General features: G+C 67.7%; 216 protein-coding genes, 4 tRNA genes and 2 pseudogenes (2 of these 222 only partly in view). 74 read left to right on the plus strand and 148 right to left on the minus strand.

Features of this window, described 5'->3' with window-relative positions; translation table 11 throughout:
* A protein-coding gene (gene msrA / locus JF543_RS10025) for a peptide-methionine (S)-S-oxide reductase MsrA (protein WP_206823942.1) crosses the window boundary here: on the minus strand, positions 1-344 show its 5' portion. It extends 178 nt beyond the left edge of the window; only the first 344 of its 522 coding nucleotides appear in the window; its start codon is at positions 342-344; the stop codon falls past the left edge of the window.
* 51 nt (positions 345-395) lie between these two features.
* Positions 396-1019, minus strand: coding sequence for a LysE family translocator (locus tag JF543_RS10030; protein ID WP_206549696.1), 624 nt, complete (start codon positions 1017-1019; stop codon positions 396-398).
* Positions 1020-1093: 74 nt separating this feature from the next.
* Between JF543_RS10030 and JF543_RS10035 the strand changes: the two genes are divergently transcribed.
* Together JF543_RS10035 and JF543_RS10040 are read left to right on the plus strand one after the other, a co-directional pair.
* A complete protein-coding gene (locus tag JF543_RS10035; RefSeq protein ID WP_206823944.1) occupies positions 1094-1804 on the plus strand; it encodes an exonuclease domain-containing protein in 711 nt (236 codons plus the stop codon).
* A 33-nt stretch (positions 1805-1837) separates the two neighbouring features.
* Positions 1838-2143 carry a hypothetical protein gene (locus JF543_RS10040; RefSeq protein WP_179410679.1) on the plus strand — a complete coding sequence of 102 codons (306 nt, stop codon included), beginning with the start codon at positions 1838-1840 and terminating at the stop codon, positions 2141-2143.
* A gap of 85 nt (positions 2144-2228) precedes the next feature.
* Here the strand turns inward: JF543_RS10040 and JF543_RS10045 are convergent, their stop codons facing one another.
* From JF543_RS10045 to glgA, 3 genes are all read right to left on the minus strand, one after another.
* A complete protein-coding gene (locus JF543_RS10045) occupies positions 2229-2483 on the minus strand; it encodes a type B 50S ribosomal protein L31 (RefSeq protein WP_179410678.1) in 255 nt (84 codons plus the stop codon).
* A gap of 111 nt (positions 2484-2594) precedes the next feature.
* Positions 2595-3380: an ABC transporter ATP-binding protein gene (locus JF543_RS10050; protein ID WP_206820421.1), complete on the minus strand. Its 786-nt coding sequence runs from the start codon at positions 3378-3380 to the stop codon at positions 2595-2597.
* Positions 3381-3398: 18 nt separating this feature from the next.
* On the minus strand, positions 3399-4583 hold the full coding sequence (gene glgA, locus JF543_RS10055; RefSeq protein ID WP_206823950.1) for a glycogen synthase: 1185 nt from the start codon (positions 4581-4583) through the stop codon (positions 3399-3401).
* A 46-nt stretch (positions 4584-4629) separates the two neighbouring features.
* Here glgA and glgC point away from each other — a divergent pair, with 46 nt between their 5' ends.
* The 3 genes from glgC to JF543_RS10070 all read left to right on the plus strand — a co-directional run bounded on the left by glgC (position 4630) and on the right by JF543_RS10070 (position 7365).
* A complete protein-coding gene (gene glgC, locus JF543_RS10060) occupies positions 4630-5871 on the plus strand; it encodes a glucose-1-phosphate adenylyltransferase (RefSeq protein WP_179410675.1) in 1242 nt (413 codons plus the stop codon).
* Positions 5872-5925: 54 nt separating this feature from the next.
* Positions 5926-6561 carry a phosphoserine phosphatase SerB gene (serB, locus tag JF543_RS10065; protein ID WP_179410674.1) on the plus strand — a complete coding sequence of 212 codons (636 nt, stop codon included), beginning with the start codon at positions 5926-5928 and terminating at the stop codon, positions 6559-6561.
* 105 nt (positions 6562-6666) lie between these two features.
* Entirely contained in the window at positions 6667-7365 is a 699-nt protein-coding gene (locus tag JF543_RS10070) for an alpha/beta fold hydrolase (protein WP_179410673.1), read from the plus strand.
* A 6-nt stretch (positions 7366-7371) separates the two neighbouring features.
* Here JF543_RS10070 and JF543_RS10075 read toward each other — a convergent pair whose 3' ends face one another.
* Entirely contained in the window at positions 7372-8082 is a 711-nt protein-coding gene (locus JF543_RS10075) for a beta-ketoacyl-ACP reductase (RefSeq protein WP_179410672.1), read from the minus strand.
* 140 nt (positions 8083-8222) lie between these two features.
* On the opposite strand from JF543_RS10075, the gene JF543_RS10080 reads away from it, so the two are divergent.
* The 4 genes from JF543_RS10080 to JF543_RS10095 are packed head-to-tail and all read left to right on the plus strand — an operon-like array spanning position 8223 to position 10196.
* Positions 8223-8600, plus strand: a complete 378-nt coding sequence (locus JF543_RS10080) for a DUF3099 domain-containing protein (protein WP_206549691.1) — start codon at positions 8223-8225, stop codon at positions 8598-8600.
* Positions 8597-8794, plus strand: coding sequence for a hypothetical protein (locus JF543_RS10085; protein WP_206823952.1), 198 nt, complete (start codon positions 8597-8599; stop codon positions 8792-8794). Before JF543_RS10080 ends, JF543_RS10085 begins: the two co-directional genes overlap by 4 nt.
* Complete coding sequence (locus JF543_RS10090) at positions 8791-9606, plus strand: SURF1 family cytochrome oxidase biogenesis protein (protein WP_206823954.1); 816 nt, start codon at positions 8791-8793, stop codon at positions 9604-9606. Before JF543_RS10085 ends, JF543_RS10090 begins: the two co-directional genes overlap by 4 nt.
* A gap of 29 nt (positions 9607-9635) precedes the next feature.
* Positions 9636-10196 carry a GrpB family protein gene (locus tag JF543_RS10095; RefSeq protein ID WP_206823955.1) on the plus strand — a complete coding sequence of 187 codons (561 nt, stop codon included), beginning with the start codon at positions 9636-9638 and terminating at the stop codon, positions 10194-10196.
* A 108-nt stretch (positions 10197-10304) separates the two neighbouring features.
* On the opposite strand, the gene JF543_RS10100 is transcribed toward JF543_RS10095, so the two are convergent.
* Together JF543_RS10100 and abc-f are read right to left on the minus strand one after the other, a co-directional pair.
* Complete coding sequence (locus JF543_RS10100; protein ID WP_206823956.1) at positions 10305-11159, minus strand: endonuclease domain-containing protein; 855 nt, start codon at positions 11157-11159, stop codon at positions 10305-10307.
* Between the two features lie 224 nt (positions 11160-11383).
* Positions 11384-12982, minus strand: a complete 1599-nt coding sequence (abc-f, locus tag JF543_RS10105) for a ribosomal protection-like ABC-F family protein (protein ID WP_179410667.1) — start codon at positions 12980-12982, stop codon at positions 11384-11386.
* Positions 12983-13137: 155 nt separating this feature from the next.
* Here abc-f and JF543_RS10110 point away from each other — a divergent pair, with 155 nt between their 5' ends.
* The 4 genes and pseudogenes from JF543_RS10110 to JF543_RS14425 form a co-directional block, all read left to right on the plus strand.
* Positions 13138-13878: a VTT domain-containing protein gene (locus JF543_RS10110; protein ID WP_206823957.1), complete on the plus strand. Its 741-nt coding sequence runs from the start codon at positions 13138-13140 to the stop codon at positions 13876-13878.
* Between the two features lie 5 nt (positions 13879-13883).
* Entirely contained in the window at positions 13884-15143 is a 1260-nt protein-coding gene (locus tag JF543_RS10115) for a histidine kinase (RefSeq protein ID WP_206823958.1), read from the plus strand.
* A complete protein-coding gene (locus tag JF543_RS10120; protein ID WP_206549685.1) occupies positions 15140-15811 on the plus strand; it encodes a response regulator in 672 nt (223 codons plus the stop codon). Before JF543_RS10115 ends, JF543_RS10120 begins: the two co-directional genes overlap by 4 nt.
* Positions 15812-15906: 95 nt before the next feature.
* Positions 15907-16941, plus strand: a pseudogene (locus tag JF543_RS14425) (acyltransferase family protein); the annotation flags it as partial.
* 223 nt (positions 16942-17164) lie between these two features.
* On the opposite strand, the gene JF543_RS10125 reads toward JF543_RS14425, so the two are convergent.
* From JF543_RS10125 to JF543_RS10135, 3 genes are read right to left on the minus strand one after another with little or no spacing between them, the layout of a single operon-like run.
* Positions 17165-17761, minus strand: a complete 597-nt coding sequence (locus JF543_RS10125) for an energy-coupling factor transporter transmembrane component T family protein (protein ID WP_206823959.1) — start codon at positions 17759-17761, stop codon at positions 17165-17167.
* Positions 17758-18438: an ATP-binding cassette domain-containing protein gene (locus JF543_RS10130; protein WP_206823960.1), complete on the minus strand. Its 681-nt coding sequence runs from the start codon at positions 18436-18438 to the stop codon at positions 17758-17760. The genes JF543_RS10125 and JF543_RS10130 overlap by 4 nt, the downstream gene beginning before the upstream one ends.
* Complete coding sequence (locus JF543_RS10135; RefSeq protein WP_206820406.1) at positions 18435-19016, minus strand: biotin transporter BioY; 582 nt, start codon at positions 19014-19016, stop codon at positions 18435-18437. The genes JF543_RS10130 and JF543_RS10135 overlap by 4 nt, the downstream gene beginning before the upstream one ends.
* Before the next feature lie 78 nt (positions 19017-19094).
* On the opposite strand from JF543_RS10135, the gene JF543_RS10140 reads away from it, so the two are divergent.
* Complete coding sequence (locus tag JF543_RS10140; protein ID WP_206823962.1) at positions 19095-19637, plus strand: TetR family transcriptional regulator; 543 nt, start codon at positions 19095-19097, stop codon at positions 19635-19637.
* 41 nt (positions 19638-19678) lie between these two features.
* On the opposite strand, the gene JF543_RS10145 is transcribed toward JF543_RS10140, so the two are convergent.
* Genes JF543_RS10145 through sufB form a run of 6 tightly spaced genes read right to left on the minus strand, consistent with a single transcriptional unit; the run spans position 19679 to position 24928 of the window.
* The gene (locus JF543_RS10145) at positions 19679-20830 is read right to left on the minus strand and encodes a MalY/PatB family protein (protein ID WP_206823964.1); all 1152 of its coding nucleotides are present in this window, start codon (positions 20828-20830) and stop codon (positions 19679-19681) included.
* A gap of 17 nt (positions 20831-20847) precedes the next feature.
* Entirely contained in the window at positions 20848-21177 is a 330-nt protein-coding gene (locus tag JF543_RS10150; RefSeq protein WP_179410658.1) for a metal-sulfur cluster assembly factor, read from the minus strand.
* A gap of 9 nt (positions 21178-21186) precedes the next feature.
* Positions 21187-21957: a Fe-S cluster assembly ATPase SufC gene (sufC, locus tag JF543_RS10155; RefSeq protein WP_179410657.1), complete on the minus strand. Its 771-nt coding sequence runs from the start codon at positions 21955-21957 to the stop codon at positions 21187-21189.
* Complete coding sequence (locus tag JF543_RS10160; protein WP_179410656.1) at positions 21958-22284, minus strand: non-heme iron oxygenase ferredoxin subunit; 327 nt, start codon at positions 22282-22284, stop codon at positions 21958-21960.
* Positions 22281-23510, minus strand: a complete 1230-nt coding sequence (gene sufD / locus JF543_RS10165; protein ID WP_206823969.1) for a Fe-S cluster assembly protein SufD — start codon at positions 23508-23510, stop codon at positions 22281-22283. Before sufD ends, JF543_RS10160 begins: the two co-directional genes overlap by 4 nt.
* A complete protein-coding gene (gene sufB, locus JF543_RS10170) occupies positions 23510-24928 on the minus strand; it encodes a Fe-S cluster assembly protein SufB (RefSeq protein ID WP_179410654.1) in 1419 nt (472 codons plus the stop codon). Before sufB ends, sufD begins: the two co-directional genes overlap by 1 nt.
* A 305-nt stretch (positions 24929-25233) precedes the next feature.
* On the opposite strand from sufB, the gene JF543_RS10175 reads away from it, so the two are divergent.
* Positions 25234-26277, plus strand: coding sequence for a COX15/CtaA family protein (locus tag JF543_RS10175; protein ID WP_431522700.1), 1044 nt, complete (start codon positions 25234-25236; stop codon positions 26275-26277).
* Between the two features lie 78 nt (positions 26278-26355).
* Here JF543_RS10175 and JF543_RS10180 read toward each other — a convergent pair whose 3' ends face one another.
* Entirely contained in the window at positions 26356-27276 is a 921-nt protein-coding gene (locus tag JF543_RS10180) for a heme o synthase (protein WP_206821643.1), read from the minus strand.
* A 275-nt stretch (positions 27277-27551) separates the two neighbouring features.
* Here JF543_RS10180 and tkt point away from each other — a divergent pair, with 275 nt between their 5' ends.
* Genes tkt through pgl form a run of 6 tightly spaced genes read left to right on the plus strand, consistent with a single transcriptional unit; the run spans position 27552 to position 35695 of the window.
* Positions 27552-29654: a transketolase gene (gene tkt / locus JF543_RS10185; RefSeq protein WP_179410652.1), complete on the plus strand. Its 2103-nt coding sequence runs from the start codon at positions 27552-27554 to the stop codon at positions 29652-29654.
* Positions 29655-29689: 35 nt separating this feature from the next.
* A complete protein-coding gene (tal, locus tag JF543_RS10190; protein ID WP_206820403.1) occupies positions 29690-30802 on the plus strand; it encodes a transaldolase in 1113 nt (370 codons plus the stop codon).
* Complete coding sequence (locus JF543_RS10195; RefSeq protein WP_206549676.1) at positions 30799-32400, plus strand: glucose-6-phosphate isomerase; 1602 nt, start codon at positions 30799-30801, stop codon at positions 32398-32400. Before tal ends, JF543_RS10195 begins: the two co-directional genes overlap by 4 nt.
* A 34-nt stretch (positions 32401-32434) precedes the next feature.
* Positions 32435-33979, plus strand: coding sequence for a glucose-6-phosphate dehydrogenase (gene zwf / locus JF543_RS10200; RefSeq protein WP_179410649.1), 1545 nt, complete (start codon positions 32435-32437; stop codon positions 33977-33979).
* Positions 33976-34911, plus strand: coding sequence for a glucose-6-phosphate dehydrogenase assembly protein OpcA (locus tag JF543_RS10205; RefSeq protein WP_179410648.1), 936 nt, complete (start codon positions 33976-33978; stop codon positions 34909-34911). The genes zwf and JF543_RS10205 overlap by 4 nt, the downstream gene beginning before the upstream one ends.
* A gap of 4 nt (positions 34912-34915) precedes the next feature.
* Entirely contained in the window at positions 34916-35695 is a 780-nt protein-coding gene (gene pgl, locus JF543_RS10210; RefSeq protein WP_179410647.1) for a 6-phosphogluconolactonase, read from the plus strand.
* Positions 35696-35702: 7 nt separating this feature from the next.
* Here pgl and JF543_RS10215 read toward each other — a convergent pair whose 3' ends face one another.
* Positions 35703-36698, minus strand: a complete 996-nt coding sequence (locus JF543_RS10215; RefSeq protein WP_242519696.1) for a multidrug DMT transporter permease — start codon at positions 36696-36698, stop codon at positions 35703-35705.
* A gap of 118 nt (positions 36699-36816) precedes the next feature.
* Here JF543_RS10215 and def (JF543_RS10220) point away from each other — a divergent pair, with 118 nt between their 5' ends.
* The 3 genes from def (JF543_RS10220) (at position 36817) to JF543_RS10230 (ending at position 39090) form a co-directional block, all read left to right on the plus strand.
* Positions 36817-37386 carry a peptide deformylase gene (gene def, locus JF543_RS10220; protein WP_206549672.1) on the plus strand — a complete coding sequence of 190 codons (570 nt, stop codon included), beginning with the start codon at positions 36817-36819 and terminating at the stop codon, positions 37384-37386.
* A 107-nt stretch (positions 37387-37493) separates the two neighbouring features.
* The gene (locus JF543_RS10225) at positions 37494-38009 is read left to right on the plus strand and encodes a septum formation family protein (RefSeq protein WP_206823971.1); all 516 of its coding nucleotides are present in this window, start codon (positions 37494-37496) and stop codon (positions 38007-38009) included.
* 94 nt (positions 38010-38103) lie between these two features.
* Complete coding sequence (locus JF543_RS10230) at positions 38104-39090, plus strand: diaminopimelate dehydrogenase (RefSeq protein WP_206823973.1); 987 nt, start codon at positions 38104-38106, stop codon at positions 39088-39090.
* A 105-nt stretch (positions 39091-39195) separates the two neighbouring features.
* Here the strand turns inward: JF543_RS10230 and JF543_RS10235 are convergent.
* From JF543_RS10235 to dusB, 5 genes are all read right to left on the minus strand, one after another.
* Positions 39196-39268, minus strand: a tRNA-Asn gene (locus JF543_RS10235).
* 85 nt (positions 39269-39353) lie between these two features.
* Positions 39354-40121, minus strand: a complete 768-nt coding sequence (locus tag JF543_RS10240; RefSeq protein WP_179410643.1) for an ATP-binding cassette domain-containing protein — start codon at positions 40119-40121, stop codon at positions 39354-39356.
* Between the two features lie 32 nt (positions 40122-40153).
* On the minus strand, positions 40154-42007 hold the full coding sequence (gene dnaG, locus JF543_RS10245) for a DNA primase (RefSeq protein WP_206820397.1): 1854 nt from the start codon (positions 42005-42007) through the stop codon (positions 40154-40156).
* Positions 42007-43407 (minus strand): deoxyguanosinetriphosphate triphosphohydrolase, encoded by a 1401-nt coding sequence (locus JF543_RS10250; RefSeq protein WP_206823975.1) that lies wholly within the window; start codon positions 43405-43407, stop codon positions 42007-42009. The genes dnaG and JF543_RS10250 overlap by 1 nt, the downstream gene beginning before the upstream one ends.
* Positions 43397-44560 carry a tRNA dihydrouridine synthase DusB gene (dusB, locus tag JF543_RS10255; protein WP_179410640.1) on the minus strand — a complete coding sequence of 388 codons (1164 nt, stop codon included), beginning with the start codon at positions 44558-44560 and terminating at the stop codon, positions 43397-43399. Before dusB ends, JF543_RS10250 begins: the two co-directional genes overlap by 11 nt.
* A gap of 59 nt (positions 44561-44619) precedes the next feature.
* Between dusB and JF543_RS10260 the strand changes: the two genes are divergently transcribed.
* Positions 44620-45114 (plus strand): glutathione peroxidase, encoded by a 495-nt coding sequence (locus JF543_RS10260; protein WP_179410639.1) that lies wholly within the window; start codon positions 44620-44622, stop codon positions 45112-45114.
* A gap of 11 nt (positions 45115-45125) precedes the next feature.
* On the opposite strand, the gene JF543_RS10265 is transcribed toward JF543_RS10260, so the two are convergent.
* On the minus strand, positions 45126-45803 hold the full coding sequence (locus JF543_RS10265; protein WP_206823977.1) for a DsbA family protein: 678 nt from the start codon (positions 45801-45803) through the stop codon (positions 45126-45128).
* Positions 45804-45856: 53 nt separating this feature from the next.
* Here JF543_RS10265 and JF543_RS10270 point away from each other — a divergent pair, with 53 nt between their 5' ends.
* Entirely contained in the window at positions 45857-46423 is a 567-nt protein-coding gene (locus JF543_RS10270) for an AAA family ATPase (protein ID WP_206823979.1), read from the plus strand.
* A gap of 4 nt (positions 46424-46427) precedes the next feature.
* Here the strand turns inward: JF543_RS10270 and JF543_RS10275 are convergent, their stop codons facing one another.
* The 12 genes from JF543_RS10275 to hrcA form a co-directional block, all read right to left on the minus strand.
* The gene (locus JF543_RS10275) at positions 46428-47231 is read right to left on the minus strand and encodes an isoprenyl transferase (protein WP_206823980.1); all 804 of its coding nucleotides are present in this window, start codon (positions 47229-47231) and stop codon (positions 46428-46430) included.
* The gene (gene recO, locus JF543_RS10280; protein ID WP_179410635.1) at positions 47228-47998 is read right to left on the minus strand and encodes a DNA repair protein RecO; all 771 of its coding nucleotides are present in this window, start codon (positions 47996-47998) and stop codon (positions 47228-47230) included. The genes JF543_RS10275 and recO overlap by 4 nt, the downstream gene beginning before the upstream one ends.
* A gap of 55 nt (positions 47999-48053) precedes the next feature.
* On the minus strand, positions 48054-49814 hold the full coding sequence (leuA, locus tag JF543_RS10285) for a 2-isopropylmalate synthase (RefSeq protein ID WP_179410634.1): 1761 nt from the start codon (positions 49812-49814) through the stop codon (positions 48054-48056).
* Between the two features lie 176 nt (positions 49815-49990).
* Positions 49991-50944 (minus strand): NADP-dependent oxidoreductase, encoded by a 954-nt coding sequence (locus JF543_RS10290; protein WP_206823981.1) that lies wholly within the window; start codon positions 50942-50944, stop codon positions 49991-49993.
* A 5-nt stretch (positions 50945-50949) separates the two neighbouring features.
* Positions 50950-51846, minus strand: a complete 897-nt coding sequence (gene era / locus JF543_RS10295) for a GTPase Era (protein WP_206549663.1) — start codon at positions 51844-51846, stop codon at positions 50950-50952.
* Positions 51839-53134: a hemolysin family protein gene (locus JF543_RS10300; protein ID WP_179410631.1), complete on the minus strand. Its 1296-nt coding sequence runs from the start codon at positions 53132-53134 to the stop codon at positions 51839-51841. Before JF543_RS10300 ends, era begins: the two co-directional genes overlap by 8 nt.
* Positions 53131-53589: an rRNA maturation RNase YbeY gene (ybeY, locus tag JF543_RS10305; protein ID WP_179410630.1), complete on the minus strand. Its 459-nt coding sequence runs from the start codon at positions 53587-53589 to the stop codon at positions 53131-53133. Before ybeY ends, JF543_RS10300 begins: the two co-directional genes overlap by 4 nt.
* The gene (locus JF543_RS10310; protein ID WP_224818008.1) at positions 53586-54611 is read right to left on the minus strand and encodes a PhoH family protein; all 1026 of its coding nucleotides are present in this window, start codon (positions 54609-54611) and stop codon (positions 53586-53588) included. Before JF543_RS10310 ends, ybeY begins: the two co-directional genes overlap by 4 nt.
* Before the next feature lie 67 nt (positions 54612-54678).
* Positions 54679-55026 carry an HIT domain-containing protein gene (locus tag JF543_RS10315; RefSeq protein WP_179410628.1) on the minus strand — a complete coding sequence of 116 codons (348 nt, stop codon included), beginning with the start codon at positions 55024-55026 and terminating at the stop codon, positions 54679-54681.
* Positions 55027-55068: 42 nt separating this feature from the next.
* A complete protein-coding gene (locus JF543_RS10320) occupies positions 55069-55797 on the minus strand; it encodes a 16S rRNA (uracil(1498)-N(3))-methyltransferase (protein WP_179410627.1) in 729 nt (242 codons plus the stop codon).
* A gap of 18 nt (positions 55798-55815) precedes the next feature.
* Entirely contained in the window at positions 55816-56922 is a 1107-nt protein-coding gene (gene dnaJ, locus JF543_RS10325) for a molecular chaperone DnaJ (protein ID WP_206823982.1), read from the minus strand.
* Between the two features lie 58 nt (positions 56923-56980).
* Positions 56981-58024, minus strand: a complete 1044-nt coding sequence (gene hrcA, locus JF543_RS10330) for a heat-inducible transcriptional repressor HrcA (RefSeq protein ID WP_179410625.1) — start codon at positions 58022-58024, stop codon at positions 56981-56983.
* A 99-nt stretch (positions 58025-58123) separates the two neighbouring features.
* Between hrcA and JF543_RS10335 the strand changes: the two genes are divergently transcribed.
* Entirely contained in the window at positions 58124-59542 is a 1419-nt protein-coding gene (locus tag JF543_RS10335) for a carboxylesterase/lipase family protein (RefSeq protein WP_242519436.1), read from the plus strand.
* 36 nt (positions 59543-59578) lie between these two features.
* On the opposite strand, the gene hemW is transcribed toward JF543_RS10335, so the two are convergent.
* The 3 genes from hemW to lepA are packed head-to-tail and all read right to left on the minus strand — an operon-like array spanning position 59579 to position 63380.
* Positions 59579-60817: a radical SAM family heme chaperone HemW gene (hemW, locus tag JF543_RS10340; protein WP_206823984.1), complete on the minus strand. Its 1239-nt coding sequence runs from the start codon at positions 60815-60817 to the stop codon at positions 59579-59581.
* Positions 60817-61467, minus strand: coding sequence for a DUF1990 family protein (locus JF543_RS10345; RefSeq protein WP_179410622.1), 651 nt, complete (start codon positions 61465-61467; stop codon positions 60817-60819). The genes hemW and JF543_RS10345 overlap by 1 nt, the downstream gene beginning before the upstream one ends.
* Positions 61468-61511: 44 nt before the next feature.
* Positions 61512-63380, minus strand: coding sequence for a translation elongation factor 4 (gene lepA / locus JF543_RS10350; RefSeq protein ID WP_179410621.1), 1869 nt, complete (start codon positions 63378-63380; stop codon positions 61512-61514).
* A gap of 264 nt (positions 63381-63644) precedes the next feature.
* Here lepA and JF543_RS10355 point away from each other — a divergent pair, with 264 nt between their 5' ends.
* The 6 genes from JF543_RS10355 to rpsT all read left to right on the plus strand — a co-directional run bounded on the left by JF543_RS10355 (position 63645) and on the right by rpsT (position 70615).
* Positions 63645-64628, plus strand: coding sequence for an ABC transporter permease (locus tag JF543_RS10355; protein WP_179410620.1), 984 nt, complete (start codon positions 63645-63647; stop codon positions 64626-64628).
* A 1-nt stretch (position 64629) separates the two neighbouring features.
* Positions 64630-65562 (plus strand): ABC transporter permease, encoded by a 933-nt coding sequence (locus JF543_RS10360; RefSeq protein WP_179410619.1) that lies wholly within the window; start codon positions 64630-64632, stop codon positions 65560-65562.
* Positions 65559-67499, plus strand: coding sequence for an ABC transporter ATP-binding protein (locus JF543_RS10365; RefSeq protein WP_179410618.1), 1941 nt, complete (start codon positions 65559-65561; stop codon positions 67497-67499). Before JF543_RS10360 ends, JF543_RS10365 begins: the two co-directional genes overlap by 4 nt.
* Before the next feature lie 151 nt (positions 67500-67650).
* The gene (locus JF543_RS10370) at positions 67651-69363 is read left to right on the plus strand and encodes an ABC transporter family substrate-binding protein (protein WP_206823986.1); all 1713 of its coding nucleotides are present in this window, start codon (positions 67651-67653) and stop codon (positions 69361-69363) included.
* A gap of 87 nt (positions 69364-69450) precedes the next feature.
* Positions 69451-70191 carry an alpha/beta fold hydrolase gene (locus JF543_RS10375; protein ID WP_347401137.1) on the plus strand — a complete coding sequence of 247 codons (741 nt, stop codon included), beginning with the start codon at positions 69451-69453 and terminating at the stop codon, positions 70189-70191.
* Between the two features lie 163 nt (positions 70192-70354).
* On the plus strand, positions 70355-70615 hold the full coding sequence (gene rpsT / locus JF543_RS10380; protein ID WP_179410616.1) for a 30S ribosomal protein S20: 261 nt from the start codon (positions 70355-70357) through the stop codon (positions 70613-70615).
* Positions 70616-70731: 116 nt separating this feature from the next.
* Here rpsT and holA read toward each other — a convergent pair whose 3' ends face one another.
* The 6 genes from holA to pabB form a co-directional block, all read right to left on the minus strand.
* Positions 70732-71787, minus strand: coding sequence for a DNA polymerase III subunit delta (gene holA, locus JF543_RS10385; protein ID WP_179410615.1), 1056 nt, complete (start codon positions 71785-71787; stop codon positions 70732-70734).
* Between the two features lie 46 nt (positions 71788-71833).
* Positions 71834-74098, minus strand: coding sequence for a ComEC/Rec2 family competence protein (locus JF543_RS10390; RefSeq protein WP_347401138.1), 2265 nt, complete (start codon positions 74096-74098; stop codon positions 71834-71836).
* Positions 74095-74724 (minus strand): ComEA family DNA-binding protein, encoded by a 630-nt coding sequence (locus tag JF543_RS10395; RefSeq protein WP_347401139.1) that lies wholly within the window; start codon positions 74722-74724, stop codon positions 74095-74097. The genes JF543_RS10390 and JF543_RS10395 overlap by 4 nt, the downstream gene beginning before the upstream one ends.
* A gap of 140 nt (positions 74725-74864) precedes the next feature.
* A complete protein-coding gene (locus tag JF543_RS10400; RefSeq protein ID WP_206823987.1) occupies positions 74865-75512 on the minus strand; it encodes a hypothetical protein in 648 nt (215 codons plus the stop codon).
* A 77-nt stretch (positions 75513-75589) separates the two neighbouring features.
* On the minus strand, positions 75590-78115 hold the full coding sequence (gene leuS / locus JF543_RS10405) for a leucine--tRNA ligase (RefSeq protein WP_206824327.1): 2526 nt from the start codon (positions 78113-78115) through the stop codon (positions 75590-75592).
* Between the two features lie 131 nt (positions 78116-78246).
* Positions 78247-79596 carry an aminodeoxychorismate synthase component I gene (gene pabB, locus JF543_RS10410; protein ID WP_347401140.1) on the minus strand — a complete coding sequence of 450 codons (1350 nt, stop codon included), beginning with the start codon at positions 79594-79596 and terminating at the stop codon, positions 78247-78249.
* A gap of 42 nt (positions 79597-79638) precedes the next feature.
* Here pabB and JF543_RS10415 point away from each other — a divergent pair, with 42 nt between their 5' ends.
* Genes JF543_RS10415 through JF543_RS10425 form a run of 3 tightly spaced genes read left to right on the plus strand, consistent with a single transcriptional unit; the run spans position 79639 to position 82244 of the window.
* Positions 79639-80322, plus strand: a complete 684-nt coding sequence (locus tag JF543_RS10415; RefSeq protein ID WP_206549652.1) for a DedA family protein — start codon at positions 79639-79641, stop codon at positions 80320-80322.
* 13 nt (positions 80323-80335) lie between these two features.
* Positions 80336-81367, plus strand: a complete 1032-nt coding sequence (locus JF543_RS10420; RefSeq protein ID WP_206820325.1) for an App1 family protein — start codon at positions 80336-80338, stop codon at positions 81365-81367.
* 7 nt (positions 81368-81374) lie between these two features.
* The gene (locus JF543_RS10425; protein WP_206823988.1) at positions 81375-82244 is read left to right on the plus strand and encodes a 3-methyladenine DNA glycosylase; all 870 of its coding nucleotides are present in this window, start codon (positions 81375-81377) and stop codon (positions 82242-82244) included.
* A gap of 13 nt (positions 82245-82257) precedes the next feature.
* Here JF543_RS10425 and JF543_RS10430 read toward each other — a convergent pair whose 3' ends face one another.
* Positions 82258-83241, minus strand: coding sequence for a glycoside hydrolase family 3 N-terminal domain-containing protein (locus JF543_RS10430; RefSeq protein ID WP_206823989.1), 984 nt, complete (start codon positions 83239-83241; stop codon positions 82258-82260).
* Between the two features lie 285 nt (positions 83242-83526).
* Here JF543_RS10430 and JF543_RS10435 point away from each other — a divergent pair, with 285 nt between their 5' ends.
* Together JF543_RS10435 and JF543_RS10440 are read left to right on the plus strand one after the other, a co-directional pair.
* Entirely contained in the window at positions 83527-84657 is a 1131-nt protein-coding gene (locus JF543_RS10435) for a calcium:proton antiporter (RefSeq protein ID WP_206823990.1), read from the plus strand.
* A gap of 68 nt (positions 84658-84725) precedes the next feature.
* Positions 84726-85103: an HNH endonuclease gene (locus JF543_RS10440; RefSeq protein ID WP_179410609.1), complete on the plus strand. Its 378-nt coding sequence runs from the start codon at positions 84726-84728 to the stop codon at positions 85101-85103.
* A gap of 13 nt (positions 85104-85116) precedes the next feature.
* On the opposite strand, the gene JF543_RS10445 is transcribed toward JF543_RS10440, so the two are convergent.
* Entirely contained in the window at positions 85117-85788 is a 672-nt protein-coding gene (locus JF543_RS10445) for a TetR/AcrR family transcriptional regulator (RefSeq protein ID WP_206823991.1), read from the minus strand.
* Between the two features lie 133 nt (positions 85789-85921).
* Between JF543_RS10445 and JF543_RS10450 the strand changes: the two genes are divergently transcribed.
* On the plus strand, positions 85922-88645 hold the full coding sequence (locus JF543_RS10450; RefSeq protein ID WP_206823993.1) for an Ig domain-containing protein: 2724 nt from the start codon (positions 85922-85924) through the stop codon (positions 88643-88645).
* Between the two features lie 138 nt (positions 88646-88783).
* On the opposite strand, the gene JF543_RS10455 is transcribed toward JF543_RS10450, so the two are convergent.
* The 10 genes from JF543_RS10455 to rplU all read right to left on the minus strand — a co-directional run bounded on the left by JF543_RS10455 (position 88784) and on the right by rplU (position 95584).
* Positions 88784-88859: transfer RNA gene (locus JF543_RS10455), tRNA-Ala, on the minus strand.
* Positions 88860-88972: 113 nt separating this feature from the next.
* Positions 88973-89362 carry a ribosome silencing factor gene (rsfS, locus tag JF543_RS10460; protein WP_179411824.1) on the minus strand — a complete coding sequence of 130 codons (390 nt, stop codon included), beginning with the start codon at positions 89360-89362 and terminating at the stop codon, positions 88973-88975.
* Positions 89362-90408 (minus strand): hypothetical protein, encoded by a 1047-nt coding sequence (locus tag JF543_RS10465; protein WP_206823995.1) that lies wholly within the window; start codon positions 90406-90408, stop codon positions 89362-89364. Before JF543_RS10465 ends, rsfS begins: the two co-directional genes overlap by 1 nt.
* Positions 90405-91007, minus strand: coding sequence for a nicotinate-nucleotide adenylyltransferase (nadD, locus tag JF543_RS10470; protein WP_179410605.1), 603 nt, complete (start codon positions 91005-91007; stop codon positions 90405-90407). Before nadD ends, JF543_RS10465 begins: the two co-directional genes overlap by 4 nt.
* Positions 91008-91013: 6 nt before the next feature.
* A complete protein-coding gene (locus JF543_RS10475; protein ID WP_179410604.1) occupies positions 91014-91223 on the minus strand; it encodes a hypothetical protein in 210 nt (69 codons plus the stop codon).
* A 49-nt stretch (positions 91224-91272) separates the two neighbouring features.
* Entirely contained in the window at positions 91273-92550 is a 1278-nt protein-coding gene (locus tag JF543_RS10480) for a glutamate-5-semialdehyde dehydrogenase (protein WP_206823997.1), read from the minus strand.
* 66 nt (positions 92551-92616) lie between these two features.
* Positions 92617-93405: a glutamate 5-kinase gene (gene proB, locus JF543_RS10485; protein WP_179410602.1), complete on the minus strand. Its 789-nt coding sequence runs from the start codon at positions 93403-93405 to the stop codon at positions 92617-92619.
* On the minus strand, positions 93402-94901 hold the full coding sequence (obgE, locus tag JF543_RS10490; protein WP_179410601.1) for a GTPase ObgE: 1500 nt from the start codon (positions 94899-94901) through the stop codon (positions 93402-93404). The genes proB and obgE overlap by 4 nt, the downstream gene beginning before the upstream one ends.
* 97 nt (positions 94902-94998) lie before the next feature.
* The gene (gene rpmA, locus JF543_RS10495) at positions 94999-95256 is read right to left on the minus strand and encodes a 50S ribosomal protein L27 (RefSeq protein WP_179410600.1); all 258 of its coding nucleotides are present in this window, start codon (positions 95254-95256) and stop codon (positions 94999-95001) included.
* Positions 95257-95275: 19 nt separating this feature from the next.
* On the minus strand, positions 95276-95584 hold the full coding sequence (gene rplU / locus JF543_RS10500) for a 50S ribosomal protein L21 (RefSeq protein ID WP_179410599.1): 309 nt from the start codon (positions 95582-95584) through the stop codon (positions 95276-95278).
* Positions 95585-95799: 215 nt separating this feature from the next.
* Between rplU and JF543_RS10505 the strand changes: the two genes are divergently transcribed.
* Positions 95800-96075, plus strand: coding sequence for a DUF4031 domain-containing protein (locus tag JF543_RS10505; RefSeq protein WP_206823999.1), 276 nt, complete (start codon positions 95800-95802; stop codon positions 96073-96075).
* On the opposite strand, the gene JF543_RS10510 is transcribed toward JF543_RS10505, so the two are convergent.
* Entirely contained in the window at positions 96031-98412 is a 2382-nt protein-coding gene (locus JF543_RS10510) for an Rne/Rng family ribonuclease (protein WP_431522701.1), read from the minus strand. The two genes, JF543_RS10505 and JF543_RS10510, sit on opposite strands and share 45 nt — an antisense overlap.
* Positions 98413-98591: 179 nt before the next feature.
* Here JF543_RS10510 and JF543_RS10515 point away from each other — a divergent pair, with 179 nt between their 5' ends.
* Positions 98592-99203, plus strand: coding sequence for a vitamin K epoxide reductase family protein (locus JF543_RS10515; protein WP_206549629.1), 612 nt, complete (start codon positions 98592-98594; stop codon positions 99201-99203).
* A gap of 75 nt (positions 99204-99278) precedes the next feature.
* On the opposite strand, the gene ndk is transcribed toward JF543_RS10515, so the two are convergent.
* From ndk to ileS, 4 genes are read right to left on the minus strand one after another with little or no spacing between them, the layout of a single operon-like run.
* On the minus strand, positions 99279-99692 hold the full coding sequence (gene ndk / locus JF543_RS10520) for a nucleoside-diphosphate kinase (RefSeq protein ID WP_206824001.1): 414 nt from the start codon (positions 99690-99692) through the stop codon (positions 99279-99281).
* A 1-nt stretch (position 99693) separates the two neighbouring features.
* Complete coding sequence (locus JF543_RS10525) at positions 99694-100092, minus strand: DUF4233 domain-containing protein (RefSeq protein WP_224817970.1); 399 nt, start codon at positions 100090-100092, stop codon at positions 99694-99696.
* Positions 100089-101441, minus strand: coding sequence for a bifunctional folylpolyglutamate synthase/dihydrofolate synthase (locus JF543_RS10530; protein ID WP_206824004.1), 1353 nt, complete (start codon positions 101439-101441; stop codon positions 100089-100091). The genes JF543_RS10525 and JF543_RS10530 overlap by 4 nt, the downstream gene beginning before the upstream one ends.
* Entirely contained in the window at positions 101438-104809 is a 3372-nt protein-coding gene (gene ileS, locus JF543_RS10535) for an isoleucine--tRNA ligase (RefSeq protein ID WP_206824014.1), read from the minus strand. Before ileS ends, JF543_RS10530 begins: the two co-directional genes overlap by 4 nt.
* 279 nt (positions 104810-105088) lie before the next feature.
* Between ileS and JF543_RS10540 the strand changes: the two genes are divergently transcribed.
* Positions 105089-105739 carry a pentapeptide repeat-containing protein gene (locus JF543_RS10540; protein ID WP_179410592.1) on the plus strand — a complete coding sequence of 217 codons (651 nt, stop codon included), beginning with the start codon at positions 105089-105091 and terminating at the stop codon, positions 105737-105739.
* Between the two features lie 16 nt (positions 105740-105755).
* Here the strand turns inward: JF543_RS10540 and JF543_RS10545 are convergent, their stop codons facing one another.
* The 4 genes from JF543_RS10545 to JF543_RS10560 are packed head-to-tail and all read right to left on the minus strand — an operon-like array spanning position 105756 to position 110696.
* On the minus strand, positions 105756-107243 hold the full coding sequence (locus JF543_RS10545; protein WP_206824016.1) for an ATP-binding cassette domain-containing protein: 1488 nt from the start codon (positions 107241-107243) through the stop codon (positions 105756-105758).
* Positions 107240-108082: an ABC transporter permease gene (locus JF543_RS10550; protein WP_242519438.1), complete on the minus strand. Its 843-nt coding sequence runs from the start codon at positions 108080-108082 to the stop codon at positions 107240-107242. Before JF543_RS10550 ends, JF543_RS10545 begins: the two co-directional genes overlap by 4 nt.
* On the minus strand, positions 108079-109056 hold the full coding sequence (locus JF543_RS10555; RefSeq protein WP_206824018.1) for an ABC transporter permease subunit: 978 nt from the start codon (positions 109054-109056) through the stop codon (positions 108079-108081). The genes JF543_RS10550 and JF543_RS10555 overlap by 4 nt, the downstream gene beginning before the upstream one ends.
* On the minus strand, positions 109053-110696 hold the full coding sequence (locus JF543_RS10560; RefSeq protein ID WP_206824019.1) for an ABC transporter substrate-binding protein: 1644 nt from the start codon (positions 110694-110696) through the stop codon (positions 109053-109055). Before JF543_RS10560 ends, JF543_RS10555 begins: the two co-directional genes overlap by 4 nt.
* A gap of 180 nt (positions 110697-110876) precedes the next feature.
* Here JF543_RS10560 and valS point away from each other — a divergent pair, with 180 nt between their 5' ends.
* Both valS and JF543_RS10570 read left to right on the plus strand, forming a co-directional pair.
* The gene (gene valS, locus JF543_RS10565; protein WP_206824020.1) at positions 110877-113465 is read left to right on the plus strand and encodes a valine--tRNA ligase; all 2589 of its coding nucleotides are present in this window, start codon (positions 110877-110879) and stop codon (positions 113463-113465) included.
* Entirely contained in the window at positions 113465-113680 is a 216-nt protein-coding gene (locus JF543_RS10570) for a hypothetical protein (RefSeq protein ID WP_206824021.1), read from the plus strand. The genes valS and JF543_RS10570 overlap by 1 nt, the downstream gene beginning before the upstream one ends.
* 111 nt (positions 113681-113791) lie before the next feature.
* On the opposite strand, the gene JF543_RS10575 is transcribed toward JF543_RS10570, so the two are convergent.
* Both JF543_RS10575 and tdh read right to left on the minus strand, forming a co-directional pair.
* Positions 113792-114970, minus strand: a complete 1179-nt coding sequence (locus JF543_RS10575) for a glycine C-acetyltransferase (protein WP_206549618.1) — start codon at positions 114968-114970, stop codon at positions 113792-113794.
* Between the two features lie 8 nt (positions 114971-114978).
* Positions 114979-116022, minus strand: a complete 1044-nt coding sequence (gene tdh / locus JF543_RS10580) for an L-threonine 3-dehydrogenase (protein WP_206824022.1) — start codon at positions 116020-116022, stop codon at positions 114979-114981.
* 81 nt (positions 116023-116103) lie between these two features.
* Here tdh and JF543_RS10585 point away from each other — a divergent pair, with 81 nt between their 5' ends.
* The 4 genes from JF543_RS10585 (at position 116104) to JF543_RS10600 (ending at position 120597) form a co-directional block, all read left to right on the plus strand.
* Positions 116104-117012: a LysR family transcriptional regulator gene (locus JF543_RS10585; RefSeq protein ID WP_179410584.1), complete on the plus strand. Its 909-nt coding sequence runs from the start codon at positions 116104-116106 to the stop codon at positions 117010-117012.
* 80 nt (positions 117013-117092) lie between these two features.
* Complete coding sequence (locus tag JF543_RS10590) at positions 117093-117710, plus strand: DUF4956 domain-containing protein (protein WP_206824023.1); 618 nt, start codon at positions 117093-117095, stop codon at positions 117708-117710.
* Positions 117707-118498, plus strand: a complete 792-nt coding sequence (locus JF543_RS10595) for a polyphosphate polymerase domain-containing protein (protein WP_206824025.1) — start codon at positions 117707-117709, stop codon at positions 118496-118498. Before JF543_RS10590 ends, JF543_RS10595 begins: the two co-directional genes overlap by 4 nt.
* Before the next feature lie 44 nt (positions 118499-118542).
* Entirely contained in the window at positions 118543-120597 is a 2055-nt protein-coding gene (locus tag JF543_RS10600; RefSeq protein WP_206824027.1) for a M3 family metallopeptidase, read from the plus strand.
* 189 nt (positions 120598-120786) lie between these two features.
* On the opposite strand, the gene JF543_RS10605 is transcribed toward JF543_RS10600, so the two are convergent.
* From JF543_RS10605 to JF543_RS10660, 12 genes and pseudogenes are all read right to left on the minus strand, one after another.
* Positions 120787-121509 carry a peptidase E gene (locus JF543_RS10605; protein ID WP_347401141.1) on the minus strand — a complete coding sequence of 241 codons (723 nt, stop codon included), beginning with the start codon at positions 121507-121509 and terminating at the stop codon, positions 120787-120789.
* Entirely contained in the window at positions 121506-122774 is a 1269-nt protein-coding gene (gene clpX, locus JF543_RS10610) for an ATP-dependent Clp protease ATP-binding subunit ClpX (protein ID WP_179410580.1), read from the minus strand. Before clpX ends, JF543_RS10605 begins: the two co-directional genes overlap by 4 nt.
* A gap of 103 nt (positions 122775-122877) precedes the next feature.
* Positions 122878-123384 carry a hypothetical protein gene (locus tag JF543_RS10615; RefSeq protein ID WP_206824029.1) on the minus strand — a complete coding sequence of 169 codons (507 nt, stop codon included), beginning with the start codon at positions 123382-123384 and terminating at the stop codon, positions 122878-122880.
* Positions 123385-123478: 94 nt separating this feature from the next.
* Positions 123479-124330, minus strand: a complete 852-nt coding sequence (locus JF543_RS10620) for an aldehyde dehydrogenase family protein (RefSeq protein WP_206820297.1) — start codon at positions 124328-124330, stop codon at positions 123479-123481.
* The gene (locus tag JF543_RS10625; RefSeq protein ID WP_206820296.1) at positions 124327-125769 is read right to left on the minus strand and encodes an aldehyde dehydrogenase family protein; all 1443 of its coding nucleotides are present in this window, start codon (positions 125767-125769) and stop codon (positions 124327-124329) included. The genes JF543_RS10620 and JF543_RS10625 overlap by 4 nt, the downstream gene beginning before the upstream one ends.
* A gap of 14 nt (positions 125770-125783) precedes the next feature.
* Positions 125784-126785 (minus strand): deoxyribose-phosphate aldolase, encoded by a 1002-nt coding sequence (gene deoC, locus JF543_RS10630; protein ID WP_206824031.1) that lies wholly within the window; start codon positions 126783-126785, stop codon positions 125784-125786.
* Entirely contained in the window at positions 126782-127723 is a 942-nt protein-coding gene (locus JF543_RS10635; protein ID WP_206824032.1) for a sugar-binding transcriptional regulator, read from the minus strand. Before JF543_RS10635 ends, deoC begins: the two co-directional genes overlap by 4 nt.
* Before the next feature lie 162 nt (positions 127724-127885).
* Positions 127886-128527 (minus strand): ATP-dependent Clp protease proteolytic subunit, encoded by a 642-nt coding sequence (locus JF543_RS10640; RefSeq protein ID WP_179410575.1) that lies wholly within the window; start codon positions 128525-128527, stop codon positions 127886-127888.
* Between the two features lie 15 nt (positions 128528-128542).
* Positions 128543-129145 (minus strand): annotated as a pseudogene (locus JF543_RS10645) (ATP-dependent Clp protease proteolytic subunit); the annotation flags it as partial.
* Positions 129146-129214: 69 nt separating this feature from the next.
* Complete coding sequence (locus JF543_RS10650; RefSeq protein ID WP_206820291.1) at positions 129215-129691, minus strand: tetratricopeptide repeat protein; 477 nt, start codon at positions 129689-129691, stop codon at positions 129215-129217.
* A gap of 62 nt (positions 129692-129753) precedes the next feature.
* Positions 129754-131166: a trigger factor gene (gene tig / locus JF543_RS10655; RefSeq protein ID WP_206824034.1), complete on the minus strand. Its 1413-nt coding sequence runs from the start codon at positions 131164-131166 to the stop codon at positions 129754-129756.
* Positions 131167-131223: 57 nt separating this feature from the next.
* Positions 131224-131300, minus strand: a tRNA-Pro gene (locus tag JF543_RS10660).
* 124 nt (positions 131301-131424) lie between these two features.
* Here JF543_RS10660 and JF543_RS10665 point away from each other — a divergent pair.
* Positions 131425-131498 (plus strand) — tRNA-Gly (locus tag JF543_RS10665).
* 107 nt (positions 131499-131605) lie between these two features.
* On the opposite strand, the gene JF543_RS10670 is transcribed toward JF543_RS10665, so the two are convergent.
* From JF543_RS10670 to JF543_RS10720, 11 genes are all read right to left on the minus strand, one after another.
* Positions 131606-131962, minus strand: a complete 357-nt coding sequence (locus JF543_RS10670) for an RNA polymerase-binding protein RbpA (protein ID WP_179410571.1) — start codon at positions 131960-131962, stop codon at positions 131606-131608.
* Entirely contained in the window at positions 131962-132210 is a 249-nt protein-coding gene (gene secG, locus JF543_RS10675) for a preprotein translocase subunit SecG (protein WP_179411819.1), read from the minus strand. The genes JF543_RS10670 and secG overlap by 1 nt, the downstream gene beginning before the upstream one ends.
* A gap of 78 nt (positions 132211-132288) precedes the next feature.
* Positions 132289-133095, minus strand: coding sequence for a triose-phosphate isomerase (gene tpiA, locus JF543_RS10680; RefSeq protein WP_242519439.1), 807 nt, complete (start codon positions 133093-133095; stop codon positions 132289-132291).
* Entirely contained in the window at positions 133080-134300 is a 1221-nt protein-coding gene (locus JF543_RS10685; RefSeq protein WP_179410570.1) for a phosphoglycerate kinase, read from the minus strand. The genes tpiA and JF543_RS10685 overlap by 16 nt, the downstream gene beginning before the upstream one ends.
* A 5-nt stretch (positions 134301-134305) precedes the next feature.
* Complete coding sequence (gap, locus tag JF543_RS10690) at positions 134306-135316, minus strand: type I glyceraldehyde-3-phosphate dehydrogenase (protein ID WP_179410569.1); 1011 nt, start codon at positions 135314-135316, stop codon at positions 134306-134308.
* Positions 135317-135416: 100 nt separating this feature from the next.
* Complete coding sequence (locus JF543_RS10695; protein ID WP_179410568.1) at positions 135417-136043, minus strand: superoxide dismutase; 627 nt, start codon at positions 136041-136043, stop codon at positions 135417-135419.
* Between the two features lie 142 nt (positions 136044-136185).
* A complete protein-coding gene (whiA, locus tag JF543_RS10700) occupies positions 136186-137166 on the minus strand; it encodes a DNA-binding protein WhiA (protein WP_179410567.1) in 981 nt (326 codons plus the stop codon).
* A 99-nt stretch (positions 137167-137265) separates the two neighbouring features.
* Entirely contained in the window at positions 137266-138153 is an 888-nt protein-coding gene (gene rapZ, locus JF543_RS10705; RefSeq protein WP_206821632.1) for an RNase adapter RapZ, read from the minus strand.
* Positions 138153-140087 carry an excinuclease ABC subunit UvrC gene (gene uvrC / locus JF543_RS10710; protein WP_206824036.1) on the minus strand — a complete coding sequence of 645 codons (1935 nt, stop codon included), beginning with the start codon at positions 140085-140087 and terminating at the stop codon, positions 138153-138155. Before uvrC ends, rapZ begins: the two co-directional genes overlap by 1 nt.
* Positions 140087-142984, minus strand: coding sequence for an excinuclease ABC subunit UvrA (uvrA, locus tag JF543_RS10715; protein WP_179410565.1), 2898 nt, complete (start codon positions 142982-142984; stop codon positions 140087-140089). Before uvrA ends, uvrC begins: the two co-directional genes overlap by 1 nt.
* Before the next feature lie 48 nt (positions 142985-143032).
* Positions 143033-143476, minus strand: a complete 444-nt coding sequence (locus tag JF543_RS10720; protein WP_179410564.1) for a MarR family winged helix-turn-helix transcriptional regulator — start codon at positions 143474-143476, stop codon at positions 143033-143035.
* Positions 143477-143521: 45 nt separating this feature from the next.
* On the opposite strand from JF543_RS10720, the gene JF543_RS10725 reads away from it, so the two are divergent.
* Complete coding sequence (locus JF543_RS10725; RefSeq protein ID WP_179410563.1) at positions 143522-143764, plus strand: hypothetical protein; 243 nt, start codon at positions 143522-143524, stop codon at positions 143762-143764.
* Between the two features lie 9 nt (positions 143765-143773).
* Here JF543_RS10725 and uvrB read toward each other — a convergent pair whose 3' ends face one another.
* The 3 genes from uvrB to rpsA form a co-directional block, all read right to left on the minus strand.
* Positions 143774-145852: an excinuclease ABC subunit UvrB gene (gene uvrB / locus JF543_RS10730; protein WP_179410562.1), complete on the minus strand. Its 2079-nt coding sequence runs from the start codon at positions 145850-145852 to the stop codon at positions 143774-143776.
* An 80-nt stretch (positions 145853-145932) separates the two neighbouring features.
* Complete coding sequence (gene coaE, locus JF543_RS10735; protein ID WP_206824038.1) at positions 145933-146547, minus strand: dephospho-CoA kinase; 615 nt, start codon at positions 146545-146547, stop codon at positions 145933-145935.
* A 106-nt stretch (positions 146548-146653) separates the two neighbouring features.
* Positions 146654-148108 carry a 30S ribosomal protein S1 gene (gene rpsA, locus JF543_RS10740; protein ID WP_179410560.1) on the minus strand — a complete coding sequence of 485 codons (1455 nt, stop codon included), beginning with the start codon at positions 148106-148108 and terminating at the stop codon, positions 146654-146656.
* 179 nt (positions 148109-148287) lie between these two features.
* On the opposite strand from rpsA, the gene JF543_RS10745 reads away from it, so the two are divergent.
* Complete coding sequence (locus tag JF543_RS10745; RefSeq protein ID WP_206824040.1) at positions 148288-149208, plus strand: 5'-3' exonuclease H3TH domain-containing protein; 921 nt, start codon at positions 148288-148290, stop codon at positions 149206-149208.
* Positions 149209-149229: 21 nt separating this feature from the next.
* Here JF543_RS10745 and JF543_RS10750 read toward each other — a convergent pair whose 3' ends face one another.
* Both JF543_RS10750 and trpD read right to left on the minus strand, forming a co-directional pair.
* Positions 149230-150219: a PHP domain-containing protein gene (locus tag JF543_RS10750; protein ID WP_206549602.1), complete on the minus strand. Its 990-nt coding sequence runs from the start codon at positions 150217-150219 to the stop codon at positions 149230-149232.
* Between the two features lie 11 nt (positions 150220-150230).
* The gene (gene trpD, locus JF543_RS10755) at positions 150231-151295 is read right to left on the minus strand and encodes an anthranilate phosphoribosyltransferase (protein WP_206824042.1); all 1065 of its coding nucleotides are present in this window, start codon (positions 151293-151295) and stop codon (positions 150231-150233) included.
* 212 nt (positions 151296-151507) lie between these two features.
* Between trpD and ctaE the strand changes: the two genes are divergently transcribed.
* The 5 genes from ctaE (at position 151508) to JF543_RS10780 (ending at position 156563) form a co-directional block, all read left to right on the plus strand.
* A complete protein-coding gene (gene ctaE, locus JF543_RS10760) occupies positions 151508-152161 on the plus strand; it encodes an aa3-type cytochrome oxidase subunit III (RefSeq protein WP_179410556.1) in 654 nt (217 codons plus the stop codon).
* 20 nt (positions 152162-152181) lie between these two features.
* Positions 152182-153015 (plus strand): cytochrome bc1 complex diheme cytochrome c subunit, encoded by an 834-nt coding sequence (gene qcrC / locus JF543_RS10765; RefSeq protein ID WP_179410555.1) that lies wholly within the window; start codon positions 152182-152184, stop codon positions 153013-153015.
* Positions 153016-153051: 36 nt separating this feature from the next.
* Positions 153052-154128, plus strand: coding sequence for a cytochrome bc1 complex Rieske iron-sulfur subunit (gene qcrA, locus JF543_RS10770; RefSeq protein ID WP_179410554.1), 1077 nt, complete (start codon positions 153052-153054; stop codon positions 154126-154128).
* Entirely contained in the window at positions 154125-155942 is a 1818-nt protein-coding gene (gene qcrB / locus JF543_RS10775; protein WP_206549600.1) for a cytochrome bc1 complex cytochrome b subunit, read from the plus strand. Before qcrA ends, qcrB begins: the two co-directional genes overlap by 4 nt.
* Before the next feature lie 402 nt (positions 155943-156344).
* Positions 156345-156563 carry a hypothetical protein gene (locus JF543_RS10780; protein ID WP_206824044.1) on the plus strand — a complete coding sequence of 73 codons (219 nt, stop codon included), beginning with the start codon at positions 156345-156347 and terminating at the stop codon, positions 156561-156563.
* Between the two features lie 586 nt (positions 156564-157149).
* Here JF543_RS10780 and JF543_RS10785 read toward each other — a convergent pair.
* From JF543_RS10785 to JF543_RS10805, 5 genes are all read right to left on the minus strand, one after another.
* On the minus strand, positions 157150-157572 hold the full coding sequence (locus JF543_RS10785) for a cytochrome c oxidase subunit 4 (protein ID WP_179410551.1): 423 nt from the start codon (positions 157570-157572) through the stop codon (positions 157150-157152).
* Between the two features lie 3 nt (positions 157573-157575).
* Entirely contained in the window at positions 157576-159309 is a 1734-nt protein-coding gene (gene ctaD / locus JF543_RS10790; protein ID WP_179410550.1) for an aa3-type cytochrome oxidase subunit I, read from the minus strand.
* 3 nt (positions 159310-159312) lie between these two features.
* Complete coding sequence (gene ctaC, locus JF543_RS10795; protein ID WP_206824046.1) at positions 159313-160218, minus strand: aa3-type cytochrome oxidase subunit II; 906 nt, start codon at positions 160216-160218, stop codon at positions 159313-159315.
* A gap of 89 nt (positions 160219-160307) precedes the next feature.
* The gene (gene erpA / locus JF543_RS10800; RefSeq protein ID WP_179410548.1) at positions 160308-160670 is read right to left on the minus strand and encodes an iron-sulfur cluster insertion protein ErpA; all 363 of its coding nucleotides are present in this window, start codon (positions 160668-160670) and stop codon (positions 160308-160310) included.
* A gap of 100 nt (positions 160671-160770) precedes the next feature.
* Entirely contained in the window at positions 160771-162186 is a 1416-nt protein-coding gene (locus JF543_RS10805) for a dipeptidase (RefSeq protein WP_206824047.1), read from the minus strand.
* A gap of 56 nt (positions 162187-162242) precedes the next feature.
* On the opposite strand from JF543_RS10805, the gene JF543_RS10810 reads away from it, so the two are divergent.
* Positions 162243-162794, plus strand: a complete 552-nt coding sequence (locus JF543_RS10810; RefSeq protein ID WP_179410546.1) for a DUF3043 domain-containing protein — start codon at positions 162243-162245, stop codon at positions 162792-162794.
* Here the strand turns inward: JF543_RS10810 and JF543_RS10815 are convergent.
* The 5 genes from JF543_RS10815 to dnaE form a co-directional block, all read right to left on the minus strand.
* Positions 162769-163812 carry a quinone-dependent dihydroorotate dehydrogenase gene (locus JF543_RS10815; RefSeq protein ID WP_206824348.1) on the minus strand — a complete coding sequence of 348 codons (1044 nt, stop codon included), beginning with the start codon at positions 163810-163812 and terminating at the stop codon, positions 162769-162771. The genes JF543_RS10810 and JF543_RS10815 overlap by 26 nt on opposite strands.
* An 11-nt stretch (positions 163813-163823) precedes the next feature.
* Entirely contained in the window at positions 163824-164300 is a 477-nt protein-coding gene (gene nrdR, locus JF543_RS10820; protein ID WP_179410545.1) for a transcriptional regulator NrdR, read from the minus strand.
* 6 nt (positions 164301-164306) lie between these two features.
* Complete coding sequence (hisD, locus tag JF543_RS10825) at positions 164307-165635, minus strand: histidinol dehydrogenase (RefSeq protein WP_206824048.1); 1329 nt, start codon at positions 165633-165635, stop codon at positions 164307-164309.
* Between the two features lie 4 nt (positions 165636-165639).
* Positions 165640-166857: a hypothetical protein gene (locus JF543_RS10830; RefSeq protein ID WP_242519441.1), complete on the minus strand. Its 1218-nt coding sequence runs from the start codon at positions 166855-166857 to the stop codon at positions 165640-165642.
* Positions 166858-166953: 96 nt separating this feature from the next.
* On the minus strand, positions 166954-170472 hold the full coding sequence (dnaE, locus tag JF543_RS10835; RefSeq protein WP_206824049.1) for a DNA polymerase III subunit alpha: 3519 nt from the start codon (positions 170470-170472) through the stop codon (positions 166954-166956).
* A 58-nt stretch (positions 170473-170530) separates the two neighbouring features.
* Here dnaE and JF543_RS10840 point away from each other — a divergent pair, with 58 nt between their 5' ends.
* Entirely contained in the window at positions 170531-171013 is a 483-nt protein-coding gene (locus JF543_RS10840; protein WP_179410542.1) for an NUDIX hydrolase, read from the plus strand.
* A 7-nt stretch (positions 171014-171020) separates the two neighbouring features.
* Here JF543_RS10840 and JF543_RS10845 read toward each other — a convergent pair whose 3' ends face one another.
* The 19 genes from JF543_RS10845 to JF543_RS10935 all read right to left on the minus strand — a co-directional run bounded on the left by JF543_RS10845 (position 171021) and on the right by JF543_RS10935 (position 189315).
* A complete protein-coding gene (locus JF543_RS10845) occupies positions 171021-171944 on the minus strand; it encodes an RluA family pseudouridine synthase (RefSeq protein ID WP_179410541.1) in 924 nt (307 codons plus the stop codon).
* A gap of 2 nt (positions 171945-171946) precedes the next feature.
* Positions 171947-172546, minus strand: a complete 600-nt coding sequence (gene lspA, locus JF543_RS10850; RefSeq protein WP_206824050.1) for a signal peptidase II — start codon at positions 172544-172546, stop codon at positions 171947-171949.
* Positions 172547-172553: 7 nt separating this feature from the next.
* Positions 172554-173114 carry a DivIVA domain-containing protein gene (locus tag JF543_RS10855; RefSeq protein ID WP_206824051.1) on the minus strand — a complete coding sequence of 187 codons (561 nt, stop codon included), beginning with the start codon at positions 173112-173114 and terminating at the stop codon, positions 172554-172556.
* 145 nt (positions 173115-173259) lie between these two features.
* The gene (locus JF543_RS10860) at positions 173260-173559 is read right to left on the minus strand and encodes a YggT family protein (RefSeq protein ID WP_179410538.1); all 300 of its coding nucleotides are present in this window, start codon (positions 173557-173559) and stop codon (positions 173260-173262) included.
* A gap of 3 nt (positions 173560-173562) precedes the next feature.
* Entirely contained in the window at positions 173563-174036 is a 474-nt protein-coding gene (locus JF543_RS10865; RefSeq protein ID WP_179410537.1) for a cell division protein SepF, read from the minus strand.
* A gap of 44 nt (positions 174037-174080) precedes the next feature.
* A complete protein-coding gene (locus JF543_RS10870; protein ID WP_206824062.1) occupies positions 174081-174758 on the minus strand; it encodes a YggS family pyridoxal phosphate-dependent enzyme in 678 nt (225 codons plus the stop codon).
* Positions 174755-175900: a cell division protein FtsZ gene (gene ftsZ, locus JF543_RS10875; RefSeq protein WP_206824070.1), complete on the minus strand. Its 1146-nt coding sequence runs from the start codon at positions 175898-175900 to the stop codon at positions 174755-174757. The genes JF543_RS10870 and ftsZ overlap by 4 nt, the downstream gene beginning before the upstream one ends.
* A 157-nt stretch (positions 175901-176057) precedes the next feature.
* Entirely contained in the window at positions 176058-177071 is a 1014-nt protein-coding gene (locus JF543_RS10880) for an FtsQ-type POTRA domain-containing protein (RefSeq protein ID WP_206549592.1), read from the minus strand.
* Position 177072: 1 nt separating this feature from the next.
* Positions 177073-178473: a UDP-N-acetylmuramate--L-alanine ligase gene (gene murC / locus JF543_RS10885; protein ID WP_179410533.1), complete on the minus strand. Its 1401-nt coding sequence runs from the start codon at positions 178471-178473 to the stop codon at positions 177073-177075.
* A 12-nt stretch (positions 178474-178485) separates the two neighbouring features.
* Complete coding sequence (locus JF543_RS10890; protein ID WP_206549590.1) at positions 178486-179559, minus strand: UDP-N-acetylglucosamine--N-acetylmuramyl-(pentapeptide) pyrophosphoryl-undecaprenol N-acetylglucosamine transferase; 1074 nt, start codon at positions 179557-179559, stop codon at positions 178486-178488.
* The gene (locus tag JF543_RS10895; RefSeq protein ID WP_179410531.1) at positions 179556-180806 is read right to left on the minus strand and encodes a peptidoglycan glycosyltransferase FtsW; all 1251 of its coding nucleotides are present in this window, start codon (positions 180804-180806) and stop codon (positions 179556-179558) included. Before JF543_RS10895 ends, JF543_RS10890 begins: the two co-directional genes overlap by 4 nt.
* Entirely contained in the window at positions 180775-182307 is a 1533-nt protein-coding gene (gene murD, locus JF543_RS10900; protein WP_206824072.1) for a UDP-N-acetylmuramoyl-L-alanine--D-glutamate ligase, read from the minus strand. The genes JF543_RS10895 and murD overlap by 32 nt, the downstream gene beginning before the upstream one ends.
* Entirely contained in the window at positions 182304-183404 is a 1101-nt protein-coding gene (mraY, locus tag JF543_RS10905) for a phospho-N-acetylmuramoyl-pentapeptide-transferase (RefSeq protein WP_179410529.1), read from the minus strand. The genes murD and mraY overlap by 4 nt, the downstream gene beginning before the upstream one ends.
* Entirely contained in the window at positions 183401-184813 is a 1413-nt protein-coding gene (locus tag JF543_RS10910; RefSeq protein ID WP_206824075.1) for a UDP-N-acetylmuramoyl-tripeptide--D-alanyl-D-alanine ligase, read from the minus strand. The genes mraY and JF543_RS10910 overlap by 4 nt, the downstream gene beginning before the upstream one ends.
* Positions 184814-184846: 33 nt before the next feature.
* Positions 184847-186631, minus strand: coding sequence for a peptidoglycan D,D-transpeptidase FtsI family protein (locus JF543_RS10915; protein ID WP_206824078.1), 1785 nt, complete (start codon positions 186629-186631; stop codon positions 184847-184849).
* Between the two features lie 33 nt (positions 186632-186664).
* On the minus strand, positions 186665-187234 hold the full coding sequence (locus tag JF543_RS10920) for a hypothetical protein (RefSeq protein WP_206820265.1): 570 nt from the start codon (positions 187232-187234) through the stop codon (positions 186665-186667).
* Complete coding sequence (gene rsmH, locus JF543_RS10925) at positions 187231-188169, minus strand: 16S rRNA (cytosine(1402)-N(4))-methyltransferase RsmH (protein ID WP_206820263.1); 939 nt, start codon at positions 188167-188169, stop codon at positions 187231-187233. Before rsmH ends, JF543_RS10920 begins: the two co-directional genes overlap by 4 nt.
* A 97-nt stretch (positions 188170-188266) precedes the next feature.
* Positions 188267-188698, minus strand: a complete 432-nt coding sequence (gene mraZ / locus JF543_RS10930) for a division/cell wall cluster transcriptional repressor MraZ (RefSeq protein ID WP_179410524.1) — start codon at positions 188696-188698, stop codon at positions 188267-188269.
* Positions 188699-188925: 227 nt separating this feature from the next.
* Positions 188926-189315: a DUF3040 domain-containing protein gene (locus tag JF543_RS10935; protein ID WP_179410523.1), complete on the minus strand. Its 390-nt coding sequence runs from the start codon at positions 189313-189315 to the stop codon at positions 188926-188928.
* 95 nt (positions 189316-189410) lie between these two features.
* Here JF543_RS10935 and JF543_RS10940 point away from each other — a divergent pair, with 95 nt between their 5' ends.
* On the plus strand, positions 189411-190487 hold the full coding sequence (locus JF543_RS10940; RefSeq protein WP_347401142.1) for a polyprenyl synthetase family protein: 1077 nt from the start codon (positions 189411-189413) through the stop codon (positions 190485-190487).
* Between the two features lie 38 nt (positions 190488-190525).
* Here the strand turns inward: JF543_RS10940 and JF543_RS10945 are convergent, their stop codons facing one another.
* A complete protein-coding gene (locus JF543_RS10945; protein ID WP_179410522.1) occupies positions 190526-190870 on the minus strand; it encodes an Rv2175c family DNA-binding protein in 345 nt (114 codons plus the stop codon).
* Positions 190871-191027: 157 nt separating this feature from the next.
* Between JF543_RS10945 and JF543_RS10950 the strand changes: the two genes are divergently transcribed.
* From JF543_RS10950 to sufU, 4 genes are all read left to right on the plus strand, one after another.
* Complete coding sequence (locus tag JF543_RS10950) at positions 191028-192257, plus strand: LysM peptidoglycan-binding domain-containing protein (protein WP_206824085.1); 1230 nt, start codon at positions 191028-191030, stop codon at positions 192255-192257.
* Positions 192258-192356: 99 nt separating this feature from the next.
* Positions 192357-194294 carry a Stk1 family PASTA domain-containing Ser/Thr kinase gene (pknB, locus tag JF543_RS10955; RefSeq protein ID WP_347401143.1) on the plus strand — a complete coding sequence of 646 codons (1938 nt, stop codon included), beginning with the start codon at positions 192357-192359 and terminating at the stop codon, positions 194292-194294.
* A 55-nt stretch (positions 194295-194349) separates the two neighbouring features.
* On the plus strand, positions 194350-195648 hold the full coding sequence (locus JF543_RS10960; RefSeq protein WP_206824086.1) for an aminotransferase class V-fold PLP-dependent enzyme: 1299 nt from the start codon (positions 194350-194352) through the stop codon (positions 195646-195648).
* A complete protein-coding gene (gene sufU, locus JF543_RS10965; protein ID WP_206824087.1) occupies positions 195648-196091 on the plus strand; it encodes a Fe-S cluster assembly sulfur transfer protein SufU in 444 nt (147 codons plus the stop codon). Before JF543_RS10960 ends, sufU begins: the two co-directional genes overlap by 1 nt.
* 10 nt (positions 196092-196101) lie before the next feature.
* On the opposite strand, the gene JF543_RS10970 is transcribed toward sufU, so the two are convergent.
* Together JF543_RS10970 and JF543_RS10975 are read right to left on the minus strand one after the other, a co-directional pair.
* Positions 196102-197439: a class II 3-deoxy-7-phosphoheptulonate synthase gene (locus JF543_RS10970; RefSeq protein WP_179410517.1), complete on the minus strand. Its 1338-nt coding sequence runs from the start codon at positions 197437-197439 to the stop codon at positions 196102-196104.
* Between the two features lie 62 nt (positions 197440-197501).
* Positions 197502-198194: a lysophospholipid acyltransferase family protein gene (locus tag JF543_RS10975; RefSeq protein WP_179410516.1), complete on the minus strand. Its 693-nt coding sequence runs from the start codon at positions 198192-198194 to the stop codon at positions 197502-197504.
* Between the two features lie 117 nt (positions 198195-198311).
* On the opposite strand from JF543_RS10975, the gene JF543_RS10980 reads away from it, so the two are divergent.
* On the plus strand, positions 198312-200138 hold the full coding sequence (locus JF543_RS10980; protein ID WP_206824088.1) for an AMP-dependent synthetase/ligase: 1827 nt from the start codon (positions 198312-198314) through the stop codon (positions 200136-200138).
* Positions 200139-200222: 84 nt separating this feature from the next.
* On the opposite strand, the gene def (JF543_RS10985) is transcribed toward JF543_RS10980, so the two are convergent.
* Genes def (JF543_RS10985) through JF543_RS10995 form a run of 3 tightly spaced genes read right to left on the minus strand, consistent with a single transcriptional unit; the run spans position 200223 to position 206042 of the window.
* Positions 200223-200714, minus strand: coding sequence for a peptide deformylase (gene def / locus JF543_RS10985; RefSeq protein ID WP_179410514.1), 492 nt, complete (start codon positions 200712-200714; stop codon positions 200223-200225).
* Positions 200714-202591, minus strand: a complete 1878-nt coding sequence (locus JF543_RS10990) for a MinD/ParA family ATP-binding protein (protein WP_347401144.1) — start codon at positions 202589-202591, stop codon at positions 200714-200716. Before JF543_RS10990 ends, def (JF543_RS10985) begins: the two co-directional genes overlap by 1 nt.
* 43 nt (positions 202592-202634) lie before the next feature.
* Positions 202635-206042 (minus strand): pyruvate carboxylase, encoded by a 3408-nt coding sequence (locus JF543_RS10995; RefSeq protein WP_206824094.1) that lies wholly within the window; start codon positions 206040-206042, stop codon positions 202635-202637.
* 94 nt (positions 206043-206136) lie between these two features.
* Here JF543_RS10995 and JF543_RS11000 point away from each other — a divergent pair, with 94 nt between their 5' ends.
* Complete coding sequence (locus JF543_RS11000; protein ID WP_179410512.1) at positions 206137-206949, plus strand: ParA family protein; 813 nt, start codon at positions 206137-206139, stop codon at positions 206947-206949.
* Positions 206950-207059: 110 nt separating this feature from the next.
* On the opposite strand, the gene JF543_RS11005 is transcribed toward JF543_RS11000, so the two are convergent.
* The 3 genes from JF543_RS11005 to JF543_RS11015 form a co-directional block, all read right to left on the minus strand.
* Positions 207060-207605, minus strand: a complete 546-nt coding sequence (locus JF543_RS11005; RefSeq protein WP_179410511.1) for a MerR family transcriptional regulator — start codon at positions 207603-207605, stop codon at positions 207060-207062.
* A gap of 98 nt (positions 207606-207703) precedes the next feature.
* The gene (ftsR, locus tag JF543_RS11010) at positions 207704-208393 is read right to left on the minus strand and encodes a transcriptional regulator FtsR (RefSeq protein WP_206824096.1); all 690 of its coding nucleotides are present in this window, start codon (positions 208391-208393) and stop codon (positions 207704-207706) included.
* Positions 208393-208875 carry an FHA domain-containing protein gene (locus tag JF543_RS11015; RefSeq protein ID WP_179410509.1) on the minus strand — a complete coding sequence of 161 codons (483 nt, stop codon included), beginning with the start codon at positions 208873-208875 and terminating at the stop codon, positions 208393-208395. Before JF543_RS11015 ends, ftsR begins: the two co-directional genes overlap by 1 nt.
* 118 nt (positions 208876-208993) lie before the next feature.
* Here JF543_RS11015 and lpdA point away from each other — a divergent pair, with 118 nt between their 5' ends.
* Positions 208994-210391, plus strand: a complete 1398-nt coding sequence (gene lpdA / locus JF543_RS11020; protein WP_179410508.1) for a dihydrolipoyl dehydrogenase — start codon at positions 208994-208996, stop codon at positions 210389-210391.
* Between the two features lie 62 nt (positions 210392-210453).
* Here lpdA and JF543_RS11025 read toward each other — a convergent pair whose 3' ends face one another.
* The 6 genes from JF543_RS11025 to JF543_RS11050 all read right to left on the minus strand — a co-directional run bounded on the left by JF543_RS11025 (position 210454) and on the right by JF543_RS11050 (position 214924).
* Positions 210454-211554 carry an FAD-dependent oxidoreductase gene (locus JF543_RS11025; protein ID WP_206824098.1) on the minus strand — a complete coding sequence of 367 codons (1101 nt, stop codon included), beginning with the start codon at positions 211552-211554 and terminating at the stop codon, positions 210454-210456.
* Entirely contained in the window at positions 211541-212275 is a 735-nt protein-coding gene (locus JF543_RS11030) for a methyltransferase domain-containing protein (protein ID WP_206824099.1), read from the minus strand. The genes JF543_RS11025 and JF543_RS11030 overlap by 14 nt, the downstream gene beginning before the upstream one ends.
* The gene (locus JF543_RS11035; RefSeq protein WP_206824101.1) at positions 212265-213428 is read right to left on the minus strand and encodes a type III polyketide synthase; all 1164 of its coding nucleotides are present in this window, start codon (positions 213426-213428) and stop codon (positions 212265-212267) included. Before JF543_RS11035 ends, JF543_RS11030 begins: the two co-directional genes overlap by 11 nt.
* A 125-nt stretch (positions 213429-213553) precedes the next feature.
* Positions 213554-214177, minus strand: a complete 624-nt coding sequence (locus JF543_RS11040) for a CYTH domain-containing protein (protein ID WP_206824107.1) — start codon at positions 214175-214177, stop codon at positions 213554-213556.
* Positions 214167-214382, minus strand: coding sequence for a response regulator (locus tag JF543_RS11045; protein WP_179410503.1), 216 nt, complete (start codon positions 214380-214382; stop codon positions 214167-214169). The genes JF543_RS11040 and JF543_RS11045 overlap by 11 nt, the downstream gene beginning before the upstream one ends.
* A 71-nt stretch (positions 214383-214453) precedes the next feature.
* A complete protein-coding gene (locus tag JF543_RS11050; RefSeq protein ID WP_206820242.1) occupies positions 214454-214924 on the minus strand; it encodes a prepilin peptidase in 471 nt (156 codons plus the stop codon).
* Positions 214925-215048: 124 nt separating this feature from the next.
* Here JF543_RS11050 and JF543_RS11055 point away from each other — a divergent pair, with 124 nt between their 5' ends.
* The 6 genes from JF543_RS11055 to JF543_RS11080 all read left to right on the plus strand — a co-directional run bounded on the left by JF543_RS11055 (position 215049) and on the right by JF543_RS11080 (position 223826).
* Positions 215049-215819, plus strand: coding sequence for a hypothetical protein (locus JF543_RS11055; RefSeq protein WP_241263427.1), 771 nt, complete (start codon positions 215049-215051; stop codon positions 215817-215819).
* Positions 215820-215836: 17 nt separating this feature from the next.
* Positions 215837-217375, plus strand: a complete 1539-nt coding sequence (locus tag JF543_RS11060) for a DNA polymerase Y family protein (RefSeq protein ID WP_242519707.1) — start codon at positions 215837-215839, stop codon at positions 217373-217375.
* Positions 217375-220800: an error-prone DNA polymerase gene (locus tag JF543_RS11065; protein WP_206824355.1), complete on the plus strand. Its 3426-nt coding sequence runs from the start codon at positions 217375-217377 to the stop codon at positions 220798-220800. Before JF543_RS11060 ends, JF543_RS11065 begins: the two co-directional genes overlap by 1 nt.
* An 85-nt stretch (positions 220801-220885) precedes the next feature.
* Positions 220886-221314: a pyridoxamine 5'-phosphate oxidase family protein gene (locus JF543_RS11070; protein ID WP_206824111.1), complete on the plus strand. Its 429-nt coding sequence runs from the start codon at positions 220886-220888 to the stop codon at positions 221312-221314.
* 216 nt (positions 221315-221530) lie between these two features.
* Positions 221531-223054, plus strand: a complete 1524-nt coding sequence (locus JF543_RS11075) for a SulP family inorganic anion transporter (protein ID WP_206824113.1) — start codon at positions 221531-221533, stop codon at positions 223052-223054.
* Between the two features lie 25 nt (positions 223055-223079).
* Positions 223080-223826 carry an NAD(P)-binding domain-containing protein gene (locus JF543_RS11080; RefSeq protein WP_206824116.1) on the plus strand — a complete coding sequence of 249 codons (747 nt, stop codon included), beginning with the start codon at positions 223080-223082 and terminating at the stop codon, positions 223824-223826.
* 84 nt (positions 223827-223910) lie between these two features.
* Here the strand turns inward: JF543_RS11080 and JF543_RS11085 are convergent, their stop codons facing one another.
* From JF543_RS11085 to JF543_RS11100, 4 genes are all read right to left on the minus strand, one after another.
* Positions 223911-224114, minus strand: a complete 204-nt coding sequence (locus JF543_RS11085; protein ID WP_179410498.1) for a cold-shock protein — start codon at positions 224112-224114, stop codon at positions 223911-223913.
* Positions 224115-224355: 241 nt separating this feature from the next.
* The gene (locus JF543_RS11090) at positions 224356-224790 is read right to left on the minus strand and encodes a hypothetical protein (protein WP_206824123.1); all 435 of its coding nucleotides are present in this window, start codon (positions 224788-224790) and stop codon (positions 224356-224358) included.
* Positions 224791-224805: 15 nt separating this feature from the next.
* Positions 224806-225363 carry a LytTR family DNA-binding domain-containing protein gene (locus tag JF543_RS11095; RefSeq protein ID WP_206824124.1) on the minus strand — a complete coding sequence of 186 codons (558 nt, stop codon included), beginning with the start codon at positions 225361-225363 and terminating at the stop codon, positions 224806-224808.
* 27 nt (positions 225364-225390) lie between these two features.
* Positions 225391-226572 (minus strand): serine hydrolase domain-containing protein, encoded by a 1182-nt coding sequence (locus tag JF543_RS11100; protein WP_206824125.1) that lies wholly within the window; start codon positions 226570-226572, stop codon positions 225391-225393.
* 165 nt (positions 226573-226737) lie between these two features.
* On the opposite strand from JF543_RS11100, the gene JF543_RS11105 reads away from it, so the two are divergent.
* Both JF543_RS11105 and JF543_RS11110 read left to right on the plus strand, forming a co-directional pair.
* Positions 226738-227106 (plus strand): VOC family protein, encoded by a 369-nt coding sequence (locus tag JF543_RS11105; protein ID WP_206824126.1) that lies wholly within the window; start codon positions 226738-226740, stop codon positions 227104-227106.
* 107 nt (positions 227107-227213) lie between these two features.
* The gene (locus JF543_RS11110; RefSeq protein ID WP_206824127.1) at positions 227214-227624 is read left to right on the plus strand and encodes a hypothetical protein; all 411 of its coding nucleotides are present in this window, start codon (positions 227214-227216) and stop codon (positions 227622-227624) included.
* Positions 227625-227844: 220 nt separating this feature from the next.
* On the opposite strand, the gene JF543_RS11115 is transcribed toward JF543_RS11110, so the two are convergent.
* The 3 genes in view from JF543_RS11115 to JF543_RS11125 are tightly spaced (at most 30 nt apart) and all read right to left on the minus strand, a layout consistent with a single transcriptional unit that may run on beyond the window.
* A complete protein-coding gene (locus tag JF543_RS11115; RefSeq protein WP_206824128.1) occupies positions 227845-229089 on the minus strand; it encodes an RES domain-containing protein in 1245 nt (414 codons plus the stop codon).
* Positions 229090-229113: 24 nt separating this feature from the next.
* Positions 229114-230586, minus strand: coding sequence for a HEPN domain-containing protein (locus JF543_RS11120; protein WP_206824130.1), 1473 nt, complete (start codon positions 230584-230586; stop codon positions 229114-229116).
* Between the two features lie 30 nt (positions 230587-230616).
* Positions 230617-230686 carry the final stretch of a hypothetical protein gene (locus JF543_RS11125; protein WP_206824132.1) on the minus strand. It continues 188 nt past the right edge of the window, so 70 of the gene's 258 nt are visible here — the last part of the coding sequence; its start codon lies beyond the right edge, outside the window; the stop codon is at positions 230617-230619.

Consider the following 230686-nt stretch of genomic DNA (forward strand, 5'->3'; position numbering starts at 1 on the left):
GCGCGCTCTCGGGCCGCCTCGAACAATGCGCGCTGCGCGTCATCGGCGGGGAACATCGCGCTGCGGTACTGCGTTCCGATGTCGTTTCCCTGGCGGTTGAGCTGACGTGGGTCATGCATCGTGAAGAACGCGTCGAGGATGACTTCGCCCGGAATCTCCTCCGGGTCGAACGTCACCTTGACGGCCTCAGCGTGGCCGGTGGTGCCGGTGCAGACCTGCTCGTAGGAGGGAGAGGGCGTGACACCGCCGGCGTATCCCGAAACGACCGAACGGACGCCCCGGAGCGGACGATAGGCGGCGTCGAGGCACCAGAAGCAACCGCCGGCAAGCACGTAGGTTTCCATACATCTAAGCTACGCCCCTCACGCTCCCCCGGCGCCGAGCGGACCGGCTCATCAGTGCACCATCAGCAGCAGACCCGCGACCACGATGAAGAGCAGGCCAAACACCACATTCAGCACCCGCTGTCCGCGCGGCTGACGGGTATAGCGCCGGAACGGACGGGCCGCCGCGGCGAAGAAGAACCACATCACCAGGATGTCGACGACGATGACCGTGCCGATCAGGATCACGTACTGCGGCAGCGGATCGCGATCGAGATCGATGAACTGCGGCACGAACGCGAGAAAGAACACGATCGCCTTCGGATTGAGCAGGTTCACCCAGAACCCGCGGCGGAAGATCGACCAGGCGTGCTCCCTCGGGATGGGACGGTCGGGGTCCGGCGCGGGCTCGGGTCGCGCGATCATGAGGCGGATGCCGAGATAGACCAGGTACGCGACACCGGCGTAGCGGATCGCCTCGAACAGGATCGGAGAACGCGAGACAAGAAGACCGACACCCGCCGCGACGATCGCGACGTGCACGACCAGCGCCGCCTGTTGACCCAGCACTCCCCACATCGAACGGCGCCATCCCTGATTGAGCGCATTGCTCATCGTGTTGATCGCCCCGGCACCCGGAGTGAAGCTGATCACCACGCACGCCGCCAGCAGCGACAGCCAAACGGTCCACGTCACCAGCACAGTGTAGGGATCGCGGGCGCTCGGCGTGGAATCGCGGGACTGTCGGCGCCCTCCCCTACCGTGAAGGAATGACCACCACGACGCCTCCGCCGACCTGGCTCACCCGCGTGGGCGTGTTCGACCTCGAGACGACCGGCGTCGATGTCACCCACGATCGGATCGTCACGGCGCACGTCGGCGTGCTCGACCGCCACGGCACGCCGATCGCCGCACGCGACTGGTTGGCCGATCCTGGCATCCCGATCCCCGATGGCGCCGCCGCCGTGCACGGGGTGACGACCGAGCACGCGCGGGCGCACGGGCGTCCCGCGCGCGAGGTCGTCGCCGAGGTCACCGAAGCGCTGGCGATGCTGTTCGCGCAGGGTATGCCGATCGTGGCATACAACGCGTCGTACGATTTCTCGCTGCTGGCGCACGAAGCCCGGCGTCACGGTCTACCCGAGCTGCCCGCACCGCAGCCGGTCATCGATCCGCTCGTCATCGACAAGGCCCACGACCGCTACCGGCGCGGCAAGCGCACACTGTCGGTGGTCGCCGAACACTATGCGGTACCGCTGGACGACGCCCACGAGGCAGCGGCGGATGCTGTGGCTGCGGGCCGCGTCGCGTTGGCGCTGGCCAGGGAGTTCACGCTGCCCGGGACCGCGGCAGAGCTGCACGCCCAGCAGATCGGATGGGCGCGCGACCAGGCGGCGAGCCTGACGGAGTACTTCATCAAGGTCGGCCGCCTGGACCCGAGTGAAGAGCTGGACGGCAGCTGGCCCCTGCGAGAAAGCTGACCCCGCGCCCACACCCCGGCGTACGCTGGGAAAATGGAGCCCGGCGTCATCGAGACACTGCTTGGATGGGGCACCATCGCACTGGTGGTTGGCGTTCCCGTCGCGCTCGGGACATTTGGTCTGATCACGATGTACGCCGAACGACCTCTGGAGGAGAAGTACGTCACCGGCGGTGGGCTCGCCGGTGGACTCACCAGCGGCCTGGACGCCGTGTTCTCCCCGACCGCGCATGAGGCCGCCGCCGAGCGCGACCGTCAAACGCGCCGCACCGCACCCGCGCCGGCAGCGGGTGACCCACCGTGGACGATCCACGAGGGCAGCATCCGCATCGACATCTGAAGGCACACTCCACGAATGCGGGACCCGTCACTGACCCTCGAAAACGACGAAAGCCCCGCCGAAGCGGGGCTTTCGAGGGTGCGGCTTACTTGGAGCCGCCGAAGCCCTTGAAGCGCTGGTTGAACTTCTCGACACGACCGGCCGAGTCCATGATGCGCTGCTTGCCCGTGTAGAACGGGTGCGAGGCCGAGGAGATCTCGACGTCGATGACGGGGTACTCCACGCCGTCCAGCTCGATCGTCTTGTCGCTGGTGACGGTCGAACGGGTGAGGAAGGTGTCGCCCGAGCCGAGATCGCGGAACACGACGGCCTTGTATTCGGGGTGGATGTCAGTCTTCATGGGATTCCTTACGTGGTGTCCTGGATTCTGCCAGGAACGAGGGAAGTCTGTGGCGCGATTGCACCAAGGAGCTATTTTAGCAGTCCTTGGCCCCGGTGATGAACCATCGGCTCAGGATGCCGCGCGAGCCGAGTAGCGTCCGCCATCTGCCGTCAACGCGATCGGCATGCCGAACGCCTCGGTCAGCGCCTCGGCCGTGAGCGTCTCGGCGATCGGCCCCTGCGCGACGACCGCGCCATCGCGCAGCAACAGCACGTGGGTGAACCCGACCGGGATCTCCTCGACGTGGTGGGTGACCATGACCATGGCCGGCGTCATGGGCGATGCCGCGTATCCACTGAGCAGGTGCAACAGCTCTTCACGGGCCCCGAGATCGAGGCTCGCGGTCGGCTCATCGAGCAGCAGCAGCTCAGGATCGGTCATCACCGCACGGGCGATCTGCACACGCTTCTGCTCACCGTCGCTGAGCGTACCGAAGAGACGCTCGGCGAGGTGCTCGAGGTGCCACTCGGCGAGCACGCGCCGTGCCCGACGCTCATCGATCCCCTCGTAGGCCTCGTTCCAGCGACCCATGACCGAGTATGCCGCGGTCATCACGGTGTTCAGCACCGTCTCGTCACGCGGAATACGTCGTGCCATGGCCGAGGAGGCGAAGCCGATCCGCGGACGCAATTCGAACACGTCGGTGCGCCCCAGGGTCTCATCGAGGATCGACACGGTACCCGAGGTGGGGTGCATCAGGGTGTCGGCCAGCTGCAGCAGCGTCGTCTTGCCCGCACCGTTCGGGCCGAGCACGACCCAGCGCTGATCGGCCGACACTTCCCAGGTCACGTGATCGACGATGTTCCGCCCGTCACGGCGCACGACGACATCGGTGAACTCAACAGCGCTCGACATGTCGTCCAGCCTATCGGCTCAGAAGGTGAGCTCTTCGTACAGCGCACGCGTGGTGTCGGCGATCGCACCCCAGCTGAACTGCGTGCGTGCACGCTCGCGGCCGGCTGCACCGTACTCGGCGGCCCGCTGCGGGTCGCCGGTCACCTCGGCGAGCGCCGCCGCCAGATCGGCGACGTACCGATCGGGGTCGATGGGCGTTCCTGTGCCGTCCTGCACCTGCTCGATCGGCACCAGACGACCCGTGACCCCATCGTCGACGACCTCGGGAATGCCTCCGGTGGCTGTGCCGACGACGGCGGCGCCGCAGGCCATCGCTTCGAGGTTGACGATGCCGAGGGGCTCGTAGATCGAGGGGCACACGAACGCGGTGGCGGCGGTGAGAATCGCCGACAGTTCGTCGCGCGGCAGCATCCGTTCGATCCAGATCACGCCGTCGCGAGAGCTCTGCAGCTTCTGCACCCCCTGTTGCACCTCGGCCATGATCTCGGGGGTGTCCGGCGCACCGGCGCACAGCACCAGCTGCACATCCGCCGGCAGCTGCTGCGCCGCGCGCAGCAGGTACGGCAGGCCCTTCTGCCGGGTGATGCGCCCGACGAAGACCACCGAGGGGCGCGTCGGATCCATGCCGATCTCGGCCAGGAAGCCCGGGTTGTCAACCGGCCGCCAGCGCTCGACGTCGATGCCGTTGTGGATCACCCGCACCCGGGCAGGATCGACCTGCGGGTAGCTGCGCAGGATGTCGTTGCGCATACCGGCACTGACCGCGACGATCGCGGCCGCGTTCTCATAGGCGAGCCGCTCGATGCCGCTGGAGACCGCATACCCGCCGCCGAGTTGCTCGGCCTTCCACGGACGCAGCGGCTCGAGGCTGTGTGCCGTGAGCACGTGCGGGATGCCGTGCAGCTGCGAGGCGAGGTGACCTGCGAAGTTCGCGTACCAGGTGTGGCTGTGCACCAGGTCGGCACCGGCGATATCACCGACCATCGTCAGGTCGGTGCCGAGGGTCTGCACCGCGGCGTTGGCGGCGACCAGTTCGGCCGGCGTGCGGTAGCTGTGGGTGCCCGGTTCGCCCCGATCGGCGCCAAAGGCGCGCACCTGCACGTCGATGCTCCGACGCAGCGCGGCGACGAGTTCGGCGACGTGGACCCCCGCACCTCCGTAGATCTCCGGCGGGTACTCCTTGGTGATGATGTCGACGCGCATGACTGCACGCTAGTACAACGCCCCCTGGGCGCTCTATGGTGGAGCCATGTCGGCACCCAAGAAGGTTTTCGGGATCATCCTCGCGGGCGGCGAGGGCAAACGACTCATGCCGTTGACGGCGGACCGGGCGAAGCCCGCAGTGCCGTTCGGCGGGCAATATCGACTGATAGATTTCGCCATCTCGAATCTGATCAACTCGGGGCTTCGCCAGGTCGTGGTGCTGACCCAGTACAAGTCCCACAGCCTCGACCGGCACATCTCGCAGAACTGGCGAATGTCGGCATTGCTGGACTCGTACGTCGCCTCGGTACCGGCGCAGCAGCGCCTGGGCAAGCGCTGGTTCTCGGGGTCGGCCGATGCCATCCTGCAGAGCCTGAATCTGGTCCAGGACGAGAAGCCCGACATCGTCGTGGTGATCGGCGCCGACCACGTCTACCGGATGGACTTCCAGCAGATGGTCGACGCGCACGTGGCATCCGGAGCATCGGCGACGGTCGCGGGCATCCGACAGCCCCTCGCGCTCGCCTCGCAGTTCGGCGTTATCGACGCCGATGAGCAGACCGGGCGGATCCGCGACTTCCTCGAGAAGCCCAGCGATCCCGTCGGACTCACCGACTCCCCCAACGAGGTGCTCGTGTCGATGGGCAATTACGTCTTCGACACGGATGCCCTCATCGCCGCCGTCGAGGCGGATGGCGAGTCCGCGACCTCGGGGCACGATATGGGCGGCGACATCATTCCCTACTTCGTCGAGCGCGGCGAGGCCGGGTACTACGACATGAAGAGCAACGAGGTACCGGGGTCGTCACCGCGCGACCGTTCGTACTGGCGCGACGTCGGGACGATCGACTCGTACTTCGACGCCCACATGGACCTGATCTCGACGCTGCCGATCTTCAATCTGTACAACACGGCGTGGCCGATCCGCACACAAAGCGTGAACACTCCGCCGGCGAAGTTCGTACGCGATGCGGTCGGACGCATCGGCAACGCGATCGATTCGGTCGTCGCCGCGGGCTCGGTGCTCTCGGGAACCCACCTGGAGCGCAGCGTCGTCGGTGTCGGCGGCGTCGCGCTGGGAGGATCGACGATCACCGATTCGGTGCTGCTCGACCAGGTGCAGATCGGCTCGGGCGCGCGGGTGCACCGTGCCGTGCTCGACAAGAACGTCGTGCTCGAAGACGGTGCCACCGTCGGAGTGGACCGCGAACGCGACCTCGAACGCGGGTTCACAGTGACCGAGTCCGGCATCACGGTGGTCGGCAAGGGCATCCGCATCGCACGGTGACGGTGCGCGTCACGCGGTGGCATCCGCGTCTTGCGGTGACGGTACGCTCGACGGGTGACCGCCGCGCGCTTTCTCGTCGTCCTCGATGCTGACTCCACACTGATCCGCAACGAGGTGATCGAGTTGCTCGCCGACGAGGCGGGCCGCCGCGCCGAGGTGCAGGCGGCCACCGAGGCCGCGATGCGCGGCGAGGTCGACTTCGCCGACAGCCTGCGTTCGCGCGTCGCCGCGCTGCGAGGAGTTCCGGTGGAGGCGTTCGCGCGCGTGCGCGCACGCATCGAACCGACGCCCGGCGTGCGTGAACTGACGGATGCTGTGCATCAGCGCGGCGGAGTCGTGGGCGTCGTATCGGGCGGATTCCACGAGATCCTCGACGAGGTCGCGCCTGCGCTGGGCGTGGACCGGTGGCGGGCGAACCGCCTCGCGGTCGATGACGGCGTGCTCACCGGTGCTGTCGAGGGCGAGATCGTGGATGCCGCCGCCAAGGCAGCATCGCTGACGGCGTGGGCGGCAGAACTCGGCGTCGCGCCGCATGCGACGATCGCGATTGGCGACGGCGCGAACGATCTTCACATGATGGCAACGGCTGGCCTCGGCCTCGCGTTCAACGCCAAGCCCGCGGTACGCGCCGCGGCGGCGCTCGTCGTCGGGCCGCAGGATCTCTCCGAGGTCATCCCGCTGCTTCCCTAACTCAGCTGCTTCCCTGACACAACTACTTTCCTGACACCTCGGGGCGCATACAGCTGCGCGGCGATGACCCTGCCGGATGTCGGCGGGGCGTCGTATCGTACGGGCATGGACATCATCCTCGTCCCCGGGCTGTGGCTCGACGCGTCCTCATGGGCCCCGGTGCTGCCGGCGCTGCGCGCTGCGGGTCATCGCCCTCACCCGCTCACGATGCCGGGCGTCGGCTCACCAGCCCCGGAATCGTCCGGCATCGGAATGGCCGATTGGGTCGCGGCGGTGGTCGAGCAGATCGACGCCGCCGAGCACCCCGTGGTGCTCGTCGGGCACTCCGGCGGCGGCAACGTCGTATGGGGCGCCGCCGACGCCCGTCCCGAGCAGGTGCAGCACGTCGTGTTCGTCGACACTGTCCCCCCGGCGCCCGACAGCAGCATCAGCGAGTTCCCGCTCGTCGACGGTGTCGTGCCGTTCCCCGGTTGGGATTTCTTTCCCGACGAGGATGTCTACGATCTCGACGACACCGTGCGCGAACGCACGCTACCGCTGACCCACAGCGTGCCCGCGCGCGTGCCGACCGATCCCCTGCCGCTGACGCGCGAGAGCAGGCACGGCGTTCCCGTGACGCTGCTTATGGGCGCGTACGACCAGACGCGCTTCGACGCCGAGTCCGAGGGATGGGGCGAGTTCGGTCAGGAGTACCGCTCGATCGCGCACGCTCGCGTCGTGCGGATCGGTTCGGGTCACTGGCCGCAGTTCACCGCGCCCCAACGACTCGCCGAACTGCTCGTCGATGCCGTAGGAGTCGACTGAACGGAATCAGTGCCCCATGCCGAGGCCGCCGTCGACCGGGATCACTGCACCCGAGATGTACGCGGCGTCGTCACCTGCGAGCCAGGCGACCGCGCCTGCGACCTCGTCAGGGGTGGCGAAGCGCCCCGCCGGGATGCTCGCCTTGTACTGCTTCTGCGTCTCTTCGGGCAGCTCGGCAGTCATGTCGGTCTCGATGAAGCCGGGGGCGACGACGTTTGCGGTGATCCCCCGCCCGCCCAGCTCGCGCGTCAGCGAGCGGGCGAAGCCGACGAGCGCGCTCTTCGACGCCGAGTAGTTGACCTGTCCGGCCGAGCCGTAGAGACCCACGACGCTGGAGATGAGGATCACACGGCCGAAGCGCTTGCGCAGCATCCCCTTCGACGCACGCTTGACCACCCGGAACGTGCCGCCGAGGTTGGTGGCGACGACGCTGTCGAAGTCGTCCTCGCTCATGCGCATCAGCAGAGTGTCCTTGGTGATGCCCGCGTTGGCGACGACGATCTCGATGGGGCCCAGCTTCTCCTCCACCTCGGTGAAGGCGGCGTCGATCGCGGCAGCATCCGTCACGTCCGCGCGCACAGTGAGCGTGCCCTCGGGACCCTCGCCGCTGCGCGCGGTCACCGCGACGCGGTAGCCGTCGCGGACGAAACGTTCGGCGATGGCGCGGCCGATACCGCGGTTTCCACCGGTGACGAGGACGACGCGATCAGCGCTCATGTACGGGCTCCAGACTGTGGGGACGAACGCAGGCCATCCTACCGAGGGATCGAATCGCGCTCACCGTCGCGCCCGCCAGCGGCTGTGCGCGCACAGCCGCGGATCCCGCGCCCTCGTGCGCGGCGTAGGCTGGAAGCACTGTGAAACGCGTCCGTCATGCCCCCTCTGTCACCTCCCTGCCGCAGTCGCCGCAGGACGAGGCGAAACACCGTGTGCGCCGCTACGCGCTCACCATGGGCATCCGCACGATCTGCTTCCTGCTCATCGCCCTCGTGCAGCCGTTCGGCTGGTGGACCTGGGTGTTCGCCGCAGCCGCGATCTTCCTGCCGTACATCGCGGTCGTCTACGCCAACGCCGGGAGTGACAGCACCCCGTCGAACGTCGAATCACCCACGATGCAGATCGAGGCGACGTCGGCGATGCCCCAGCCGCATCCTGACGACGCGACAGACGTGTTCACCATCCGCGAGCAGCCCGACGCCGCCCGCGACGATGTCCCGAAAGACGAGGATCGATGACCGAGGATCTCGAGTGCGCTCGCGCCGACTGCCGCGCGGCGGCCACTCACCACATCGTGTGGCGCAATCCCCGCATCCATGACGCGGATCGGCGCAAGATCTGGCCGGCATGCGATGAGCACGTCGGATTCCTCAGCGACTACCTGCGCACTCGGGAGTTCCCGGTCGAGGTCAGCGAAGGGCTGCCGTCGTGAGGCAGAAACTCCTGCGTTGGGGCGCGTACGTGCTGGTCGGGATCGCCTTCGCCATCGGATGTGTCTTCCTGTCGCAGTGGCAGTTCGACCGCAACGAGTCCCGGGCGACGCAGATCGCGCTCGTGGAGGACAACTACGACGCCGCCCCGGTGCCGTTGTCTGATCTGATCGGCGCCGACGGTGTACTCGACCCCGCTGATGAGTGGCGGCCGGTCGAGCTGAACGGGCACTACCTCGCCGACGAGCAGCTGCTGGCCCGCAACCGCCCGCACGGCGGCACCAGCGCGTTCGAGGTGCTGGTGCCGTTCCAGGATCAGTCCGGACTGCTCTTCCTGGTCGATCGCGGCTGGGTCCGGCCCGGTGAAGGTCCGGGGCCGGATGCCGTCCCCGCTCCCCCGGCCGGTGAAAGCACCGTGATCGTTCGTCTTCGACCGGGTGAACAGCTACCGGCATCCGGTCGTGGCGCTCCCGAGGGTCAGGTGCCGACCATCCATCTGCCGACGATCGACGAACGCGTCGACGGCGATCTGATCACGGGGGCCTACGGGCGGCTGGTCTCGGAAGACCCCGCGCCCGAGGTCGGGCTGGGCGGATTCGACAAGCCCACCGAAGATCCCGGCCCCCACCTGTCGTACGCGATCCAGTGGATCCTATTTGCGATCATGGGCTTCGCCTTCATCGGCTACATCATCCGCATCGAGATCGTGCGGGCGAAAGAAGACGCCGGTGAGATCCCCCAGCAGGAGCCACGTCGCCGTCGCGACCGCGACGCCGACGCCGAGGACGCCCTGCTCGACTCCGTCCGAGGCTGAGCGCGCCCTCCCGCCGGTAGCGTGGATGGATGTCCCATCCCGACCCCGCGCGGCGGCTCGCAGACGCACTCACCGGCACCGGCCTGGGGCTGCGGCGCGGCGTCGTCGCTGTCGCTCCGGCTTCGGATGCCTGGGCACGGGCATTCCGGGGTGTGCACGAAGCGCTGGCATCCACTGCGCCGACCGAGGTCCTGTCCATTCAGCACATCGGTTCCACGTCGGTTCCGGGGCTGGAGGCCAAACCCATCCTGGACATCGCAATCGGTGTGCGACCCGGCACGCCGTCCGACGCACTCGACGGGTGGCTGTCGGGACTGGGGATGCTGCTGCGCGGCGATGCCACGGACGTGCGTCCCGACCGCATGTACGGCTACGAGCTGGAGCCGATGATCCGGCTCGTCAACGTGCACGTCCTCGAGTATCAGTCGCGCGGCTGGCAGGACTACCTCGGCTTCCGCGACCGCCTGCGTGCCGACCCGGTTGATCGCGAGGCGTATGGCGCGCTCAAACGGCGGCTCGCAGACCGGCATCCCGGAGACCGTCTGGCGTACATCCGCGACAAGGAGTCATTCATCCTCCCCCGCCGCTGACGCCGATCCGCGCAGATCTGCACAGCATCGGATGCTGCGGCCCGGATCGCTCCGAGAATGTGCAGATCTCCGAAGATGTGGCGCGCGCCGCGAGCGGATCCCGCCGCCTCACACGGCGGATGCCCGGTGCAGCCCCTGCGCCACGGCGCGCATGATCAGATCCTGGACGACATGCCACTGCTCCATGACCTGCCGGTATCCGACACGGATGACGTGGTAGCCCATCAGACGCAGCTCGGCGTCGTGCCGGATGTCCTCATTGCGCTGCGCGCCCGTGTGCGTGGCCCCGTCGACCTGCAGCACCAGGCGATCGCCGATCAGCAGGTCGGCTCGGTGCCCGGCGACCCAGATCTGGAACGTCAGCATCAGCCCCAGCCACGCCAGCCGCGCCCGCAGGTAGGTCTCAAGCCCGGGGTCCGCGAACGGGATCGCCGTCGCGAGCACCTCTCGCGCGACCTTCTTGAGGGGCAACCGGTCCAGCACGTCGCGCTGCACAAGGTTCTTGTTGAGCGCGGACTCCCATGTCGCCAGCGCGCGTTCGAACGGCTGACAGTCTGCCACGAGCGCCAGCACGTTCTCGATGGAGTCCTCCAACGCATCGGGATGACGCGGAACCAGCGGCTTCGCCCAGTGCACGCGCACATCGTCGGGCTTTCCCCCGGCGCCAGCCGGCGAAGCGCCCCAGTGCACTCCCGGTTCTTCCTCGTGCACCCACAGGCCCAGCCGACGCGCCTGGCTGATGCAGCTCACCACGGCACCGTGCCGCGCAGCATCCACCAGCATCCGATCGGCGTCCGGTAGGGCAACCCAGCCGCGACGGACGCGATGGATCGTGCCGGCGTCGACGGCGAGACCGACGTCGTGTCGGCTGACGGCCTGCGCTTTCAGGCTCTGCACGCGGGCGACGCCACCGTGCGCTCGGACGGCGAGGTGCGCGCGCTGCGCGCGTTCGAACGGATTCATGCCCCGAGCATGACGCGTTGCGGGCCCCCTGCCTGCCACGATTCTCGTGTTCTGTGGAGAACTGCGTCAGCATCCGAGGATGGGGACAACGTCGTTCACGCGCAGATTTGCACAACATCGGATGCTGTCGCCCGGATCGCTCCGAGAATGTGCAGATCTCCGAAGATGTGCGGCGGCAGGCGGCGATGGGCAGCAGCACCACCACCACCCGGCAGCGCGCAGTCTCACGCGAGTTCGATGAGCTCCTGATACTCGCGGCTCCAGATGTCTTCGACACCGTCGGGCAGGATCAGCACGCGCTCGGGGTTGAGCGACTCCACGGCCCCGGGGTCGTGCGATACGAGCACGACGGCGCCCTCGTAGTGGGCCAGAGCGCCGAGGATCTCCTCACGCGATGCGGGGTCGAGGTTGTTCGTGGGCTCGTCGAGCAGCAGCATGTTCGCCGACGAGACCACCAGGGTCGCCAGCGACAGTCGCGTCTTCTCGCCACCCGAGAGAACCCCGGCGGGCTTGAGCACGTCGTCGCCGGTGAACAGGAACGATCCGAGCACCTTGCGGGCTTCGGTCTCGGTGATGTCGGGGGCCGCCGACATCATGTTCGCCAGCACCGAGCGGTCGACGTCGAGGTTCTCATGCTCCTGGGCGTAGTAGCCGATCTTCAACCCGTGCCCCGGCTCGAGCGTGCCGGTGTCGGGCTGGTCGACTCCGGCCAGCATGCGCAGCAGGGTCGTCTTTCCGGCACCGTTGAGTCCCAGCACCACAACCTTTGAGCCGCGGTCAATCGCGAGATCGACGTCGGTGAAGATCTCGAGCGATCCGTACGACTTCGACAAGCCGGACGCCATCAACGGCGTCTTGCCACACGGTGCGGGCTTCGGGAACCGCAGCTTGGCGACACGGTCGACCTGACGCACCTCGTCCAGGCCCGACAGGAGCTTCTCGGCACGCGCGACCATCTGGTGCGCGGCCGCAGCCTTCGACGCCTTCGCGCCGAAGCGTGCTGCCTGCTGCTGCAGTTGCGTGGCCTTCTTCTCGGCGTTGGCGCGTTCCTTCTTACGGCGCTCCTCATCGGCCACCCGCTGGCGCAGGTAGTTCTTCCAGTTCATGTTGTACATGTCGATGACCTGGCGGTTCGCATCGAGGTAGAACACCCGGTTGACGGTCTCGCCGACGAGTTCGACATCGTGGCTGATGACGATCAGGCCGCCCTTGTAGCCCTTCAAGAACTCCCGCAGCCACACGACGCTGTCGGCGTCGAGGTGGTTGGTGGGTTCGTCGAGGATCATCGTGTCAGCATCCGAGAACAGAATGCGCGCGAGCTCGATCCGACGACGCTGACCGCCCGAGAGCGTGTTCAGCGGCTGGTCGAGGATGCGGTCGGGCAGCGAGAGGTTGTGCGCGATGGACGCGGCCTCGGCCTCGGCCGCATAGCCACCGAGCGCCTCGAAGCGCTCGGTGAGGTTGGCGAACTTGCGCATGGCGCGCTCGGCGATCTTGGGGTCATCGGAGGCCATGTCGTTCGACGCCTGGGCGATGCCCAGCTGGATGGTTCCCAGACCGCGGGCATCGAGGATGCGCGTACGCGCGAGCATCTCGGGGTCGCCGGTGCGCGGATCCTGTGGCAGGTAGCCGAGCTCGCCCGAGCGGGTGACCTTGCCCTCGGAAGCGAGGACGTCTCCGGCGAGCACCTTGGTCAGCGTGGTCTTGCCGGCACCGTTGCGGCCGACCAATCCGATCTTGTCACCGGCGGCGACGCGGAACGACACGTCTGACATGAGCACACGGGCTCCGACGCGGATCTCGAGTTCGTGCACGGCAAGCACAGCGGAGGGTCCATTCGTTGAAGGTGGAGGGCGGCCGAACGGCCAGCCTCTCAGTATATGCGCCCACCGACGATGACCAGGTTCATCCCCGAGAGGGATGCGGATGCTACCAACGGACGACGCGCGATGCGGCACCACCCCCATAGCGTGCTCTCGTGGATCTGATCAACGAACTCATTGCGCAGGCTGTGGCCTCGCCGTGGCTGTTTCCGGTGCTGTTCGTCGCGACCGTGATCGATGGCTTCTTCCCGCCGGTGCCCAGTGAGTCCGTGCTGGTCGCGGCGGCGGCTGTGCTGGCGATGACGGATGCCACCGCACTGGTGCCGCTGTGCCTGCTCGCCGCGGCTGCGGCGACGATCGGCGACAACATCGCGTTCTGGGTCGGCCGCCGCGTGGGAACGCGACGGTTCCGGTGGATGCGCAGGCCTCGGGTGGCCGCGACCTTCGATCACGCGCGACGTGCGATGGATCATTCGGCGGCCGTGCTCGTGCTCGGGGCGCGGTACGTGCCTGTCGGCCGAGTCGCGGTGAACATGTCGGCCGGGGCTGTCGGATACCCGTGGCGGCGCTTTCTGCCCCTGTCGGCGCTCGCCGGGCTGTGCTGGAGCGTCTTCAGCATCTCGATCGGGCTGGTCGCGGGCACGTGGGTGCGTGACCAGCCGCTGCTGGCGGCATTGCTCGGCGTCGCCATCGCCCTGCTGATCGGCGTGATGGTCGATCGGGTGGCGGCGCTGCGACGCCGCGCGCGCCGGCGTCGGCTCGATCGGAGCGCTGCGGATGCCACCGCGAGCGCCCCGGGCGACGCCGAGGCGCCCGTCCGGGAGCAGCGCGATCAGGACGAGCCCGTTCCCGTACCGATGCCTCAGAACGAACGCACCTCGCGACTGGCAGGATGACGGACATGTTCGTGCGCATTCGTCGCCCCACGTATCGCCAGGCCGCGATCCTGTTGATCTCCGTCGCGTGCGTGGCGCTTTTTGCCGTGCTGGTGCCGCTGCAGTCCGTGGTCTACGGAACCCCCGTCGCCCTGTCGTTCCTGCTCGGCGCGGGGATGTGCGGGGCGCCGCTACTCATGCTGACCCGTCCGCGACTGGCCACGGTCATGATGGTCGTCGCACAACTGAGTCTGGGGCTGCTGGTATCGCCCACGCTGGTGCAGCATGCGCCTTGGCCCTGGTCCGTGCCCGCGATGCTCGCGCTGCTGTGCGCGGTGGCCGTCGCAACGGCACAGCACGGCGCGAGGATGGGTTTCCTGCCGCTCATCGTCGGTGCGGCGACCTCTCTGATGGTCGTCATCCTGAGCCCCGACATGGTTGCGCAGGTGGCCTCGGCGGCGTCCGCGAACCTCATCGTCGGAGTATGCACCGCCGTCGGCGTGTACCTGCTGACCCTGCTCATCACGGCACGGTTGCGGGTGGGCGCGGAGCTCGACCGCGAGCGCGCGGTATCTGCCTCTGAGCACGAACGCCGGCTGCGGGTCGAAGAGCGCACGCGCATTGCCCGCGAACTGCATGACATCGTGGCGCACAGCATGTCGGTGATCCAGGTGCAGGCCGCCACCGCGCGATACCGGGTCGATGACCTGCCCGAAGCCGCCGCGCAGGAATTCGACGGCATCGCCGCGACTGCCCGCACCTCACTGACCGAGATGCGGCGGCTGCTCGGAGTGCTGCGCACCGAGGAGGGGGCACCGGAGCTCTCGCCCCAACAGGGCATCGCCGACATCCCGGAGCTGATTGACAGCATCCGCGGCTCGGGGGCCTCGGTGTCGTTCGAGCAGCGCGTCGGCTCGCACGAAACACCCGCCGGCGTCGGTCTTGCGGCGTTCCGCATCGCCCAGGAGGCACTGAGCAACGCGCTGCGACACGCCCCGGGCGCGCCCATCGCCATCTCCCTGGAGGTCAACGACCGCGACCTGCGCCTGCGCGTGCGCAATGCGCCGCCAGGCGCGCATCGCGGGCCGAATCGGGCATCCGACTCTCCCACGGCGAGCGCAACGCAACCGCATCCGACGGCTGGAAGCGGCCACGGCCTTCGAGGCATGCGCGAACGCGCGGCGGTGCTGGGCGGTACTGTTCAGGCATCGGCCACCGCCGACGGCGGCTGGCTCGTCGATGCCCGTCTTCCCCTCACCACCCCTGACTCTGTGGAGCTCTCGTGACGATCCGTGTTCTCATCGCCGACGATCAGGGCATGGTGCGTGCCGGCTTCGCGGCGCTGCTGAACGCACATGACGGCATCGAGGTTGTCGGCCAGGCCGCAGACGGCGCCGAGGCGGCCCGACTGTGCGCGCGTCTCGAACCCGACGTGGTGCTGATGGACGTGCGGATGCCCGAGCTCGACGGAATCGCCGCGACGCGCCGGATCCTCGGCCCGGACTATCCCGCCGCCCGGGTGCCGCGCATTCTGATGCTCACGACGTTCGACATCGACGACTACGTGTATGACGCGCTGGAGGCCGGAGCCAGTGGATTTCTGCTCAAGGACGCGCTGCCCGAGGAACTCGTACACGCCGTGCGGGTCATCGCCGCCGGTGATGCGCTGCTGGCCCCCAGCGTGACGCGCCGCATGATCGAGCATTTCGGTGCGCGTCGGCCCCGGCCCGCGGTCGCGCGGCCGACCCTGGCGGGGCTGACCGAGCGCGAGCGCGAGGTGCTCACGCTGATCGGCCGGGGGCTGTCGAACGCCGAGATCGCCGCCGAGCTGTTCATCGCCGAGCAGACCGTGAAAACGCACGTCGGCAAGGTCTTCCAGAAGCTGGCGCTGCGCGACCGCGTGCAGGCGGTGATCTTCGCCTACGACGCGGGTCTCGTCTCGCCCGCTGTGTGAGTGGCTCCCCGGTAGGGGGGTGAACCGCCCCTATGAGGTGATGCGCCCGTCGCCACCCGCTCCATAGTCTCCTGGCACATCGACCAGGAGGCGCCATGTCCACCACCGCTGCCGGCCGCGACACCGCGGTCGATCTCGTCCGCTGCCTGTGCGTGCTGGGCGTGATCGTCCTGCACGCACTCATGGTCGGAGTCACGGTCACCGCGCAGGGGCCGGTGTTCGAGAACGCGGCCGAGAGCGGCGCCTGGCTGGTACCAGTGAGTTGGGCACTGCAGGTGATGCCGCTGTTCTTCGTCATCGGTGGATTCGCGGGCATCACCGCATTGCGTCGACGCTCCACGTCGGCTGCCGCGTTCGCCGCCGCGCGTGTGCACCGTCTGGTGCGTCCGGCACTCGCCGTGGTCGCGACGGCGGGTGTGCTCCTGGCGTTGCTCACCCACGCCGGGGTCGCAGATGACCTCGTCGGCGTGGCGGGCTTCCGCTTCTCACAGCCGCTGTGGTTCCTCGGCGTGTTCCTGGGATGTCAGGCTCTGCTGCCGCTGATGGCGCGCCTGCACGCCCGGTACCGGACCGGTGCCCTGGGCGCGCTCGCCGCGATGGCCGTGCTGGTAGATGCTGCGCGCATCATCACCGGCGAGGCTGCGGTCGGTCTCGTCAACATGGCCTTTGTCTGGTTGGCCCTGCAACAGCTGGGGTTCTTCCTCTCGGATGGCAGCATCGACCGCATCGGACCTCGGGCGCGGGCTCTCACCGCGACCGCTGCCGTCGCCCTCCTGGTGCTGTCGTTCCAGAGCGGCTTCCACTCCCCCGATCTGATCGCCAACCTCAACCCGCCGACGACGGCGCTGCTGCTGGTCGGACTGACCCACACCCTGCTGTTCTCGCTCGTACGGTCGAGCATCGCCGTCGTCGCCGAGCGGCCCGCGCTCGCAGCCTTCACGGCGTTCGTATCGCAACGCACCATGACCATCTACCTCTGGCACATGCCTGTGCTGCTCGCCCTTGCCGGTGTTCTCGCGCTATTCGCTCAGCAGACCGGCGGCGCCCTTCCCGCACCGGGCGGGGCGGAGTGGTGGCTGACCCGTCCCGCATGGGTCGCCGCCGCGGTGGCGTTGACGGCGCTGCTGAGCGTGCCCCTGGCGCGCATCGAGGCGTCGCGCGTCCGCCACGGCTCGGTCCGCGCGGATCGAGCCGCAGCGGGTGTCGTCCTGGGAGTGGCCGGCGTCGTGGTGCTGCTCGCCGCCGGCACCACCCCAGTGACGGTCGCGATCACCAGCGTGCTGTGGCTCGGAGCGCTCATCGTCACGTCACCTCGGCCGGTGCCCGCAGAGCGTCAGCTGCCGGTGCACACGCTCAGCGCGCCAGCCCGCGGGCGGCGAGCGCGTCACCGACGTCATCCGCGTGCCGGAGTGTCAGTACCAGCAGGGGCAGCGCCGCGCGCGGCCCGAGTCGCACGCCACGTGCGCGCTGCGCGTCCCGCACCTGATTCAGGAATCCCGCGAGCACCGGCACCATGGCGATGGTGAGCGAGATCGCCAGCGCGGCCGTCTCCGGGTCGAGCCGGAACACCCGCAGGGGACGCAAGAGCCGCTGCAGCACATCGAGCAGGTCGCCCATGCGGGTGGTTCGGGTGACGAGGGCGACGAGCAGGATCAGTGCCACCACGCGCCCGGCGTTGCGCACGGCCTCGTCGAGGCCGACGAAGATCCACAGCGCTCCGGCGAGCACGATGATCAGCCAGCGCAGTCGCCACCAGGACTCTGCCAGCAGACGCCACCCGAGCCCGCCCACGACGTAGAGTGACGAGACGGCGGCCACCAGTATCGCGGTGCCGGTCGTCCCCAGCGGAAGCACCGAAACACACAGCGCCAACGCCGCGAGTAGACCGAGTTTCGCACCGGCCGACCTGCGATGCAGGATGCCCGTGCCGGGCCGGTACAGCGAGATCATGCCGCTCTTCGCCGGTACTGGTCGATCACATCGGCGGGTTCGCCGACCGCGTGCACAGCGCCGTCGACGAACAGCACGACCTCATCGCACTGCGCCGCGAGTTCGAGATCATGGGTGACGAGCACGACCGGCACGTCGAGGTTCAGCAACAGGGCGCCGATGCGACGGGTGTTGCGCAGGTCGAGCAGTGTGGTCGGTTCGTCGGCGACGACGAGGTCGGGGGCCGTGGCGAGCACCGCAGCGACGGCGAGCAGCTGCCGTTGCCCGCCCGAGAGGCTGGCGACGGGCTGGTCTGCACGGCCCGCCAACCCGTATCGTGCGAGAAGCTCGTCGATGCGTGCGGCGCGCTCGCGCTTGCCCACCCGCCCCAGCGAGAGCGCGAGGTCTTCGCCGGGTGTCGGCATCAGAATCTGCGCCTCGGGATTGGTGAAGACGAACCCGACGCGGGCCCGCAGGTGGTCGGCGTGGTCGATGACGTCGAGTCCGAGCACGCGCATCGTGCCGGCCGTCGGCTTTCGGAGACCGTTCAGCAGGCGGGCGAAGGTCGACTTGCCCGACCCATTCGCCCCGATCACGGCCGTGCGGCGCGCGGACAACGTCACCGAGACGTCGTGCAGCACGCGAACACCCTCCACCTCATACCCGACTCCCCGGAGCGAGATGTCGGCGGCCGTCACGATGCAACGGATGCCACGTGCACGACTCGCTGCGGGAATGCGCGCGGGTAGGCGCGACGCAATGCCACGGCCAGCGCCGTCGCCGCACCGGCCTTGATCAGATCGCCCGGCAGGAATGCGAGGGTCGACACGGCGGTCAGGTCGAGCGGTACGCCCGTGACCCAGGACTGGACGGGAATGCCGAACAGATACACGACGGCGATGCCCCCGACGAGGGTGGCGATACCCGCACGCCACCAGGTGAACCGCCCGGAGTGCGCGATGATCCCGATCACGATCGCGCCGACGACCCAGCCCAGCAGGTAGCCCGCCGTGGGCCCGACGAAGGCCCCGAGGCCGCCACGCCCACCGGCCAGTACGGGAAGGCCGACGGCGGCCAGCGCCAGCACGATGAGGATCGCCAGCGGGGCGCGACGGGCCCCCAGGATGAGTCCTGCGAGCATGACGCCCAGCGTCTGCCCCGTGATCGGCACGCCTCCGGGCAGGGGCACCATGACGGTGCCGAGCACGATGATCAGCGCGGCGAACAGCGCGATGCGAGCGAGATCGGCACTGAGGGGGCGACGGACAGCAGACATGGGTTTCCTCTCGGAGATTTCCTGAACATCGTTCACCTGAACAGTGTTCACCTGAACGCTGTTCACTATACTGGCCGTATGGCCCCCTCCCGACACGATCGACACAGCGTCATCGACTGCGCCCTGCGTCTACTCGATGACATCGGCCTTCCCGATCTGTCGATGCGCCGCATCGCCGCCGAGCTCGAGGTGCAACCCAGCGCGCTGTACTGGCACTTCCCCAACAAGCAGGCGCTGCTGGCAGGTGTGGCCGATCGCATCCTCTCTGCTGTACCGGCCCCCGATGCATCCCGCGACACCTCGCAGGTCGCGCACGCCGTCCTCGACGCCCTGCTGGCTTATCGCGACGGCGCCGAGATCGTCATGAGCAGCTACGCGCTGCGCCTCGGTACCCCGCGCGCACAGCAGGCGCTTGCCGCGTCACTGACCCCGCACCCCGACAGCGACGTCCTCGCCGACGCCGTCTTCGAGTTCATCCTGGGGCATGCCACCCTGCTGCAGCAGCGCATGCACGCACAGAGCATCGGGGCCGTCGAGCCCGACGCTCAGGATCCGACCGCGCACTCCGACGCGGTGTTCTGCACCGGCATCCGAGCACTCACCGCGGGCGTACGTGTCTGAACGCGACACGGCCTATTCCCACACAGCAGGGGCACCGTCGTTCAGCGGATCGCGACGATGCGCTCGATGGCCTCGGTGATGATCTCGGGGCTGGTGCCGAAGTTCAGCCGCACGTGTCCCGCACCCTCGGCGCCGAACGCCGGACCGAAGTGCAACGCGACTTTCCCCTCGCGCAGAATGGGCTTGGCCGGGTTGGCACCCCAGCCGAGTGCGCTCAGGTCGATCCAGCCGAGATAGCCGGCATCGGGCATCCGATACTCCGCCTCGGGCAGTCGATCAGCCAGCAGATCACCGAGCAGGCGACGGTTGGCATCGAGAGTCAGCAGCAGGCCGTCAAGCCATTCGTCGCTCTCGGGCGCGAACGCCGCCACTGCGGCGAGCAGGCCGAACTGTCCGGTACGCCACTCGACTTCGACGGGAAGCCGGCGCAGCACGCGTCGATGCGCGGCACTCTCGGCGACCATCAGAGCGCACTTGAGCCCTGCGAGGTTGAACGCCTTGCTCGCGCTGACGACCGCGAACCCCACCTGGGCAGCGGCATCTCCGGCGGCCAGGAACGGCGTGTATCCCGTGCCGGGTTGCGCGAGGGGCGCGTGTATCTCGTCCGACACGACGGCGGCGCCGTGCTGCGCGGCGAGTTCGGCCAACGCCCGCAAGGACGCCGCCGAGTGTACGGTGCCGGTCGGGTTGTGCGGGTTGCACAGCAGCACCGCGCGGGCCCCGGATGCCAGTGACCCGGCGATCCCCTCCAGGTCGAGCTCCCAGCCCGAACCGATATCGCGCAGAGGCACCCGCTCGACGACGCCGCCGGCCTCTTCGACCAGCTCGAAGAACGGCGGGTACACCGGCGGATTCACGATCACGCGTTCGCCGGGCGCGATCACCCGGCGCAGGATCTCAACGATGCCCATGCTGACGTCCGCGGTGCTGCGCATGCCCGCAGGGTCGGGGACCCACCCGAAACGGCGATCGGCGAATGCCGCATACGACGCCGCCAGCGGTGTGCGCGAGGCGACGTACCCCGTGTCGCCGTCCCGCACGGCACGCTCGAGCGCCGCCGTGATCTGCGGGGCGAGCGGAAAATCGGTCTCGGCGACGAACAACGGGAGCACCCCTTCGGGGTACTCCCGCCATTTCTCGCTCGTTCGGCGGCGCAACTGCTCCAAGCTCAGGGCCTGAATGGGCGCAGCCATGTCAGTTCGGCTCCGGGTCAGATAGCGAAGCCGAGGGCGCGCATCATGTCACGCCCGTCGTCGGTGATCCGCTCCGGGCCCCACGGCGGCATCCACACCCAGTTGATCCGGAACTGATCGACCACGGCGTCCAGCGCCTGAGCGGTCTGCTCCTCGAGCACGTCGGTGAGCGGGCAGCCAGCGCTGGTCAGGGTCATGTGGATGACCAGTGCATCGTTCTCGTCATCCCACGACAGGTCGTAGATCAGACCGAGGTCGACGACGTTGATCCCGAGCTCGGGATCCATGACGTCCTTGAGAGCCTCGGTGACCTCGTCGAACTTCTCGGGAGTGAGGGTCGCGGTCATGCCCTCAGCCTACGCTTCGATCGGGGCTGCGGGGTCGATGAAACGGTCGTAGCCCTCGTCCTCCAGACGGTCGGCCAGTTCAGCACCGCCCTCTTCGACGATCTTGCCCGCCACGATCACGTGCACGAAGTCCGGGCGGATGTACCGCAGGATGCGCGTGTAGTGCGTGATCAGCAGCACACCCAGATCGGTGGCCTCCTTCGCACGGTTGACACCCTCGGACACGATCTTCAGCGCGTCGACGTCCAGACCCGAGTCGGTCTCGTCGAGCACGGCGAACTTCGGCTTGAGCACCTCGAGCTGCATGATCTCGTGGCGCTTCTTCTCGCCACCCGAGAAGCCCTCGTTGACGTTGCGCTGAGCGAACTTCGGGTCCATGCGCAGGTTGCTCATGGCCGACTTGACGTCCTTGGTCCACTGACGGATCGAGGGCGCCTCGCCATCGATCGCGGTCTTGGCCGTGCGCAGGAAGTTCGTCACCGTGACGCCGGGGATCTCCACCGGGTACTGCATGGCGAGGAACAGGCCGGCGCGGGCACGCTCGTCGACACTCATCTCGAGCACGTCCTCACCGTCGAAGGTGATGGTGCCCTGGGTGACGGTGTACTTGGGGTGACCGGCGATCGTGTAGGCGAGGGTGGACTTGCCCGAGCCGTTCGGGCCCATGATCGCGTGCGTCTCACCGGTCTTGATGGTGAGGTCGATCCCGTTGAGGATCGGCGAAGTGCCCTGATCGGTCTCGACCGTTACGTGCAGGTCGCGGATCTCGAGAACAGACATTCAGACTTCCTTAATGACAGTGGGGTCGATGAGCACGTCGTCGCCGTCGATCGTGACGGCGTAAACGGGGACGGGCTCGTAAGCGGGGAGGTTGAGGGGGTGGCCGGTCTCGAGCGAGAACGCCGAGCCGTGGGCCCAGCACTCCAGCGTCTTGCCTTCCACGAAGCCCTCGGCCAGCGAGATGTCGCCGTGCGTGCAGCGGTCGCCGATCGCGTGGATCACGTCGTCGGCGTCCTTCACGAGTGCGATGGCGACGCCGTCGATCTCGACGCGCAGCGGGGTGTCCTGTTCGAGTTCACTGACGCCGCACGCGCGCTGCGCACTCACTGGGCGGCCTCGCGATCGCCCAGAACGGCCTGCGGGTCGACCGCGGCGAGCTCGGCCTCGACGGCGGCGAGCAGCTCGTCCTGCACCGACGGGATGCCGATGCGCTGGATGACCTCGGTGAGGAATCCGAACACGACCAGGCGTCGCGCCTCGTCCTCGGTGATACCGCGAGCCTGCAGGTAGAACAGCTGCTCGTCGTCGAAGCGCCCCGTGGCACTGGCGTGACCGGCACCGGCGATGTCACCGGTCTCGATCTCGAGGTTCGGGATCGAGTCGGCGCGGGCGCCCTCGGTGAGCACCAGGTTGCGGTTCGCCTCGTACGAGTCGGTGCCGACGGCGTCCCGGCCGATCAGCACGTCACCGATCCACACGCTGTGCGCGCTGGCACCGTTGAGGGCTCCCTTGTAGAGCACATCACCGGTGGTATGCGCACCCTTGTGGTGCAGGTACACCTGGCTCTCGAGGTGCTGACCCGAATCGGCGAAGGACAGACCGTACAGGTAGCCTTCCGAACCGGTGCCGGCGAGTTCGAGGTTGGGGTTCACGCGCACAATGCCACCGCCCAGGCTGACGACGATGTGCGTCAGTTCGGCGTCGCGGTCGACACGCGCCTGGTGAGCCGACGCGTGGATCGCGTCGTCTTCCCACTGCTGCACGGTGACAAGCTTCAGCTTGGCACCGTCGCGGACGATGATCTCGACGTTCTGCGCGTACTGTGCCGTGCCGGTGTGGCGCAGAACAACGGTGGAGACGCTGTGGCGGCCCGCCTCGATCACCAGGTGGGCGTCGGCGCGTCCGCCCTTGCCGTCGATCTGCACGACGATCGGCTCGGTGACCTCTTCATCGGCGGGGATGCTGAGGTGGAGGGCATCCGACGCTCCCTGCCACGCCACAGCCGAAACGATGTCCTCGGGGGTGAAGAACTCGCCGCGCGGCGCCGTGCCGTGAGCGAGTGCCGGACGGACGTACTGCGTGTGGCTGACGGTGGTCTCGACGCCGTCATTGACCGGACTGGTCTCGAAGAGCGCCTTCAGCTGCGCAACCGGCGTGTGCTTCCAGTTGACCTCGCGGCCCGTGGGCGCACCGAAGTCCTCGGGATCGAACGACCGGGGCCGCTCGGAGCGGGTCTGCACCGGAACGAAACCGGCGCCGGTGACCTGTGCGGCCGGGTCGATGTGCGCGTTCGTCTGCGGCGCCGCGGCGGGCGCCTGTGTGGGGGCCGTCATCAGCCGACCGATCCTTCCATGCCCATCTCGATGAGCTTGTTCAGTTCCATCGCGTACTCCATGGGCAGCTCGCGCGCGATCGGCTCGATGAACCCACGCACGATCATGGCCATTGCCTCGGTCTCATCGATGCCGCGCGACTGCAGGTAGAAGAGCTGCTCGGCGCTGACCTTCGAGACGGTGGCCTCGTGGCCGAGCTGCACGTCATCGACGCGGATGTCGATCGACGGGTACGTGTCGGAGCGGGACTGCGTGTCGACCAGCAGCGCATCGCAGACCACGGAGTTCGCAGAGTGGTGCGCGGCGGGATCCACCCGGACCTCACCGCGGTAGCCGGAGCGGCCACCTCCGCGGGCGATCGACTTCGAGACGATCGACGACTGCGTGTGCGGCGCCATGTGCACCATCTTCGCGCCGGCGTCCTGGTGCTGACCGGGCCCGGCGAAAGCCACCGAGAGCGTCTCACCCTTGGCGTGCTCACCCATCAGGTAGATCGACGGGTACTTCATCGTGACCTTGGAGCCGATGTTGCCGTCGACCCACTCCATGGTGGCACCCTCGTGCGCAACGGCACGCTTGGTGACCAGGTTGTAGACGTTGTTCGACCAGTTCTGGATGGTCGTGTAGCGAACGCGGGCGTTCTTCTTCACGATGATCTCGACGACCGCCGAGTGCAGCGAGTCCGACTTGTAGATCGGCGCGGTGCAGCCCTCGATGTAGTGGACGTAGCTGTCCTCATCGGCGATGATCAGGGTCCGCTCGAACTGGCCCATGTTCTCGGTGTTGATGCGGAAGTATGCCTGCAGCGGAATCTCGACGTGCACGCCCTTCGGCACGTACACGAACGAACCACCCGACCAGACGGCCGTGTTCAGCGCGGCGAACTTGTTGTCGCCGGAGGGGATCACGGTGCCGAAGTACTCCTCGAAGAACTCCGGGTGCTCGCGCAGCGCCGTGTCGGTGTCCATGAAGATGACACCCTGCTCTTCCAGGTCCTCACGGATCTGGTGGTAGACGACCTCGGACTCGTACTGCGCGGCGACGCCGGCGACCAGCCGCTGACGCTCGGCCTCGGGGATGCCCAGGCGCTCGTACGTGTTCTTGATGTCATCGGGGAGGTCTTCCCACGACTGCGCCTGACGCTCGGTGGAACGCACGAAGTACTTGATGTTGTCGAAGTCGATCTCACTGAGGTCTGCACCCCAGGTCGGCATCGGCTTGCGCTCGAAGAGCGACAGACCCTTCAGGCGCGTCTTCAGCATCCACTCGGGCTCGTTCTTCAGACCGGAGATGTCGCGGACGACCGCTTCAGACAGACCGCGCCGTGCGCTGGCACCGGCCGCGTCGGGGTCGTGCCAGCCGAACTCGTACACCCCCAGACTGTCCAGCTCCGGGCGGTCGATCAGCACATCCGACATGGCACACTCTCCTCAACATGGACCCAGACGGTGTCATCCGCCCCGGCACACCGAACCCCGTCGAGTCTGCGGAGATCGGATGCCGCTCATGGGCCCTCATCACGACGCGCGGCGCGCGCCTAAACTGTCAGTGGTGGACGGCACGCAGTGCGCGACCATCACAACAATCCGATTCTACAGGTTCCCCTGCTGGACGGGCCCTGCGCCGTGCTCCACCGCGGAACCCCGGAGGCCCCATGACTGACATCGTCGCGCCCGAGACGACGCCCACCCCCGCACGCCTGCGCGACAGGTTCTTCGGCTGGATGCCGAGCAGCATCGATGCACGCGTGCGCGTGTTCGCGTGGCTGTCGTTCCTCTTCGAAGTCTTCATCATCGGCACCGGTGGCGCGGTGCGCCTGACCGGTTCGGGCCTCGGATGCTCCGAGTGGCCGCTGTGCACCCCGGAGTCGCTCGTCCCCACTCAGGAACAGGGCATCCACGGCGTCATCGAGTTCGGCAACCGCACGATCACGGGGGTCGTCGGCATCCTCGCCATCGTCGTCCTGCTGTTCACACTGCACGCGATCGGTGGGCGCCGCGCGTTCACGAACGCCGTGTGGTTCGCGCTCGTGGGGGTCGGAGCCGGGCTGATCGCCTACGCGATCGCCGCAGCCGCGGGCGCCGAGGCGTTCCCGTTCTTCGCAGCCGCACTGCTGCTCGTCACCATTGTCGCTGCGGCGCACTCGCTCCGCACGACCCCGGGACGCAAAGACCTGCCCGTACTGGCGTGGATCGTCCTGATCGGCGTGATCGCCCAGGCCTTCGTCGGCGGCATCACGGTGCTGACGGGGCTGAACCCGTTCATCGTCGGGTTCCACTACGCGGCTTCCCTCGCGCTGGTGTGCGTCACGGCCGCCTATCTGGTGCGCATGCGTGAACCGGCCGGCGCACGCGAACGCGCCGTTCCGGTCTGGTTCGCGATCCTCACGCACGTCACGGGTCTCGCGATGGCAGTGACGATCGTCGTCGGCATCCTCACCACCGGTTCCGGCCCGCACTCCGGCGACGTCAACGTCGTGCGCGAGGGCTTCGATGCCACCGTGCTGGCCCACGTGCACTCCTGGCCGGGCTACATCCTGGCGGGACTTGTCGTCGCGCTGACGGCGGCCGCGTGGATCCAGCGCCTGCCGGTGCGCGGATGGATGCTGCTGGTGGCGGCCGTCGCCGTCCAGGTGCTCGTCGGCGTCTGGCAGGCACGAGAGGGTCTTCCCGCACTGCTGGTGGGCATCCACATGGTGTTGGCAGCACTGACGGCAGCCAACTACACGGTCGTCGTGCTGAAGCTCAAGCGCCCCACCGCCGGCTGATCCGCTGATCCAACGCAATCGCCCCGGTGCTCGTGACGAGCGCCGGGGCGATTGCGTTGCGGTTGTGAACCGCTCGGATCAGAAGGGCAGCAGCGGGTCGACCGCAACCGAGAGGAACAGCAGCGTGAGGTAGGTGATCGAGGCGTGGAACACGCGCATCGGTCGCGCCTCGTCACCGTGCACGGCGCGGTTGTAGAGCCGGTGCGACTCGTAGATGAACCAGCCACCGAACACCACCGCCGAGACCGTGTAGACCAGGCCCATGCCCGCCACAGGAATCAGCAGCAGCGAGCACGCGACCGTCGCCCATGCGTACAGGATGACTTGCAGGCCGACCTGCGACGGCGAACGGGTCGCGCCGAGCATGGGCACGTCGACGTCGTCGTAGTCGGCGCTGTACTTCATCGACAGCGGCCAGTAGTGCGGCGGGGTCCACAGGAAGATCAGCACGAACAGCACGAACGGGGGCCAGTCCAGCGAGCCTGTGACGGCCGACCAGCCGATCAGCACCGGGAAGCAGCCGGCGATGCCACCCCAGACGATGTTCTGCTCGGTGCGGCGCTTGAGGATCATCGTGTAGATCACGACGTAGAAGAAGATCGCTCCGGCCGAGAGCGCGGCGGTGAGCCAGTTGGTGGTCACCAGCAGCCAGATCGTCGAGACGACGGCGAGGACCCACGAGAAGACGAGCGCACCGCGGGGCGAGACCTCTCCGGTCACCAGGGGACGATTGACGGTGCGCTTCATGTGCACATCGATGTCGCGATCGAGGTACATGTTGAACGATGCCGCCGATGCCGCGCTCATCGCGCCGCCGATCACCGTGGCGAACACGAGCCAGAGGTTCGGCAGTCCGCCGGCGGCCAGGAACATCACCGGGACGGTGGAGACCAGCAGGAGTTCCATCACCCGCGGCTTGGTGAGGGCGATGTAGCCGCGGATCTTCTGACCGAACGAGTACGTGGTCTCGGTGGTCTGCGATGTCGTCGAGATCGCGATCGCCTCCTTCTGAGCGGGCACAGACAAAACTGCCCTTCATTCTATGCCACCCGGCGTGTCGCGGCGGCCTCCACGGCAGTGACACGGAGCGGAGCCGATCCAGCTATGGGAAAGCGTTTGCCCACACTTCGCACCCATACGCAACACACCGACGCCGGGTGCTACAGCGCCGGTATGCTGAAACAACTCGCGCGCCCGGCGCAGCAGCACTCTCCGTGACGACGCGGACCGCGCAGGAACAGGGCGCCTTCGCAACAGCCAGAAGGAGTATTGCCGTGGCAGAACTGCAGTGGGATGAGATCGACCGTCGTGCGGTGGACACCGCCCGCATCCTGGCGGCGGACGCCGTCGAGAAGGTGGGCAACGGCCACCCCGGAACGGCTATGAGCCTCGCCCCCGTTGCGTATCTGCTCTACCAGCAGGTGATGCGCCACGATCCGACCGACACCGACTGGCTCGGGCGCGACCGCTTCATCCTCTCGGTCGGCCACTCGTCGCTCACGCAGTACGTGCAGCTGTACCTGGGCGGCTTCGGCTTGGAGCTCGACGACCTGAAGGCGCTGCGCACCTGGGGTTCCAAGACCCCGGGGCACCCGGAGTACGGCCACACCAAGGGCGTCGAGATCACCACCGGTCCGCTGGGTCAGGGCCTCGCGTCGGCGGTCGGCTTCGCGTACGCCGCTCGCTACGAGCGCGGCCTGTTCGATCCCGAGGCCGCCGCGGGCACCAGCCCGTTCGATCACTTCGTCTACACGATCGCCGGTGACGGCGACCTGCAGGAGGGCGTCACGAGCGAGGCCTCGTCGCTGGCCGGCCACCAGCAGCTGGGCAACCTCATCGCGATCTACGACTCCAACCAGATCTCCATCGAGGACGACACCAACGTCGCGTTCACCGAGGATGTCGCCGCACGCTACGAGTCCTACGGCTGGCACGTGCAGACCGTCGACTGGAAGCGCACGGGTGAGTACGTCGAGGACGTCGCCGAGCTCAACGCCGCTATCGACGCCGCCAAGGGCGAGCAGTCCAAGCCGTCGCTCATCATTCTCAAGACGATCATCGGCTGGCCCTCGCCCGGCAAGCAGAACACCGGCAAGATCCATGGTTCGGCGCTCGGCGCCGACGAACTCGCCGCGACCAAGAAGGTGCTCGGATTCGACCCCGAGCAGCACTTCGTCGTCGCCGACGACGTGCTCGCCCACACCCGAGGTCTGGCCGAGCGCGCCGCCGAGGCACGCGCCGAATGGCAGACCTCGTTCGACGCGTGGGCCGCAGCCAACCCCGAGCGCAAGGCGCTGCTGGACCGCGTCGAGGCGCACCAGTTGCCTGCCGACATCGCTGATGCCCTGCCGTCGTTCGAGGCCGGCAAGGACGTCTCGACCCGCGCCGCTTCCGGACAGGTCATCAACGCACTCGCCGAGAGGCTTCCCGAACTGTGGGGCGGCTCCGCCGACCTTGCCGAGTCCAACCTCACCACCATCAAGAGCGCACCGTCGTTCATCCCGAGCGAGTGGTCGACCCACGAGTGGTCGGGTGACCCGTACGGACGCGTCATGCACTTCGGCATCCGCGAGCACGCGATGGGCGCGATCATCAACGGCATCGTGCTGCACGGCCCCACGCGTGCCTTCGGCGGCACGTTCCTGATCTTCAGCGACTACATGCGTCCGGCGGTTCGCCTGGCCGCCCTGATGAACGTGCCCAGCGTCTTCGTCTGGACCCATGACTCCGTCGCCCTCGGCGAGGACGGTCCGACGCACCAGCCGATCGAGCAGCTCGCGTCGCTGCGCCTGATCCCGAACCTCGCCGTCGTGCGCCCCGCGGATGCCAACGAGACCGCCGCGGCCTGGTTGGAGATCCTGCGCCGTCACGAGGGCCCCGCGGGGATCGCCCTGACCCGCCAGAACATCCCGGTGTTCGAACGCGGCGAAGGTGCGGCATCCGGCGAGGTCTTCGCCTCGGCGAGCGGAACGGCCCGCGGCGCGTACGTGCTGGCCGAGGCACCGAGCGGCACTCCCGATGTCATCCTCATCGCGACCGGATCGGAAGTGCAGTTGGCCGTCGCGGCCCGCGCGGCACTGGCATCCGAGGGCGTGAACGCCCGCGTCGTGTCGGCGCCCTCTCTGGAGTGGTTCGCCGAGCAGGACGACGCCTACCGCGAGTCGGTGCTGCCGGCATCCGTCGCCGCACGTGTGTCGGTCGAGGCGGGATCCGTCGTCGGGTGGCGCGACATCGTCGGCGACCGCGGACGCTCGGTCGGCATCGACCACTTCGGCGCCTCCGCCGACTACAAGACCCTCTTCCAGGAGTTCGGGATCACCACCGAGGCCGTCATCGACGCCGCGCGTGAGACCATCGCCGCGGTCGCAGACCGTTGAGCGCCACATTGACCGAGCAGCACAAGGAGCAACGCATGAGCACCCCCACCTCAGAGCTTTCCGCGGCCGGAGTCAGCATCTGGCTCGACGATCTCTCGCGCAATCGGATCCAGTCCGGCAACCTGCAGCAGTTGATCGAGACGCGCAACGTCGTCGGCGTCACCACCAACCCGACGATCTTCGCCGGCGCCATCACCGACGCGAACGACACCTCGTACGACGCACAGGTGCGTGAGCTCGCCGCATCCGGCGCCTCTGCCGAAGAGGCCGTCTTCGCCGCCACGACGCAGGACGTTCAGGCGGCGCTCGACATCTTCCGTCCGGTCTGGGAGGCCACCGACCACGTCGACGGCCGTGTCTCGATCGAGGTCTCCCCCGATCTGGCGCACGACACCGAGGGCACGATCGCGCAGGCGAAGGAACTGTGGAACAGCATCGACCGCCCGAACCTGCTGGTGAAGATCCCCGCCACCAAGGCGGGCCTTCCCGCGATCACCGAGGCGATCGGTGCCGGCATCAGCGTCAACGTCACCCTGATCTTCAGCCTCGAGCGGTACGCCGCAGTGATCGACGCGTACCTGGCGGGTCTGCGCAAGGCGAAGGATGCCGGCATCGACCTGAGCGGCATCCACTCGGTCGCGTCGTTCTTCGTCTCGCGCGTCGACACCGAGACCGACAAGCGTCTGAGCGTCATCGGCACCGCTGAGGCGCTGGCGCTCAAGAGCAAGGCCGGCCTTGCCAACGCCCGCCTGGCGTATGAGCTGTTCGAGCAGCGGTTCGCCGACGCCGGCGTTCAGGAGCTGATCGCCGCAGGTGCGAACCTGCAGCGCCCCCTGTGGGCCTCCACCGGCGTCAAGGACCCGAACCTGCCCGACACGCTCTACGTCACCGAACTGGTCGCTCCCGGCGTCGTGAACACGATGCCCGAGAAGACCCTTGAAGCGACGTTCGACCACGCCGAGGTGACCGGAGACACCGTCACCGGCACCTACGCCGCCTCGCACGAGGTCTTCGCCGGGCTCAAGGCCGTGGGAATCGACTTCGATGACGTCACCCAGGTGCTCGAAGACGAAGGCGTGGCGAAGTTCATCGACTCGTGGCACGACCTGCTGGCGCAGGTGGCCGAAGGCCTGGACGCCGCGCGATGACTGTCTCGGTGCACGTCTCGGGGGCCGCGAAGGTCGCCGTCGACGAGCTCGTGCCCGGCCTGGTCGCGAACCTCGTCGCCTCGCGTCTCACGGCTGGCGACGATGAACTGTGGGGGCCGGATGCCCGAGAAGAGGCCTCGGTGCGCCTGGGCTGGGTCGAGGCCGTGTCGGTCTCGCGCCCGCTGGTGCCGCAGATCATCGCGCTGCGTGAAGAGCTCGCCGCCCAGGGCGTGACGCGCGTCGTGCTGGCGGGGATGGGTGGCTCGTCACTCGCCCCCGAGGTGATCGCGAACACGGCCGGCGCACGCCTGACGATTCTGGATTCGACGGCTCCCGCGCAGGTGCTGGACGCCATCGACGACGATCTCAGTGACACGGTGCTCGTGGTCTCCTCCAAGTCGGGGTCGACCGTCGAGACCGACTCGCAGCGCCGCGCGTTCGAGGCCGCCTTCAGCGACCTCGGTATCGATCCGGTCGGCCGGATCGTCGTGGTGACCGATCCGGGTTCCCCGCTGGAGACCGCAGCCCATGAGGCCGGGTACCGGGTCTTCACCGCCGACCCGAATGTCGGCGGACGCTACTCGGCGCTCACTGCATTCGGGCTCGTACCGGTCGGGCTGGCGGGAGTCGACATCGCCGAACTGCTCGACGAGGCAGAGGCCTCGATGCTGCAGTTCGCCGTCGACGCGGCCGACAACCCGGCGCTGCGCCTGGCCGCCGCGATCACCGGCACCGCGCCGCGCCGCGACAAGCTCGCCCTCGTCAGCGACGGCACCCACATCGACGGTCTCCCGGACTGGATCGAGCAGCTGATCGCCGAGTCCACCGGCAAGGCGGGCACGGGCATCCTCCCCGTGGTGATGCTGCCCGTCTCCCCAGAGCTCGAGGCCCCGCCGGCAGACCTGCAGGTCGTGCGTCTGGTCGACGACGCCGACGAGTTCCATCTGTCCGAGCACCACCCCGGCGAGATCCTGGTCAGCGGAACGCTGGGCGCACAGTTCCTGCTGTGGGAGTACGCCACGGCCATCGCCGGACACCTGCTGGGCATCAACCCGTTCGACCAGCCCGACGTCGAGTCGGCCAAGAGCGCGGCCCGCGGCCTGCTTGACGCCCGTCCCGAGCCGACCGCTCCCGCATTCGTGCAGGACGGCATCGAGGTGCGCGCCACCGACCCCGAGCTGACGGCATCCGGAACACTCGAAGGCGTGATGGATGCCCTGTGGGCACGTCTGGGCGAGGACGGCTACGTGGCCGTTCAGGCCTATGTCGACCGCAGCACGATGGGCCAGCTGCTGGGGCTGCGCGAGATGATCGCCGCCGACTCCGGCCGCCCGACCACGTTCGGATGGGGTCCGCGGTTCCTGCACTCGACCGGCCAGTACCACAAGGGCGGCCCCGCACAGGGCGTCTTCCTGCAGGTCCTGGAACGCACCGATGTCGATCTGGAGATCCCCGGCCGTCCGTTCACCTTCGGCCAGCTCATCGAAGCACAGGCCGCCGGTGACGCCGCCGTGCTCGCCGCGCACGGCCGACCCGTCGTTTCCCTCACCATCACCGACGCTGCAGATATCCTGACGCTCTTCGAAGCCGCTCAGTAACCTCTTCCGCCTCTCCAGGAGATATCCCCCACCGATGACTGTCCCCATCTCCCGCGGACGCAATCCGCTCCGCGACCCCGATGATCGCCGACTGAGCCGCATCGCCGGCCCCAGCGCGCTGGTGATCTTCGGGGTCACCGGCGACCTGTCGCGCAAGAAGCTCATGCCCGCCGTGTACGACCTCGCGAACCGGGGCCTGTTGCCACCGGGATTCGCGCTGGTCGGCTTCGCCCGACGCGACTGGGAGGACCAGGACTTCGCCGAAGTCGTACGCGAAGCGGTGCGGCAGCACGCGCGCACCGAGTTCCGTGAAGAGACCTGGCAGCAGCTTCTGCAGGGCATCCGGTTCGTACAGGGCACGTTCGACGATCCCGACGCGTTCCGCCGCCTGCGTGAGACCGTCGAGAAGCTCGATGTCGAACGCGGCACGATGGGCAACCACGCGTTCTACCTGTCGATCCCGCCGAAGGACTTCCCCACCGTCGCGCGTCAGCTGAAGGACTCGGGACTCGTCGGTGACGACGAGGATGACGACTCGTGCTGGCGGCGCGTCGTGATCGAGAAGCCGTTCGGAGACGACCTGGAATCCGCGCGCGCCCTGAATGAGGCGCTGGAGGTGGCGTTTCCGGCCGACTCGATCTTCCGCATCGATCACTACCTCGGCAAGGAGACGGTGCAGAACATCCTCGCGCTGCGCTTCGCGAACGAGCTTTTCGAACCGCTGTGGAACCGCAACCACATCGACCACGTGCAGATCACCATGGCCGAGGACATCGGTGTGGGTGGCCGCGCCGGTTACTACGACGGCATCGGCGCGGCGCGTGATGTGATCCAGAACCACCTGCTGCAACTGCTGGCGCTCACCGCGATGGAAGAGCCGATCAGCATGTCGGCCGAGCACCTGCGCGCCGAGAAGGAGAAGGTGCTCGAGGCGGTTCAGCTGCCCGAGGATCTCTCGCTCGCCGCGGCGCGCGGACAGTACGCCGGCGGTTGGCAGGGCGGCGCGAAGGTCAACGGCTTCCTCGAAGAGGACGGCATGAACCCGCAGTCGCACACCGAGACGTACGCGGCCCTCAAGCTTGAGATCGCCACGCGACGCTGGGCGGGCGTGCCGTTCTACCTGCGGACGGGCAAGCGTCTGGGCCGTCGGGTGACCGAGATCGCCGTCGTGTTCAAGCGCGCCCCACAGCACCTGCTGGGACGCACCTCCGAGCACGGGCAGAACGCTCTGGTGATCCGCGTGCAGCCCAACGAGGGCGTCACCATCCGATTCGGTTCGAAGGTGCCGGGCGCCGGCACCCAGGTACGCGATGTGACGATGGACTTCGGCTACGGTCACGCGTTCACCGAGGCCAGCCCTGAGGCGTACGAGCGCCTTATCCTCGACGTGCTGCTCGGCGACCCGCCGCTGTTCCCGCGGCACGAAGAGGTCGAGTTGTCGTGGAAGATCCTCGACCCGATCGAGGAGTACTGGGCGAGCTTGGATACGCCGCCCGAGCAGTACGCACCTGGCTCCTGGGGACCCGAGTCCGCCGACGCCCTTCTTGCCCGCGACGGACGAGTCTGGAGACGCCCGTGATCATCGACCTTTCCGACACGACGGTCAGCCAGGTCGCCAAGCAGCTCGAGAAGGTGCGTGAAGACGGCGGAGCCGTCGCACTGGGCCGGGTCCTGACGCTGATCATCGCCGCAGGCAGCGGTGTCGCCGAGGCGGCCATCGTCGCCGCCAACGACGCCTCGCGCGAGCATCCGATGCGCGTCATCGTCGTGACCACGACCGAGGGCACGGCACGACTGGATGCGCAGATCCGCGTCGGCGGCGACGCCGGTGCGAGCGAGGTGGTCGTGCTGCGTGCCTACGGCGACGCCGCAAGCAACGCCGAGAGCCTCGTCACCGGTCTGCTGTTGCCCGACGCACCCGTCGTCGTGTGGTGGCCGGATGAGGCACCGACGGATGCCGCAGCTTCGCCGCTGGGACGCATGGCGCAGCGGCGCATCACCGACGCCGCCACGACCACCGACGTGCGGGACCGGCTCTCACTGCTGGGGCGCACGCATTCCCCCGGTGACACCGATCTCGCCTGGACTCGGCTTACGCACTGGCGCGAGCAGCTGGCTGCCGTTCTCGATCAGCCGCCGTTCGAGCCGGTCACCGCCGTCGAGGTGCGCGGCGCCGCGGCATCGCCCTCGACGGCGCTGCTCGCGGCCTGGCTGCAGATGGCGCTCGACGTACCGGTGTCCTGGTCTTACGAGCATCCGGATGACTGGCAGGAGGGGATCAAATCGGTGCGGCTGTCGCGCGCGTCCGGTGACATCCTGCTGGAGCGTCCGTCGGCGGCCGTCGCGATCCTGACCCAGCCGGGACAGCCCGACCACGAACTGCATCTTCCGCGCCGTACGGTGCGGGAGTGCCTCGCCGAGGAGCTGCGTCGGTTGGATGCCGATCTGCTCTACGGTCGAGTCATCACCGAGGGCTGGTCGCACCTCGGTCCGCCCGAGCGAGGAGAGTGAACCGATGAAGGTGCAGGGAACGACCAAGACCGTGGTGGTGGAACCCACGCCCGCGGCGCTCGCGACGCGCGTCGCGGATCGCTTCCTGACCCGGCTCATCGCGCGCACGCGCAACGGCCGTCTCGCCCATGTCTGTCTCACAGGAGGCTCGATGGGCGGGGCGGTGCTGGCAGCGACCGCGGCGGATGCGCGCGTGGCCGACATCGACTGGTCGCTGGTGCATTTCTGGTGGGGCGACGAGCGCTTCGTCGAGCGCGACAGCGCCGACCGCAACTCGCTGCAGTCACGCAATGCGCTGCTGAACCGGATCCCGGTTCCCGCCCAGAACATCCACGAGGCCGCAGCCCCGTCGGACGGCCTGACGCTCGACGAGGCCGCGCGGGCCTATGCCGAAGAGCTCGCACGATTCAGCACGGATGACACGGCATGGCCGTCCTTCGCGGTGTGCTTCCTCGGCGTCGGCCCGGACGGGCACATCGCCTCGCTGTTCCCGGACCGTCCCGAGGTGACCGTCACCGATGCCGCTGTCCTGCCGGTGCGCGACTCGCCCAAACCGCCGGCCGAACGGATCACGCTCACGCGCCCTGTGCTGAACGCCTCCAAGCGCGTATGGCTTGTGCTGACCGGTGCCGACAAGGCATCGGCACTGGGCCTCGCACTTGCGGGAGCGAGCTATGCCGGTGTGCCGGCCGCAGGCGCCAAGGGCCAACGGCGCACCGTGTTCTTCGTCGACGAAGCGGCCGCGGCAGAGGTCTCACCGGATCTGATCGATCGCGACTACTGAGAACGGACTACGTTCCGAGCGGCGCGTCACCGTCATCCGGCCTGCGCTGTGCGCGGGCCTCGCCGCGCTGCGCAGGCTCTGCACCGGGTGAGTCGGCGCCCGGTGCCGGGCCGCTGCCGCGGGTGATCCCGAGTTCCTGGCTCTCACTGAGCACCTGGGGGTGGTAGCGGGCCAGCCCGAACACGCCCCATACGGCGATCGCCCCGGCGACCACGAACATGATCAGCACCCACACCGGCGCGGCGTCGGCCTCACCGAGCACCAGGGCGCCGATCAGCACGGCGACGATCGGATCGATGACGGTGAGTCCGGCGATGACGAGATCGGGCGGCCCCGAGCTGTACGCGGTCTGCACGAAGTAGGCGCCGACCGCGGCAGCGGCGATGAGGGCGATCAGGCAGGCGACGGTCAGCCAGTCGAAGTTCTGCGCCTGGATACGACTGATGACCGCTTTGGCGAGTGTGGCGACGAAACCGTAGAGCACACCAGCGCCGGTGACGTAGAACATCGCGCGCATGCGATGGCGCAGGATGAGCCATCCTGCGCCGAAGACGATGATGACCAGGAGCAGGATGGTCAGGATCATGAAGAGATCCTGATCACGGATGGGGCGTTCCGTGGCGTAGAGCGCCGCCAGGCTGACGAACAGGAAGATGCCGCCGATACATGCGGCGATCGCGATCAGCGATTGCCTGGTCGGCGAGTGCCCCGAGATGCGGGCGTTCAGCAGTGTGGTGACGACGAGCGCGACGGCGCCGAGCGGCTGCACCACGATCAGCGGGGCGATGGCGATCGCACTGAGCTGGCACACGATCGCCAGCCCGAGCATCAGCGTTCCGATGAGCCACGACGGCCGGGTCAGCAACGCCTTCAACTGAGCCGAACTCAGACCTGTCGTGCCCTCGACACCGGTGATGCGCTCGACCTTCTCGACGCCGCGGTGCTGGTACTGCGCACCCAGCGACATGAACACCGCACCCGCCAGGGCCAACGGGATGCCCATCAACAGCCCGGGGTTGGCGAAGACGCCGACCAGCTGATCGCCGACATCGACTGCGAAACCCACCCCGTTTTGCACTGTCTCACCTTATCGGGCGCAGGTGAGCAAGTAGGGTTGTGCCGTGGCTGTTCTTGCGATCCGTATCATGGGCGACCCTGTTCTGCACTCTCCCGCGGGTGAGGTGACCGCGGTGACCGATGAGATCCGCACGCTCGTCGCCGACATGTACGAGACGATGGACCTCGCCCCCGGAGTCGGGCTCGCCGCCCCGCAGGTCGGGGTCGCGTTGCGTATCTACGTGTACTCGTACGTGGATGACGACGACCAGCCGTGGCGCGGCGAGATCATCAATCCGACGCTGTGGATGACCCCGCTCGAACCCGGCTCACCCGATCCGGATGAGGAGGCTGAGGGATGCCTGTCGTTCCCCGGCGAGCGCTTCCCGTTGCGGCGCTCGGATCGCGTCCTGGTCACCGGGACTGACCTTGAGGGTGCGCCGGTGCGCATCGAGGTCGACGGCTGGCGCGCGCGCATCATGCAGCACGAGTTCGATCACCTCGACGGTGTGCTGTACGTCGATCGGCTCTCTGACAGCGATTGGAAGACCGCGCAGAAGATCGCACGCAAGCGCGGCTGGATCCGCGGTGGGCACAGCTGGATGCCCGGAGTGGACGATCTCGAGGGCGCGTAATCGCCTCGCTCACAGAGAGCACAAAGTTGACTCTCAGCTGGTTCACTGACTAGGTTCCTCCTTCGGGTGCGTTCGCACCCGCACCCCACTTCGAGGAGGAACTCATCATGGCCACCACGGGCACCCGCCGTACGATCGGGACCGTTGCCGCGACGGGAGCACTGGCGATCGCGCTCACCGGTTGCAGCCTGCCGTCCGACATCGCGAGCATGCTCACCGGCGAGGCAGACCGTGACGGAGCCGGCAGCGTGCAGTCCTCCTCCGAGATCGGCATCTTCAACCTCCAGGTCGGCGACTGCAAGATGGAGGACCAGAGCGGCGAGATCCTCGACACCACCGTCGTCCCGTGCGATGAGCCGCACGATGAAGAGGTCTACGACGAGTTCGCGATGGCCGACGGCGACTTCCCTGGCGTCGAGGCCATCCAGGCCGAAGCCGAGACCTACTGCGTGGAATCGTTCGGCGACTTCGTCGGGATGCCCTGGGAGGAATCCGCGCTGGAGTTCTTCGCCATCTACCCGACGCAGGGAACGTGGGAGCAGGCGGACGACCGCATCGTGCAGTGCGTGATCTGGGACCCCGAGGGCCAGGTCACGGGCACGCTCGCCGGCGCCGCGCGCTGACTCCGCGCGGCGTCACGCCGCGCAGACGGCGGGGGCGCTCCCTCTAGGCTTGGAGGGACTCCCCCCGCTCCCCCGAACTCTCGAAGAGGCACCCATGACTGCGCGCACACGCATCGGCATCGTCGGCTACGGAAATCTCGGTCGAGGGGTTGAGACCGCGCTCACGCTGACACCCGACATGCACCTCGTCGGCGTCTTCACCCGCCGCGACCCGGCGACGGTTCGCCCACTGGCCGAGACGACGGCCGTGCACGGCCTGGAAGCCCTTGACGGCATGCGCGATGAGATCGACGTGCTGATCTTGTGCGGTGGCTCGAAGTCTGACCTGCCTGAGCAGACGCCGGCGTTGGCATCCGCTTTCACGGTCGTCGACAGCTACGACACCCACGCGCGCATCCCGCAGCACTTCGCCGCCGTCGACGCCGCGGCACGCGGCGCCGGCACCACGGCGATCATCTCGACCGGCTGGGATCCCGGGCTGTTCTCGCTGCAGCGCCTGTACGGCGAGGCCATCCTGCCGCAGGGCGAGACCTACACGTTCTGGGGGCGGGGGCTCAGCCAAGGGCACTCCGACGCGATCCGTCGAGTTCCCGGCGTCGCGGCCGGCGTGCAGTACACGATCCCCTCGGACGACGCGATCGAGCGTGTGCGCTCGGGGGCCCGCCCCGAGCTGTCCACGCGCGACAAGCACACGCGTGAGTGCTTCGTCGTGCTCGCCGAGGGTGCGGACGCGGATGCTGTGCGCGAGGCCATCGTGACGATGCCGGACTACTTCGAACCGTACGACACGACGGTGACCTTCATCTCGACGGAGGAGCTCGCAACGAATCACGCGGGTGTCCCCCACGGCGGCTTCGTGATCCGCAGCGCTGAGACGTCCGCCGGCACCACGCAGACGATCGACTACCGTCTCGCCCTGGAGTCGAACCCCGAGTTCACGGCCAGCGTTCTCGTCGCCTACGCCCGCGCGGCCGCCCGGCTGGCGGCATCCGGCGATCATGGCGCGAAGACACCGTTCGACGTCGCCCCGGGGCTGCTCTCGCCGAAGTCGCCCGAGCAGCTGCGCGCCGAGATGCTCTAGGACGTACCGCGTGGTGCGGGGCCGACCGGACCCCACACCACACGCGTCGGACCACGCGGAACACGCAGAAGAGCCCCGTCCTGAGGACGGGGCTCTTCTCTGTTGCTCCCCCGGTTGGACTCGAACCAACAACCTGCCGGTTAACAGCCGGCTGCTCTGCCAATTGAGCTACAGGGGAATGTGCTCGCTGCGCGGGCAACTCGTCTAGCTTAGCAAACTCCCACGGCCTCTCCGAACACGGGCCACCGCCCGGGCGTGGCGTGTCAGCGCGCTCCGTTCGGCTCCGCATCCGGCGACCACAGCAGGTTGCGTCCGACGCCTCGAGCGACCACGTGACCGCCACGCAGGATCAGGGTCTCCGCATCGAGCTCGCGAATGAAGTCGGCGTCGTTGGTCACCATCAGCGCCGCCATCGCGCGCTCGGTTCGGCGCCGGGTGATCGCGCCGAAGACCACCGGGCGGACCTCCAGATCGAGGTTCGCGAGGGGTTCGTCGGCGATGAGCACGTGGGGTTCGAGCATCAGTGCGCGAGCGATCGCGACGCGCTGGCGCATGCCTGCGCTGAGCTCATACGGAAACTTCGTCGCCATTCCCAGCGGCAGGTGCAGCTCGTCGAGCAGCGCCGCGACGCGCATCGCGAGTGCCCGACTGTTGACCTTCTTCTCGCGCGAGGTGACCGGCTCCGAGATCGCCTCGCCGACCGTGAGGCGCGGCGGCAACGACCCGCCCGCCCCCTGCGGCACGAATCCGGTGAGTGCTGTCAGCACGCGACGTCGGCGCCCGGGCCGACGCACGTTCACCCCGCACACCTCGGCACGCCCGCCGGCGACCTTGAGCGAGGCGTCCCCCATGCCCGCCAGCGCAGTCACCAGCGACGACTTGCCCGATCCGGTCGAACCGCCGATGCACATCAGCTCACCCGGCTGCAGAGTGAATGTCACGCCGTCGACGGCACGGGTGGTGCCGCCGTGCCCGATCCGATCGATGACGAGGTCATGGCAGTCGATCGCGGCGTCACTGTCGGCAGGCATGTCTCCATCCTGCCCGGTTCACGCGGTCGCCGTCACGTTTCGATGAACTGCAGTCGCTCCGCGTCGACATCACGCAGGCGCATCCGCAGCGCCCGACCGCCTTCCGAGTCCGCGGGTACCCGCTGAACGGCTCCCAGGAGCTCGTGCTTCTCGCGTTCGATGCTGCGCAGGATCAGCCGACGACACATATCCGTCGCCGAGGCGAGCGCACCCGCCTCATCCCGTGCAGGGAACGGCATCATCAGGAGTTCGCCGGCCAGCGCACGATAGGGCTCGCGCACGGCATCCGCCGCTCCCGTCGCCCAGCCGACGCGCGCGCGATCAGCGACGGATGCCACCGACTGGCGCACCGCCTCCAGCGCCGGGTTTCGGAACGGCTCGGTGAGCGCCCGCGCCAGCAGGGCGGGATCGATACGGTGGCCGTACTGCAGTACGCCCATCAGCGCATCCCGTTCAAGCGCGACCTCGGCGGTGCGCGGCAAGTCGCGCAGGCGCACCGGCGCCGTCGCATCGCCGTCGGGTGCGGATGCCACCGGCTCGGACCGCACGTGCGGCGCCTCGCGGCCGCCACGTGCAGCGCGCTGCACCTGCTGGTGCACGGACGTCGGGTCCATGCCCAAACGGCGCGCCAGCACGCGCTCGTACCCCGGCCGAAGCAGCTCATCACGGATCTCGGCGACGATCGGTGCCGCGGCGCGCAGCGCGCCGACCTGCCCCTCCACGGTGGCGAGGTCGTAGGCGGCGAGCTTACGGTCGATCGCGAACTCGAACATCGGCACCTTGGCGTCCATCAGGCCGCGCACGGCGGCATCCCCGCGCTGCAAGCGCAGATCGCACGGGTCCAGACCGTCGGGAGCGACCGCCACGAACGTCTGGGCCGTGAAGCGGGAGTCCTCCGAGAAGGCACGCAGCGCGGCCTTCTGACCGGCCTCGTCACCATCGAAGGTGAAGACGACCTCGCCGGCAGCCGAGTCATCACCCATCACCCGGCGCAGCACCTTGATGTGCTCGGCGCCGAACGCCGTGCCGCAGGTGGCGATCGCCGTCGTCACCCCGGCCAGGTGACAGGCCATCACGTCGGTGTACCCCTCGACGACGACCACCCGGCGCGGGTCGCCGCGCGCGATGTCGCGCTTTGCCAGATCGAGTCCGTACAGCACCTGCGCCTTCTTGTAGATCGGCGTCTCGGGGGTGTTCAGGTACTTCGGCCCCTGGTCGTCGTCGTACAGCTTGCGCGCGCCGAAGCCGATGGTCTGCCCGGTGACGTCACGGATCGGCCACACCAGACGCCCACGGAATCGGTCGTACACGCCGCGCTGACCGGCAGAGACCAGTCCCGCCGCCGTCAGTTCATCACGGGTGAAGCCCTGCGCGCTCAGCGCCTTGAGCATGTTCTCCCAGCCGCGCGGGGCATATCCGACGCCGAAGTGCGCCGCCGCACCGGCGTCGAAGCCGCGCTCGCCCAGGAACCGCCTCGCCGTCTCCGCCTCCGGGCTCAGCAGCTGCGAGCGGAAGTACTCCCCCGCCGCCGAGTTCGCCGCATACAGACGGCTGCGTCCGCTGCTCTCGGGCGCAGCACCGCCGTCCTCATAATGCAGCGAGTACCCGATGCGTGCCGCGAGCCGCTCAACCGCCTCGGTGAAGCTGACGTGGTCCATCTCGCGCAGAAACGAGTACACGTCTCCCGAGGCGCCGCAGCCGAAGCAGTGGTAGTAGCCGACCTGGGGACGGACGTGGAAGCTGGGACTCTTCTCGTCGTGGAAGGGGCACAGCCCCTTCATGGAACCCACCCCGGCCGACTTGAGGGCGACGCGCTCGCCGACGATGTCAGCGATGTTCGTTCGCGTCTTGACCTCTTCGACGTCCGCCTGAAGAATGCGCGGCATCAGCGCGCTCCTTCAACGACCACCTGAGGCTGGGGATGCGGATGACGGTGCCCGCCCGGGCGGGCGTGGCGCGGCGTCCAGATTCCGACCTCGGCCGGATCGATCTCGCCGACCAGCCGGTTATGCCAGTCGACGGCGGTCTGGTCGGTGAGGCTGGCGACCTGATCGACCACGACGCGGGCACGTTCGGCATCCGACGTTGCGGCGAGGAAATCCGCCTCGAAAGCGGGTTCGAGCACATCGGCTCCCGCCGACCAGAGCGCGTCAGTCGACCACAGCGCATCCGCCAACCGCACGAGAACACGCCGCTGCTCCTTGTAGACGCCACGGCGGGCGTCGAGGGTCACGATGGCCTGCCCCATGATGCCCTTGAGAACGGCGATCTCGGCTTCGACGACACGCGGTACGACCACGTGCGCACTGTAGCGCGCCAGCGTGCTTCCGGGATAGGCCTCCCGCGTCGCGGTCACCGCAGCCCGAGCGAACCGGCCGATCAGGTCGCTGGTCAGGTTCTTCAGCTTCGCCAGGTCTCGGCGCGAACGATCGAAGGACTTCAACCACATCGGCTGCCGGGTCAGCCGGTACAGCGCATCGGCGAGTTCCTCGCGCGTGAAGTCGTATCCGACCCACTGCTGGATGCGCCCGACCAGCGGGTGGTGCTCGACGGGATCAGAGAGCTGAGCGACGTCGACGTAGCCGTTGACGATCGCGTCCTCGAAGTCGTGCACCGAATAGGCGATGTCGTCCGAGAGGTCCATGATCTCGGCCTCAACGCACCGCATGCGCCCGGGGGCGTCGGCGCGCATCCACCGGAAGACGGCCTCGTCCTCGGGATACACACCGAACTTCAGACGTCCGCCCGGATCGGGCATCGGCTCATCCACGGTCCACGGGTACTTGCACGTCGCGTCGAGCGTCGCCCGGGTCAGGTTGAGCCCGACGGAGTGCTCACGATCATCGAGCACCTTCGCCTCGAGCCGCGTCAGAATACGCAACGACTGGGCGTTGCCCTCGAAACCGCCGATCGGCTCCGCCCACTCGTTCAGCGCGCGCTCGCCGTTGTGTCCGAAGGGTGGATGCCCGAGATCGTGGCTGAGGCAGGCCGTGTCGACCACGTCGGCCGAGACGCCCAGCGCCGCGGCCAGCTCGCGGCCGACCTGCGCGACTTCCAGCGAGTGCGTCAGCCGGTTGCGGGCGAAATCGGCGGTGCTCGCGGGGCTCAACACCTGTGTCTTGGCCGCCAGGCGGCGCAACGCGGCGGAGTGCAGTACCCGGGCGCGGTCGCGTGAGAAGTGATCACGCTCGGAGCGGTGCGTCTCGGCGAAGAAGCGTTCCGTATCAGCGCCCGTGTACCCGCCGGCCGTGTGTCCCACCGGTGCTGATGAGGAGTCAGCCGCCATCGTTCTCGGTCTCCGCTCCGCGCATCATCTCTCCGATGCCCTCGCCGATCTCCTGCGAATCGAGCCATCCCTCGGGCAGTGCCGTGCGCTTCGGCGAACCGGCGCGTCCGCGCTGCCCCTCGGCGCCGACGCCGGGGTACGGTGCATCGCCGAGCGTACCGAGCAGATCATCGATCTCCTGCAGCGTCGATGCCTTCGCCAGCGCCGCGCGCAGCTCACCACCGACGGGGTATCCCTTGAAGTACCAGGCGACGTGCTTGCGCACGTCCTTGCATCCGCGGTCCTCGTCTTCGAAGAACTCCACGAGCAGTTCGGCGTGGCGCCGGAAGGCGGATGCCACGAACTGCAGGGTCGCATCGACCGGCGGTGCCGTCACCGCGTCCTTCGGGCCGAGCGCCGCGGCGAGTTCGCCGAACAGCCAGGGTCGCCCCAGGCATCCGCGGCCGACGACCACGCCGTCGGCGCCGGTCTGCGCCAGCATCCGCACGGCGTCATCGGCCGACCAGATGTCACCGTTGCCGAGCACGGGGATGCTGGTGACGGTCTGCTTGAGCTCACCGATGGCATTCCAGTCGGCGTGCCCGGAGTAGTACTGCGAAGCGGTGCGCGCGTGCAGCGCCACGGCGGCGGCACCGGCGTCCTCGGCCGCGCGCCCCGCCTCGAGGAACGTGAGGTGGTCGTCGTTGATGCCCTTGCGCATCTTCACCGTCAACGGCACCGAGCCGGCGGCCTTGACGGCCTGGTCGACGATGTCCGAGAACAGACCGATCTTCCACGGCAACGCGGCGCCACCGCCCTTGCGGGTGACCTTGGGTACCGGGCATCCGAAGTTCAGATCGATGTGGTCGGCGTGGTCTTCGGCGACGATGATCCGCACAGCTTCGGCGATGGTGCCGGGGTCGACGCCGTAGAGCTGGATCGAACGCGGCGTCTCCGACTCGTGGTGCTGGATCAGCCGCATCGTGATCGCGTTGCGTTCGACGAGTGCGCGCGAGGTGATCATCTCGCTGACGTACAGGCCAGCACCGTACTCACGGCACAGCCTGCGGAACGCGGTGTTCGTGATCCCGGCCATGGGCGCCAGGACGACCGGCACGTCGAGTTCGATCGGGCCGATGCGCAGGGCGGTCGCGGGGGCAGTGGCAGCAGTCATATCCCTTCCATTGTCCCAGACCGCGCCTGTGCCGGTCCGCACAGACATAGGCTGTGGATATGAGTGATCTTCCTGTGCGTCAGATCCCGTTCGTCGATGCTTCCGGAGCGGAGCGGACCCTCGATGACGTGGGCGCCGACGTGGTGCTCGTGGTCAATGTGGCGTCGAAGTGCGGTCTGACACCGCAGTACGCGCAGCTCGAGCAGCTGCAGCGTGAGTACGCCGACCGCGGCTTCACGGTACTGGGATTCCCGTGCAACCAGTTCCTGGGTCAGGAGCCGGGATCGATGGAGCAGATCCTCGACTTCTGCTCCACCACCTACGGCGTCTCGTTCCCGGTGAACGAGAAGGTGAAGGTCAACGGCAAGAACGCCGCCGACCTCTACAAGGCGCTCAAGCAGACTCCCGACGCCGAGGGCTCCGCCGGGCGCGTGAGCTGGAACTTCGAGAAGTTCCTCGTCGCACCCGACGGCGCCGTGCAGCGGTTCCGCCCGAAGCAGAAGCCGGATTCCCCCGAGATCGTCGCGGCGATCGAGGCAGCGCTCGTCCGCTGATCAGGTCGGCGTCAGGCGACCGGCGTCTCGACGCCGCGCTTGGCCCACAGATCGCGCAGGACGTTGGCGAAGGTCTCGGCCGGCTGAGCCCCCGAGACGCCGTACTGACCGTCGATCACGAAGAACGGCACGCCGTTGATGCCGTAGGCGCGTGCCTGCGCCTGGTCGGCGCGCACGTCGTCGAGGTGCGCGTTCGACTCCAGCGCAGTGCGGGTCTCGTCCTCATCGAGGCCGACCTCGACAGCGAGCGCGACGAGATCGTCGATGCGTCCGACGTGGCGCCCCTCGGTGAAGTAGGCCGACATCAGACGCTCCTCCATCTCGTGCTGGAGTCCCTTGCTCTTGGCGAAGTGCAGTACCTCGTGGGCCTTGACGGTGTTGGTGTGCTGCAGCAGATCGAAGCGGTACTGCAGGCCGGCCTGGGCCGCCACATCGGTGACGTGCGCCAGCATCTGTTCGACCTGCTCACGCGGCATGCCTTTGTGTCCGGAGAGGAAGTCGATCTCGTCGCCGTCGAAGTCGACCGGGGTATCGGGGGCCAGCTCGAACGAGTGGAAGGTGATGTTGACCTGCGGGGCGTCCTCGTCGGACGCGGTCGCCGCAACGCCCGCTTCAAGATTGCGCTTGCCGATGTAGCACCAGGGGCAGGCGATGTCGGACCAGATGTCGATAGAGATGGGTTCGCTCACGTTCTCATCCAACCGCATGCATGTCGCGTGTATTCCTCGTCTAGCATCTACAGGTGCTCACCTGCGATGACGTCCTGCCCTTCCGCCCATCGCGGGTGCTCGTCTGCGGCGTCTCGGGTGCGGGCAAGACGACGCTCGTCACGCGCATGAGCCGGTTGCTGGAACTTCCCCGGTACGAACTCGACGCCCTGCATCACGGCCCCGAGTGGACGCCGCGGCCCGAGTTCCTCGACGATGTCCGCGCCTTCGCAGCCTCCGAGCGGTGGGTGAGTGAATGGCAGTACACGTCGAAGGGTGTCAGTGAGATCCTGCCTCCCCGCGCCGACCTGTGCGTGTGGCTGGACTATCCGGATCGCCTGGTGCGCGCACGCCTGTGGCGCCGGACGCTCGCCCGCAGCATCCTGCGCCGCGAGCTGTGGAACGGCAATCGCGAGCCGAGCATCTGGCGGCTGGCGACGACGACCACGCCCGAAGAGAACGTGCTGCGGTGGCAGACGAAGACCCGTGATGTGTGGCGGGAGCGGATGCCGGGGCACGAGGCGCGCTTTCCGCATCTGACGTTCGTGCGTCTCGGGCATCCGACAGAGACCGAGCGCTGGCTGGGGCGCCTCGGCCGGTAAGGCCTCAGTTTGTGGCGTCGGGGGTGTCGATCGCGCCCCCGAAGCGGCGGTCGCGCGACAGGTAGACGCCGATCGCACGCCACAGCTCTTCGCGCGAGAAGTCGGGCCAGAGCGTGTCGAGGAACACCATCTCGGCGTATGCCGACTGCCACAGCAGGAAGTTCGAGGTGCGTTGCTCGCCCGAGCTGCGCAGGAACAGGTCGACGTCGGGCATCTCGGGCACGTAGAGGTGCTTGCGCAGCTGCTTCTCGGTGATCGCGCTGGGCTTGAGGCGCCCGGCTTTGACGTCCTCGGCCATCGCGCGCATGGCGTCGATGAGTTCGACGCGCCCGCCGTAGTTGACGCACATCGTGAGTGTGAGCACGTCGTTGTCGCGAGTGAGCTGCTCGGCGAACTGAAGCTCTTTGATCACCGACCCCCACAGCCGCGGCTTGCGACCGGCCCAGCGCACCCGCACACCCCATTCGTTGAGCTGGTCACGCCGCCGGTGCAGCACGTCGCGGTTGTACCCCATCAGGAACCGCACCTCTTCGGGCGAACGCGCCCAGTTCTCGGTCGAGAACGCGTACACCGACAGATGCTTCACACCGGCCTGGATGGCACCGGCGACCACGTCGAGCAGTACTTCCTCCCCCGCCTTGTGCCCCTCGATGCGGTTGAGGCCCCGGCGGTTGGCCCATCGGCCGTTGCCGTCCATGACGACGGCGACATGGTTCGGCACGGCGGGGAACGCAGGCGGCTGCACTCCCGTCCAGTCGAGCGGGCGGAACGGCACGGCGTCCTTATGGGTGTACGGCTTGGGACTCACCGGGCTCCTTGCGGGGTCGATAGGGGACGGGAGACCGCGTGGGGCGGCCGAGTCACGTGTTCGAGCGAGCGGATGCCACGTTCGAGGTGCCATTGGGCATACGCGGCGACGGTGCCGGATGCCGCAGCGAGATCGGTGTGCGCGGCCGCGTCGACCAGCGTCCAGTCCCCACCCATCAGCGCGCGCAACAGGGCGAGGGCCGTGCCCGGGATCTGCGGACTGCCGGCCGGGGCGCATGCCGCGCACACCGATCCGCCCAGTTGTGCGCCGAAGAACGCATGCGGACCAGGTGCAGCGCAGCGGGCGCAGTGATCGAGTGCGGGCGCCCAGCCCGACAGCGCCATGACCCGCAGCAGATAAGAATCGAGGATGCTGCGCGCCACGTGCTCTCCCCGCGAAAGTGAGCGGAGGCCGCCGACGAGCAGCAGGTACTGCTCGGTCGTCGCCTCGGCCTCGTTCAACCGGTCGGCGGCCTCGACCATTGCACTGGCCGCGGTGAACCGCTCGTAGTCGACGGCGATATCGGCACCGTACGCACCGAGCGATTCGGCCTGCTGCACGATATCGAGCGTGCGCCCCTGGTACAGCTGCACATCGGCGACCATGAACGGCTCCAGGCGGGAGCCGAACTTCGACGACGTGCGCCGCACGCCCTTGGCGACCGCGCGGATCTTGCCGTGACGTCGGGAGAGCATCGTGACGATGCGGTCCGCCTCACCCAGCTTGTGGGTGCGCAGGATCACCGCTTCGTCTCGATAGGTGGGCACCTCTCGATTATCCCCCGCTCCCCCGACATCAGGCGTCAGCGTCCTCGGGGCCGCGTCAGACCGCTGCGAGCTCCGGTGCCGTCTCGCGGCTACGAATGGAACGGTTCACGCACGAGACGATCGCCTTCAGGCTCGCCGTCGAGATGTCGCCGTCGATGCCGACGCCCCACAGCCGCTGGTCGCCGACCTGCAGTTCGACGTAGGCCGCCGCCTGAGCGTCGCCCCCGCTGGACATCGTGTGCTCGACGTAGTCGTACAGCGAGATCTCGAAGCCGCGCTCGCGCAGCACCTCGATGAACGCCGCGATCGGGCCATTGCCAGTGCCGGCGGTCGCGACCGACTCGTCGCCATCACGCAGCACCACGTCCAGCGACACATCGCCGGTCATGTCGCTGCGGGTCTGGGTGCCGAGCAGTTCGAACCGGCCCCACTTGGCTTCGGCGTCGTCGGCCGGCAGGTACTCGTCGTGGAAGATCGACCAGATCTGCTCGCTGGTGACCTCGCCACCCTCGGCGTCGGTCTTGGCCTGCACGACCCCCGAGAACTCGATCTGCAGTTTGCGCGGCAGATCCAGTGCGTGGTCGGCCTTCAGCAGGTACGCGACGCCACCCTTGCCGGACTGCGAGTTGACCCGGATGACGGCTTCGTACGAGCGTCCCAGGTCCTTCGGGTCGATCGGCAGGTATGGCACGGCCCACTCGATGTCGTCGACCGTGACGCCCTCAGCCGCGGCCTTCGCGGCCATCGCCTCGAAGCCCTTCTTGATGGCATCCTGATGCGAGCCGCTGAACGCGGTGAACACCAGGTCGCCCGCCCACGGGCTGCGCTCGGGTACCGGCAGCTGGTTGCAGTATTCGACGGTGCGCTTGACGTTGTCGATGTCGCTGAAGTCGATCTGCGGGTCGACACCCTGCGTGAACATGTTGATGCCCAGCGCGACGAGATCGACGTTTCCGGTGCGCTCACCGTTGCCGAACAGGCAGCCCTCGATCCGATCTGCACCGGCGAGGTAACCCAGTTCGGCGGCCGCGACCGCGGTGCCTCGGTCGTTGTGCGGGTGCAGCGACAGAATCACGTTCTCTCGGTGTGCCAGGTGACGGTGCATCCACTCGATCGAGTCGGCATAGACATTCGGCGTCGCCATCTCGACCGTGGCCGGCAGATTGATGATCACCTTGCGGTCGGGCGTCGGCTCCAGGATCTCGAGTACTTCGTTGCACACCTCGACGGCGTACTCCAGTTCGGTGCCGGTGTAGCTCTCGGGCGAGTACTCGTAGTAGACCTCGGTGCCGGGGATCGTCTTCTCGTACTGACGGCACAGGCGGGCGCCCTCCAGCGCGATCTGCTTGACGCCCTCACGGTCGGACCGGAAGACGACCTCGCGCTGCAGCACGCTCGTGGAGTTGTAGAAGTGCACGATGGCTTGCTTGGCGCCCGCGATCGACTCGTAGGTGCGCGCGATCAGGTGCTCGCGCGCCTGCGTCAGCACCTGGATGGTCACGTCATCCGGGATCAGCCTCTCTTCGATCAGCTGGCGCACGAAGTCGAAGTCGGTCTGGCTGGCCGAGGGAAAACCGACCTCGATCTCTTTGTAGCCCATGCTGACCAGCAGCTCGAACATCACCCGCTTGCGTTCGGGCGACATGGGGTCGATCAGCGCCTGGTTTCCGTCGCGCAGATCGACGGCGCACCAGCGGGGTGCTTCGGTGATCCGCTTGCCGGGCCAGGTGCGGTCCGGCAGGTCGAAGACGATCTGCTCGTGATACGGCCGGTACTTGTGGACCGGCATCGACGAGGGCTTCTGGGTGTTCTTCATGGTGAGGCTTCTTCTTCGTCAGGAGTTGTGTGTCAGGCCAACACGAACGCCGCGACGAGAAGGCCTGTCAGATCAGGACTCGCCGCGGCAGCTAAGAAGAAGCAGACCGCCCAAGAGCATGCGTCGATCGTAGCATCCGACTTCGCATTCTGCTCACCACGGAGGTGTCCTCGCGATCACGGAATCAGCGCGAGCTTTCCCTCGACGCTCCCTGCCGCGAGCATGCGGTGCGCCTCTGGCGCCTGTTCCAGCGGCAACTCCGCCCCCACCGGTACCGTCAGTCGGCGGCTTTCTGCCAGTGCGACGAGGGGTGCCCGCGCCTCGTCCCGGAAACGCGCACTCTCGGGCATCGACCCCGCGATCGCTCGGAAACCGTGCTCTGACGCCGCGCGGGGCGCCACGATCGTGACGACGCGGCCGGGATCGGCGACCAACGCCGAGGACGTCGCGATCGCCTCATCCGTTCCCGCCGCATCGAGCGCGGCGTCGATCCGGGCGATGCCCTCGGATGCCAGATACGCGACGATCCGGTCGGTGAGCCCCGCTCCGTACTCGATGGCGATCCCGCCGAACCGTCGCACGGTCTCGAGGCGGGCGCTGCGCGCCGTGCCGATGACGCGGATGCCACGCAACGCCGCCTGCTGCAGCACGCTGACACCGACGGCGCCGGAGGCACCGTGCAGAAGCACCGTCTCCCCCGTTCGAGCGCCGACCGTGTGCAGCATCTCTGCAGCCGTGGTCCCGGCCAGCAGCAGGTTCGCGGCTTGTGCGTGGCTGAGCGGCGCCGGTTTGCGCAGCACTTTCTCGGCAGGCACCGTGAGCTCGGTGGCGTAGCCGCCACGCACACGGAACGCGATCACCTCGTCGCCGACGGTCACCGGTCCCGTCACGATTCGCGTGTCCGGCCCGACGGCGATGACCGTCCCGGAGACCTCGTACCCGATGGCGACGGGCAGCTCCGTACCCGGCCGCGCACGCGCGACGTGCTTGGCATCCGCAGGGTTCACGCCGGCCGCGCGCACCCGGATCGTCACCTCGCCCGCCCTCGGCGCCGACACTGTGAACGGTGCGAACCGCCAGTGCTCGGGCGGTCCCCAATCCGTCGCGAGCCAGCGGTGCGCGATCGACATCGGTCTCAGAAGCCGAGGCGCCCGAGCTGCTTGGGGTCGCGCTGCCATTCCTTCGCGACCTTGACGTGCAGCTTCAGGAACACCCGCGTGCCGAGCAGCTCCTCGATGCCTGCGCGGGCTGTCGCGCCCACGGATCGCAGGCGGGAGCCCTTGTGCCCGATGATGATCGCCTTCTGGCTGTCGCGCTCGACGATGATCGACGCATACACGTCGGTGAGATCGGAGTCCTCACGCGGCTCGACGTCGTCGATCACGACGGCGATCGAGTGGGGCAGCTCGTCGCGCACGCCCTCCAGCGCGGCCTCACGGATCATCTCGGCGATGCGGTCGTCGGTCGACTCGTCCGTGACCACACCCTCGTCATACAGCCGCGGGCCCACCGGCATCAGCTGCAGCATCTCGTCGGCGAGCACATCGAGCTGCTCGCGGGTGAGCGCCGACAACGGAATGACCGCGGCCCAGTCCTCGCGCAGCGAGTCGACCTCCATCAGACGTTCGACGATGTCGTCCTTGTCGGCGGCGTCGGTCTTCGTGACGATCGCGACCTTCTTGGCCCGCGGGTAGCCGTCCAGTGACGCGGCGATGCGACGATCGCCGGGGCCCACCTTCTCGGTCGCCGGCACGCAGAAGCCGATCACGTCGACGTCGCCGAGCACCTGCTCGACGAGGTCGTTCAGCCGCTCACCGAGCAGCGTGCGCGGCTTGTGGATGCCCGGCGTGTCGACGATCACCAGCTGTCCGTCGGGGCGGTTGACGATGCCGCGGATCGCCCGACGAGTCGTCTGCGGCTTCTCGCTGGTGATAGCGATCTTCTCACCGACCAGCGCGTTGGTGAGCGTGGACTTGCCGACGTTCGGCCGGCCCACGAACGTCACGAATCCACTGCGTGTCTGCTCAGTCATGCTGTTCTCCTCCATCGCGCACATCGATCGGCATCGTGTACGGCGCCCGCTCCACGAACACCGTGGCGATGCCACGGCCGCGGCCGCGCGAAGCGCCGCCGGTCAGCACCAGGCCCTTGACGGTCGCCGTGGCACCCGGCTGCGGCACCTGACCAAGCGCCTTGCCCAGCAGCCCGCCGACCGAGTCGACGTCTTCATCGTCGAGCTCCAACCCAAAGAGGTCGCCGACATCTTCGAGCGGCAACCGCGAGTTCACCCGGAATCGCCCGTCACCGAGGTCGACGAAGTCGGCGGGGCCGCGGTCGTACTCGTCGGCGATCTCACCGACGAGCTCCTCGATCAGGTCCTCAAGCGTGACGAGCCCCGACACACCACCGTGCTCGTCGATGACCATGCACACGTGCACGGCGTCGCGCTTCATCTGCTGCAGCAGGCTCTCGGCACGCATCGATTCGGGAACGAAGACGGCGGGTCGGGCGATCGGCCGCACGGGCCTGGTGCGCCAGGCGCTCTCGTCGCGGTACGCGAACTGCACGAGGTCCTTCAGATACAGCACCCCGACGACGTCATCGGCATCGCCATCGACGACAGGCATGCGCGAGACCCCCGTGCGCAGGAACAGCGCCATGGCCTCGGTCGCCGTGGTTGCCGCATCGACCGTCATCATCTCGGTGCGCGGAACCATCACAGCGCGCACCACCTGATCGGTGAACTCGAACACCGAGTGGATCAGGTCGCGATCGTCCTGCTCGATCAGATCATGCGAGGCGGCCTCGTCGACCATGCTCAGCAGCTGCTCCTCCGACGCGAACGACGTGCGTCCCGCTCCCGGGGTGACGCGCTGTCCGGCCCGGACGAGGGTCTGCGCGAGTGGCCCCAGCAGAATGCGCATGCCACGCACGACCGGCGCCCACGTCCGCAGCATCGACGCCGCGTGCAGTCGGCCGAACGAGCGCGGGCTCGCGCCGACCAGCACGAACGTGATCCCCGTCATCAGAACCGCCGCGGCGAGCATCGCCCACCAGATACTGGGCAGCAGCGCATCCAGCGCGACGGTGACGAACACGGCGGCGGTGGTCTCGGCGAGCACACGCATGAACGCCACGGCATTGACGTGCGGGGCGGGGTCCTCTGCGATGCGCGACAACGCTGACGCGTTGCGCCCCTCTGAGGCCAGCGACTCGAGGTCCGAGGTAGAGCTCACCGAGAACGCGGCGTCGACCGCGGCCATGAGACCGCCGAAGGCGACCAGCAGAACTGCGGCCGCCAGCAGAATGGCAGGGGTCATCGTCGTCGTTCGACCTGAGCGAATCCTTCGATCAGCGACCGCTGCAGCCCGAACATCTCACGCTCCTCTTCGGGTTCGGCATGGTCGAATCCCAGCAGGTGCAACAGCCCGTGAGTGGTCAGCAGGATCAGCTCGTCCTGCAGCGTGTGGCCGGCCGTCTGTGCCTGCGACTCCGCGACCTGCGGGCACAGCACGATGTCACCGAGCAGTCCCGGTGCAGTCGGGTTGTCGGGAGTACCGGGGCGCAACTCGTCCATCGGAAAGCTGAGCACGTCCGTGGGGCCGGGCTCATCCATCCACTGCACATGCAGGGACTCCATCGCGCCCTCATCGACCAGCACGATTGCCACCTCGGCGTCCGGACTGACGTTCAGCTGCGCGAGGTTGAAGTCGGTGAGGCGCTGCAGCACCGTCTCGTCGACGTCGATCGCCGACTCGTTGTTGATCTCGATCATGACAGGCCTCGCTTCGGCATCCGGTCTCTGGGGTTCTGGCGCGCGCCGCCGCGGCGGTCGGCGCGGTTGGCGAACTGGTGCGCCTGCTCGCGCTCGTGACGCTCGGCGACGCGTTTCTCGTCGTACTCGCTGTAGGCGTCGACAATACGTCCGACCAGCGAGTGCCGAACAACATCGTCACTGGTCAGGCGCGAGAAGTGAATGTCATCGATGTCGCTGAGCACACGGGTCACCAGCCGTAGACCGGACGATCCCGTCGGAAGGTCGATCTGAGTGATGTCTCCGGTGACGACCATCTTCGTGCCGAACCCGAGGCGGGTCAGGAACATCTTCATCTGCTCGGGCGTCGTGTTCTGCGCCTCATCGAGCACGACGAACGAGTCGTTCAGCGTGCGCCCGCGCATGTAGGCGAGCGGCGCGACCTCGATGGTACCGGTGGCCATCAGCCGGGGCACCACCTCGGGGTCCATCATCTCGTTGAGCGCGTCGTACAGCGGGCGCAGGTACGGGTCGATCTTGTCGTTGAGCGAGCCCGGCAGAAACCCCAAACGCTCCCCGGCCTCGACCGCGGGCCGGGTGAGGATGATCCGCTGCACCTCCTTGCGCTGCAGCGCCTGCACGGCCTTCGCCATCGCGAGGTAGGTCTTGCCGGTTCCGGCGGGACCGATGCCGAACACGATCGTGTTCTCTTCGATCGCGTCGACGTACTCTTTCTGCCCCAGCGTCTTCGGACGGATGACGCGGCCACGCGTCGACAGGATCGCCTCGCCGAGCACCTCGCTCGGGCGGGGACCGTCAGAACGCTGCAGCAGGCGAGCAGACTGCTCCACGTCGCTGGGCGCGAGCTGATGGCCTGAGCGGGTCATCTCGATCAGTTCGTCCACGAGCCGACGCGCCGACGCGACGTCATCGCGGGCGCCGCCGAGCACGATCTCATTGCCGCGCACCATCACCTGCACCCGAGGATGCTGCTTCTCGAGCATCCGCAATAGACGGTCCTGCGGGCCGAGCAACTGCACCATCGCCACACCGTCGACGAAGACGCGATCGGTGTGCTCGGGCTGAGCGGGGAACTGGGGTGTCGGTTCGTCAGAAGCCAACGAGCTTGCCCTCCTCGATGTTGCCGAGCACATGCGCGTGGACGTGGAAAACGGTCTGTCCGGCCGTGGCGCCGTTGTTGAAGATCAGTCGATACTCGCCGCCCGCGTGCTCCGCCGCGATCTGCTTGGCCAGGGCCACCATCTCTGCGAGCAGTCCGGGGTCACCGGCGGCGAGCTCGGTGACGTCGCGGTACTGCTCGGTCACCGGAATGACCAGCACGTGCAACGGCGCCTGCGGGTTGATGTCGCGGATCGCGAACACCCGTTCCGTGCGGGCGACGAACTCACCGGGGATCTCCCCGTTCAGGATGCGCGTGAAGATCGAGGGTTCACTCATATCAGTCAGTCTAGTTTGGGGGCCCGGGCGACGGACACCGGCTCACCAGCGACCGAGCACCCCCGAAAGCACAGCGATCGCCGCCGGTCCTGCCGTCGAGGTGCGCAGCACCGTGTCGCCCAGCCGCACGCGCTCGGCGCCGGCATCCGTGAAACGCGCGAGTTCCTCGGGGCTGATGCCACCCTCCGGCCCGACCACGAGCATGATGTCGCGACCGTCATCGCGGATGCCGGTGAGCGGGACGTCCGCCGTGGGGTCGAGCACCAGCATCCGATGTTCAGCGGCGCGCGCGACCAGCTGCGCGGTGCTGCTCAGCTCGGCGACCTCGGGGACCCAGGCGCGATGCGCCTGCTTGGCGGCCTCGCGCACGATCGTCGCCCAGCGTTCCCGCCCCTTGGCGATCTTCGCCCCTTCCCAACGCGAGACGCTGCGCGCCGCCTGCCACGGCACGATCTCGTCGACGCCGAGCTCGCATGCCGTCTGCACGGCGAGTTCGTCGCGATCGCCCTTGGCCAGCGCCTGAGCGAGGGTGATCCGCGATGCGGGTCGCTCACTGGTGATGCGCGACGCGATGCGCACGGTGACCTCGGCGGCCGAGACATCCTCGACGGAACCCTCCAGCCAAACGCCCGTGCCGTCACCGATCGTGATGTGCTCTCCCACCCGCACGCGGCGCACGGCCGAGGCGTGCTTCGCCTCGGCACCGGTGAGGGTGATCAGATCACCCTCACCGGCCTCGGAGCACGAGGGGACGATGAAGTGCAGCGCCATGTCGGTCCGTTTCTGAGATCAGTGCGAGCGGAAGCGGTCGCGCAGCTTCGAGAACAGCCCCTGCTGGAACTGTGCGAGCTTGGGAGCCGGCGCCTTCGTCTTCTTGGCGAACTCCTCGATGAGGCGTCGCTGCGCGCTGTCGAGCCGGGTCGGGGTGACCACCTGCACGCCGACGCGCAGGTCACCGCGCTGGGTTCCGCGCAGGGGTGTGATGCCGCGCCCGCTGATCGTGAGCACGTCACCGGACTGCACCCCGGCGCGCACTTCGAGATCGACGGTGCCATCGAGACTATCGATCGTCGTGGTGGTGCCGAGGATGGCATCCGTCACCGAGACCTCAAGCGTGGCGAGCAGGTCGTCGCCCTCCCGACTGAAGACCGGGTGCGGGGCGACCGAGATCTCGACGTACAGGTCGCCGTTCGGCCCACCCGCGCGGCCGACCTCACCCGATCCGGGCAGCTGCAGGCGCAGGCCGGTCTCGACCCCGGCGGGGATGTCGAGCGCGACCGTGCGGCGCGAACGCACCCGTCCCTGACCGGCGCACGAGCCGCAGGGGTAGGGAATGGTCGTGCCGAAGCCCTCGCAGCTGCCGCACGGCTGAGTGGTGACGACGTTGCCGAGCAGGCTGCGCACCTGACGCTGAACATGACCGCTACCGCCGCACACGTCACACGTGACCGGCGATGTCCCCGCCTGGCAGCACGCACCCTCGCAGGTCTCGCACAGCACGGCCGTGTCGACCTCGATATCGCGGTGCACTCCGAAGACGACGTCGCCCAGGTCGAGGTCGACCCGCACCAGGGCGTCCTGCCCGCGCTCGCGACGCGAGCGGGGTCGTGCCCCGCGCCCACCGCCGGCACCACCGAAGAACGTCTCGAAGATGTCGCCGAAACCGCCGAACCCTCCGAAGCCGCCGTTCGCATCTCCGCCCATGTCGTAGCGTCGCCGGGAGTCCTCGTCACTGAGCACGTCGTACGCGTGCGTGACGAGCTTGAACCGCTCGGCGGCCTCATCTCCCGGGTTCACATCCGGATGCAGCTGGCGCGCCAGCTTGCGGTAAGCCTTCTTGATCTCATCCTGCGAAGCGTCCTTCGACACCCCGAGAACCTCATAGTGGTCCGCCACGATCACCTTTCTGCGCGTGCGTGTGCGTCTGTCTGTGTGTTCTGTACGACCACCCGCGTCAACGGGCGGCCTCGTCGTCTTCGAGCAACCGCGACAGGTAGCGGGCGACCGCCCGCGCCGCCGCGAGATTGCTCGAATAGTCCATGCGGGTAGGGCCCATCACGCCGACGCGCGCGGTGCCGCCCGGCGCGTCATAGTTGCTCGCGACGATCGATGCCTCGCCGAGCCCGAAGGGCGCGTTCTCGGTACCGATGCTGGTCGCCAGGCCGTGCTCGTCGGTGACCATCTCGCTCATCAACCGCAACAGGGTCACCTGCTCTTCGATCGCCTCGAGCAGAGGGTGGATGCTACCGCGGAAGTCCTGCTCGCGCCGGGCGAGGGTCGCTGCCCCCGCCATCACCAGTCGTTCCTGCCGGAACTCGGCCAGTTCTTCCGAGATCACGGCCGCCAGCGCGCTGAGCGCAGGATGCAGCCGACGGGGGTGTTCGGCCGGGGCGGGCTCGCCGAGCGAGCGAACCCGCTCAGTGGCCTCGCTGACCGCACGACCGGCGATGAGGGCGAGCAGCTGCGCCCGCAGGAGCCCCACATCGTTCTCATCGAGGTCGATCGGTACCTGCGCGATGCGCTGCGACACTCCGCCGGCATCGGTGACGAGCACCACCAGAAGCCGGTTCGGTGCGAGGGCGACCAACTCGACGTGCGTGATGCTCGCCCGCGCGAAGGACGGGTACTGCGCGAGTGCCACCTGGCCGGTGAGGCGCGTGAGCACGCGCACCGTGCGGGCCATCATGTCGTCGAGATCACCGGGAGCGCCGAGGAAGGACTCGATGGCGCTGCGTTGTCCCGCCGAGAGGGGACGCAACTGCGCCAAGTGGTTGACGAAGACGCGGTACCCCTTATCGGTCGGCACTCGACCCGAGGACGTGTGCGGCGCGACAATCAGGTCTTCGTCCTCGAGCAGCGCCATGTCGTTGCGGATGGTCGCCGCGGACACACCGAAGGCGTGCCGCTCGACGATCGACTTGCTACCGACCGGCTCGTGGGTCTCGACGTAGTCCTGCACGATCGCGCGGAGGACTTCGAGTCCTCTTTCTGTGACCATCGCCCCTCCCACTGGCACTCGAACCTACCGAGTGCCAATCCTACCCCGCCCAGCCGAGCACCTGCCGAAGGCGGTGGGTCTACCCCTAGGATGACGCTCATGAGCGACGCCCCCATCGCCACCCTCACGGACGGCGCCGTCCGCGGCTCCGTCGCCGACGGGGTGCACCGGTTCCTTGGTATCCCCTACGCCGCACCGCCCTTTGGCGAGAACCGGTTCCGGGAACCGCAACCGCCCGCCCCGTGGGACGACGTACGCGAGGCCACCGCGTTCGGTCCCACGTCGCCGCAGGTTCCCTACGCCGGTCCGATCGGCGAGTTGCTCGGGTCGGTGATCATCGACGGCGACGATGTGCTCACCGCAAACGTCTGGGCTCCGGCACAGGCAGAGCAGGCCCCAGTGGTGCTGTGGTTGCACGGCGGTGCGCTCGAACGCGGCACCGCCGCCATCCCGCTCTACGACGGCGCCGTGTTCGCCCGCGCCGGGATCGTCTTCGTCTCGGTCAACTACCGCCTCGGCTCTGAGGGATTCTCGGTGCTGTCCGATGCCCCGGCGAACCTCGGTCTGCTCGATGCGGCCGCCGCCCTGGCATGGGTGCATCGAGAGGTCGCCGCGTTCGGGGGCGACCCCACTCAGATCACCGTGATGGGCGAGTCGGCGGGCGGAGCCCTCGTGGCGGGTCTGCTCGCGCTCGACACGTCGCGGCCGATGATCGCACGAGGAATCATCCAGTCGGGTCCATTGCGGGCCCAGCCGCGGAAGAAGGCCGGACGCGTGACCGCGCAGCTGGCGAAGCTGTTGGGCATTCCCGCGGAGCGCGAGGCGTTCGCCGCCGTCACGCCAGACCAGCTCCTCGAGGCTCGACGCACCCACGCAGCCGGTTCCTCGCCGCTCGGCGGAGCCCCGGGTTTCCAGTTCGCGATCGACGCCGAGGCCCTGCCGCGGTCTCCACATGACGTGCTGGGTGAGTCCGACGTTCCCCTGCTGATCGGCAGCAACACCGACGAGTACCGCCTGTGGTTCACCCCCGAGCAGCTCAGCAGGCTCACATCCTGGCATCTGTTGCTCGCCCGGCTCGCTCTGCGCATTCCCCGCCGCGCGATCGCCGCCTACCGAGCGGCATTCCCCGGGGCGTCCACCGGCGAGATCTACGGTCAGGTCGCCACCGACCTGCTGCTGCGGGCCCCGCTGACCCGCGCGGCCGCATCCCGCCCGGCGCCCACCTACGTGTACGAGTTCGCCTGGCGCAGTCCGGTGCGCGATCTGCGCGCCGCGCACGCACTCGAGCTGGGTTTCGTGTTCGACCAACTCGCCTCAGCAGATGCCCAGCGCATGACAGGATCGGATGCCCCTCAGCACCTCGCCGACGAGATGCGCGACGCGTGGATCGCGTTCATCACGACCGGCGACCCCGGGTGGGCACCCTTCGGCGCAGAGCGCAGCACCCGGGTGCTGGACGCACAGAGCGCGACGGTCCCGCAGCGACGCACCACCGGGCTGGACCTGCTCCCCGACTGAGCAGGGCACACGCCCGGCACTCGTCCTAGCGCGGAGTCACTCCGTCAGAGCGCGCACGACAGCATCCGCCAGCAGCCGCCCGCGCAACGTGAGCCGCACGCGGCGGTCGCGCACGGCGGCGGCGGCATCGACCAGTCCGTCCGAGATCAGCTCGGCGACCCGGGAGCGGTGGCTCTCGGCGATCTCAGAGATCGGCAGACCCTCGGCGAGCCTGCTCTGCAGCAGCACACGTTCGAGCGTCTGCGCCTCGTGATCAGGCCGTTCACGTCCCGCCGCAGGTGACTCCCCCGCGTGCAGGCGCTGCGCATACGCCGCCGGGTGCTTGACATTCCACCAGCGAAGTCCGGCGACGTGACTATGCGCTCCGGGCCCGAAACCCCACCAGTCCGAGCCCCGCCAGTAGGCCAGGTTGTGCCGCGAGGCGTGCGACGAGACGCTCCCCTGCTCGGAGCCACGCGCCCAGTTGCTGACCTCGTACCAGTCGAAACCCGCCGCGGCGAGACGGCTGTCGGCGAGCTCGTACATATCGGCCTGCAGGTCGTCATCGGGCGCGGGCACCTCGCCGCGGCGGATCTGCCGGGCGAGCTTGGTACCGTCCTCGATGATCAGCGCGTACGCCGAGATGTGGTCGGGTTCGAGCGACAGGGCCGCGTCGAGCGAGGCCTCCCAATCGGCGAGAGACTCCCCCGGTGCTCCGTAGATGAGGTCGACGCTGACGTCGAGACCTGCGTCGCGCGCCGCGTGCACCGCCGTCTCGACGTTCTCGGGACGGTGCGTGCGGTCCAGAGCCGCCAGCACGTGCGGCACCGCGGACTGCATCCCGATCGACAGGCGGTTCACGCCGGCATCCACCAGCGTCCGCACGACCTCCGGCGACACGGTGTCCGGATTCGCCTCGACCGTCACCTCGGCGCCGTTCCGGATGCCGAAGGCGTCCACAGCGTGCTCCAGCATGCGCGCCAGATCGCCAGGCGGCAGCAGGGTGGGGGTTCCGCCACCGAAGAACACCGTGTCGAGCGGGCGGATCCCACCGGCTGCGTCCAGGACGTCGCGGGCGAGGTCGATCTCGCGCATCAACGTCTCGGCGTACTCGTCCTGCCTGGCACCGCGCAGTTCGGTCGCGGTGTAGGTGTTGAAGTCGCAGTAGCCGCAGCGCACTCGGCAGAACGGCACGTGCAGATAGGCCGAGAACGGGGCTGTCGCGTCGATCTCCAGATCGGCGGGCAGGCGTCCGTCAGCGGGTGCGGGATCCCCCAGCGGCAGAGCCCCCGGCATCAGATCGGCGTCGCGTACAGGGGCGAGATCGCCCGCAGATACCGCGCGAACAACTCGCGACGACGCCGGCGCACCATTCCGGGAAGGCGGTACAGCGCCGCCGTGGGCGCGTCGAATGCACGCACGGTGAACCACACCTCGTCGGTGTCCTCACGCCAGTCCAGGTCGAACGACTCCTCGCCGCTGACGACCGAACCGCCGACGGTTCCGAGCACGAACCCGACGCGGCGCCGCTCCTCGGTGACGGAGATCACCCGCAACTCGGCGTCAGCGCGCATACCCTTGACGCGTCCGTGCAGCTTCAACGTCATGCCGGGTGCGGCGAACGGTGTGCCCTCGGCGTCGAACCGCTGCTCGTGCTGGTTGCGGTTCGGCGCGATCGGCGCACCCTCGGCGTCGAAGCTGATCCCCGTGTACGCGCCACCCGCAGCCGGGCGCACGTCTGAGATCTGCAGTCCGGCGGCGCGCTGCGCCGTCCACGACAACAACGACTCGGCCGCCGAACGGAATCGCTCTTCTCCGCTGCCGATCCGCCAGGACTCCTCGGCGGGGGTGCTGCGCTCCGGCGGATACTGCATGAGGTCTGGGGCATGGGTGGCCCCGACCGCGGCATAGTCGACCGTGCCTTCTCGGAATGTCCCGCGACGCATGTTTTCCAGACTACCCAGGCGAACCTGGGTGATCGCCCGCTCCCCTACTTCTTTTCCTTGCCCTCGACGTCACCCGACAGTGCGGCGATGAACGCCTCCTGGGGCACCTCGACGCGGCCCACCATCTTCATGCGCTTCTTGCCTTCCTTCTGCTTCTCGAGCAGCTTGCGCTTTCGGCTGATGTCACCGCCGTAGCACTTGGCGAGCACGTCCTTGCGGATTGCACGGATGGTCTCCCTGGCGATGATGCGCGCACCGATCGCCGCCTGGATGGGCACTTCGAACTGCTGTCGGGGAATGAGCTTGCGCAGCCGCTCCGCCATCAGCGTGCCGTAGCTGTAAGCCTTGTCTCGGTGCACGATCGAGCTGAAGGCATCGACCTTGTCGCCCTGCAGCAGAATGTCGACCTTGACCAGGTCGGCCTCCTGGCGGCCGTCCGGTTCGTAGTCGAGCGAGGCGTAGCCCTGTGTCTTCGACTTGAGCTGATCGAAGAAGTCGAAGACGATCTCACCGAGTGGCATCCGATAGCGCAGTTCGACGCGCTCCTCAGAGAAGTACTCCATACCCAGCAGGGCGCCACGGCGCGACTGGCACAGTTCCATCACCGTGCCGACGTAGTCCTTGGGCAGCAGGATCGCGGTCTTGACCATCGGCTCCGAGACCGAGGCGACGCGCCCGTCGGGGTACTCGCTCGGGTTGGTCACCGTCACGGTTTCACCGGTGTCGGTGGTGACCTCGTAGATCACGCTCGGTGCGGTGGTGATCAGGTCAAGACCGAACTCGCGCGAGAGCCGCTCGGTGATGATCTCGAGGTGCAGCAGTCCCAAGAAGCCACAGCGGAAGCCGAACCCGAGCGCCACCGAGGTCTCGGGCTCGTACTGCAGCGACGCGTCGGACAGCTTGAGCTTGTCGAGCGCCTCGCGCAGCTCGGCATAGTCGCTGCCGTCGATGGGATAGATACCCGAGAACACCATCGGCTTCGGGTCGGTGTAGCCGGGGAGAGGGTCGGATGCCGGGCCCCGGACGGTCGTGACGGTGTCACCGACCTTCGACTGGCGAACGTCCTTCACGCCCGTGATGAGGTATCCCACCTCGCCGACGCCCAAACCCTTGGACGGGATCGGCTCTGGGCTGGACACACCGATCTCGAGCAACTCGTGCGTCGCCTTGGTCGACATCATCTGCACGCGCTCGCGCGGCGAGAGCTGTCCGTCGACCATGCGCACGTAGGTGACCACTCCGCGATAGGAGTCGTAGACCGAGTCGAAGATCATTGCGCGCGCCGGAGCATCCGGGTCACCGACCGGTGCCGGGATATCGCGCACGATGCGATCGAGCAGCTCTTCCACGCCGACGCCCGTCTTGCCCGAGACGCGCAGCACGTCCTCCGGGCGACCACCGATCAAGTCGGCGAGCTCTTTGGCGAACTTGTCGGGGTCGGCCGCGGGCAAGTCGATCTTGTTGAGCACGGGGATGATGTGCAGGTCGTTCTCGAGAGCGAGATAGAGGTTCGCGAGCGTCTGCGCCTCAATGCCCTGTGCGGCATCGACGAGCAGGATCGCGCCCTCGCATGCGGCAAGCGAACGCGACACCTCATAGGTGAAGTCGACGTGACCGGGAGTGTCGATCATGTTCAGCGCGAAGGTCTCAAGGCCCTCCCCGTCGGACGGGGAGGTCGACCACGGCATCCGCACTGCCTGGCTCTTGATCGTGATGCCGCGCTCGCGCTCGATGTCCATGCGGTCGAGGTACTGGGCACGCATGTCACGATCGGCTACCGATCCGGTGACCTGGAGCATGCGGTCGGCGAGCGTCGACTTGCCGTGGTCGATGTGGGCGATGATGCAGAAGTTGCGGATCTGCGTGGCCGGGGTCGCGGCGGGTGACAAGGGAGTGAGAGCGCGGGGTGACATGTGGTCCTTGATGCTTCAGAGAAGGTTCAGATCAGTCTACGTTCCGGGGCCCGGTTCCCCCAGTCGTCGGCCCGGCGGCGCGACCGATGATAGTCTCGCGAAGTTGCCCGGGCGAAAATCCCCCCGTTTCGGGCAGACGAACTCCGTCACGGCCGTCGGTGATCTCGATGTGCGCTGAGCGCGGGATGATGCTTGAATGTGTTCCCGACTCAGCGGCGCGTCGGAGATCCCGGGCACGGCTGTAGAAGAGAAAGAATCAACACCTTGATCAAGTATCTCGTGCGCCGGGCACTCGGCTGGCTGCTGATGATCGTGGTCGCGACCAACGTCACCTACTTCCTGGCGTGGTCGTTCCTGGATCCCCGCAGCAACTACGTAGGCCGAAGGCCTCCCCTGACCGAAGAGCAGATGGAAGGTCTGCTCGGGCCTCGCAATCTCAGCGAGTCCACACCGCTGATCGAACGGTGGTGGACCTGGTTCTCGGGAATCCTCTTCCGCTGGGACTGGGGTGTGAGCCCCACGGGCGGCTCGGTGAACGACGAGGTCGCGTACCGCATGTGGGTCAGCGCCGAGCTGGTGCTCGGGGCGACGATCATCGCGACACTGCTCGGTATCTGGATCGGTGTCTACACCGCATCACGCCAGTACAAGCTGGGTGACCGCGTGTGGCAGGCCGTGTCGATCGTGACGATGAACATCAACATCATCGTGGCGGGCCTGGCGATCGTGATCCTCGCGATCAACTTCAACAACTGGGTCGGCACCCGCGTGTTCTACGTCACCGGTTCGTCGAGCCCCGGCGTCACCGGGTTCTTCCCCGTATTGATCGACACGCTGCAGCACCTGATCCTCCCGACCATCGCGCTGGTGATCATCAGCTACGCGGGAACGCACTTCTTGCAGCGGTCGTTGCTGCTCGACAACATCAAGGCCGACTACGTGCGCACGGCGCGGGCGAAGGGCCTGACCAAGCAGCAGGCGATCCGCAAGCACGCGCTGCGCACCTCGCTCATCCCGGTCGCCACGCAGGTCGCCTTCTCGATCCCCGCGATCTTCACCGGTGCGGTGCTGACCGAGACGATCTTCGCGTGGCAGGGCATGGGCCGCTACTTCTTGACCACCATCAACACCAACGACGTGCACGGCGTTGTCGCCGTCGCGGCCTTCGGCGCCCTGCTGACCGCGATCGGCGCCATCCTCGCCGACATCGCCGTCGTGGTTCTCGACCCGCGAGTGAGGGTGAGCTGATATGAGCGCCGACACCATTGACCCGTCCGTGCAGCCGCCCGTCGGCCCTGACACGACGGCAGAGCGCATTCCCGCCAAGCAGCTGTCCAAATGGACCCTGTACACCCGCCGCTTCATGCGCAACAAGCCCGCCGTCGCCGGCGTCATCATCTTTGTGTTCCTTGCACTGTGCTCGATCATCGTCCCGCTCGTGTCGCGATACACCGTCACCGACATGGATTTCCTGAACCTGTCGACCGGCCCATCGGCCGAGCACTGGTTCGGCACGAACGCGTCGGGCAACGACACGTTCACCCAGACGTTCGTCGGTCTGCAGCGTTCGCTCATGATCGCTGTGATCGTCTCGGTCGGAATCACTGCGATCTCGGCGATCGTCGGCACCGCGGCCGCCTACTTCGGCGGTCGTTTCGAGCGGGTCACGCTGGTGATCATCCACTTCTTCATGGTGATCCCGACCTTCCTGATCCTCGCCCTCGTCTCGAACGACTCCGGCGGCGACTGGCGCATCATCTCGATGGCGCTGATCTTCGTCGGTTGGTTCTTCCCGGCCCGCGTGATCTGGACCATGGCGCTCTCGCTGCGCGAGCGCGAGTACGTGCACGCCGCCCGCTACATGGGCGTGCGCGGTATGCGCATCGTCATGCGTCACCTGCTGCCGAACATCGGCTCGCTCCTGGTGATCAACTTCACGCTCGGTGTTGTGGCGGCCGTGATGACTGAGACCGGATTGTCGTTCATCGGCATGGGCGTGAAGATCCCTGACGTCTCGCTCGGATCGCTGATCGGCGAGGGCGCGGCGAGCGTGACCAGCGCGCCGTGGCTGTTCTACTTCCCCGCCGCCGCGCTCACGCTGCTGACCGTTTCGATGGCGCTCGTCGCCGACGGCCTGCGCGACGCCCTTGATCCCACTTCTTCGGCAGGAGGCCGCGCATGAGCACCACGAAGGACACTGTCCTCTCCGTCCGCGACCTGAAGGTCAGCTTCGCCTCCGAGGCCGGCCGTGTCGACGCCGTGCGCGGTGTCTCGTTCGACCTCGAAGCGGGAAAGACCCTTGGCATCGTCGGCGAATCCGGATCCGGCAAGTCGGTCACATCGCTGGCCATCATGGGTCTGCTCGATGAGAACGCGAAGGTCACCGGCTCGATCCAGTTCGAGGGCCAGGAGCTGCTCGGCAAGACCGATAAGCAGATGTCGGTGATCCGCGGCAACGGCATGGCCATGGTCTTCCAGGACCCGCTGACCTCCCTGACGCCGGTGTTCACGATCGGCGATCAGCTGATCGAGGCGCTCACCGTGCACCGCGGCATGTCGAAGCAGGAGGCGTGGGACCGTTCGCTCGAGCTGCTCTCGCTGGTGGGCATCACCGAGCCGGTCAAGCGCATGAAGTCGTTCCCGCACGAGTTCTCCGGCGGCATGCGCCAGCGCGTGGTCATCGCCATCGCGATGGCCAACAACCCGCGCCTGATCATCTGCGATGAGCCGACGACGGCGCTGGATGTCACCATCCAGGCGCAGATCCTCGACCTGATCGAGAAAGCGCAGGGTGAGTCCGGCGCTGCCGTGATCATGATCACGCACGACATGGGCGTGGTCGCGCGTACCGCCGACGATGTGATGGTGATGTACGCCGGTCGTCCGGTCGAGCACGCACCTGCGCACGAGCTGTTCCACCGCACCCGGATGCCCTACTCGATCGGTCTGCTGGGGGCGATCCCGCGCGTCGACAAGGTCGAGAAGGAGCCACTGACCCCGATCAAGGGCAACCCGCCGCTGCTGATCGATCTGCCCGATGCGTGCCCGTTCGCGTCGCGTTGCCCGATCGCCGTCGCGGCGTGCACCACGCGTGAGCCCGACCTGGCGCCCGTCACCACCGGTAGCGGTGACCCGCACCTGGCCGCGTGCATCCGTGCCGAAGAGATCGACGACGCCGGACTGATCGGCGGCCTGCCCGTCTACCCGGTGCAGAAGGCTCCGGACAGCGACCTGCTGCACACGCCGCGTGAGCAGCGCCCGGTGACGCTCGAAGTGCGCAACATGGTCAAGACCTTCCCGCTGACCAAGGGGGCCTTCCTCAAGCGCAAGGTCGGCGAGGTGCACGCGGTCAAGGGCATCAGCTTCGACGTGCGCGAGGGCGAGACCATGGCGATCGTCGGCGAGTCGGGGTCGGGCAAGACCACGACGCTGCTGCAGATCATGGACTTCGTCAAGCAGCCCGAGGGCGACATCGTCATCGCGGGAACGAGCATCAACGGTCTGCACGACCGCAAGCTCGAGCGTGCGCTGCGCCGCGATATCCAGATCGTGTTCCAGGATCCGATGGGCGCTCTCGATCCGCGCATGACCGTCACTGATGTCATCGCCGAGCCGATGCGCGCCATCGGTATGCCGAAGGACCAGGTGCTCGCGCGCGTGCAGGAGCTGATGGACCTCGTGGGTCTGAACCCCGCGCATCGCGATCGCTTCCCCGGTGCCTTCTCGGGTGGTCAGCGCCAGCGCATCGGTATCGCTCGGGCGCTGTCGACCAACCCGAAGATCATCGTGCTCGATGAGCCGGTATCGGCCCTTGACGTGTCGATCCAGGCCGGCGTGATCAACCTGCTCGACGAGCTGAAGGTCAAGCTGGGGCTGTCGTACCTGTTCGTCGCGCACGACCTGTCGGTGATCCGTCATATCGCCGACCGTGTGGCCGTGATGTACCTCGGCGAGTTCGTCGAACACGGCGACGTGGACGAGGTCTTCGACAACCCGAAGCACCCGTACACCCAGGCGCTGCTGTCAGCCATCCCTGTGCCGGACCCCGACATCGAGCGCACCCGTCAGCGCGTGGTGTTCGATCCGGAGACGATGACGACCAAGCCCGCGACCGTCTGAGGATCACCATCGGATAACACCGGGATCACCGTCGTGCAACGACGCATCACCGTCCGATAACAGTTAGGCGGGATTCACTCTCACCGAACGTGAACCCCGAGATCGCGAACTATTCTCCCCTTATGACACGCCGCAAGGCGAAAGGAGCACCATGAAGCAGCAGAAGCTGATGGGAGCGCTGGCACTCACCGGCGCTTTCGCACTCGTCCTGACGGGCTGCGCCACTGACTCCGGCAACACCGGTGACAATGGCGACAACGGAGGGCAGTCGGCAGAGACGTCGGCCGCGGACTACAACCCCCAGCCCCGCGAGAACCTTCAGGAAGGCGGCACGGTCAACTTCCCGATCAACGAGATCCCCGAGCAGCTGAACTCGTTCCACGGAGACGGCAGCGCCGACACCGCGCGCGTCTCCGCCTGGTACAAGCCGCAGATCCTGCTGCAGGAGCCGGACGGCACGCCGTACAAGCACGACGCGTACCTCGACGAGTGGAAGATCGAGACGGTCGACGGCAAGACCCAGATCACCTTCACCTTCACCGAAGAGGCCACCTGGAACGACGGCACGCCGATGGACTGGACCGCCATCGATGCCACCTGGAAGGCCAGCCGTTCGACGGATGAGGGCTTCGTGCCCAACGCCACCGACGGTTACAAGGAGATCGAGACGGTCGAGCAGGGTGACACCCCCAAGACCGCCATCGTCACCTTCAAGGGCGAGTTCGCCTGGCCGCAGATGCCGTTCCTCACGGGCGTCATCCACCCCGACATGGCCGACCCCGAGAACTTCAACAACGGCATGATCGACGAGCCGCACGCCGAGTGGGGCGCCGGTCCGTACACGGTCGACGAGTTCGACGCGAACAAGGACTACATCTCGTTCAAGCCGAACGAGATGTGGTGGGGCGAGAAGCCGCTGCTCGACAAGGTCACGTTCACCGGCATGGACGCCCAGGCCTCGATCAACGCCTTCAAGAACGGCGAGGTCGACATGGTCGGCGTCGGCACCAAGGACCGTCTGGCACAGGTCGCCGACATGGACGGCATCACGATCCACCGTGCGCAGCAGACCGCGAACACGCTGCTCGAGGTTGACGCCGAAAAGCCGCAGTTCGAGGACGTCAAGGTGCGTGAGGCATTCTTCCTCGCCATCGACATCGAGCAGCAGAAGACGATCGCCTGGAACGGCCTCGACTACACCGAGGACCCGGCCGGCTCGCTCACGCTGTTCTCGTTCCAGCCCGGCTACCACAACTCGCTGGAGAAGGCCGGCTACGAGTTCAACGTCGAGAAGGCCAAGGGCCTTCTCGATGAGGCCGGTTGGACCGAGGGCGAAGACGGCATCCGCGAGAAGGACGGCGAGAAGCTGTCTGTCGTGTACCCGATCTTCAGCGACGACCCGACCCAGAAGGCGCTCGCGCAGTCGCTGCAGACCATGCAGAAGGCTGTCGGCATCGACCTTCAGGTCGACGTGCGCCCCTCGAACAAGTTCGCCGAGGACTACACCTCGAAGAACTGGGACGTCGCCGGTCTGCGCTTCACCTCGTCCGACCCGTTCGGTGCTGCGTGGTTCTGCCAGCTGTACTGCCAGGACATGGGCCTGAACCTCTCGGGCGTGCAGACGCCCGAGATGGACGAGCGCATCAAGAACGAGGTCGAGTCGATCACCGACCCGGTCGAGCAGACCGCGGCCGCGATGGACCTCGAGGTCGAGATCTTCCAGGACTGGGGCATCATCCCGCTGTACAACGGTCCGTCGATCTCGGCGGTCAAGGAGGGTCTGGCCAACCTGACCCCCGAGCCCTACACGGGCCTTGACCTGTTCGGCGTTCAGCCGGTCGAGAACATGGGCTGGGAGAAGTAAGCACTTCGCTCTTTCCGAGGCGGGGTCGGTGGTTCATCCACCGGCCCCGCTTCTCTGCTGTCGGCGACTGGTTCCTATGCTGGTGGGGTGAGCGCTTCCCCCCATCAGCCCGTCCAGGTCGTCCTGGTACACGGCATCCGCACGTCGGCGACGATGTGGCGGTCGCAACTGACGTGGTTGACCGAGCACGACGTTCCGGCTCATGCTGTCGATTTGCCCGGGCACGGCACCCGCATGGCCGAGCCCTTCGCCCTCGACAGCGCGCTCGCGACGATCGATGACGCCGTGCGCGAGGCCGCCACGCGCGGACCCGTGCTGCTCGTCGGGCATTCCATGGGCGGCCTGCTGAGCCTGGAGTACGTCGGGAGTGAGTCTCGGCCGCCGGTCGCCGGTCTGATCGCGGCTTCGTGCACGGCACTCCCCCGCGGTGCCGCCCTGCAGACCTATCGCACACTCGCCGGGGTGCTGGACCGGTTGCCTGATCGCGGCATCTGGTTGGCCGAACAGGTGCTCAACGCGACGATCCCGCCCGAGACGCGCCCCGACTTCGCCGCGGGCGGCTACGCGCTCGATGCGCAGGATGTCGCGCTCAGGAGTCTCGCCTCGCTGGATCTGACCAGCGCGCTGGGCCGCATCGATGTGCCCCTGTGGCTGGTCAACGGGCAGTTCGATCAGCTGCGCACCCACGAGTCGCTGTTCACCCGCCTTGCTCCGCAGGCCGAACTGATCGTCGTGCCGCGCACCTCGCACCTCGTCACGGCGATGCGCCCGCGGGTCTTCAATGCGGTGCTGCAGCTGGCGCTGGCGGTCGTCCGCGAGGCGAACTGAGTCATCGCGACGCTCCGTGCTCCACGTGCTGGCACCGGAGCAGGCCCGTTGCTGGTAGCATTGACTCTTGGCTTGCGTGTGGGTTTGTCCCTCACGACCGCTGTGCGACGCCCCTCTCCCGTCGGCAGCATCCGAATACAATCCAGACAGAAAGCGTCCACACGTGGCAAACATCAAGTCGCAGATCAAGCGCAACAAGACCAACCTGAAGGCTCAGGAGCGCAACCGCGCCGTCAAGAGCGAGCTGAAGACCCTCGTCCGCAAGACCCGCGAGGCTGTCGCAGCCGGCGACAAGGAGGCCGCTGAGGCTTCGCTGAAGGTCGCGTCCGTCAAGCTCGACAAGGCCGTCAGCAAGGGTGTCGTGCACAAGAACCAGGCGAAGAACCGCAAGTCGTCGATCGCCAAGCAGGTTGCCGCGCTCTGAGTCCACAGAGACTTTCGAAGGCCCGTCCCCGGTGGGGGCGGGCCTTCTGCGTTTCCGCCCCGTGGCTTCGGCGCACGCCGAGGACGTCGGATGCTACCGGCGCGCCAGGTATCGGATCAGGCGCCGTACGACTGTCGCGTCGCCACGACGGTGACCATGCGCTCCAGAGCGAAGATCGGGTCGCGCGCAGCGCCCTTGACCTCGCCGTCGGCGCGGGCCGTCGCCTGAATCGCCATGCCGAGAGAACGGTCGTTCCAGCCGGCGAGGTCGCGGCGCGCGCGGTCGACCTGCCAGTCCTTCATACCCAGGCGTTGCGCGAGTTGCCGGCTCGGCTCACGGTTGCCCGCTACACGTGCCATGGTGCGCAGTTTCATGGCGAAGGCGGCCACCATCGGCACGGGGTCGGCGCCCGAGGCCAGGGCGTGCCGTAGCGCGATGAGCGCCTCGCCGTGGTGCCCGGCGATCGCCGTGTCGGCGACGACGAAGGCCGAGACTTCAACGCGGCCGCCGTAGTACTTCGTGATCACGTCGTCAGTGATGTCACCCTCAACATCGCCGATGAGCTGTTGGCAGGCAGCGGCGAGTTCGGTGAGGTCGTCGGCGAACGCTGAGACCAGGGCCCGCAGTGCCGACGGCTGAATGCGTTTGCGTGCGGCCTTGAACTCGCCCGCGGCGAAGTCCACTCGGTCGCTGTCGCGCTTGACCGCGGCGCACGGGATCTCGATGCCGTCGCCCGTGCCCGCACGGATGGCATCGAGCAGCTTCTTGCCGCGCACCGTCGCACCGGTGTGACGGAGCACGACGGTCGCACCCTCCTGGGGGTGCTCGATGTACTTCAGCGCCTCAGTCAGGAAGGCATCCGAGCACTTCTCGACCCCCGACACGCGCACCAGGCGCGGCTCGCCGAACAGCGAGGGTGAGGTGAGCGCGAACAGGGTGCCGGCTTCGTAGTCATCAGCCCGCAGATCACTGACTTCGACGGCGGGGTCTTCGGTCCGCAGATAGTCGCGCACGCCGGCGATGGCCCGTTCGGCGAGCACTTCTTCAGGCCCGGAGACCAACACGATGGATGCCGGACGCGGCTCGCGCCACGGCACCTGGGGGATCTTCGTCCCCTTGGCCGCGCCGGCGCGCGCCCCGGAGCTTCGGGCGGAAGAGCGGGCGGCAGGCATGACATCCAGCCTACCGGCGGGTGCCGACACCCCACGGCGCGGGGGCCTACTCCCGGCCGTGGTTCTCTGCCCAGATCGCGATGCGCCCGTCATCCTGCCCGAGCAGCACCAGGCCGTGGTGATCAGTGCGCAGCACGCGGGTGCCGGTCGCCTGAAGAATGCGCAGGGTGTCGTCCCGGGGGTGCCCGTAGTCGTTGTCCTCGCCGACACCGATCAACGCCACCCGCGCACCAACAGCGGCGTACAGCGCAGGCTCCTGATCACCACTGCCGTGATGTGAGACCTTCACCACCGGATAGCGGCCAATCCCACGGGCCAACAGCGCACGCTGCGGTGCCGCGGACAGGTCGCCGAGCATCAGCATCCGCGGTACTCCCCCGCCACCGATCTCGATCACCGCGCTGGCGTCGTTGCCCGGCGGGTACGCCGCCGAGGCGCGTTCCGGCCACAGCACGCGCCACTCGGCGTCGCCGAGGCGGCCGTGCATCCCCGCGGCGGCGGAAACCAGCGTCGCACCAGCGGATGCCAGACGCTGCAGCGTCTGCTCATCCTGCGCCTCTGCGGGTGGGCCGTGCAGAACCGTGCCGACGCGGCCCTCGAGTGCCCCGGCGGCGCCGACGTGATCGAGATCGAAATGGGTGATCACGAGCAGGTCGATGCGCGTCGTGCCCGTCGCAGCGAGGCATTTCTGCAGCGCGGTCGGATCGGGTCCGGTGTCGACCAGCGCGGTGCGTCCCTGCGAGCGGATGAGCACCGCATCACCCTGGCCCACATCGCACATCGCGATCGACCATGCCTGGGGTGTGCGCATCGCCGCGAGCGGCCCCGCCAGCAGCGCCCTCCCTGCGGCGATCGCGAGCGCAACGATGACGACCACGGCGGCGCTGCGCCTGAGCAGCACCGAGCGCGGTCGCACGAGCACGAGGGTCGCTGCGATGCTGAGCACCGCGACGACCGCCGCCGAGAGCGGACCGGCGACCACCCCGACAGTCGCACCGGGAAGGCTGGCGCTGACCGTCGCGGTGGTCTGGATCCACGCCGCCGGCAGCCACGCGGCCGCCGCGAACAGGTCGGCCAGCAGGGGTGCCGGAGCGGCGAGACAGGCAAGCAGCCCGATCACGGTAGCGACGGGCGCGGCCGGCGCCGCGAGCAGATTCGCGGCGACGCCGACGATCGACTGCTGGTCGGAGAACAACGCGACGATCGGCCCGCAGACCACCTGCGCCGCCAGCGGTACTGAGAGCGCCAGCGTCAGAGGTTGGGGCATCCATTGGCCGAGGCCGCGCATCAGCGGACGAGAGAGTACCAGCAGCGCCCCGGTCGCCGCCGCCGACAGCGCGAAGCCGGGCGTGGCCGCCAACCAGGGGTCGGCGACCAACAGTCCGCACACGGCGAGCGACAGCATCGCCAGGCCCGCGCTCGGGCGCCCGAGCAAGATGGTCAGCATCGCCAGCGCGGCCATCACCGAGGCGCGGATCACGCTGGGCTCAGGGGTTACCAGCACGACGAACGCCCCGAGCGCGAGCAGAGCGAGCCCCACTCTCAGCGCCCGGCTCCCCCCGAGCAACGACACCCCCCAGAACACCGCGGCGACGACGATGGCACAGTTCGCGCCGCTGACCGCAGTCAAGTGGCTGAGTCCGGATGCCAGCATCGCCGCGTTCAGCTCGTTCGAGACCGCACGTGTGTCGCCGACGGCGAGTCCCGGGAGGAGCCCTGCACCGGGTTCGGGCAGCCGGGTGGCGCGGACGATGAAGTCGGCGCGCGTCGTTGCCGCAATCGCGAAGATGCCCGTCGCGGGCCGGGCGATCTCTGCGCGCGTGCCGAAGATCACCAGCGCAGCGCGTTCTCCGGCATCCGTCGCCTTGGCCTGCCCGGTGACTCGTACTTGCGCACCCAGGTCAGCGCCGTCGATCGGTTCGATGCCCACGCGCACCGGCGCAGAAGTCTTCTCCGCCTGCAGCGGCGGACCGATCTCTACAGTCTGCGCGTCGAACCACAGCCGCCCATCGCGTCCGATGGTGGTCGATGAGGTCACCTCGACGAGCGCCTCGACCACGTGCCCGTCGTTTTCGGCGAGCATCTCGCGTTGCGGCTGGGCGCCCGCGACCGTCGTGGCCACGGCGGCCCCGCACAACAGGGCAAGAACGATGAGGCCCGCTCCGCTGCGGCGGCGCAGGGCCATCGCAGCAAGCGCCGCCAGGCCTGCTGCCGCGCCGGCGGTCGCCCATGCCGATCCGGGCATGTACACCAGCGCAAGCGCCACACCCCACAGCACGAGCGCGAGCACCGAACTGCGCAGGTCGTTCACACGCGCACCTTGTCGCGCACACCGGCCAGCAGCTTCTCACCGATGCCGGGCACGGCCTGCAGGTCGTCGACCGAGCGGAACCGTCCGTTCTCTTCGCGCCAGTCGATGATGCGCTGGGCCAGGGCCGGGCCGATCCGCGGCAGCGTCTCCAGCGCCGCCTGATCGGCGGTGTTCAGGTCGATCAGCCCGTCTGTGCCGATCCCTCCCGATCCGGCCCCGGCCGGCGGGTCCGCGCCGATCTCGGGAACGACGAGCTGTTCACCGTCACTGAGCGGGCGCGCGAGATTCACCGCCTGCAGGTCGGCGTTCTCACGCGTGCCGCCCGCCGCCGCGAGCGCGTCGACCAGACGCGCATCGGCTTCCAGAATGTACAGGCCGGGGTTGACGACCTCGCCGAGCACATGCACGTACAGCTCCGCGCCCCCGAGCACGTCCGAGCCATCGGATGCCACGACCCCGGCATCATCGACGGGGATGCTGTCGATCGGCGCAGCCTGCCCGCGAAGGATGCCCCAGCCCACCGCCGCCGAGAGCACGACGAGACCCACAGTGACGGCGACGCCGACGCCCATCCGCAGGCGCGGCCGCGCCGCCGCTTCGGAGTCGGAGTCATCAGCGGAACGCACTCCGTCACGCTATGCGCGCACGGCAGGTACCGATCGCCGGCCAGCCGGAAGCTGTGCACAACCCGCGCGTGAGACGCGGCTGTGCATGGCATCAGCGAGTCGGTAGTGTCCTGAGCCCGCAGAGCCGCTTCGAGGAACGCCTACGGCTGAACCGAGCCCCGCCGCGACAGCCTCCGGAAGACGTACGCGTAGGCGGACCGCGTGTACGCGATGCCGCGTCCGCTGTCGCGGATCCGTTCGGCGTTCGCGGCATCGCCGACCTTCGGCACAAGGTATGTGTGCAGGTCCTGGGTGTCGAGACGGTAGCGACCAGCGCGATGGTGCACCGCCGCAATCAACTGCAGGTCGGGATCGAGCGCGGCGATACTGGCGTCGCCATGACTGGTGTTGGCCAGCAGCAGACCGTCCGGCTTCACGTACCGACGACAGCTGTCCCAGACGGGTCCGGCGTAGAGCGAGATGAGCAGATCGAATCGGTCGTCCGACAGCGGCAGCGGCTTCGTGTAATCAGAGCCGATGAACTCGACCACGTGCCCCATGCTCGAGGCCGCGTCGGCGAGGTCAGCCTGGACGCGATCCGAATCGCGGAAGTAGCCGACGGCACGTCTGTCTGTGTCGACATACGTGACCGACCGGATCGCTGAGGATGGTGAGAGGTCGACGTAGCTGCCGGGATACAGTGCGTCCGCTACGCCCCACACCGAAGCGATCTCGGCGAACAGCGGTGACCTGTCGCCGATCGATTCACGGTACGCCTTCCATGGCGACGGTGCGTCCGCGTTTCTCATGCCGTCTGCCACACCGCTGCTTGTCCACGAGACGCGCGCCTCGTGGACAAGCAGCGGCAGTACAGCATCTGTGTGTGTCAGCCCTTGACGGCGAAGTTCACGATCTTCGGCGCGCGGACGATGACGCGGACGATCTGCTTGCCCTCGAGTGCACGCTGCACCCGCTCATCGGCGCGGGCGAGTGCCTCCAGCTCGGTCTCCGAGATCTTCGCCGGAACATCGAGCGTGGCGCGCACCTTTCCGCCCACCTGAACGGCGCAGGTGATGGTGTCCTCGACCATGAGCGACGGGTCTGCCTGCGGCCACGTCACGAGGCCGACCGACGGCTGGTGACCGAGGATCTCCCACATCTCCTCCGCGGTGTGCGGGGCGATGAGATCGAGCATCACGGCGACCGTCTCGGCAGCCTCGCGCACGGCCGGATCGGCGGCGCCCGCTCCGGTGTCGATCGTCTTGCGGACCGCGTTGACGAGCTCCATCAGCCTCGCGACGAGCACGTTGAACTTGGTCTGCTCGACCAGTCCCGGAGCTTCGGCGAGCAGGTGGTGAGTGACGCGACGCAGTGCAGCGTCGCCGCCGTCGAACGAGGTGCCGGGAGCCGTCGCGACGTCGGTGGCGACGCGCATGGCACGGGACAGGAACTTCTGAGCGCCGGTCATCGAGACGTCGGCCCAGTCCTTGTCGTCCTCCACCGGCCCGGCGAAGGCCAGGCCCACCCGCAGCGCGTCGGCGCCGAAGGCTTCGAGCTCTTCCTGGAACAGCACCAGGTTGCCCTTGGACTTCGACATCTTCGCGCCATCGAGGATCACCATGCCCTGGTTGATCAGGCTCGAGAACGGCTCGGTGAACTCGACCAGGCCCATGTCGTACAGCACCTTGGTGATGAAGCGTGCGTACAGCAGGTGCAGAATGGCGTGCTCGACGCCGCCGATGTACGAATCGATCGGCGCCCAACGGCGCGCCTGCGCCGGGTCGAAGGCCACCTGGTCGCTGTTCGGCGACAGGAAGCGCAGGTAGTACCAGGAGCTGTCGACGAAGGTGTCCATCGTGTCGGGGTCACGCAGCACGGGCTCGCCCGTGCTCGGGTCGACCGTGCGCACCCACGCCTCAGCGGCGCCCAGCGGCGAGCTGCCCTTGGGCGACAGGTCGAGTCCTTCGACGCTCGGCAGGCGCACCGGCAGCGCCGACTCGTCAACCGGCACGACGTCGCCGCCTTCGGTGTGCAGCATCGGGATCGGCGTGCCCCAGAACCGCTGGCGCGAGATCAGCCAGTCGCGCAGACGATAGTTCTTGGCTGCGCGGCCCAGACCGTCCTTCTCGAGGCGCTCGATCTGACGCGCGACCGCCGTGCGCTTGGAGAGGCCGTCCAGCTCACCCGAGTTGATCATCCGGCCCTCGCCGGTCAACGCGATACCCGTGTGCGACGGATGCTGCTCATCGAGGGTCGCCACAGCGACGCCGTCGTCGTCGGTCTCGATCACCGGGATCGTGCCGGTGACGGGCGCGGTGGTGTCGACGACGACCTTGACCGGCAGGTCGAAGGCGCGCGCGAAGTCGAGGTCACGCTGGTCGTGCGCCGGCACCGCCATGACAGCGCCATGACCGTAGTCGGCCAGCACATAGTCGGCCGCCCAGATGGGCATCCGCTCGCCGTTGACGGGATTGACCGCGAAACGCTCCAGGAACACACCGGTCTTGGGGCGGTCGGTCGACTGACGGTCGATCTCACTGGTCTTCTGCACCTGAGCGAGGTACTCGGTGAAACGCTGCTGCACCTCGGCCGGGGCATCCGCCGCCAGCTCGGAGGCGAGATCGGAGTCGGGAGCGACGACGAAGAACGTCGCCCCGTGCAGCGTGTCGGGCCGCGTCGTGAACACGGTGACGGGCTCGTCACGCCCCTCGATGCGGAAGTCGACGTCAGCACCGACCGAGCGGCCGATCCAGTTGCGCTGCATCTGCAGCACCTTGTGCGGCCAACGGCCCTCGAGCTGGTTGAGGTCGTCGAGCAGCCGGTCGGCGTAGTCGGTGATGCGGAAGTACCACTGCGTGAGCTTCTTCTTGACGACCTCGGCGCCGCAGCGCTCGCAACGGCCGTCGACCACCTGCTCGTTCGCCAGCACGGTCTGGTCGTTGGGGCACCAGTTGACCGGGCTCTTCTTGCGGTACGCGAGCCCGCGCTCGTACATCTTCAGGAACAGCCACTGGTTCCAGCGGTAGTACTCCGGGTCGGAGGTGTGCAGCACGCGCGACCAGTCGAAGGACACGCCGTACGACTGGAACGCCGACTTCTGCTGCGCGATGTTCTGGTAGGTCCACTCCCGCGGGTCGGCGCCGCGACGGATCGCGGCGTTCTCGGCGGGCAGACCGAACGAGTCCCATCCGATCGGGTTGAGCACGTTGTGCCCGCGGTGGCGCCAGAAGCGTGCGACGACGTCGCTGTAGAGGTAGTTCTCGGCGTGCCCCATGTGCAGATCGCCCGAGGGGTACGGGAACATCGCCAGCACGTACTTGCGCGGACGGTCGTCATCGTCGCCGCCGGCAAGGAACGTCTCGTTCTCGGCCCAGTACTGCTGCCACTTGCGCTGGATGTCGTGCGCGGACATCCCCTCGGTGGGCTCGGCGGGTGATTCGGACGAGTGCTCGGACAAGGAACGGCCAATCTGACGATGCGGAACGACCCGGAAATCGGGCGCTTCCAGGGTATCGCGAGTTGCCGTCCCGCCGAGACCGGCGGTCAGGGCAGCAGGCTCGCCCACTCGTCCGGAAGCCGCACCCCCAGCGCCGCCAGCGGGGCGCGCGCCTTGGTCGCCACCTCGGCCGTCTCGGCGTCGGGCCGGGAGAGCCAGGTGATGCCGCCGCCGGCGCCGACAACGGCGTCGTCGGAGCCGATCACGATCGAGCGGATCACCATCGCCAGATCCACCCTCCCGTCCAGACCGACGTGTCCGAAGCACCCGGCGTACACGCCACGGGGTCCCTGTTCGAGCTCGTGCAGGATCGTCATCGCCGACAGCTTGGGGGCGCCGGTCATACTGCCGGCGGGAAACGCCGCCTCGCACAGCTCGCCGAAGGTCACCCCGGCGCGTAGCCGAGCGCTGACGGTGCTGACCAGCTGGTGCACGGCCGGATAGCTCTCCACCTGCCACAGCCGGTCCACGCGCACACTGCCGGGATCCCCCACATGCGAGAGGTCGTTGCGCATGAGGTCGACGATCATCACGTTCTCGGCACGTTCCTTGACGTCGGTGCGCAGCTCTTCGGCGAGCTGAGCGTCGAGTTGGGGCGTCGCACCGCGAGGCCGGGTGCCCTTGATCGGACTCGTGGAGATCTCGCCGCGCTCGACCGCGAGGAACTGCTCGGGGCTGGCGCTGAGCAGGTAGCGATCCCCCACGCGCAGGTAGCCGCCGTGGTGCGCCGGAGTGGCCGTGCGCAGGCGGCGGTACACCGTGAACGGGTCATCGGGCCGCGGCGAGGTGAACCGTGTGGTCAGGCACAGCTGATAGGCGTCGCCGCGCTCGATCGCCGCCCGGCACCGCTCGATCGCGGCGGCATAGTCGGCGACGTGGTGGCGCGCATGGGCGGTGATGCCTGCCGCGGCGGGCAGGTCGGGCAACGCAGGTGCCGTCTCGAGCGCGTCAGCCACGGCGGTGCGCCACGCGCCGACAGCATCCGCCGCGGCGAGCGCGAAGATCCCACCGGTCGCGTGGTCGACGGCTACGGCGTGCGTGACAGCGATCCATGCGGGGGCGTCGTCGGATGCTGCCGTTGGCGCCCCGCAGGCGGCGGCGCCCGTCTCATAGGGAAGCCACCCCACCCATCCGCCATGGAACGGAACCACTGGCTCACGAATGTCCGCGTCGCTGTTCTGCCCGCCGAGCGGCACAGCATTCACGACGTCGGGGTCGTCCTCGATCACGCCGGCGCCCAGAATGCTCCACCCGTCGCCTGCGTCGGCCCCGGCGTCCAGCCAGAACGCCGCCCGTTCGGTGCCGAACAGCCCGTGGAACAGCGCTTCGACGTCCAGTGGTGAGGTCTGCGGCTCATCGACGAGCGGCAGGACGGTCAGCGGGGTGGGTACAGGCACGTTCACAGCGTAGAGCCCGGGTGCACGTTCTACGCTCGTGGTGTGGACGACTTCGTGCAATGGGCCATCGAGATGGTGCAGTCGGTGGATCCGGTGCTGCGCACGGTGCTGGCCGGGATCGCGGTCATGCTCGAGACGAGCGTGCTGATCGGTCTGATCGTTCCCGGCGACACGGTCGTGCTGGTGGCGTCGATTGGCGTCGCCTCGTGGACCGAGGGCATCATCCTGGGTGTCACGGTGATCGTCGGCGCGCTCATCGGGGAGTCGATCGGGTTCTGGCTGGGCCACTGGGTGGGTCCGCACATCCGCACATCCTGGTTGGGGCGACGCATCGGCGAGGACCACTGGATGCGGGCGGAGCGCTACGTGCTGCGCCGTGGCGGTGTGGCCATCTTCCTCTCCCGGTTCTTGCCGGTGCTGCACTCGCTTGTCCCTCTCACGGTGGGCATGAGCGGCTACGCGTACCGGCGCTTCATCGCGTGGACTCTTCCCGCATGCGTGCTGTGGACCGCGATCTACGTCGGTGTCGCCGCGACGGCCGCCGGCAACTACGACGAGCTGTCCGCGCGCGTGCACAACGCCGGGTACATCTTCGTCGCGATCATCGTGGCCCTTCTGCTGGCCGTCGTGATCGGCAAGAAGGTGCTGCACCGCATCGAGGCACGGCACATGGCACACGACGCCGACGCTGCGTCCGCCGAGGAGCGACCGCACACCGAACCATGAAAGACTGGAGCTGATGTCACCCGCAGCAGCGGCCAAGATCCACTGGTTCGCACGTCTCGAACACCGCATCCACGTCTGGCGCGAACGTCGCGCCCGCCGGCGTGGCCGTTCGGTGACCGTCGTGCCTTTCCCCGGCTACGGCGGATCGGGCTGGGTGCGCGTGGTCGGCCGCGTGCTGATCGTGCCGCCCTCGCCGGCCAGTCGGCGCCCGGAGCGCGTCGGGGTGCGCGGCTGGCGTTCCTTCGCCAGCATCCCGATCAGCTTCGCGTCGGTGCGCGTGCAGATCGGCGGACGCAGCCATGACGTCGTCGCCGATCGCGGCGGAGTCATCGACACGGTGCTCGAAGCCGACCTCGAGCCCGGGTGGCAGACGTTCACCATCTCGGTCGAGGGACAGCAGCCGATCGAGGCGACGGCGTACATCGTCGCCGACGACACCCGCTTCGGCGTCGTGTGCGATGTCGACGACACGGTGATGGTCACCGCCCTGCCGCGGCCGTTCATCGCCGCCTGGAACTCGTTCGTCGTCAACGAGCACGCCCGGCTCCCCGTGCCCGGTATGGCGGTGCTGCTCGATCAGCTGCGCCGCGACCACCCCGGGGCACCGGTGATCTACCTCTCGACGGGCGCCTGGAACGTCGCACCGACACTGCGGCGATTCCTGAGCCGCCATCTGTTCCCGGCGGGCGCGATGCTGCTCACCGACTGGGGCCCCACCCACGACCGCTGGTTCCGCAGCGGTCGCGAGCACAAGACCACCAACCTGCGACGCCTCGCCGAGCAGTTCCCGGATATGCAGTGGCTGCTGATCGGCGATGACGGTCAGCACGACGAGAGCATTTACGCGCAGTTCCAGCAGGAGCATCCGTCGTCCGTCGCCGGCGTCGCGATCCGCCGGCTCCTGCCCGCCGAGGCCGTCCTCGCGGGCGGCCGCACCCCCGGAGTGCCCCACCAACCCGGCCAGACGCCGTGGGTGAGCGCCCAGGACGGCGCCGGACTGCGCAAGAAGCTCAGCGAGGTCGGCATCATCGACTCCCCGAGCTGAGCCGGCCATGCGCACGACCGTCACCAGACTGACGCGCGACGAGTGGACCGCGCGCGCAGCGGCCCATGCCGAACGTGCCGACGCTCTCACCGCCGCGCACCGCGAGCGCGCGCAGCGACGCGAGAAGCACCCGGTGCACGACTTCTTGTTCACGTACTACGCGTACAAGCCGTCGCAGTTGCGCCGGTGGCATCCGGGCGCCGGGGTCACACTCGCCGAGGCGACCGAACGCGCCGAGTGGCGCTGGTACCGCGCCGGCGACGCGCCGGGCGACGTCGTCCCCGACGACACTGCCTTCCGCACCGAGAAGCCGCAGCTCGCGGACCTGATCGAGCGGATGCTGCGACGCACGGCCGCGCGTCCCGCGCAGTTCGGATGCTTCGGCCTGCACGAGTGGGCGATGGTGTACCGCACCGCCGAGCACCGGCATCCGATCCCCCTGCGCCTGGGGGCGGATGGAACGGATGCCGTCGTCGAGGCGAATGACCTGCGGTGCACGCACTTCGACGCGTTCCGGTTCTTCACGGACGATGCCGTCCCCCGCAACCGGCTGGCGCTGACCCGAGAATCGCAGCCCGACCTGGAGCAGCCCGGGTGCCTGCACGCCGGGATGGACTTGTACAAGTGGGCGGTCAAGCTCGGTCCGCTCGTGCCGGGGGAACTGCTGCTGGATGCCTTCGAGCTGGCCCGCGACATCCGCATGCTCGATATGCAGGCAGCTCCCTACGATCTGTCGGCCTGGGACGTACAGCCGGTGCCGATCGAGACGGCAGCGGGCAAGGCCGAGTACGTGCGCCAGCAGCGCGTCTTCGCCGAACGCGGCGCCGCGCTGCGGGCCGACCTTCTGACGGCCTGGCTGGGCGAGGCTGCCGACTGACGTGTGACCGTCCTCACTCGGTGGCGTCAGCGTGCTGCATCCGCAGAGCCATCACACGTTCCGCCGCATCCTGCAGGCGCTCGGAGGGCAACCGCCCCTCTTCGACCGCCGCGATGATGCCCGACACCATCTCCGACGCCGTCTGGGGCGTCGAGCCCGCCACCATCAGCACCATGTCGTTGCCGGCGGCGAGCGCGGCGACGGCGTTGCCGACCGGGTCGGCGTATGCTGCGACACCGGACGAGAGCAGCATGCCGAGGTCGTCGGTGATCATGACCCCCTCGAACCCGAGTTCGTCTCGGGCGATATCGTGCCAGCGCGCCGACATCGAGGCCGGTGCGGCATCGATGGCGGTGAAGGCGAGGTGCCCGAACATGAGCAGTTCTGCGCCCGCCTCGATTCCGGCGGCGAAGGGCTTGGCGTCGGCGTCGCGCCACTGAGCGAGGGCGAGCGCGGTGGTCGGGATGCTGTGATGCGAGTCGCCCGGTGCTGCGCCGTGCCCGGGAAAGTGCTTGAGCGTCGAGTACACGAGCCCTTGCTCGCCTGCGACGGCCGCCGCCGTCCGGTCGGCCGCACCGTCGGCATCCGCGCCGAGGGCACGTGAGGCGATGAACGACCCGGCGTCGGCGGGCACGTCGGCGACGATCCCGAAGTTCACGTTCGCGCCCGCCGCGGCGACCAGCGCGGCCCGTTCGGCGAAGACGCGGCGGGTCTCGTCGGGAGCGGCGCGTTGCAGCGCCCGACCGGCGGGCAGGTCATCCCAGGGCAGCCGCGAGACGACGCCGCCCTCCTGGTCGATCGCGATCAGCGGAGGCAGCGCGGGGTCGATCGTCAGCGCGGCGCTGAACGTCTGCACCTGCTCGGGGCCGGCGGTGATGTTCGCCCCCATCAGCAGGAAGCCGCCGAGACCGGACTGCATGTAGGCACGAGCGGCGTCCGGATCATCGGTCGGGATGTGCCCCATCACGACGCTGGCCGCACGCTCGGCGGTGCTCATCCCTCGTACGGCTTCTTCGACCGGATCCGGCGTCGGCGTCGGGGTCGGTGTCGCCGTGGGCGTGGTGCTGGGAGACGCCGATTCCCGAGGCGGGACGGTCGATGCGCAGGAGACGGTCAGCACACCCGCGATCAGAGTGACCGCCATGGCTCGGAGAAATCGGCGGCCCATATCTCGAGGGTAGCGGTGAGGGTGCGTTGCTACAATCGCGGGGTAGGCGACCCGCGGGACGACCCGAGGGCGATGATCAGAGCTGGGACGACCCCGCAGATTCGGCTTCTGGCGATGTTCGCATCCACTCTCGTCCGTACCGTCCTGACACCGGTCGCGCTCCTGCGTCTCGGGCTGGGTTGGGGGCTCTTCGGCACGCTACTGGTGCTCTCTCCCCTGCTCACCGGCCCTCTGCCGGCGTTCGTGCTCTGGCCCGTGCTGCTGCTCATCATCACGGTGATCACCGTGAGCGCGTTCGGCGTCGTCACCGAGGCCGAACACCTCGCCCGGCGACTCGGCGACCCGTATGGCACGCTCGTACTCACGCTGTCGATCGTCCTGATCGAGGTGATCCTCATCTCGGCGGTGCTGCTGGGGCCCGGTGAACACCCCACGATCGCCCGCGACTCGGTGATGGCCGTGTCGATGATCATCCTCAACCTCGTCGCGGGCACCGCTCTGGTGGTCGGCGGGCTGCGGCACGGGGGGCTTCGCGCGAACGGAGCCGGGGTCTCGGCGTACGTGGCGATGCTGGTCGTCCTGTTGGCGACGGCGTTCGCGTTCCCCGCCCTGATCGGCTCCGGCGGCACCTACACGACGGCGCAGGCGATCCCCGTGATCGTGCTGACTCTGGGGCTCTACGTGTTCTTCCTCGTGCGACAGATGGGCGCGCAACGCGGTGACTTCCAAGAGGTCGGCGCGTCCGCGGCATCCGAGACGCATTCCGGCATCCGCGAGGTGATCCGCCGCCATCGGGGTGAACTCATCGCCCGCACCCTGCTGCTGATCGCCACGGTGACACCGATCGTGTTGCTGTCGCACGACATGGCGACGCTGCTCGATGACGGGCTCGAACGCCTCGGTGCGCCTGTCGCGCTCTCCGGCATCCTGATCGCGATGATCGTGTTCCTGCCCGAGACGATCACCGCGATCCGCGCCGCTCATGCGGGCGAGCTGCAGCGCGTGAGCAACCTCTGTCACGGCGCGCTCGTCTCGACGGTCGGGCTGACGATCCCGGTCGTGTTGGCGATCGGCATGCTGACCGGGCGACCGATCATCCTCGCCGAGAGCCCCGCCGCTCTGGTGCTGCTGGGGGTGTCGATGCTGTTGACCATCGCGACGTTCCTGGGTCGCCGGACCGGCGCCCTGCAAGGGGCCGCCCATCTGATGCTGTTCGTGATGTACGCGCTGACCGTGTTCGCCTGATCGGAACAGTGAGCGGCGCACCGTCCCGGTAGCCATCCGGGCCGCCGCACCCGCGGTACGGTGACCACATGCGTCGTCGCCGTACCGTTCCCGCAGCCGCCACGTCGACGGCCGCGCGCGCCCGGTACGCGAAGCGCCGCCAGCGCCGCGTGGCGCGTGCCGACAACGACCTCACCGCTGAGCAATGGGAGACGCTGCGGGACGCATGGGGCGGGTGCGCCTACTGCTCAGCATCCGACGTCGCCGTGCAGCGCGACTGCATCCAGCCGATCTCGCGCGGCGGCCGCTACACCTTCACCAACGTGGTGCCTGCGTGCGCGTCGTGCAATGCCAGCAAGAGCAATGACGAGGTCACGGCTTGGCTGCGCCGCAAGAAGCTCGACGAACGGATGTTCCTGCTGCGTCACGCCGAGATCCTCGGTGCGGCTCGCGCTGCGGACCAGTGACGGCGGTGCCGGCCTACGACGGGCCGGTGTCGGCGCGACCGGCGAACGACTCCTGAACCGCGAGCTGCTGTAGGCGTTCCAGCGTTGTGGGAATGGGATCCGCTGGCCCTCCGAGCATCTGTGTGTGCACGCGCAGGCCCGGCAGCAGGAAGCTCAACTGACGCGCACTCATCATCGTGCGGGCGGGCTCCGGGAACACCGACAGCGCGCCCAGTTGCGCGACCATCGTCACGAGGTCAACCGCCATCACGTCCGCTCGCAGATCGCCCTGCTCCTTCGCCCGCTCGACGTGCACGTTCAAGCGCTGCTCGAGATCGTGGCCGAGCGTCGAAGCAGGATCGATGCGCGCCATACGGCGCGCGGCCGCGGCGAACGCCGGGTGCGCGTTCATCATCGCCACCGAGCGCTCGAGATAGCCAACGACTCCCGCCCAGCCATCGGGTGCGTCCTCGAGCGCATCGAACACGGCCACGAACGCCTCGTATGTGCGCTCATACAGAGCGCGAACAACGTCATCGTGTGTCGGAAACCGCCGATACACCGTAGCCACTCCCACACCGGCCTCATGGGCGAGGTCATTCAGCGAGAACTCGAGCCCGACATCGGCGAACAGTCGTTCGGCCGCATCGAGGATCAGGCGCCGACTGCGGGAAACCTCAGGGCGCGGACGTTGCGGAACGCTCATGCGATCTGACGATAGCAACAACCGGGAGACCCCTGAGGGCGGAGCTGGTCGTTGACGCGCCTCAGCCTAAGTGATAAAAATTATCCACATAGCGCCAGGCGTGATCACACACAGACAGCGAAGAGGTGGATCGATGACACAGCGACATGTACAGGGGCAACGGCTTCTGCCCCCGCCGATACGGCTAGCGCTCGCACTGTGTGTGGCCGTTGCCGTCGTGGCGGGGGCGCTGACGACCCCGAAAGCGGCGTGGTCCGACACCACGGCGGCCAACATCGTCCCGGGCCAAGGCATGGAAGTCCTTTCGCACTTCAGCACCGATGACCCCACTCAGCGTGACTGGAATCCGACCGTGTCGATGCGGGTAGGCGCAGAGGACCTCGCCTCGCAGTACGTGCGCATCGTGCTGGAGAACGGCCAATGCTTGACCGACCAGTGGACCTACAGCAACGCCAACTACTTCGGCGACCGCGTCTGGGATCACATCGGACAGACGTGTTCATCCGTCAACACCAAACAACAGTTCATGATCATTCCCCTGGCGCAATCGCCTGCGGGCGACAGCGCCCCCTCCGAGCACCAGTTCCGCATCGTGAGCGTGGCGAGTGGAAAGTGCTTCTTCAGCCGCTATGACGGACTGAACGGCTACGGCAACACCCTGCCGTCAGACCCGCGCGCCGCCCAGACGCCGATGCGCGGGTTCATCGAATGCGGCGCCGACCACTACCTGAAGCCGAACGCATTCGACACGCCGGATGCCATCCGCGTCAATGTCGATCCCAAGGCACAGTCCTTCGGTATCTACAACGATGCCCAGGACTCGGCAGGACTCTGGGTGCACTGGTCCTGGTTGCTGAAGCGAGCGATGGCGCAGGGCGCGTTCGATTGCGTCGCCAGCGGAGGGGCAACGTGCCAGGTACGACTGCCAGGGTCGACCGCATGGTTGGCTCCCAGCGACTCCGCGATCGCCGCTAGCGGCGTGCAGACAGAACGGCTGCTCGGGTGCGGCGCACCGAACGGCCACGGTCCGGCGTTCTTCCAGAACAACGGCCCGAACGGGCAGGACCACGCGGTCAGCACCACTATGACGAGCAGCCACTCGAGCACGACGAGCGATACGCATAGCGGCTCGATCAGCATCGGCGTGAGCGGCGGGGTGAAGGATGTGTGGGAGGCGAGCACCGAGGTCTCATACACGTACGAGCACGAGACAGCGACAACCGAGAGCGATTCGGTCTCTCGGACGGTGGAGGACACCGTCAGCATCCCACACGGCTACTACTTCATGTACTCGTGGAGCGGCACCGTGTACACGCTCGAGGGCGACTGGAAGTACAGCCTGCGTGGCAACGACACCGGATTCGTCTCACATGTCAGCTCGTCCTACCCCGCAAGCGTCGGCGGAGCCGACATGCAGACGGTTACCGCGAATGTGACTCAGACCAAGAAGAACTGCTACGCCGGGCCGAAGGCGGTCAACGACGCACTCCCCGTGCTCGCCGGGACGTCGGGCGATTGCGCGTCCGGTACTCCGGCCAGACCCACCGCGGCGGTCGGCGTCCTCGTCTATGCGTGCCCTGGCACGTGGGACGTTCCGCCGCCCACAGCGCCCGAGGGTTCGAGCGATCCGGTCTGGGGCTACCAGTGGTACTACGTGAATGAAGAGGGAGCCCATACCGACATTCCCGGGGCAACGCGGGCTTCGTACGTCTTGCAGGAGGAGTCGTTCCTTGCCGCGCACCGCTTTCTCGGCGTGCGCGTAACCGAACTCGGTGACGCATATCGGATGGAGTCTGAGCCGGCGACCGTTGCCGCGAGCCTTGATCTGCACCCAGAGTCCGCGTCCACCAGCGCTGCTCCCGCCCAGCCGACCGCCGCGTCATTCTCTCGCGCACTGATGAGCGCCGAGCAGGACGGTTCCGTGGACCGGATGCTGGTGGCGGATGCTGATCTCGCAGGCACGCCCGCCGACGGTAGCGGTGTGGATCTGAGCGTGACCGCGGGAACGCTGCCCCCGGGGCTCACGTTGGCTCCCGATGGACATCTCACGGGTGTGCCGGCGGTCGCAGGTGAGTTCGCGTTCACAGTGGGCAACGCCGCAGGCGCGGGCGAGGAGGCCGACTTCACGTTCGTCGTCCACCGCACCACTGCGACCTTTGCCGACGAGTCAGTGATCGCCGCGCCCCTCGGGAGCATGCTCACTGCCGACCTGATCACCACGCCCACGCCAACGCTCGATCTCGTGATCATCGACGGCGCACTGCCCGACGGTGTCTCGCTGGACTCGTCCACGGGAAGGCTCGAGGGGACACCGCAGCACGCCGGCACCAGCAGGTTCGTCATCGCCGACCAGGCTGATCCCTTCGCCACACCACGTGAGTTCACGATCGAGGCGGAATCGGCGCCGTCCGCACTCCACACACGACCGCTCATCGAGCTTGTCATCGGCGAACCGCATCGTTCACCGCTGGTCGACTCGCCGGGGCACGGCGCGCTGTTCGGGACGACGGCTGAGACCGCCGACCTCGGGGGCCTCTGGATCGACGCGAGCACGGGTGAGCTCGTGGGCACGCCGTCGCGAGTGGGTGAGTACGCGGTAGCGCTGACCGACATCACCCGTCACGACGCAGCCACCGAGACGTATGCTGTGCGCGTCGTCGCCGCCACGGCCCCTGACGATGGCGGTTCGAGCGGAGACGAGCCGAGCACCCCGGAGCCCGCAACCGACTCGGACCAGGAGCTGGCTGCGACGGGCACCAGCATGGCGGGCGCCACCCTTGCCACGGCACTGGCGCTCATCTTGTTGGTCGCCGGAGCCGCCAGCATCCTCATCGCGCGACGGCGTCACAGAGCCTGACGGCGCCCCGCACGCCGGAACACGGCGCGGGCCTGATTCGGCACATCCGCCGGATCAGGCCCGCGTTCGGCATCCGTCGCGACCGCCAACCCGGAAACACAGAAGAGCCCGACCTGTTGGTCGGGCTCTTCTTGTATGTGGTGGACCTGAGGGGACTCGAACCCCTGACCCCCTGCATGCCATGCAGGTGCGCTACCAGCTGCGCCACAGGCCCATTTTGTTTTCGGAGCATTTCTGCCCCGGCAACTAGATCAGCATACTACGGAGCGCTCATCGGTTGCGAATCGCCCCGCCCGGCCGGGTGTGTCGCCGGCCGGACGGCGCGCGTCACATCCCGTTGTTCGCTTCCGGAACGGGGTTACTGAGCTCGATCGGCACCAGCGGGCAGTCCTTCCACAGGCGCTCCAGCCCGTAGTAGACGCGCTCCTCGGCGTGGAACACGTGCACGATCAGATCGCCGAAGTCCAGCAGCACCCAGCGCGCCTCAGCACGCCCCTCCCGGCGCACGCGCTTGTGGCCCGACTCGATGAGCTTGTCTTCGATCTCGTCGGCGATCGCGGCGACATTGCGCTCGCTGTTTCCCGTGACGAGCAGGAAGATGTCGACCAGCGGAAGCGGGCCGGACACGTCGAGCGCGACGAGGTCCTCACCGCCCTTGTCGCTCGCCGCGTCTGCGGCGATCTGAAGCATTTCGACTGCGGACTGTGGTGCTTGCATCAACCGAGAACTCTCGTGGTGAAGGCGATGATCAGAGCAGCGGCCAGCGCGAGCGCGAGTCCACCGGCGATGATCGCCAGGGTGAGCATGAGTTTGTTGCCCTTGTCGGGCGCCGGGGGGCGAATGACCTCGCCGGCCGGCTTCGAGGTCGCGACCGCTGATGCGGCGGCGATCGGGGTGGGCGAGGAAGCCGGTGCGAGCTCACCATCGATGAGCACGGCGTCGGCTTCCTTCCCGTCAGTCGTACCGACGGCGTGGCCCTGCGAGCCGAGACCGTCAGGCAGCGCGTAGGTGCCGGTGATCAGCAGCTCACCCGTGGAGGCGACCGGACCCGAGAGCGAGCCGACGCCGGGAGACGGCGTGAAGATCAGCGCGGTCGATGCGCTGTGCGATCCTGAGGATCCCCCACCGAGCAGATCGTCGAACGCCGTCGGATGCTGCGAATGCTCGTCATGGCGAACACCGATGCCGAACGCCGCACCTACCTTCGGACGATCCGCGGGCTCGTGTTCGTGCGTGTCCGGCACGGCGAGTCCGGCCTCGGCCGCACGAGCGGCGAAGAGTTCTCTCAGCGACGAATGCCCCTGTTCGGCAGGCGCCGACACCGCGGCGTCCGTTGCCGGGCTTGCCGGCTTTGCGGGTTCTTCCGCGGGAGCGAACCCGGGAACCGCCGAGACGACGTTCTCGCGCTCAACAGGCCTCGGTTGCGCCGGCTCTGCGTCGGCGGCCGGTGCGACAGTATCCGCCTGCTCGGGCAACGGGACCGAACCCGTACGGATGCGCTCCTGAGCGCGCGCCGCGCGGCGCGTGAGCGGAACGTGCGGTTCTGCCGACGGCTGCTCCGGAGTCGATTCCGTCGCATCCGACGTCACCGGTGCGGCAGCGGGCGACGCGACATCGGCCGGCGCCGTCTGCTCCGGCTCCTCGGGCGTCGCGTCGGCGGATGCCTCTTCGTCGGTGATGACCGGCGTCGAACCGGTCAGACGGATCTCACGCAGCTGCTTACGCGTGAGACGTGCCTGACCGTCCTGGTTCGATGTGCTCATGTCCTACTCCGATACAGATGATGCTTCGCGATGTACTGAACCACTCCGTCGGGCACGAGGTACCAGACGGGCTGTCCCTCGGCCACTCGCTCACGGCACGCCGTCGACGAGATCGACAGCGCCGGCACCTCCAGCTGGCTGACGTTATCGGTCGGCAAGCCGTCGGTGCTCAGTACGTGTCCGGGTCGGGAGACCGCGACGAAGTGGGCGAGATCCCACAGTTCATCATGGTCCCTCCAACTGAGAATCTGCGCTACGGCATCCGCTCCGGTGATGAAGAACAGCTCAGCATCGGGACGCTCGCGCTTGAGATCACGGAGCGTGTCGATCGTGTACGTAGGACCGGCACGGTCCACATCCACACGGCTGACCGTGAAATGCGGATTGGATGCCGTCGCGATCACCGTCATCAGATACCGGTGTTCGCTCGGCGTCACATCGTGCTTCTGCCACGGCTGCCCGGTGGGCACGAACACGACCTCATCGAGGTCGAACGAGTGCGCGACTTCACTGGCCGCGACCAGGTGCCCGTGGTGGATGGGGTCGAAGGTGCCGCCCATCACGCCAATGCGCGGTGCCCGGGCCGTGGAGTCGTGCATGTAGTCCTAGTGGCCGTGGCCGTCCTTGCCGTGACGCTCTGCGTACGCCTCGGCCTTTGCCGAGTGACGGTTGGCGACGTGACGGTACGACAGTGCCACGACCGCCATCCCCGCGAACACGATCGCCGCGATCACACCGAAGATGAAGGTTTCGGCAGCGACGTTTCCGTGCTCCGACTCGGCTGCGGCCATCGCGATCTGTGCGACGAGGTTCATCCTGACTCCGTTTCTGACCTGACAGGGGAAAGCCTGTCCAGTCTAGTCCTCACCCGCGGGTCTGGCCGGATCCGCGCGCCAACCACTTCGTGCTGGTCAGCTCCGACAGGCCCATCGGGCCGCGTGCGTGCAGCTTCTGGGTCGAGATGCCCACTTCGGCGCCGAAGCCGAACTCGGCGCCGTCGGTGAAGCGCGTCGAGGCGTTGACCATCACCACCGCGGAATCCACCTCTGCGAGGAACCTCTCGGCATTGCGTGAGTCGGTCGTCACGATCGCCTCGGTGTGGCCCGTGCTGTAGCGGCGGATGTGGTCGAGTGCCTCGTCGAGATCCTCGACGACCTTGATCGCCACGTCCAGACTCAAGTACTCGGCCTGCCAGTCGTCCTCGGTCGCCGGAATGACGTTCGACACGAGCCCGGCGACCATATCGTCACCGTGAATCGCCACACCCTCGCTCTGCAGCGCGCTGGCGACGACCGGAATCAACTGCGGAGCCGCCTGCCGCAGCACCAGCACCGTCTCGACGGCGTTGCACACACTGGGGCGCTGCACCTTGGCGTTGACGACGATGTCGCGTGCCCAGTCCATCGGTGCCGACTCGTCGAGAACGATGTGGACCACACCCGAGCCGGTCTCGATCACCGGGACGGTCGATTCGGTGACCACTGTCTCGATCAGCGCGGCACTTCCGCGCGGGACCAGCACGTCCACGAGGCCGCGACCGTGCATCAGCGCCTTCGCGCCGTCACGACCGAAGTCATCCACCGTCTGGATCGCTTCCGCATCCACCCCGATGCCCGCCAACGCAGAGCGCATGATCTGCACGAGCACCGTGTTCGACTCTCGTGCGGCGCTGCCGCCGCGCAGCACCACCGCGTTGCCGGCGCGCAGCGCGAGCGCGGCGATGTCGACGGTGACGTTGGGCCGCGCCTCATAGATCGCACCGACAACACCGAACGGCACGCGCACCTGTTCCAGGGCGACGCCGTTGGGCATCCGATGCCCGCCGAGAACCTGACCGATCGGGTCGGGAAGTGCCGCGACGTCGCGCACGGCGGCGGCCAGCGCCGCGACGCGTCCCGCGTCAAGACGCAGACGGTCGATCAACGCATCGCCGATGCCGTCCTCGCGCCCCCGCGCGATATCGACAGCGTTCGCCTCGAGGATGCTGTCGACGCCCGCCTCGATCGCCCCGGCGATCGCCGAGAGGGCACGTTGCTTGTCGTCGCTGGTCAGTCGGGCGATCGATCGCGAGGCGTCCTTCGCTCGCGCCAGACGATCCTGGGCGGTGTCGGTGGACGCGTCCGATGCGATCGTGGTGCTCATCCGGTCAGTGTAGCGACGCGTCAGCGCGCCGCGGGCCGTGTGACCGCGGATGCCGCGGAACAGGGGTCAGGCCGACAGGATCGGCTCGAACCACGTGCCGATCGGGGCACCTTCGAGGGCCTTGCCGACGAGGTCGGCGCTCGTGACGAGCACACCGATACCCGACGAAGCCGCCATCCGGGCAGCGGACACCTTGGTCGCCGCTCCCCCGGTGCCGACGCTGTTGACGACCGACGCGCCGAACTCCAGACCCGCCAGGTCGGAATCCGCGGCGATGACGTCAATGGGCTGCGCCTGGGGGTCGGTGGGCGGCTTGGTGTACAGCGATTCGACGTCGCTGAGCAGCACCAGGGCATCGGCGCTCACCAGCTGGGCGACCAACGCGGCCAATCGATCGTTGTCGCCGAAGCGGATCTCCTGCGTGGCGACCGTGTCGTTCTCGTTGACGATCGGCATGATGCGCAGCGAAAGCAGCCGGTCCATGGCGCGCTGGGCATTGCTGCGCGAGGTGCGATTCTCGAGATCCCCCGTGGTGAGCAGCACCTGGCCGGCGACAATCCCGAACGGGCGCAGCGCCTCCTGGTACCGGAAGACCAGCACGTTCTGCCCGACGGCGGCAGCGGCCTGCTGGGTGGCGAGGTCGGTGGGGCGCGCGTCGAGCGAGAGGAAGGGGATGCCCGTGGCGATCGCCCCGGAGGACACCAGAATCACCTCGGTGCCGCGACGATGCGCGGATGACAGCGCCTGCACGATCATCGGGATACGCCACGAGGCTTCGCCACTGATCGACGAGGAGCCGACCTTGACGACGATCCGCGATGCCGAGGCGAGATCCGCACGCGAGAGCGCGGTCATTCCTCGCCCTCGCGGGATGCGCGGCGCTGCTCCTCGAGTTCTTCTCGTGCAGCGGCCTTGGCGTCCATGCGCTCGTAGTACCGCTCACGACGCTCCTGCGTCGTGCGACGGCTGCTGCCACCGATACGGATGTCGGTTCCACGCGGAGAGGTCGCCAGCTCGGCGGTCGACTGGATAGAGGGCTCCCAGTCGAAGACGACACTGTTGTCGCCGGTGCCGATGACGACCGTCGAACCCGGCGTCGCGCCCGCCTTGAAGAGGGCATCCTCGACGCCAAGTCGTTCAAGTCGGTCACCGAGGTAGCCGACGGCCTCTTCATTCTGGAAGTCCGTCTGCTGCACCCAGCGCACCGGCTTCTCGCCGAGCACACGGTACAGGTTGCCGTACGTGCCGCCCTCGACCTTGATCTCGAACTGAGCGGTCGCGCCCCGGGGGCGGATGACGACACGTTCGGCGGGCACCTCGACTGCCTGCTCGGCGCGATGCGCATCGACCAGCTCACCCAGGGCAAAACTCAGCGGGCGAAGTCCCTCATGCGACACCGTCGAGATCTCGAACACGCGGAAGCCGCGCGCTTCGAGGTCGGGGCGCACAAGCTCGGCGAGGTCACGCGCCTCGGGAACATCGATCTTGTTCAGCGCGACCAGCTGCGGCCGCTCCAGAAGAGGTGTCTGCCCCTCGGGGACGTGGTAGGCACCGAGTTCAGCGAGGATCACATCAAGGTCGGAGAGCGGGTCGCGGCCCGGCTCCAGCGTCGCGCAATCGAGCACGTGCAGCAGCGCTGAGCAGCGCTCGACGTGGCGCAGGAACTCCAGGCCAAGGCCCTTGCCCTCGCTGGCGCCCTCGATGAGCCCCGGCACATCGGCGACCGTGTACCGGCTGTCACCGGCCTGCACAACACCCAGGTTGGGATGCAGGGTGGTGAACGGGTAGTCGGCGATCTTCGGCCGTGCAGCCGACATCGCGGCGATCAGACTCGACTTGCCCGCTGAGGGGTAGCCCACAAGCGCCACATCGGCGACCGTCTTCAGCTCCAGGACGACGGCGTTCTCATCGCCGGGGGTGCCCAACAGGGCGAAGCCCGGCGCCTTGCGCTTGGGCGATGCCAGCGCCGCATTGCCCAGGCCACCACGGCCACCGGCCGCGACGACGAAGCGCTCCCCTGGCGTGAGCATGTCGTGCAGGACATCGCCGTCGAGCGTCTTCACGACCGTACCCAGCGGAACGGGCAACTCGACGGTCTCACCGGCGGCGCCGGAGCGCAGGTCTCCCATGCCGAACCCGCCGTTGCCGGCGTTACGGTGCGGCGAGTGGTGATACGACAGCAGTGTGGTCACCTGCGGGTCGCCGACGAGGACGATGTCGCCACCGTCGCCGCCGTTGCCGCCGTCCGGGCCACCCAGTGGCTTGAACTTCTCGCGCCGTACCGAGACACAGCCGTTGCCGCCCTTGCCTGCACGCAGATGCAGGGTGACGGTGTCGACGAAACTGACCATGTGGCTGCTCCTCCTGTGGGAGTCCCCGCGACGCGAGGGTGAAAAAACGCAGACGGGGCGAGCCGAAGCCCGCCCCGTCTGTGAGAGTCTGCTGTGCTTACTGAGCGGCAGCGACGATGTTGACGACCTTGCGGCCGCCCTTCGTGCCGAACTCGACGGCGCCCGACTCGAGGGCGAACAGCGTGTCATCGCCACCACGACCGACCCCAGCGCCGGGGTGGAAGTGGGTGCCGCGCTGACGGACGAGGATCTCGCCGGCGTTGACGGTCTGACCGCCGAAGCGCTTCACGCCGAGTCGCTGTGCATTGGAGTCACGACCGTTGCGGGTCGAGCTCGCGCCCTTCTTATGTGCCATGTCTGAGCCTCTTCCGTGCTTACTTGATGCCGGTGATCTTGACGCGCGTGAGCTCCTGGCGGTGGCCCTGACGCTTCTTGTAGCCGGTCTTGTTCTTGTACTTCTGGATGACGATCTTCGGGCCGCGGAGGTCACCGATAACCTCGGCGGTGACCTTGACCTTCGCCAGCTTGTCAGCGTCGGTGGTCACCGTGGCGCCGTCGACGAGGAGCACGGCGGGAAGTTCGATCTTCTCGCCCTGGGCAGCCTGAACACGGTCGAGCTGAACGATCGTGCCGACCTCGACCTTCTCCTGCCGTCCACCGGCGCGCACTACTGCGTAAACCACTTCATACCTGTTTCGTTGGGGAGCGAGTCGCTCCGAGAATCTCACGGGAAGACTGTTGCTTGCGTTCGACGCCATCGCGACGGGTGCGGACGCAAGACTTCTCCTGCAAACGTCAAAAGCCGACAGGGGTCTCGCACCAAAGGACAACTTTACCGGATGCTGCCCGATGCCGCAAAGTCGACGTCACTCATTCGCTCCAGCCCTATGCTCGGCGTATGGCCGTACTCGTCGATGACCCGATGTGGCCGGCGCACGGCCGGCTGTGGGCGCACCTCGTCAGCGACGAGAGCCTCGACGAGCTGCACGCGTTCGCGGCCGCGCAGGGCATTCCGCAACGCGCTTTCGATCGCGACCACTACGACGTTCCCGCCGACGCCGTGCCCCGCTTGCGCGAAGCGGGTGCACAGCATGTCAGCGGCAAGGAGCTCACTCGGCGGCTGATCAGGTCAGGACTGCGCGTCCGAGCCCGGGACCGGCGTCGACTGCCCTGATGAGCCCGAGGCGGATGCCGACCCAGGCGTCAGCATCGCGGTCGTCACACGACGACGGTTGCGCCCCTGCCCCGGGGCCTTGGGCTCCGGAAGCGCATCGAGCACCGAGTCGAGCAGTTGCTCGGCCTCGCTGCGCGGGGCCTTGCGCTCGGTGTTGCGCTTCTTGCGCGGCTTCTTCGGCCGCTCGGCAGCCGGCTCGGCCGCTGGCTTCTCATCGGCCACGGCAGCGTCCGTTGCCGGTGCGTCCGCCGTCGGTGCGATGGTGGATGCGGCGATCGCCGCAAGAGCCGACTTGGCGCCTTCGGTGATGCTGTGGGTGCCACCGTTGGCCGCCGCGGGCTGCGAGGCCTGCTGCTGGTTCTGGTTCTGATTCTGGTTCTGCTGCTGCGAGGAGGACTGCGATCCGCCGCGCGAACGACGGCCCTGACCGCCATTCGATCCCCCACCACGGTGCTTGACAACCGGGTCGTGATGCACGATCACGCCGCGACCGGCGCACACCTCGCACGCCTCGCTGAAGGTCTCCAGCAGTCCGAGGCCCAGTTTCTTGCGCGTCATCTGCACCAGCCCCAGCGAGGTCACCTCGGCGACCTGGTGCTTGGTGCGGTCACGGCTCAGGCACTCGACCAGGCGGCGCAGCACCAGGTCGCGGTTGGACTCGAGCACCATGTCGATGAAGTCGACGACGATGATGCCGCCGATGTCGCGCAGACGCAGCTGTCGGACGATCTCCTCAGCCGCTTCGAGGTTGTTCTTGGTGACGGTCTCTTCGAGGTTTCCCCCCGAGCCGACGAACTTGCCCGTGTTGACGTCGACGACGGTCATCGCCTCGGTGCGGTCGATCACCAGCGAGCCACCCGAGGGCAGCCAGACCTTGCGGTCGAGCGCCTTCTCGATCTGCTCGGTGATGCGGTACGCGTCGAACGGGTCGACGTCGTCGGTGTAGGTCTCGACGCGCTCGAGCAGGTCGGGGGCGACGCTCTCGAGGTAGGCGCGGATGGTGCGCTGTGCGTCATCGCCGTGGATCACCATGCGGGTGAAGTCCTCGTTGAAGACGTCGCGGACGATCTTGACGAGCAGGTCGGGCTCGGCGTGCAGCAGCGCCGGCGCCTGCTGTGAGGCGACCTGCTTCTGGATGTGCTCCCACTGCGAGGTGAGGCGCTGAACGTCGCGGGTCAGCTGCTCCTCGGTCGCCCCCTCGGCAGCGGTGCGAACGATGACACCAGACGACTCGGGCAGCACCTCCTTGAGGATGCGCTTGAGGCGCGCGCGCTCGTTGTCGGGCAGCTTGCGCGAGATGCCGTTCATCGATCCACCGGGGACGTACACCAGGTAGCGTCCCGGCAGGGAGATCTGGCTGGTCAGACGAGCACCCTTGTGGCCGACGGGGTCCTTCGTGACCTGAACGAGCACCCGATCGCCGGGCTTGAGCGCGAGCTCGATGCGGCGCGGCTGGTTGCCGGTCTGAACACCGTCCCAGTCGACCTCGCCCGAGTACAGGACGGCGTTTCGACCGCGGCCGATGTCGACGAATGCCGCCTCCATGCTGGGCAGCACGTTCTGTACGCGCCCGAGGTAGACGTTGCCGATCAGCGACGCGTCCTGGTTGCGTGCGACATAGTGCTCCACGAGCACGTCGTCCTCGAGCACGCCGATCTGCGTGCGTCCGTTCTTGGCGCGCACGACCATCATGCGGTCGACGGACTCCCGTCGCGCGAGGAACTCCGCCTCGGTCACCACAGCGCGCCGCCGACCGGCGTCGCGGCCGTCACGACGGCGCTGCTTCTTGGCCTCCAGGCGCGTGGAGCCCTTGATCGCCTTCGGCTCGGTGATGTACTCGACCGCGCGCTGGCGCTGACGCGGCTCCTCGTGACCGTCGTCACCCTCGGATCCGCGACGACGACGTCCGCGGCGAGATCCTCCCGGGCCGCGCTCGTCCTCGTCGACGTCGTCGCGCCGAGGACGGGCCGGCAGGGCCGTGATCTGCGGGGCGTGGAAGTGCAGCTGGGTGGACACCCGCGAGACGAACACCTCGGGGATCAGACCCAGGCTCACCGCCGTCACCGGCTGGGGCTCCTCGGGCTCGGCGGGCGCGGATGCCACCGGCGCGGCCTCTTCGTCGGGAACCACCTTCAGCGGATCCGTCACGACCTCGGCGTGAGCCGATGCCTCGACTGCGGCGCCCTCGACTACCGGCTGAGCCGGCGTCGCGTCGAGGGTAGGGGTGTTCTTGTCATCGTTCTCTTCGGCCATCTCTGGCTTGCTCCCTGAGCGGGCACTGCGTGCTCCGCGAAAATTCGTGCGGCGAACTGCGCCGCTGATCAACCGGCGTGTGATCGGCTCCTGCCGGATCACGAGGGGCATTCGGCCCCGAAGTCTTGTCGATGCCATCGCGAGTGATCGCGACGTCCTCTGCAGTCATTATCGCACTACGTGGGCTCGCACGTCGCACCCCGGTTCACGGCGCGCGTCGCGCCTCGCCGCGCGCACATAGGAGATGCTGGGATAATCGCGGCATGACCACGCAGCGTCCCCGCTATCTCGGATACGGAATCTGGCTCATCGTCGCGGCTGTCCTGGGGTGGTGGGCCGCATTCCAGCTCACCGTCGAGAAGCTCTTCCTGCTCGAGAATCCCGGCGAGCAGACCAGCTGCTATGTCAGTGTCATGCTGCAGTGCGATAAGAACCTCAGCTCGTGGCAGGGAGAGGTGTTCGGATTCTCGAACCCGATCATCGGCCTCACCGGGTGGATGGCCGTGCTGGTCATGGGCGTCGCCGTCATCGCCGGCATCCGCTTCCCCCGCTGGTTCTGGGCACTGTTCGGTGCCGGTGTCACCGGCGCCGTCGTGTTCGTCGGCTGGCTGATCTACCAGAGCATCTACAACCTCTCGGTGCTCTGCCCCTGGTGCATGGCGACCTGGGCGGTCACCATCCCGACCTTCCTCGCGACCGTGGTGCATCTGCTGCGCAACGGCACGCTCACCCGCAACGCGCAGACGCGAGCTCTCGCCGAGCGGTTGATGGCCTGGGTTCCGCTGATGACCATCGTCGCCTATGCGATCGTCATCGCGATGGCGCAGCTGGCCGGCCTCGACCTGCTCGGCGAGGTCGTGGGGATGCTGTTCTGATCCGGGGCGACTGAGCCGCCCCCGGGCACGAAGAAGGGGACGTCCTGCGGGACGTCCCCTTCTTCGTGTTCTGCGTCAGAACCAGATGTTGAGCTCGCGAGCCGCTGACTCGGGGCTGTCGGAACCGTGCACGAGGTTCTGCTGCACGGCCAGGCCCCAGTCGCGGCCGAGGTCGCCGCGGATCGTGCCGGGAGCGGCCGTGGTCGGGTCGGTGGTGCCGGCGAGCGAACGGAAGCCCTCGATGACACGGTTGCCGGCGAGACGGATCGCCACCGACGGACCCGACATCATGAACTCCATGAGCGGCTCGTAGAACGGCTTGCCCTCGTGCTCGGCGTAGTGAGCGGCAAGCCGGTCACGGTCGGGCTCGACGAGTCGCAGGTCGACGAGCGCGTAGCCCTTCGCCTCGATACGCGCGAGGATCTCTCCCGTCAGGCCGCGGGCGACGCCGTCGGGCTTGACGAGGACGAGGGTTTCTTCAGTGGCCATGTCATTCGCTCTCTGTGTGAGGTTCTGCCGGCGGGCCCGACGGACGCTGTCGGTCGATGCGGGCCCCACCGATCGTCGCATACCCCCACATGCCGCCGAAAATCAGAGCGACCACGACGATCGCCGGTACCAGCAGGCCCGCGAGGGCGATGACGACCTGCAGCGCCCAGCCGGCCGGGATCGCCCACGGGCGCGTGATGGCGCCGGCGACCACGATCAGCGCCACGGCCACGATGAAGCCGCCGGCGATGCCCCACCACTGCGGGATGTCACCGGGAACCGCGCGCAGACCGAACACGGTCAGCCCGGCCAGGATGACGACGATGGCCTCGGAGCCGAGCACGATCGCGCCGAGCTTCTGCACAAGGGTGCGCGGCGGCCGCGCCTGACGTGCGCTCACGCCCGCCACCCCGACTTCCAGTCCTCTTCCTCGGACAGCAGCAACGCCTCACCGGCCAGCACGATGGATCCGGCGATCACGACCGCGCGGCGCTCCGACGACGCCGCCCACTCGCGCGCGGCATCCGCGGCATCCGCCAGAGTCGCATGCACGGTGGCGCGACGCCCCCGTGCCTCGACCAGGTCGGCGATGGCGTCGCCCTCCTCAGCGCGCGCCGACTCGGGTGCAGTCGCGAACACCTCGGCGACGGCCGGCAGCAGCCGGTCGATGATGCCTCCGGCATCCTTGTCGTCGAGAACACCGAGCACCAGGCCCCACTCGTCGAAGTCGAAGCTGTCGTCCAGCGACTGCGCGAGCGCGGCCGCACCGTGCGGGTTGTGCGCAGCATCCACGACCACGGTCGGCGCGATGCCCACCAGCTGCAGGCGCCCGGGCGAAGTAGCCGCCTGCAGACCGTCGGTGAGGATCTCCCCGGGAATGGCGCGCTCCGCGCCGCCGATCAGCGACTCCACCGCAGCGACAGCCAGCGCGGCGTTGTGCCCCTGGTGTGCGCCGTACTGCGGCAGGTACTCATCGACGTACTCACCGGCGATGCCCTTGATCGTCAGCAGCTGCCCGCCGACGGCGAGCTTCTGCGCCGCGAGACCGAACTCCTGGCCCTCGAAGGCGATGCTCGCCTGACGTTCGGCGGCGACCCGTCGCAGCACCTCGGCGGCCTCGGAGGGCTGCGCGGCCGAGACGACCGCGGCGCCATCCTTGATGATGCCCGCCTTCACCTCGGCGATCTCGGCGATGGTCGCGCCGAGACGATCGGCGTGATCGAGGTCGATCGGCGTGAACACGGCGACATCACCATCCGCGGTGTTCGTCGAGTCCCACGACCCGCCCATGCCGACTTCCAGCACCAGCACATCGACAGGGGCATCCGATGCCGCCACGAATGCCAGCACCGTGAGCAGTTCGAAGAACGTCAGCGGCTCTTCGCCGCCCGCCTGCAGTTCGGCGTCGACGATCCCGATGAAAGGCTCGATCTCGTCCCACGCATCGGCGATCGCGGCGTCGGCGATCGGCTCGCCGTCGATCATGATGCGTTCCGTGAACCGCTTCAGATGCGGGCTGGTGAACAGGCCGGTGCGCAGGCCGTGCGAACGCAGCAGGCTCTCGATCATGCGCGCCGTGGACGTCTTGCCGTTCGTGCCGGTGATGTGCACCACCCGGTACGTGCGCTGCGGGTCATCGAGCAGCGTCAAGATGCGCTCAACACGCTCCTTGCGCGGCTGCACCCAGCGCTCCCCCGCCCGGCTCAGCAGCGCCTCGTAAACAGCATCCGCTCGTTGCGTGTCGCTCATGCGTCCTCCTCGGAGACGGTGCGGTCGATCGTGACGACGATCGGCGACTTCGCCGAGCCGAGCGCGCGTGCTCCGCTGCGGAAGACGCCTTCGCCGGGGCTCTCGACGTCGTCGACGAGCTGGTCGATGTTCTCGGTCGCCTGCACCGCGAAGCCGACCGCAAGCGTCTCAGCGGCGATCAGCGCGGCGTGCGCCTGGAGCGCTGCAGCGTCGGCCGGGGCGACGTTCAGAGCGAGCGCGATGCGATCGCTGACGTCGAGGCCGGCGTTCTTGCGCGCCTCCTGCACGACCCGGATCGCGTCACGTGCAAGACCCTCGGCCTCCAGTTCGGGCGTCGTCACGGTGTCGAGCAGCATGAACCCCCCGCCGGGAACGATCGCCAGGGCCTCGCCCTCGGGGCGTCCAGAGGTCTCCAGCGCCAGCTCGTACTCGGCGGGCTCCAGCGCGATGCCGTCGACGGTGACCACGCCGTCCTGCTCGGTCCAGAAGCCGTCCTTCGCGGCGCGGATGATCCGCTGCACCTCCTTGCCCAGGCGCGGGCCGGCGACGCGGGCGTTCACGCTGAGGCGGTGGCTGATGCCGTACTCGCCGGCAGTGCCCTCTTGCTGTGCGACCAGCTCGACGGCCTTGACGTTGAGCTCTTCGCGCAGGATGCCCTCGAACTGCGCCAGATCAGCGGCCAGCGGCGAGACGACGGTCAACCGCGCGAGGGGCAGGCGCACACGCAGCTTCTCGCGCTTGCGCAGGGCGTTGCCCACGCTCGACAGCTCGCGGACGGCATCCATCGCATCACGCACATCATCCGCGGCGGGGAACGCGTCGGCGTCGGGCCAGTCGGTCAGGTGCACGCTGCGCCCACCCGTCAGACCCTGCCAGATGCGCTCGCTGATCAGCGGGACCATCGGGGCCGCCACACGGGTGAGGGTCTCGAGCACGGTGTACAGCGTGTCGAAGGCCTCGCGGCTGGCCGGGTCGTCGTTCACCCCCTCCCAGAACCGATCGCGCGAACGACGGATGTACCAGTTGGTGAGCACCTCGACGAACTCGCGCAGCCGCGCCGCGGCCGTGGTCGAATCGAGCCCTTCCAGATCGGCCCGCACCTCGCTCACCAGATCACCGAGACGCGCCAGGATGTACCGGTCGAGCACGTCGGTCGAATCGGTGCGCCACGAGGCCTCGTAGCCGCCCGACGCGTTGGCGTAGGTCGCGAAGAAGTACCACGAGCTCCACAGCGGCAGCAGGAACTCGCGCACGCCCGCTCGGATGCCCTCTTCGGTGACGGCCAGGTTGCCTCCGCGCAGCACCGAGCTCGACATCAGGAACCAGCGCATGGCGTCCGACCCGTCCCGGTCGAGCACCTCGCTGACGTCCGGGTAGTTGCGCAGCGACTTCGACATCTTGTACCCGTCGTTGCCGAGCACGATGCCGTGGCAGCTCACACCGGTGAAGGCGGGACGCTCGAACAGCGCGGTCGAGAGCACGTGCATGACGTAGAACCAGCCGCGAGTCTGTCCGATGTACTCGACGATGAAGTCGGCCGGCGCGTGTGCGTCGAACCAGTCCTGGTTCTCGAACGGGTAGTGCACCTGCGCGAACGGCATCGAGCCCGAGTCGAACCACACGTCGAAGACGTCCTCGATGCGGCGCATCGTGCTCTTGCCGGTGGGGTCGTCGGGGTTCGGCCGCGTCAGGTCGTCGATGTACGGCCGGTGCAGGTCGACCTCGCCGTTCGGACCGGTCGGAAGCGCACCGAAGTCGCGCTCCAGCTCTTCCAGAGACCCGTAGACGTCGACGCGCGGGTACTCGGGGTCATCGCTCTTCCATACCGGGATGGGCGAGCCCCAGTACCGGTTGCGACTGATCGACCAGTCGCGCGCGCCCTCGAGCCACTTGCCGAACTGACCGTGCTTGACATTCTCGGGCACCCAGGTGATCTGCTCGTTGTTCGCCAGCAGGTCGTCCTTGATGTCGGTCACGCGGATGAACCAGCTCGAGACCGCCTTGTAGATGAGGGGGTTGCGGCAGCGCCAGCAGTGCGGGTACGAGTGCTCGTAGCTCTGCAGACGCAGCAGGCGCCCGGCGGCACGGATCAGGCGAACCAGTGGGGTGTTGGCGTCCATCCACAGCTCACCGGCGACGTCGGTGACGCTGGACAGGAAGCGCCCGCCGTCGTCGAGCGAGATGATCGTGGGGATGCCGGCGGCGTTCGCCACGCGCTGGTCATCCTCACCGTACGCCGGAGCCTGGTGCACGATTCCGGTACCGTCCGACACGGTGACGTAGTCGTCCACCAGCAGGCGCCACGCGCTCTCGGTACCCCAGGTGTCGGCATCCGCGTAGTAATCGAACAGGCGGTCGTAGGTGACGTCCTGCAACGCCGCTCCGAGATGCGCTGCCTCGATCGCGGCGTGCGCCTCGTCGGCCGACTCGTACCCGAGATCCTTGGCGTAGCCGCCGAGCAGCTCACGCGCGATCAGGTAGCGGTGCGCCGCGCTCTCGGCGACGTCGTCGCCCGGCACGATGTCGGCAGCACCCTGAGGGCCGGCCGGCACGACGACGTATTCGATGTCGGGGCCGACGGCGAGCGCGAGGTTGGTCGGCAGGGTCCACGGCGTTGTCGTCCAGGCGAGCGCGCGCACTCCGGTGAGCCCGAGCGATTCGGCCTTGGCGCCGGTGAGCGGGAATGTCGCGGTCACCGATGGATCCTGGCGCATCTGGTATACGTCGTCGTCCATGCGCAGTTCGTGGGCGCTCAGCGGCGTCTCATCACGCCAGCAGTACGGCAGCACGCGGTAGCCCTCATAGGCGAGGTTCTTGTCGTAGAGCGTCTTGAACGCCCACAGCACGCTCTCCATGTAGCCGAGGTCGAGCGTCTTGTACCCACGCTCGAAATCAACCCAGCGCGCCTGACGGGTGACGTAGTCCTGCCACTCGTGCGTGTAGGCGAGCACAGAATCACGGGCCTTGGCGTTGAAGACATCGATGCCCATCGCCTCGATCTCGCTCTTCTCGGTGATGCCGAGCTGCTTCATCGCCTCGAGCTCGGCGGGCAGGCCATGGGTGTCCCACCCGAAGACGCGGTCGACCTTCTTGCCGAGCATGGTCTGGAAGCGCGGGAACAGGTCTTTGGCGTAGCCCGTCAGCAGGTGGCCGTAGTGGGGCAGTCCGTTCGCGAACGGCGGGCCGTCGTAGAAGACCCACTCGTCGGCGCCCTCGCGCTGCTCAATCGAGGCGCGGAAGGTGTCATCGGACTTCCAGAAGTCGAGCACGTCGCGCTCGATCTCGGGGAAGCGCGGGCTCGGAGTGACGGCGGCCGGGCCGAAGGAGCTCTGCGCTCCAGAGGCGGTGGAGGTGCGCGGGTAGGTCATGTCATCTCGCAGGGATCGTGTCGGATGCTGCTGCGAGGACGACCCGCGCTGTCGCGCGAACCGCGGTACCACCTCACGTGCTCGCACGCGGACGCGCGAACCACTCTCACTGCGGCGATGACGGGCCTGCCCCGCTCGGTTCTACTGACTTCGGTCGCGTTGCTGGTCGAAGCGTTCTTCCGAGAGCTCCCCGGTGATGGCCGGATCTGCGCTGGTGCGCCCATTCTACGTCGTTCCGGAGGTGCACACCATGTCGCAGGTCCGGCATAGGGTCGGCCCATGGCATCCCGCACTCCCGCCCCGAAGCCCCCCGTCGTATCCGCCCCCGATCTGCCGCGTCAGCTGGCCGATGCCGCACCTGCCCCACGTGCGGAAATCGTTGCCGCGCGCATCGCTCTACAGGACGCCACGGACCTCACCCACGCCACCGTCGAGCAGTGCATCATCGAGGGGCAGGCAACAGACGTCGACATGCGCTGGAGCACGATGTTCGACGTCGAGCTCGCAGACATCCGCGTCGCAGCACTCCAGGCCAGGGCGTTGAACGGCCGCCGTATCCGCATCGTCGGCGGCCGGATCGGCACTCTCGACCTCACCGACGCTCGCTTGTCTGAGATCGAGCTGCGCGACGTGCGGATCGACTACCTCAATCTCGGGGCCGCCCGGGTCGACCATCTGCAGGTCACAGGCTGCAGCATCACAACACTCGACGTGCCGCAGGCCGTACTGTCGCGCGTCGCGTTCGAGAACACCCGATCCGATGAGGTCGACCCCCGTGACATGCGCGCCACCGATGTCGATCTGCGCGGCCTCGACGCACTCTCGTACATCGACGTGACGTCCCTGCGCGGCGCGACCCTCGACGGGCACCAGGTGCAGCTGCTCGCGCCCGCGCTGGCCGCGGCGGCCGGCATCCGCGTTCTCGACTGACCACGGCAGGCCCGTCTCAGACGGGGCGGCCCGCTGCCAGCAGCTCGATCGTGAACGGATGCTGAGGATCGGCGAACACGCGTGCGACCGGGCCCTGTTCGACGATCTCGCCGTCTCGCATGACAAGGACGTCGTCGCTGACCGCGGCGATCACATCGAGGTCGTGCGACACGAACACCATGGTCAGTTCACGCTCCCGCTGCAGACGCCGCAGCAGAGCGAGTACGCGTTCACGCACCGTCGGGTCGAGCGCCGACACCGGTTCATCCAGCACGAGCACCTCGGGGTCTGCGGCGAGCGCGCGTGCGATCGCCATCCGCTGCAGCTGTCCTCCGGACAGCTGCGACGGGCGGCGGCGACCGAGCTCCGGGTCGAGACCGACCTCCCGCATCAGCTCCGCCGCCCGCGACGAACGCTGCGCGCGCGGCACTCCGGCCGCCTGAAGCGCCTCGTGCAGCGAGCGCTCCGTGCGCCATCGCGGGTCGAACGCACCGAGGGGGTTCTGGTGCACGAGCTGCACGCGCTGGGGCGAGGTCCACCGCAGCGCACCGGCGTCGGGGCGCTCGACGCCGACCAGCATCCTCGCCAGCGTCGTCTTCCCCGATCCCGATTCCCCGACGATGCCGAGCGTACGACCGGCCTGCACCCGGAACGTCGCGTCGCGCAGGACGGGCCGGTCGAACGTCTTCGACACCCCGACGGCGTCCAGCAGCGTCGGCCCTGCCGCGCCGGCTTCACGCACCTCGTGCCGCGTCGCGGCGATCAGACGACGCGTGTAGTCATCCTGCGGGGCGGCGAAGATGTCGGCCACCGTGCCCTGTTCGACGATCCGCCCGTGGCGCATCACGACGACACGATCGGCGACCCGGCTCACCGCGGCGAAGTCGTGACTGATGAACAGCACACCGGTTCCCGAGTCGGCGATCTCGCGGAGCAGCGCGAGCACGCGCGCCTGGACCGTGGCGTCGAGCGCCGTCGTCGCCTCGTCGGCGACCAGCACGTCGGGTTCTGCGGCGAGCGCCGAGGCGATCAGCGCACGTTGCCGCAGCCCGCCAGACAGTTCATGGGGGTAGGCGCGGGCGCGGCGCTCGGCATCCGGCATGGCCACCCGCTCAAGCAGCTCGCGCACACGCGCCGGGCGCTCCCCGCGCGCGATCCCGTGGATCTCCAGCGGCTCGGCGACCTCGGCACCGACGCGCCGCAGCGGATCCAACGCAGCGAGCGCGTCCTGCGAGACCAGAGCGATCCGGCGCCCGCGTAGTCGGCGCCACGCCGACTCGGCGAGACCGGTGGCATCCGTGTCTCCGATCGTGAGCGCATCGAGCGCGACGGATGCTCCCGCCGGGGCCGCCCCGAGCAGGGCCCGGGCGGTGAGGGACTTGCCGGCCCCGGACTCGCCGACGATCGCCACGCACTCACCGGGCTCGACGGTGACGGAGACGTCATCGACGATGACGGTGCCGTCGAAGGATATACGCAGACCGCGCACATCAAGGGCGCTCATGAGACGACCCCGTCCATTCGGGCGCGCAGTCGCCGCCCCACGATGGTCGCGGCGATCACCGTGAGTGAGATCGCGAGCCCGGGGAACACCGAGACCCACCATGCGGTACCGAGCACGTTCCGCCCACCCGAGAGCATCAGGCCCCACTCCGGAGTCGGTTCGACCGGCCCCAAACCGAGAAAGCTCAGGCCTGCGGCCGCGAGGATGCTGGATCCGATGCCGATCGTGGCGAGAACGCTCAGCGTTCCGAGCACGCCGGGAGCGACATGGCGCAGGAAGGCGCGCACGGGCCCGACCCCGAGGATGCGCGCCGCCTCGACGTGTTCGGCGATGCGCAACGTGCGCGTGCTCGTCCGGGCCAGGCGGATGTACACCGGTACGGCGGCGATGGTCACGGCGATCGCGACATTGATGTGCCCCGGCCCGAGCAGCGCCACGATGATCAGTGCGATGAGGAACTCGGGAAAGGCCAGCACGATGTCGTTGATCCGCATCGCGACGGCGTCGACACCCCGCGGTGCCACCCCGGCCAGCGAGCCGAGCACCAGCCCGCCCACGAGTGCCAGGCCCGTGGCGAGCACACCGATCCCGACAGACGGGCCCGCCGCGTACACGACGCGGGAGAAGACGTCGCGTCCGCTCTGATCAGTGCCGAACAGGTGGGCAGCGCTCGGTGGCAGCAGCGCTTCGCGCACTTCGGTCTCCAGCGGGTCGTGCGTGGCGAAGAGTGCCGGGAACAGCGCCGCGACGGCGATCAGCGCGAGAAAGGCGAGAGCCGCCCACAGCACCGCGTCGGTCGGGCGCATCCGGTGCCGCGTGGTCACCTCTGCGACCGTCATCGCGGCTCCCCCGCTCCGGCCGGCGTCGCGTCGGTCGGCGTCGCGTCGTTCCGGCGTCGCGCGACGCGCAATCGGGGGTCGATCAGTGGATGCACGAGTTCGACGATCGTGTTGATGACGACGAAGACCAGCGCGCTGAGCATGATGATGCCGGTGACGACCGGCAGGTCACGATCAAGAATCGCGGTGAGGGTGACCCGGCCCAGGCCGGGGCGCGCGAACACCGTCTCGACGAGCACCGCGCCGCCCAGCAGCGACCCGACGAGATAGGCGGTCAGCGTCAAGGCACCGGATGCCCCGTGCCGCAGAGTGTGTACGAGGGTCAGCCGCACCGGCCCAGCGCCTCGCGCGCGCACCGTCTCGGCGAAGGGCTGCCGCTCAGCCTGCTCGATCCCGTCGCGCAGCACCTGCCCGATCAGTGCCGCCACCGGCAGCGCAAGCGTGATGGCAGGAAGCACGATCGTCGCCGGATTGCGCGTGCCCGCGACCGGGGACCATCCGAGACCGAACGCGAAGACCGACAGCAGAATCAGTCCGATCCAGAACACCGGCGATGACAGCACCACGAGCTCGACGGCGCTGGCGACGGCGCGCGGCGCGCCGCGGCGGGCCAGGAGCGCGACCGTCAGCGCGAGTACCACGCCGATCACGAGCGCCAGCAGTGTCAGCTGCACGGTCGGGGCGAGATTCCGTCCGATCACCTCGGCTACCGGCATCCGCAATTGATACGACTCCCCGAGGTCGCCCAGCAGCAGTCCGCCGAGGTAGTCGAGGTACTGCTGCAGCGGTGGGCGAGTGAGGCCGAGTTCGTCGCGGATGCCGTCCTTCGTCGCCTCGGACACCTGCGCGAGCGGTCCGAGCATGACATCGACGGGGTCACCGGGAATCACCCGGAAGGCCAGGAACGCGAGCGTCGCCGCACCCCACAGTACGAAGACCGCGGATGCGACGAGCTCGACGACCCGGCGGATCACGGCGTGGTGACGGTGGCTTCGTAGAACAGCGGACGACCGTAGAGGTCGTACGTCAGCCCGTCGACGGTGGCTCCCACAGCGGTGATGAGCGAAGGAGTATAGAGCGGCACGATGGCAGTGTATGCCGCGTTCCACTCCTGCACCTGCTGGTAGGCCGCGTCGCGGTCCGCCTGCTGCTGGGCAGCCAGCCCCTCTTCGAGCAGCGCATCGATCTCGGCGTTGCTCACCTGCGAGGCGTTCTGGAACCCTTCGCTGTGCAGGTGGTTGCGCAGCAGGTCGGCGTCGACGCCCGAGAAGCCCCAGTCGGTGATGTCGAACGTCTTGGGACCGTAGCGCTCGTTGTACGCGGCCGGCTCGAGCACGTCGCGGGTGATCTCGAACCCGACCTCGGCGAGGTCGGACTGGACGACGTTGGCCAGAGCGGTGCGGTCATCGGGAACGGGCGTCCACGCGATCCAGTCGGCGGTCAGCCGCTCGCCGTCCTTCATCCGAATGCCGTCGTCGCCTCGTTCGGTCCAGCCGGCCTCATCGAGCAGCGTGTTCGCGACGTCCTGATCGAATGCCCAGGTGCCCTCGACGGCGGCGTCGTAGCCGGGCGTCGAGGCAGACAGCACGCTCCATGCGCGCGGGAACTGACCGTAGAAGATCTCCTCGACGGCCGTGTCGATGTCGATCGCCCTGGCGAACGCCTGGCGCACCTTCTCATCGGCGAAGACGCCGTGCTTCTCGTTGAGGAACAGCGAGTACGGCAGACCGGGGTACTCGATCGCCTCTACCTCGACGTCGTCGGGGAGTGTTGCGACCTGGTTCGGCGGAATGTTGCTGGCGAGGTCGGCCTCGCCGCTGCCCACCACGCCTGCGCGCACCGATGCCTCCGGGAGGATCTGCACGCGCAGAGTCTCGAACGCGGCGGCGTCGTCGCCGTGCGGCCCCCACGCGTAGTCGTCGTTGCGCGAGTAGACGAGCTCCTGGTCGGGGGTGTACTCCGTCAACACGAACGGACCGGTACCGACGTTGATGCCGGGCCCACCGGCCTTGAGCTGATCGCCGGCCTCTTCGAGCACCTTCGGCGACCAGAAGCCGAGCTGCGCGGTGCTCGCCGCCTGCAGGAACGGTGCGTAGGGCTGCGTGAAGCTGACGGCGACCTCGTACTCCCCCAGCACCTCGGTGCCCGCGTAGTAGTCGCCACCGAGCATGCTCGCCGCCTGCGCCGAGACCGTGTCGGGATCGATGATGCGATCGAAGTTCGCCTTGACGGCGGCGGCATCGAAGGGCTCCCCGTCGTGGAAGGTGACGTCGTCACGCAGGCGGAAGGTGTAGGTGGTGCCGTCCTCGGACACCGTCCAATCGGTGGCGAGCCACGGCGAAAACGATCCGTCGGCCTCTTGGAAGACGAGGGAGTCGAGCACCTGGCGCTGCACCATGCCCGACACGTCGAGCTGACTGATCTGGGGGTCCATGTGGCCGGCCGCGAGGTTCGCCCCTTCGATGGCCCAGACGAGTTCGCCGTTCGGGTCGGCGGCGCCCTGTGCGTCGTTCTGACCGTCGGAGGCTGGGCCGGCGCAGGCGGAGAGCAGAAGGGCGGATGCTGCGGCGAGCGCCGCGAGCGGAAGAAGTCGGCGCACGGTGGATGCGGGCATAGTGATCCTCAGGAAGAAGAGACGGGTTAGCCCAAGTCTACCGTCGATTCTTGGACACCGTCGATATATCACCGCGGGTGGCCGGCGTCGCCCCATCGAGCGCGCCCGGTAGACTGACCCGATAACCCACACTCAGGCACGCTCACACAGTGCCGCACACATCGCTCAAAGGAGACCTCCATGTCCAGCATTCCCGACAAGCCCGCACTCGAAGGTCTCGAAGCGAAGTGGGGCGAGGCCTGGTCCGAGCAGGGCACCTACCTGTTCGATCGTGCACGTGCGACCGGATCCGGCCGAGACGGCGTCTACTCGATCGACACTCCCCCGCCGACGGCGTCGGGCAGCCTGCACATCGGCCACGTGTTCTCGTACACCCACACCGACATCAAGGCGCGCTTCGAGCGCATGCGCGGCAAGAACGTCTTCTACCCGATGGGATGGGATGACAACGGCCTGCCCACCGAGCGCCGCGTGCAGAACTATTACGGTGTGCGCTGCGATCCCTCCCTCGCGTACGACCCCGACTTCACTCCCCCGCTCGAGGGCGGCGGCAAGTCCTCGCGCGCGGCCGACCAGATGCCGATCAGCCGCCGCAACTTCATCGAGCTGTGCGAGAAGCTGACCGTCGAGGACGAGAAGCACTTCGAGGCGCTGTTCCGCCAGCTCGGCCTGAGCGTCGATTGGACCCAGTCGTACCGCACCATCTCGGACGACACGATCCGCCAGAGCCAGCTCGCGTTCCTGCGCAACCTGGAGCGGGGCGAGGCGTACCAGTCGCTCGCGCCGACACTGTGGGACATCGACTTCCGTTCGGCGATCGCCCAGGCTGAGCTTGAGGACCGCGACCAGCAGGCCGCCTATCACACCATCGAGTTCCCCTTCGCCGACGGCTCGGGTTCGATCGCGGTCGACACGACGCGCCCTGAACTGCTGCCGGCGTGCATCGCGATCGTCACCCACCCCGAGGGGCCGCACAAGCACCTCATCGGCACAAAGGTGCGCACGCCGTTCTTCGGCGCCGAGATCGAGATCCACGGGCACCACCTCGCCCTGGCCGACAAGGGCACCGGGGCCGCGATGGTCTGCACGTTCGGCGACGTGACCGACATCGTGTGGTGGCGCGAGCTGCGCACGACGGCCGGCGCCGAGCTGCCGAACATGACGACCATCGGGCTGGACGGACGCTTCCTTCCCGAAGCCCCCGAAACCGTGGCGGATGCCGACGCCCGCACCTGGTATGCCGAGAGCATGGCGGGCAAGACGGTGTTCAGCGCTCGTAAGGCGCTGGTTGAGAAGCTGCAGGAGACCGGCGACATGACGGCGGTCGGCAAGCCGTTCAACCACGCCGTGAAGTTCTTCGAGAAGGGCGATCGCCCGCTCGAGATCGTCTCGACACGTCAGTGGTACATCCGCAACGGCGCACGAGACGCCGAACTGCGCGACCAGCTGGTCGAGCACGGGCGCGAGCTGGCCTGGCACCCCGACTTCATGCGGGTGCGCTACGAGAACTGGGTCGGCGGCCTGACGGGCGACTGGCTCGTCTCGCGTCAGCGATTCTTCGGCGTTCCGATTCCGGTCTGGTACGCGCTCGACGAGAACGGCGAGCGCGACTACGACCGCGTGCTCGTTCCGACGACTGCTCAGCTGCCGATCGATCCGACCACCGATGTGCCCGACGGGTACACCGAGCAGCAGCGTGGCGTCGCGGGCGGTTTCGATGCTGAGAAGGACATCTTCGACACCTGGGCGACGTCCTCGCTCACGCCGCAGCTGGCCGGTGGCTGGCAGCGCGATGAGGACCTCTGGAACCTCGTGGCGCCGTTCGACCTGCGTCCACAGGGCCAGGACATCATCCGCACCTGGCTGTTCTCGACGATGCTGCGCTCGACGCTTGAAGACCACCGGTCGCCGTGGCGCAACGCGGCGATCTCGGGCTTCATCGTCGACCCCGACCGCAAGAAGATGTCCAAGTCGAAGGGCAACGTCGTCACCCCGGCCGACATCCTCGACAAGCACGGCTCCGACGCGGTGCGCTACTGGTCGGCGTCGAGCCGTCTCGGAATGGACGCGGCGTTCGACCCGCAGAATCCCACGCAGGTGAAGATCGGTCGCCGCCTGGCGATCAAGATCCTCAACGCGGCGAAGTTCGTGCTGTCGTTCCCGGTCCCCGAGGGCGCTGAGGTCACGCACGCACTCGATGCGTCGATGCTCACCGCACTGGACGCCGTCATGCGCGACGCGACCAAGGCCTACGAGAACTACGACCAGGCCAAGGCGCTGGAGGTCACCGAGGCGTTCTTCTGGACCTTCTGCGACGACTACCTGGAGCTGGTGAAAGAGCGCGCCTACGACCAGACGGACGTCGGTCAGGCATCCGCCGCCCTGGCGCTGCGCCTGGCGCTGTCGACGCTGCTGCGCCTGCTCGCGCCGATCGTGTCGTTCGCGACCGAGGAGGCGTGGTCGTGGTTCGAAGAGGGTTCGATCCACACCGCCGAATGGCCGTCCCCGCTGGGCATCGACGGTGACACCGCGGTGCTCGACGCCGCCAGCGAGGCGCTGATCGGCATCCGCCGCGCGAAGACCGAGGCCAAGGCCTCGCAGAAGACTCCGGTGGCCAGCGCCACGATCGCCGCCCCGGCGGCGAAGGTCGAGGCGCTGCGCGCCGCGGCCGATGATCTGCGTGCGGTCGGGCGCATCGCCGAGCTGAGCTTCGCGGATGCCGACGAGCTGACGGTCACGGCCATCGAGCTCGCCCCGGTGGAGGCGTGATGCAACTCGGCACGCGCTGGGCGACCGGGGCGAAGCCGCCGACGTCCGTGCCGGCCGAGCTGCACCCCGCGATCACCGAGGTCGAGGCGCGGGGCCTGACCGGGCACTGGACCCTCACCTGGCTGGAGGGCCGGCCGATCGCCGAGCTCGACGCCGGGTGGGAGGTTCTGCTCAGCTCGACGGGCGAGGTCATCGCACGCCCGTTCGAAGACTGAACCGACACCCCCACTTCACGCCGAGACCCCGTGCTGCAGACGTCTGCAGCACGGGGTCTCGGCGATAGAACGGGGTGTCGGCGGGCGCCTCATCTCATGGCAGCGACAGCGTCAGCTCACGGCGGCGCGTGCCGCGACGAACGCGGCCACACAGCGCTCGACCTGCTCGGGCGTGTGCGCCGCCGAGAGCTGCACGCGGATGCGCGCCAGCCCCCGCGGAACGACCGGGAAGCTGAACGCCGTGACATACACGCCCTGCTTCTGCATCTCGTCGGCGATGCGAGCCGTCAGCGCGGCGTCACCGAACATCACCGGGACGATCGGGTGCTCTCCCGGCAGCAGCTCGAAGCCCTCTTCGGTCATGCGGGCGCGGAACAGCGCGGCGTTCTCGCGCAGACGGGCACGAAGGTCGGCCGACCCCTCGACGAGGTCGAGCGCCGTCAATGTTCCGGCGACGATCGACGGCGCCAGCGTGTTCGAGAACAGGTACGGGCGCGAGCGCTGGCGCAGCAGGGCGACGATCTCGCGGTGCGCGGCGACGTATCCACCCGAGGCCCCGCCGAGCGCCTTGCCGAAGGTACCGGTGTAGATGTCGACCCGCCCTTCGACGCCGCACAGCTCGGGCGTGCCACGGCCGTGCTCACCGACGAACCCGACGGCGTGCGAGTCGTCGACGAAGACGAGCGCGTCGTACCGCTCGGCGAGGTCGCAGATCTCCTGCAGGGGGGCGATGTAGCCGTCCATCGAGAACACGCCATCGGTGACGATGACGCGGAAGCGGGCATCCGAAGCCGCCTTCAGCTGCTCTTCGAGATCGGCCATGTCGCGGTTGCGGTAGCGCAGACGGCGTGCCTTAGACAGGCGGATGCCGTCGATGATCGACGCGTGGTTCAGTTCGTCCGAGATGATGGCGTCCTCGGCCGTGAACAGCGTCTCGAACACACCGCCGTTGGCGTCGAAGCACGACGAGTACAGGATCGCGTCGTCGGTACCGAGGAAGCCGGCCAGGCGACGTTCGAGCTCGAGGTGCTGGTCCTGGGTACCGCAGATGAAGCGCACGCTGGCGAGGCCGTAGCCCCAGGTGTCGAGCGAGCCCTTCGCGGCCGCGAGGATGCGCGGGTCGTCGGCGAGACCGAGGTAGTTGTTCGCGCAGAAGTTGAGCACCTGCGCGCCGCCGGTCGTGATCTCTGCCTGCTGCGGACCGGCGATGCCGCGCTCGCGCTTGGTCAGCCCGGCTGCTTCGATACCCGCGAGCTCATCGGCGAGGTGGTTCTTGAAGGTGGTGTACATGTCGGCTCCTACAGCTCAGTCCAGTCGAGGATGATCTTGCCCGTGCCGGCGGCCTCGGCGGCGGCGAAGCCCCGCTCCCAGTCGCGCGCGGGAATGCAGTCCGCGATCACGCGGCTGATCGAATCGCGCAGCGTCGCGCTGGTGTGCAGCATGGCGCCCATCGCGTTCCAGGTCTCGAACATCTCGCGACCGTAGATGCCCTTGATCGTGAGCATATGGGTGACGAGCTTGCCCCAGTCGATGTCGAATCCGCTGCTGGGGAGCCCCAGCATGGCGATCTGGCCGCCGTGCTTCATGTTGTCGATCATCGCGGGCAGCGCGGTGGGTGCACCACTCATCTCAAAGCCGATGTCGAAGCCCTCGCGCATGCCCAGCGAGCGCTGGGCTTCGCGGATGTCCTGCTGAGAGACGTCGATGACCTCGTCGGCCCCCATGGCCTTGGCCATCTCCAGGCGCGGTGTGCTGACATCGGTCGCGACGATGTAGCGGGCACCGGCGTGGCGCGCCACGGCGATCGACATCAGTCCGATCGGCCCGCAGCCGGTGACCAGCACGTCCTCACCGACGACACGATAGGTCAGGGCGGTGTGCACGGCGTTGCCGAGCGGATCGAAGATCGCGCCGAGCTCGGGGGTGACGTCGTCGTGGTGCACCCAGACGTTCGTCGCCGGCAGCGAGAGGTACTCGGCGAATGCGCCGTCGCGCTGCAGGCCCAGACCGATGGTGCGGATGCACATCTGGCGACGTCCGGCACGGCAGTTGCGGCAGGTGCCGCAGACGATGTGTCCCTCGCCCGAGACGCGGTCGCCGACGGCGATGTCGTGCACGAGCGGACCGACCTCGACGACCTCGCCGTAGAACTCGTGTCCGGGAATCAGCGGTGCCTCGATGGCGGATGCCGCCCAATCGTCCCACCGTCGGATGTGCAGGTCGGTGCCGCAGATGCCGGTGCGCAGCACGCGGATCACGACCTCGCCGGTACCCGCCACCGGATCCGGCCGATCGACCATCTCCAGTCCTTCATGCGGACCGCTCTTGAAAAGTGCCTTCATACTTCGATCTCACTCCACCCGACGTTGTAGAGCAATCACCAAACACTGCACTGTGGATTAAGCGAGAACTAAACTTTGGGCATGGAACTCCATCAGCTGCAGATCCTTCGTGAGCTCGGCACCCTGGGCAGCGTCACCGCCGTTGCCGAAGCACTGCGCGTGACCCCCTCGGCCGTGTCACAGCAGCTGACCGCTCTGCAACGGGGCTTCCGCACGCCGCTGACACGCAAGCAGGGACGCACCCTGGCGCTCACCGCAGCCGGTGAGGTGCTCGCCGCCGCCGGCGCTGAGGCCATCGATGCCATGGCCGCCGCACGCAGCGCACTCGACGAGTACGAGCAGGACAGCACGGGAACCGTCACCATCAGCGGCTTCCACAGCGTCGGGCAGGCACTGTTCGGCGCCCTGTTGCGCGAACTGTCATCCGCCGAGGCCACACCGGCGGTGCAGCTGACCGACGAGGACGTCGCGCAGAACGAGTTCCCCGCGCTCACCGCCCGGTACGACCTCGTGCTCGCGCACCGCATGGAGCATTCACCGCCCTGGCCGACACAGGGCATCCGCAGTCTCACCCTCGTGCGCGAGCCGCTCGACATCGCCGTCGCCGTCACCCACCCGCTGGCGGGGCGTGCGGCGGTCACCGCCGCCGACATCGCCGGAGAACGCTGGGTCACCAGCCGGGTCGGATACTCCCCCGACGATGTGCTCGGCGCGATCGCGGCCGTCGCAAATCGATCCCCGCAGGTGCAGCACCGCATCAATGACTACGGCGCCGTTGCCGCCGTGGTCGCCGCGGGTGACGCGATCGGCATGCTGCCGCGTTTCACCTCACGCAGCGTCGACGACCGCGACATCGTGCGACTGCCGTTGCGGGGCGTCGGCAACCATCGCCTCATCGATGTACTGGCACGCCCCGAGACGCTCCGGCGGCGTAGTGTACGCGTCGTGGTCGACGGACTGCAGCAGGTGATGGCGCGCCTGAGTGAATGAGAGAGTCCTCATACACGCCTCATTCTGAACTCATCCCGAGTCGTCATCGTGAATTCATCAACGTTCACGAGGAGTTCACCATGATCACCACGATCGCCATCGCCACCAACGTCGCAGCCATCACCGTGCTCGCCTACGCGCTGTACTTCCGGCGCCACCGCCGGCGCGACCTGATGCTGTCGTACGTCGCCCTGAACACCGGTGTGATGGCCGTGACCATCGCGCTGAGCTCGGTCGAGGCGGGCATCGGCCTCGGGCTGGGCTTGTTCGGCATCCTGTCGATCATCCGCCTGCGCTCGGACCAGATCACCCAGCAGGAGATCGCGTACTACTTCACCGCCCTGGCGCTCGGCCTTCTGGCCGGTCTGCGGCCCGAACCCGCGTGGCTCATGCCCCTGCTGTCGGCACTGATGCTGATCGTGATGGCCGTCGTCGACAGCCCCCTGCTGGCACGCAACCACCGCCGTCAGACGCTGACCCTCGACCGCGCCTACACCGATGAGACCGAGCTGAGGGCCGCCGTCGCAGCTCTGCTGGGAGCCTCGACCGTCCGCGTGGAGCTGCTGGAGCTCGACCTGGTGCGCGAGACCACCGTCGTCGACGTGCGCTACCGCCGCGACCCCGCTCGCCCCACCGGTCGCCCGACGGCCGACCAGCGACTGGTCGCCGAGACCGCCGCTGATCGGATGCCCGCATGAACGCCCTCGACGAGGTGATCGCCGACCTCGAGCCGGTCTCGCTGGAGGAGCTCTCCGGCGCGGCCGCGCTGCTGGATCGGGTCGACCGCAAGTACTTCGTGCCACGCGAGCTGCTGGGAACGTTGCTGCGCGAGATGCAGGGGCTGCGAGTGTTGGAGATCGGCGGCGCGCGCACCTTCCTGTACCGCACCGTGTACTTCGACTCCCCCGAGTTCACGTTCTTCCGCCAGCACGTGCAGCGGCGCCGCCACCGTTACAAGGTGCGCACCCGCACATACACCGAGTCGGGCACGTGCATGCTCGAGGTGAAGTCGAAGGGACTGCGCGGTCGCACGCTGAAGGAGCGCCGCCCGCACGATGTCGATCGCTCGGATGCACTGGATGATTCGGATCGCGAGTACGTGTCGTCATTGATTGGCTCGGACGGCAGTGATCTGAAGCCCGTGCTGCAGACGTACTACCACCGCACAACACTGAGCCTCGGTGAGCAGCGGGTCACCCTCGACACCGATCTCGACTGCGAGAACGATGAGCAGAAGGTCACCGGCCCGCAGGACGTTCTGGTCGAGACGAAGTCCCCCGACGGCGCCGGAGACCTCGACCGGCTGCTGCTGCAGCACGGCATCCGCCCGCACTCCGTGAGCAAGTACTGCATCGGGGCGGCGCTGCTCTACCCGCACCTGCACCACAACGACTGGAGTCGTCTGCTGCGCCGCTACTGGCCGGGCGCCACGCGCCGCCGCCAGCGCCCCGCGACGCGCCGCACGGCGACAACACGGCGCGGGTAGTGGCGGAAGGGGGCAGGAGCATCATCCCGACCTAGACTCGACGGATGACCGTGGACACCAACCCGCTCCTGTCTCCTTCGTCGCTGCCGTACGGGCTTCCCGACTACGCCGCGATCCGGCCCGAGCACTACATGCCGGCGTTCCGCCAGGGCTTCGACGAACAGCTCGGCGAGATCCGGTCGCTCACGGTGGTGCGATCGATGCCCACCTTCGAGAACACGATCGAGCCGCTGGAGCGCAGCGGTGAACTGCTCGACCGCGTGGCCCACGCCTTCTACACCGTCAGTTCGGCGGATGCCACGCCCGAGATCCAGGCCATCGACGAAGAGCTTGCCCCGCTGATGGCCGCTCATCACGATGCGATCCTGCTCGACGAACAGCTGTATTGGCGCGTCTGCCGGGTGCACGACGCACTCGACGCCCGGCCAGACCTCACCGCCGAGCAGCGTTATCTCGTGCAGCGCCACTTCCGAGAGATGACGCATGCCGGCGCCGCGCTCGACGCCGCTGCGAAGGCCCGGCTCACCGCGCTGAATCAGCGCCTGTCCTCGCTGAGCACCACGTTCGAGAAGAACCTGCTCAACGACACGAACGACCTCGCCGTCCTCTTCGATGACGCGGCCGACCTCGACGGCCTCTCGGATGGCGAGCTCAGCGCCACCGCGCGCGCCGCCGCAGATCGGGGCCTGGAGGGCAGCTTCCTGGTGACGCTGCCGCTGTTCACCGGGCATCCGTATCTCGCCGCCCTCACCGTGCGCGAGAGCCGCCGGCGCATCCTCACCGCATCTCTCGCGCGGGGTGCGCGCGGAAACGCGCACGACAACCGCGCGGTGCTCGCCGAGATCGTCGGGTTGCGCGCCGAGCGCGCGACCCTGCTGGGCTACGAATCCCACGCCGCGTACGTCACAGCCGATGAGACCGCGGGGTCACCGGATGCGGTCGAGCGGATGCTGCGTGAACTCGCCGTACCGGCGGCACGCAACGCCGAACGCGAGCGCGAGGCGCTGCAGCGCATCATCGACACGGTCGAACCCGAGCCGTTCGCTCTGGAGGCACACGACTGGGCCTTCTACACCGAGAAGGTGCGCGCGCAGCGGTTCGATATCGACGTTGCCGCCCTGCGCCCGTACTTCGAGGCCGAGCGGGTGCTCGTCGACGGCGTGTTCTTCGCCGCGACGCAGCTCTATGGCATCCGTTTCACCGAGCGCGACGATCTGCGGGCGTACCATCCCGATGCCCGCATCTTCGAGGTGCACGACGCCGACGGATCCGCGGTCGGACTCTATGTGCTGGACCTCTACACGCGCGATTCCAAGCGCGGCGGCGCATGGATGAATCCGATCGTGAGCGAGTCCGCACTGCGCGGCCAGCTACCGGTCGTCGCGAACAACCTCAACGTGTCCCGGCCGGGCGACGGACAGCCCACTCTGCTCACGCTGGATGAGGTGACCACGCTCTTCCACGAGTTCGGGCACGCCCTGCACGGCCTGTTCGCGCGCGTGACGTACCCCCATTTCTCGGGGACGAACGTGTTCCGCGATTTTGTCGAGTTCCCCAGCCAGGTCAACGAGATGTGGATCCTGTGGGACGAGGTGCTCAGCAACTACGCCCGGCACCACGAGACCGATGAGCCGCTGGACTCTGCGGTGGTCGAGCGCCTGCAGGCGTCGACGACCTTCGACCAGGGACACGCCACCAGCGAGTACCTCGCGGCGGCGTGGCTGGACCAGGCCTGGCACCGCATGGGCACGAGCGACGAGCTCCCCGAGGTCGCGGAGTTCGAGCGTGCGGCACTCGCCGACATCGGCCTGCTCAATCCGGTGGTGCCGACGCGGTACTCGTCGACCTACTTCGCCCATGTGTTCTCCGGCGGCTACAGCGCGGGATACTACTCGTACATCTGGAGCGAGGTGCTCGATGCCGACACCGTGGCGTGGTTCCGCGAGCACGGCGGCCTGACGCGCGAGAACGGTGATCGGTTCCGTCGCCTGCTGCTGGGTGTGGGCGGTTCGAAGGACCCGTTGGAGGCCTACCGCGAGTTCCGCGGGAGGGATGCCGAGATCGGCCCGCTGTTGAAGCGGCGCGGGCTGGAGGGCTGAGCACTTCCGGTCGGAGGGGTCAGGTCGCTGCACGACTTCTCGCTGCACAACTTCGGAGATCTGCGCATTCTCGGAGACGGGTTCCGCAGGGCCTCCGAAGTTGTGCAGATCTCCGAGGACGCGCCGCGTCGACGTCCCGGGCACGCGCACGCGGCGCGTTCTCCGACGGCGGATGCCCGTGATCGGCGCTCAGCGCGCCGTCAGCTGCCGCACGGGAATCTCGCGCTCGACGCCGACGCCGTCCCGGCGCTCCACCTGGAAAACGGGACGCCCGGGCTGTTCACTGACCGCCTCGACGAGCTCGCCGTCGCGCCAGATGAGGGCCGAGAAATCGTCGGCCGCGACTCCCTCGGGCAGCGTTCCCGAGCCCACCCAGTCGAGGTACTTCTCGCGGCGCCCCGGCTCACCGAGGTAGTGCGGGCAGGCGCTCCCGGGCAGGAATCCGAGCCCATCACGCAAAGGAGCGAGCGGTCCGAACGAGTCGGTCGACGAGGCGTCGAACCAGCAGTTCATACCCGCGCTGATGCCGGCGAGGATCGTGCCGTCGGCGGCCGCCGCGCGAAGCACCTCGGGCACACCGTGCAGACGCCAGATCGCCAGCAGGTTGGCCGTCGAACCGCCGCCGACGTAGATCACGTCCTGATCGCGAAGCATCTCGGAGTCGGTGTAGTCGTAGACCCGGTTGCCGAACAGCGACAGCACCGAGGTCTCGGCGCGTCCCGCGAGGGCGGCCTCGAAGCGACTGCTGTAGTCGAGGGAATCACCGCTGGCCGTGGGCACGAAACAGACCTTGGGTCGTTCACGTCCGGTGAGGTCCAGCAGGAGGTCGTCAATGGCCGACGTACCGTCATCGGACATCGAGAAACCACCGCCGCCGAGCGTGACGATGGTTCCCGGGATAGCCGCGCTCACGCGCTCTTGCGCTTGCGGCGCAGGATCACCGTCGGGGCTGCGCCCTCTTCGACGGCGTCCTTGGTGACGATGACCTTGGAGACGTCCTCGGCGGAGGGGATCTCGAACATGATCGGTCCGAGCACGTCCTCGAGAATCGCGCGGAGTCCTCGGGCGCCGGTCTTGCGTTCCACGGCGAGGTCGGCGATCGAGCGCAACGCGTCTTCTTCGAACTCGAGTTGCACGTCGTCCAGCTCGAACATGCGCTGATACTGCTTGACCAGCGCATTGCGGGGCCCGGTGAGAATGTCGATGAGCGCGTCCTGGTCGAGCGGCGACACAGAGGTCACGACCGGGAGTCGACCGATGAACTCGGGGATCAGACCGAACTTGTGCAGGTCCTCGGGCAGTACCTCGCCGAACAGGTCGAGGTCCTTGCCCTTGTCGTGCAGAGGTGCGCCGAAGCCGACGCCGTGCTTGCCGACACGGGCCGAGATGATGTCCTCCAGCCCGGCAAACGCTCCCGCGACGATGAACAGCACGTTCGTCGTGTCGATTTGCAGGAACTCCTGGTGCGGATGCTTGCGACCACCCTGCGGCGGGACGGAGGCGACGGTGCCCTCCAGGATCTTCAGCAACGCCTGCTGGACGCCTTCGCCGGACACGTCGCGCGTGATGGAGGGATTCTCTGCCTTGCGGGCGATCTTGTCGATCTCATCGATGTAGATGATGCCGGTCTCGGCGCGCTTGGTGTCGTAGTCGGCGGCCTGCAGCAGTTTGAGCAGGATGTTCTCGACGTCCTCGCCGACGTACCCCGCCTCGGTCAGCGCCGTGGCATCCGCGACGGCGAACGGAACGTTCAGCCGCTTTGCGAGCGTCTGCGCGAGGTAGGTCTTGCCGCACCCGGTGGGCCCGAGCATGAGAATGTTGCTCTTAGCGACCTCGACCTCTTCGGCCTTCTGCTCGGCCGGCTGCAGGGCACCGCGAGCGCGCACGCGCTTGTAGTGGTTGTACACGGCGACGGCGAGTGACCGCTTCGCAGGCTCTTGCCCGACCACGTACTCCTCGAGGAAGGCGAAGATCTCGCGCGGCTTGGGAAGCTCGAAGTCGGCCACGGGACCGGCACCGGCCTCGGCCATGCGCTCCTCGATGATCTCGTTGCACAATTCGACGCACTCGTCGCAGATGTACACACCAGGGCCTGCGATGAGCTGCTGTACCTGCTTCTGGCTCTTTCCGCAGAACGAGCACTTGAACAGATCAGCGCTTTCACCGATGCGGGCCATGCGTCCTCCTCGGGATCGAAAGATCGTCCTCTGAGCCTAACCGCACCCACCGACACCCGGGCGGATTGGCGCGCGAGCCAACAGAAGCGCGCCGGCCGGCACCCTAGTCAACCTCGAACAGGTCTGCTGGCTCGATGGCGAGCCGCAGTACATCGCCGGGATCAAGCTTCAGCCAGTGCTGGTCGCTGTATGTCGTGAAGGAGATGATGTCGATACAGAAACGATCGCTGATCTCATAGGCGCCGTCTCCGTCTGCGACCACGTACGAGAGAAGGCGCCCTCCGTCATCCGTCGCCACGCTGCCGCGGGCTCCGCTCGTCGCTCCCCTGTCTTGAAGTTGCGGTCCCGTCCAGTACACCCAGCGCCCCGCCTCATCACCACCGGTCAAGAAGCCGAGCTTGGTTCTGGACTCGCACCCTCCGAGGTCGGTCGTCGGCGTCGGTGCGGGGGCCGCGGATGGTGTCGGCGTCGCCTCGGCGCTCGTGGCGGGCGTGGTGTGGGGAGTCTCCGCAACCGGGGCCGACTCGGGCTCTGCCGCGGTGCAGCCGACGGTGAGCGCGCCCAACAGCGCGATGGCAGAAACCGATACACGGCGAGAGAGACTCTGCATGTCGGCATGCTAGTGCGCGCCCGCACGAGAGACGAACGCCCCGCCCGGCCGAAGCCGAACGGGGCGTTGCTGGGTGACGACGGACGTCAGCGACTCAGATCATGCTCTTGGTGTGCCAGACCGTCTTCGTCTCGGTGAATGCTGTGATGCGATCGAGGCTCGGTTCGGCGGATGCCGGGCGCAGCACGCGCTTGAGTGTGTCGGCCGCCGCGATCTCGAGGTCGACCCAGTCGAGGGCCCCCGCTCCGGTGAGATCCAGGGCGTTGACGTCGGCGTGCGAGGCGAGCCAGGGCGCGACCTCGGCGGCCGAACCGGTGAGCACGTTCACGACGCCGCCGGGCACATCGCTGGTCGCGAGCACCTCTGCCAGGCTGATCGCCGACAGCGGGTAATGCTCGCTCGCGACGACGACCACCGCGTTGCCCGCCACCAGAGCCGGCGCGACGACCGAGACGAGCCCGAGCAGCGCCGAGTCCTGTGGCGCGACCGTCGCGACGACACCGGTCGGCTCGGGTACGGAGATGTTGAAGTACGGCCCCGCCACGGGATTGGCGTTTCCGGTGACCTGAGCGTACTTGTCGCACCACCCCGCGTACCAGACCCACAGGTCGATGGCGGCGTCCACCTGCGTTCCGGCGGCGGCCGCGGTCACGCCCTCCTGAGCGACGATCTCGTCGACGAACTGGGCGCGACGACCCTCCAGGATCTCGGCGACCCGGTAGAGCACCTGACCGCGGTTGTACGCGGTCGCACCCGACCAGCCCTTCACGGCGCCGCGCGCGGCGACGACGGCATCCCGGGCATCCTTCCGCGAGGCCTTCGCGGCGTTGGCGAGGAACTCGCCCTTCGCCGAGCGCACCTCGTAGGTGCGTCCCGATTCGCTGCGCGGGAACGCACCGCCGATGGCCAGCTTGTACGTCTTCGGAACGGTCAGTCGCTTGCTCATGCCGATGCTCCCTTGAGGTATGCGGTCAGGCCGTGTCGGCCGCCCTCGCGCCCGTATCCCGACTCCTTGTACCCGCCGAACGGGCTGGCCGGGTCGAACCGGTTGAAGGTGTTCGCCCACACGACACCGGCACGCAGCTTGTCGGCCACGGCGAGGATGCGCGACCCCTTATCGCTCCAGATGCCCGCCGACAGGCCGTACGGGGTGTTGTTCGCCTTCGCGATCGCCTCGGCCGGGGTGCGGAAGGTCAGCACCGACAGCACCGGACCGAAGATCTCGTCGCGCGCGATGCGATGCGACGCCTCGACACCGGTGAAGATGGTCGGCGCGAACCAGAAACCCTTGTCGGGGATCGCGCAGTCGGCGGTCCAGCGCTCGGCGCCCTCGCTCTCGCCGACCGCGCTGAGTTCGCGGATGCGCTCGAGCTGGGCCGCGGAGTTGATCGCACCGATATCGGTGTTCTTGTCGAGCGGGTCCCCCAGGCGCAGAGTCGACAGTCGGTGCTTCAGGCGGTCCACGACCTCGTCGTGAATCGACTCCTGCACCAGCAGCCGGCTCCCGGCGCAGCACACGTGACCCTGGTTGAAGAAGATGCCGTTGACGATCCCCTCGACCGCCTGGTCGATCGGCGCGTCGTCGAAGACGATGTTGGCCGCCTTACCGCCCAGTTCCAGCGTGACCCGCTTGTCGGTTCCCGCGACGGCCCTGGCGATGTTGCGTCCCACGCCGGTCGACCCCGTGAAGGCGATCTTGTCGACGTCGGCGTGCCGCACCAGCGTCGCGCCGGTCGCCCCGGCCCCGGTGACGATGTTGACGACGCCGGCGGGCAGGTCGGCCTGCTGCACGATCTCGGCGAAGATCAACGCCGTCAGCGGCGTCGTCTCGGCCGGCTTGAGCACCACGGTGTTGCCCGCGGCCAGTGCCGGAGCGATCTTCCACGCGAGCATCAGCAGCGGGAAGTTCCACGGAATGATCTGCCCCGCCACGCCCAGCGCCTTGGGGTCGGCTCCGAGGCCCGCGTAGTCAAGTTTGTCGGCCCAGCCCGCGTAGTAGAAGAACCAGGATGCCACCAGCGGCACATCCACGTCGCGGCTCTCCTTGATCGGCTTGCCGTTGTCGAGGCTCTCTGCCACGGCGAGCTCGCGTGCGCGCTCCTGCACGAGACGTGCGATGCGGAACAGGTACTTGCCGCGGTCGCGCCCGCTCATCTTCGACCACACCTTGTCGTGCGCGCGGCGGGCAGCCGCGACGGCGCGATCGATGTCGTCGTCGGATGCCGATGCGACCTCGGCGATGCGGGACTCATCGGCGGGAGAGATCGTGTGGAAGCTCGACCCGGTGCCGTCGACGAACTCACCGTCGATGAACAGCCCGTAGCTCTCACGCAGGTTCAGGACTGCCTTGGACTCGGGTGCGGGAGCGTATTCCAGGAATGACATATGCGCTCTCCTTCTCAGTCGATCGTGACGTAGTCGGGGCCGGAGTAGTGGCCGGAGATCATCTTCTGGCGCTGCAGCAGCACGTCGTTGAGCAGGCTCGACGCGCCAAACCGGAACAGGTGTGGTTGCAGCCACTCCTCGCCGGTCGTCTCGGCGACGGTGACGAGATACTTGATCGCGTCCTTCGACGAGCGGATGCCACCGGCCGGCTTCACACCGATCTTCTCGCCGGTGGCGCGGTGCCAATCGCGCACCGTCTCGAGCATGAGCAACGTGGTCGGCAGCGTCGCAGCCGGCTGCACCTTGCCCGTGGAGGTCTTGATGAAGTCGCCTCCGGCGAGGATCGACAGCCATGAGGCGCGCTTGATGTTGTCGTAGGTGTTCAGCTCGCCGGTCTCCATGATGACCTTCAGCGAGGCATAGCTGCCGTCCTCGCGGCGGCAGGCCTCCTTGACCCGGGCGATCTGGTCGAAGACCAGTCCGTAGCGGCCTTCCAGGAAGGCGCCGCGGTCGATCACCATGTCGATCTCATCGGCGCCGGCGGCGACAGCATCCGCCGTGTCGGCGAGTTTGATCTCCAGCGACGCGCGGCCCGACGGGAAGGCCGTGGCCACCGCGGCCACCGCGATGCGGCCGTCGTCAGGGTCTCCGTGCAGGTCGCCGAGCGCGTCGACCGCATGGCCGACCATGTCGCCGTAGACGCAGACGGCTGCCACCAGCGGAGTACTCGGGTCTGCGGCATCCGGGTTCTTCGCCTTCGCAACCAGCGAGCGCACCTTGCCGGCCGTGTCGGCCCCTTCGAGTGTGGTCAGGTCGATCAACGAGACGATCTTGTCGAGTGCCCAGGCCTTCGACGTCGTCTTGATCGAACGTGTGCCGAGTGCGGCTGCGCGCTGTTCCAGGCCGACGGCGTCGACGCCGGGCAGGCCGTGCAGGAAGCGCCGCAGGGTCTGGTCGTCGGGTTCACCGCCGAGCACGTCGACCGCCGTTCGGCGGGCCAGTTCCGTGGTCGTCACATCTCCTCCAAGAGTTCAAGGGCAGTGGATTCATCGGTCACCAGAACGGAGCACAGTCCGTTGCTGACGACTGTACGCGCGATGTCGTGCTTCGAGGCGCCCGCGGTCACGAAGATCGCGCGTTCTGCGGAGCGCAGGCTGTCGAGGCCGATGCCGACGGTCCTGGCATCGAGTTGAGGGTCGACGATGTTCCCGTCGGCGTCGATGTACCGCCCGAGCACGTCGCCCACCGCGCCACGGCGCGAGAGTTCAGCGATGTCCTGCGCCGCGAGGTACCCGTTCTCGACGTGCGCGGATCCCGCGTCGCACGGGCCGGCTGTGAACAGCACGGTGTTCGCCCGGGCAGCACGGTCGAGGATCGCCGCGATCGTTCGGTCCGCTTCGATCGCCAGCTTCGTCTCGACGCGCTCGAGGATCGCGGGGCTGGGCAGCAGCACTGCCTGTCCGGCGCCGCGCTGGGCCATCGTGACGGCGACGGATGCCGCGCCGCCAGAGCGACGGTTCAAGCTCACGCCGCCGTTCGCCTGGACGACGGTGACGCCCGTCGCCCACCCCTGCGGAAGGGCGTCGGCGACGGCGGTGAGGGTGCGCCCCCAGCTGACGGCGATCTCGCGAGGTACCGGACGCAGAGCCATGATCAATTCCGCGGCCGCTGCCGCGACGTGGGAGAGCAGGGCGTCCGGATTGTCGACGGCGGGGACGACGACGGCATCCTTCAGCCCGAAACGCGCGACGAGCGCGCGTTCCACACCGAGTCGGCGCGCCCGCGGGTGCACGATCTCGATGCGGACGATGCCCTGTTCGCGCGCCTGCACAAGCAGACGCCCGACCTTCCAGCGCGAGATGCCCAGCAAAGCGCCGATCTCGTCCTGAGTCTTGTTCTCGTCGTACGACAGTTCCGCGACCCTGACCATCAGCAGTTCGTCATCCACGGGCATCCTCCTCTCGCCTTCAGCATAGGAGCTTGCCGACGAACGCGCATCGGCGTGCTCAGATGAGCACTCACATGCGGTTGTACTGCGCATTCGTTGCGCGCGACGCGCGGAACGCCGAAGCCCCCTCCGATCGATGATCGAAGGGGGCTTCAGTGTCAGGTCGCGTCAGCCGCGCTTGCGCGAGGTCAGCACCTGGTCGACGATGCCGTACTCGAGCGCCTCCTGAGCGGAGAGGATCTTGTCGCGGTCGATGTCCTTGTTGACCTGCTCGGTCGCCTTGCCGGTGTGCTTGGCCATGGTCTCTTCGAGCCACGTGCGCATCCGCAGGATCTCGGCCGCCTGAATCTCGATGTCGGATGCCTGACCGTGGCCGGCCTCACCCATGGCGGGCTGGTGCATCAGGACGCGCGCGTTGGGCAGGGCCAGACGCTTGCCGGGAGCACCCGCTGCGAGCAGCACGGAGGCCGCCGATGCCGCCTGGCCGAGGACGACGGTCTGGATGTGCGGCGCCACGTACTGCATCGTGTCGTAGATCGCGGTCATCGCCGTGAACGAGCCACCGGGCGAGTTGATGTACATCGTGATGTCGCGCTCGGCGTCCTGGCTCTCCAGAACCAGCAGCTGCGCCATGACGTCATCGGCCGATGCGTCGTCGACCTGCACGCCGAGGAAGATCACGCGGTCTTCGAACAGCTTGTTGTAGGGGTCCTGACGCTTGAAGCCGTAGGCCGTGCGCTCTTCGAACTGCGGCAGCACGTAGCGGCTGGAGGGGAGGTTGCCGGCGGCGCGGAAAGTGGGGGTGTACATAGGTGTCTTCCTGCCTTACTTGTCCGCGCCGGTGCCGCCGCCGCCGTGCACGTCGCTGGCGTGCTCGCGGATGTGGTCGACGAATCCGTACTCGAGGGCCTCATCGGCGGTGAACCAGCGGTCGCGGTCGCCGTCCTCGTTGATCTGCTCGACCGTCTTGCCGGTCTGCGATGCCGTGATCTCGGCGAGGCGACGCTTCATCGAGAGGATCAGCTGCGCCTGAGTCTGGATGTCGCTGGCCGTTCCGCCGAAGCCGCCGTGCGGCTGGTGCAGCAGCACGCGGGCGTTCGGGGTGATGTAGCGCTTGCCCTTGGTGCCGCTGGTCAGCAGGAGCTGTCCCATCGAGGCGGCCATGCCGATGCCGACGGTGACAATGTCGTTCGGCACGAACTGCATCGTGTCGTAGATCGCCATTCCCGCGGTGATCGAACCACCGGGCGAGTTGATGTAGAGGTAGATGTCCTTCTCGGGATCTTCGGCGGCGAGAAGGAGGATCTTGGCGCAGATCTCGTTCGCGTTCTCATCGCGCACCTCAGAGCCCAGCCAGATGATGCGATCCTTCAGCAGCCTGTCGAAGACGCTCGTCGCCATCAGAGGTTCAGCCATGTCAGCTCCTGTTTCCGTGTTTCGGTGATTCGAATCTACCGGCGCGCGGCAGCCTGCTCCCCCGTGTTCGCCGTCGGCATATCACCGGGGCGGGCGCAGCTCCTGCGCGTAGGCGGTCACCGAACGGCGATAGCGCGGCAAGTGCGGCGCGAGTGCTTGCAGCGCGACCGACGTCGCCGAGAGCGGATCGCCGGCGGATGCCAGTGACAGGGCGTAGAACGCGGCCACAGCGTCACTGAGCTCTCCCCCACGCCGACGCTCGGCGCGCAGCAGGTCGAGACTCTCGGCGACGCGACCCAGATTCCGCAGAGTACTCGCGAGTTGAATCACCGCCTGCACGCGCAGCTCCTCGGCAAGCCCCAGTTCCAGGGCACGTCGGTACAGCGGTTCGGCTTCGCCCTCGCGTCCCGCCGAGTCGCGCGCGCCGGCGCGCTCGAATGCTGCGCGCGCAGCGTCGTCGCAAAGGGCCGCTAGCGCGTCGATAGCGACGATGCGCTCGTCGTCCGACAGGGACTCATCGTCCCAGACCGCATCGAATCGGGTATCCAGGTCTGTCATGTCATCCTCCGCAGACGCAGAAGGGGCGGATGCCGCAGCATCCGCCCCTATCCGCGCTCTGGTTACTCGGCCTTGTCGGCGTCGTCCTTCGCAGCGGCCTTCTTCTTGGCCGGAGCCTTCTTCTTGGGCTTCTCCTCAGCCGGAGCCTCCTCAACGGGGGCTTCCTCGGCCGGGGCCTCGTCAGCGGCCTCGTCCTCGGCGTCACCGATGAACGCCGACAGGTCGACGGCGGTGCCGTTGCTGTCGACGATCTTGACCTTGCCGAGGGTTGCGGCCAGCGCCTTGTTGCGCGCGACCTCGCCGACCAGCGACTGCAGCTGGCCAGCGCCCTGCAGCGCCTCGACGAACTCCTGCGGAGCCATGCCGTACTGAGCGGCCGACTGGATCAGGTACTGGCTGAGCTCTTCCTGCGAGACCTGCACGTTGGCGCTCTCGGCGATCGTGTCGAGCAGCACCTGGGTGCGGAACTGCTTCTCGCTGGCCTCGGTGACCTCGGCGCGGTGCTCGTCGTCTTCCAGGCGGTTCTCGGACTCGAGGTGGTTGTGCACCTCGTCCTCGATCAGCTGGGCCGGAACGGGGATCTCGACCTGCTCGAGCAGCGTCTCGATCAGCTGGTCGCGCGCAGCGGCACCCTGGGTGAAGACGCCCTGCTCAGCGACGCGCTCGGCGAGGCTGTCGCGCAGCTCGGCGATCGTGTCGAACTCCGAAGCCATCTGCGCGAAGTCGTCGTCTGCCTCGGGCAGCTCGCGCTCCTTGACCGCCTTGAGCGTCACGGCGACCTCGGCCTCTTCACCCGCGTGGTCGCCACCGACCAGCGTCGAGCGGAAAGTGGTCTCTTCACCGGCAGTGAGCGACTCGAGCGCCTCGTCGATGCCCTCGAGCAGCTGGCCCGAGCCGATCTCGTACGACACGCCGTCGGCGCGGTCGATCTCGGTGCCGTCGATGTTCGCGACCAGGTCAAGGTCGACGAAGTCGCCCTTGGCGGCCGGACGGTCGACGGGGATCAGGGTGCCGAAGCGGGCACGCAGCTCGTCGAGCTCAGCGTCGACGCCGGCGGCGTCGGCCTCGACGGCGTCGACCGTGATCGTGATGTCCTCGAGGCTGGGCAGCTCGACCTCGGGACGAACATCGACCTCGATGTCGACCAGCAGGTCGCCCGAGAAGTCCTTCTCGTTCGGCCACTGCGTGATGTCAGCGGCGGGGCGTCCGACCATGCGCACGCCGTGCTCGGCGGCGGCTTCACGGAAGAAGCCGTCCAGTGCCTCGTTGACGGCGTGCTCGATGACCGCACCGCGACCGACGCGCTGATCGATGATCGGCGCAGGAACCTTGCCCTTGCGGAAGCCGGGGATCTGCACGTCCTGAGCGATGTGCTCGTACGCGTGCGCGATGCTGGGCTTGAGGTCCTCGGGGGTGACCGTGATGGTGAGCTTGACCCGGGTCGGGGAAAGCTTCTCGACGGTGCTGTTGGCCATGCTGGGGTATCTCCTTGTGGTTTCCGCACGAACGGCGCGGTCGTGAAGTCTGGGCCGTGGTCGGGGCGACAGGATTTGAACCTGCGACCTCCCGCTCCCAAAGCGGGCGCTCTACCAAGCTGAGCTACGCCCCGGCTTGACCCGCGCGCGGGATCGGCCTCAATGAGTCTAACGGACGGGAGCACTCCAACTGTCCGCTATGCTTGACGAGGCGCACCGCACAGCGGGGCCCACCGGAGGCATCAAGCCCCCGACAGCGGGGATGTAGCTTAATGGTAAAGCCTTAGTCTTCCAAACTAATGACGCGGGTTCGATTCCCGTCATCCCCTCCATTTCGATCAGAGTGATCCTCACGGATCATCTCGATCACAACGAGTAAGGGCCCCCACCTCGCGGTGGGGGCCCTTACTCGTTGTTCTGGGACTGCGGGGGGCGCGGCTCAACGGCCGCCGCGACGCTCCCTCAGCTGCGTGAGCGCATCTTCGAGAAGCTGTTCAGCTTCCTCGTCGGTGCGACGCTCCTTCACGTAGGCGAGGTGCGTCTTGAACGGCTCGGTCTTCGACAGGGCCGGCGGGTTGCTCTTGTCCCGCCCCGCGGGCAGGCCGCTCTGCGGGTGGTCGATCGTGTCAGGGATCTCCTCGTCGGGCAGACCGGCGGCGAAGTACCGGACGGTCTCGTTGCCCAATCCGTCCCAGTACGACACGGCGATGCGGTCGGCGTGGTAGCCGTGATCCTGCTCGCCCATCGGGCCCGAGCCGACCCGCGTACCGCGAATCGCGTTTCCTCCGGTGGACATCAGATCACCTGCAGTTTCGTGATGAGCCCGAGGGCGACGATCGAGACGAACCACACCAGCGCCAACACGACGGTGAAGCGGTTCAGGTTGCGCTCGGCGAGACCCGACGACCCGACGGCCGCCGACATACCTCCACCGAACATGTCGGACAAGCCGCCACCGCGACCCTTGTGAAGAAGGATGAGGAGCGTCAGCAGAACGCTGGTGATGCCCATCAGCACTTGCAGTACGAACTCGAGTACCTGCACGAAGAAGCCTTTCACGGGGGCCGGTCGACCCACCTAGCCGTCAATTATAGGACGGGGCGCTCACGCGCCCCGTCCACGTCACACGCCGACGTGCTTCTCGAACCGCACGATCGCCGCGAACTCGTCCACGACGAGGCTCGCGCCACCCACCAGGGCACCATCGACGTCGGGCTCGCGCAGGAAGCTCGCGATGTTGCCCGACTTGACCGATCCGCCATACAGCACGCGGGTGCGTGTCGCAGCGTCCTCGTCGAACACGCGGCCGATCACGCCACGCAGCGCGGCGCAGACCTCTTGAGCCTGCGCGGGCGTCGCAGCCTGGCCCGATCCAATCGCCCAGACCGGCTCGTACGCCACGACGATGTCGCTCGTCGCGGGGATGCCCTCGAGAGCCTTCTCGAGCTGCCCGGCGGGCACAGCACTGGCACCGAACCGTTCCAGATCCTCGGCGGTCTCGCCGACGCAGATCACCGGAACCAAGCCGTGCTTGATCGCGGCCTTCACCTTGGCGGCGACGATCTCGTCGCTCTCATCGTGGTACTCGCGGCGCTCGGAGTGACCGATGATCACGTAGCCGACATTGAGCTTCGACAGGAACGCGCCGGAGATCTCACCGGTGTACGCGCCGGAGTCATGGGCTGAGAGGTCCTGCGCACCCAGACCGAACGGGATCTTGTCGGCGTCGATCAGCGTCTGCACGCTGCGGATATCGGTGAACGGCGGGAAGATGGCTACCTCGACCGTGTCACCCTCGTGTCCGGCATCCTTCAGCGTCCAGTGCAGCTTCTGCACCGTCGCGACCGCCTGAAGGTGGTCGAGGTTCATCTTCCAATTGCCCGCGATCAGCGGGGTGCGCTTGCGGTTCTGCGTCATCGTGCTTGCCATCCGAGTACCTCCAGGCCTGGGAGCTTCTTGCCCTCGAGGAACTCGAGGCTGGCGCCTCCGCCCGTCGAGATGTGTCCGAACTGTGAATCTGCGAAGCCGAGCTGGCGCACGGCAGCCGCCGAATCACCACCGCCGACGACCCCGAGACCGTCGACCTCGGTGAGCGCTTCCGCGACCGCCTTCGTGCCCGCGGCGAAGGCCGGGAACTCGAACACGCCCATCGGACCGTTCCAGAACACGGTCTTCGACGCCCGGACAGCGGCGGCGAACGCCGCCGCCGTCTCGGGGCCGATGTCGAGGCCGATACCCGCTGCGCCGAACGAGCTCTGCTCGATGGCATCCGCAGCGACGATCTCGTGAGCGGCATCAGCCGCGAACCCCGACGCCACGACGACGTCGGTGGGCAGCACGAGTTCGACGCCGCGTTCCGCGGCCTCGGCGATGTATGCGCGCACCGTGTCGAGCTGGTCGCTCTCGAGCAGGCTCGATGCCACGGCATGCCCCTGAGCGGCGAGGAAGGTGAACAGCATCCCCCCGCCGATCAGCAGTCGATCCACCCGCGGGAGCAGGTGCGAGATGACCCCGAGCTTGTCGCTGACCTTCGAGCCGCCCAGCACGACCGTGTAGGGCCGCTCGGGGGTCTCGGTGAGGCGGTCGAGCACATCGAGCTCAGCCGCGATCAACAGCCCCGCCGCCGAGGGCAGCAGCTCGGCCAGGTCGTAGACGCTGGCCTGCTTGCGGTGCACGACGCCGAAGCCGTCCGAGACCATCGCATCACCCAGCGATGCGAGCTCCGTCGCGAAGCCGCGACGCGTCTCTTCGTCCTTGGCCGTCTCCCCCGCGTTGAACCGCAGGTTCTCCAGCACGACGACCGAACCGTTCTGCAGCTCCGCGACTGCCTGCTGTGCCGCAGGTCCGACGGTGTCGGTGGCGAACGCGACCGACGCGTCGAGCAGCTCGCCCAGTCGCTCTGCGACGGGGGCCAGGCTGTACTGCGGGTCGGGTGCTCCGGCGGGACGCCCGAGGTGCGAGCACACGATCACACGTGCTCCCGCTTCGATGAGCGTCTTCAGCGTCGGGAGGGAGGCGCGGACGCGACCGTCATCGGTGATCTCTCCGTCCCGCAGGGGAACGTTGAGATCGCAGCGGACGATGACGCGTCGGCCCTCCAGCGGGCCCAGCGAGTCGAGGGTGCGCAGGGTCATCGGATTCAGAGACGCTCTGCGACGTACTCGGTGAGGTCGACCAGACGGTTCGAGTAGCCCCACTCGTTGTCGTACCAGCTCGAGACCTTGACGAGGTTGCCACTGACGTTGGTCAGCTCGGCGTCGAAGATCGACGAGTGCGGGTTCAGCTGGATGTCGCTGGAGACGATCGGGTCCTCGGTGTACTGCAGGATGCCCTCGAGGCGTCCGTCGGCAGCGGCCTCGCGGTACGCGGCGTTGATCTCTTCGACGGTGAGGTCGTCACGATCGGAGACGATCGTGAGGTCGACGATCGAGCCCGTGGGCACGGGCACGCGGTAGGACGAGCCGCTCAGCTTGCCGTTGAGCTCGGGCAGAACCAGGCCGATGGCCTTGGCTGCGCCGGTCGATGCCGGAACGATGTTGACGGCGGCGGCGCGGGCGCGACGCAGGTCGCTGTGCGGGCCATCCTGCAGGTTCTGGTCGGCGGTGTACGCGTGGGCGGTCATCATGAAGCCGCGCTGGATGCCGAACTTGTCGTTGAAGACCTTCGCCAGCGGGGCGAGGCAGTTCGTAGTGCACGAGGCGTTCGAGATGATGTTGTGCGCGGCCGGGTCGTACGAGTCCTCGTTCACACCCACGACGAAGGTGCCGTCGACATCGGTACCCGGTGCCGAGATGATGACCTTCTTCGCACCGCCGGCAATGTGCTTGCCCGCGTCGGCTGCCTTGGTGAAGCGACCGGTCGACTCGATGACGATGTCGACGCCGAGCTCGCCCCAGGGGAGGTTGGCGGGGTCGCGCTCTTCGAACACCTTGATGGCCTTGCCACCGACGGTGATGACATCACCCTCGTGCGAGACCTCGACACCCAGGGGGCCGCCGACCGAGTCGTACTTCAGCAGGTGCGCGAGCGCGGCGTTGTCGGTGAGGTCGTTGACCGCGACGATCTCGATGTCCGCGTTCTGTGCGAGCGCTGCGCGGAGGAAGTTTCTTCCAATACGACCGAAGCCGTTGATACCGATCTTGACAGACACGAAAGTCTCCTGGTTCTTAATCAAGGAAATGCGAGAATCTCGCCGATAACGCGGACAACGGCGTCCTGATGGGCTTTTCGCCCATCAGGACGCCCATGTTTTACGACAGTACCAGCAGTCCGGAGGTCTTCTCACGCGCTGTTTCAAAGCGCTGCGCAACGTTCTGCCAGTTCGCGATGTTCCACGCGGCCTTGATGTAGTCGGCCTTGACGTTCAGGTAGTCCAGGTAGAAGGCGTGCTCCCACATGTCGAGCTGGAACAGCGGGACCGTACCCTGAGCGGTGTTGGCCTGCTGGTCGAACAGCTGCTGGATGATCAGGCGGGCACCGATCGGGTCCCAGCTGAGCACGGCCCAGCCCGACCCCTGGATGCCGGCTGCTGCCGCTGCGAAGTGCGCCTGGAACTTCTCGAACGAGCCGAAGAACTCGTCGATGGCTGCCTTCAGCTCACCTTCGGGCTGCCCGCCGCCCTCGGGCGAGAGGTTGGTCCAGAAGATCGAGTGGTTGACGTGGCCACCGAGGTTGAAGGCCAGGTCCTTCTCGAGCTTGTTGACGTTCGCGAGGTTGCCGCTCTCGCGTGCCTCGGCGAGGCCTTCGAGCGCCGCGTTCGCACCTGCGACGTAAGCCGCGTGGTGCTTGTCGTGGTGCAGCTCCATGATCTTGCCGCTGATGTGCGGTTCGAGGGCCGCGAAGTCGTAGGGGAGGTCGGGAAGCGTGTAGATCGCCATGTCGATTTCATCCAATCCGCGCCGCGCCGCGGCGCTTACCGATTACCTGCGATGCCGAAGTGCGCCGCAGGGGCGGACGTCTCTCATCCTACTGACGGCAACAGCACCCCAGGCCGGTTCCTTCCCGTTGCCCGAGCCGAAGTCAGTCGTCGATGCCGACGGGAACGGCGGCCTCGGTACCGGGGATGCCCTCCTGCTGGGCGCGCTTGTCGGCCATCGCGAGCAGGCGGCGGATCCGACCGGCGACCGCGTCCTTCGTGAGGGGCGGCTCGGCGTGGTGGCCGAGCTCGTCGAGGCTCGCATCTCGGTGTGCCAGGCGCAGGTTGCCCGCCATGCGCAGATGATCGGGAACCTCGTCGCCGAGGATCTGCAGCGCACGCTCGACGCGTGCGCATGCGGCGACGGCAGCCTGCGCCGAGCGGCGCAGGTTGGCGTCATCGAAGTTGACCAGGCGGTTCACACCGGCACGCACCTCGCGGCGCTGACGCATCTCTTCCCAGGAGACGGCGGTGCGGCGCGCACCCATGACGGTGAGGATCTTCTGGATGGACTCCCCCTCGCGCACGACGACGCGCGGAAGGCCGCGCACCTCGCGGGCCTTGGCGGCGATGCCCAGCCGGTGTGCGGCACCGACCAGAGCCATGGCGGCCTCACCCGAGGGGCAGGAGAATTCCAGCATCGCCGAACGGCCTGGCTCGCTGAGCGTTCCCGCAGCGAGGAAGGCGCCGCGCAGGATGCCCCCGAGCTCTTCCGGGGATCCCGTGGTGAGGCGATTGGGAAGGCCGCGCACCGGGCGGCGTCGCGCGTCGAGCAGACCGGTCTGGCGCGCCAGCGTCTCCCCCGCGCCGATCACGCGCACGGCCCAGCGCGCACCGTCACCGCCCGAGGAGCTCGCCTTGACCTGGGCAACCTCCGGACGCACACCGTAGATCTCGGCGAGGTCGCGGGTGACGCGCTTGGCCAACGTCTCAGCATCCACTTCCGCCTCGACAGCGACGCGACCTGCGATCGAGTGCAGCCCACCGGCGAAGCGCAGAATGGTTGTCACCTCCGCGACGCGCACCGTCGGGGGTGCATTGCGGATGCTGACAAGCTCAGCCTTGACGTCGGTGGTGAGGGCCACGGGACTCCTTAACGATCCAATGCGTCGGATCGCCGACGCAAAGGACAAGCTTACAAGGCCGCGCGTCCGAACACTGTGCGACCTTCAGCCGGAGACTCGCTACTCCCGACCAAGATCGCGGTGTCGCACGTTCACGGCGACGCCAGGCGTATCCGCGAGCCGACGTGCGAGTTCCTCGGCCATCGCCACGGACCGGTGCTTTCCGCCCGTGCAGCCGATCGCGATCGTCGAATGGCTCTTGTTCTCACGCTGGTACCCCTCGAGCACCGGCCGGAGCGTCTGCGTATAGGCGTCGAGGAACTCCGCGGCGCCCGGCCGGGACAGCACGTAGTCGCGCACGTCGGCGTCCTTGCCCGTGAACGCGCGCAATTCCTCCTGCCAGAAGGGATTGGGCAGAAAACGCATGTCGGCGACATGGTCGACGTCGGTGGGCAGTCCGTACTTGAACCCGAAGCTCAGCAGGGTGACGCGGTGGCGCGCAGCGCCCTCCTCCGAGAACATCTCCGAGACCTGGGTGGCGAGCTGGTGGATGTTGAGCGCCGAGGTGTCGATCAGCAGGTCGGCCGACTCACGGATGGGCGCGAGTCGTGCACGCTCGGCGCGGATGCCGTCAAGCAGCGTGCCGTCGCTCTGCAACGGGTGCGGACGGCGCACCGATTCGAATCGGCGCACCAGGACGTCGTCGGACGCATCCAGATACAGCACCTTCACGCTGCCGCGCCCCTGCAGCGCACGAGCGACGTCGGGGAAATCATCGAAGAGGCCAGGCCCGCGCACGTCCACGACAGCGGCGATCTTGGGCAGGTTCCCCGCGCCCATGTCTGTGAGCTCGAGCAAGGGCCGCAGGATCTGCGGCGGGAGGTTGTCCACGACGTACCAGCCGAGATCCTCGAGTGCGTTGGCTGCGGTCGTGCGCCCCGCACCGGACATGCCGGTAACGATGAGGAACTCGCCCTCCTGCTGGGCCTGGTCGGCTGGTTCGGCCATCATGCTCCGGTTTCCTGATCGCTGGATTCCAGCCTATCCACTCCGGCGCCGGCTTCGCCGCCGAGGTGTGCGTGGATGGCTGCCGCGAGCGAAGGCCCGATCCCCGACACCTCCTGGATCTGCTCGGGTGCGGCACCCTTCAGCTTCGCGACCGACCCGAAGTGAGTGAGCAGCGCCTTGATCCGCGCCGCACCGAGACCGGGGACCTCGCTCAGCACCGATTGGATGTCGCGCCGGCGTCGACGCCGCTGGTGCGTGATCGCGAATCGGTGCGCTTCGTCACGCAGCCGTTGGATCAGGTACAGTGCCTCGCTCGTGCGCGGCAGGATGACGGGGAAGTCATCGTCGGGGATCCAGATCTCCTCCAGACGCTTGGCGATGCCGCACACCGCGATCTCGGCGCGCCCGCTGTCGCGCAGTGCGCGCGCCGCGGCCTGCACCTGTGGCTTGCCGCCGTCCACGACGAGCAGCTGCGGCCGGTAGGCGAAGCGCGGCTTAGGGCGTTCCCCGGCGGCCGGCGGATCGCCTATGCCTGCGTCGTCGGCCGGAGCACCGTTCTCGACGCGGGCCAGGCGCCGCATGAGCACCTGGTACATCGAATCCGTGTCGTCGGTGGTCTCAGCGATGTTGAACGACCGGTACTGGTCCTTGCGCGGCAACCCATCCTCGAAGACCACCATCGAGGCGACGACATTGGTTCCGCCCAGATGCGAGATGTCGAAGCACTCGATGCGCAGCGGCGCCTCGTCCATGCCGAGCGCCTCCTGCAAGTCAGTGAGCGCCTGCGTGCGCGCGACATAATCGCTGGTGCGGCGCGTCTTGTGGCGCAACAGCGCCTGCTGGGCGTTGAGCGTTGCGGTACGCATCAGATCGGCTCGCTGTCCTCGCCGGGCAACTGCCAACTCCACCCGACGACCGCGCCGCTGACGCAGCCACTGCTCAAGCTCAGCAGCATCGTCGGGCAGCTCCGGGACGAGAACACGACGCGGGATGTCGCTCGACTCGCCGTAGACCCGTTGCAGCACCTGGTCGACCAGTTCGCCTCCGCCGATGTCGAGTTCCTTGTCGACCGTGAGCGAATGCACGCCGCGCACGCGTCCGCCACGGATGACGAAGTGATGCACGGCCGCCGAGAGCTCGTCCTCGGCGATGCCGAGCAGATCAGCGTCCTCATCGCTGGGCAGCACCAGCGCGCTCTTGCTGAGTACAGCCTCGATGGCCGAGAGCTTGTCACGGTACTTCGCAGCCGCCTCGTAGTCCATCGCGGCCGAGGCCGCCAGCATCCGCTTGGTCAGATCGCGCGTGAAGCGCTCGTCACCACCCGCCATGAAGGCGACGAAGTCGTCGACCATGGCGCGGTGCTCGTCGATCGTCACCGTCATCGAGCAGGGGCCGCCGCACTTGCCGATCTGCCCGGGAAAGCACGGGCGGCCGGTCTGCATCGCGCGCCGGTAGCTCGCATCGCTGCACGTACGGATCGGGAACACCTTGACCATCAGATCGATGGTCTCGTGCACCGCCCACACCTTCGGGTAGGGGCCGAAGTAGCGAGCCCCGGGGATGCGCCGGTTGCGCGTGACCATCACGCGCGGCGCCTCATCGGCGAGCGTCACCGCCATGAACGGGTACGACTTGTCATCCCGGTACCGCACGTTGAACGGCGGATCGAACTCTTTGATCCACATGTACTCCAGCTGCAGCGAGTCGACGTCGGTGGCGACGACCGTCCACTCGACCGATGCGGCCGTCGTCACCATCCGCCGAGTGCGCTCATGCAACGTGTGCAGCGGCGCGAAGTAGTTCGACAGGCGCTGGCGCAGGTTCTTCGCCTTACCGACGTAGAGCACACGCCCCTCCGCATCGCGGAATCGGTAGACCCCGGGATCGGTCGGGATCTCGCCCGCCCGCGGCTTGTAGGGCAGGACGTCGGCCATCAGCCCGCCTTGCGCACGCCGGATCCGCTCGCCCCCGGGGTGAGGATCTCGGCGAGGAACTGGCCGGTGTGGCTCTCGTCGACGCGCGCGACCTGTTCAGGGGTTCCGGTGGCGATGATCTGGCCGCCACCCGAGCCGCCCTCCGGCCCGAGGTCGATCACCCAGTCAGCCGACTTGATGACATCGAGATTGTGCTCGATCACGATCACGGTATTGCCCTTGTCGACCAGTCCACCCAACACCTCGAGCAACTTGCGCACGTCTTCGAAGTGCAGACCGGTGGTCGGCTCATCGAGCACGTAGATGCTGCGGCCGTTGCTGCGTCGCTGAAGCTCGGTGGCGAGCTTGACGCGCTGCGCCTCGCCGCCGGACAGGGTCGTTGCCGCCTGCCCGAGCCGCACGTACCCGAGACCGACATCGACAAGCGTCTTCATGTAGCGGTGGATCGCCTGGATCGGCTCGAAGAACTCGGCCGCCTCAGCGATCGGCATCTCGAGCACCTCGGCGATGTTCTTGCCCTTATAGTGAACGGCCAACGTGTCGCGGTTGTAGCGCTTGCCGTGACACACCTCGCAGTCCACGTACACGTCGGGCAGGAAGTTCATCTCGATCTTGATCGTGCCGTCACCCGAGCAGGCATCGCAGCGCCCACCCTTGACATTGAAGCTGAACCTTCCGGGCAGGTATCCGCGCACCTTGGCCTCGGGGGTTTCGCTGAACAGCGTGCGGATGCGGTCGAACACGCCGGTGTATGTCGCCGGGTTCGATCGCGGAGTGCGTCCGATCGGTGCTTGATCGACGTGCACGACCTTGTCGAGGTTGTCGAGGCCCGTGACCCGGGTGTGCTTGCCCGGTACGGTGCGCGCGCCGTTCAGCCGTCCGGCAAGCACCTGGTAGAGGATGTCGTTGACCAGCGAGGACTTGCCCGACCCGCTCACACCGGTCACCGCAGTGAGCACGCCGAGCGGGAAGTCGGCCGTGACGTTCTTGAGGTTGTTCGCCCTCGCGCCGACGACACTCAGCATCCGCTTCTTGTCGATCTTGCGACGCTTCGCCGGCACGGCGATCTCGCGACGACCTGCGAGGTAGTCACCCGTCATCGACTCGTCCTCTTCGAGCAGCGACGAGTACGGGCCGGAGTGGACGACCGCTCCCCCGTTGACGCCGGCCCCTGGTCCGATGTCGACAACCCAGTCGGCGGCTTCGATCGTCTCTTCGTCGTGCTCGACGACGATCAGGGTGTTGCCCAGATCACGCAGTTTGAGGAGCGTCTCGATCAGTCGACGATTGTCGCGCTGATGCAGGCCGATCGAGGGCTCATCGAGCACGTAGAGCACGCCGGTGAGTCCGGAGCCGATCTGAGTGGCGAGGCGGATGCGCTGCGCTTCGCCACCCGACAGCGACCCGGCAGAGCGCCCGAGGTTGAGATACGCGAGACCCACCTGCAGCAGGAAGTCCAATCGGAGTCGGATCTCACGCAGCACCTGCGCGGCGATCCGTGCCTCACGGTCGGTGAGCTCCAGGGTGTGCATGAACGTGCTGGCATCGGCCAGGCTCAGCGACGACACCTCGGCGATCGAGTGCCCGTGCACCTTGACTGCGAGCACCTCGGGCTTCAGACGCGCCCCGTCACAGACCGGGCACGGCACCTCGCGCAGGTACTCCCCCCACCGTGCGCGCTGCGTGTCGGACTCCGCCTGCATGTACTGCCGTTCGATGTACGGCACGACGCCTTCGAATCCTGAGGTGTACCGCATCTCACGGCCGTAGCGGTTCTTCCACTTGACGCTCACCTTGTAGTTGTCGCCGCGCAGCACGGCTTCGCGCACCTCGGAGTGCAGTTGGTTCCACGGGGTGTCGAGCGAGAAATCGAGGTCGGTAGCGAGTCCGTCGAGCAGACGCTCGTAGTACTGGAACAGGCCCTTGCCCTGCGTCGTCCACGGCAGGATCACGCCCTCACGGATCGACAGCTCCTCGTCACCGAGCATCAGGTCGACGTCGACCGACATTCGGGTGCCGAGTCCGGTGCAGGCCGGGCAGGCACCGAACGGCGCGTTGAACGAGAACGTGCGCGGCTCGATCTCGGTCAGGGTGATCGGGTGCGCGTTCGGACAGGCCAGCTTCTCAGAGAAGGACTGCCACGCGGCATCGCCCTCCTCATCGACGAAGTTGATCCGCACGATACCGCCGGCCAGACCGAGCGCCGTCTCGACCGAATCGGTGACCCGCCCCAGGATGTCGCCGGATGCCACCAGCCGGTCCACGACAACAGCGATGTCGTGCTTGTAGCTCTTCTTGAGCTTGGGGGGCTCGGCGAGCTGGATCAGTTCGCCGTCCACGATCGCGCGGGAGTACCCCTTGGCACCGAGCTCTTTGAAGAGGTCGACGAACTCCCCCTTCTTCTGCGTGACGACGGGCGCGACGATCTGGTAGCGCGTGCGCTCGGGCAACTCCATGAGCTGATCGGCGATCTGCTGCACCGTCTGCCGCTGGATGCGCTCCCCGCACTCGGGGCAGTGCGGGATGCCGATGCGCGCCCACAGCAGGCGCATGTAGTCGTGAATCTCGGTGATCGTGCCGACCGTCGAACGCGGGTTGCGGTTCGTCGACTTCTGGTCGATCGACACCGCCGGGCTGAGCCCCTCGATGAAGTCGACGTCCGGGCGATCCACCTGACCGAGGAACTGACGCGCGTACGCGCTCAGCGACTCGACGTAGCGGCGCTGTCCCTCGGCGAAGATCGTGTCGAACGCAAGGCTCGACTTGCCGGAGCCGGACAGCCCGGTGAAGACGACGAGTGCGTCGCGCGGGATGTCGAGATCGACGTCCTTGAGGTTGTGCACGCGGGCACCGCGGACGCTGAGTTTCGTGGATGGGACGACAGGAACGATGGGCACCAGACAAGTCTAGGAGCGGCCACCGACATGGCGGCGCTCGGGTGCGGATCAGCGGCTGGTCGGAGCCGGACCGGCGAACGGGCGCAGCGCGTCCCGCAGAGCGGTGACCGTCGGGATATCGGCGCCGACCTGCGCCATGACGGCGCGCGGAACCTCCACCGCACGCTCGCGCAGAGCGCGCCCCTCCTCGGTCAGGCCGATGTCGAGGCGACGCTCGTCCGCCGCACTGCGCGTTCGCTGCACGAGCCCGTCCTTCTCCAGGCGCTTGACGAGCGGCGACGCACTGGCGGGCTCCAGTGCCAGCGCATGGGCGAGTTCGTTAAGCGAGCGCGGCGAGCTCTCCCACAGCGCGAGCATCACGAGGTACTGCGGGTGCGTAAGCCCGAGCGGCTCAAGAATCGGACGGTAGATCGCCACGACGTTGCGTGCCGCCGTCACCATCGCGAAGCACAGCTGGTTCTCCAGCCGCAGCAGTTCATCATCGCTGGTCATTCTCCGATGATACGAGGAACCCTAATCATTAGTACACTAAGGAACATGGCTGAGGATCCCACCCACGTCCCGTTGCGCACCCGCATCCGCGAGGCGGGCGGTCTTTACGCATGGTTCAACACGAACCTGATCCGCTTCGCGGGCCCCGCGTCGGTCGGCCCGTATGAGGCGACCCCGCCGCCCAGTGCAGAGGAACGCGCAGAGCGCGGATGCCCGCTGTGCGGCAACCCGATGAACAAGCACGAGATCGACCGCAGCGGGCCCAAGCCTCTGATGCACTGCCCCTGACGGGGACGACTACGCGTGGCCCGCGCGCTCCATGGCCCGTAGCTCCTTCTTGAGGTCCTGCACTTCGTCGCGGAGCCGTGCTGCGAGCTCGAACTTCAGTTCTGCGGCAGCGGCGAGCATCTGGTCCGAGAGATCGGCGATCGTCTCCTCGAGCTGCATCGCGCCCTCGGCCGCGATCCCCTCGCGGCGCAGGTTCGGTGTGGGCGACTTGCCCTTGCCGCTCTTGTTGCCCTTGCCCCGCCCCGCGCGCATGTCCGCCGTATCGGCGGCCTCACGCGCGAGCACTTCGGTGATGTCGGCGATGCGCTTGCGCAGCGGCTGCGGGTCGATTCCGTTGGCCTTGTTGTAGGCGATCTGCTTCTCGCGACGGCGCTCGGTCTCGTCGATGGCGTTGCGCATCGAGTCGGTCATGTTGTCGGCGTACATGTGCACCTGACCCGACACGTTGCGCGCCGCGCGCCCGATGGTCTGGATGAGCGAGGTACCCGACCGCAGGAAGCCCTCTTTGTCGGCGTCCAGGATCGCCACCAACGACACCTCGGGCAGGTCGAGGCCCTCGCGCAACAGGTTGATCCCGACGAGCACATCGTAGACGCCGGCCCGCAGCTCGGTGAGCAGTTCGACTCTGCGCAACGTGTCGACGTCCGAGTGCAGGTAGCGCACGCGGACACCGTGCTCACCGAGGAAGTCCGTCAATTCCTCGGCCATCTTCTTTGTCAGCGTGGTGACGAGTACGCGTTCATCCCGCTCGACACGCGTCCGGATCTCTTCGAGAAGATCATCGATCTGCCCCTTGGAGGGCTTGACGATGATCTCGGGGTCGACCAGCCCGGTGGGTCGGATGATCTGCTCGACCACGCCGTCGGCGATCCCCATCTCGTACTTGCCCGGCGTAGCCGACAGGTACACGGTCTGCCCGACCCGGTTCTTGAACTCGTCGAACCGCAATGGGCGGTTGTCCATGGCACTGGGCAACCGGAAGCCGTGCTCGACGAGCGTGCGCTTGCGCGAGGCGTCTCCTTCGTACATCGCTCCGATCTGCGGCACGGTCACGTGCGACTCGTCGATGACGAGCAGGAAGTCATCGGGGAAGAAGTCGAGCAGTGTGTGCGGGGGCTCCCCCGCCTCCCGCCCATCGAGATGCCGGGAGTAGTTCTCGATCCCGCTGCAGAATCCCAGCTGCTGCAGCATCTCAATGTCGAAAGTGGTGCGCATGCGCAGTCGCTGGGCTTCGAGCAACTTGCCCTGCCGCTCGAGCTCGGCCAGCCGCTGCTCGAGTTCGGCCTCGATCGTGCCGATGGCACGCTGAACGACATCCGTACCGGCCACATAGTGCGAAGCGGGGAAGATCGGCACGGCGTCGAGCTTGGCGATGACATCGCCGGTGAGCGGATGCAACGAGTAGAGCGCCTCGATCTCGTCTCCGAACAACTCGATGCGGATCGCGTGCTCTTCGTACACCGGGATGATCTCGATCGTGTCGCCGCGTACCCGGAAGTTGCCTCGCGAGAAGTCGACGTCGTTGCGGTTGTACTGCATCGAGATGAACTGACGGATCAACGCGTCGCGGTCGTAGCGCTCCCCTACTTGCAGCGCCACCATGGCTCGCAGATACTCCTCGGGCGCACCGAGGCCGTAGATGCACGACACCGTCGACACGACCACGACGTCTCGGCGGCTGAGCAGCGAGTTCGTCGTCGAGTGCCGCAGCCGCTCGACCTCCGCGTTGATCGACGAGTCCTTTTCGATGAAGGTGTCGGTCTGCGGCACGTAGGCCTCGGGCTGGTAGTAGTCGTAGTAGCTGACGAAGTACTCGATGGCGTTGTGCGGCATGAGTTCTCGGAACTCGTTGGCCAGCTGCGCGGCGAGCGTCTTGTTGTGCGCCATCACCAGCGTCGGCCGCTGCACCTGTTCGATGAGCCAGGCGGTCGTTGCCGACTTTCCCGTTCCCGTCGCGCCGAGCAGGACCACATCGGTCTCGCCGGCATTGATGCGCGCGGCGAGGTCAGCGATGGCCTGCGGCTGATCGCCGGCGGGCATGTACTCGCTGACGACCTCGAAGGGGCGGACACTGCGCGTGGGTTGCATCCCTCAAGCCTACGAGGAGCGACCGACATCCGTGCCGGAGGTCAGCCTGCTACCTGTGCACTCGCCAGGTGATGCCCCTTCTACCGACCTCGCGGCTCGTGGATGGCAAGGCGTGCCCAGACGTCGTCCGTCTGACGCCGGGTCTCCTCCAGCGACACCGACGTGTCCACGACGATATCGGCGATCGCGCGCCTGGCGGCATCCGGCACCTGCGCTGCGACACGAGCGCGGGCCGCTTCCTCAGCCATTCCGCGCAACTCGATCAGACGCCGGATCCGCAGCTCGGCGGGCGCGTCCGCCAGCACGATCAGGTCCCACGGGTCATCGACACGGGCCTCGACCAGCAAAGGCACGTCGTAGACCACGACAGACTCCGGATCGGCAGCAAAAGCGGCGGCGAAGCGACGCGCGGACTCTTCACGCACCGCGGGGTGCACGATGCTGTTCAACCGGGCCAGCGCCTCGTCATCGCCGAAGACGCGCTCGCCCAGCGCCGCACGATCCAGCGCGCCATCGTGCTCGATCACCCCCGACCCGAACTCCGTGACGATGGCAGCAAGCACCGGGGAACCGGGTGTCTGCACGTCGCGCACGATCTGGTCTGCGTCGACGATGACGGCACCGTGCTCGGCCAAACGGCGGGCGATGGTCGACTTGCCTGAGGCGATGCCTCCGGTCAGGGCGATGAGTGGCATCCGCCCAGTGTCCCACGCCGGTGGCGGGACGCGCGTCCCGGAACGCGGAACGGGCCGCCACCCGCCCGAAGGCGAGGTGACGGCCCGTTGCTCACGGAGCGGATGCTCAGCTGTTGCCACCCGAGAGCTTCTCGCGCAGAGCGGCGAGAGCCTCGTCGTCGGCGAGGGTGCCGGCGCCGGAGTCGCTCGTGAACGACTGCGCAGCACCGAAGTCGTCGCCTGCAGCGGCCTCTTCTTCGGCAGCCTTGAGGACGGCGGCCTTGTGCGCCTCCCAGCGAGCCTGGGCTGCAGCGTACTCCTGCTCCCATGCCTCGCGCTGGGCGTCGAAGCCGTCCTTCCACGCCCCGGTCTCGGCGTCGAAGCCCTCCGGGTACTTGTACTCGCCGTTCTCGTCGTACTCGGCGAGCATGCCGTACAGAGCCGGGTCGAACTCGGTGCCGTGCGGGTCGACCGATTCGTTGGCCTGCTTGAGCGACAGCGAGATGCGGCGACGCTCGAGGTCGATGTCGATGACCTTGACGAAGACCTCTTCGCCGACCGACACGACCTGCTCAGCCAGCTCGACGTGCTTGCTGGAGAGCTCCGAGATGTGCACGAGGCCCTCGATGCCGTCTGCGACGCGGACGAACGCACCGAACGGAACCAGCTTGGTGACCTTGCCCGGTGCGATCTGACCGATCGCGTGCGTGCGGGCGAAGACCTGCCACGGGTCCTCCTGCGTCGCCTTCAGCGACAGCGAGACGCGCTCGCGGTCCAGGTCGACCTCGAGGATCTCGACGGTGACCTCCTGGCCGACCTCGACAACCTCGGAAGCGTGCTCGATGTGCTTCCAGGACAGCTCCGAGACGTGCACCAGACCGTCGACGCCGCCGAGGTCGACGAACGCACCGAAGTTGACGATCGACGAGACGACACCCTTGCGAACCTGACCCTTGTGCAGGTTGTTGAGGAACGTCGTGCGCGACTCCGACTGCGTCTGCTCCAGCAGAGCGCGGCGGCTCAGCACCACGTTGTTGCGGTTCTTGTCGAGCTCGAGGATCTTGGCCTCGATCTCCTGACCCAGGTACGGCGTGAGGTCGCGGACGCGGCGCAGCTCGATGAGCGATGCCGGGAGGAAGCCACGGAGGCCGATGTCAACGATGAGGCCGCCCTTGACGACCTCGATGACGGTGCCGGTGACGACGCCGTCGTTCTCCTTGATCTTCTCGACGTCGCCCCAGGCGCGCTCGTACTGCGCACGCTTCTTGGAGAGGATCAGACGGCCTTCCTTGTCCTCCTTCTGGAGAACGAGGGCCTCGACCTGGTCGCCGACGGCGACGACCTCGTTGGGGTCGACGTCGTGCTTGATGGAGAGCTCGCGGGAGGGGATGACGCCCTCGGTCTTGAAGCCGACGTCGAGCAGAACCTCATCGCGGTCGATCTTGACGATCGTGCCCTCGATGATGTCGCCGTCGTTGAAAGACTTGATGGTCTTCTCGACCGCGGCCAGGAAGTCCTCGGCAGATCCGATGTCGTTGATCGCGACCTGCTTGGTGGCCGGGGCGGTCGTTGCGCTAGTCATGTAGTGGGTTGTCCTTGTGAATGGAAGATCGGGCGTCGGGAGCCGGCAAGCCGATATGCTCACGATGCGGTTGGATGTGGATTGCGATGTCACGCGGGCACGCAGGCGCACCCCACGAGTGACACTTCAGATTATCAGAAGCCGGGCGCGCCGCGCTCCCCCTGTTCTAGGCTGGAGCGGTGACCCAGCGACTGATGCTTCTCGACACGGCCTCGCTGTACTTCCGGGCGTTCTTCGGAGTCCCCGACAAGGTCAAGGCTCCGGACGGCACCTCCGTGAACGCGACGCGAGGATTGCTCGACATCGTCGCCAAACTCGTCACGCTCTACCACCCCGCACAGGTCATCGCCTGCTGGGATGACGACTGGCGCCCGCAATGGCGCGTCGACCTGATCCCGAGCTATAAGGCGCACCGCGTGGTCGAGGCCGTGTCGTCCGGCACGGATGTCGAAGAGGTTCCCGATCCCCTCGAGCAGCAGATCCCCCTCATCCGCGAGGCGCTCAGCGCACTGGGAATTCCGATCATCGGCGCAGCAGAGCACGAGGCGGACGACGTGATCGGTACGCTCGCGAGCCGCGCGACCATGCCCGTCGACATCGTCACCGGCGATCGCGACCTGTTCCAGCTCGTCGACGACGCACGAGACGTGCGCGTGATCTACACAGCTCGCGGCATGAGCAATCTCGAGGTCGTGACCGATGCGACCGTCGTCGCCAAGTACGGCGTGCTTCCGAGTCAGTACGCGGACTTCGCCACTCTGCGCGGCGATGCCTCCGACGGGCTCCCGGGCGTGAAGGGCGTCGGAGAGAAGACCGCGGCGTCACTGCTGCAGGCGCACTCCGACCTGGCCGGCATCCGCGCCGCTGTTGCCGATGGCAAGCTCAGCGCGGCGGCATCCGCTCGCTTCGCGGCGGCAGCCGCGTATCTCGACGTCGCCCCGGACGTCGTGCGCGTCGCCACCGACCTCGACATCGCTGCCCCCGATGTCCCGTTGCGCGCGTTGGATGATGCGAGGGCGGATGCTGCCCGCGCCTTCGCCGAGCAGTGGAACCTCGGCGGGTCGATGGAACGCGCTCTGGCTGCGATCGCCACCGCCTGATCGGGGCCGCCCGCCCCACCGTCAGCCGCGCGCCCAGGCGCGCAGGCGCTCGACACCCCAAGTCGTCACGATCCGCTCTGCAGGCACGCCTGCCGCCTCGGCTCTTTGCGCCCCATGGTCCAGCAGCGAGAGCTGGCCCGGCGCGTGCGCGTCCGAATCGATCGCGAACAGGCATCCCTCCGCCATCGCCACACCGATCAGCTCATCCGGCGGGTCCTGGCGCTCGGGACGCGAATTGATCTCGACAGCCACACCGTTCTCGGCACACGCAGCGAAAACCGCTCTGGCATCGAAGGACGACGGCGGACGCGTGCCCCGCTCCCCCTGAACAAGACGCCCGGTGCAGTGCCCCAGCACGTTCACCACCGAATCGCCCACCGCCGCCACCAGCCGACGCGTCATCGCGTCCGCGGGCATCCGCAGCTTCGAGTGCGCGGAGGCCACGACGATGTCCAGCTCGGCGAGCAGCGACGGGTTCTGATCGAGCGAGCCGTCGTCAAGAATGTCGACCTCGATGCCCGCGAGCACCGTGAGGTCGGGCGTCGACTGCTCCCGCACCAGCGGAATCTGCTCGCGAAGGCGCTCCGCCGACAGGCCACGAGCGACCCGCAGCCGAGGTGAATGGTCCGTGATCGCCAGATAGCGATGTCCCAGCGCTGCGGCCGCGGAGACCATCGACTCGATCGGCGTCGTCCCGTCAGACCACTCGGTGTGACTATGCAGATCACCGCGTAGCCGTCCGCGCAGCTCGGATTCACGTTCGGGGCTCACGGAAGCACGCAACTGGATCAGGTAGTCGGGGACGCCGCCCCGCTGCGCCTGCTGAATCACCTCGAAGGTCGACGCGCCGATCCCCCTCTGCGCACGTAACGCATCCGCATCCCACCGCGTCTGCTCGGGCAACGCAGCGAGAACGGCCGCCGCCTGCCGAAAGGCTTTCGCGCGGTACCGCGACGCGCGCTCCCGTTCCAGCAGAGCGGCGATCTCGATCAGCGCGTCGACGGCGTCCATGGCGCACTACATCAGGAGGCGATCGGCTCGTTCGTCGCGCGCACCCAGTCTTCCAGCTTCGCAGCCGCGCGTCCGTCGTCAACAACGTCCGCCACCCTGGCATACGCGTCACGCAGACGCTCGACGATCGGAACCTGGGTGAGCGTCGAGTCGTGGGAGAGCTCGTACGCGACCACACCGGCCGCCGCGTTCAGCAGCACGATGTCACGCACCGCGCCCGGTTCACCGGCTAGCGTGCGCCGCAGCACCTGCGCGTTGTGCGCGGGCGTGCCGCCAAGCAGATCAGCGATATCGGCCAGCGGGATGCCGAGATCGCGAGGGTCGAGATCATGCTCGTGCGTGTCGCCGCGAGCGACCTCCCAGATACGGCTGTGACCCGTCGTGGTCAATTCATCGAGCCCGTCGTCACCACGGAACACCAGTGCCGTGGCGCCGCGTGTGCGGAAGACGCCCGTGATGAGCGGAACCCGATCCAATTGCGCGACGCCGACCGCGTTGGCCTCGGCTCGGGCGGGATTGCAGAGCGGGCCGAGCATGTTGAACACCGTGGGAACCGCGAGCTCGGATCGCGCACTCGCCGCATGCTTGAACCCCGGGTGGAACGCGGCGGCCCACGCGAAGGTGATCCCGGTGCTGTCGAGCACCCGAGCGACGCGCTGCGGGTCAAGCGAGATGTCCAGACCGAGTGCCGACAGCACATCGGATGAACCCGACGACGAGCTGGCAGCGCGATTGCCGTGCTTGACCACGGGAATCCCCATAGCGCCGATGATGATCGCCGCGGTCGTGGAGACGTTGACTGTTCCGAACCGGTCGCCTCCGGTACCGACGATGTCGAGGACGTCTGACGACACCGGCAGCGGCACAGCTGCCTCGAGGATCGCGTCGCGGAACCCGACGACCTCGTCGATCGTCTCGCCCTTCGCGCGAAGGGCGATCAGGAAGCCCGCGAGCTGCGCGTCGGACACGTCGCCGCGCATCACCTGACGCATCGCCCAGGTCGACTCCCATACACTCAGATCCCGCCGTTCCAGGAGCGCAGTGAGCAGATCAGGCCAGGTGAGGGAATCAACCATGCCAGCGATCCTACGGGGTGCGGAAAGATGCCGATTCGAGATGACAACGATGTGCGAACCTTCCCGCGCCGGGGACTAGCGCGCCACCTGGGAGATTCCCAGGGTTCCGAGGAAGATTCGCAGGTTGTTCTTAGGTTCCCCTAAGTGTCCCGCCAGCGACTCGGGCAAGTGTGGTGCAAGAATCACGACGAAGAATCGGCCATAATGGACGGGTGACCACCTCAGCGACGTATGCCCCGGCGGCAAGAACCATCAAGCGCCCCAATCCGGTCGCTGTCGGCACCATCGTGTGGCTCGGCAGCGAGGTGATGTTCTTCGCGGGACTTTTCGCGATCTACTTCACCCTCCGTAGCACCTCCCCCGATCTGTGGGCGGAGCAGACCGGTCTGTTGAACGTGACCTTCGCAGCCGTGAACACCGCGATCCTCGTCGCGTCGTCGTTCACCTGCCAGATGGGCGTGTTCGCAGCCGAGGACCTGCAGCCGTACCGCATCGGCAAGGGACAGCTCAACGCGGCTGGCCGCCGCCGCCTCTTCGGCTGGGGAATGGTCGAGTGGTTCTGGCTCACCTTCGCCCTCGGCGCGATCTTCGTGAGCGGCCAGGTCTGGGAGTACGCCCAGCTCGTCGCCCACGGCCTGCCGATCTCGGCTGACTCCTACGCCGCGGCCTTCTACCTCACCACCGGCTTCCACGCTCTCCACGTCACGGGTGGCCTCGTTGCCTTCGTCCTCGTCATCGGACGCGCCTACGCCGTCAAGAACTTCGGCCACAAGGAGGCGACCTCCTCGATCGTCGTGTCGTACTACTGGCACTTCGTCGACGTCGTCTGGGTGGCCCTGTTCTTCGTCATCTACTTCCTGAAATAAGAGCGGAGCGATTTTTCGAAATGGCACGAGAGAAGAAGCACCGCTCCCGCGGTCGTCGTAGCCCCCTCGCAGCAGCCGCGCTCATCGGCGCCGGCCTGTTGCTGACCGGAGGCGCTTACGCAGGCGCGTCCGCAGCGATGGCCGCCCCGGCCGACGCGCACAGCAGCGTCGCAACCGAGCTCACCGTCGAGGACGGCGAGAAGCTGTTCACGGCCAACTGCGCCACCTGCCACGGCATGGACCTGGAGGGTACGCCCGAGGGGCCGAGCCTGGTCGGCGTCGGCGAGCTCTCCGTTGAGTTCCAGGTCGCGACGGGCCGTATGCCCCTGCAGATGCAGGGACCGCAGGCCCCGCAGAAGCCCGCGCAGTTCACTGACGCGCAGATCCGCGCAATGGCCGCCTACGTGCAGTCGGTTGCCCCCGGCCCCGGCTACCCCGAGGACTGGGTAACCAGCGGTGAGGCGAACCCCGCCAACGCCCAAGACGAGGTCGACATCACGCACGGTGCTGAGCTGTTCCGCATCAACTGCGCGATGTGCCACAACGTCGCCGCCGCCGGTGGCGCACTCACCGAGGGCAAGTACGCCCCGGCGCTGACCTCGACCAGTGCACTGCACGTCTACGCGGCGATGGTCACCGGCCCGCAGAACATGCCGGTCTTCGGAGACATGAACCTCAGCTCCGAGGACAAGCGCGACATCATCGCCGCCCTCGTGTGGCAGCAGGAAGCAGTGCAGATCGGCGGCTTCACGCTGGGCTCGCTGGGTCCGGTCTCCGAGGGTCTGTTCATCTGGATCTTCGGCATCGGCGCGCTCGTCGCCCTCACCGTGTGGATCACGGCGAAGTCCAACTGACGCACTTTCATAGAACAGCTACGTACGAGGAGCACCATGGCAAACGACGACGACACGCAGGCTCTGGACAGGGCCTACCAGCCCTCACCGGGGCTGGGCGTCGCAGTCAGCGATCCTGCGGAGAACCCGGGGCTGCCACCACACCGTGAGCGGATGACCGACAAGGACCCGCGGATCGAGAAGACGGCGGAGCGTACGGTCTACACGCTCTTCTACCTGTCGCTCGCGGGCAGCATCTGGGCTGTCGCCGCGTACATGCTGTTCCCGATCGAGAGCGGCATGCCGATCGACATCCGGCAGAACAACATGTACATCGGCATCGGCATCGCGCTGGCGCTGCTGGCCATCGGTATCGGCGCGATCCACTGGTCGAAGGCGCTGATGTCCGACAAGGAGTACATCGAGCACCGCCACCCGACCCGCGGTCGCGACACGACGCGTGAAGCTGCGGTTCAGGTGTTCGCCGAGGCCGACCAGGACTCAGGTTTCGGCCGCCGCAAGATGATCCGCAACTCGCTGATCGTCGCCGTGGTCGCCTCTGTCGTCCCGGGCATCACCCTCTTCCGCGGACTCGCGCCGCACAACACCCCCGAGAAGCCGCACGCCGGAGACCCGGTCTACCTGCTCAGCCACACCATGTGGGAGTCCGGTATGCGCCTTGCCCGCGATCCTGAGGGCACCCCCATCCGCGCTGCGGACGTCACCGTCGGCTCGGCGTTCCACGTCATCCCCGAGCCGCTCAAGCAGCTCGACCACAGCAGCGGATACCTCGAAGAGAAGGCGAAGGCGATCGTCCTGCTCATGCGTCTGCGCCCCGAGCAGCTCATCGAGACCGAAGAGCGCAAGGACTGGTCGTACGACGGCATCGTCGCGTACTCCAAGGTCTGCACGCACGTCGGTTGCCCCGTGGCTCTCTACGAGCAGCAGACGCACCACCTGCTGTGCCCCTGCCACCAGTCGCAGTTCGACGTCACCGATCAGGCCAAGGTCATCTTCGGACCTGCTGCCCGACCGCTGCCGCAGCTGCCCATCGCCGTCGACGATGAGGGCTACCTCATCGCTCAGCGCGACTTCACCGAACCCGTCGGCCCGAGCTTCTGGGAGCGTCATTGAGTACCGCAACTCTGAATAAAGAGGACACCACGCAGCAGAAGAAGCCGCTCGGTGGCCGCTTCGTCGGCGCGACGGCGAACTACATCGACGAGCGCACCAGCCTTTCGGGCATGGTCAAGGAGCTCGGTCGCAAGATCTTCCCCGACCACTGGTCATTCATGCTCGGCGAGATCGCTCTGTGGGCGTTCGTGGCTGTGTTCCTGTCTGGAACGTTCCTGACGTTCTTCTTCCAGGCATCCATGGTGCCCACGCACTACACCGGTGCGTACGTGCCGATGCGCGGTCTGGAGATGTCGGCGGCGTTCGAATCGGCGCTGCACATCTCCTGGGACGTCCGCGGTGGCCTGCTCGTGCGCCAGATCCACCACTGGGCAGCGCTGGTCTTCATCGCCGGCATCGGTATCCACATGCTCCGCGTGTTCTTCACGGGTGCGTTCCGCAAGCCCCGCGAGCTCAACTGGGTGATCGGCTTCGTGCTGTTCATCCTCGCTCTCGCCGAGGGCTTCACCGGCTACTCGCTGCCCGACGACCTGCTCTCGGGCAACGGTCTGCGGATCATCGACGGCATGATCAAGGGCATCCCGCTCATCGGAACCTGGACCTCGTTCCTGCTCTTCGGTGGTGAGTTCCCGGGTCACGACATCGTCGGACGCCTCTACACGCTGCACATCCTGCTGCTGCCGCTGCTGCTGATCGGTCTGCTCGTCGTCCACCTGATGCTCATGGTGATCAACAAGCACACCCAGTTCGCCGGCCCCGGCCGCACGAACGACAACGTCGTCGGCTACCCGATGATGCCCGTCTACATGTCGAAGATGGGTGGCTTCTTCTTCATCGTCTTCGGTGTGATCGTGCTGATCGCTTCGTTCTTCCAGATCCTCCCGTTCTGGGATTACGGCCCCTACGACCCCTCCCCGATCTCGGCAGGTACGCAGCCGGACTGGTACATCGGCTTCGCCGACGGCGCCCTCCGCCTCGCCCCGCCGAACATGGACGTCGTGTTCCTCGACCGCACCTGGTCGTTCGGAATCCTGGTGCCGGTCGCAGTCCTCGGTCTGTTCATCGTGCTCGTCGCGATCTACCCCTTCATCGAGGCGTGGGTCACGGGCGACAAGCGCGAGCACCACATCGCAGACCGTCCCCGCAACGCCCCCACCCGCACTGCTATCGGCGCCGCCGGCGTCATCTTCTACGCGGTCATGTGGGCAGCGGCTTCGTCCGACCTCATCGCCACGCACTTCATGCTCACCATGGAGGGTGTCATCCACTCGCTCCAGGCGATGCTGTTCGTCGGTCCGGTGCTCGGGTACTTCATCACCAAGCGCATCTGCATCGCGCTGCAGAAGAAGGACCGTGAGATCGTCCTGCACGGCTATGAGTCGGGTCGTATCGTCCGCCTCCCCGGTGGCGAGTACGTCGAAGTGCACCAGCCCGTCGACGTGTACGACCGCTGGAAGCTCATCGACTACGAGGTGTACGAACCGCTCGTGGTTCGCCCCAACGAGAAGGGCCGCATCCCGTGGACGCAGAACCTGCGTTCGGCGCTTTCGCGCTGGTTCTTCGAGGACCGTCTGATGCCGCTCACGCAGGCACAGATCGAAGAGGCCGACGCGCACCAGCACCACACGCTGGCACACAACGAAGAGCTCGAAGCCGAAGAGATCGCCGGTGCACACGAACGTGCCGGTGTCTCTGAGGACCAGATCGCTCCGGCCGACACCTCGATCGGTGAGACGCCGAACACGCCCAGCTCGGTGATCGCGACCGATCCGGTCAAGAAGCCGCGCAAGAAGAAGTCGGAGGACGGCGAGTAACGCTCCCCTCCCCCACGCAGAAGGTCCCGTCCAGTTTTGGACGGGACCTTCTGCGTTTCTGCCGAGCGCGGTCATCCACAGGGATGCACAGCCCCCCACTAGCACTGGCTAGGGTCAACATGCCGCGACTGACGCCGGTACGCAGACCCTCAATTCCTGGGACTTCAGCGACGGGACACTCCTGTGGGAGCGCGTCACGTTCCCGGGACGCAATCTGCGTGGCCAGCAGCATCAGGTCGCGGCTTTGGACACCGAGGACGGCTGGCAGGTGCCTGCCCTCGTCCCCTGGCGACCGACCGTGGCAGTCGACGAGTGGTCACGTGTCGAGATCTTGGACGTGCGCACAGGCACTCGCTCGCGCCAGAGGTCGCGTCGACGGGCGTCTGGGCGCACCGTCCGGTCGTGCGCGGGTCCGACGCCGACCGCTTCTGCATCACGGGCGTCCTTGAAACCGAAACCGACACGGAGAACGATCGCGTCCATGAGTACTCGGTGACGGATCAAACGTTCCGTGCGCCCAAGGTGACGGATGCCGGCTTCTTCGAAGGCGGAACCGCCTTCAGCAGCCGTGTGTCGTACAGCGCGCTTCGTCAGGCTCGGTCGCACGTCCGGCGCCACTGAGTGGTCGCTCAATGCGGACTCCTGCGGCTTCGTCGCCGATCTCGGCTTCCAGAGCCACGACGGCGTCGCAACGTTGTGCCGGTTCCGCGCAGGAACCCGGACGCTGCACTGGGACGGGACGGAGGTGGTGCGCGACGAGTACGAGGACCTCGATGTCGATCTGATCGGCGTCGACGTAGCAAGCGGTGACGTCGCGTGGCGGGTTCCTCTCGGAGAGGCGGATACCGCCGATGGAACGCCACATCCGGAGACTGCGTTTCTCAGCCGCGGCGCGAAGCGCGTCGTGCCCGACGGCGCGAGACAGTCCCTGCTCGTCGACGTCGCCACTGGTGCCACTGAGCGCGTCGCCCAGGACCAGTTGCTGCTGAGCACGACGGGGCAGACTCCGTCGAACTCACCTCGATCTGGCATGAGCCCGTGTATGAACTGGAGGACGCCTTTGAGCTCTGCAACGGGGATGGTTCCGTCGTCGAAGGCAGGGCACCGACCGTGTTCGAACCAGTCGGCGAAGAGTGAGCACCTATGCACGCAGAAGGCCCCCTGGCGAACCAGGGGGCCTTCTGTCAGATCTCTACGCGCTGTGGTATCAGCGGGCGAAGTTGCCGCGGTAGAACTCGTACACCCAGCCGACGATTGCGATCAGGAAGAGCGCCACACCGATCGGGAGCAGGAAGTGACCGACCGCGAGCCCCGTCAGGAAGACGGTCGCAGAACCGGCGAGCACCAGGGGCCACCAGGACCACGGTGCGAACTCGCCGACTTCGGGGTCACCGTCGTCGATGTCCGAGGTGAGCACATCCTCGGGCAGCTCGCCGCCCTGTGCACGATAGGTCTTGCGAAGGTAGATCGCGATCATGGCGCCCATGAAGGCAACGAACAGCAGGGCGACGGTGCCGACCCACTCGATGTAGCCGTGGAACGGGTCCAGCAGGCTCCACGCGGTGTAGACCGCTGCCGCGATCACGAAGAACACGGTGATGATCCACCAGAGGACGATATTGCTACGCATGTGCTACTTGGCCTCTCCTGCTGCGGCGGCCGGCGCCGCGACGGGGTGCTCGGCTGCCTCGGGGTGGTTCAGGTCGAACGCGGGACGCTCGCTACGGATGCGCGGGATCGACGTGAAGTTGTGTCGCGGCGGCGGGCACGACGTGGCCCACTCGAGCGACGCGCCGTAACCCCACGGGTCATCGACCGTCACCTTGGGCGCCTTGCGAGCCGTGATCCAGACGTTCAGGAAGAACGGCAGCATCGAGGCACCGAGGATGATGGCACCGATCGTGGAGACCTGGTTGCCCCACTCCCAGTTGTCGTACGTCGAGTAGTCGGCGTAACGACGCGGCATGCCGTCGACGCCCAGCCAGTGCTGGATGAGGAAGGTCATGTGGAAGCCGATGAACAGCATCCAGAAGTGGATGTAGCCGAGGCGCTCGTTGAGCATGCGTCCGGTCCACTTCGGCCACCAGAAGTAGAAGCCGGCGAACATGGCGAACACGACCGTACCGAACACGACGTAGTGGAAGTGCGCGACGACGAAGTACGAGTCACTGAGGTGGAAGTCCAACGGCGGCGCGGCCAGGATGACACCGGTGAGACCACCGAAGACGAACGACACCAGGAAGCCGAGCGAGAACACCATCGGGGTCTCGAAGGTCAGCGACCCTCGCCACATGGTTCCGATCCAGTTGAAGATCTTCACACCCGTCGGCACGGCGATGAGCATCGTCATCAGTGCGAAGAACGGCAGCAGTACACCACCGGTGACGTACATGTGGTGCGCCCACACCGACACGGACAGCGCGGCGATCGCGATGGTCGCGTACACGAGCGTCTTGTAACCGAAGATCGGCTTGCGGCTGAAGACCGGGAAGATCTCGGAGACGATGCCGAAGAACGGCAGCGCGATGATGTACACCTCAGGGTGTCCGAAGAACCAGAACAGGTGCTGCCACAGAAGCACACCGCCGTTGGCGACGTCATAGGTGTGTGCGCCCAGGATGCGGTCGGCAGCAGCCGCGAACATCGCTGCTGCAAGGACGGGGAACGCCATCAGGATCAGCAGGCTCGTCACCAGCGTGTTCCACGAGAAGATCGGCATGCGCCACATGGTCATGCCCGGGGCACGCATCGTGATGATCGTGGTGATGAAGTTCACCGCACCGAGGATCGTGCCGAAACCGGACATACCGAGCCCGAGCATCCAGAGATTGCCACCAACACCTGGTGAGAACGAGGCGTTGGCCAGCGGCTGATATGCGAACCAACCGAACGACGCCGCACCCTGCGGGGTGAGGAAGCCGGCGACCGCCATGATCGAGCCGAAGCTGAAGAGCCAGAACGCGAAGGCGTTCAGACGCGGGAACGCGACATCGGGTGCACCGATCTGCAGCGGCAGAATGGCGTTCGCGAAGCCCGCGAACAGCGGCGTCGCGAACATCAGCAGCATGATCGTGCCGTGCATCGTGAACAGCTGGTTGTACTGCTCCTTCGTGGGCACGATCTGCATGCCGGGAGCGAACAGCTCGGCGCGGATGATCAGCGCCATCACACCGCCCAGCAGGAAGAACAGCACCGAAGAGATCAGGTACATGTACCCGATCGTCTTGTGGTCGGTGGACGTGATCCACTTGACGAGGACGTTGCCCTTCTGCTCCACACGCGTGGAGGACAGGAGCGCGGCCTGTCGAGGCGGCAGAGTGCTCGGACGAGCGCCCTGCGCCGTGTTGGGTTCAGCTGTGGTGGTCATGGCTTACTCCTCTTCCTCGGCGTCCGTGCTCGCGCCGGTGCCCGGGAGATTGCTGAGTCGATCGTAGGAGTCTGTGATGTCGCCGGTGTTGCCCTCGGCGCGCAGCGTCTCGATGTAGGCGTCGTACTCGTCCTGCTCCACGACCTTCACGTTGAAGAGCATCATCGAGTGGTACTCGCCGCAGAGCTCGGCGCACTTGCCGTCGAACTCGCCGACACGGGTCGGGATGAACGACCAGGAGTTGTCCTTCCCGATGTACATGTCCTTCTTGTACAGGAAGTCGATGATCCAGAAGGAGTGCACGACATCGCGCGACTGGAGGTCGATCTTGACCTTCTTGTCGACCGGCAGCACCAGCGTCGGGAGCTGCTCGCGGTCGAAGTCGCCCGCCTCGTCCGGGTGCGCCTGCGTACCCATGGTCCAAACGGCGTCGGAGTTGTCCTCTGCCTCACCGTCGTACTGGAAGTCCCAAGCCCACTGCTTGGCGATCGCCGTGACCTCGACGTCGACCTCGTCATCGGACCACTGGGTCTCGATCGCGGTCTGGTCGCGCGCGGTGAAGAAGAACATCGCCAGCACGAGGATCAGCGGGATCACCGTGTAGAGGATCTCGATCGGCATGTTGTAGCGCAGCTGCACGGGCAGACCGGTCTGACCCTTGCGACGGCGGTACATGACGACCGCCCACCCCATCAGACCCCACGTGATGAGGCCGACGATGAGCAGAACGATCCACGAGGTGACCCACAGACCAGCGACGCGCTCGGTCTGGTTCGTTGCGGCAGTGCCGTCTTCTACGAAGCCCGGGAGGAACCCATGCAGTTCGGTGGGAGTACATCCCGCCAGAACCACAGCTGCTGCTACTCCCAGCGGGATAGCAGCCCAACGAAGGCGGCGTTTCGAGGGCACGATGCACCTTTCAGATCTCGGACAGGAGCGAATTCAAGTCTAGGGCAATCTCACACCCTATTCATGCCAACCACGCAGGTTGGCCGGGCTCAGTGGAAGCTGTCACCGCACGCGCAACTGCCTGCGGCCTGGGGATTGTCGATCGTGAAGCCCTGCTCCGAGATCGTGTCCTTGAAGTCGATCGACGCGCCGTCCAGGTACGGAATGCTCATGTTGTCGATGATCACCTCGACGCCGTCGAAGTCGACCGTCTCGTCGCCCTCGAGGTAACGCTCGTCGAAATAGAGCTGGTAGATCAGTCCGGAGCATCCACCGGGCTGGACGGCGACACGCAGTCGCAGGTCGTCGCGCCCTTCCTGCTCGAGAAGGCTCTTCACCTTCTGAGCTGCCGCGGACGTGAGGGAGACACCGTGCGCAGCGGTGCTCTCCGAGGTCAGGGTGGTGTCGGTCATCTCAACTCCTTGCAATCGGCAGCACGGCCTGCTGCACATGCTCGATCCTACCGCCGGTGCCTGCGGGGCGGGCGGGCCCAGCCCGCCCGCCCCGGTCGCGTCAGGATGCCGCGTCGCGGTCGTTCATCCGCGTCAGCATCAGTGCCTCGGTGCGGATGGCGTTGCGGAACGTCTCCAGGTGCAAGGACTCGTTCGGGCTGTGCGCCCGGGAGTGCGGGTCTTCCACACCGGTGACGAGGATCTGGGCGGCCGGGAACTCGCGCACGAGGTCGGCGATGAACGGGATAGATCCTCCGATTCCGAGATCGACCGGTTCCGCCCCATAACCGTCTGCCATGGCGCCGCGTGTGAGCTCCACCGCCCAGCCGGAGGTGTCGACCAGGAATCCGTCGCCCAGGTCGACGTCCGAGAACGTCAGCTCTGCGCCGAACGGCGCGTGGGCACGCAGGTGCGACTCGATCGCGGCGTACGCCTCGGCCGCGTCCTGTCCCGGCGCAACGCGCGCGCTGATGACGACGCTGACCTCGGGAAGGAGCGTGTTGGATGCTTGCGCGACGCTGGTCGCGTCGATTCCGGTGATCGTGATGGACGGCTTGTTCCAGATGCGTCCGAAGATGTCGTCGCGCCCCACAGGGGTGGCGTCGGGCAGCAGCCCGGTCTCCTCGCGCAGCGTCTGCTCCGTGTACGCCGGTGTGGTGGCATCCCGCGCGCCCATCCCGGAGACCGCGACCGCCCCGTCGGCGTCCCAGAGCGTCGCCAGCAGCGTGACCGCCGCCATCATCGCGTCGGGTACGGCTCCACCGAACATCCCCGAGTGCGAGGCGTGCTCGAGCGTGCGCACCGTCAGGGTGAAGCGGGCGTTGCCCCGCAATGAGACGGTCAGGCCCGGCGTGTGCGAGTCGAGGTTGCCGGAGTCGGCGACGACGATGGCATCCGCCCGCAGGGCATCGGCGTTGTCGCGCAGGAACCGGGCGAACGAACGGGAGCCGTACTCCTCCTCGCCCTCGATGAACAGGTTCACCCCGAGATCGAAGTCGTCGCCCAGGGTTTCGCTGACCGCGCGCAGCGCGGCGATATGCGCCATGATGCCCGCTTTGTCGTCCGCGGCTCCGCGACCGTACAGCCGACCATCGCGTACCGTCGGCTCGAACGGCGGCGTCTCCCACAGCTCGTCATCCCCCGGGGGCTGCACGTCGTGGTGGGCGTACAACAGGATCGTCGGCTTTCCGTTTCGCGCGGCCCGGGTGGCCAGCACGGCGGGCTGGCCGAGCTCGTCGGTGTCGTCGACGTGTGCGCGCAGCACGCGCACGTCGTCGAAGACGCCGGTGCCTCGGGCGAGCTCCGCGACAGCATCCGCGCTGCGCTCGAGCTGGGTCTGATCGAAAGCCGGCCACGCGACGCCGGGAATGCGCACCAGAGCGCCGAGGTCAGACAGTGCGGCGGGGACGCCGAGAGCGACGGCGTCGAGGACAGCGGATTCGGATGCTGGCAGAGCCTGCGATGAGGACGAGGTCATGCGAGTAATCTTAAGACGAACCCGATACCGAACTGAGGTCGAACGTGTCCAAGCCCATGCCCGCAGCAAACGACGACGCCCCCGAGACGCCCGCCGTCGGCAAGGGGCGCGCCACTCCGACGCGCGCCGAGCGCGAAGCCGCCAACCGGCGCCCGCTCGTCGCGAACACCAAGGAGGCCCGTGCGGCGGCGAAGGCCGACCTGCAGGCGCGACGCGAACGTGCGCGCATCGGCATGGAGAACGGTGAGGACCGCTACCTTCCGGCGCGCGACAAGGGTGAGCAGCGCCGCTGGGTGCGCGACTACGTGGATTCCGGCTGGCACGTTTCCGAGTGGCTGATGGCCGCGATGCTTGTCGTGATCATCCTCAACCTGGTGCCGATCCCTGCCGTGCAGATCTACGCCATGGTCGCTCTCTGGGCGTACATGCTGCTGGCGATCGGCGACATGGTGCTGCTGAACTTCCGCGTCAAGCGCAAGATCGACGCCAAGTTCGGCGCCGACCGCCGCGAGAAGGGCCTGGGCTGGTACGCGGCGATGCGCGCCCTGCAGATGCGCTTCATGCGCCTGCCGAAGCCTCAGGTCAAGCGCGGCCAGCGCCCGGCGTGATCGCGCGGAGGCCGCGGTTGATCTGCCGCGCCCACAGCGGCCCCTGGTACAGAAACGCCGTATAGCCCTGCACCAGGGTCGCGCCGGCGTCCAGTCGGCGCTGCACGTCTTCGGCCGTCTCCACTCCCCCGACGGCGATCACGCAGAAATCAGCCGGAACGGCGGCCTTGACGACCGCGAGCACCTCGAGTGAGCGTTCCTTCAGCGGTGCGCCCGACAGCCCGCCCGCACCCGCCGCCTCGACGACGGCAGCATCTGTGCGCAGGCCGTCACGGGCGATCGTGGTGTTGTGCGCGATGATGCCCGCGAGGCCCTCATCGACGGCCAGACGTGCGATGGCCTCGATCTCATCATCCGGTAGGTCCGGTGCGATCTTGACCAGCAACGGCGTCGACCCGGCGGCCTCCCGCACGGCGCGCAGCAGCGGTGCCAGCGTCTCGACGGCCTGCAGACCGCGCAGACCGGGGGTGTTCGGCGACGACACGTTCACGGCGAGATAGTCCGCAAGGGGTGCCAGCTTCGATGCCGAGGCGACGTAGTCGGCGACAGCATCCTCGACCTCGACCACGCGGCTCTTGCCGATGTTGACGCCGATGACCGCACGGGGTGCGCGGCGGCGCAGCTTCCGTAGGCGCCGTGCGGCAGCATCCGCTCCCTCGTTGTTGAAGCCCATCCGGTTGATCACGGCACGGTCGGGCACCAGACGGAACAGCCGCGGCTTGGGGTTGCCGTCCTGCGGAATGGCCGTCACGGTGCCGATCTCGACGTGACCGAACCCGAGCGCGTCCAGGCCGCGCACACCCACGGCGTTCTTGTCGAAGCCCGCGGCGACACCGAACGCCGACGGGAAGGTCAGACCGAGTGCGTGCACCTGCTGCTCAGGCGTCGGAGCGGTGATCGCACGGGCCGCCCACGAGAACGGGCGCGCGCCGACCACGCGGATGACCGCCATGGCGGCGTGGTGAGCGAACTCCGGGTCGAAGCGCGTGAGGAGGTGGCGGAAGAACAGTGAATACATCACTGCCAAGGCTACCGCCCGGTCGACTCCTGCTCTGCCGCGGCACGGTCGGCCCGGAGCGACCCGATCGCCGATTCGAAGTCCTCCAACGAATCGAACTGCTGGTACACGCTGGCAAATCGCAGGTACGCGACCTCATCGAGCTCGCGTAGCGGCCCGAGGATCGCGAGACCGATCTCATTGGGATCGAGCTGCGACACACCCGTCTGCCGCACGGCCTCCTCGACGCGTTGGGCGAGCACGGCGAGGTCGGCCTCGGTGACCGGGCGTCCCTGGCACGCTTTGCGCACACCCGTGATGACCTTGTCGCGGCTGAAGGGCTCCATGACCCCCGAGCGCTTCATGACGACCAGGCTCGCCGTTTCGGTCGTCGAGAAGCGCCCCCCGCATTCCGGACACTGCCGCCGACGGCGGATGGAGAGCCCGTCGTCGCTGGTGCGCGAATCGATGACACGGGAGTCCGGGTGACGGCAGAACGGGCAGTGCATGATCCCTCAGCGTACCTCGTGGCCGCCGGTGGGTTCGGCGAACCGCGCTTCGACGGCGTCGCCGTGGCCGGGCAGCAGTTCGGCCGCGGCCAAGGCGACGACACCGGCACGTACTTCGGAGAGCGCGGCGTGGTCGTACTCGATGACCTGTTGCGGACGCAGGAACGTGTACGCGCCCAGCCCCGGGGCGTAGCGCGCCTGTCCCCCGGTTGGCAGCACGTGGTTGCTGCCGGCAAGGTAGTCGCCGAGGCTGACCGGGGTCTGGTCGCCGACGAAGACGGCACCGGCGCTGGTGAAGCGCTCGGCGGCTGCGGCGGCGTCACTCAGGTGCAGTTCGAGGTGTTCGGGCGCATAGGCGTTGCTGAAGGCCTCGGCCATCGCGCGGTCGTCGACGAGGACGATCGCCGACTGCGGGCCCGCCAGTGCTTCCGCGACGCGCGCGGCGTGGGTGGTGGATGCTGCCTGCCGGGCGACCTCGTCGGCGACGCGCTGCGCGAGCTCGGACGAGTCGGTGACCAGCACGGCCGAGGCCTGCTCGTCGTGCTCGGCCTGACTGATGAGGTCGGCGGCGATGAGGCGCGGATCGGCGGCGGCGTCGGCGACGATGAGGATCTCGGTGGCGCCCGCCTCGGAATCGGTGCCGACGACACCGGCGACGGCGCGTTTGGCCGAGGCCACGTAGTTGTTGCCGGGGCCGGTGACGACGTCAACGGGATCGAGACCGAGGTCGGCGACGCCGTGGGCGAGCGCGCCGATGGCTCCGGCTCCCCCGATGGCGTAGACCTCGTCGATGCCCAGCAGCGCGGCGGCGGCGAGGATCGTCGGGTGCACACGCCCCTCGTGACCGGCCTGTGGCGGCGAGGCGAGGGCGATCGAGCGCACACCCGCAACCTGCGCGGGGACGACGTTCATGATCACACTGGACGCCAACGGTGCCTTGCCGCCGGGAATGTAGACGCCTGCCCGGTTGATCGGTTGCCAGCGCTGCGCGATGCGTGCTCCCGGCCAGATCTCGGTGACCCGCGGCTCCGGTACCTGTGCGGCCGACGCCCTGCGCACACGCGAGATGGCCTTGGTCAGGGCTTCCCGCACGGCCGGGTCGACGGATTCGGCAGCCTCGGCGAGGTGCTCGGCTGGCACACGGATGGCGTGTCCGGTGACACGGTCGAAGCGCTCGGCCTGCTCGCGCAACGCTGCCTCGCCGCGCACGCGGACGTCCTCGACGATGCGCGCCGCGGTCTCGAGCGCCTCGCTGCGCGCCTGAGTCGCTCGCGGCACAGCGGCGAGCAGGTCGGCGGGTGCGAGCTGCTGCCCGCGAAGATCGATGGTGCGCATGTGCTCAGCCTCTTGTGATGTCGGTGATGTCGTGCAGGTAGCCGATCCGCCCGTCCTCATGGCGGACGACGTAGGCGCCCCCGCGGTCCTCGATGACGAGTGTCCACGCGTGCGGGCCCACCCGGAACAGCGTGTGACCGCGTTCATCGAGAACGTCCCGCTCTGTTGCTGCGAGAACCCAGAACGGCTCGGCTCCCACGGGTCCGGGAGCGGCCCCGGCGGTGGTGCCGGCGCCGGCCGCGCCGGTGAACGGCCGGTCGACCGTCGTCTCGACGTCATCTGCGAAGATCTGCTCGAGCACGCCGACCGGATCCGTGTGGTGGTCATTCTGGTGGTCCGCCTGAGGCACCTCATCGAAGGGCACCTCAGTGTCGTCGGATGCCGTCGTCGGCGTCTCGTCGGATATCGCGACCTGATCCGAGCCATCGATGTGGAGGGAGCGCGTCGCATCGAGTGATTCGGCTTCCCTAACCGGAGTGTCGGCAGCATCGACCTCGCCGGCCGTGGCCTCAGGCTCCGCAATGGCTTCGTCCTCGACGGCGGCGTTCTCGACGGCGGGTTCACCGGCATCCGCAGCATCCGCGGTGTTCATGGAACGCACGCGCGGCGCGCGGGCGACCACCGGACGAACAGGGTTCGCATTGCGGTGGGCGAGCGTCTCCATCCGCCCCTCGAAGTCCTCGCGCAGCCCGGGAATCAGCGGAGCGAACACGGTCACGACGACCATCCCGGCCAGTGCCAGCTGCGCCACAATCACGACCCAGCCGACGGCGTACACGCCCGTGCCGATCGTGACGGCCACCTGAGACCAGAGCAACTGGGCCCACGAGACCGCGGCCGCGGATGCGGCGACCGAGGCGAACTGGTCAATCCCGAGCGAACCAACGCGGCGGATGCCGTCGGGCGAGAGCCTGCGCAGCACGACCAGGAAGACGGCGACCGTCGGCACACCGATCGTCAGGATCCACCCGATTCCCGTGGTCCAGATCGAGCCACCGACGATTCCGACGGGAAAGAACGACACGACGAAGGCGACAAACCAGGTGCCGATGATCAGAAGCTCACGCAACGTGAACCCGAAGACGCCCGTCTCGGGCTGCACCTGGTCCTCGTACAGCACGGCTCCGTCGACGTCCTCGACACGCTCGGAGTCACTGAGTCTCGCGGGCACGCCCGCGAGCGGCCCGTCGCTGGGCGGAAGATTCGGGGTGTCGTGGCTCATCGAACAGGTCCTTTCGTCGCTGCAGGCGTCGTGGTCGGTTCGCACGCGAGAAACGATCCTATCGACCCCGACTGGCGGTGTGCTGCGCGATGTCGCTCATCCCAGACAGGTCGGGCCGAGCAGCGACTTGAGATCGCCGAACAGGTCGGCCGAGATCTTCACGGGCATCGGCACCTCGAACACCTTTGCGGTACCGCCACGGTGCACGCGCAGCAGCACCTCGGTTTCACCGGCATGGCGCTGCAGCACCATCGCCAGGTCGTTCATCACCCGCTCGGTGGCCCGCTGCTCGGCGACCAGCAAAGCGAGCGGTCCCGCGGCATCGAACGAACCGACATCCGGTGTGAACGTCGACTGCGCGTGCAGGTTGAGCCCGTCGTCGCGACGCGAGACCCGTCCGCGCACGGCGAGAATCGCGTCCTGCTGCAGCGTGTGCTGGAACTCGGTGTAGGTCTTGCCCATGAACATGACCGTCACCTCGCCGTTGAAGTCCTCGACCGTGATCATGCCGTAGGGGTTTCCGCTGGCTTTGGCGACCCGGTGCTGCACGCTGGTGACGAGACCCGCGACGGTGACCTGATCACCGTCCTGCATGTCCTCCGAGTTGAGCAGGTCGTGGATCGAGATCGAGGCGTGCTTGGCCAGCGGCACCTCGAGACCCGCGAGCGGATGATCCGACACATACAGCCCGAGCATCTCGCGCTCGAAGGCGAGTTTGTCCTTCTTGATCCACTCGGGACGCTCCGGCACTTTGGCCGGCGGCGCACCCTCGATGTCGTCGTACAGGCTGTCGAAGTCGAAGCCGATGGCCCCCTGGGCCTCGTTGCGCTTACGGTCGACAGCGGCCTCAACGGCATCCTCGTGGATCTCTACGAGCGCGCGCCGCGTGTCACCCATCGAGTCGAACGCGCCGGCCTTGATCAACGACTCGACAGTGCGCTTGTTCGAGACATGCATCGGCACACGGTTCAGGAAATCGTGGAACGACGTGTACGGCCCCTCCTCGCGCGCGCCGACGATACCGTCGACGACGTTGCTGCCGACGTTGCGCACGGCACCGAGCCCGAAGCGGATGTCCTCCCCGACGGCGGCGAAGAAGTTGATTGATTCCGACACGTCGGGCGGCAGCACGCGGATGCCCATGCGGCGGCACTCGTTGAGGTAGAGCGCCATCTTGTCCTTGGAGTCGCCGACGCTGGTCAGCAGCGCCGCCATGTACTCGGCCGGGTAGTGGGCCTTCAGGTAGGCCGTCCAGTACGACACCACGCCGTACGCGGCGGAGTGTGCTTTGTTGAAGGCGTAGTCCGAGAACGGCAGCAGGATCTCCCACAGCGCGTTGACGGCCTCGTCCGAGTACCCGTTGGCCTGCATGCCGGCGTGGAAGCCCGCGAACTGCTTGTCGAGCTCGGATTTCTTCTTCTTGCCCATCGCGCGGCGCAGAATGTCCGCTTGGCCGAGCGAGAACCCGGCAACGCGCTGGGCGATGGCCATCACCTGCTCCTGGTAGATGATGAGGCCATAGGACTCTTCCAGGATGTCGGCGAGTGATTCGACGAACTCCGGGTGGATGGGGGTGATCGGCTGCTGCCCGTTCTTGCGGAGCGCGTAGTTCGTGTGCGAGTTCGCCCCCATCGGCCCCGGGCGGTACAGCGCGATGAGTGCCGAGATGTCCTCGAAGCTGTCGGGGCGCATCAGGCGCATCAGGGCGCGCATCGGCCCGCCGTCGAGCTGGAAGACGCCGAGTGAGTCGCCCCGGGTGAGCAGTTCGTAGGCGGCACGGTCATCGAGCTCGAGGTGTTCGAGGTCGATCTCTTCGCCGCGGTTCATGCGGATGTTGTCGAGCGCGTCCGAGATGATCGTCAGGTTGCGCAGCCCGAGGAAGTCCATCTTGATCAGGCCGAGCGCCTCACACGACGGGTAGTCGAACTGCGTGACGATCTGACCGTCCTGCTCGCGCTTCATGATCGGGATGATGTCGAGCAGGGGCTCGGACGACATGATCACACCGGCGGCGTGCACGCCCCACTGCCGCTTCAGCCCCTCCAGGCCGATCGCACGGTCGAAGACGGTCTTGGCCTCGGGATCGGTGTCGATCAGGGCGCGGAACTCGCTGGCTTCCTTGTACCGCGGGTGTGCGCTGTCGTACATACCGCTCAGCGGCATGTCCTTGCCCATCACGGGCGGCGGCATCGCCTTGGTCAGACGCTCCCCCATGCTGAACGGGAAGCCCAGCACTCGACCGGCATCCTTGAGAGCCTGCTTCGACTTGATGGTTCCGTAGGTGACGATCTGCGCCACGCGTTCGGAGCCGTACTTCTCGGTGACGTACTCGATGACCTCGCCGCGGCGACGGTCATCGAAGTCGACGTCGAAGTCGGGCATCGAGACGCGGTCGGGGTTGAGGAACCGCTCGAAGATCAGACCATGTTCGATGGGATCGAGGTCGGTGATCTTCATGGCGTAGGCGACCATCGATCCGGCACCGGAGCCACGCCCCGGTCCGACACGGATGCCGTTGTCCTTGGCCCAGTTGATGAAGTCGGCGACGACGAGGAAGTAGCCCGGGAACCCCATCTGCAGGATGATGCCGGTCTCGTACTCGGCACGCTGGCGCACGGCGTCTGAGATGCCGTTCGGGTAGCGGTAATGCAGACCCGCCTCGACCTCCTTGACCAGCCAGCTCTCCTCGGTCTCACCGTCGGGAACGGGGAAGCGCGGCATGTAGTTGGCAGAGGTGTCGAACTCGACGTTGCAGCGTTCGGCGATCAGCAGCGTGTTATCGCACGCCTCAGGGTGGTCGCGGAACAGCTGGCGCATCTCTTGCGCCGTCTTGATGTAGTAGCCGTCGCCGTCGAACTTGAAGCGGTTCGGATCGTCCATCGTCGACCCCGACTGCACGCACAGCAACGCTTCATGGGCATCGGCCTCGTGCTGGTGGGTGTAGTGCGAGTCGTTGGTCGCGACCAGCGGGATTCCGAGGTCCTTCGACAGCCTCAGCAGATCGGTGATCACCCGACGCTCGATCGACAGCCCGTGATCCATGATCTCGGCGAAGTAGTTGTCTTTGCCGTAGATGTCCTGGAACTCGGCGGCGGCGGCGCGTGCCGCATCGTACTGGCCCAGCCGCAGACGGGTCTGGATCTCGCCGGACGGGCACCCCGTGGTGGCGATCAGCCCCTTGCCGTAGGTCTGCAGCAGCTCGCGATCCATGCGCGGCTTGAAGTAGTACCCCTCGATGCTCGAGAGAGAGCTGAGCCGGAAGAGGTTGTGCATCCCGGCCGTGTTCTCCGCCCACATGGTGGTGTGCGTGTACGCGCCGGAGCCCGAGACGTCATCGCTCTTCTGGTCGGGGGAACCCCACGCGACGCGCGACTTGTCGCTGCGGTGCGTGCCCGGGGTGACGTACGCCTCGAGCCCGATGATCGGCTTGACGCCGGCGGACTTGGCCGCGTTGTAGAACTCGAACGCGGCGAAGGTGTTCCCGTGGTCGGTCACCGCGATCGCGGGCATGCCGTAGTCGGCGGCGGCCTGGGTCATCGAGGCGAGCTTCGCGGCACCGTCCAGCATCGAGTACTCGCTGTGGACATGCAGGTGCACGAAGGAATCGGATGCCATGCCTCGAGCCTACCCGCGGCATCCGACCCCGGTGCCGCGTCGCCGTTACTCTGAGAGCATGGCCACTCCGGATTTCGTCCTCGCGTTGCGCGAGCACATCGGCACCGCTCCGCTCGCCCTCGTCGGCACCACCGCGGTGGTGTTCCGCGATGAGAAAGTGCTGCTGGGCAAGCGCGCCGACAACGGCGCGTGGCAGACCATCGCCGGGATCGTCGAGCCCGGCGAGGAGCCGGCGGATGCCGCCGCGAGGGAGTGTCTGGAAGAGGCGGGCATCGTCGTCTCGGTCGACCGACTGGCGCTGGTGCAGCAGGTGCCACGGGTGACCTACGCCAACGGCGATCAGGTCGACTACCTTGACATCGTCTTCCGCTGCTCCTGGGTGTCGGGGGATCCGCATCCCGCCGACGGGGAGTTGACCGAGGTCGGGTTCTACGACCTCGCCGCGATGGGCGACGTCGATGACGCGCATGTGCGCAAGATCGCCCTGGCGATGGCCGAAGACGACCCGGCGCACTTCCGCGGCGGTCGCGCGCCGCGCTGACGCCAGGTCAGCGCCCCGGATCGAGCACGCGCAGGGCGTGCTGGAAGTCTTCCGGGTAGGGAGATTCGAACTGCACCCACTCCCCGGTCGCCGGGTGGGTGAACGCCAGCTGATGCGCGTGCAGCCACTGCCTCGTGAGCCCCAGGCGCGCCGACAGCGTCGGGTCCGCCCCGTAGAGCGGGTCGCCAACGCAGGGGTGTCGGTGCGCTGCCATGTGGACGCGGATCTGGTGGGTACGCCCGGTCTCCAGATGGATCTCGAGCAGCGACGCGCCGGGAAAGGCCTCAAGTGTCTCGTAGTGGGTCACCGATGGTTTGCCATCCGGCACGACGGCGAACTTCCACTGGTGGTTCGGGTGCCGGCCGATCGGTGCGTCGATGGTGCCGCTCAGCGGGTCGGGATGCCCCTGGACGACGGCATGGTAGATCTTCTCGACCGTGCGTTCCTTGAACGCGCGCTTGAGCGCCGTGTACGCCGACTCCGTCTTCGCGACGACCATCAGACCGCTGGTGCCGACGTCCAGCCGGTGGACGACGCCCTGCCGTTCGGGCGCGCCGGTCGTCGCGATCCGGAATCCGGCGGCTGCCAGGGCACCGACGACCGTGGGACCTTCCCAGCCCAGCGAGGGGTGTGCTGCGACGCCGGTGGGCTTATCGACCACGACGATGTCGTCGTCATCGTGCACGATGCCGAGCTCTGGCACCGCGATCGGCACGATCCGCGGTTCCTCTTTGGGACTCCAGCTGACATCGAGCCATCCGCCGGCACGCAACCGGTCGGACTTGCCCAACGGCGCGCCGTCGAGTGTGACGCCGCCGGCCTCGGCGACCTCCGCGGCGAACGTGCGCGAGAAGCCGAGCATCTTCGCGAGGGCCGCGTCGACGCGCGCGCCGTCGAGCCCGTCGGGAACGGGAAGGCTCCGGGACTGCATGATCAGCTCTCGGGGGTGGCGGGCTTGGCCGCGCCGTCGGATGCCGGGACTTCGGCGCCCTCATCAGCTTCAGCAGCGGCACGTTCGTGGTCGCGGTCGCGCGTGCCGTCGAAACGCAGGCCGATCAGCACCAGCAGAGCGACCGAGATCATGCCTGACACGATGAAGATGTCGGCGACGTTGAAGATCGCGGGCATCATCCAGGGCAGCGAGAGCATGTCGACGACCTCGCCGACAGGGAAGCCGGGGGCGCGGAACAGCCGATCGGTGAGATTCCCGAGCACGCCGCCGAGCAGGCAGCCGAGAACGACGGCCCACAGCCTGGATTGGAGCCCGAATGCTTTCCAGATGACGACGCCCGCGACGACGGCAAGGGCGATCGTGAAGATCCAGGTGTGCTCCTTGCCCAGCGAGAACGCTGCGCCCGGGTTGCGCACATAGAGCAGTTCGAAGAACTCACCGAGTACGGGGATGCGCTCCCCCTCGGACATGTTCTGCACGGTGAGCTGCTTCACGAACTGATCGGCGGCCAGTACGACGATCGCGAGAACCGCGACGATCGCACCGGCCGCCGACCTGCGAAGGGGACGACGTCCTGTCAAGAGTGACCTACAGGCCGATGGCCGAGACAGGCGTCGAGTCGGTGCTCGACTTCTGGTCGAGGTCGCGCAGCTGGCCCTCGATCATCGCGCGGAGCTTGCCGCGGTAGTCGCGCTCGAACTCGCGCAGTTCGGTGATGCGCGCCTCGAGGGTGTTGCGCTCGCGCTCCAGGCGTGCGGACTCCTCGCGCTGCTTCGCCTGCGCTTCGGTGCGGATGCGGGTGACCTCAGCCTCAGCCTCAGAGATGAGCTGCTGACGCTTGGCCTCACCCTCGGCGATGTGCTCGTCGTGCAGGCGCTGCGCCAGCTCGATGATGCCGGCCGAGGTGCCGGTCGCCGACGCGGCGTCGACGGGCGCCGGAGCGGCGGGTGCGGCCGGGGCCGGAGCGGCGGCTGCGCCGGACTCGAACGCCGCGAGCTTGGCCTTCAGGTCGTTGTTCTCTTCGAGAGTCTTACGCCATTCGACGACGATCTCGTCAAGGTAGTCGTCGACCTCTTCCGGGTCGAAGCCGTCCTTGAAGCGGACGTGCTGGAACTCCTTGTGGACGACGTCATCCGGGGTCAGTGCCATGGGTGGCTCCTCTTTCGATGAGTTCGGCTGCCAGTCGGTGAGAGCCGGCGCAACGGTTCAGTGTGCGCGCGCCCGGAGGTTCGCGCCTGGGAGCCAAGCATAGCCGCCCTGTCTGTGCGGCGCGACGATGCCACTCCGCGTGTGGTCAGGTGAGCGCCCGCACGATCGACATCAGGATGAGCACGCTGATCATCGTCAGCATGAATCCGAAGTCGAGCGCGATCGTGCCGAGCCGCAACGGCGGAACGAGTCTGCGGAAGAAGCGAATGGGTGGATCGGTGACGGTGTACACCAGCTCGGCGGCGACCAGGCCCGCCCCCTTCGGGCGCCATTCCCTGTTGAAGAGCGGGATGTAGTCCAGCACCAGCCGGGCGATGAGCACGAGGATGTACAGCGTCAGCACCAGGTCGACGATGCCGCCGACGATGCTGAGAACGGTCGCCACGGATCAGGAGTCGAACGAGGCGGAGTCCGCCTGTGCGATCCCACCCTGCCCCGACACCGAGATGTTCTCGGGCGACAGCAGGAATACCTTGCTCGTGACGCGTTCGATGCGTCCGTACAGCCCGATCGACAGACCACTGGCGAAGTCGATCAGGCGGCGCGCGTCGGCATCGCTCATCTGCGAGAGGTTGATGATGACCGGCACGCCGTCACGGAAGTTCTCGGCGATGAGCTGTGCATCGCGGTACTGCTTGGGGTGCACGGTGAGGATCTCGTTGACCGCACCGCCGGCAGGCTGGCGCACCGCGGTCGGACGCCGCAGCGGAGTGACCGGGGCCGGCGCCTGCTCCTCGTGGTCGCGCTCGCGCTCACGTTCGCGCGTGGCGCGGGCGGGTGCTGGCGCACTCTCCTCTTCGTAGACCCCTTCCTCGTCGGCGAGGCCGAGATACACCATGGTCTTCTTCAGTGGGTTACCCATCGTGTCCTCCGGTTCGAACGATGCGGGCTGGTCTGGCCTTCAGGCTAACCCCGGTCGGGGCGCGGCCCGGTGATTGCGGAACCGATCCGCAGGTGTGTCGCACCCGCGTTGATCGCCTCGACGAAGTCACCGGTCATGCCCGCCGAGATCCAGGTGGCCTCGGGGGCGAGCCGCTGGATGCCGTCTGCGACGTCACGCAGGCGCGCGAACGCCGCTGCGGGATCCTCATCAAGTGGCGCTACGGCCATCACTCCACGCAGTCGCAACGAGTCGAGACCGAGCACGTGCTCGGTGAGGCGCTCGGCGTCGGCGACTGTGGTGCCGCCCCGACCGGCATCGTGCGTCAGGTTGACCTGCACCAGCACGTCGAGCCGTGACTCATCGTCCGCAGCTCGGTGCAGACTGTCCGCGAGGCGGGTGCGATCGACGGAGTGCACGACGTCGGATGCCCGGCGAATTGCAGCTGCCTTGTTCGTCTGGGCCTGACCGATGAAGTGCCAGCGCAGGTCGAGATCGTCGAGTTCCGCGCGTTTCGCCGTGAGCTCCTGCTGACGGTTCTCGCCGACGTCCGCAACACCGAGCGCGTGCAGTTCACGCACCAGTGAGGCGGGGTGGAACTTGGTCACGACGATGCGGGTGATCTCCCCCGGGTCACGTCCTGCGCGGCGCGCGGCGTCGGCGATGCGATCGTCGATCGCCGACAACCGCGCTGCAAGCGTCACTTCAGGAACTCGGGAATGTCGATGTCGTCGTCACTGAACGCCGGCTCCAGGCTCGGCGCCACCGCGGCGGGCCCAGCGGGGGCCGCAGGCTTGGGCGCCTCGGACTCGACTTCCTGCTTCTGCTCGACCTCGACGTCCGGCACGGGAGCGGCCGTCGAGCGCTCGACGATCATCGGCTCCAGACGGGGCGACGGGGCGCCACCATCGAACCCGGCGGCAATCACGGTGACACGCACCTCGTCGCCGAGAGTGTCATCGATGACGGTTCCGAAGATGATGTTCGCTTCGGGGTGCGCCGCTTCCTTGACGAGGTCTGCCGCATCGTGGATCTCGAAGATGCCGAGGTTCGATCCACCCTGGATCGACAGGAGCACACCATGGGCACCTTCGATCGAGGCCTCGAGCAAGGGCGACTCGACGGCAAGCTCTGCTGCCTTGATCGCCCGGTCCGCGCCCCGCGCGGAACCGATGCCCATCAAGGCAGAGCCCGCTCCCTGCATGACGGACTTGACGTCCGCGAAGTCGAGGTTGATGAGTCCGGGGGTGGTGATCAGGTCGGTGATGCCCTGCACACCGGCCAGGAGCACCTGGTCGGCGGTCGCGAACGCCTCGATCATCGAGATGCCGCGGTCGCTGATCTCCAGAAGTCGGTCGTTGGGAACGACGATGAGAGTGTCGACCTCTTCTTTGAGCTTGGCCACACCCTGCTCGGCCTGGCTCTGGCGTCGACGGCCTTCGAAGGAGAACGGCTTGGTGACCACACCGATCGTGAGTGCGCCGATCGACTTGGCGATGCGCGCGACGACAGGTGCGCCGCCGGTGCCCGTGCCTCCGCCCTCACCCGCGGTGACGAAGACCATGTCGGCACCGGTGAGCGCCTGCTCGATCTCTTCGGCGTGATCCTCGGCTGCGCGCCGGCCGACCTCGGGGTCTGCTCCCGCGCCCAGGCCACGGGTGAGTTCGCGTCCGACGTCGAGCTTGATGTCGGCGTCGCTCATCAGCAACGCCTGCGCATCGGTGTTCACGGCGATGAACTCCACACCGCGGAGTCCGAGTTCGATCATCCGGTTGACGGCATTGACGCCGCCACCGCCGACGCCGACGACCTTGATCACGGCGAGGTAGTTCTGGTTCTGGCTCATGGCCGGCCTCCGATATTCGAGCCTGACGTGGGACTAACCTTAAACCTCAACAAGAGGGTTAAACTGTTTCCCGGTATTGCGTTCTCGACTTCGACGGTATGCGCAAGCCACGCACGCGCGCGCAACGACACGGCGTGTCGCCGGGATCGCCGGCGGCTCATCCCGCGACGGGCACCGTAGGCGATGAGACGTCGAACGTACGGGCGTCCGGGGCGGCCTCGATCAGGCTCACCAGCACCTCTGCCTTGCGCACCGAGTCCCCCTCGCCACCCCAGATGACGGTCTTGCCGTCACTCGTGCTGAAGCTGACGTCGTCGCCCGAGGAAGCCCGCACCTCGGTGACGGTTTCGCGCAGATCCGCGGGCAGCGATCGCATCACCAGTCCCGCGCTGCGAAACGCGGCAGATTCGATGCCTCCCGCAACTTCCAGCCGCGGCTGTCCCTTCGGCCGCTTGGGGGTGGTCGCGAGGACGACACCGGCCGCGTCGAGCAGCGAGTACCCGGCATCCGACTTCACGACGCCGATCGGCGTGCGTTCGACGATGCGCACCAGCAGCTCGTGAGGGGGCCGCGCCTCCAGCGCATACGTCTCGATGATGGGGAACTCCGTCAACGCCGACTTCACCTCGGCGCCGTCCACCAGTGCCAGCGGCACACCGAGCTGCCCCTGCAACGCCTGCTGAACCTCGGTCGGATCCACCGCCTCAGCACCGACCACCGTGATCTCGCGCACCGCGAACAACGGACTGTAGGCGGCGACCACGCTGCCGAGCACGAGCGCTGCGACGGCACCGAGCGAAGCCCACCAGACGATACGACGTCGACGGGATCGTTGCGTGAACCGCCGGATCTCAGCACGCAGCGCCTTGCGCCGGGCACGGGCCGCGCGCCACACCTCGGTGCTGCGCACCTCAGCATCCGTCGACTCGCTCTCCTCACGTCCGTCAGCGACGGACTCTTCAGCGGCGGGCCTACTGGCGACAGGCTCGATCACCTCGGTGATCGAGTTCTCATCCGGGGCGTGCGGTGCCTCCGCAACCGCGGAGCCCTCGTTGCGTCCGCGCCGGGCGCGAGCGGGCCGGGTAGCATCCTCACGCGTGTCGGCGCCGTCCTCGGAGCGGTCCCGCCCAGGCTCGTCCGCCGACGCCGGGAGCGGTGCCGGGCGTCGCATATCAGGCCTCGGGGATGCGCCGAAGTGCGTCGAGCACCTGCGGGATGATCTGGTAGACGTTGCCGCAGCCGAGTGTGACGACGTAGTCGCCATCGCGGGCGACCTGCGCCGTGTAGTCGGCGGCGGCCTGCCACTCGGGCACGTAGTGCACGTGCGACGGGTCGGTGAACGCGCCGCTGACCAGCTCACCCGTCACGCCGGGGACCGGGTCTTCACGCGCACCGTACACATCGAGCATCACCGTGTGGTCGGCAAGCTCCTCCAGCACCTCGGCGAACTCGCGGTACATGTGCTGCGTGCGCGAATACGTGTGCGGCTGCTGGATCGCGATCACCCGGCCGGCGCCGGCGACGCCGCGCATGGCCTCGAGCGCCGCGCGAACCTCGGTCGGGTGGTGCGAGTAATCGTCGTAGACGTGCACGCCGCGCGCCTCGCCATGCAGCTCGAGCCGACGGACGGTGCCGGCGAACCCTTCGACAGCGCGCACGGCGTCGGGCAGTGCGTAGCCCAGCGTGATCAGAACGGCAACGACACCGGCGGCGTTGATCGCATTGTGCACACCGGGTACAGCCAGCTGCATGCGCGCCGACGCGTCCGCGTGGCTCAACGTGGCAGAGACACCGCCGGCGGTCTCGATGTCGCTCACGCGCACATCGGCATCCGCGGCCTGACCGAAGGTCACGACATGCGGATGCCCGAGACCGGCGCGCACGCGTTGCGCACCGGGGTCGTCGCTGGAGATGACGACGGCCTCACGGGCCTCGTCGCCGAAGCGGACGAAGGCATCGTAGAACGCGTCCTCCGAGGCGAAGAAGTCGAGGTGGTCGGGGTCGACGTTCGTGATCAACGCGATCGAGGTGTCGTACAGCAGGAACGTGCCATCGGACTCGTCGGCCTCGATCACGAACAGCTCGTCGGTTCCTGAGGCGCTCGACGCGCCCAGCTGCTCGATCACTCCGCCGTTGACAAAGCTCGGGTCCGCATCCAGCGCCTGCAGAGCCGTCACCAACATCCCGGTCGAACTCGTCTTGCCGTGCGCGCCGGCGACCGAGACCAGTCGACTGCCGCCGATCAACCAGAACAGCGCCTGCGACCGGTGGATGACGTGCAGTCCGCGTTCCTTGGCCGTGACGAACTCCGGGTTCTCGGGCCAGATCGCTCCCGTGTGGATGATCGTGTCGGCGTCGCCGAGGTGCGCTGCGTCGTGTCCGACATGCACGGTGGCCCCCGCCGCGGCCAGCGCGCGCAGGTTGTCGCTGTCGGCGCGGTCGGAGCCGGACACGCGGATGCCCGCATCGAGGAACATCCGGGCGAGGCCGCTCATGCCCGAGCCACCGATGCCGATGAAGTGGGCGGAGGTGATCGTCTCGGGGATGGGAAGAGAAAGGTCAGGTCTGATCATGGCGTCCTCAGTCTACTTTTGCGCCAGTGCGCGATCGATGAGCGCGACGAGGTTCTCGGTGCCCGTACGGGTGCCGACGAACTGCGCGGACTCCGCCATGGCGGCGATACGCGTGGCATCCGACAGCAGCGGCACGATGCGTTCGCGCACGGCGTCGCCGTCGAAGCCCGCATCGTCCATCAGCAGGGCCGCCCCAGCGGTGACCGCGGAGGCCGCATTGAGGCGCTGTTCACCGTTGCCGACCGCATAGGGAACGTAGACGGCGGGGATGCCGAGCGCGCTGATCTCGCTGACCGTCGCCGATCCCGAGCGCGACACGATCAGGTCGGCCAACGCGAAGGCGAGATCCATGCGGTCGATGTAACGGCGCTGTGTGTAGCCGGGCACGTCGGGGTCGGCGAGGTCACTGCGCTCCCCCGTGGCGTGCAGCAACTGCCAGCCCGTGTCCAGCACGTCGCGCCAGGCATCGCCGAAGGCCGTGTTCAGACGCAGGGCTCCCAGCGACCCACCGAAGACCAACAGCACCGGGCGTTCGGGGTCGAGCCCGAACTCCGCCGCGGCTTCGGCGCGCAGCGCCTGGCGGTCGAGGTCGACGACCTCGCGACGAAGAGGCATGCCCACGACCTCTCCGCGCTTGAGCGGCGTGCCCTCGAAGGCGACGCCGACCGCGGCGGCCCGACGAGCTCCGAGTACATTGGCCAGGCCCGGCTTGGCGTTGGCCTCATGTACGACGAACGGCACGTTCTCTCGGCGCGCGGCTACGTAGGCCGGAGCCGCGGCGTATCCGCCGAACCCCACCACCACGTCCACGCCGCGTTCGCGGATGTGGTCGCGCACCTGTCGTACCGCACGACGGAAGCGCGAGGGAAAGGCGAGGGCGTCACGGTTCGGACGGCGAGGAAAGGGCACCTTGTCGACGATCAGCAGCTCGTAGCCGCGTTCGGGCACCAGACGCGCTTCCAGTCCTTCTCGCGTGCCGAGCACGAGCACGTCGGCGCTCTCGCGCTCGCGCAGCAGATCGGCGACGGCGAGCAGCGGATTGACATGGCCGGCGGTGCCGCCGCCGGCCAGGAGGTACGTGGTCACTTCGTCTCGCTTCGCTCGCTCGGTACAGACACCCTGGCGACCTTACCCCGTTCGGGTGCGGAAGGATCTGAGGCGGGCATGGTACGGGCGAACGCCAACAGCACACCGCACGCCATCAGCACCGACAGCAACGCCGTGCCCCCCTGCGACATGAACGGCAGGGGCACGCCGAGCACCGGGAAGACACGCAGCACGACACCGATGTTGATCAGGGCCTGCCCGACGATCCACACGACGATGCCGCCGGTGGCCACCCGGATGAACGGGTCATCCGTCTTGCGGATGATGTGGAACGCTCCGACGGCGAAGGTGCCGAAGAGCGCCAACACGATCAGGCTGCCGATCAGGCCGAGTTCCTCGCCCACGATCGCGAAGATGTAGTCGTTGGCGGCGGCGGGCAGCCAGCCGTACTTCTCCTGGGAATTGCCGAGGCCCACGCCGAAGATGCCGCCATTGGCCATGCCCCACACGCCGTGCACCGCCTGATAGCACTCGTCTTTGATATCGCATGCCTCGGGATTGAGCGCCGCAAGGATGCGCGTCATGCGATTCTCGCTGGAGAGCGCGTAGAAGAGCACCACGATGACGCCGAGGACCAGCGGCAGGATGAACAGACGCAGCTTCACGCCCGAGAAGAACAGGCACCCCAGCACGGCGAGCACGAGCACCATCGCGGTACCGAGGTCGCTACCGCCGATGACGGTGCCGATCACCAGGATAGACACGGGCACGACCGGGATGAACACGTGGTGCCAGATACCCAGTCGGGCCTGCTTGCGCAGCAGCACGTAGGCGATCCACAGCACCAGCGCGAGCTTGAGGAACTCCGAGGGCTGCAGCTGGAAGCCTGCGATCTTGATCCAGTTGGTGTTTCCGTAGGACGACACCCGAATTCCGGGCACGAAGACGAGCAGCTGCATCGCCGTGGCCAAGATCAGTGCCGGCCAGGCGATGCGGCCGAAGAACTTCACCGGGAGCCTGCTGATCAGCAGCATCAGCGGCAGGCCGATCAACGCGAAGATGCCCTGTTTGAGTGCGTCGTCGAACGGTGCGGTCGGATTCGCGCTGGTCGCCGAGAGCACCATCACCAGGCCGAACAACGTGAGCAGCACCGCCGTGGAGGCGATCATCACGAACTCGGTCGAGGGCGGGGTGAACAGCCTTCCGAGTGTCACCCGGGCCGCGAGTCCGCGGCGCTCGTCGACGGGCTCGCCGTCAGCGCTGCGCGGGCGATTCCTCTGCGTCATCCGCGCTCCCCCGCTCGATCCATGTGCGCACCGCTTGCGCGAAGCGCACTCCCCGGTCCGCGTATCCCGTGAACTGGTCGAAGGATGCCGCCGCGGGTGCCAGGAGCACAGTGCCCTGCCCCTCGGCGATCTCCGCCGCCAGCTCCACGACGCGATCCATGACCTCTCCAGTGTCACCGGGAACGACCTCGTACACGGGCACGAGTGGCGCGTGTCGTTGGAACGCGGTCAGCACCGGCTCACGGTCGATGCCGATGATCAGCGCGGCGCCGGCGCCGACGCCGACCTCGGCGATCAAGTCCGAAAGGTCGACGCCCTTGAGGTCACCGCCGACGACCCAGATCGCACCAGGGTACGCGCGCAGTGACGAAGCAGCGGCGTGCGGGTTCGTCGCCTTCGAATCGTCGACCCAGCGGATGCCCGCATGCTCGGCGACGAGCTGAATCCGGTGCGCGTCGAGCTCGAAGGTGCGCAGCGCGTCATGAATCGCGGCCGGCTCGACTCCCAGCGAGCGCGCCAGCGCCGATGCCGCGAGGATGTTCATCACGATGTGCGGCGCAGAGAGCCCGACCGAGCGCAGTTCGTCGACGGTGATCAGCTCGAGTGCGCTGTGGCGACGATCGGCGTGGAAGGCGCGGTCGACGAGGATGCCGTCCACGACCCCCAGGTCGCTGGGCCCCGGCGTGCCAAGGTCGAAGCCGATCGCCCGAGCGCCCTCGACGACGTCGGCCTCCTCGACCATGTGCTGGGTGACGAGGTCTGCCTTGTTGTAGACGCAGGCGATGCGGGTGTTGCGATAGACGACGGCCTTCGCGTCACGGTAGGCGTCGGCGCTGCCGTGCCAGACGAGATGGTCGTCGGCGAGGTTCAGGCACGTCGCCGCATAGGGAATCGGCTGGCCCGCGGGCTCGGACTGCCCCAAGTACCACAGCTGATGACTGGACAACTCGACCACCAGCACGTCGAATCCGCCCGGGTCGCGAACGGCATCGAGCACGGGAACGCCGATGTTGCCGCACGGCGCGGCACGCAGACCGCCGGCGCTCAGCAACGTCGCCGTGAGCTGCGTGGTGGTGGTCTTGCCGTTGGTTCCGGTGATCAGCACCCACTCGGCGGGGGTGCCGTCGGCGCGCACGACCTTGTCGCGCACGCGCCACGCGAGTTCGATGTCGCCCCACAGCGCGATACCGGTCTCGCGCGTCCAGCGGACGATCGGATGCGCCGGAGCGAAGCCCGGTGAAGCGATGACGACCTCCGGGTCGAACGCTCGAAGCGCATCGGGGACCTCATCGAGCGGCCCCAGTTCGAGCCGCGCTCCGATCACCGGTACCAGACGTGCGTACTCCTCGGATGCCCCCTCGGAGAGCACGAGCACTTCGGCACCGAGTTCGGTGAGGGTGTCGGCCACCGAAAACCCTGTCATCGACAGGCCCAGCACGGCGACGCGTAGGCCCGACCAGTCGGCATGCCAGCTGGTGAGGCCGTCCAGACGCGCGCTCATACCTGGATCAGCCAATCGACGTAGAACAGGCCGACGGCCGAGACGGCGAGGAGCCCCGCGATGATCCACAGCCGAACGACGATCGTGACCTCGGCCCACCCGCGCATCTCGAGGTGGTGGTGGAACGGACTCATCAGGAACAGGCGCTTGCCGCGGGTGAGCTTGAAGTAGGCGCGCTGCAGGATCACCGAGCCCGACGAGAGCACGAAGATACCGGCGATCACCAGCAGCAGCAGCTCGGTGCGGGTCAGGACTGCCATGGCAGTGATGACACCGCCGATCGCCATCGACCCGACGTCACCCATGAAGACCTTGGCCTTGGGTGCGTTCCACCACAGGAAACCGACGAGTCCGCCGGCGAATGCAGCCGAGACTGTGGCGAGGTTGAGGGGCTCGCGCACCTCGTAGCAGCCGGCCGCCGCCATCGCCTGTCCGACGCAGGACTGCTTGAACTGCCAGAAGGCGATCAAGCTGTAGGCGCCGACGACGAAGACACCCGCACCGGCGGCGAGGCCATCGAGGCCGTCAGTGAGGTTGACGCTGTTCGACGTAGCGACGCCGAGGATGGCGATCCACAGCAGGTAGAGGATCCACCCGAGCACGGCGCCGAACGCGAACAGGTTGAGCCAGGGAATGTCACGGAACAGCGATACGTGGCCGCTGGCCGGGTACTGGCCGAGGGCATTGGGGAAGTTCAGGGCGACCACGCCGAACGGGATCAGCACCAGCAGCTGCCCGACGATCTTTCGCCAGCCCGACAATCCCAGGCTGCGCTGGCTGCGTACCTTCATGTAGTCGTCGACGAATCCGACCACGCCGAAGCCGACCATCAGCCAGAGCACCAGGATCGCCGACAGCGCCGGAGTCGTACCGCCGAAGAAGGTGCCCGCGAAGTATCCGACGATCGTGCCGAGGATGAAGATCACGCCGCCCATGGTGGGCGTACCGCGCTTGGCCTCGTGGCTCGGGTTGGAGATGTCCTCCGGGGTGCGGATCACCTGCCCCCAGCCGATCCGGCGGAAGATCTTCAGGAAGACGGGGGTGAGGAAAAGGGTGAAGGCGAGCGAAATCGCCGTCGCCATGAGCAAGGATCTCACGAGAACAATTCTCCCAGACGATCGCCGAGGTGCCGGAGCCCGACGGAGTTGGATGACTTCACCAGCACGCGGTCACCCGCACGCAGCTCGGTCTTGAGGTATTCGAAGGCAGCATCCTGATCCGGCAGGTGCACCGCCTCGCTGTCCCACGATCCTTCGCCGACGGCGGCGAGATACAGCCGTCGCGCCTCGGGACCGACCACGACGATACGGCGGATGTTCAGTCGAACCGCGAGCAGGCCGATGCGGTCATGCTCATCGCCGGCGGTCTCGCCGAGCTCGCTCATGGCACCGAGCACGGCGACCGTCCGCTCGTCAGGACCGGTGATCTGCGCGAGGGTGCGCAGCGCGGCGGCCATCGAGTCGGGGCTGGCGTTGTAGGCATCGTTGATGATCTGCACGCCCTCGCCACCCATCGGCTGCATGCGCCAACGCTCGGCGATCTCGACCGTCTCGAGGCGCGCGATGGCATCCGCGGTGGAGACACCGAGCACGCGGGCCGCAGCGATCGCCGCCAGGGCGTTACTCACGTGGTGCGCACCGAGCACCTTGAGGCGCAGGGCCGCGCTCTCGCCACCCGCGAGGACGACGCACGAGGTACCCGACGCGGTGACCTCTAGCTGTTCGGCGCGCACGTCGGCGCCGGAGTTCTGCCCGAACCCGACCACTGACATCCCGCGTCCGAGCGCCAGATCGCGCATCGCCCAGACGCGCGGGTCATCGATGTTCAGCACGGCGGTACCGTCGGCACGCGCCGCAGTGACCAGCTCTGACTTCGCCTCGGCCGTCGCCTCGATGCCGCCGAAACCGCCCGCGTGAGCGAGGCCGACCATGAGCACGACCGAGACGTCCGGCGTCACCAGCCCTGCGAGCCGGGCGATGCTGCCGGCGCCTGCTGCGCCGAACTCACTGACGAGGAACCTGGTGCTCTCGGTCACCCGCAGCATGGTCAGCGGAGCGCCGACCTCGTTGTTGTACGAACGCACCGGAGCGATCGTCTCACCCTCGTCGGCGAGGATGCGCGCAAGGAAGTTCTTCGTGGTGGTCTTGCCGTTCGATCCCGTGATGCCGACGACCTTCAGGTCGCCGGCAGCGCGTACGCGCGCCACGACGGCCTGGGCGAACGCCGCCAGCGCGTCGATGACATCCGAGACGACGATCTGGGTGATGCCCGCCTCCACCGGACGCTCGACGATCGCGAGCACGGCACCGGCGGCGGCCGCCGAACCGACGAAGCGGTGTCCATCGGTGTGCTCACCCGGCTTGGCGACGAAGATGGCGCCCGGCGTCATCTCGCGCGAATCGGTGTCGACGTTTCCGTCGACGACCGTGGCCTCGGTATCGGTTCCGAACAGGCGCAGTTCACCGTCGAGGATCTCGGCGATCTCTGCGAGCGACAGGGCGATCATGTGGCATCTCCATGCGCGGCGGCGGGTCGCCGGCTAGTCGAATTTGGGAAGCAGCTCATCCATCGGCTGCGACGAGGGCGCGACCTTGTACGTCTTCAGCACCTGCGTCATCGCCTTCTGGAAGGCGCTGGCGGTGGCCGCCGAAGTCCTAATCTTAGTCGGCTCGTCCAACGTGACCAGAACGACGTACTGCGGATCCTCGATCGGAGCGATCCCCGCCATGTTGGTGAAGTAGATGCCCGGCTTGTATCCGCCCTTGCCGTCGGGCTTCTGTGCGGTACCGGTCTTCATGCCGATCCGGTAGCCGGGCACCTCGACGGCGCTGGCCAGTCCGCCCTGTACGGCGACGTTCTCCAGCATCCGGTTCACTTGGTCGGCGGTCTGCTCCGAGACGATCTGCTCCGGCTCGGGAGAATCTGGCTTGACGACGGTGCCGTCAGCGAGGGTGCACGACTCCACGAGCGAGAGCGGGACCTTGAGCCCGCCGTTGCCGAGCGCCTGATAGGCACCAGCGATCTGCGCCGGTGTGACGGTGAAGGCCTGGCCGAACGTCGTGGTGTACAGCGTCTGGTTATCCCAGGTGTTGGGGTCGTGGATCAGTCCCTGCTGCTCCGCAGGAAAACCGACCCCGGTGGCGTCGCCGACCCCGAACCGCTGCAGGTAGTCGTAGCGGGACTGCGCCGACACCTTCGCGCCGAACTTCGACATCGACACGTTGGACGAGTCGATCAGCGCCCCCGCGAAGGTGTAGTCGTACACCGGGTGGTAGAACGGGTCGTTGACGACCGCCCCGTTGGGGAAGACCTCGCGCGACGGCGCCGTGACGCTGCTGAGCGGCGTGGCAGCTCCCTGGTCGATCACCATGGCCGCGGTGACCGGCTTGAACGTCGATCCCGGTTCGTAGGCATCGGCAAAGATCTGCGACATCCAGTACTTCTGCGAGACCGAGTCGATGTCGTTCGGGTCGACCGTGGGGTACTCGGCCATCGCACGGATCTTGCCCGTCGCCACCTCGACGACCGTGACCGACCCCGCCTGCGCGCCCTGCTTCTTCGCCTCTTCAGCGATCATCTGCTGCAGGTACCAGTTCAGGTCGCTGTCGATCGTAAGCTGCACGGTTCCGCCGTCCACCGCAGGTGTCGTGCGTTCGCTGCCCGGGATTTTGACGCCGCCCTGGCCGCGAAGGTACGTCACTTCGCCGTCGGTCGCCGACAGGCACTGGTCCTGCATGCGCTCGATACCGTACTGCGCCTCTCCTGACCCATTGAGGAAACCGACAGCGCTCCCCGCGACCGCGCCGTTCGGATACACCCGCACCGAGCGAGGCTTCATGTGCAGATACACGAGATCGAGTTCGCGCAGCTCGAGATACTGCTCCGTGTTGAGCCCCTTGGCGAACGGGAGATACTGCGACTCCGGATTCTCCGCGAGGCGCTCCTCAACCGCGGCGCGCAGTTCCGCGCCGTCGTCCCCGGTGACCTGTGCGATTCGTTCGCTGGCCTCTGACCACGGGATCTCTGGCTTCTTCTTCGGATCGTTCTCGACCTGCTCGATGACCAACGGCGACAGTTCGGCGTCGTAGACCAGCACGCTTGATGCCAGCACGGTGCCGTGCTCGTCGACGATGTCTCCCCTGGTGCCCTCGATCGTTCTCGTCGTGCCGAGATTGCCGTCGTTGACGCCCTGGGCGACGTGTTCGTCGGCATGCACGATCTGGATGTCGACCAGACGGAAGATGAACGCCGCCAGCACCATCAGGACGACGGCGAGGGCGACGACGGTGCGGCGCCGCGGACCGCGGGTGGCTCGTGTCGTCATGCGGTTCTCCGTCCGGGCGTGCTTTCAGTGCGGCTATCGGGTCGTGGGCGAGGGCAGTCCGTCGGTGACGGTCGGTGGCAGCGCGGGCCCGGTGTCCGACGCCGAGGCGTCATCGGCCGGTGCTTCGTCCTGCGGCGGCGTCTCGGGCGGCGGCGGCAAAAGAAGCGCGTTGCCCACCGACGTGGAGCCGTTGGGGTTGACCGTCGACGTCCAGTCGGCGACATCTCCGGACCCGAGCACGGTTCCGTCGCTCACTCGCAGGTACGACGCCGAACCAGCGACGACGAGCCCCAGGGTGTCGGCCCTGCTGGCCAAGGACTGCGGCGAGCTCAATCCCACGATGTTCTCGTGCAGCGCCTGCTTCTGCAGGTCGAGATCGTGCTGCTGGCTGGTGAGCTGTGCCAGCACGAAGGCGTCTTGCGTGGTCGCGAACGAGATCCCCACCTGCGCTGCGCCGATGGCGAGGGCCCCCGCGACGGCGAGTGCGGCGTAGGCGACCTTCGGTCGCCGCCGCGGCTCCGGCGCGACCAGCGCGCGCAGGCGCCGCCGCGGCTCTGACCGCGGGGTCTCCTGCGGATGCGCACGTGCGGTCTGCAGGCTCATGTCGGCTCTCGCAGTTTCTCGGCTGCCCGCAGGCGCACCGGGATCGCACGCGGATTGCGCGCGCGCTCGTCGTCATCGGCGAGCTCGGCCCCCTTCGTCAGCACCCGGAAGCGTGGAGCGTGCTCGGGAAGCTCGACCGGAAGCCCTGGTGGTGCGGTCGATGCCGAGGCGGCGGCGAAGGCCTGCTTGACCAGTCGGTCCTCCAGCGACTGATAAGACATCACGGCGATGCGACCGCCGACGGTCAGTGCGTCCATGGCGGACGGAATCGCGTCGGCCAGCACGCTCAGTTCGGAGTTGACCTCGATACGCAGCGCCTGGAACACGCGCTTGGCGGGGTGACCGGCGCGCTGTGCGGCGGCCGGCGTCGCGGCGACCAGCAGGTCGACGAGCTCACCCGATCGGACGATCGGCTGCTTGTCGCGCGCCGCCACGATGAAACGGGCGTAGCGACCGGCCAGCTTCTCTTCGCCGTAGCGCTCGAAGATGCGTCGCAGTTGCCCCTCGCTGTACTCGGCGATGATGCTCGCCGCCGTGCGCCCCTTCGTCTGATCCATCCGCATGTCCAGCGGTGCGTCCTTCGAGTACGCGAAACCGCGGTCCGCCTCGTCGAGCTGGAGCGATGACACGCCCAGGTCGAAGAGGATCGCGTCGGCGCCCTGCGCGTGCAGGCCGATCTCGTCGTACACGGTGTGCACGAGCGTCACGCGGTCCCCGAACGGCGCCAGCCTCTCACCGGCGATGCGCAGCGCGTCAGTATCTCGATCGAGTCCGATCAGGCGGATGTTCGGGAAGCGCTCCAGGAACGCCTCGGAGTGTCCTCCCATGCCGAGGGTGGCGTCGACGAGCACGGCACCGTCATGTCGCAGTGCGGGCTCGAGCAACTCGACGCAGCGGTCCAGCAGTACAGGTGTGTGTATGTCGCGGATACTCATGATCTCTCTCCCGTGACCTCCGGCTCTGATTCCTCTCCGCTCGACCCGGCACCGGGGAAGTGTGTCGGGGCGGAGCGGCGAGGCATCACAACCGGGGTCAGAACAATCCGGGAATCACCTCCTGTTCCAGATCGGCGTAGGACTCTTCATTGCTTTCCAGGTAGTCGTTCCAGGCGGCCGCATCCCAGATCTCGGCGTGGGCGCCGACTCCGGTGACGACCAGCTCCTTGCCCAGGCCGGCGTACTGGCGCAAGTGGGCGGGGAGCGTGATGCGGTTCTGACTGTCGGGCATCTCGGCGCTCGCACCCGACAGGAACATGCGCAGGAAGTCCCGCGCCTGCTTGTTGCTCAGTGGGGCCTGACGGATGCGCTCATGGAGCTGCTCGAACTCGGCGGTGCTGAACACGTAGAGGCAACGTTCCTGCCCGCGGGTGACGACGACTCCCCCGCCGAGATCCTCGCGGAACTTCGCGGGCAGGATGACCCGGCCCTTGTCATCGAGCTTCGGCGAATGCGTCCCCAAAAGCACCGGTCATCACCCCCCTGCGTCCGGCCGACCGAGGTGCGCACCACTTTACTCCACTTCCCTCCACTTTCACTCCCCCTTTCTGACGCATTCCCAGGCACCTCCCGGTTCGGGCGGCAAAAACCCCGTGATCACGCGGATTCACGGGGTGGAGGACAGTGGAGGAAAATCACCGCCGAAACGCAGAAAAGCCCGGATGCTATGCATCCGGGCTCTGTCAGCGGATCAGATCAACGTTCTTCTTGGCGCCGATCCCAGCGGTCGTTCATCTTGTCCATGAACGAGGTGTCCTGAGGACTGGCGCCGCCGCGCGGGGCCTGTGCGGGCGCGCCGCCGCCGGCGCGTCGCACCGGGGTGAACGCGAGGATGACACCACCGAGCATCGCGAGGAACGCGACGACACCGATGACGATGCTGCCGACCGGGCCCAGGCTGGCGCCGAGCGCGACGGCGGCGATGAGACCACCGACGCCGACGAGCAGCAGCACGGCCCCGTAGACCAGGTTTCGGTAGCTCAGCGCGCGGTCGCCTGTCGGCGCGCTGACCACGTCTGCGTCATGCTGCAGAAGATGGCGCTCCATCTCGTCGAGCATGCGCTGCTCTTGTTCGGAAAGAGGCATGTCCAACCCCCTCGGTTCGGTCTATCCAGTCTAGCCGCGCGCGGCCCGCTCGGCTAGCCGAGCACCCCCGGATTCCTGCATCTAGGCTGGGAATCGTGTCTTCTTCGCTCGCGCTCGATGCCGTAGCCGCCCGCCTCGGCCGTTTCCTCGATGAGATCCGCGGCAGCAGTGCCGAGTACGGCCCCGACGCCGCCCTGTTCATCGATGCGGCAGCCGCCACACTGGCCGGCGGCAAGCGACTGCGCGCCCGGTTCTGCCACGCGGGCTGGTATGCGGCATCCGGGCGCGTCGCGAGCCCGCAGGACGAGGTGTGGGGCATGGCTGCTGCGCTGGAGATCTTCCAGTCCGCCGCGCTCGTGCACGACGATCTCATCGACAACTCCGACACCCGCCGCGGCAAGCCGGCGTCGCACCGCGCGCTCGAGGCGGCGCATCGCCGGGCGGGATGGCACGGCGACGCCGAGGCGTTCGGCCGTTCCGCCGCCGTGCTCCTCGGAGACCTGCTCGTCGCCTGGAGCGACGACCTGCTCGAACAGACCCTTGTCGGGCATCCGCATGCCGCTGCCGCCCGTGCCGAGTACGCCCGGATGCGACGCGACGTCACGATCGGCCAGCTGCTCGATGTCACCGAGGAGTCGGCGTGGAACACCTCTCCGACCACCTCGCCGCTCGACCGGGCTTTGCGCGTGGCCGCACTGAAGTCGGCGCGGTACAGCGTCGAGGAGCCGATCGTGCTCGGGGCGACGCTTGCCGGCGCCGAGCCTGGATTGCTCGACGCGTTGCGCGCGTTCGGACACCCCGTGGGCATGGCCTTCCAGCTGCGCGATGACGTGCTCGGCGTGTTCGGCGACCCCGCAGTGACCGGCAAACCCGCCGGCGACGATCTGCGCGAGGGCAAGCGCACCGCGCTCGTCGCCGTCGCGCGCGAGCGGCTGACGCCGGAGGAACGCGAGCGCTTGGATGCCGGCCTCGGCGATGCCGGACTATCGGATGCTGAAGTCGAGACGATTCAGACGCTGATCCGTTCCAGCGGCGCGCTCACCCACGTCGAGAAGATGATCGACGACTACACCGCGGCCGCGGAGCGGGCGCTGGTCGCGCTACCGGTCGAGTCCGGCGCGGCCGACGAGCTGGGTGCGCTGGCGCAGGCCGCGATCGCCCGTTCCGCGTGACCGCAGTCGGTCACATCACGCACACGCGGGGAACGGGGTTACGCGAGGGCGCGCGCCACGCGTCGAACCTCGCTCTTATGGCCCGCCAGGAGAGCGGCAATCGGCGAGCGGCCGAGAGTCTCTTCCTCGGCCAGGAGCCAATCGATGATCTCGTCGTCCGAGAACGCGGCGTCCTGCATGACGATCACCGTGCCGCGCAGCGCGGGTAGCGGCCGACCGTCGGCGATGAATACCGCGGGAACGGCGAACGCACCACCGCGGCGCGAGCCGATCAGGTAGCGCTCGTCGAGCAGGCGGCGTACGCGGCCCGGCGTCTCGTCAAGGGCGTCGACGAGTTCGGGAATCGTCAGCCAGGCGGAGGTATCCGGTGCGTTCTCAGTCACCCCTCCACTATCTCACCCCGGGGCCGACACCGCGCCGTTGGCACCGTCGAACGCGCCGAAACCACATGAGTAACAGATTTCACTTCTGCCACTTCGGTTGACAACGCTATACAACCGTGTCAGCGTTTTCTCAGCGACTCAGGGGGAGAAGATTGACATGACGGCTCGCACCTCGCACACCGCGCCGCTCCGATTCGGTGCACCCGCAGCCGTGGTCGGCGCCCTCGCCGCCGCCCTGACGGTCTCACCCGCACACGCGCAACCGAGCGCGCCCGCTGCTCGCACCGCCGATCTCACGGGTTTGAGCCCCACCGCGCTCAGTCCGCGTCCGCACGCTGCGACGCCAACCCCGGCGGCGGCGGTCATCCCGGCATCCACGCGTCCGACAACACACACCGTCCGCGCCGGTGACACCGTGTACGCGATCGCGATCCGCAACGGACTCCGCCCCGCCGACGTGCTCGACTGGAATGGCCTGAACGCACGCTCGGTGATCTACCCCGGCCAGAAGCTCCGCCTGACACCGCCGGCGACCGCGCAACAGCCACCGAAGACGTCGTCTCCACAGCCGGTCACGCAGACCGGAGGCGCAGTGCACACCGTGAAACGGGGCGACACGGTCTACGCGATCGCAAAGAAGTACCGTTCCTCGGTCAGCGCCATCGTGTCCGCGAACGGCCTGGGTCGTAGCGCCGTGATCTACCCGGGCCAGAAGCTGCGGATCGGTGGAACGGCATCCGCTCCGTCCACACCGACGACGGGCGCCCCGACCACGGGCACGCCCAGCACGCCCTCCCCAGCGAAGACTCATCGGATCGTCGCCGGCGACACCCTCTACGGCATCGCAAAGAAGTATGGAACGTCGGTGAGCGTGCTGCTGCGCGCGAACAACCTGAGCAGCGGCGCAATCATCTATCCCGGCCAGACGCTGCGCCTGAGCGCGCCGGTGGCAGCAGCGGCGGCGAACGCCCAACGCTACGCGACGCTCGACGCGACCCAGAAGGCGCACGCCGCCCACATCATCCGTGTCGGGCGCGAGCTGGGCATCTCCGACCGCGGCATCGCGATCGCGCTGGCAACCGCCATGGTCGAGTCCTCCATGCGCAACCTCGACTACGGCGATCGCGATTCGCTGGGCCTGTTCCAGCAGCGCCCAAGTCAGGGCTGGGGAACGGCTGCTCAGATCCTCGACGCCGATCGCAGCATCCGCGTCTTCTACGGCGGACCGCAGGACCCGAACGGGCGTGCGACGCGCGGCCTGCTCGACATCTCGGGCTGGCAGAACATGTCGTTCACCGGCGCCGCACAGGCCGTGCAGATTTCGGCATACCCCGATCGGTACGGCCAGTGGGAGCAGCAGTCCTTCCGCTGGCTGGCCTCCCTCTGAGCGCGACACGCCGATGACGCGCCGGACGTCACCGGATCGATACCTCGTGCAGGTGCGCCGTTGCCGAGCCTCACAGCCGCTTCTTCATAGACTTCATCTGTGACTATTCCGCAGGCCGACCCCCTCATCGGGCGGCTTGTCGACGGCCGATACCGGGTACGCGCACGAATTGCACGAGGCGGGATGGCGACGGTCTACGTCGCCACCGACATGCGCCTGGAACGGCGCATCGCCCTGAAGGTGATGCACGCGCACCTCAGTGACGACTCGGCCTTCCAGAGCCGCTTCATCCAAGAGGCGCGCGCCGCCGCCCGACTCGCCGACCCGCACGTGGTCAACGTGTTCGACCAGGGTCAGGACGGCGAGCTGGCGTACCTGGTGATGGAGTACCTTCCGGGCATCACCCTGCGCGAGCTGATGCGCGAGCAGAAGCGTCTCACCGTCCCGCAGACGATCACGATCATGGACGCCGTGCTGTCCGGACTCGCCGCCGCGCACAGCGCCGGCATCGTGCACCGTGACGTCAAGCCCGAGAACGTGCTGCTCGCCGAGGACGGCCGCATCAAGATCGGTGACTTCGGGTTGGCCCGCGCCACGACGGCCAACACCGCCACGGGCGCTCAGCTGCTGGGCACGATCGCCTATCTGGCACCAGAACTCGTCACCCGCGGCACAGCCGATGCCCGTAGCGACATCTACGCGTTGGGCATCATGCTCTACGAAATGCTCGTCGGCGAACAGCCGTACAAGGGCGAGCAGCCCATGCAGATCGCGTATCAGCACGCGACCGAGCAGGTGCCGCGGCCGAGCACGCGCAACACGGCAGTCCCCGAGCAGCTCGACGAGCTCGTGCTGTGGGCGACCGAGAAGTCCCCCGACGATCGCCCGCTCGATGCGGGCGCCATGCTCACCCGGCTGCGCGAGATCGAACGCGATCTGGGCATCGCGCCCGTGGTCACCACGACCACCGCGGCGCACCGCGATCACGACTCCGGTGCGGTCACGAAGATCCTTCCGGGTGTCATCACGGCCGACCACACCGAGGACGTCCCGGTGGATGCCGACAACGCGGCCCGGCTACGGCGCCGCACGTCGCGACGTCGCGCGCGCGGCGCCCTCCTGCTGTCGCTCGTGCTGCTGCTGGCGGTCTCTGCCGGAGGCATCGGCTGGTGGTTCGGTTCGGGTCCGGGATCGCTCGTGGGCGTGCCGTCGGTCGCTGGGATGAGCTACGATGACGCCGCGGCGGTCGTGACGGCCGAGGGACTGATTCCCGAACGCACCGACGAGTCCTCTGTGGATGTCGACGAGGGCGACGTGATCGAATCACGGCCCGGCGCGGGCGAACGGGTCGAGCAGGACAGCACGGTCACGCTCGTCGTGTCGTCCGGTCCCGCTCAGCACACGCTTCCGCATCTGGGCGGCAAGACCGAGCAAGAGGTGCGCGACATCCTCACCGCGAACAACGTCAACGTCGAGGACGACACGGCGAGCTACTTCGCCGACCTCGACCGCGATCTGGTGCTGAACGTGCGGATCACCCCGCGGGGCAGCGATGAGAGCTACGCGTGCGGTACCGGCTGCGACGTCTTCGAGGACGACACGGCGCTGATCCAGATGTCGCTCGGTCCGGTTCCCGACGTCACGGGAAAGTCGCTCGACGACGCAATCACGACCCTCTCCGATGCCGGGCTGAAGGTCGCCGACGAGCGTCCCGAGGAGTTCAGCGACTCGGTGGCGGCAGGCGCGGTGATCCGCCAGAGCACCGATCGTCCCGGTGGGGGCAGCTGGCGCCCCGGTGACGCGCTGACGCTGACCCTGTCGAAGGGACCGCAGCTGTTCGAGGTGCCCGATGTTGCGGGACTGACCCGCGACGAAGCGCGCCAGAAGCTCGAGGATGCCGGATTCACGGTCGACTACGCACCGTTCTGGAACGGTGTGCCCAATGGCCTGACCAAGGCCCAGAGCACCGATCCCGAGTCCGGCACGATGCACCGCGCCGGCACCGAGATCTACATCGTCATCAACGTCAGCGGCTGACGACCCCGTCCCGCCCGCCGGCCCCAGCACCGCCAGCGGATGAGAGGCTAGAACAATGAGCATCGGTACCGCGTCTCCCCCTGCGTTCAGCGATGAGGAGGTCCAGCGCCTGCGTGCGGACTTCCCCATCCTGCAGACGCGGGTCAACGGGCATCCGCTCGTCTACCTCGACTCGGGGGCGACCTCGCAGCGTCCCCTCTCGGTGATCGATGCCGAGCGCGCGTTCACCACGACGCTCAACTCGGCCGCGCACCGCGGTGCGCACACGCTGGCCGCCGAGGCGACGCTCGCGTTCGAGGACGCCCGCACCGCTCTCGCCGAGTTCATCGGCGCCGACGAGGACGAGGTGGTCTGGACCTCCAACGCGACCGAAGCGATCAACCTGGTCGCCTACGCGTTCTCGAACGCGTCGATCGGCCGCGGCGGCGCCGAGAGCGCCCGGCTGCGCCTCGGCCCGGGCGACGAGATCGTGACGACCGAGATGGAGCACCACGCCAATCTCATCCCCTGGCAGGAGCTCGCCGCGCGCACGGGCGCGACATTGCGGGTGATCCCGCTCGACGACGACGGCGCGCTGCGCATGGATGCCGCGGCCGAGCTGATCGGACCACGCACGCGCCTGGTGGCGTTCACGCACGTGTCGAACGTCCTCGGGGTGGTGAACCCCGTCGAGCAGCTCATCGCCGCCGCACACGCCGTCGGAGCACTCGTGCTGCTGGACGCCTGCCAGTCGGCTCCGCATGTCGCGCTGGACGTGCACGCGCTCGATGTCGACTTCGCGGTGCTGTCGGGACACAAGATGCTCGGTCCCACCGGCATCGGCGCGCTGTACGGGCGTCGCGAGCTGCTTGAGATCATGCCGCCGTTCCTGACGGGCGGTTCGATGATCACCACGGTCACCACGACCGAGGCGGAGTATCTTCCGCCGCCCCAGCGCTTCGAGGCGGGCACGCAGCGCGTGTCGCAGGCCGTGGCACTGGCCGAGGCGGTGCGGTACCTGCAGGGAGTCGGGATGCCGAGGATCGCCGCGCATGAGGCGGAGCTCGGCGCGAGGCTCGTCGAAGGCCTCTCGGCCCTCGACGGCGTGCGTGTGCTCGGCGCGGGAATCGACCTTCCGCGGGTGGGACTGGCGAGCTTCGATGTCGCCGGCATTCACTCGCACGATGTCGGGCAGTTCCTCGACGACGCCGGCATCGCCGTGCGCGTCGGTCATCACTGCGCACAACCGCTGCACCGCCGCCTCGGCGTCACCTCGTCGACGCGTGCGAGCACCTATTTGTACAACACCGCGGACGAGGTGGATGCCGTCATCGACGGCGTCGCCCGCTGCATCGACTTCTTCCGGAGGGCATGATGGCCTCGTCCGACCTGCAGGGCATGTACCAGGAGCTGATCCTCGATCATTCCCGCACCCCGCACGGCTTCGGGCTGCGCGACGCCGTGCCGTCGCAGTCCCACCAGCTGAACCCCACCTGCGGAGACGAGATCACCTTGCAGGTGCACACCGCGGCGGACGGCACCGTCGAGGCGATCGCGTGGGAAGGACACGGCTGCGCGATCTCGCAGGCATCCGCCTCGTTGTTCGCCGAGCTCGTTGAGGGCCTCCCGGTCGCCGATGTCGAGCATCGGATCGCCGTGTTCCGCGAAGCGATGCGCTCACGCGGGCGCATCGCCCCCGACCCCGAGCTGCTCGGCGATGCCGCAGCGCTCGGCGGTGTGTCGAAGTACGTCGCCCGCGTGAAGTGCGCGATGCTCGGCTGGGTCGCTGCGGAGGACGCCCTCCGCAAGCTCCCCTGACCGCGTCGCGTCAGCGCTTCTCGAGCTCCTCGGCGACGAGGAACGCCAGTTCGAGGCTCTGCATGTGGTTCAGGCGCGGGTCGCACAGGCTCTCGTAACGGGTCGCGAGGCCGGCCTCGTCGATGCGCTCCGATCCGCCCAGGCACTCGGTGACGTCGTCTCCGGTGAGTTCGACGTGGATGCCGCCCGGGAACGTGCCGACGGCGCGGTGCGCCTCGAAGAAGCCGCGCACCTCATCGACGACGTCGTCGAAACGGCGCGTCTTGTACCCGTTGGGGGTGGTGATGCCGTTGCCGTGCATCGGGTCGGTCACCCACAGTGGGTTGGCGCCGGAGTCGCGCACGGCCTCAAGCAGCGGGGGCAGCGCGTCGCGGATCTTGCCCGCGCCCATGCGGGTGATGAACGTCAGTCGTCCCGGCTCGCGGTTGGGGTCGAGCTTGTCGATCAGCGCAAGAGCGGTCTCGGGCGTCGTGGTCGGGCCCAGCTTGACGCCGATCGGGTTGTGGATGCGCGAGAAGTAGTCGATGTGCGCACCGTCGAGGTCGCGCGTGCGCTCCCCCACCCACAGGAAGTGCGCCGAGGTGTTGTACGGGTTGTCGGTGCGCGAGTCGATGCGAGTCATGGGCCGCTCGTAGTCCATGAGCAGGCCCTCGTGCCCGGTGAAGAACTCGACGCGCTTGAGCTCCTCGAAGTCAGCGCCCGCGGCCTCCATGAACTTGATCGCGCGATCGATCTCGGCGGCCATGCGCTCGTAGCGCTGGTTGGCCGGGTTCTGGGCGAAGCCCTTGTTCCAGGAGTGCACCTCACGCAGGTCGGCGAAACCGCCCTGCGTGAACGCACGGATGAGGTTCAGCGTCGACGAGGCCATGTGGTAGCCCTGCAGGAGTCGACCCGGGTCGGCCTGACGCGACTTCTCGGTGAAGTCGTACCCGTTGACGATGTCGCCGCGGTACGCGGGCAGCGTCACGTCGCCGCGCGTCTCGGTGTCACTGGAGCGCGGCTTGGCGAACTGCCCGGCCATGCGTCCCATCTTCACAACCGGCATCGATGCGCCGTAGGTGAGCACCACGGCCATCTGCAGCACCGTCTTGATGCGGTTGCGGATCTGATCGGCGGTCGCACCGGCGAACGTCTCGGCGCAGTCACCGCCCTGCAGCAGGAACGCCTCGCCCTGCGCCGCACGTGCCAGACGTGCGCGCAGGTTGTCGACCTCACCGGCGAACACCAGGGGCGGCAGCGCGGCGATCTGCGAAGAGACCTCGGCCACGTGCTCGGCATCCGGCCACTGCGGCTGCTGCTTGATGGGAAGGGAGCGCCACATGTCGAGATCAGAATGCGAGGAGTGCATCGCCCCAGCTTAGCCCTCGGAAACGACGCCGATCCGCCGTGTTTCGACGTTGTCGCGGGCGTTCAGCGCTTGGCGGATGCGGGCAGGCGGTCCTTGACGGTGGAGGCATACACATCGTCGTACTGCTGCGCGCCCAGACGATGCAGCGCGATCATGATCTCGTCGGTGACTGCGCGCAGGATGTAGCGGTCGTTCTCCATCCCCGCATAGCGCGAGAAATCGAGCGGTTCCCCGATGACCGCCCCCACCCGCATCACGTTGGGGATCCGCTTGCCGATCGGCATCGCGGTGTCGGTGTCGACCATCACCACGGGGATGACCGGGACCTTGGCCTCCAGCGCCATCCGGGCGATGCCGGTGCGCCCCCGGTACAGGCGCCCGTCGGGGCTGCGAGTGCCCTCGGGGTAGATGCCCAGCAGATCGCCGCGCCCCAGAATCTGCAGGCCGGTGTTCAGCGAGGCTTCGGAGGCCTTGCCCCCGGAGCGGTCGATGGGAATCTGACCGGTGCCCTTCATGAACGCCTTGGTCGCCCAGCCGCGAATGCCCTTGCCGGTGAAGTAGTCGCTCTTGGCGAGGAACGACATCGGACGATCGAGCAGCAGGGGCAGGAAGATCGAGTCCGCGAACGACAGGTGATTGCTCGCCAGGATCGCGGCGCCGGTGGCGGGCACGTTCTCTCGCCCGGTGATCCAGGGGCGGAAGATCGCCTTGACCAGCGGGCCGATCGCCACATACTTCATCAGCCAGTAGAACATCGTCTCGCAGTCTAGCGCCGCACGGCGTCTCGCGACCCAGTTCCATCTGGACTGCGACCTGATTCCATGCCATAGACTCGGATGATTACCCGCTCGACAGGTACCGAAGGAGCTGCCGTGGCCCAGTTCGAAGTCCCCGCGATCATCCCCGCCGACCCCGAGGGGAACGTCTCCGATCTGCTCGCGCAGCGCGTGCAGAAGACGCCTCACCTCGCCCTGTTCGGCGTACCGGACGGCGACGGCTGGCGAGATGTCTCGGCGAAGGACTTCGAGACCGCCGTGATCGCCCTGGCCAAGGGTTTCGTCGCCGCCGGCGTGCAGCCCGGCGAGAAGGTCGGCTTCATCGCGCGCACCACCTACGAGTGGACGCTGATCGACTTCGCACTGTTCTACGCCGGCGCAGTTATGGTGCCGATCTACGAGACCAGCTCTCCTTCGCAGATCCAGTGGATCATGGAGGATTCCGGCGCAACCGCACTGATCGTCGAGTCGCCCGAGCACTTCACTCGCGCCGACGAAGTGCGTGGCGACCTGCCGCTGGTGCGCGAGGTCTGGCAGATGCACCTCGGGGCCATCGACACCCTCACCGCGCAGGGGGCGGACATCGAGGATGCTGAGATCGAGCGTCGGCGCAACCTCGCCCGAGGCGAGGACATCGCGACGCTGATCTACACCTCCGGTTCAACAGGACGCCCCAAGGGCTGCGTGCTCACGCACAGCAACTTCGTCGAGCTCTCCCGCAACTCGGCCAAGGCCCTCGACGAGGTCGTCTCGATGCCCGGCGCCTCGACACTGCTGTTCATCACGACCGCTCACGTGTTCGCCCGCTTCATCTCGATCCTCGCCGTGCACTCCGGCGTGCGCACGGGCCACCAGCCCGACACGAAGCAGCTGCTGCCCGCGCTCGGGTCGTTCAAGCCCACCTTCCTGCTCGCCGTACCGCGCGTGTTCGAGAAGGTGTACAACTCGGCCGAGCAGAAGGCCGAGGCCGGCGGCAAGGGCAAGATCTTCCGCGCCGCGGCCGGCGTGGCCGTCGAGCACTCCAAGCTGCTCGAAGAGGGCAAGAAGGTGCCGTTCGGGCTGCGACTGAAGTTCGCCCTGTTCGACAAGCTCGTCTACAGCAAGCTGCGTGAGGCGATGGGCGGCAAGGTCAAGTACGCGGTGTCGGGCTCGGCTCCGCTGGGTCCGCGTCTCGGCCACTTCTTCCACAGCCTCGGCGTCGTGATCCTCGAAGGCTACGGTCTCACCGAGACCACCGCCCCGGCGACCGTGAACCTTGCGCACAAGTCCAAGATCGGCACGGTCGGCCCTGCGCTGCCCGGCGTGGGCGTGCGCCTGGCCGAGGACGGCGAGATCGAGGTCAAGGGCGTCAACGTCTTCAAGGAGTACTGGAACAACCCCGAGGCCACCGCGGCGGCGTTCGATGACGGATGGTTCCGCACCGGCGACCTGGGCAGCTTCGATTCCGAGGGCTTCCTGACCATTACCGGCCGCAAGAAGGAGATCATCGTCACCGCCGGTGGCAAGAACGTCTCCCCCGCCGCGCTCGAGGACCCCATCCGTTCGAACCCGATCATCGGTCAGGTCGTGGTGCTGGGCGACAAGAAGCCGTTCATCTCGGCCCTCGTCACCCTCGACCCCGAGATGCTGCCGACCTGGCTGGCGAACAACGGGCTCCCCGCCGAGATGTCGCTCGCCGAGGCCAGCACGAATGCAGCGGTGCGCGAAGAAGTGCAGCGCGCGATCGACCGCGCCAACAAGGCCGTGTCGCGCGCCGAGTCGGTGCGCAAGTTCACCATCCTGCCGACCGAGTGGACCGAGGCCAGCGGTCACCTCACGCCGAAGATGTCGATCAAGCGCAACGTCATCCTGGCCGACTTCGCCGCCGACATCGCCGGGATCTACGACGAGCAGGTGCAGACCACGACCACGCCGCTGGGCTGATCAGCATCCGCAGATGAGAAATGCCCCCGCAACCGCGGGGGCATTTCTCGTTCTCTCACCACATTTCGACTCGCTGGCGCTCGCTCAAAACCAATCGCTCTCCCGTACCTGGCGCATGGCCAGCTTGCGGGTCTCTCCCTCGAGGCGACTCAGGTACACCTTGCCGTCGAGGTGGTCGGTCTCATGCTGCAGGGCCTGGGCGAGCAGCCCCTCACCCTCGAGCACAACGGGACGGCCATCGAGGTCGATGCCCTCCACGCGGGCCCACGGGTGACGCGGGGTGTCGTGCCAGAGTCCCGGCACCGACAGGCAGCCCTCACCGGTCGGCACCGCCTCGCCACGCACCTCGGTGAGCACCGGGTTGATGACGTAGCCGATGTCGCCATCGATGTTGTAGCTGAAGGCGCGCAGCGCGAAGCCGATCTGGTTGGCGGCCACGCCGGCGCGTCCGGGCAGCTCGACCGTGTCGAGCAGGTCGGCGATCAGCGACCGCACGCCGTCATCGATCTGCTCGATGGGTGCGCTCACGGTGCGCAGCACCGGGTCGCCGTACAGGCGGATCTCGCGGACGGTCATCAGGCGCCCCGCGTCCGCAGGCCCTCGACGAGCACGGCGGCGACCTCACGCGCAGCCTGACGCGTAGCCGGCTGCAGGCTGCCGAAGTCGATCGGGCCGCCACCGGCGATCTGGGGGTCGTAGGGGATACGCAGCACGTGCGCGGCCCGCGTCGAGAAGTGCGATTCCAGCTCGCTCAGGCGCACCAGCGGCGCCCCGGGCGTGGACTGGTTGAGCACGACGATCGCGCGACGTGCCAGGTCGGCGTGCCCGTTCGTCTCGAGCCACGTCAGCGTCTCGGATGCCAGCCGCGCCTCGTCGACGCTGAGTCCCGAGACGATCACGAGCTGGTCGGCCAGGTCGAGCGTGGCGCCCATCACCGCGTGAACGATCCCGGTACCGGAGTCGGTGAGCACGAGCGAGTAGTACTGGGCTGCGACGGTGGCCACATCCCGGTAGTCGGAGTCGCCGAACGCCTCTGAGACACGCGGGTCGGCATCTGAGGCGAGCACGTCCAGACGCGTGTGATCCCGGGCGACCAGTGCAGAGATGTCGTGGTACCCGCGGATGTCGTGCTGGGCACGCACCAGATCGCGCACCGACTTCGTGTGCCCACCCACGACGCGTTCTGCGAGCGTGCCGCGATCGGGGTTCGCGTCAACGGCGATCACTCGGTCGTCACGTGCATCGGCCAGAGCCATGCCCAGCAGGGCGGTCACGGTCGTCTTGCCCACGCCGCCCTTGCGGGACAGCACCGGTACGAACCGAGCGGTTCCCGGCATCTGCGCGGAGATGCGCGCGTTCAGCTGCTTGCGCTCGCGCGCCTTGCGGCTGTCGCCGACGTTGATGCGCCCACCGGAGAGGGTGTACAGCAGGTGGCTCCAGGTGCCCTCGGGCTCGGGCTTGGCGATGCGCGACGGCTCGAGCAGACGATCGGCGGTGAGCAGGTCGGCGCTCTCGCGGCTCGCCTCACCCAGGTCGTCGAGGCGCTTGGATGCCAGCGTGATGTCGGCCGCGGGGCGCGTCTCTTCGGATACCCGCGCCACGGCGGCCGCGGGCTGGGTGCCCGCTGCGCGATCTTCGTTCGCCACCGGTGTGTTCTCCTCTGCGGGGTCGACCGAGAGTGGCCGAGCATCGTTCTGTGCGGGCGACGGGGTTGCCGTCACCCGCTGCGGGGTCATGGCATCGTGCAGTTGCGCCTTGGCAGCCGCCACGACCGATTCCAGGCGGGCGAGTTCGGAGGTATCGAGGTCATCCGCCCGGTCGGTGGAATCGTCGGCGCCCTCGGCGTCGTCACTACCGGCATCGGTGTCGTCGTTGCCAGCATCGTCGCCACTGGCATCCTCGTCGGCGTCGACGGTGTTGTCCGCCTCCGGTGCGTCTGCAGGCTCAGCGGCGGCATCCGCCTCGGTCTCGGCGCTCTCGAAAGCGTCCGTCTCTTCGTCGACTTCCGTGTCGATCACGATCTCCGCGGTCTCCGGAGCGGCTGGGCCGTCGACCGGAGCCTCGTCGATGCGGGCATCCGATGCGTCCGCGCTCTCATCGGACACGACCGCATCGATCTGCTCGACGGGATCCAACGCCGGCGGCGCCAACTGCTCGGCGGGCAGCTCGATGACGATGTCGGGCGCCTGCTGCTCGATGCGCGCGACAGTGTCGGCGTCGGCGACGGCCGAGGTGTCGAGGATCAGCTCCGAGACGACCTCGGGCGCAGCGATCTCGCCGTCGATGACCTCGTCGTCGACGAGATCGTCATCGTCCGCTCCCGTCGGCACCGAGACGCTCACCTGCGCGGTGGCACCGGGGAGCCCGATTCCGGCGATGTCGGAGGACGGTGCGTCATCCAGCATTCCCAGGGAATCGTCCTCGGCGGGATCGACAGGGTTCTTCGGGGTCACGGTTCATCTCCAGGCTTCGGCGCGAAAATGCGCCCGCACAAGATTAGTGCTCCGCACGTATGACGACCAAAAGATCACCGGCGTCGACCTGCTGAGTCGAGGCGATCGCGAGCCGCTCCACGACGCCTCCGACGGGCGCGGTGATGGCCGCTTCCATCTTCATCGCCTCGATCGAGGCGACCGCATCGCCGGCCCGCACGACGGCGCCCTCTTCGACCTTCAGTGTCACTGCGCCCGAGAAGGGAGCTGCGACCTGCCCGGGCTTGGACGTGTCGGCCTTCTCGACCTCGTGCGAGTCGACGGCCACGGATCGGTCGCGCACCGACACCGGACGCAACTGTCCGTTCAGTGTCGTCATCACGGTGCGCATGCCCTTGGCGTCGGCCTCGCCGATCGCCTCCAAGCCGACGTACAGGCGAACTCCGCGCTCGATGTCGACGGCGTGCTCCGCGCCGGGCACCAGTCCGTACAGGTAGTCGCTGGTCTCGAGCGCCGACAGATCGCCGTACTCGTCACGGTTCTGCCGGAATGTCTTGGTCGGAGCAGGGAACAGCAGTTCGTTGAGCATTCCGCGGCGCTGCTCGGCGGTGCCATCGAGAGCGGCCTGCTGCGTCTCGGTGAGCGGCGTGACGCGGGTCGTCGCCGCGCGTCCCGCGAGCACCTTGCTGCGGAACGGCTCGGGCCAGCCGCCGGGCAGGTCGCCGAGCTCACCCGACATGAAGCCCACGACCGAGTCGGGGATGTCGTACTTCTCGGGGTTCGCCTCGAAGTCGGCGGGGTCGGCCTTCACCGCGGCGAGGTGCAGGGCCAGGTCGCCGACCACCTTCGACGAGGGGGTGACCTTGGGCACACGGCCCAGGATGCGGTCGGCCGCGGCGTACATGTTCTCGATCAGCTCGAAATCATCGGCAAGGCCCAGTGCGATCGCCTGCTGCCGCAGGTTCGACAGCTGTCCACCGGGGATCTCGTGGTGGTACACGCGGCCGGTGGGACCGGGCAGCCCCGACTCGAACGGGCGGTACAGGTGCCGGGTGGCCTCCCAGTACGGTTCGAGGTCGGATGCCGCCTGCAGGTCGATGCCGGTGTCGCGCTCGGTGTGAGCGAGCGCGGCGATCAGTGCCGACAGCGACGGTTGGCTGGTGGTTCCCGACATCGGCGCAGCGGCCGCGTCGACAGCATCCGCTCCCGCGTCGCTGGCGGCCAGCAGGGTCGCCAGCTGTCCGCCGGCCGTGTCGTGAGTGTGCACGTGCACGGGCTGATCGAACCGTTCGCGCAGTGCGCGGACGAGCTTGCCGGCCGCCGCGGGGCGCAACAGGCCCGCCATGTCCTTGATGCCGATGACATGAGCGCCGGCGTCGACGATCTGCTCGGCAAGGCGCAGGTAGTAATCGAGCGTGTACAGCTCTTCAGCGGGGTCGAGCAAGTCGCCGGTGTAGCAGAGCGCCCCCTCGGCGACGGCGGTGCCGGTGGCAAGGACCGCGTCGATTGCCGGGCGCATCTGGGACACGTCGTTGAGCGCGTCGAAGATGCGGAAGATGTCGACGCCGGTCGCGGCCGCCTCACGCACGAACGCATCGGTGACCTCGGTCGGGTACGGCGTGTAGCCGACGGTGTTGCGGCCACGCAGCAGCATCTGGATGTTGATGTTGGGCAGTGCCTCGCGCAGCGCTGCCAAGCGCTCCCAGGGGTCCTCCCCCAAGAAGCGCAGCGCGACGTCGTAGGTCGCACCGCCCCAGGCCTCGACCGACAGCAGTTGCGGGGTCATCCTGGCCACATGGGGGGCCACGGCCACCAGATCACGGGTGCGCACGCGGGTGGCCAGCAGCGACTGGTGCGCGTCGCGGAAGGTCGTCTCGGTCACGGCGAGCGGATGCTGGGCGCGCAGCGCAGCGGCGAACCCGGCCGGGCCGAGCTGCTGTAGCTGCTGTCGCGAACCCGACGGCGCCGGCGCGCTCAGATCGATCGCGGGCAGCTTCTGGGCGGGCGGTGTTGCCAAGGGGCTCTCGCCGTGCGGCTTGTTGACGGTGACGTCGACGAGCCAGTTGAGGATCTTGGTGCCGCGGTCCTTCGAGACGCGGCCGCGCAGCAACTCGGGACGCTCGTCGATGAACGACGTCGACAGATCTCCGGCCGCGAAGGCCGGATCGTCGAGCACCGCCTGCAGGAAGGGGATGTTCGTCGATACCCCGCGGATGCGGAACTCGGCCAGCGCACGGCGGGCCCGCGAGACGGCACTCTCGAACGATCGGCCACGACAGGTGAGCTTCGAGAGCATCGAGTCGAAGTACGGACTGATCTGCGCACCCGCGGCCGTGGTGCCACCGTCGAGCCGGATGCCCGCCCCGCCGGGTGAGCGGTAGGTGGTGATCTTGCCGGTGTCGGGGCGGAACCCCTGGGTCGGGTCCTCGGTGGTGATGCGGCACTGCAGGGCGGCGCCGCGCAGGTGGATATCACTCTGCTCAAGATGCAGGTCGGCGAGAGTGGCGCCGTCAGCGATCTGCATCTGCGCGCGCACCAGGTCGACGTCGGTGACCTCTTCGGTGACCGTGTGCTCGACCTGGATGCGCGGGTTCATCTCGATGAAGACGACCTCTCCGGCGCGCGGACCGGCGGTCTCGAGCAGGAACTCGACGGTGCCGGCGTTCTGGTAGCCGATCGACTTGGCGAAGGCGATGGCATGACGGTGGAGGTCGGCGCGGATGCTGTCGTCCAGGTTCGGCGCCGGGGCGATCTCGATCACCTTCTGATGCCGGCGCTGCACCGAGCAGTCGCGTTCGAACAGGTGCACGGTGCCGCCGTGCCCGTCGGCGAGGATCTGCACCTCGATGTGGCGGGGACGCAGCACGGCCTGTTCGAGGAACATGCGCGCGTCGCCGAAAGCGGCGCCGGCCTCGCGCATCGCCTCGGCCAGCGCCGGCGCCAGCTCGCCCTTGGTCTCGACGCGGCGCATGCCGCGGCCGCCACCACCGGCGACGGCCTTGGCGAACAGCGGGAAGCCGATCTCGTCCGATTGCGCCACCAGCGCGTCGACATCATCGGATGCCTCGGTCGAGCGCAGCACGGGAACGCCGGCCTCGATCGCGTGCCGTTTGGCCTCGACCTTGTTGCCGGCCATCTCAAGCACCGCGGCCGGCGGGCCGATGAAGGTGATGCCCGCGGCGGCCGCCTTCTCGGCCAGTTCCGGGTTCTCTGAGAGGAATCCGTAGCCCGGGTAGATGGCATCCGCACCGGCGTCGATCGCGACCTTGATGATCTCGTCGACGTCCAGGTATGCCTGAACCGGGTGGCCGCGTTCACCGATCTCGTACGCCTCGTCGGCCTTCAGACGGTGCAGGGATCCGCGATCCTCCCAGGGGAACACCGCGACGGTGCGCGCCCCCACCTCATATGCCGCACGGAATGCGCGAATCGCGATCTCGCCGCGATTGGCCACCAGGATCTTCTGAAACATGCACACCTCTGGAGAGGTCGAAGCACGCAGCTTGTGTGCGCGCTGGGCGGGGGCTGAGTGTCAACCCAGACTAGGGCACGGTAACGTGTAGCTCGTGCACGTACTCAGCGTCAGCTCCCTCAAGGGAGGCGTAGGAAAGACGACCGTGACTCTCGGTCTGGCTTCCGCCGCCTTCGCCCGCGGTCTTCGTACCCTCGTGGTCGACCTCGACCCGCAGTCCGACGTCTCCACGGGGATGGACATCCAGATCGCCGGGCGACTCAACATCGCCGACGTGCTGGCCAACCCCAAAGAGAAGGTGGTGCGCCAGGCGATCACCACCAGCGGTTGGGCGAAGGTGCACCCGGGCACGATCGATGTGCTCATCGGCAGCCCCTCTGCCATCAACTTCGACGGACCGCACCCCAGCGTGCGCGATGTCTGGAAGCTCGAAGAGGCGCTTGCCGCTGTCGAGGGCGAGTACGACCTCGTGCTCATCGACTGCGCTCCGTCGCTGAACGCGTTGACCCGCACGGCCTGGGCTGCCAGCGACCGCGTCATGGTGGTCACCGAGCCGGGCCTGTTCTCGGTCGCTGCCGCCGACCGCGCGCTGCGCGCGATCGAAGAGATCCGCCGTGGCCTCTCCCCCCGTCTGCAGCCCCTGGGCATCGTGGTCAACCGCGTGCGTCCGCAGTCGATCGAGCACCAGTTCCGCATCAAGGAGCTGCGTGACATGTTCGGCCCTCTGGTGCTGAGCCCGCAGCTGCCCGAGCGCACGTCGTTGCAGCAGGCTCAGGGCGCCGCAAAGCCGCTGCACATCTGGCCGGGCGACTCGGCGCAGGAACTGGCCGCCGACTTCGACCTGCTGCTGGACCGCATCATCCGCACCGGCCGCGTTGCCGTGCCTGAGAGCGGCTCGCAGGCGTAGCAACGCCGTCTTCTTCTCTCTGCGGGGCGCGTTGCGCCCACCGCAGAAGGGCGCCTGCGCGCGGATGCGTGCAGAAGCCGATCAGCTTCGGATGGCTGATGCCCGGGGCGTTACGCCGTGCGCTTCTTGCGCCGCGCAGCCAGTTCGTCGACCGGGTCGGGCGCGGCTGTGTCGAGTTCGACCAGCGTGGACTCCACCTCGCGCAGCACCTTGCCGACGGCGATGCCGAAGACGCCCTGGCCGCGGCTGACGAGGTCGATGACCTCGTCGTTCGACGTGCACAGGTACACCGATGCGCCATCGCTCATCAGGGTGGTTCCGGTGAGATCGCGGATGCCGGCGACGCGCAACTGCTCGACGGCGGTGCGGATCTGCTGCAGCGAGATGCCGGTGTCGAGCAGGCGCTTGACGAGCTTGAGCACGAGGATGTCGCGGAAGCCGTACATGCGCTGCGAGCCCGAGCCCGACGCGCCGCGCACGGTCGGGACGACCAGCTCGGTGCGTGCCCAGTAGTCGAGCTGCCGGTACGTGATGCCGGCCGCACGGGCGGCGACCGCGCCTCGGTACCCTACGGCGTCATCCATGGCGGGAAGCCCGTCGGTGAAGAGGAGTTCGGTCACGAACTGCGGGTCTTCCGCAAGCCCTTCCGCATCCATCTCAGTCTCCTCCTGATCGACTACCTCAACGCTAGAGCAGACCCCCCGCTCCGGCAACGACATCCGATGCAACGCGAAGGTGTGTCGCAACCTGTTCGTTACGAAAGCACGCGTTCGATCGACTGCTTCACCAGCAGGCGTCGCACGTCGTCGATGTGGGTGGCCAGCTCGGGCGCCAGTTCCGACGCGCGCCCCCGCGAAGCGGCATCCGTGCGGGCGAGCAAGGTGGCCAGCGCCGACTCGATCAGAGCCGCCTCGCGCTCGGCGTTCTGCCGCATGGTGCGCAGGTGGCGCGGTTCGATGCCGTGCTTGGCGAGGGCCACCAGGCCCGACAGCAGGGTCGAGACCTGCTCCGGGTACGTCTCTGCCGCGTTGATGAGCCCCGCGCTGATGGCGTCGTTGAACAACTGCGGTGTGGCGCCCGTGCGCAGCAGAAGGTCGTCGCGTCGGTGCTGGTGCACCGGCGTCGCGATGGAAGGCGGTGCCACCATCGGGATGCCGTCGTCGTCGGCCTCGGCCTCATCGAGCTGTTCACGGATGACGCTGAGCGGCAGGTAGTGATCGCGCTGCAGGATCAGCGCCGCGCGCACGCGCTCGACGTCAGCGGCACAGAACTTTCGGTAGCCGGACTGCGTGCGGGCCGGCGACACGATGCCCTGCACCTCGAGGAACCGCAGCTTGCTCGTGGTCAGCTGAGGGAACTCCGGCGTCAACCGGGCCAGCACCTGACCGATGCTGAGAAGACCCGACGGCGCGGAGCGCCCTCGGGCGGCACCGCCCGGGGGCATCAGCCGTTCGCCGTGGCGCGGTCGGCGGGCGAGGCGAAGAAGTTCATGCGGAACTTGCCGACGCGCAGTTCGTAGCCGTCGGCGAGTTCGCTGCGGTCGACGCGTTCGCCGTTGACATAGGTGCCGTTGAGCGATCGCTGGTCGACGATCTCGAACACCGAACCCGATCGGGTGATCTCGGCGTGGCGGCGCGAAACGGTGACGTCGTCGAAGAAGATATCGGCCTCGGGGTGACGCCCCACGGTTGTCACATCGGCGTCGAGCAGATAGCGGGCGCCGGCGAGTGCACCGGCGCGCACCAGAAGCAGTGCCGAGCCCGAGGGCAGTGCGGCGATCGCCGCGGCCTCCACCTCGGTGAGGTCGGCACCGAAGGGCACGAAGGAGAGATCCGATTCGTGACCGAAAGTCTGCGTCACATCGTGACGCTGCTCACCGCTGCGATGGATCGCGCCTCCGGCGCTGTTCGTGCTGTCGTCTGTCACGGTTCTCCCTCCTCCGGCCTCCCAGCCTATCGGATCGGATCGAGCGCCTGGGAGTGCGTTCTACCGATTCGCCCAGGCATCCTCCGCGCGATCGACGGCGCGGCGATAGGCTGAGAACATGCCACACTACGACGTCGTCATCCTCGGCGCGGGCCCCGGCGGCTATGTCGCCGCCGTCCGCAGCGCACAGCTCGGCCTTTCCACTGCGATCATCGAGGAGAAGTACTGGGGCGGTGTCTGCCTGAACGTGGGCTGCATCCCCTCGAAGTCCCTCCTGAAGAACGCTGAGATCGCGCACACCTTCACGCACAAGGCCGATTTCTTCGGCATCTCGGGTGACGTGAGCTTCGACTTCGGCGTCGCGTTCGACCGCAGCCGCAAGGTCGCCGACACGCACGTCAAGGGCATCCACTACCTGATGAAGAAGAACAAGGTGACCGAGTACGAGGGCCGCGGCGCCTTCACCGGTCCTAAGGCCATCACGGTCACCAAGTCCGACGGCTCGACCGAGCAGGTCACCTTCGACAACGTGATCATCGCGACGGGGTCGACCGTGCGCCTGCTGCCGGGCGTGCAGCTCAGCGACAACGTGGTCACCTACGAAGAGCAGATTCTCTCGCGTGAGCTGCCCGAGTCGATCGTCATCGTCGGCGCCGGCGCCATCGGCATGGAGTTCGGCTACGTACTGTCGAACTACGGCGTGAAGGTCACCATCGTCGAGTTCCTCGACCGCGCGCTCCCCAACGAGGATGTCGAGGTCTCGAAGGAGATCCAGCGCCAGTACAAGAAGCTGGGCATCGACATCCTCACCTCCACCGCGGTCAAGACCGTCACCGACAACGGCTCCAGCGTGCACGTCACGTACGAGACCCGTGACGGCAAGCCGGGCGAGATCACCGCGGGCAAGGTGCTGATGTCGGTGGGCTTCGCCCCGCGCGTCGAGGGCTTCGGTCTGGAGAACACCGGCGTCGCGCTCACCGAGCGCGGTGCGATCGACATCGACGACCACATGCGCACCAACGTCGAGGGCATCTACGCCATCGGCGATGTGACCGCCAAGCTGCAGCTCGCGCACGTCGCCGAGGCGCAGGGCGTCGTCGCCGCCGAGACCATCGGCGGAGCCGAGACCCAGACGCTGGGCGACTACCGCATGATGCCGCGTGCGACGTTCTGCCAGCCGCAGGTCGCCAGCTTCGGTCTGACGGAAGAGCAGGCCAAGGCCGAGGGGCGTGAGATCAAGGTCGCCAAGTTCCCGTTCAGCGCGAACGGCAAGGCCAACGGCCTGGGCGAGCCGGTCGGCTTCGTCAAGCTGATCGCCGATGCAGAGCACCTCGAGCTCATCGGTGGCCACCTGATCGGCCCCGATGTCTCGGAGCTGCTGCCCGAGCTCACGCTCGCGCAGAAGTGGGACCTCACCGCTCTGGAGGCGGCGCGCAACGTGCACACCCACCCGACGCTGTCGGAGGCGCTGCAGGAGGGCTTCCACGGCCTCGCCGGTCACATGATCAACATGTGACATCCGTCGTCGAAGTGCCCGGTCCGTTGCGGACCGGGCACTTCTCGCGTTTTCGGGCGCTGTCAGATCCCGCGCATCGTCACCAGCGCGGCGGCGGCGTTCCGCAGCGGCGCCGTTCCCATGAGCCGAATCGCGCCCTCGCGCGCGTGTTGTCGGATGCCACGAGCCGGCGCCCCCATCGACATGTAGAACGTCGCCCGGCGCTGCACGTCGCCGGCGGCCCGCGCGGCCCGGCGTTCGTACGTGGCGAGGCCGCCCGGACCGCGCTGCCCGAGCGCATCGGCCAGGACTCGGGCATCCACCCAGCCCAGGTTCATGCCCTGCCCGCCGATCGGGCTGATCTCGTGCGCGGCATCGCCGAGCAGCACGACGCGACCCGCCACGGTCCGCGCGGCGCGGTGCTGGGCGGCGGTGAACGCGCTAGGCGCGACGGGCGTGATCGCGATGCCCGTTCGCGTGTGCACCGCGCGCGCGAAGTCCTCGCCTGACAGCGCGGGCACCCCCGGCGGGTGCCGTACGACCCAGCGCCGGCGCCCGCCCGGCAGCGGGAAGGATTCCACCAGCCCCCCGGGTTCGCAGTACAGCCGCGCGATCGCGGAGTCATCCGCGTCGGCAGCGTCGACCATCGAGTAGCGCGCCGTGCCTCCGCGACGACGCCAGCGGATGCCCAGCGCCGCGCGCAGCCCGCTGTGCACGCCGTCGGCGGCGATCAGGAGCGACGCGTGCTCGGATGTCTCTCCGGCCGCACCGCGCAGGCCGACGCTCACCCCAGTGCTGTCCTGACTCACCTGAGTGACTTCACAACCCATGCGCACCTCGACGCCGAGGGCGTGCAGTCGTTCCCGCAGCAGCGCGACCGTGCGCCGTTGGGGCAGAATCCGTACGGTGCGCTCCGCGGGAAAGGCGATGGATGCCAGCATCCGACCGCGCGCATGCACCTCGCCGCGGTCCAGCGCGACCGCGTCGGCGCGTAGGGCTGTGCCGACGCCGGCGGCATCGAGGGCGTCGAGTCCGGGCGGGTGCACGCCGATGGCGCGCGTGCGGTCGTCGGTGCCGGTGCGCCGTTCGCAGATCACCACGTGGGCACCGCGGGCGCCGAGCAGGCAACCGAGTAGCAGGCCCACCGGTCCGGCGCCCGCGATGATCACGTCAGGGTGCCCCATGGGGCGCCTCCCAGCGCAGCAGCAGGCGCGCCGGCATCCGCTTCTCGACGCGCCAGCCCGGCGGTACGCGCGCGGCGAGCTCGGCGCGTGTGTAGGAACGTCGGATGCTGGTGAGCCCGTCGGCCCGGATGTACGACCCGGCCAGTACGGTGCCGGCGACCGGCCAGGTCGCGGCGGCGAACAGCGCGTAGGCGGTGCGGCTGCGGGCGATGTCGCTGTGCTCGGCGACCCCGCCGATGCGCACGAGCCGACGCGACTCGGCCAGCAGCGCGTGCAGTCCGCTCTCGGTCAGGTGGTGCAGCACGTGATTGGACAGCACGATGTCGTACTGCTCCCCGGCGTCGACGAGATCGGCGCTGGAGGTGCAGCGCCATTGCACCAGTCCCTCGGGGTCAGCCCGGGTCGACCACTCCACCGCCCGCGGATCGATGTCGATTCCGGTCACCTGCGCGGGGTGCCCGTCCCGCCGTAGGCGCCGCGCCAGGGCGAGCGCCAGGTCGCCTCCGCCGCAGCCGATGTCGAGCACGCGCAGTGCGCCGCCGAAAGCGCATCCCCGGGCTCTCGGACGCACGAGGCGCCGGTACAGACCACGCGGATCCGAGACGACGGCGTTGACGGCCGCGAAGCGCGCATAGGTGCGCGCCAGCATCCGCGGGTCGGCATCGGCGGCATCCATCTGCTCCCGCGCGTCGACGGCGCGCACGCGCAGATCAACCGCCACCGGTCCCGCCGATCACGGTCAGCATGGCGCTCTCTGCCGTCAACCCGGGCCCGAACGCCATCGCGGCGACACGCTGTCCGGCGAGCGCGTCGGGGTCATCGAGGATGCGCTGCAGCACGAACAGCACCGTGGCGCTGGACATGTTGCCGCAGGTGCGCAGCACCTCGCGAGCCGGGTGCAGCTGCCCGTCGCTCAGCTGCAGGCGGCTCTGCACCCGATCGAGGATGCTGCGCCCACCGGGGTGGATCGCCCAGTGCTGCACGGCTGCGCCGATCCGTCCATCGTCGAACGCCTCGACCAGTGCGTCCTCCGCGGCCCACAGCGGGCGCAGCGCCTCGTCGATGTTCTCGCCGATCAGCTGCGGCACCGCGGTCGAGAGCACCATCTCGAAGCCGCTGTCGCCGATCGTCCAGGCCATGTCGTCCTTGCCGTCGGGCACGATCGCGGTGTGGAACCCGTCGAGTGAGAAGGCGGGCACGTCGGCCTCAAACGATCGGGCCGTCACCAGGGCGGCAGCGGCGCCGTCCGAGAACAACGATGACGCGATGATCGTGTCGGGGTCGTCCGATGAACGCAGATGCAGCGTGCACAGTTCGACGCTGACGACGAGCACCACAGCGGTGGGGTCGGCCAGGCAGAACTGCGTCGCCGCGCGCAGCGCGGGCATGGCCGCGTAGCATCCCATGAATCCGAGGTGGTATCGCTGCACGGCATCCGACAGTCCGAGCCCGCGCACGATCGCGTAGTCGGGTCCCGGCGCGTGGAATCCGGTGCACGAGACCGTGACGACGTGGGTGACGTCGGATGCCGTGATGTCGGGGTCAGCGGCGATCGCGCCCTGCGCCGCCGCGACGAAGAGCCGGTCGGCCTCACGCGCGTAGGTCTCGTTGCGGGCCTTGGTGCCGGGCACGAGCAGAGCGCCGGACTCGCGGTCGTAGAACTGCGGGTCCGGCGCATCGGCGGTGAGGTCGAGCTCGGTGAGCACGGTGTGTCTGGTCTCGATTCCCGAACCGTCGAACGAGGCGGTCACGAGCCGTTTGGTCAGGCGTGAGATCCCGGGCTGACCGGCGAAGACGTCGCGGACGGCGCCCTGCTCGAGTGGCACGTCGGGGACGAGGGTCTGCAGGGAGCGGAGCTGGACGTGTGGGCGCATGGCCCCACTGAAGCACGCCTCCCTGCCCGGGGAAAGGGCTTGTGCGCGGAGCCGCCGTGTGCGTTACCGTCGTGCGCGTTTCCGCGGTGAGCGTTGCCGCGGTGAGCGTTACTGAACGTCCGCCGTCAGAGCCCGAGTGCGCGGGCGAGCTTCGAACCCGACGAGGGCGGACGCCCACCTGCCGCGGCGACCGCACGTTCCACGGCGTCGAAGAACACGGCGCGTCCGTGCTCGTCGGCCGGCGCCGCGGGCCCCAGCTCCATCTCCCATTCACGCCATGCGCGGAGCACCTGCGACTCGGCGCGCAGATCGGTGGCGCGCACCCGGTCGTCGACGAACTCGGCGATGACACCGTCGGGGCCGCTGAGCAGGTAGGCGGTCCGGGAGTTCTCGATGCGTGCGAGGGGGGTCAGCTCGTCGGTGGTCCATTGCGCGACGAACTCGGTGACGGCCGCGGGAATCCGTCCGTCCTCATCCAATGGCCAGCCGAGTTCGAGGCGGCCGTCGCCCTGGCGTGGGCCCTTGACGTGCCACCCGGCGTCGGTCCCCCCGGTGCGGCGCCGCAGGGCGACCCCGTTCCGGGCCAGTACGGCATCGGCGGTGTCGAGGTAGCGGGCATCCAGTTCGCGTGCCTCTCCGGCGCTGACCGAGGTGACACCGGGCACATCCGTCCAGACGGGCAGCGCGGTGTCGGCGTCGGCGTCGTACTTGCGCTCGACCTCGAACGTGCGCTGCGGGTCAGTCGTCACTGGGCGTGATGTCGTCGCTGGCCTCGGCGAACCAGAAGGCCACCTCGGTGGGACCGTCGTCGGCTCCCGTATGGGTCGCCTCGCCTTCGCGCCGGTACATCACCTGCGTTTCGCTGTAGGGAACGATCAGGGTCTGCTGCTCGACATCGTCGAGCGGAAGGATCTGCCCGTCCAGCGGGCCGCCGTGGAGTCGTGCGAGTGCCATGTGCTCACCATAGCGCCGTGTTCGCCGATCGGGGTGGGTTTCCTCGTATGGGCGGGTTTGCGTCTGCCACGTCAGGCCAGACCGATGGCGAGGACGGCCCCGATGATCATCCAGGGCCCGAAGGCGATGCGGGTGTGCCGGTTCGCGCGGCGCAGCAGCATGAGCACGATGGCGTAGAGGGCTCCGAGCAGGAACGCTGCGGCGGCGCCGAGCACCAGCACCTGCCAGCCGTGCCAGGCGAGGACCAGCCCGATCACGGCCGCGAGCTTCACGTCACCGCCGCCCATCCCCTGCCGCGAGATCAGGTGCATGACGGCGTAGAAGGCGCCGAGCGCGAGCCCACCCAGCAGTGCACGCACCAGCCGTTCCCCGTCTCCCGTCGCGAGCGCCTCGATGATCGCCAGCAGCACGAGCGCCCCGAGCGTCGGCAGGACGATGCGGTTGGGCAGGCGGTGCGTGCGGGCGTCGATGACGATCAACCACGCGCCGATTCCCGCCAGGGCGAGGTGCACGACGATCACGGCGATGGAGTGGAGGGACACCCTCGCAGGCTAGCGATCGGCGCGTCACCTCGGGCCGGGCTGTGGATAACCACGAATGTCGGATGTGCGAACTAGCGTTCGAGGTGGACTTGAACTGTTCGAACATTTATTCGAGGATGGATGTATGCCTGACGGAGCGATCGCAACGACGATGACCTCCCCCGCCGACCGACGGGCCGGAGAGATCCTCCGGCTGCGCCGGGAGATCGGGCGCATGCAGCGCCGGCGCAGCGACGATGCCGTGATCCCGGTGGATGCCGCTCTGCAGGACCTGCTCCCCGAACGGGGCCTGCACACCGGGGCGGTCTATTCGGTCTCGCCGTCACCGAGCCTGATCTTCGCCCTGATGAGCGCCTCGTCGCGTCGCGGCGGCTGGTGCGCGGCGGTCGGCATGCCGACACTGGGACTCGAGGCCGCCGCCGCCTTCGGCATCGACCTCTCGCGGCTGATCCTCGTGCCCGATCCCGGCGATCGGTGGCTGGCGGTGGTATCGGCGCTGGCCGAGGTGGTACCGCTGATCGCGATGAGCCCGGGCTCTGCCGTGCGCGATCAGGAAGCCGCGCGGCTCGCCGCCCGGTTGCGCGATCGCGGATGCACGCTGCTGAGCACCGCGCAGTGGCCGCAGAGCGAGGGGATGATCAGCCTGCACGACCCGCAGTGGGAGGGGATCGGTGAGGGCTGGGGGCTGTTGTCGGACCGTACGGTCACGGTGACGGCGCAGACCCGCACCTCGCCGCGCCCGCAGAGCCTGCAGGTGCGGCTTCCCGGCAGTTTGGGCGGCATCGAGCCGGCGCCGATCACGCCTGTCGCACCTGTTCTGCCTGTCGCACCTGTGCGCCGCATCGACCGCGAGCAGACCCCGCTGCCGACCCATCCGAGCTGGGCGGTGGCCTGATGGATGCACCGAGCAGAATGCACGTGCTGTGGTTCCCCGACTGGCCGTTGCGCGCGGCGCTCGGGGCTCCGCCGCCGCACCCGCCCACCGCTCTCGTGCACGGCAACACTGTCGTGGCCTGTACCGCGTCGGCGCGCGAGCAGGGTGTGCGCATCGGCCAGCGCCGCCGGCTAGCGCAGGGTCGTGCGCCCGCGCTGCGCATGATGCCGCACGACCCTGCCGTGGACGAACGCGCCTTCGTCCCGGTGCTGCGTCTGATCGAGCAGCATGTGCCCGGTGTCCATCTGCTGCGGCCGGGGCTCGCGGGCCTGCGCTCGCGAGGGGTGTCGCGCTACCACGGCGGCGAGGCCGAGGCGGCTTCTGCGCTGCTCGCGGTGCTCGGCGAAGCAGGGTACCCCGAGGTTCGGATCGGTGTCGCCGACGGGGCGTTCACCGCCGAGCTGGCAGCGCGCACCGCGGCCGGCACCGAGGGCGCTCCTGCCTGGGTGGTCGTCCCTCCCGGAGGGTCGCGCGACTTCCTCGCCCCACTGCCTCTGCCGGTGCTCGGCGATGAGGCGCTGACCGGGTTGCTGCACCGGCTCGGCATCTCGACTCTCGGCGGCTTCGCCGCGCTGGACGCCGTCATGGTGCGCGATCGGCTCGGCGAGCAGGGAGCCCGGTTGCACGCGCTGGCCGGGGGCGCCGATTCCCGTCCGCTCTCGAGCCGTCCGCCCGATCCCGAACTGTCGCGCACGGTCGAGTTCGACACCCCCTTGGCGCAGTCGGATCAGATCGCGTTCGCGGTGCGTCAGACGGCGGATGCCGTGCTGCTCGGCCTCGCCGACGCCTCGCTGGTGTGCACCGAGGTGCGCATCGACCTCACCGATGACGACGGGGGCGTGTTCTCGCGGCCCTGGCTGCATCCGACCTGCTTCGACGCGAGTGAACTGGTCGACCGGGTGCGCTGGCAGCTTGAAACGCTCATCGAGCGCACGCCCGTTGCAGAGATCGACGCCGCCCGGTCGTTCCGCGGGATCGTATCGGTGCGGATCGCCCCGCTCTCGGTCGACGACGCCGCCCGCCATCAACCCGGCCTGTTCGGTTCGGGCACCGATGAGCGTCTGCATCACGCCGTCTCACGTGTGCAGACGTTGCTCGGCCATCGTGGAGTGGTCACGGCGACGGTGTCGGGCGGACGCATGCTCACCGATCGGCAGGTGCTGACGCCCTGGGGCGAGCGGCCGGTGCTCGAGCGCGATCCCGCCCTGCCCTGGCCAGGGCGTCTGCCGGGCCCCCTGCCCGCTGAGGTGTTCACCCCCGCGCACCCCGTCACCGTGACCGCGTCTGACGGCCAGTCGGTCGCGGTCGATGGACGCGGGGAGCTGTCGGATCCCCCTGCGCTGCTGGAGGGCAGCGAGATCGTCGCCTGGGCGGGCCCGTGGCCGTTGCACGAGCGCCGGTGGGACGGCGAGCGCGCGAAGGCAGGGCACCGCTTCCAACTAGTGGATGCGCGGCAGCGTGCATGGCTGGTGTTCTGCTCCGAGGGTCGGTGGTGGGCAGAGGGGCGGTACCGCTGATGGCCGGCTGGAACAATCCGAAACTCTCCTGGGCCGAGCTGGAGCGCACGCTGAGCGCTCCCACACGCGAGCAGGCACCGGCACGCGAGCAGGCACCAGCATCCGCCGAGCCCTCCCCGAAGCGTGCCGACCCCGGCCCGTTGAGCAGGCACCGCCCTCCCGTTGTGCCTCCGCCGCGTTCCCGTCCGGATGATGCCGTGCCGTACGCCGAGCTGCACGCGCACAGTTCGTTCTCGTTCCTCGACGGGGCCTCCTCCCCCGATGATCTGCTCGCCGAGGCCGAGGCGTTGGGCCTCACCGCACTGGCGATCACGGATCACGACGGCTTCTACGGCGCGGCGCGTTTCGCCGAGGCCGCTGAGCTCACCGGGGTGCAGACGGTGTTCGGTGCCGAGCTGTCGCTCGATCTGCCCGCCCCGCAGGGCGGTGTGCCCGATCCGGTGGGTGATCATCTGCTGGTGCTGGCCCGCGGCGTCGAGGGATATCACCGCCTCTCGGGGGCGATCACCCGCGCCCAGTTGCGTGGTGGCGAGAAGGGGCGCCCGCTGTACGACCTCGATGACCTCGCGGCCAGCGCCGACGGGCAGTGGACGATCCTGACCGGCTGCCGCAAGGGAGGTGTGCGGCGGGGGCTCGCCCAGGGCGATGCCGAGACGCCGTTGCGCCGGCTGATCGATCTGTTCGGGCACGACCAGATCGCCGTCGAGCTGATCGACCACGGCGATCCGCTCGACACACGTCGCAACGATGCTCTCGCAGACCTCGCCCGTGAACTGCGGTTGCCGGTGGTCGCCACGAACAACGTGCACTACGCGGGGCCCGACCGGGCCGGGCTCGCCGAGGCGGTCGCGGCGGTGCGCGCGACCCGCAGCATGGACGATCTCGATGGCTGGTTGCCCTCGCACGGCAGCGCGCATCTGCGCAGTGGCGCCGAGATGACCCGTCGCTTTCGCCGTTACCCGGGGGCGATCGAGCACGGCCTGCGGATCGCCGCGGAGTGCGCGTTCCCGTTGCGGCGAGCGCGCCCTGCCCTGCCGCAGACGCCCGTTCCCGAGGGGCACACCACCATGAGTCATCTGCGCGCGCTGGTGTGGGCCGCCGTACCGCACCGATATCCGCGACTCGATGACGAGGGGCGGGCGCGCATCGTGCGCGAGCTCGACGTGATCGAAGAGAAGGACTTTCCCGGGTACTTCCTGATCGTGCACGAGATCGTCGAAGAGGCCCGTCGTCGTGGCATCCTGTGCCAGGGCCGGGGGTCGGCGGCGGCGAGCGCGGTCTGCTATCTGCTCGGCATCACGGCGGTCGATCCGATCCTGTACCGGCTGCCGTTCGAGCGGTTCCTGGCGACCACCCGCGAAGAGGAGCCCGATATCGATGTCGACTTCGATTCCGGCCGGCGCGAAGAGATCATTCAGTGGGTGTACCGGCGCTACGGGCGCGAGCGCGCGGCGCAGGTGGCGAATGTCATCCAGTACCGGCCGAAGAACGCGGTGCGCGACATGGCCAGGGCGCTCGGGCACTCCCCCGGTCAGCAGGACGCCTGGTCGAAGCAGGTCGACGGGTGGGGTGCGGGCATCGAGGCGTCCGCCGACACCGACATCCCCGCTGATGTGCTCGGCTACGCGGGTGAGCTGCTGAAGGCGCCGCGGCATCTGGGCATCCATTCCGGCGGCATGGTGCTCACCGCCCGCCCGGTCGGCGAGGTAGTGCCGGTCGAGAACGCCCGTATGGCCGATCGCACGGTGATCCAGTGGGACAAGGACGACGCGGCGTGGATGGGGCTGGTCAAGTTCGACCTGCTGGGGTTGGGGATGCTCTCGGCCCTGCAGCACAGCTTCGATCTGATCTCCCGCGCCACGGGCGAGCGCTGGACGCTGCAGACGCTGCCCAAAGAGGAACCGGCGGTGTACGACATGCTGTGCCGGGCGGATTCGATCGGGGTGTTCCAGGTCGAGTCCCGCGCGCAGATGGGGTTGCTGCCGCGGTTGCAGCCTCGGCAGTTCTACGAGTTGGCGATCCAGATCGCGCTCATCCGGCCTGGCCCGATCCAGGGCGGTGCGGTGCATCCGTTCGTGCGCCGCAAGCTGGGGCACGAGAAGGTCACCTATGCCCATCCGGCGCTGGAGCCGGTGTTGCGGCGCACGCTGGGCATTCCGGTGTTCCAGGAGCAGCTGATCCAGATGGCCACCGTGCTCGGCGATTGCACGGCCGATGAGGCCGATCTGCTGCGCCGGGCGATGGGATCGAAGCGGGGGCTGGAGCGGATCGATCGCATCCGCGCATCGCTGTATCGGGGCATGGCCGAGAAGGGGCTGGTGGGCGATGCCGCCGATCGCATCTACGCGCAGATCCAGGCGTTCTCGAGTTTCGGGTTCGCCGAGTCGCATTCGCTGTCGTTCGCGCTGCTCGTGTACGCCAGCTCATGGGTCAAACTGCACTATCCCGCCGCGTTCCTGGCGGGGCTGCTGCGGGCTCAGCCGATGGGGTTCTACTCGGCGGCGTCGCTGACCGCCGATGCCCGACGGCACGGCGTGCAGGTGCTGCGCCCCGATCTGCACGCCTCGTCCGCCACCGATGACCTGGAGCTGCTCACGGATGCGGCGTCACCGGGGCCGACCGGCTTGGATTCCTGCCGACGCACCGTCGATCCGCCCGAGCCGCGCCCGTTCGACCGTGATGCGCCGGATGAGTCGGCCGCCCACCGCCGCGACGGCCGGTTCGCCGTGCGCCTGGGGCTGGCCGGTGTGCGTGGGATCGGCTCAGCCCTGGCCGAACGCATCGTCGCCGCGCGGGAGCAGCACGGTCCCTTTCGAGATCTGCACGATCTGGTGCGGCGGACGGATGCCACGGCGGCGCAACTGGAGGTGCTGGCCACGGCCGGAGCCTTCGACTGCCTGGGGATCAGCCGGCGCGAGGCGATCTGGATGGCCGGGGCCGCCGCGCAGGATCGCGCCAGGTTCCTGCCGGGCACTGCTGTGTCGGTGCAACCGCCTCTGTTCGCCGATCAGAGCAGTCATGAGCTGCAGGCGGCGGATCTGTGGGCGACCGGCATCTCGACAGACGACCACCCCATGACGCATTTCCGTGCGGCGCTGGCCGAGCGTGGGGTGCTCTCGTCGGATCAGCTGCGCTCGCATGAAGAGGGGCGCCGTATTGAGGTGGCCGGTCTGGTCACCCACCGGCAGCGTCCGGCGACCGCGAGCGGCATCACCTTCCTGAATCTGGAGGATGAGCACGGGCTGGTCAACGTGGTGTGCTCGATGGGGGTCTGGAACCGGTATCGGCGGGTGGCTCGTGATTCACCGGCGCTGATCGTGCGCGGCATCCTGGAGCGCTCGGTCGAGGGCGTCGTCAACGTGCTCGCCGATGCGTTCGAAGATCTGCGCACCGGTGTGACGCACCGGTCGAGGGATTTCCGGTGAGACGAGCGAGGGCCTCTTCTCGAAGAGACAACCTCATCCTCAGAAAGACCTCGCGCGACCACGCCGATCGGCGTAGCTTCAGAGCATGAGCATCGATGCTGCCGACCGAGCCGCCGTCGCCCACTTCGTCCGCGTCTGCGGGTCGGGGGTCGTGGCAACGGTCGGAGAGCAGGGTGAACCGCAGGCGGCGTATGTCGTGATGTATGCCGGCGATGATGCGGTGCTGGTGTTCGACGCGGCAGTCGACTCGCGCAAGGTTGCCAATATCGCGCGCGACCCGCGCATCGCCGTGGCCGTGACCGGTGCCGCTGTCACCGTGCAGCTCGAAGGCGAGGCCCGCGCAACGCAGGGTGCGGAGCGCGCCCGGCTCGGCGAGGAGTACTGCCGCCACTTCCCGAGTTCACGCGCTCTCGATGACGGATACGCGCTGTTCGCCGTGGACGTGCGCTGGGTGCGCGTGTATGACACCGGCAACCACCCGCCGCATGTGTCGGAGGCACGCTGGGGCTCTTGAGCCCGGTCGCCCCGTCGGTGTGAGGGGGCCGGTCGCACGCACGTGTTCGGGGGGGGTGTCCGAGCGCCTGCGTTAGGGTTGACGTTCACGCCCGCATGATCTGGCGGGCTTCATTCCGACCGAAGACCCCAGCGGGATCCTGTCGGGCGCGCGCAGAGCGCACACTCACTCTTCGATGTGTCACATCGGCCCCACCCCAGCCTGGAGGCACGCCTCATGACGACAGCTGCCACGACCGCCGACGACCGGAATCGGTATCGGCCCGAGCCCTCAGTACTCACCGCGCTGAAGACCCCGCGCATCCTCACGCGCGAAGTCCTCGCCGGTCTCGTCGTGGCGCTGGCGCTGATCCCCGAGGCGATCAGCTTCTCGATCATCGCCGGAGTCGACCCCAAGGTGGGCTTGTTCTCGTCGTTCATCATGGCTGTGACGATCGCGTTCGTCGGCGGACGCCCCGCGATGATCACCGCCGCGACGGGCGCGATCGCGCTCGTCGTCGCGCCACTCACCCGCGAGTACGGCATGGACTATCTCATCGCCACCGTGCTGCTCGCCGGGGTGTTGCAGATCGTGCTCGCCGTGCTCGGGGTCGCGAAGCTGATGCGATTCATCCCGCGCAGCGTCATGGTGGGATTCGTCAACGCTCTGGCGATCCTCATCTTCACCGCGCAGCTGCCGCATCTGATCGACGTGCCGTGGCTGGTGTACCCGCTCGTCGCGGTGGGCCTGCTGATCATGGTGTTCATGCCCAAGCTCACCAAGGTGGTCCCCGCCCCGTTGGTGTCGATCGTCATCGTCACCGCCGCCGTGCTCGTCTTCGCGATCAGCGTGCCCCGGGTCGGCGACGAGGGCGAGTTGCCGCGTAGCCTTCCCGAGCTGTTCATCCCGAACGTGCCATTCACCTTCGAGACCCTGTCGATCATCGCTCCCTACGCTCTCGCGATGGCGCTGGTCGGTCTGATGGAATCCCTGATGACCGCAAAGCTCGTCGACGACGTCACCGACACGCACTCGAACAAGACTCGGGAGTCCTGGGGCCAGGGCGTCGCAAACCTCGCATCGGGGATGTTCGGCGGCATGGGTGGCTGCGCCATGATCGGGCAGACCATGATCAACGTCAAGGCCTCGGGTGCTCGCACGCGCATTTCGACGTTCCTGGCGGGGGTGTTCCTGCTGATCCTCATCGTGGTGCTCGGCGACGTGGTCGCGATCATCCCGATGGCGGCGTTGGTCGCCGTGATGATCATGGTGTCGGTCGGTACCTTCGACTGGCACTCGATCAGGCCGTCGACGTTGAAGAAGCTGCCGAAGAGTGAGACGGCCGTCATGGTCATCACCGTCGCGGTGGTGGTCGCTACGCACAACCTCGCCATCGGTGTCGTGGTCGGAGTGTTCGTCGCCAGCGTCATGTTCGTTCGCCGCGTTGCGCACCTTGTCGACGTCAAGCGCGAGGTCGTCGACCATGACGGCACTCAGGTCGCGCACTACACCGTGGAGGGGCAGCTCCTGTTCGCCTCGAGCAACGACCTGACGACGATGTTCGAGTACGCGGCCGATCCCGAGCGCGTGGTGGTCGACTTCTCGAAGTCCCATGTCTGGGACGCATCGACCGTCGCGGCGCTCGACGCCATCGAGACGAAGTACGAGCAGCACGGGAAGAGTGTCGAGTTCGTCGGCATGAACGATTTCACGAGTGCGTTCCATGCTCGGCTGACGCGAGGCCTCGGCGACGGCATCTGACGCTACTACGGCGTACGATGGCGGCGTGCAGACGGGCTCGGGCGGGCAGAGTGGCGGGCAATGCGCCGGGCAGCGCGATGCGCGCCCGATCGCTGCGCTCGGGATCCTCGGCGCGGGGCGCCTCGGTTCGGTACTGGCCAGGTTGGCGGCATCCGCCGGGTACCGGGTGCGGGTGGCGACCTCACGCGATCCCGCGCTGATCGCGGCGGCGATGTCGGCCGTCGGCGCGGAGGCGACGACGCCGGCGTCGGTGATCGCCGAGTCGGATGCTGTCGTGCTGGCGCTCCCCCTCGGTCGCCTTCCGCAGGTGCCCGCGGATGAGCTGCACGGGATGCTGGTGATCGACGCCATGAACTACTGGTGGGCGACCGATGGCATCCGTCCTGATCTTGAGGATCCGCGCTCGTCGACGAGCGAGCTGGTGCAGCGGCATCTGCCAGGTGCACGCGTAGTGAAGGCGCTGGGGCACATGGGGTATCAGGATCTCGAAGACGAGGCGCGCCCGGCGGGAGCGCCGGGGCGCAAGGCCATCGCGATCGCGGGCGACGATGAAGCCGATCTCGCCGTCGTCTCGACGCTGGTCGACCGGTTGGGTTTCGATCCGGTGGTCGCGGGGCCACTGGCATCCGGTATCGCGCTCGAACCGGGCGCCGAAGCGTTTGGCGCCGATGTCGGTGCCGAGGAGTTGCGCGCGATGCTCGACCGCTTCCCGACGTCGCAGCGCGGCATCGTCGTGGCGCGGGCACGCGGTGGCCGGCTGTTCGGCGAATGAGCGCGGCGGGTTCTCCCGCGTCAGATGCAGAACGGGCGTCCAGCCCGGGCCGTAGCCCGGACTGAACGCCCGCATCAGGTCAGGTCAGATGACCTGGATGTTCGCTGCCTGCATGCCCTTCGGGCCACGCTCGGGGTCGAACGAGACCTTCTGGTTCTCTTCGAGGCTGCGGTAGCCGCTGCTGTTGATCGCGCTGAAGTGCGCGAACAGGTCGTCCGAGCCGTCGTCGGGTGCGATGAACCCGAAGCCCTTGTCGGCGTTGAACCATTTGACGGTGCCAGTGGCCATGACGTCATTCCTTCGTTGTCTGGACCATGGTGGTGATCCGTGTTGCCGCGGCGACGGCGCCGCCGCGGGGTCTGGTGAGAGCCGCAGGTGTGCGCGTGTGCCGCGATGCCTTGGGCGAGAAGATAGTGAACCAATCTCAGGAAGCTGGCCCGGAGAGGACGCCGGCAGAAACACAACTTCACTGACTTGCTCTTGACAGTACCCGACTGGCCCGTGATGCACCAGCCGGGTGAGTGATGACTCAGCGGTTGGTGTCGGCCGTCTCGTCGTCGAGTCCGGCCTGGTAGGCCGCGAGGCGCCGTTGCGCGCGGCGGTACATCTGGTAGTCGACGAGGTTCCCGATGCCGACGATGGTGACGACGATCAGGGGGATCGCCCACAGGTGGTAGCCGACGACGCCGGGGCTGATCGTGATTAGTGCGGCGGTGACGATGGCCGAGATCGTGATCGCGATGGCGGCGCTGATGACGAAGTAGGTTGCCGTGCGGGCGATGCGTGTCGGCAGCAGCGAGGTGAGCCATTCGGTGGCGGCACCGATGGCGAGGCCGATGATGCCGCAGAGCAGCACGGTGACCACGCGTTCGAGCGGGGTGGCGCCGGCCGAGCCGATGACGGCGAGCACGGTGCCGATGATGAGGCCGAGAAGGCCCGACTTGGCGATCGCGGAAACGTCCATATGTCTGCTCCGTTCTCAGATTCCGAGCCTGGCGCGCAGGTGTTTGGCGTACATCTTCGAGACCTCCACGTCGTTGCCACCGGTCATGCGCAGCACGTAGCGGGAGTTGAACCACGGCACGATCTCTCGCACGTGGCTGAGGTTCGCGAGTTGCGATCGGTTGGCGCGCACGAATCCGAGCGGCCCCCAGGCCGTTTCGATCTGCTGCAGGGTGCCGCGCATGCGCGCGGTTCCCGAGGCGGTCACCGCGATCGCGCCGTCGTCGGCGGCTTCGATGACGAGCACGTCGCGGGCGACGAGCACGACGAACGCGTCGTCGCGCTGGCCGATCATCGTGCGCGGAGTCTGTGCGGAACCGCGGATGCCCGAGGCGAGCATCCGGACGACCTGCACGTAGTCGAGCGCGTCGAAGACGATCGCGGGTGCGTGGTCGGGCGCGGTGTGTCCGCGTTCGACGAGCACCCACCGGGAGTCGGTGGTGGTCTCTGCACTCGTACCGGTGGGGATGCCGGCGGCGGCGAGTTCACGTTCGATGCGGGGTCGGAGGGCATCCGAGCAGACGATCTCGATCATCGTCCTCCCCCTTCGATCGCGGTCGATTCACGCGGCGATGCGTTCGACGAGCAGGCGCAGTTGGATGAGTTCCTCGATGGCCTTCAGTGCGAAGTCTAGTGATCCGTAGTTGGCGACGTAGATGCGGTCGTTCTCGGGGTCGTAGAGGGCGTAGGTGCCGGTGGAGCCGACGGCGCCGTGCATGTCGGTCATCGAGAACAGCATCGGCGAGAGTTCTGCGAAGCGGAACTGCATGATGCCGAGTCCGTAGTGGATGCCAGTGTCGTACTGCCCGGTGAACGTGGTCAGCTCGGCGAGCATCTCGGGCGAGAACAGCTCGGCCGAGGTGAAGGCGCGGGTGAAGGTCACGAGGTCGGAGAGGGTGGTGACGACTCCTCCGCCGGCCCAGTCGACCGACAGCGCGGCGCGGTCGCTGAGGTCGACGCCGCGCACGGTCAGCGGCAGGATGTCGGTGCCGGGTCCGTGGTCGGTGAGCAGGTGGCTGTCGCGCATGCCGAGGGGCGCGAAGATGCGCTCGTGCAGTACGTCGGCGTAGAGCTGCTGTTCGATGCGTTCGAGTGCCAGGCCGAGCAGGATGTACCCGGTGTCGGAGTACGCGAACTCCTCGCCGGGGGCGGCGACCGGGGTCTGGTTCTCACGCGAGAACGCGAGCAGGTCTTCCGGAGTGAATGCCCGGTCGGGGTCGTCGGTGACGATGTCGATCATCGACGGCCCGCGCAGCACGGGCCCTTCGAAGTAGTCGGCGATGCCGGAGGTGTGGCCGAGCAGGTGGCGGAATGTCACCTCACCGCTGTGGTCGGTGCCGTCGATGGTGAACAATCCGTCGAGGATCTCAGCGTCGAGGTGTTCAGAGATCGGGTCGTCGAGGGTGATGCGCCCTTCATCGACGAGTTGCGCGTAGACGGCGGCGAGCATTGTCTTTCCCACGCTCGCCGCGTGGAACGGGCTGTCGGTCGTCGCGGGCTTCGTCGAGGACGTACCTGCCGCGTACTCGTGCAGTTCGCCGGTGGGTCCGTCGTAGGCCGCGAACAGCGCCGCCGAGACGGTGTCGTTCTTCGTCACGGTGTCTACGAGTCGTTCGTTGATGGCAGCATCCGCCTCGGACTGCGACAGGGGCCTGTTCGCATACGCGAGCACTCCCCCGCCTGCGACGACCACCGCGGCCACCGACGCCGCGACCCAGATCGCGATCTTCACTCCTGTACGCATGTGCATTCCTTCCGCCGTTCTCGGTCGATTCGACGGTAGGAAGAGCGGATGCCGCAGCGATACGGCGGCCGGCTGAGTGGTCGGCGAGCGAGGGTGAGTGGTCGGTGAGAGGGGGTGAGACTCTTGGCCTGTTGGGGCTCAGTACCGGGTGGTAGCGTCGGCGGCATGGACCTCGGCGCGTTCTCGGTGAGCCTGGCGGTATCGAATCTCAAGGACTCGAGGGAGTTCTACGAGCGGCTCGGGTTTGCTGTCGTCGGCGGTGATGCCGACCAGGGATGGCTCATTCTGCGCAACGGCGACACGACGCTGGGCCTGTTTCACGGGATGTTCGACAGCAACATCCTCACGTTCAATCCCGGCTGGGATCAGGCCGGTCAAGAGCCGCCGTCCTTCACCGATGTGCGCGAGATTCAAGCCGCGCTCAAGGCGGACGGAGCCGCGCTGGTGAGCGAAGTCGAGGGCGAAGCCGGGCCGGGGAGCTTCGTGATCACCGACCCAGACGGCAATGTCGTGCTCTTCGACCAGCACCGCTGAGTGGTCGCGGTTCAGCGGCTGCGGCCTTGGCGCGCCGCGGGAACGAGCGGGTATCCGTCGTCCATTCGCAGATCGGTTGTTCAGCGCAGCCCCGTAGTCTCGCGCCCATGGTGATCCGTCTGCTCCTTCCGATCGCGATGTTGAGTGTCGGCACGGTTGTGCTCGGTGGGTGCAGCCTGTTGCGTGGTGCACCCGACCGCGAAGACCTTGTCACGACGTCGTACGGCGAGTGCACTGCTCAGTGGTGGCTCGATCCGGTTGGGGGCGACGTTCCTGTTGAGGCAACGCAGATCGCCGCAGCGGCACTCGAAGATGCAGCCGCAACACCAGCGAGCCGAGCAGAATGGCAGGCTGTGCTCGTCGACACGCAATCAGAGGGCGCCGAGATTCCCGAGGATCGCCTAGAAGCGCAAGCGCACATTGAGGTCGTCCGAGAACATGTTCGCGATGAGCTTGAGGCCGGTGGATACCCCGACGAAAACCGTGTCATCGAAGTCTGGTCTGAGCTTCGTTGCTGATCGCGTGCGACTCTGCTTCCGATAGCGAGACGGCTGCGCGCGGAGCCTATCGCCGCTGGCGGGGCCCGCTTTGCGAGAGCGAGTGCACGTACGTCCGACAAGAATTGAACCTGCGACCCCTTGGCGTATCCAATTGTGTGCATGACCGCAGTTTCGCGGGTTCTCAGAGCCAGGAACGTCCACGGCATGGACGAAAGTGTTTCCCAAAGTGCTTACAGACTCACCACGCCGTTCTACTTACCCTCACCGTCCGCTCAGCTCGGTATCGCTTCACAGTCTTCGGGTCGATAAGGAAGACAGGCTCTTCGTCGTCGAACGTTCTTTTCCACAGCTCCGACACCTCGGGGGCGGGCTCAGTCGTGGAACGCATGGGCGTGTCAGGGCCGAAGAACAGCACGACGTTCTTACCGCCAGGCGCGACTTGCGACTCCCACGCAATGCCATCGAACTGAACTCCGGTACCCCACCGCAGGAACTCGGTGACCACTTGGGTGGGTGCATAGTCCACTGGATGCTTATCATCCAGAATGACGGGCTGAGTAATGGCGTCACGGAACAGGTCGAAGAAGGCGATGAAGACGTACGACGCACGAGCGGTCTCATCGAAAATGCTGGGACGAACCGGCACGCGAGTGAGGTCGAAAATCTGCATCGGCCGCTGTAAGACATATTCACCCACTACGGCCTCGCTGTACGGACTGTGGGCCACGACTTCGGCGCAAGCAGTCTCTGCGTCCGTGGCTGTGTAGAAGAGCGAAATCCCCTGAGCATTCATGCGCCCCGCCGATGCACTGCCAGCGGGCGCAGGCCCAAGCTCTGCCGCAGGGTTCTGCATGACCTTCTTCTGAAGCGCCCAGGAATCCCGCTCGATGCGCGCACGGTAGACCTGAGTTCCCTTCGGCAACGTCTTCATCAAGCCCGTCTCGTCCCGGACGAAGCCGGAAAGCGCCGAGAGGAAGGAGTACAACCGCTCAGGTGGTGTCATCCCGGTCTTGCTCCCCTTGACACGCGGCAGAACCAGACGGGCCTCATGCTTCACTGTCTTCGCGAAGCTCTCCCATCCGAATTCGACGTAGGACATGGTGTCCTGCTCGACCCAGTACTCGGGTTCGCTGATGAGTCCTGCGACCTCTGCCGCGACCTCGTCCAGCATTGCATCAGGGACCACGCCGTCAATCAGGTTGTATACAACGGTCAGCGTGTCCAGTTCTTCAGCGAGAATCTCCCCCTCCACAACGGGCGCGTTGTTCACGTCCTCGTAGAAGTCGCCCGCCACCTCGTAGATGACTTCGGTGAGGTGCTCCAGGTTCACCGCGAAAGGGGATGTGCCCTCGGGTGATGTCCGTCCGCAGAACGCACACTCTCGCTCATCCGCTTTCTCGCTGACCCTCCTCGACAAGTGCGCGTCGTCGATGTGGTCAAGGCACAGCGCCTTGTCCGTCCAGCCGATGATGGGGAACTCCATGTGCACATCATGGCATCGCCGCCCTCACTCGACCGCGTTGTGGGGTACCCCAAAGTGCAGTCGCGCGAGCCGACGAGCGTAGCTGACCTCGGGGTGGTACCTGACCGCATCCAGAAGGCGCTCCTCGCTCTGTCCGAGCTGGTGCAGAAGTACCAAGACGACGACGGCTGAGGACACTTCGATGACCGCGTGCAACTCCTCCAAGTCGAAGTCAGCCGCCCCAGTGTGCGCCAGATGGTTGCGTGCTTTCACGCTCCGCTCAGCCCAGACCTCGGCGCTCGGAAGTAGCGCATCCCGAACAGTCTCCCCCATCAGGTCTGCCAGAGCGACAAGCCGTTTCACCAGCTTCGGCTTGTTGTCAGCGATGCGTTCGCTGACCCACTGCTTGCGCTCGGCGGGGACGACATCCAAGATGGCGCGGCGAAGGTTCCTGTGCTCAGCGCGAGGCATCTCCGTCGTCTTGTCGAGCGATTGATGGAGCGCCTCAGCCGCGCCGACCGCCGTGACAACCTTAGGTTCGACAAAGCCATCAGGCAGGTACCGCAAGCCGAGCACCATCCCGATGACCGGTTCGAGTAACCGATGAAGCGTCAACCAGCGCGGGACCAGCTCTTCGAACGGGATGTCGTCGAGGTCGAGCAGGAATCTCGGTCGTCCCGTCGCTACGCCAAGCGGGGGCACGATGTGCTCCCGATACACCTCAACCCGGCGCACCTTGTCCTGAAGAAGATGGCCGTCCGGCCAAAGCTCCGGAGCGGGCGGCAGCGTCAGCGACTCGGAGACGATGCCGCAGTTCTCCAGGGCTGAAAGCGAGATGAGGTGCGACAGACTCGCCAACGGATGCAGAGCGTCGATGAATGACACAGGCGTGGGGAACGATGCCGTAGCGCTGACGGCTTCCCATGTCCGCGCAAACGTCCGGCTTGGCTGCGAATCAAAGTCCGGAACCATGAATGTGTGGAACAGGCCGAAGGCTGTCTCCCCTGCCGTGACTGAGAGCCTCTGAACCGAACGCGTCGTGATGGCCGTAGAGCCTGTCAGCCGGTTGGTCTGAGCATCAGATTCCTCAGTGATTTCGTATGCCGTGAGGCCAGACCACGCCGTCAGCCAGTCCACCTGCGTGACTGCCCCGACGAACACCGCCTCATCGAAATCATCGAGGTGGCACCCGACGAGCAGTACGGATGCCTCCGCTTCAACTTCGGCAGCAGCCGAACTGAGGGTGGTCTGCATCCGGCTGACCCACACGTCACGCAGAGTGAGCCTGATTCCCTTCGCCAAGCCATGAAGAACGGGCCACTTAGGCAGCCCGTCATCACGGCGGCCACTCGTTCGTCGCGCTCCGCCAAACGGAGCATCGTTCCCGGTACGAATCAGACGTAGGTGAAGTCCTTTCGCAGGGTCATACGTCAGGATGCCCGCCTCCGTCGCGGTCTCCCCCGGTATCTGCCACTCGGCAACCCATTCTTTCGGCTCCGCCAACGTGCTCAGGCTCATGAGGGGATGGTATCGGCAGAGCGCTCTGGCTCAGCAGGCCAGTTCCAACACCCAGCGTGGGCGTGGTCGAAGCGACTCGCGTTGTGCTCGCTTGACCGCA

The organism is Microbacterium esteraromaticum (assembly GCF_017303215.1).
GTDB classification, from domain to species: domain Bacteria; phylum Actinomycetota; class Actinomycetes; order Actinomycetales; family Microbacteriaceae; genus Microbacterium; species Microbacterium esteraromaticum_C.

Coding starts and splice junctions, on each gene's coding strand:
- JF543_RS10085 (WP_206823952.1), top strand. CDS start 8,597: ATGACCGAGGATCTCGAGTGCGCTCGCGCCGACTGCCGCGCGGCGGCC.
- JF543_RS10750 (WP_206549602.1), bottom strand. CDS start 150,219: ATGGACGCCGTCGACGCGCTGATCGAGATCGCCGCTCTGCTGGAACGG.
- JF543_RS10920 (WP_206820265.1), bottom strand. CDS start 187,234: ATGAGCCTGCAGACCGCACGTGCGCATCCGCAGGAGACCCCGCGGTCA.
- glgC (WP_179410675.1), top strand. CDS start 4,630: ATGTCGGCACCCAAGAAGGTTTTCGGGATCATCCTCGCGGGCGGCGAG.
- JF543_RS11005 (WP_179410511.1), bottom strand. CDS start 207,605: ATGGATGCGGAAGGGCTTGCGGAAGACCCGCAGTTCGTGACCGAACTC.
- JF543_RS10970 (WP_179410517.1), bottom strand. CDS start 197,439: ATGCACTCCTCGCATTCTGATCTCGACATGTGGCGCTCCCTTCCCATC.
- erpA (WP_179410548.1), bottom strand. CDS start 160,670: ATGACCGACACCACCCTGACCTCGGAGAGCACCGCTGCGCACGGTGTC.
- ndk (WP_206824001.1), bottom strand. CDS start 99,692: ATGGCCACTGAAGAAACCCTCGTCCTCGTCAAGCCCGACGGCGTCGCC.
- ftsZ (WP_206824070.1), bottom strand. CDS start 175,900: ATGAGCCAGAACCAGAACTACCTCGCCGTGATCAAGGTCGTCGGCGTC.
- rsmH (WP_206820263.1), bottom strand. CDS start 188,169: ATGAGTATCCGCGACATACACACACCTGTACTGCTGGACCGCTGCGTC.
- nadD (WP_179410605.1), bottom strand. CDS start 91,007: ATGCACGACTCCACGGCCCGGGCACCGCGCATTGGCGTGATGGGCGGC.
- hemW (WP_206823984.1), bottom strand. CDS start 60,817: ATGCCGGGGGCTCTGCCGCTGGGGGATCCCGCACCCGCTGACGGACGC.
- nrdR (WP_179410545.1), bottom strand. CDS start 164,300: ATGCACTGCCCGTTCTGCCGTCACCCGGACTCCCGTGTCATCGATTCG.
- JF543_RS10810 (WP_179410546.1), top strand. CDS start 162,243: ATGCCCGCAGCAAACGACGACGCCCCCGAGACGCCCGCCGTCGGCAAG.
- JF543_RS10300 (WP_179410631.1), bottom strand. CDS start 53,134: ATGACCCCTGCCATTCTGCTGGCGGCCGCAGTTCTGCTGGTCGCCTTC.
- JF543_RS10910 (WP_206824075.1), bottom strand. CDS start 184,813: ATGATCGCCCTGTCGCTCGCAGAGATCGCCGAGATCCTCGACGGTGAA.
- murC (WP_179410533.1), bottom strand. CDS start 178,473: ATGATCAGACCTGACCTTTCTCTTCCCATCCCCGAGACGATCACCTCC.
- JF543_RS10640 (WP_179410575.1), bottom strand. CDS start 128,527: ATGTACACCCCCACTTTCCGCGCCGCCGGCAACCTCCCCTCCAGCCGC.
- holA (WP_179410615.1), bottom strand. CDS start 71,787: ATGCCTGCCGCCCGCTCTTCCGCCCGAAGCTCCGGGGCGCGCGCCGGC.
- ybeY (WP_179410630.1), bottom strand. CDS start 53,589: ATGATCGAGATCAACAACGAGTCGGCGATCGACGTCGACGAGACGGTG.
- hisD (WP_206824048.1), bottom strand. CDS start 165,635: ATGCGCACCATCGATCTTCGCGGGCAGCAGCTCGCACCCGCCGACCTG.
- proB (WP_179410602.1), bottom strand. CDS start 93,405: ATGACCGCGCTCTCGCGTGCGGATCTCGCCTCGGCATCGCGGATCGTC.
- trpD (WP_206824042.1), bottom strand. CDS start 151,295: ATGGTTGATTCCCTCACCTGGCCTGATCTGCTCACTGCGCTCCTGGAA.
- sufB (WP_179410654.1), bottom strand. CDS start 24,928: ATGTCGGATGTGCTGATCGACCGCCCGGAGCTGGACAGTCTGGGGGTG.
- JF543_RS10100 (WP_206823956.1), bottom strand. CDS start 11,159: ATGAATCCGTTCGAACGCGCGCAGCGCGCGCACCTCGCCGTCCGAGCG.
- JF543_RS10950 (WP_206824085.1), top strand. CDS start 191,028: ATGACGGCTCGCACCTCGCACACCGCGCCGCTCCGATTCGGTGCACCC.
- JF543_RS10115 (WP_206823958.1), top strand. CDS start 13,884: ATGTTCGTGCGCATTCGTCGCCCCACGTATCGCCAGGCCGCGATCCTG.
- JF543_RS10725 (WP_179410563.1), top strand. CDS start 143,522: ATGGCTGAGGATCCCACCCACGTCCCGTTGCGCACCCGCATCCGCGAG.
- tal (WP_206820403.1), top strand. CDS start 29,690: ATGAGCACCCCCACCTCAGAGCTTTCCGCGGCCGGAGTCAGCATCTGG.
- JF543_RS11095 (WP_206824124.1), bottom strand. CDS start 225,363: ATGATCGAGATCGTCTGCTCGGATGCCCTCCGACCCCGCATCGAACGT.
- JF543_RS10975 (WP_179410516.1), bottom strand. CDS start 198,194: ATGTTCTACTGGCTGATGAAGTATGTGGCGATCGGCCCGCTGGTCAAG.
- JF543_RS11075 (WP_206824113.1), top strand. CDS start 221,531: ATGACGACAGCTGCCACGACCGCCGACGACCGGAATCGGTATCGGCCC.
- JF543_RS10695 (WP_179410568.1), bottom strand. CDS start 136,043: ATGGCGATCTACACGCTTCCCGACCTCCCCTACGACTTCGCGGCCCTC.
- ctaD (WP_179410550.1), bottom strand. CDS start 159,309: ATGACCACCACAGCTGAACCCAACACGGCGCAGGGCGCTCGTCCGAGC.
- JF543_RS10855 (WP_206824051.1), bottom strand. CDS start 173,114: ATGGCACTGACCCCGGATGACGTCGTCCACAAGGAGTTCCAGCACGTC.
- dusB (WP_179410640.1), bottom strand. CDS start 44,560: ATGACTGCTGCCACTGCCCCCGCGACCGCCCTGCGCATCGGCCCGATC.
- JF543_RS10450 (WP_206823993.1), top strand. CDS start 85,922: ATGACACAGCGACATGTACAGGGGCAACGGCTTCTGCCCCCGCCGATA.
- JF543_RS10560 (WP_206824019.1), bottom strand. CDS start 110,696: ATGCCCGCATCCACCGTGCGCCGACTTCTTCCGCTCGCGGCGCTCGCC.
- JF543_RS10230 (WP_206823973.1), top strand. CDS start 38,104: ATGACTGCGCGCACACGCATCGGCATCGTCGGCTACGGAAATCTCGGT.
- dnaE (WP_206824049.1), bottom strand. CDS start 170,472: ATGGCATCCGATTCCTTCGTGCACCTGCATGTCCACAGCGAGTACTCG.
- JF543_RS10145 (WP_206823964.1), bottom strand. CDS start 20,830: ATGGCTGCGCCCATTCAGGCCCTGAGCTTGGAGCAGTTGCGCCGCCGA.
- JF543_RS10430 (WP_206823989.1), bottom strand. CDS start 83,241: ATGAGCACCGCCGAGCGTGCGGCCAGCGTCGTGATGGGGCACATCCCG.
- JF543_RS10475 (WP_179410604.1), bottom strand. CDS start 91,223: ATGAACCTCGTCGCACAGATCGCGATGGCCGCAGCCGAGTCGGAGCAC.
- JF543_RS10045 (WP_179410678.1), bottom strand. CDS start 2,483: ATGAAGACTGACATCCACCCCGAATACAAGGCCGTCGTGTTCCGCGAT.
- JF543_RS11060 (WP_242519707.1), top strand. CDS start 215,837: ATGCACGTGCTGTGGTTCCCCGACTGGCCGTTGCGCGCGGCGCTCGGG.
- JF543_RS10540 (WP_179410592.1), top strand. CDS start 105,089: ATGGCATCCCGCACTCCCGCCCCGAAGCCCCCCGTCGTATCCGCCCCC.
- JF543_RS11035 (WP_206824101.1), bottom strand. CDS start 213,428: ATGCGCCCACACGTCCAGCTCCGCTCCCTGCAGACCCTCGTCCCCGAC.
- tig (WP_206824034.1), bottom strand. CDS start 131,166: ATGGCCAACAGCACCGTCGAGAAGCTTTCCCCGACCCGGGTCAAGCTC.
- JF543_RS10440 (WP_179410609.1), top strand. CDS start 84,726: ATGCGTCGTCGCCGTACCGTTCCCGCAGCCGCCACGTCGACGGCCGCG.
- JF543_RS10175 (WP_431522700.1), top strand. CDS start 25,234: ATGCCGAGCAGCATCGATGCACGCGTGCGCGTGTTCGCGTGGCTGTCG.
- JF543_RS11055 (WP_241263427.1), top strand. CDS start 215,049: ATGCCTGACGGAGCGATCGCAACGACGATGACCTCCCCCGCCGACCGA.
- sufC (WP_179410657.1), bottom strand. CDS start 21,957: ATGTCTGTTCTCGAGATCCGCGACCTGCACGTAACGGTCGAGACCGAT.
- JF543_RS11090 (WP_206824123.1), bottom strand. CDS start 224,790: ATGGACGTTTCCGCGATCGCCAAGTCGGGCCTTCTCGGCCTCATCATC.
- JF543_RS10195 (WP_206549676.1), top strand. CDS start 30,799: ATGACTGTCTCGGTGCACGTCTCGGGGGCCGCGAAGGTCGCCGTCGAC.
- JF543_RS11070 (WP_206824111.1), top strand. CDS start 220,886: ATGAGCATCGATGCTGCCGACCGAGCCGCCGTCGCCCACTTCGTCCGC.
- JF543_RS10420 (WP_206820325.1), top strand. CDS start 80,336: ATGTCACCCGCAGCAGCGGCCAAGATCCACTGGTTCGCACGTCTCGAA.
- JF543_RS10550 (WP_242519438.1), bottom strand. CDS start 108,082: ATGACGGTCGCAGAGGTGACCACGCGGCACCGGATGCGCCCGACCGAC.
- leuA (WP_179410634.1), bottom strand. CDS start 49,814: ATGAAGAACACCCAGAAGCCCTCGTCGATGCCGGTCCACAAGTACCGG.
- sufD (WP_206823969.1), bottom strand. CDS start 23,510: ATGACGGCCCCCACACAGGCGCCCGCCGCGGCGCCGCAGACGAACGCG.
- JF543_RS10425 (WP_206823988.1), top strand. CDS start 81,375: ATGCGCACGACCGTCACCAGACTGACGCGCGACGAGTGGACCGCGCGC.
- ileS (WP_206824014.1), bottom strand. CDS start 104,809: ATGACCTACCCGCGCACCTCCACCGCCTCTGGAGCGCAGAGCTCCTTC.
- leuS (WP_206824327.1), bottom strand. CDS start 78,115: ATGTCCGCGCACGACATCCAGCGCAAGTGGCAGCAGTACTGGGCCGAG.
- era (WP_206549663.1), bottom strand. CDS start 51,846: ATGACTGAGCAGACACGCAGTGGATTCGTGACGTTCGTGGGCCGGCCG.
- rapZ (WP_206821632.1), bottom strand. CDS start 138,153: ATGGCCGAACCAGCCGACCAGGCCCAGCAGGAGGGCGAGTTCCTCATC.
- JF543_RS10845 (WP_179410541.1), bottom strand. CDS start 171,944: ATGCAGTCCCGGAGCCTTCCCGTTCCCGACGGGCTCGACGGCGCGCGC.
- JF543_RS11110 (WP_206824127.1), top strand. CDS start 227,214: ATGGTGATCCGTCTGCTCCTTCCGATCGCGATGTTGAGTGTCGGCACG.
- JF543_RS10260 (WP_179410639.1), top strand. CDS start 44,620: ATGAGTGATCTTCCTGTGCGTCAGATCCCGTTCGTCGATGCTTCCGGA.
- uvrC (WP_206824036.1), bottom strand. CDS start 140,087: ATGGCCGACGTCCTGCCCTACAAGCCGCGGGCGGGCGAGATCCCGACC.
- JF543_RS10935 (WP_179410523.1), bottom strand. CDS start 189,315: ATGCCTCTTTCCGAACAAGAGCAGCGCATGCTCGACGAGATGGAGCGC.
- JF543_RS10805 (WP_206824047.1), bottom strand. CDS start 162,186: ATGACCTCGTCCTCATCGCAGGCTCTGCCAGCATCCGAATCCGCTGTC.
- JF543_RS10125 (WP_206823959.1), bottom strand. CDS start 17,761: ATGATCTCGCTGTACCGGCCCGGCACGGGCATCCTGCATCGCAGGTCG.
- JF543_RS10595 (WP_206824025.1), top strand. CDS start 117,707: ATGAACGCCCTCGACGAGGTGATCGCCGACCTCGAGCCGGTCTCGCTG.
- JF543_RS10250 (WP_206823975.1), bottom strand. CDS start 43,407: ATGGCGGCTGACTCCTCATCAGCACCGGTGGGACACACGGCCGGCGGG.
- JF543_RS10880 (WP_206549592.1), bottom strand. CDS start 177,071: ATGCGACGCCCGGCACCGCTCCCGGCGTCGGCGGACGAGCCTGGGCGG.
- JF543_RS10435 (WP_206823990.1), top strand. CDS start 83,527: ATGTTCGCATCCACTCTCGTCCGTACCGTCCTGACACCGGTCGCGCTC.
- JF543_RS10040 (WP_179410679.1), top strand. CDS start 1,838: ATGGAGCCCGGCGTCATCGAGACACTGCTTGGATGGGGCACCATCGCA.
- JF543_RS11100 (WP_206824125.1), bottom strand. CDS start 226,572: ATGCGTACAGGAGTGAAGATCGCGATCTGGGTCGCGGCGTCGGTGGCC.
- JF543_RS10590 (WP_206824023.1), top strand. CDS start 117,093: ATGATCACCACGATCGCCATCGCCACCAACGTCGCAGCCATCACCGTG.
- JF543_RS10315 (WP_179410628.1), bottom strand. CDS start 55,026: ATGAGTGAACCCTCGATCTTCACGCGCATCCTGAACGGGGAGATCCCC.
- murD (WP_206824072.1), bottom strand. CDS start 182,307: ATGAGCGCGCGTCTGGACGGCCTCACCAGCTGGCATGCCGACTGGTCG.
- hrcA (WP_179410625.1), bottom strand. CDS start 58,024: ATGGTCACAGAAAGAGGACTCGAAGTCCTCCGCGCGATCGTGCAGGAC.
- JF543_RS10465 (WP_206823995.1), bottom strand. CDS start 90,408: ATGAGCACATCGAACCAGGACGGTCAGGCACGTCTCACGCGTAAGCAG.
- JF543_RS11120 (WP_206824130.1), bottom strand. CDS start 230,586: ATGAGCCTGAGCACGTTGGCGGAGCCGAAAGAATGGGTTGCCGAGTGG.
- JF543_RS10600 (WP_206824027.1), top strand. CDS start 118,543: ATGACCGTGGACACCAACCCGCTCCTGTCTCCTTCGTCGCTGCCGTAC.
- JF543_RS10815 (WP_206824348.1), bottom strand. CDS start 163,812: ATGTATTCACTGTTCTTCCGCCACCTCCTCACGCGCTTCGACCCGGAG.
- JF543_RS10530 (WP_206824004.1), bottom strand. CDS start 101,441: ATGAGCGACACGCAACGAGCGGATGCTGTTTACGAGGCGCTGCTGAGC.
- JF543_RS10290 (WP_206823981.1), bottom strand. CDS start 50,944: ATGTCGATCGCGCACCGCTGGCTCGCGACGGATTGGGGACCGCCCGAG.
- JF543_RS11115 (WP_206824128.1), bottom strand. CDS start 229,089: ATGGAGTTCCCCATCATCGGCTGGACGGACAAGGCGCTGTGCCTTGAC.
- JF543_RS10070 (WP_179410673.1), top strand. CDS start 6,667: ATGGACATCATCCTCGTCCCCGGGCTGTGGCTCGACGCGTCCTCATGG.
- JF543_RS10615 (WP_206824029.1), bottom strand. CDS start 123,384: ATGCAGAGTCTCTCTCGCCGTGTATCGGTTTCTGCCATCGCGCTGTTG.
- qcrC (WP_179410555.1), top strand. CDS start 152,182: ATGGCACGAGAGAAGAAGCACCGCTCCCGCGGTCGTCGTAGCCCCCTC.
- JF543_RS10050 (WP_206820421.1), bottom strand. CDS start 3,380: ATGTCGAGCGCTGTTGAGTTCACCGATGTCGTCGTGCGCCGTGACGGG.
- qcrA (WP_179410554.1), top strand. CDS start 153,052: ATGGCAAACGACGACGACACGCAGGCTCTGGACAGGGCCTACCAGCCC.
- JF543_RS11085 (WP_179410498.1), bottom strand. CDS start 224,114: ATGGCCACTGGCACCGTCAAATGGTTCAACGCCGACAAGGGCTTCGGG.
- JF543_RS11065 (WP_206824355.1), top strand. CDS start 217,375: ATGGCCGGCTGGAACAATCCGAAACTCTCCTGGGCCGAGCTGGAGCGC.
- JF543_RS10840 (WP_179410542.1), top strand. CDS start 170,531: ATGGCCACTCCGGATTTCGTCCTCGCGTTGCGCGAGCACATCGGCACC.
- ftsR (WP_206824096.1), bottom strand. CDS start 208,393: ATGCCCCCGGGCGGTGCCGCCCGAGGGCGCTCCGCGCCGTCGGGTCTT.
- JF543_RS10635 (WP_206824032.1), bottom strand. CDS start 127,723: ATGCCCGTGGATGACGAACTGCTGATGGTCAGGGTCGCGGAACTGTCG.
- clpX (WP_179410580.1), bottom strand. CDS start 122,774: ATGGCCCGCATCGGTGAAAGCGCTGATCTGTTCAAGTGCTCGTTCTGC.
- JF543_RS10915 (WP_206824078.1), bottom strand. CDS start 186,631: ATGACGACACGAGCCACCCGCGGTCCGCGGCGCCGCACCGTCGTCGCC.
- JF543_RS11025 (WP_206824098.1), bottom strand. CDS start 211,554: ATGGGGCACCCTGACGTGATCATCGCGGGCGCCGGACCGGTGGGCCTG.
- valS (WP_206824020.1), top strand. CDS start 110,877: ATGTCCAGCATTCCCGACAAGCCCGCACTCGAAGGTCTCGAAGCGAAG.
- sufU (WP_206824087.1), top strand. CDS start 195,648: ATGGCCTCGTCCGACCTGCAGGGCATGTACCAGGAGCTGATCCTCGAT.
- JF543_RS11105 (WP_206824126.1), top strand. CDS start 226,738: ATGGACCTCGGCGCGTTCTCGGTGAGCCTGGCGGTATCGAATCTCAAG.
- tdh (WP_206824022.1), bottom strand. CDS start 116,022: ATGAAGGCACTTTTCAAGAGCGGTCCGCATGAAGGACTGGAGATGGTC.
- JF543_RS10310 (WP_224818008.1), bottom strand. CDS start 54,611: ATGGTGCAGTTGCTCGGCCCGCAGGACCGTCTATTGCGGATGCTCGAG.
- JF543_RS10225 (WP_206823971.1), top strand. CDS start 37,494: ATGGCCACCACGGGCACCCGCCGTACGATCGGGACCGTTGCCGCGACG.
- JF543_RS10575 (WP_206549618.1), bottom strand. CDS start 114,970: ATGTACACCACCTTCAAGAACCACCTCGCCGATGAGCTCGCGGGTATC.
- JF543_RS10360 (WP_179410619.1), top strand. CDS start 64,630: ATGAGCGCCGACACCATTGACCCGTCCGTGCAGCCGCCCGTCGGCCCT.
- pgl (WP_179410647.1), top strand. CDS start 34,916: ATGAAGGTGCAGGGAACGACCAAGACCGTGGTGGTGGAACCCACGCCC.
- JF543_RS10785 (WP_179410551.1), bottom strand. CDS start 157,572: ATGCGTAGCAATATCGTCCTCTGGTGGATCATCACCGTGTTCTTCGTG.
- JF543_RS10035 (WP_206823944.1), top strand. CDS start 1,094: ATGACCACCACGACGCCTCCGCCGACCTGGCTCACCCGCGTGGGCGTG.
- JF543_RS10720 (WP_179410564.1), bottom strand. CDS start 143,476: ATGACCAGCGATGATGAACTGCTGCGGCTGGAGAACCAGCTGTGCTTC.
- lpdA (WP_179410508.1), top strand. CDS start 208,994: ATGCCACACTACGACGTCGTCATCCTCGGCGCGGGCCCCGGCGGCTAT.
- JF543_RS10650 (WP_206820291.1), bottom strand. CDS start 129,691: ATGACAGACCTGGATACCCGATTCGATGCGGTCTGGGACGATGAGTCC.
- JF543_RS10140 (WP_206823962.1), top strand. CDS start 19,095: ATGGCCCCCTCCCGACACGATCGACACAGCGTCATCGACTGCGCCCTG.
- JF543_RS11045 (WP_179410503.1), bottom strand. CDS start 214,382: ATGGCACTCGCACGACTCCACGGCGGCCCGCTGGACGGGCAGATCCTT.
- JF543_RS10505 (WP_206823999.1), top strand. CDS start 95,800: ATGGCCGTACTCGTCGATGACCCGATGTGGCCGGCGCACGGCCGGCTG.
- rpmA (WP_179410600.1), bottom strand. CDS start 95,256: ATGGCACATAAGAAGGGCGCGAGCTCGACCCGCAACGGTCGTGACTCC.
- JF543_RS10370 (WP_206823986.1), top strand. CDS start 67,651: ATGAAGCAGCAGAAGCTGATGGGAGCGCTGGCACTCACCGGCGCTTTC.
- JF543_RS10585 (WP_179410584.1), top strand. CDS start 116,104: ATGGAACTCCATCAGCTGCAGATCCTTCGTGAGCTCGGCACCCTGGGC.
- JF543_RS10960 (WP_206824086.1), top strand. CDS start 194,350: ATGAGCATCGGTACCGCGTCTCCCCCTGCGTTCAGCGATGAGGAGGTC.
- dnaG (WP_206820397.1), bottom strand. CDS start 42,007: ATGCCGCGCATTCTTCAGGCGGACGTCGAAGAGGTCAAGACGCGAACG.
- JF543_RS10685 (WP_179410570.1), bottom strand. CDS start 134,300: ATGACCCTGCGCACCCTCGACTCGCTGGGCCCGCTGGAGGGCCGACGC.
- JF543_RS10620 (WP_206820297.1), bottom strand. CDS start 124,330: ATGAGCAAGCGACTGACCGTTCCGAAGACGTACAAGCTGGCCATCGGC.
- JF543_RS10135 (WP_206820406.1), bottom strand. CDS start 19,016: ATGTCTGCTGTCCGTCGCCCCCTCAGTGCCGATCTCGCTCGCATCGCG.
- rpsA (WP_179410560.1), bottom strand. CDS start 148,108: ATGACTAGCGCAACGACCGCCCCGGCCACCAAGCAGGTCGCGATCAAC.
- JF543_RS10865 (WP_179410537.1), bottom strand. CDS start 174,036: ATGGGTAACCCACTGAAGAAGACCATGGTGTATCTCGGCCTCGCCGAC.
- zwf (WP_179410649.1), top strand. CDS start 32,435: ATGACTGTCCCCATCTCCCGCGGACGCAATCCGCTCCGCGACCCCGAT.
- JF543_RS10215 (WP_242519696.1), bottom strand. CDS start 36,698: ATGGGCATCCCGTTGGCCCTGGCGGGTGCGGTGTTCATGTCGCTGGGT.
- JF543_RS10995 (WP_206824094.1), bottom strand. CDS start 206,042: ATGTTTCAGAAGATCCTGGTGGCCAATCGCGGCGAGATCGCGATTCGC.
- JF543_RS10445 (WP_206823991.1), bottom strand. CDS start 85,788: ATGAGCGTTCCGCAACGTCCGCGCCCTGAGGTTTCCCGCAGTCGGCGC.
- uvrB (WP_179410562.1), bottom strand. CDS start 145,852: ATGCAACCCACGCGCAGTGTCCGCCCCTTCGAGGTCGTCAGCGAGTAC.
- JF543_RS10625 (WP_206820296.1), bottom strand. CDS start 125,769: ATGTCATTCCTGGAATACGCTCCCGCACCCGAGTCCAAGGCAGTCCTG.
- JF543_RS10345 (WP_179410622.1), bottom strand. CDS start 61,467: ATGCGTCGCGGGACATTCCGAGAAGGCACGGTCGACTATGCCGCGGTC.
- JF543_RS10545 (WP_206824016.1), bottom strand. CDS start 107,243: ATGAGCGCCCTTGATGTGCGCGGTCTGCGTATATCCTTCGACGGCACC.
- def (WP_179410514.1), bottom strand. CDS start 200,714: ATGACCGTCCGCGAGATCCGCCTGTACGGCGACCCGGTGCTGCGCACC.
- rsfS (WP_179411824.1), bottom strand. CDS start 89,362: ATGCAAGCACCACAGTCCGCAGTCGAAATGCTTCAGATCGCCGCAGAC.
- lepA (WP_179410621.1), bottom strand. CDS start 63,380: ATGTCACCCCGCGCTCTCACTCCCTTGTCACCCGCCGCGACCCCGGCC.
- JF543_RS10075 (WP_179410672.1), bottom strand. CDS start 8,082: ATGAGCGCTGATCGCGTCGTCCTCGTCACCGGTGGAAACCGCGGTATC.
- JF543_RS10240 (WP_179410643.1), bottom strand. CDS start 40,121: ATGCCTGCCGACAGTGACGCCGCGATCGACTGCCATGACCTCGTCATC.
- JF543_RS10670 (WP_179410571.1), bottom strand. CDS start 131,962: ATGTCCACCGGAGGAAACGCGATTCGCGGTACGCGGGTCGGCTCGGGC.
- JF543_RS10335 (WP_242519436.1), top strand. CDS start 58,124: ATGAGCGACGCCCCCATCGCCACCCTCACGGACGGCGCCGTCCGCGGC.
- JF543_RS10830 (WP_242519441.1), bottom strand. CDS start 166,857: ATGAGCCACGACACCCCGAATCTTCCGCCCAGCGACGGGCCGCTCGCG.
- coaE (WP_206824038.1), bottom strand. CDS start 146,547: ATGCCACTCATCGCCCTGACCGGAGGCATCGCCTCAGGCAAGTCGACC.
- JF543_RS10515 (WP_206549629.1), top strand. CDS start 98,592: ATGACCACGCAGCGTCCCCGCTATCTCGGATACGGAATCTGGCTCATC.
- JF543_RS10895 (WP_179410531.1), bottom strand. CDS start 180,806: ATGACGCAGAGGAATCGCCCGCGCAGCGCTGACGGCGAGCCCGTCGAC.
- JF543_RS10365 (WP_179410618.1), top strand. CDS start 65,559: ATGAGCACCACGAAGGACACTGTCCTCTCCGTCCGCGACCTGAAGGTC.
- tpiA (WP_242519439.1), bottom strand. CDS start 133,095: ATGGCAAGCACGATGACGCAGAACCGCAAGCGCACCCCGCTGATCGCG.
- JF543_RS10400 (WP_206823987.1), bottom strand. CDS start 75,512: ATGAGAAACGCGGACGCACCGTCGCCATGGAAGGCGTACCGTGAATCG.
- JF543_RS10095 (WP_206823955.1), top strand. CDS start 9,636: ATGTCCCATCCCGACCCCGCGCGGCGGCTCGCAGACGCACTCACCGGC.
- obgE (WP_179410601.1), bottom strand. CDS start 94,901: ATGGTCAGTTTCGTCGACACCGTCACCCTGCATCTGCGTGCAGGCAAG.
- JF543_RS10570 (WP_206824021.1), top strand. CDS start 113,465: ATGCAACTCGGCACGCGCTGGGCGACCGGGGCGAAGCCGCCGACGTCC.
- JF543_RS10320 (WP_179410627.1), bottom strand. CDS start 55,797: ATGGCGCTGCACTTCATCGTCCCCTCGTGCTCCGAGGCCGGTGAGGGT.
- JF543_RS10480 (WP_206823997.1), bottom strand. CDS start 92,550: ATGAGCACCACGATCGCATCGGACGCGTCCACCGACACCGCCCAGGAT.
- glgA (WP_206823950.1), bottom strand. CDS start 4,583: ATGCGCGTCGACATCATCACCAAGGAGTACCCGCCGGAGATCTACGGA.
- JF543_RS10150 (WP_179410658.1), bottom strand. CDS start 21,177: ATGACCGCGACCCTCACTCCCGAGAAGTTCGACGAGGTCACCGAGGCT.